The organism is Zobellella maritima (genome assembly GCF_003075035.1).
Classification (GTDB): Bacteria; Pseudomonadota; Gammaproteobacteria; order Enterobacterales; family Aeromonadaceae; genus Oceanimonas; species Oceanimonas maritima.
On the sequence record NZ_QCZE01000001.1, the window covers coordinates 1,622,909 to 1,853,594 of the forward strand.

General features: G+C 57.8%; 212 protein-coding genes, 10 tRNA genes and 1 riboswitch (2 of these 223 cut by a window edge). Of the genes, 112 read left to right on the forward strand and 110 right to left on the reverse strand.

Annotation, left to right across the window (positions count from 1 at the left end; genetic code table 11):
* Positions 1–191, forward strand: partial view of a DUF3413 domain-containing protein gene (locus DCS96_RS07460; RefSeq protein WP_116473672.1) — the end only. The gene continues 1,669 nt to the left of window position 1, outside the view; 191 of the gene's 1,860 nt are visible here — the last part of the coding sequence; its start codon lies beyond the left edge, outside the window; its stop codon occupies positions 189–191.
* An 85-nt stretch (positions 192–276) separates the two neighbouring features.
* On the opposite strand, the gene DCS96_RS07465 is transcribed toward DCS96_RS07460, so the two are convergent.
* Positions 277–744: an NlpC/P60 family protein gene (locus DCS96_RS07465; RefSeq protein ID WP_116474564.1), complete on the reverse strand. Its 468-nt coding sequence runs from the start codon at positions 742–744 to the stop codon at positions 277–279.
* A 155-nt stretch (positions 745–899) separates the two neighbouring features.
* Between DCS96_RS07465 and DCS96_RS07470 the strand changes: the two genes are divergently transcribed.
* From DCS96_RS07470 to DCS96_RS07480, 3 genes are all read left to right on the forward strand, one after another.
* A complete protein-coding gene (locus DCS96_RS07470) occupies positions 900–1,622 on the forward strand; it encodes a 4'-phosphopantetheinyl transferase family protein (protein ID WP_116473673.1) in 723 nt (240 codons plus the stop codon).
* A gap of 10 nt (positions 1,623–1,632) precedes the next feature.
* Positions 1,633–2,469: a tetratricopeptide repeat protein gene (locus tag DCS96_RS07475; RefSeq protein ID WP_116473674.1), complete on the forward strand. Its 837-nt coding sequence runs from the start codon at positions 1,633–1,635 to the stop codon at positions 2,467–2,469.
* Positions 2,470–2,571: 102 nt separating this feature from the next.
* The gene (locus DCS96_RS07480) at positions 2,572–4,920 is read left to right on the forward strand and encodes a fatty acid cis/trans isomerase (protein WP_116473675.1); all 2,349 of its coding nucleotides are present in this window, start codon (positions 2,572–2,574) and stop codon (positions 4,918–4,920) included.
* A 231-nt stretch (positions 4,921–5,151) separates the two neighbouring features.
* Here DCS96_RS07480 and DCS96_RS07485 read toward each other — a convergent pair whose 3' ends face one another.
* From DCS96_RS07485 to DCS96_RS07495, 3 genes are all read right to left on the reverse strand, one after another.
* Complete coding sequence (locus tag DCS96_RS07485; protein ID WP_116473676.1) at positions 5,152–6,489, reverse strand: sodium-dependent transporter; 1,338 nt, start codon at positions 6,487–6,489, stop codon at positions 5,152–5,154.
* A 244-nt stretch (positions 6,490–6,733) separates the two neighbouring features.
* Positions 6,734–7,798, reverse strand: coding sequence for an AI-2E family transporter (locus DCS96_RS07490; protein ID WP_116473677.1), 1,065 nt, complete (start codon positions 7,796–7,798; stop codon positions 6,734–6,736).
* Between the two features lie 11 nt (positions 7,799–7,809).
* The gene (locus DCS96_RS07495) at positions 7,810–8,031 is read right to left on the reverse strand and encodes a sulfurtransferase TusA family protein (protein WP_116474565.1); all 222 of its coding nucleotides are present in this window, start codon (positions 8,029–8,031) and stop codon (positions 7,810–7,812) included.
* Between the two features lie 127 nt (positions 8,032–8,158).
* Between DCS96_RS07495 and bepA the strand changes: the two genes are divergently transcribed.
* Positions 8,159–9,601 carry a beta-barrel assembly-enhancing protease gene (bepA, locus tag DCS96_RS07500; protein ID WP_116473678.1) on the forward strand — a complete coding sequence of 481 codons (1,443 nt, stop codon included), beginning with the start codon at positions 8,159–8,161 and terminating at the stop codon, positions 9,599–9,601.
* Between the two features lie 74 nt (positions 9,602–9,675).
* Here bepA and DCS96_RS07505 read toward each other — a convergent pair whose 3' ends face one another.
* A complete protein-coding gene (locus tag DCS96_RS07505) occupies positions 9,676–10,128 on the reverse strand; it encodes a TlpA disulfide reductase family protein (protein WP_116474566.1) in 453 nt (150 codons plus the stop codon).
* A 64-nt stretch (positions 10,129–10,192) separates the two neighbouring features.
* On the opposite strand from DCS96_RS07505, the gene arsC reads away from it, so the two are divergent.
* Together arsC and DCS96_RS07515 are read left to right on the forward strand one after the other, a co-directional pair.
* The gene (arsC, locus tag DCS96_RS07510; protein WP_116473679.1) at positions 10,193–10,540 is read left to right on the forward strand and encodes an arsenate reductase (glutaredoxin); all 348 of its coding nucleotides are present in this window, start codon (positions 10,193–10,195) and stop codon (positions 10,538–10,540) included.
* The gene (locus tag DCS96_RS07515) at positions 10,540–10,920 is read left to right on the forward strand and encodes a DUF2069 domain-containing protein (protein WP_116473680.1); all 381 of its coding nucleotides are present in this window, start codon (positions 10,540–10,542) and stop codon (positions 10,918–10,920) included. The genes arsC and DCS96_RS07515 overlap by 1 nt, the downstream gene beginning before the upstream one ends.
* A 169-nt stretch (positions 10,921–11,089) precedes the next feature.
* Here the strand turns inward: DCS96_RS07515 and hda are convergent, their stop codons facing one another.
* The 3 genes from hda to upp form a co-directional block, all read right to left on the reverse strand.
* The gene (gene hda / locus DCS96_RS07520) at positions 11,090–11,815 is read right to left on the reverse strand and encodes a DnaA inactivator Hda (RefSeq protein WP_116473681.1); all 726 of its coding nucleotides are present in this window, start codon (positions 11,813–11,815) and stop codon (positions 11,090–11,092) included.
* Positions 11,816–11,984: 169 nt separating this feature from the next.
* Positions 11,985–13,253, reverse strand: a complete 1,269-nt coding sequence (locus DCS96_RS07525; RefSeq protein ID WP_116473682.1) for a uracil-xanthine permease family protein — start codon at positions 13,251–13,253, stop codon at positions 11,985–11,987.
* Positions 13,254–13,304: 51 nt separating this feature from the next.
* Positions 13,305–13,931 (reverse strand): uracil phosphoribosyltransferase, encoded by a 627-nt coding sequence (upp, locus tag DCS96_RS07530; protein ID WP_116473683.1) that lies wholly within the window; start codon positions 13,929–13,931, stop codon positions 13,305–13,307.
* 180 nt (positions 13,932–14,111) lie between these two features.
* On the opposite strand from upp, the gene purM reads away from it, so the two are divergent.
* Both purM and purN read left to right on the forward strand, forming a co-directional pair.
* Positions 14,112–15,149, forward strand: a complete 1,038-nt coding sequence (purM, locus tag DCS96_RS07535) for a phosphoribosylformylglycinamidine cyclo-ligase (protein WP_116473684.1) — start codon at positions 14,112–14,114, stop codon at positions 15,147–15,149.
* Positions 15,146–15,790: a phosphoribosylglycinamide formyltransferase gene (purN, locus tag DCS96_RS07540; protein ID WP_116473685.1), complete on the forward strand. Its 645-nt coding sequence runs from the start codon at positions 15,146–15,148 to the stop codon at positions 15,788–15,790. The genes purM and purN overlap by 4 nt, the downstream gene beginning before the upstream one ends.
* 106 nt (positions 15,791–15,896) lie before the next feature.
* On the opposite strand, the gene DCS96_RS07545 is transcribed toward purN, so the two are convergent.
* The 16 genes from DCS96_RS07545 to lpcA form a co-directional block, all read right to left on the reverse strand.
* On the reverse strand, positions 15,897–17,162 hold the full coding sequence (locus DCS96_RS07545) for an O-antigen ligase family protein (protein WP_232818202.1): 1,266 nt from the start codon (positions 17,160–17,162) through the stop codon (positions 15,897–15,899).
* 127 nt (positions 17,163–17,289) lie between these two features.
* Positions 17,290–18,675, reverse strand: a complete 1,386-nt coding sequence (locus tag DCS96_RS07550; protein ID WP_116473687.1) for an undecaprenyl-phosphate glucose phosphotransferase — start codon at positions 18,673–18,675, stop codon at positions 17,290–17,292.
* 27 nt (positions 18,676–18,702) lie between these two features.
* Positions 18,703–19,812, reverse strand: coding sequence for a DUF1972 domain-containing protein (locus DCS96_RS07555; protein WP_116473688.1), 1,110 nt, complete (start codon positions 19,810–19,812; stop codon positions 18,703–18,705).
* Entirely contained in the window at positions 19,813–21,069 is a 1,257-nt protein-coding gene (locus tag DCS96_RS07560; RefSeq protein ID WP_198649951.1) for a glycosyltransferase family protein, read from the reverse strand.
* Between the two features lie 329 nt (positions 21,070–21,398).
* Positions 21,399–23,054, reverse strand: coding sequence for a glucose-6-phosphate isomerase (pgi, locus tag DCS96_RS07565; RefSeq protein ID WP_269801893.1), 1,656 nt, complete (start codon positions 23,052–23,054; stop codon positions 21,399–21,401).
* A gap of 962 nt (positions 23,055–24,016) precedes the next feature.
* Complete coding sequence (locus tag DCS96_RS07575) at positions 24,017–26,812, reverse strand: glycosyltransferase (RefSeq protein WP_116473691.1); 2,796 nt, start codon at positions 26,810–26,812, stop codon at positions 24,017–24,019.
* A gap of 51 nt (positions 26,813–26,863) precedes the next feature.
* Entirely contained in the window at positions 26,864–28,204 is a 1,341-nt protein-coding gene (locus tag DCS96_RS07580) for an ABC transporter ATP-binding protein (RefSeq protein WP_116473692.1), read from the reverse strand.
* Positions 28,194–29,012: an ABC transporter permease gene (locus DCS96_RS07585; RefSeq protein ID WP_116473693.1), complete on the reverse strand. Its 819-nt coding sequence runs from the start codon at positions 29,010–29,012 to the stop codon at positions 28,194–28,196. Before DCS96_RS07585 ends, DCS96_RS07580 begins: the two co-directional genes overlap by 11 nt.
* Positions 29,012–29,560, reverse strand: a complete 549-nt coding sequence (rfbC, locus tag DCS96_RS07590) for a dTDP-4-dehydrorhamnose 3,5-epimerase (protein ID WP_116473694.1) — start codon at positions 29,558–29,560, stop codon at positions 29,012–29,014. The genes DCS96_RS07585 and rfbC overlap by 1 nt, the downstream gene beginning before the upstream one ends.
* On the reverse strand, positions 29,557–30,444 hold the full coding sequence (gene rfbA / locus DCS96_RS07595) for a glucose-1-phosphate thymidylyltransferase RfbA (protein WP_116473695.1): 888 nt from the start codon (positions 30,442–30,444) through the stop codon (positions 29,557–29,559). The genes rfbC and rfbA overlap by 4 nt, the downstream gene beginning before the upstream one ends.
* Complete coding sequence (rfbD, locus tag DCS96_RS07600; RefSeq protein WP_116473696.1) at positions 30,441–31,337, reverse strand: dTDP-4-dehydrorhamnose reductase; 897 nt, start codon at positions 31,335–31,337, stop codon at positions 30,441–30,443. The genes rfbA and rfbD overlap by 4 nt, the downstream gene beginning before the upstream one ends.
* Positions 31,337–32,419, reverse strand: a complete 1,083-nt coding sequence (rfbB, locus tag DCS96_RS07605; protein ID WP_116473697.1) for a dTDP-glucose 4,6-dehydratase — start codon at positions 32,417–32,419, stop codon at positions 31,337–31,339. Before rfbB ends, rfbD begins: the two co-directional genes overlap by 1 nt.
* A gap of 537 nt (positions 32,420–32,956) precedes the next feature.
* The gene (locus DCS96_RS07610; RefSeq protein ID WP_116473698.1) at positions 32,957–33,736 is read right to left on the reverse strand and encodes a hypothetical protein; all 780 of its coding nucleotides are present in this window, start codon (positions 33,734–33,736) and stop codon (positions 32,957–32,959) included.
* The gene (locus DCS96_RS07615; RefSeq protein ID WP_116474568.1) at positions 33,733–36,138 is read right to left on the reverse strand and encodes a Lon protease family protein; all 2,406 of its coding nucleotides are present in this window, start codon (positions 36,136–36,138) and stop codon (positions 33,733–33,735) included. The genes DCS96_RS07610 and DCS96_RS07615 overlap by 4 nt, the downstream gene beginning before the upstream one ends.
* Before the next feature lie 68 nt (positions 36,139–36,206).
* On the reverse strand, positions 36,207–36,992 hold the full coding sequence (locus DCS96_RS07620; RefSeq protein WP_116473699.1) for a class II glutamine amidotransferase: 786 nt from the start codon (positions 36,990–36,992) through the stop codon (positions 36,207–36,209).
* Between the two features lie 12 nt (positions 36,993–37,004).
* Entirely contained in the window at positions 37,005–37,586 is a 582-nt protein-coding gene (gene lpcA / locus DCS96_RS07625) for a D-sedoheptulose 7-phosphate isomerase (RefSeq protein WP_116473700.1), read from the reverse strand.
* A gap of 179 nt (positions 37,587–37,765) precedes the next feature.
* Here lpcA and fadE point away from each other — a divergent pair, with 179 nt between their 5' ends.
* The gene (gene fadE, locus DCS96_RS07630; RefSeq protein WP_116473701.1) at positions 37,766–40,210 is read left to right on the forward strand and encodes an acyl-CoA dehydrogenase FadE; all 2,445 of its coding nucleotides are present in this window, start codon (positions 37,766–37,768) and stop codon (positions 40,208–40,210) included.
* Between the two features lie 41 nt (positions 40,211–40,251).
* On the opposite strand, the gene DCS96_RS07635 is transcribed toward fadE, so the two are convergent.
* A complete protein-coding gene (locus DCS96_RS07635) occupies positions 40,252–40,686 on the reverse strand; it encodes a GNAT family N-acetyltransferase (RefSeq protein ID WP_116473702.1) in 435 nt (144 codons plus the stop codon).
* Between the two features lie 113 nt (positions 40,687–40,799).
* Between DCS96_RS07635 and DCS96_RS07640 the strand changes: the two genes are divergently transcribed.
* The 3 genes from DCS96_RS07640 to DCS96_RS07650 all read left to right on the forward strand — a co-directional run bounded on the left by DCS96_RS07640 (position 40,800) and on the right by DCS96_RS07650 (position 43,820).
* Positions 40,800–42,161, forward strand: coding sequence for an NfeD family protein (locus tag DCS96_RS07640; RefSeq protein WP_116473703.1), 1,362 nt, complete (start codon positions 40,800–40,802; stop codon positions 42,159–42,161).
* Positions 42,158–42,961, forward strand: coding sequence for a slipin family protein (locus DCS96_RS07645; RefSeq protein WP_116473704.1), 804 nt, complete (start codon positions 42,158–42,160; stop codon positions 42,959–42,961). Before DCS96_RS07640 ends, DCS96_RS07645 begins: the two co-directional genes overlap by 4 nt.
* Before the next feature lie 454 nt (positions 42,962–43,415).
* The gene (locus tag DCS96_RS07650) at positions 43,416–43,820 is read left to right on the forward strand and encodes a group II truncated hemoglobin (RefSeq protein WP_116473705.1); all 405 of its coding nucleotides are present in this window, start codon (positions 43,416–43,418) and stop codon (positions 43,818–43,820) included.
* A gap of 559 nt (positions 43,821–44,379) precedes the next feature.
* On the opposite strand, the gene kdsA is transcribed toward DCS96_RS07650, so the two are convergent.
* Genes kdsA through hemA form a run of 5 tightly spaced genes read right to left on the reverse strand, consistent with a single transcriptional unit; the run spans position 44,380 to position 49,248 of the window.
* Positions 44,380–45,228, reverse strand: a complete 849-nt coding sequence (gene kdsA / locus DCS96_RS07655; protein ID WP_116473706.1) for a 3-deoxy-8-phosphooctulonate synthase — start codon at positions 45,226–45,228, stop codon at positions 44,380–44,382.
* Between the two features lie 8 nt (positions 45,229–45,236).
* On the reverse strand, positions 45,237–46,043 hold the full coding sequence (locus DCS96_RS07660) for a SirB1 family protein (RefSeq protein WP_116473707.1): 807 nt from the start codon (positions 46,041–46,043) through the stop codon (positions 45,237–45,239).
* The gene (gene prmC / locus DCS96_RS07665) at positions 46,037–46,879 is read right to left on the reverse strand and encodes a peptide chain release factor N(5)-glutamine methyltransferase (protein ID WP_116473708.1); all 843 of its coding nucleotides are present in this window, start codon (positions 46,877–46,879) and stop codon (positions 46,037–46,039) included. Before prmC ends, DCS96_RS07660 begins: the two co-directional genes overlap by 7 nt.
* Positions 46,879–47,964, reverse strand: coding sequence for a peptide chain release factor 1 (gene prfA, locus DCS96_RS07670; RefSeq protein WP_116473709.1), 1,086 nt, complete (start codon positions 47,962–47,964; stop codon positions 46,879–46,881). The genes prmC and prfA overlap by 1 nt, the downstream gene beginning before the upstream one ends.
* Before the next feature lie 27 nt (positions 47,965–47,991).
* Positions 47,992–49,248, reverse strand: coding sequence for a glutamyl-tRNA reductase (gene hemA / locus DCS96_RS07675; protein ID WP_116473710.1), 1,257 nt, complete (start codon positions 49,246–49,248; stop codon positions 47,992–47,994).
* A 123-nt stretch (positions 49,249–49,371) separates the two neighbouring features.
* Here hemA and lolB point away from each other — a divergent pair, with 123 nt between their 5' ends.
* The 3 genes from lolB to DCS96_RS07690 all read left to right on the forward strand — a co-directional run bounded on the left by lolB (position 49,372) and on the right by DCS96_RS07690 (position 52,039).
* Positions 49,372–49,944 carry a lipoprotein insertase outer membrane protein LolB gene (lolB, locus tag DCS96_RS07680; protein WP_157953602.1) on the forward strand — a complete coding sequence of 191 codons (573 nt, stop codon included), beginning with the start codon at positions 49,372–49,374 and terminating at the stop codon, positions 49,942–49,944.
* On the forward strand, positions 49,941–50,798 hold the full coding sequence (ispE, locus tag DCS96_RS07685; RefSeq protein ID WP_408645998.1) for a 4-(cytidine 5'-diphospho)-2-C-methyl-D-erythritol kinase: 858 nt from the start codon (positions 49,941–49,943) through the stop codon (positions 50,796–50,798). Before lolB ends, ispE begins: the two co-directional genes overlap by 4 nt.
* A gap of 293 nt (positions 50,799–51,091) precedes the next feature.
* Positions 51,092–52,039, forward strand: coding sequence for a ribose-phosphate pyrophosphokinase (locus DCS96_RS07690; RefSeq protein ID WP_157953603.1), 948 nt, complete (start codon positions 51,092–51,094; stop codon positions 52,037–52,039).
* Positions 52,040–52,128: 89 nt separating this feature from the next.
* On the opposite strand, the gene DCS96_RS07695 is transcribed toward DCS96_RS07690, so the two are convergent.
* Positions 52,129–52,857 (reverse strand): sulfite exporter TauE/SafE family protein, encoded by a 729-nt coding sequence (locus DCS96_RS07695; protein ID WP_116473714.1) that lies wholly within the window; start codon positions 52,855–52,857, stop codon positions 52,129–52,131.
* Between the two features lie 237 nt (positions 52,858–53,094).
* Here DCS96_RS07695 and pth point away from each other — a divergent pair, with 237 nt between their 5' ends.
* From pth to DCS96_RS07735, 8 genes are all read left to right on the forward strand, one after another.
* Complete coding sequence (gene pth / locus DCS96_RS07700) at positions 53,095–53,691, forward strand: aminoacyl-tRNA hydrolase (RefSeq protein WP_116473715.1); 597 nt, start codon at positions 53,095–53,097, stop codon at positions 53,689–53,691.
* A gap of 14 nt (positions 53,692–53,705) precedes the next feature.
* A complete protein-coding gene (gene ychF, locus DCS96_RS07705; protein WP_116473716.1) occupies positions 53,706–54,797 on the forward strand; it encodes a redox-regulated ATPase YchF in 1,092 nt (363 codons plus the stop codon).
* Between the two features lie 305 nt (positions 54,798–55,102).
* Positions 55,103–55,179, forward strand: a tRNA-Met gene (locus tag DCS96_RS07710).
* Positions 55,180–55,183: 4 nt separating this feature from the next.
* Positions 55,184–55,258: transfer RNA gene (locus DCS96_RS07715), tRNA-Gln, on the forward strand.
* A 46-nt stretch (positions 55,259–55,304) separates the two neighbouring features.
* Positions 55,305–55,379, forward strand: a tRNA-Gln gene (locus tag DCS96_RS07720).
* Positions 55,380–55,517: 138 nt separating this feature from the next.
* Positions 55,518–55,594: transfer RNA gene (locus DCS96_RS07725), tRNA-Met, on the forward strand.
* A gap of 4 nt (positions 55,595–55,598) precedes the next feature.
* Positions 55,599–55,683, forward strand: a tRNA-Leu gene (locus DCS96_RS07730).
* Between the two features lie 8 nt (positions 55,684–55,691).
* A tRNA-Gln gene (locus tag DCS96_RS07735) sits at positions 55,692–55,766 on the forward strand.
* A gap of 588 nt (positions 55,767–56,354) precedes the next feature.
* Here DCS96_RS07735 and DCS96_RS07740 read toward each other — a convergent pair.
* The gene (locus DCS96_RS07740; RefSeq protein WP_116473717.1) at positions 56,355–57,524 is read right to left on the reverse strand and encodes an FAD-dependent monooxygenase; all 1,170 of its coding nucleotides are present in this window, start codon (positions 57,522–57,524) and stop codon (positions 56,355–56,357) included.
* 164 nt (positions 57,525–57,688) lie between these two features.
* On the opposite strand from DCS96_RS07740, the gene miaB reads away from it, so the two are divergent.
* From miaB to DCS96_RS07770, 6 genes are all read left to right on the forward strand, one after another.
* Entirely contained in the window at positions 57,689–59,119 is a 1,431-nt protein-coding gene (gene miaB / locus DCS96_RS07745; protein ID WP_116473718.1) for a tRNA (N6-isopentenyl adenosine(37)-C2)-methylthiotransferase MiaB, read from the forward strand.
* Positions 59,120–59,236: 117 nt separating this feature from the next.
* The gene (locus DCS96_RS07750; protein ID WP_116473719.1) at positions 59,237–60,271 is read left to right on the forward strand and encodes a PhoH family protein; all 1,035 of its coding nucleotides are present in this window, start codon (positions 59,237–59,239) and stop codon (positions 60,269–60,271) included.
* A complete protein-coding gene (gene ybeY, locus DCS96_RS07755; protein WP_116473720.1) occupies positions 60,268–60,738 on the forward strand; it encodes an rRNA maturation RNase YbeY in 471 nt (156 codons plus the stop codon). Before DCS96_RS07750 ends, ybeY begins: the two co-directional genes overlap by 4 nt.
* 8 nt (positions 60,739–60,746) lie before the next feature.
* Positions 60,747–61,628 carry a CNNM family magnesium/cobalt transport protein CorC gene (corC, locus tag DCS96_RS07760; protein WP_116473721.1) on the forward strand — a complete coding sequence of 294 codons (882 nt, stop codon included), beginning with the start codon at positions 60,747–60,749 and terminating at the stop codon, positions 61,626–61,628.
* Positions 61,629–63,140 (forward strand): apolipoprotein N-acyltransferase, encoded by a 1,512-nt coding sequence (gene lnt / locus DCS96_RS07765; RefSeq protein WP_116473722.1) that lies wholly within the window; start codon positions 61,629–61,631, stop codon positions 63,138–63,140.
* Positions 63,141–63,830: 690 nt separating this feature from the next.
* On the forward strand, positions 63,831–65,213 hold the full coding sequence (locus DCS96_RS07770) for an NAD(P)-binding domain-containing protein (RefSeq protein ID WP_116473723.1): 1,383 nt from the start codon (positions 63,831–63,833) through the stop codon (positions 65,211–65,213).
* A gap of 235 nt (positions 65,214–65,448) precedes the next feature.
* Here the strand turns inward: DCS96_RS07770 and DCS96_RS07775 are convergent, their stop codons facing one another.
* The gene (locus tag DCS96_RS07775) at positions 65,449–65,934 is read right to left on the reverse strand and encodes a zinc ribbon-containing protein (protein WP_116473724.1); all 486 of its coding nucleotides are present in this window, start codon (positions 65,932–65,934) and stop codon (positions 65,449–65,451) included.
* 121 nt (positions 65,935–66,055) lie between these two features.
* Here DCS96_RS07775 and leuS point away from each other — a divergent pair, with 121 nt between their 5' ends.
* The 15 genes from leuS to DCS96_RS07850 all read left to right on the forward strand — a co-directional run bounded on the left by leuS (position 66,056) and on the right by DCS96_RS07850 (position 81,110).
* A complete protein-coding gene (leuS, locus tag DCS96_RS07780) occupies positions 66,056–68,635 on the forward strand; it encodes a leucine--tRNA ligase (protein ID WP_116473725.1) in 2,580 nt (859 codons plus the stop codon).
* A 126-nt stretch (positions 68,636–68,761) separates the two neighbouring features.
* Entirely contained in the window at positions 68,762–69,247 is a 486-nt protein-coding gene (locus tag DCS96_RS07785; RefSeq protein WP_116473726.1) for an LPS-assembly lipoprotein LptE, read from the forward strand.
* On the forward strand, positions 69,247–70,269 hold the full coding sequence (holA, locus tag DCS96_RS07790) for a DNA polymerase III subunit delta (protein WP_116473727.1): 1,023 nt from the start codon (positions 69,247–69,249) through the stop codon (positions 70,267–70,269). Before DCS96_RS07785 ends, holA begins: the two co-directional genes overlap by 1 nt.
* Positions 70,266–70,913 (forward strand): nicotinate-nucleotide adenylyltransferase, encoded by a 648-nt coding sequence (nadD, locus tag DCS96_RS07795; RefSeq protein ID WP_116473728.1) that lies wholly within the window; start codon positions 70,266–70,268, stop codon positions 70,911–70,913. Before holA ends, nadD begins: the two co-directional genes overlap by 4 nt.
* A 34-nt stretch (positions 70,914–70,947) precedes the next feature.
* Positions 70,948–71,289 carry a ribosome silencing factor gene (rsfS, locus tag DCS96_RS07800; protein ID WP_116473729.1) on the forward strand — a complete coding sequence of 114 codons (342 nt, stop codon included), beginning with the start codon at positions 70,948–70,950 and terminating at the stop codon, positions 71,287–71,289.
* Positions 71,289–71,759 (forward strand): 23S rRNA (pseudouridine(1915)-N(3))-methyltransferase RlmH, encoded by a 471-nt coding sequence (rlmH, locus tag DCS96_RS07805; RefSeq protein ID WP_116473730.1) that lies wholly within the window; start codon positions 71,289–71,291, stop codon positions 71,757–71,759. Before rsfS ends, rlmH begins: the two co-directional genes overlap by 1 nt.
* A 2-nt stretch (positions 71,760–71,761) precedes the next feature.
* Positions 71,762–73,648: a penicillin-binding protein 2 gene (gene mrdA, locus DCS96_RS07810; RefSeq protein ID WP_116473731.1), complete on the forward strand. Its 1,887-nt coding sequence runs from the start codon at positions 71,762–71,764 to the stop codon at positions 73,646–73,648.
* Positions 73,641–74,747: a rod shape-determining protein RodA gene (gene rodA / locus DCS96_RS07815; protein WP_116473732.1), complete on the forward strand. Its 1,107-nt coding sequence runs from the start codon at positions 73,641–73,643 to the stop codon at positions 74,745–74,747. Before mrdA ends, rodA begins: the two co-directional genes overlap by 8 nt.
* A 12-nt stretch (positions 74,748–74,759) precedes the next feature.
* Entirely contained in the window at positions 74,760–75,734 is a 975-nt protein-coding gene (mltB, locus tag DCS96_RS07820) for a lytic murein transglycosylase B (protein WP_116473733.1), read from the forward strand.
* Entirely contained in the window at positions 75,718–76,635 is a 918-nt protein-coding gene (locus DCS96_RS07825; RefSeq protein WP_116473734.1) for a septal ring lytic transglycosylase RlpA family protein, read from the forward strand. Before mltB ends, DCS96_RS07825 begins: the two co-directional genes overlap by 17 nt.
* 66 nt (positions 76,636–76,701) lie before the next feature.
* The gene (locus tag DCS96_RS07830; protein WP_408646008.1) at positions 76,702–77,886 is read left to right on the forward strand and encodes a serine hydrolase; all 1,185 of its coding nucleotides are present in this window, start codon (positions 76,702–76,704) and stop codon (positions 77,884–77,886) included.
* A 163-nt stretch (positions 77,887–78,049) separates the two neighbouring features.
* Entirely contained in the window at positions 78,050–78,313 is a 264-nt protein-coding gene (ybeD, locus tag DCS96_RS07835) for a DUF493 family protein YbeD (protein ID WP_116473736.1), read from the forward strand.
* 9 nt (positions 78,314–78,322) lie between these two features.
* The gene (gene lipB, locus DCS96_RS07840) at positions 78,323–78,976 is read left to right on the forward strand and encodes a lipoyl(octanoyl) transferase LipB (protein WP_116473737.1); all 654 of its coding nucleotides are present in this window, start codon (positions 78,323–78,325) and stop codon (positions 78,974–78,976) included.
* Positions 78,973–79,938, forward strand: a complete 966-nt coding sequence (lipA, locus tag DCS96_RS07845) for a lipoyl synthase (protein ID WP_116473738.1) — start codon at positions 78,973–78,975, stop codon at positions 79,936–79,938. The genes lipB and lipA overlap by 4 nt, the downstream gene beginning before the upstream one ends.
* A gap of 98 nt (positions 79,939–80,036) precedes the next feature.
* Entirely contained in the window at positions 80,037–81,110 is a 1,074-nt protein-coding gene (locus tag DCS96_RS07850; RefSeq protein WP_116473739.1) for an NAD(P)H-dependent flavin oxidoreductase, read from the forward strand.
* Between the two features lie 246 nt (positions 81,111–81,356).
* Here the strand turns inward: DCS96_RS07850 and aroG are convergent, their stop codons facing one another.
* Positions 81,357–82,415 carry a 3-deoxy-7-phosphoheptulonate synthase AroG gene (gene aroG, locus DCS96_RS07855; protein WP_116473740.1) on the reverse strand — a complete coding sequence of 353 codons (1,059 nt, stop codon included), beginning with the start codon at positions 82,413–82,415 and terminating at the stop codon, positions 81,357–81,359.
* A 211-nt stretch (positions 82,416–82,626) separates the two neighbouring features.
* On the opposite strand from aroG, the gene DCS96_RS07860 reads away from it, so the two are divergent.
* From DCS96_RS07860 to DCS96_RS07895, 8 genes are all read left to right on the forward strand, one after another.
* On the forward strand, positions 82,627–82,836 hold the full coding sequence (locus tag DCS96_RS07860; RefSeq protein ID WP_116473741.1) for a DUF2061 domain-containing protein: 210 nt from the start codon (positions 82,627–82,629) through the stop codon (positions 82,834–82,836).
* Between the two features lie 36 nt (positions 82,837–82,872).
* The gene (locus DCS96_RS07865) at positions 82,873–83,274 is read left to right on the forward strand and encodes a DUF2750 domain-containing protein (RefSeq protein WP_116473742.1); all 402 of its coding nucleotides are present in this window, start codon (positions 82,873–82,875) and stop codon (positions 83,272–83,274) included.
* Positions 83,274–83,714 (forward strand): YaiI/YqxD family protein, encoded by a 441-nt coding sequence (locus tag DCS96_RS07870; RefSeq protein WP_198649954.1) that lies wholly within the window; start codon positions 83,274–83,276, stop codon positions 83,712–83,714. The genes DCS96_RS07865 and DCS96_RS07870 overlap by 1 nt, the downstream gene beginning before the upstream one ends.
* An 87-nt stretch (positions 83,715–83,801) precedes the next feature.
* Positions 83,802–84,374 carry a DUF1439 domain-containing protein gene (locus DCS96_RS07875; protein WP_232818204.1) on the forward strand — a complete coding sequence of 191 codons (573 nt, stop codon included), beginning with the start codon at positions 83,802–83,804 and terminating at the stop codon, positions 84,372–84,374.
* A gap of 124 nt (positions 84,375–84,498) precedes the next feature.
* Complete coding sequence (locus DCS96_RS07880; RefSeq protein WP_116473744.1) at positions 84,499–85,101, forward strand: LysE family translocator; 603 nt, start codon at positions 84,499–84,501, stop codon at positions 85,099–85,101.
* Positions 85,083–85,475, forward strand: a complete 393-nt coding sequence (locus DCS96_RS07885) for a hypothetical protein (RefSeq protein ID WP_116473745.1) — start codon at positions 85,083–85,085, stop codon at positions 85,473–85,475. Before DCS96_RS07880 ends, DCS96_RS07885 begins: the two co-directional genes overlap by 19 nt.
* A gap of 54 nt (positions 85,476–85,529) precedes the next feature.
* Positions 85,530–87,572 (forward strand): protein-disulfide reductase DsbD family protein, encoded by a 2,043-nt coding sequence (locus tag DCS96_RS07890; RefSeq protein ID WP_116473746.1) that lies wholly within the window; start codon positions 85,530–85,532, stop codon positions 87,570–87,572.
* Complete coding sequence (locus DCS96_RS07895; protein WP_116473747.1) at positions 87,569–88,048, forward strand: protein disulfide oxidoreductase; 480 nt, start codon at positions 87,569–87,571, stop codon at positions 88,046–88,048. Before DCS96_RS07890 ends, DCS96_RS07895 begins: the two co-directional genes overlap by 4 nt.
* A 64-nt stretch (positions 88,049–88,112) precedes the next feature.
* On the opposite strand, the gene DCS96_RS07900 is transcribed toward DCS96_RS07895, so the two are convergent.
* From DCS96_RS07900 to gpt, 6 genes are all read right to left on the reverse strand, one after another.
* Complete coding sequence (locus DCS96_RS07900) at positions 88,113–88,541, reverse strand: TraR/DksA C4-type zinc finger protein (RefSeq protein ID WP_116473748.1); 429 nt, start codon at positions 88,539–88,541, stop codon at positions 88,113–88,115.
* 224 nt (positions 88,542–88,765) lie between these two features.
* Positions 88,766–90,022 (reverse strand): glutamate-5-semialdehyde dehydrogenase, encoded by a 1,257-nt coding sequence (locus DCS96_RS07905; protein ID WP_116473749.1) that lies wholly within the window; start codon positions 90,020–90,022, stop codon positions 88,766–88,768.
* Positions 90,023–90,030: 8 nt separating this feature from the next.
* Positions 90,031–91,134: a glutamate 5-kinase gene (gene proB, locus DCS96_RS07910; protein WP_116473750.1), complete on the reverse strand. Its 1,104-nt coding sequence runs from the start codon at positions 91,132–91,134 to the stop codon at positions 90,031–90,033.
* A 101-nt stretch (positions 91,135–91,235) separates the two neighbouring features.
* Positions 91,236–91,634, reverse strand: a complete 399-nt coding sequence (gene crl, locus DCS96_RS07915; RefSeq protein ID WP_116473751.1) for a sigma factor-binding protein Crl — start codon at positions 91,632–91,634, stop codon at positions 91,236–91,238.
* A 108-nt stretch (positions 91,635–91,742) separates the two neighbouring features.
* Positions 91,743–92,996: an esterase FrsA gene (gene frsA / locus DCS96_RS07920; protein WP_116473752.1), complete on the reverse strand. Its 1,254-nt coding sequence runs from the start codon at positions 92,994–92,996 to the stop codon at positions 91,743–91,745.
* Positions 92,997–93,058: 62 nt separating this feature from the next.
* Positions 93,059–93,523, reverse strand: coding sequence for a xanthine phosphoribosyltransferase (gpt, locus tag DCS96_RS07925; RefSeq protein ID WP_116473753.1), 465 nt, complete (start codon positions 93,521–93,523; stop codon positions 93,059–93,061).
* 415 nt (positions 93,524–93,938) lie between these two features.
* On the opposite strand from gpt, the gene DCS96_RS07930 reads away from it, so the two are divergent.
* Positions 93,939–95,399, forward strand: a complete 1,461-nt coding sequence (locus tag DCS96_RS07930) for an aminoacyl-histidine dipeptidase (RefSeq protein WP_116473754.1) — start codon at positions 93,939–93,941, stop codon at positions 95,397–95,399.
* A gap of 95 nt (positions 95,400–95,494) precedes the next feature.
* Positions 95,495–95,824 (forward strand): hypothetical protein, encoded by a 330-nt coding sequence (locus DCS96_RS07935; RefSeq protein WP_116473755.1) that lies wholly within the window; start codon positions 95,495–95,497, stop codon positions 95,822–95,824.
* Between the two features lie 525 nt (positions 95,825–96,349).
* On the opposite strand, the gene dinB is transcribed toward DCS96_RS07935, so the two are convergent.
* From dinB to DCS96_RS07990, 11 genes are all read right to left on the reverse strand, one after another.
* A complete protein-coding gene (dinB, locus tag DCS96_RS07940; protein ID WP_116473756.1) occupies positions 96,350–97,393 on the reverse strand; it encodes a DNA polymerase IV in 1,044 nt (347 codons plus the stop codon).
* Positions 97,394–97,654: 261 nt separating this feature from the next.
* Positions 97,655–97,879, reverse strand: a complete 225-nt coding sequence (gene nqrM, locus DCS96_RS07945; RefSeq protein ID WP_116473757.1) for a (Na+)-NQR maturation NqrM — start codon at positions 97,877–97,879, stop codon at positions 97,655–97,657.
* Between the two features lies 1 nt (position 97,880).
* Complete coding sequence (locus DCS96_RS07950) at positions 97,881–98,915, reverse strand: FAD:protein FMN transferase (protein WP_116473758.1); 1,035 nt, start codon at positions 98,913–98,915, stop codon at positions 97,881–97,883.
* A 6-nt stretch (positions 98,916–98,921) separates the two neighbouring features.
* Positions 98,922–100,145 carry an NADH:ubiquinone reductase (Na(+)-transporting) subunit F gene (nqrF, locus tag DCS96_RS07955; protein ID WP_116473759.1) on the reverse strand — a complete coding sequence of 408 codons (1,224 nt, stop codon included), beginning with the start codon at positions 100,143–100,145 and terminating at the stop codon, positions 98,922–98,924.
* 26 nt (positions 100,146–100,171) lie between these two features.
* A complete protein-coding gene (nqrE, locus tag DCS96_RS07960) occupies positions 100,172–100,768 on the reverse strand; it encodes an NADH:ubiquinone reductase (Na(+)-transporting) subunit E (protein ID WP_116473760.1) in 597 nt (198 codons plus the stop codon).
* Between the two features lie 3 nt (positions 100,769–100,771).
* Complete coding sequence (locus tag DCS96_RS07965; RefSeq protein ID WP_116473761.1) at positions 100,772–101,404, reverse strand: NADH:ubiquinone reductase (Na(+)-transporting) subunit D; 633 nt, start codon at positions 101,402–101,404, stop codon at positions 100,772–100,774.
* Positions 101,397–102,149, reverse strand: coding sequence for a Na(+)-translocating NADH-quinone reductase subunit C (locus tag DCS96_RS07970; protein WP_198649955.1), 753 nt, complete (start codon positions 102,147–102,149; stop codon positions 101,397–101,399). The genes DCS96_RS07965 and DCS96_RS07970 overlap by 8 nt, the downstream gene beginning before the upstream one ends.
* 10 nt (positions 102,150–102,159) lie before the next feature.
* Positions 102,160–103,398: an NADH:ubiquinone reductase (Na(+)-transporting) subunit B gene (locus tag DCS96_RS07975; RefSeq protein ID WP_116473763.1), complete on the reverse strand. Its 1,239-nt coding sequence runs from the start codon at positions 103,396–103,398 to the stop codon at positions 102,160–102,162.
* A 3-nt stretch (positions 103,399–103,401) separates the two neighbouring features.
* Positions 103,402–104,745 carry a Na(+)-translocating NADH-quinone reductase subunit A gene (locus DCS96_RS07980; RefSeq protein ID WP_116473764.1) on the reverse strand — a complete coding sequence of 448 codons (1,344 nt, stop codon included), beginning with the start codon at positions 104,743–104,745 and terminating at the stop codon, positions 103,402–103,404.
* A gap of 389 nt (positions 104,746–105,134) precedes the next feature.
* Complete coding sequence (locus tag DCS96_RS07985) at positions 105,135–105,446, reverse strand: BolA family protein (protein WP_116473765.1); 312 nt, start codon at positions 105,444–105,446, stop codon at positions 105,135–105,137.
* 12 nt (positions 105,447–105,458) lie between these two features.
* A complete protein-coding gene (locus DCS96_RS07990; RefSeq protein ID WP_116473766.1) occupies positions 105,459–106,049 on the reverse strand; it encodes an alpha-ketoglutarate-dependent dioxygenase AlkB family protein in 591 nt (196 codons plus the stop codon).
* 61 nt (positions 106,050–106,110) lie between these two features.
* Between DCS96_RS07990 and DCS96_RS07995 the strand changes: the two genes are divergently transcribed.
* The 5 genes from DCS96_RS07995 to DCS96_RS08015 all read left to right on the forward strand — a co-directional run bounded on the left by DCS96_RS07995 (position 106,111) and on the right by DCS96_RS08015 (position 110,770).
* Positions 106,111–107,247, forward strand: a complete 1,137-nt coding sequence (locus DCS96_RS07995) for a methyltransferase (protein ID WP_116474570.1) — start codon at positions 106,111–106,113, stop codon at positions 107,245–107,247.
* Between the two features lie 11 nt (positions 107,248–107,258).
* Entirely contained in the window at positions 107,259–107,828 is a 570-nt protein-coding gene (locus tag DCS96_RS08000; protein WP_116473767.1) for a YajG family lipoprotein, read from the forward strand.
* Complete coding sequence (locus tag DCS96_RS08005) at positions 107,829–108,422, forward strand: peptidylprolyl isomerase (RefSeq protein WP_116473768.1); 594 nt, start codon at positions 107,829–107,831, stop codon at positions 108,420–108,422. It begins immediately after the preceding gene.
* Positions 108,423–108,433: 11 nt separating this feature from the next.
* Positions 108,434–109,780 (forward strand): AmpG family muropeptide MFS transporter, encoded by a 1,347-nt coding sequence (locus tag DCS96_RS08010; protein ID WP_116473769.1) that lies wholly within the window; start codon positions 108,434–108,436, stop codon positions 109,778–109,780.
* Between the two features lie 141 nt (positions 109,781–109,921).
* On the forward strand, positions 109,922–110,770 hold the full coding sequence (locus DCS96_RS08015; RefSeq protein WP_116473770.1) for a nucleoside-specific channel-forming Tsx family protein: 849 nt from the start codon (positions 109,922–109,924) through the stop codon (positions 110,768–110,770).
* Positions 110,771–110,921: 151 nt separating this feature from the next.
* Here the strand turns inward: DCS96_RS08015 and DCS96_RS08020 are convergent, their stop codons facing one another.
* Positions 110,922–111,404: a YajQ family cyclic di-GMP-binding protein gene (locus tag DCS96_RS08020; RefSeq protein WP_116473771.1), complete on the reverse strand. Its 483-nt coding sequence runs from the start codon at positions 111,402–111,404 to the stop codon at positions 110,922–110,924.
* 200 nt (positions 111,405–111,604) lie between these two features.
* Here DCS96_RS08020 and DCS96_RS08025 point away from each other — a divergent pair, with 200 nt between their 5' ends.
* The gene (locus DCS96_RS08025; protein WP_116473772.1) at positions 111,605–112,510 is read left to right on the forward strand and encodes a ketopantoate reductase family protein; all 906 of its coding nucleotides are present in this window, start codon (positions 111,605–111,607) and stop codon (positions 112,508–112,510) included.
* 131 nt (positions 112,511–112,641) lie between these two features.
* Here DCS96_RS08025 and thiI read toward each other — a convergent pair whose 3' ends face one another.
* On the reverse strand, positions 112,642–114,090 hold the full coding sequence (thiI, locus tag DCS96_RS08030; RefSeq protein WP_116473773.1) for a tRNA uracil 4-sulfurtransferase ThiI: 1,449 nt from the start codon (positions 114,088–114,090) through the stop codon (positions 112,642–112,644).
* Between the two features lie 222 nt (positions 114,091–114,312).
* Between thiI and xseB the strand changes: the two genes are divergently transcribed.
* From xseB to dxs, 3 genes are read left to right on the forward strand one after another with little or no spacing between them, the layout of a single operon-like run.
* Positions 114,313–114,558: an exodeoxyribonuclease VII small subunit gene (xseB, locus tag DCS96_RS08035; RefSeq protein ID WP_116473774.1), complete on the forward strand. Its 246-nt coding sequence runs from the start codon at positions 114,313–114,315 to the stop codon at positions 114,556–114,558.
* Positions 114,558–115,445 (forward strand): (2E,6E)-farnesyl diphosphate synthase, encoded by an 888-nt coding sequence (gene ispA, locus DCS96_RS08040; protein WP_198649956.1) that lies wholly within the window; start codon positions 114,558–114,560, stop codon positions 115,443–115,445. Before xseB ends, ispA begins: the two co-directional genes overlap by 1 nt.
* A 21-nt stretch (positions 115,446–115,466) precedes the next feature.
* Entirely contained in the window at positions 115,467–117,332 is a 1,866-nt protein-coding gene (dxs, locus tag DCS96_RS08045; RefSeq protein ID WP_116473775.1) for a 1-deoxy-D-xylulose-5-phosphate synthase, read from the forward strand.
* Between the two features lie 382 nt (positions 117,333–117,714).
* Here dxs and DCS96_RS08050 read toward each other — a convergent pair whose 3' ends face one another.
* The 10 genes from DCS96_RS08050 to ribH form a co-directional block, all read right to left on the reverse strand.
* Positions 117,715–118,017: an antibiotic biosynthesis monooxygenase family protein gene (locus tag DCS96_RS08050; protein WP_116473776.1), complete on the reverse strand. Its 303-nt coding sequence runs from the start codon at positions 118,015–118,017 to the stop codon at positions 117,715–117,717.
* Between the two features lie 156 nt (positions 118,018–118,173).
* Positions 118,174–120,267, reverse strand: coding sequence for an elongation factor G (gene fusA / locus DCS96_RS08055; protein ID WP_116473777.1), 2,094 nt, complete (start codon positions 120,265–120,267; stop codon positions 118,174–118,176).
* A gap of 316 nt (positions 120,268–120,583) precedes the next feature.
* A complete protein-coding gene (locus tag DCS96_RS08060; RefSeq protein ID WP_116473778.1) occupies positions 120,584–121,519 on the reverse strand; it encodes an ABC transporter permease in 936 nt (311 codons plus the stop codon).
* A 3-nt stretch (positions 121,520–121,522) separates the two neighbouring features.
* Positions 121,523–122,497, reverse strand: a complete 975-nt coding sequence (locus DCS96_RS08065; protein ID WP_116473779.1) for an ABC transporter permease — start codon at positions 122,495–122,497, stop codon at positions 121,523–121,525.
* A 112-nt stretch (positions 122,498–122,609) separates the two neighbouring features.
* Positions 122,610–124,166 carry an ABC transporter substrate-binding protein gene (locus tag DCS96_RS08070; RefSeq protein ID WP_116473780.1) on the reverse strand — a complete coding sequence of 519 codons (1,557 nt, stop codon included), beginning with the start codon at positions 124,164–124,166 and terminating at the stop codon, positions 122,610–122,612.
* 20 nt (positions 124,167–124,186) lie between these two features.
* Entirely contained in the window at positions 124,187–125,926 is a 1,740-nt protein-coding gene (locus DCS96_RS08075; RefSeq protein ID WP_116473781.1) for a dipeptide ABC transporter ATP-binding protein, read from the reverse strand.
* Positions 125,927–126,395: 469 nt separating this feature from the next.
* The gene (locus DCS96_RS08080) at positions 126,396–126,875 is read right to left on the reverse strand and encodes a phosphatidylglycerophosphatase A family protein (RefSeq protein WP_116473782.1); all 480 of its coding nucleotides are present in this window, start codon (positions 126,873–126,875) and stop codon (positions 126,396–126,398) included.
* Positions 126,872–127,840: a thiamine-phosphate kinase gene (thiL, locus tag DCS96_RS08085; RefSeq protein ID WP_116473783.1), complete on the reverse strand. Its 969-nt coding sequence runs from the start codon at positions 127,838–127,840 to the stop codon at positions 126,872–126,874. The genes DCS96_RS08080 and thiL overlap by 4 nt, the downstream gene beginning before the upstream one ends.
* A 46-nt stretch (positions 127,841–127,886) precedes the next feature.
* Positions 127,887–128,297, reverse strand: coding sequence for a transcription antitermination factor NusB (nusB, locus tag DCS96_RS08090; protein WP_116473784.1), 411 nt, complete (start codon positions 128,295–128,297; stop codon positions 127,887–127,889).
* A 13-nt stretch (positions 128,298–128,310) separates the two neighbouring features.
* Positions 128,311–128,778 (reverse strand): 6,7-dimethyl-8-ribityllumazine synthase, encoded by a 468-nt coding sequence (gene ribH, locus DCS96_RS08095; protein ID WP_116473785.1) that lies wholly within the window; start codon positions 128,776–128,778, stop codon positions 128,311–128,313.
* Between the two features lie 81 nt (positions 128,779–128,859).
* Between ribH and DCS96_RS08100 the strand changes: the two genes are divergently transcribed.
* A complete protein-coding gene (locus DCS96_RS08100) occupies positions 128,860–129,393 on the forward strand; it encodes an O-acetyl-ADP-ribose deacetylase (RefSeq protein WP_116473786.1) in 534 nt (177 codons plus the stop codon).
* A gap of 16 nt (positions 129,394–129,409) precedes the next feature.
* On the opposite strand, the gene rluF is transcribed toward DCS96_RS08100, so the two are convergent.
* Together rluF and DCS96_RS08110 are read right to left on the reverse strand one after the other, a co-directional pair.
* Positions 129,410–130,333: a 23S rRNA pseudouridine(2604) synthase RluF gene (gene rluF, locus DCS96_RS08105; RefSeq protein ID WP_116473787.1), complete on the reverse strand. Its 924-nt coding sequence runs from the start codon at positions 130,331–130,333 to the stop codon at positions 129,410–129,412.
* Positions 130,334–130,525: 192 nt separating this feature from the next.
* Positions 130,526–131,539 carry a mechanosensitive ion channel family protein gene (locus tag DCS96_RS08110; protein WP_116473788.1) on the reverse strand — a complete coding sequence of 338 codons (1,014 nt, stop codon included), beginning with the start codon at positions 131,537–131,539 and terminating at the stop codon, positions 130,526–130,528.
* A 297-nt stretch (positions 131,540–131,836) separates the two neighbouring features.
* Between DCS96_RS08110 and DCS96_RS08115 the strand changes: the two genes are divergently transcribed.
* Complete coding sequence (locus DCS96_RS08115) at positions 131,837–132,739, forward strand: DMT family transporter (protein WP_116473789.1); 903 nt, start codon at positions 131,837–131,839, stop codon at positions 132,737–132,739.
* Between the two features lie 155 nt (positions 132,740–132,894).
* On the opposite strand, the gene DCS96_RS08120 is transcribed toward DCS96_RS08115, so the two are convergent.
* From DCS96_RS08120 to glyA (DCS96_RS08165), 10 genes are all read right to left on the reverse strand, one after another.
* Positions 132,895–133,809 carry a DUF808 domain-containing protein gene (locus DCS96_RS08120; RefSeq protein WP_116473790.1) on the reverse strand — a complete coding sequence of 305 codons (915 nt, stop codon included), beginning with the start codon at positions 133,807–133,809 and terminating at the stop codon, positions 132,895–132,897.
* Between the two features lie 16 nt (positions 133,810–133,825).
* Positions 133,826–134,173 carry a HopJ type III effector protein gene (locus DCS96_RS08125; RefSeq protein ID WP_116473791.1) on the reverse strand — a complete coding sequence of 116 codons (348 nt, stop codon included), beginning with the start codon at positions 134,171–134,173 and terminating at the stop codon, positions 133,826–133,828.
* 407 nt (positions 134,174–134,580) lie between these two features.
* Positions 134,581–135,249 (reverse strand): alpha/beta hydrolase, encoded by a 669-nt coding sequence (locus DCS96_RS08130; RefSeq protein WP_116473792.1) that lies wholly within the window; start codon positions 135,247–135,249, stop codon positions 134,581–134,583.
* 21 nt (positions 135,250–135,270) lie between these two features.
* Positions 135,271–135,813 (reverse strand): HutD/Ves family protein, encoded by a 543-nt coding sequence (locus DCS96_RS08135; RefSeq protein WP_116473793.1) that lies wholly within the window; start codon positions 135,811–135,813, stop codon positions 135,271–135,273.
* A gap of 127 nt (positions 135,814–135,940) precedes the next feature.
* Complete coding sequence (locus tag DCS96_RS08140) at positions 135,941–136,252, reverse strand: EthD family reductase (RefSeq protein WP_116473794.1); 312 nt, start codon at positions 136,250–136,252, stop codon at positions 135,941–135,943.
* Between the two features lie 85 nt (positions 136,253–136,337).
* Positions 136,338–137,447, reverse strand: coding sequence for a bifunctional 3,4-dihydroxy-2-butanone-4-phosphate synthase/GTP cyclohydrolase II (ribBA, locus tag DCS96_RS08145; protein WP_116473795.1), 1,110 nt, complete (start codon positions 137,445–137,447; stop codon positions 136,338–136,340).
* Positions 137,448–137,460: 13 nt separating this feature from the next.
* Complete coding sequence (locus tag DCS96_RS08150; protein ID WP_116473796.1) at positions 137,461–138,111, reverse strand: riboflavin synthase; 651 nt, start codon at positions 138,109–138,111, stop codon at positions 137,461–137,463.
* Entirely contained in the window at positions 138,111–139,226 is a 1,116-nt protein-coding gene (gene ribD / locus DCS96_RS08155) for a bifunctional diaminohydroxyphosphoribosylaminopyrimidine deaminase/5-amino-6-(5-phosphoribosylamino)uracil reductase RibD (RefSeq protein ID WP_116473797.1), read from the reverse strand. Before ribD ends, DCS96_RS08150 begins: the two co-directional genes overlap by 1 nt.
* Positions 139,227–139,676 (reverse strand): transcriptional regulator NrdR, encoded by a 450-nt coding sequence (nrdR, locus tag DCS96_RS08160; RefSeq protein WP_116473798.1) that lies wholly within the window; start codon positions 139,674–139,676, stop codon positions 139,227–139,229.
* A 148-nt stretch (positions 139,677–139,824) separates the two neighbouring features.
* Positions 139,825–141,078 carry a serine hydroxymethyltransferase gene (glyA, locus tag DCS96_RS08165; RefSeq protein WP_116473799.1) on the reverse strand — a complete coding sequence of 418 codons (1,254 nt, stop codon included), beginning with the start codon at positions 141,076–141,078 and terminating at the stop codon, positions 139,825–139,827.
* Positions 141,079–141,381: 303 nt separating this feature from the next.
* Here glyA (DCS96_RS08165) and DCS96_RS08170 point away from each other — a divergent pair, with 303 nt between their 5' ends.
* The 16 genes from DCS96_RS08170 to DCS96_RS08245 all read left to right on the forward strand — a co-directional run bounded on the left by DCS96_RS08170 (position 141,382) and on the right by DCS96_RS08245 (position 155,924).
* Positions 141,382–142,005: a molecular chaperone TorD family protein gene (locus DCS96_RS08170; protein ID WP_116473800.1), complete on the forward strand. Its 624-nt coding sequence runs from the start codon at positions 141,382–141,384 to the stop codon at positions 142,003–142,005.
* Positions 142,006–142,374, forward strand: coding sequence for a DUF2956 family protein (locus DCS96_RS08175; RefSeq protein WP_116473801.1), 369 nt, complete (start codon positions 142,006–142,008; stop codon positions 142,372–142,374).
* A gap of 11 nt (positions 142,375–142,385) precedes the next feature.
* Complete coding sequence (locus tag DCS96_RS08180) at positions 142,386–143,357, forward strand: amidoligase family protein (protein ID WP_116473802.1); 972 nt, start codon at positions 142,386–142,388, stop codon at positions 143,355–143,357.
* A complete protein-coding gene (locus DCS96_RS08185; RefSeq protein ID WP_116473803.1) occupies positions 143,345–144,034 on the forward strand; it encodes a gamma-glutamyl-gamma-aminobutyrate hydrolase family protein in 690 nt (229 codons plus the stop codon). The genes DCS96_RS08180 and DCS96_RS08185 overlap by 13 nt, the downstream gene beginning before the upstream one ends.
* Positions 144,027–144,458 carry a YqaA family protein gene (locus DCS96_RS08190; protein ID WP_116473804.1) on the forward strand — a complete coding sequence of 144 codons (432 nt, stop codon included), beginning with the start codon at positions 144,027–144,029 and terminating at the stop codon, positions 144,456–144,458. Before DCS96_RS08185 ends, DCS96_RS08190 begins: the two co-directional genes overlap by 8 nt.
* A 216-nt stretch (positions 144,459–144,674) precedes the next feature.
* Complete coding sequence (gene acs / locus DCS96_RS08195; RefSeq protein ID WP_116473805.1) at positions 144,675–146,624, forward strand: acetate--CoA ligase; 1,950 nt, start codon at positions 144,675–144,677, stop codon at positions 146,622–146,624.
* Positions 146,625–146,968: 344 nt separating this feature from the next.
* A complete protein-coding gene (gene aroQ, locus DCS96_RS08200) occupies positions 146,969–147,418 on the forward strand; it encodes a type II 3-dehydroquinate dehydratase (RefSeq protein WP_116473806.1) in 450 nt (149 codons plus the stop codon).
* 32 nt (positions 147,419–147,450) lie between these two features.
* Positions 147,451–147,915 (forward strand): acetyl-CoA carboxylase biotin carboxyl carrier protein, encoded by a 465-nt coding sequence (gene accB / locus DCS96_RS08205; RefSeq protein WP_116473807.1) that lies wholly within the window; start codon positions 147,451–147,453, stop codon positions 147,913–147,915.
* A gap of 9 nt (positions 147,916–147,924) precedes the next feature.
* Positions 147,925–149,265, forward strand: a complete 1,341-nt coding sequence (gene accC, locus DCS96_RS08210; protein WP_116473808.1) for an acetyl-CoA carboxylase biotin carboxylase subunit — start codon at positions 147,925–147,927, stop codon at positions 149,263–149,265.
* Between the two features lie 111 nt (positions 149,266–149,376).
* Complete coding sequence (locus DCS96_RS08215; RefSeq protein WP_116473809.1) at positions 149,377–149,619, forward strand: YhdT family protein; 243 nt, start codon at positions 149,377–149,379, stop codon at positions 149,617–149,619.
* A complete protein-coding gene (gene panF / locus DCS96_RS08220; RefSeq protein ID WP_116473810.1) occupies positions 149,609–151,063 on the forward strand; it encodes a sodium/pantothenate symporter in 1,455 nt (484 codons plus the stop codon). Before DCS96_RS08215 ends, panF begins: the two co-directional genes overlap by 11 nt.
* Positions 151,064–151,448: 385 nt before the next feature.
* Positions 151,449–152,330 (forward strand): 50S ribosomal protein L11 methyltransferase, encoded by an 882-nt coding sequence (prmA, locus tag DCS96_RS08225; protein ID WP_116473811.1) that lies wholly within the window; start codon positions 151,449–151,451, stop codon positions 152,328–152,330.
* 198 nt (positions 152,331–152,528) lie between these two features.
* Positions 152,529–153,494 (forward strand): tRNA dihydrouridine synthase DusB, encoded by a 966-nt coding sequence (gene dusB, locus DCS96_RS08230; protein WP_116473812.1) that lies wholly within the window; start codon positions 152,529–152,531, stop codon positions 153,492–153,494.
* Between the two features lie 25 nt (positions 153,495–153,519).
* Positions 153,520–153,819 carry a DNA-binding transcriptional regulator Fis gene (gene fis / locus DCS96_RS08235; RefSeq protein WP_116473813.1) on the forward strand — a complete coding sequence of 100 codons (300 nt, stop codon included), beginning with the start codon at positions 153,520–153,522 and terminating at the stop codon, positions 153,817–153,819.
* A gap of 572 nt (positions 153,820–154,391) precedes the next feature.
* Entirely contained in the window at positions 154,392–155,444 is a 1,053-nt protein-coding gene (locus DCS96_RS08240; protein WP_116473814.1) for a helix-turn-helix domain-containing protein, read from the forward strand.
* Positions 155,445–155,924: a PIN domain-containing protein gene (locus DCS96_RS08245; RefSeq protein ID WP_116473815.1), complete on the forward strand. Its 480-nt coding sequence runs from the start codon at positions 155,445–155,447 to the stop codon at positions 155,922–155,924.
* 387 nt (positions 155,925–156,311) lie between these two features.
* On the opposite strand, the gene DCS96_RS18565 is transcribed toward DCS96_RS08245, so the two are convergent.
* The 7 genes from DCS96_RS18565 to DCS96_RS08285 form a co-directional block, all read right to left on the reverse strand.
* Complete coding sequence (locus tag DCS96_RS18565) at positions 156,312–156,479, reverse strand: hypothetical protein (protein WP_157953604.1); 168 nt, start codon at positions 156,477–156,479, stop codon at positions 156,312–156,314.
* Positions 156,480–157,439: 960 nt separating this feature from the next.
* Positions 157,440–157,844 (reverse strand): hypothetical protein, encoded by a 405-nt coding sequence (locus tag DCS96_RS08260; RefSeq protein ID WP_116473818.1) that lies wholly within the window; start codon positions 157,842–157,844, stop codon positions 157,440–157,442.
* A 191-nt stretch (positions 157,845–158,035) separates the two neighbouring features.
* Positions 158,036–158,449 carry a hypothetical protein gene (locus tag DCS96_RS08265; RefSeq protein ID WP_116473819.1) on the reverse strand — a complete coding sequence of 138 codons (414 nt, stop codon included), beginning with the start codon at positions 158,447–158,449 and terminating at the stop codon, positions 158,036–158,038.
* Between the two features lie 170 nt (positions 158,450–158,619).
* Positions 158,620–159,057: a hypothetical protein gene (locus tag DCS96_RS08270; RefSeq protein ID WP_116473820.1), complete on the reverse strand. Its 438-nt coding sequence runs from the start codon at positions 159,055–159,057 to the stop codon at positions 158,620–158,622.
* A gap of 15 nt (positions 159,058–159,072) precedes the next feature.
* A complete protein-coding gene (locus DCS96_RS08275) occupies positions 159,073–159,261 on the reverse strand; it encodes a helix-turn-helix transcriptional regulator (RefSeq protein WP_116473821.1) in 189 nt (62 codons plus the stop codon).
* A gap of 88 nt (positions 159,262–159,349) precedes the next feature.
* Positions 159,350–160,165, reverse strand: a complete 816-nt coding sequence (locus tag DCS96_RS08280) for a hypothetical protein (RefSeq protein WP_116473822.1) — start codon at positions 160,163–160,165, stop codon at positions 159,350–159,352.
* 25 nt (positions 160,166–160,190) lie between these two features.
* Positions 160,191–161,414: a tyrosine-type recombinase/integrase gene (locus DCS96_RS08285; protein ID WP_116473823.1), complete on the reverse strand. Its 1,224-nt coding sequence runs from the start codon at positions 161,412–161,414 to the stop codon at positions 160,191–160,193.
* 589 nt (positions 161,415–162,003) lie between these two features.
* Between DCS96_RS08285 and DCS96_RS08290 the strand changes: the two genes are divergently transcribed.
* Both DCS96_RS08290 and DCS96_RS08295 read left to right on the forward strand, forming a co-directional pair.
* Complete coding sequence (locus DCS96_RS08290; RefSeq protein ID WP_116473824.1) at positions 162,004–162,186, forward strand: type I restriction-modification system subunit M N-terminal domain-containing protein; 183 nt, start codon at positions 162,004–162,006, stop codon at positions 162,184–162,186.
* Positions 162,187–162,366: 180 nt separating this feature from the next.
* Positions 162,367–162,921, forward strand: coding sequence for a hypothetical protein (locus DCS96_RS08295; protein WP_116473825.1), 555 nt, complete (start codon positions 162,367–162,369; stop codon positions 162,919–162,921).
* Here DCS96_RS08295 and DCS96_RS08300 read toward each other — a convergent pair.
* Together DCS96_RS08300 and DCS96_RS08305 are read right to left on the reverse strand one after the other, a co-directional pair.
* The gene (locus DCS96_RS08300) at positions 162,918–164,717 is read right to left on the reverse strand and encodes a TRAP transporter permease (RefSeq protein WP_116473826.1); all 1,800 of its coding nucleotides are present in this window, start codon (positions 164,715–164,717) and stop codon (positions 162,918–162,920) included. The genes DCS96_RS08295 and DCS96_RS08300 overlap by 4 nt on opposite strands.
* Positions 164,718–164,788: 71 nt before the next feature.
* A complete protein-coding gene (locus tag DCS96_RS08305) occupies positions 164,789–165,766 on the reverse strand; it encodes a TAXI family TRAP transporter solute-binding subunit (protein ID WP_116473827.1) in 978 nt (325 codons plus the stop codon).
* A gap of 349 nt (positions 165,767–166,115) precedes the next feature.
* Between DCS96_RS08305 and DCS96_RS18570 the strand changes: the two genes are divergently transcribed.
* The 7 genes from DCS96_RS18570 (at position 166,116) to DCS96_RS08340 (ending at position 179,339) form a co-directional block, all read left to right on the forward strand.
* Entirely contained in the window at positions 166,116–167,069 is a 954-nt protein-coding gene (locus DCS96_RS18570; RefSeq protein ID WP_157953605.1) for a hypothetical protein, read from the forward strand.
* A 176-nt stretch (positions 167,070–167,245) separates the two neighbouring features.
* Positions 167,246–167,330: riboswitch (cyclic di-GMP riboswitch) on the forward strand.
* A gap of 143 nt (positions 167,331–167,473) precedes the next feature.
* On the forward strand, positions 167,474–171,283 hold the full coding sequence (locus DCS96_RS08315) for a response regulator (protein WP_198649958.1): 3,810 nt from the start codon (positions 167,474–167,476) through the stop codon (positions 171,281–171,283).
* Positions 171,280–172,134: a CheR family methyltransferase gene (locus tag DCS96_RS08320; protein WP_198649959.1), complete on the forward strand. Its 855-nt coding sequence runs from the start codon at positions 171,280–171,282 to the stop codon at positions 172,132–172,134. Before DCS96_RS08315 ends, DCS96_RS08320 begins: the two co-directional genes overlap by 4 nt.
* A complete protein-coding gene (locus DCS96_RS08325) occupies positions 172,121–174,202 on the forward strand; it encodes a hybrid sensor histidine kinase/response regulator (RefSeq protein ID WP_198649960.1) in 2,082 nt (693 codons plus the stop codon). Before DCS96_RS08320 ends, DCS96_RS08325 begins: the two co-directional genes overlap by 14 nt.
* On the forward strand, positions 174,199–176,451 hold the full coding sequence (locus DCS96_RS08330) for a putative bifunctional diguanylate cyclase/phosphodiesterase (RefSeq protein ID WP_198649961.1): 2,253 nt from the start codon (positions 174,199–174,201) through the stop codon (positions 176,449–176,451). Before DCS96_RS08325 ends, DCS96_RS08330 begins: the two co-directional genes overlap by 4 nt.
* A gap of 2 nt (positions 176,452–176,453) precedes the next feature.
* Complete coding sequence (locus tag DCS96_RS08335; RefSeq protein ID WP_198649962.1) at positions 176,454–177,062, forward strand: chemotaxis protein CheB; 609 nt, start codon at positions 176,454–176,456, stop codon at positions 177,060–177,062.
* A gap of 78 nt (positions 177,063–177,140) precedes the next feature.
* Positions 177,141–179,339 carry a putative bifunctional diguanylate cyclase/phosphodiesterase gene (locus DCS96_RS08340; RefSeq protein WP_116473832.1) on the forward strand — a complete coding sequence of 733 codons (2,199 nt, stop codon included), beginning with the start codon at positions 177,141–177,143 and terminating at the stop codon, positions 179,337–179,339.
* Here DCS96_RS08340 and DCS96_RS08345 read toward each other — a convergent pair.
* A complete protein-coding gene (locus tag DCS96_RS08345) occupies positions 179,334–180,164 on the reverse strand; it encodes a glycine betaine ABC transporter substrate-binding protein (protein ID WP_116473833.1) in 831 nt (276 codons plus the stop codon). The two genes, DCS96_RS08340 and DCS96_RS08345, sit on opposite strands and share 6 nt — an antisense overlap.
* A gap of 300 nt (positions 180,165–180,464) precedes the next feature.
* Between DCS96_RS08345 and DCS96_RS19055 the strand changes: the two genes are divergently transcribed.
* Complete coding sequence (locus DCS96_RS19055) at positions 180,465–181,232, forward strand: hypothetical protein (protein ID WP_198649963.1); 768 nt, start codon at positions 180,465–180,467, stop codon at positions 181,230–181,232.
* 146 nt (positions 181,233–181,378) lie between these two features.
* Here DCS96_RS19055 and DCS96_RS08355 read toward each other — a convergent pair whose 3' ends face one another.
* The 4 genes from DCS96_RS08355 to yfbV all read right to left on the reverse strand — a co-directional run bounded on the left by DCS96_RS08355 (position 181,379) and on the right by yfbV (position 186,531).
* Positions 181,379–182,824, reverse strand: coding sequence for an NAD-dependent succinate-semialdehyde dehydrogenase (locus tag DCS96_RS08355; protein ID WP_116473834.1), 1,446 nt, complete (start codon positions 182,822–182,824; stop codon positions 181,379–181,381).
* 296 nt (positions 182,825–183,120) lie between these two features.
* Entirely contained in the window at positions 183,121–184,614 is a 1,494-nt protein-coding gene (locus tag DCS96_RS08360) for an alanine/glycine:cation symporter family protein (protein WP_116473835.1), read from the reverse strand.
* 600 nt (positions 184,615–185,214) lie between these two features.
* Positions 185,215–185,982, reverse strand: coding sequence for a M15 family metallopeptidase (locus DCS96_RS08365; protein ID WP_116473836.1), 768 nt, complete (start codon positions 185,980–185,982; stop codon positions 185,215–185,217).
* Between the two features lie 111 nt (positions 185,983–186,093).
* Positions 186,094–186,531 carry a terminus macrodomain insulation protein YfbV gene (gene yfbV / locus DCS96_RS08370; RefSeq protein WP_116473837.1) on the reverse strand — a complete coding sequence of 146 codons (438 nt, stop codon included), beginning with the start codon at positions 186,529–186,531 and terminating at the stop codon, positions 186,094–186,096.
* A gap of 272 nt (positions 186,532–186,803) precedes the next feature.
* On the opposite strand from yfbV, the gene DCS96_RS08375 reads away from it, so the two are divergent.
* The 4 genes from DCS96_RS08375 (at position 186,804) to DCS96_RS08390 (ending at position 192,047) form a co-directional block, all read left to right on the forward strand.
* Complete coding sequence (locus DCS96_RS08375; RefSeq protein WP_116473838.1) at positions 186,804–188,003, forward strand: acetate kinase; 1,200 nt, start codon at positions 186,804–186,806, stop codon at positions 188,001–188,003.
* Between the two features lie 10 nt (positions 188,004–188,013).
* Positions 188,014–190,170: a phosphate acetyltransferase gene (gene pta, locus DCS96_RS08380; protein ID WP_116473839.1), complete on the forward strand. Its 2,157-nt coding sequence runs from the start codon at positions 188,014–188,016 to the stop codon at positions 190,168–190,170.
* 193 nt (positions 190,171–190,363) lie between these two features.
* Positions 190,364–190,864: a thiol peroxidase gene (gene tpx / locus DCS96_RS08385; protein ID WP_116473840.1), complete on the forward strand. Its 501-nt coding sequence runs from the start codon at positions 190,364–190,366 to the stop codon at positions 190,862–190,864.
* Between the two features lie 274 nt (positions 190,865–191,138).
* Positions 191,139–192,047 carry a TIGR01777 family oxidoreductase gene (locus DCS96_RS08390; protein ID WP_116473841.1) on the forward strand — a complete coding sequence of 303 codons (909 nt, stop codon included), beginning with the start codon at positions 191,139–191,141 and terminating at the stop codon, positions 192,045–192,047.
* Between the two features lie 58 nt (positions 192,048–192,105).
* Here DCS96_RS08390 and DCS96_RS08395 read toward each other — a convergent pair whose 3' ends face one another.
* Both DCS96_RS08395 and DCS96_RS08400 read right to left on the reverse strand, forming a co-directional pair.
* Positions 192,106–194,544 (reverse strand): ABC transporter permease, encoded by a 2,439-nt coding sequence (locus DCS96_RS08395; protein WP_116473842.1) that lies wholly within the window; start codon positions 194,542–194,544, stop codon positions 192,106–192,108.
* Positions 194,537–195,220 carry an ABC transporter ATP-binding protein gene (locus DCS96_RS08400; protein WP_116473843.1) on the reverse strand — a complete coding sequence of 228 codons (684 nt, stop codon included), beginning with the start codon at positions 195,218–195,220 and terminating at the stop codon, positions 194,537–194,539. Before DCS96_RS08400 ends, DCS96_RS08395 begins: the two co-directional genes overlap by 8 nt.
* On the opposite strand from DCS96_RS08400, the gene DCS96_RS08405 reads away from it, so the two are divergent.
* On the forward strand, positions 195,219–195,818 hold the full coding sequence (locus tag DCS96_RS08405) for an arylesterase (protein ID WP_116473844.1): 600 nt from the start codon (positions 195,219–195,221) through the stop codon (positions 195,816–195,818). The genes DCS96_RS08400 and DCS96_RS08405 overlap by 2 nt on opposite strands.
* Here DCS96_RS08405 and DCS96_RS08410 read toward each other — a convergent pair.
* The 6 genes from DCS96_RS08410 to gltX form a co-directional block, all read right to left on the reverse strand.
* Positions 195,806–196,498 carry a DNA-3-methyladenine glycosylase I gene (locus DCS96_RS08410; protein ID WP_116473845.1) on the reverse strand — a complete coding sequence of 231 codons (693 nt, stop codon included), beginning with the start codon at positions 196,496–196,498 and terminating at the stop codon, positions 195,806–195,808. The two genes, DCS96_RS08405 and DCS96_RS08410, sit on opposite strands and share 13 nt — an antisense overlap.
* Before the next feature lie 84 nt (positions 196,499–196,582).
* Positions 196,583–196,658, reverse strand: a tRNA-Ala gene (locus DCS96_RS08415).
* 20 nt (positions 196,659–196,678) lie between these two features.
* A tRNA-Ala gene (locus tag DCS96_RS08420) sits at positions 196,679–196,754 on the reverse strand.
* A gap of 34 nt (positions 196,755–196,788) precedes the next feature.
* Positions 196,789–196,864, reverse strand: a tRNA-Ala gene (locus tag DCS96_RS08425).
* 28 nt (positions 196,865–196,892) lie between these two features.
* A tRNA-Ala gene (locus tag DCS96_RS08430) sits at positions 196,893–196,968 on the reverse strand.
* A gap of 244 nt (positions 196,969–197,212) precedes the next feature.
* Positions 197,213–198,625 (reverse strand): glutamate--tRNA ligase, encoded by a 1,413-nt coding sequence (gene gltX, locus DCS96_RS08435; RefSeq protein WP_116473846.1) that lies wholly within the window; start codon positions 198,623–198,625, stop codon positions 197,213–197,215.
* Between the two features lie 236 nt (positions 198,626–198,861).
* On the opposite strand from gltX, the gene DCS96_RS08440 reads away from it, so the two are divergent.
* Positions 198,862–199,407 (forward strand): LysM-like peptidoglycan-binding domain-containing protein, encoded by a 546-nt coding sequence (locus DCS96_RS08440; protein ID WP_116473847.1) that lies wholly within the window; start codon positions 198,862–198,864, stop codon positions 199,405–199,407.
* Between the two features lie 85 nt (positions 199,408–199,492).
* On the opposite strand, the gene ligA is transcribed toward DCS96_RS08440, so the two are convergent.
* Positions 199,493–201,526 carry an NAD-dependent DNA ligase LigA gene (gene ligA / locus DCS96_RS08445; protein ID WP_116473848.1) on the reverse strand — a complete coding sequence of 678 codons (2,034 nt, stop codon included), beginning with the start codon at positions 201,524–201,526 and terminating at the stop codon, positions 199,493–199,495.
* Between the two features lie 64 nt (positions 201,527–201,590).
* Positions 201,591–202,514 carry a cell division protein ZipA gene (gene zipA, locus DCS96_RS08450; protein ID WP_116473849.1) on the reverse strand — a complete coding sequence of 308 codons (924 nt, stop codon included), beginning with the start codon at positions 202,512–202,514 and terminating at the stop codon, positions 201,591–201,593.
* A gap of 340 nt (positions 202,515–202,854) precedes the next feature.
* Here zipA and cysZ point away from each other — a divergent pair, with 340 nt between their 5' ends.
* Complete coding sequence (cysZ, locus tag DCS96_RS08460) at positions 202,855–203,619, forward strand: sulfate transporter CysZ (protein ID WP_116473851.1); 765 nt, start codon at positions 202,855–202,857, stop codon at positions 203,617–203,619.
* 2 nt (positions 203,620–203,621) lie between these two features.
* On the opposite strand, the gene DCS96_RS08465 is transcribed toward cysZ, so the two are convergent.
* Both DCS96_RS08465 and DCS96_RS08470 read right to left on the reverse strand, forming a co-directional pair.
* Positions 203,622–204,167 (reverse strand): DUF882 domain-containing protein, encoded by a 546-nt coding sequence (locus tag DCS96_RS08465; protein ID WP_116473852.1) that lies wholly within the window; start codon positions 204,165–204,167, stop codon positions 203,622–203,624.
* Positions 204,168–204,300: 133 nt separating this feature from the next.
* On the reverse strand, positions 204,301–205,809 hold the full coding sequence (locus DCS96_RS08470; protein ID WP_232818205.1) for a L,D-transpeptidase family protein: 1,509 nt from the start codon (positions 205,807–205,809) through the stop codon (positions 204,301–204,303).
* 218 nt (positions 205,810–206,027) lie between these two features.
* On the opposite strand from DCS96_RS08470, the gene cysK reads away from it, so the two are divergent.
* The 6 genes from cysK (at position 206,028) to dsdA (ending at position 213,558) form a co-directional block, all read left to right on the forward strand.
* On the forward strand, positions 206,028–206,996 hold the full coding sequence (gene cysK, locus DCS96_RS08475; protein ID WP_116473854.1) for a cysteine synthase A: 969 nt from the start codon (positions 206,028–206,030) through the stop codon (positions 206,994–206,996).
* 704 nt (positions 206,997–207,700) lie between these two features.
* Positions 207,701–208,210 (forward strand): PTS glucose transporter subunit IIA, encoded by a 510-nt coding sequence (gene crr, locus DCS96_RS08480; RefSeq protein WP_116473855.1) that lies wholly within the window; start codon positions 207,701–207,703, stop codon positions 208,208–208,210.
* 71 nt (positions 208,211–208,281) lie between these two features.
* Positions 208,282–208,563, forward strand: a complete 282-nt coding sequence (locus DCS96_RS08485; protein ID WP_116474574.1) for an HlyU family transcriptional regulator — start codon at positions 208,282–208,284, stop codon at positions 208,561–208,563.
* Positions 208,563–210,590 carry a tRNA(Met) cytidine acetyltransferase TmcA gene (locus DCS96_RS08490; protein ID WP_116473856.1) on the forward strand — a complete coding sequence of 676 codons (2,028 nt, stop codon included), beginning with the start codon at positions 208,563–208,565 and terminating at the stop codon, positions 210,588–210,590. Before DCS96_RS08485 ends, DCS96_RS08490 begins: the two co-directional genes overlap by 1 nt.
* Positions 210,591–210,751: 161 nt before the next feature.
* Positions 210,752–212,107, forward strand: coding sequence for an alanine/glycine:cation symporter family protein (locus DCS96_RS08495; RefSeq protein ID WP_116473857.1), 1,356 nt, complete (start codon positions 210,752–210,754; stop codon positions 212,105–212,107).
* 95 nt (positions 212,108–212,202) lie between these two features.
* Positions 212,203–213,558, forward strand: a complete 1,356-nt coding sequence (dsdA, locus tag DCS96_RS08500) for a D-serine ammonia-lyase (RefSeq protein ID WP_116473858.1) — start codon at positions 212,203–212,205, stop codon at positions 213,556–213,558.
* 265 nt (positions 213,559–213,823) lie between these two features.
* Here dsdA and DCS96_RS08505 read toward each other — a convergent pair whose 3' ends face one another.
* The 3 genes from DCS96_RS08505 to DCS96_RS08515 all read right to left on the reverse strand — a co-directional run bounded on the left by DCS96_RS08505 (position 213,824) and on the right by DCS96_RS08515 (position 216,836).
* Positions 213,824–214,423: a transglycosylase SLT domain-containing protein gene (locus DCS96_RS08505; protein ID WP_116473859.1), complete on the reverse strand. Its 600-nt coding sequence runs from the start codon at positions 214,421–214,423 to the stop codon at positions 213,824–213,826.
* A 122-nt stretch (positions 214,424–214,545) separates the two neighbouring features.
* Complete coding sequence (locus tag DCS96_RS08510; RefSeq protein WP_116473860.1) at positions 214,546–215,004, reverse strand: YMGG-like glycine zipper-containing protein; 459 nt, start codon at positions 215,002–215,004, stop codon at positions 214,546–214,548.
* A gap of 605 nt (positions 215,005–215,609) precedes the next feature.
* Positions 215,610–216,836, reverse strand: coding sequence for an amino acid deaminase (locus tag DCS96_RS08515; RefSeq protein WP_116473861.1), 1,227 nt, complete (start codon positions 216,834–216,836; stop codon positions 215,610–215,612).
* A 185-nt stretch (positions 216,837–217,021) separates the two neighbouring features.
* On the opposite strand from DCS96_RS08515, the gene DCS96_RS08520 reads away from it, so the two are divergent.
* From DCS96_RS08520 to eda, 6 genes are all read left to right on the forward strand, one after another.
* Positions 217,022–217,885 carry a MurR/RpiR family transcriptional regulator gene (locus DCS96_RS08520; protein WP_116473862.1) on the forward strand — a complete coding sequence of 288 codons (864 nt, stop codon included), beginning with the start codon at positions 217,022–217,024 and terminating at the stop codon, positions 217,883–217,885.
* Positions 217,886–217,910: 25 nt separating this feature from the next.
* The gene (locus tag DCS96_RS08525) at positions 217,911–219,365 is read left to right on the forward strand and encodes an N-acyl-D-amino-acid deacylase family protein (RefSeq protein ID WP_116473863.1); all 1,455 of its coding nucleotides are present in this window, start codon (positions 217,911–217,913) and stop codon (positions 219,363–219,365) included.
* Positions 219,362–219,751, forward strand: a complete 390-nt coding sequence (locus tag DCS96_RS08530; RefSeq protein WP_116473864.1) for a RidA family protein — start codon at positions 219,362–219,364, stop codon at positions 219,749–219,751. The genes DCS96_RS08525 and DCS96_RS08530 overlap by 4 nt, the downstream gene beginning before the upstream one ends.
* A gap of 100 nt (positions 219,752–219,851) precedes the next feature.
* Positions 219,852–221,345, forward strand: coding sequence for a sodium:solute symporter family protein (locus DCS96_RS08535; protein ID WP_116473865.1), 1,494 nt, complete (start codon positions 219,852–219,854; stop codon positions 221,343–221,345).
* Between the two features lie 42 nt (positions 221,346–221,387).
* Positions 221,388–222,302 (forward strand): sugar kinase, encoded by a 915-nt coding sequence (locus tag DCS96_RS08540; RefSeq protein ID WP_116474575.1) that lies wholly within the window; start codon positions 221,388–221,390, stop codon positions 222,300–222,302.
* 10 nt (positions 222,303–222,312) lie between these two features.
* Positions 222,313–222,963 (forward strand): bifunctional 4-hydroxy-2-oxoglutarate aldolase/2-dehydro-3-deoxy-phosphogluconate aldolase, encoded by a 651-nt coding sequence (eda, locus tag DCS96_RS08545; protein ID WP_116473866.1) that lies wholly within the window; start codon positions 222,313–222,315, stop codon positions 222,961–222,963.
* 228 nt (positions 222,964–223,191) lie between these two features.
* Here eda and DCS96_RS08550 read toward each other — a convergent pair whose 3' ends face one another.
* The 6 genes from DCS96_RS08550 to glyA (DCS96_RS08575) all read right to left on the reverse strand — a co-directional run bounded on the left by DCS96_RS08550 (position 223,192) and on the right by glyA (DCS96_RS08575) (position 230,257).
* On the reverse strand, positions 223,192–223,536 hold the full coding sequence (locus DCS96_RS08550) for a cupin domain-containing protein (RefSeq protein ID WP_116473867.1): 345 nt from the start codon (positions 223,534–223,536) through the stop codon (positions 223,192–223,194).
* A gap of 133 nt (positions 223,537–223,669) precedes the next feature.
* Positions 223,670–224,299, reverse strand: coding sequence for a sarcosine oxidase subunit gamma (locus DCS96_RS08555; RefSeq protein WP_116473868.1), 630 nt, complete (start codon positions 224,297–224,299; stop codon positions 223,670–223,672).
* The gene (locus DCS96_RS08560; protein ID WP_116473869.1) at positions 224,292–227,321 is read right to left on the reverse strand and encodes a sarcosine oxidase subunit alpha; all 3,030 of its coding nucleotides are present in this window, start codon (positions 227,319–227,321) and stop codon (positions 224,292–224,294) included. Before DCS96_RS08560 ends, DCS96_RS08555 begins: the two co-directional genes overlap by 8 nt.
* Complete coding sequence (locus DCS96_RS08565) at positions 227,318–227,614, reverse strand: sarcosine oxidase subunit delta (RefSeq protein WP_116473870.1); 297 nt, start codon at positions 227,612–227,614, stop codon at positions 227,318–227,320. The genes DCS96_RS08560 and DCS96_RS08565 overlap by 4 nt, the downstream gene beginning before the upstream one ends.
* A gap of 11 nt (positions 227,615–227,625) precedes the next feature.
* Positions 227,626–228,879: a sarcosine oxidase subunit beta family protein gene (locus DCS96_RS08570; RefSeq protein WP_116473871.1), complete on the reverse strand. Its 1,254-nt coding sequence runs from the start codon at positions 228,877–228,879 to the stop codon at positions 227,626–227,628.
* Between the two features lie 124 nt (positions 228,880–229,003).
* Positions 229,004–230,257, reverse strand: coding sequence for a serine hydroxymethyltransferase (gene glyA / locus DCS96_RS08575; protein ID WP_116473872.1), 1,254 nt, complete (start codon positions 230,255–230,257; stop codon positions 229,004–229,006).
* A 376-nt stretch (positions 230,258–230,633) separates the two neighbouring features.
* On the opposite strand from glyA (DCS96_RS08575), the gene DCS96_RS08580 reads away from it, so the two are divergent.
* Positions 230,634–230,686, forward strand: partial view of a GlxA family transcriptional regulator gene (locus DCS96_RS08580; RefSeq protein WP_116473873.1) — the beginning only. Its footprint extends 994 nt past the window's final position; only the first 53 of its 1,047 coding nucleotides appear in the window; its start codon is at positions 230,634–230,636; its stop codon lies off the right edge, out of view.

Below are 230,686 nucleotides of genomic sequence, written 5' to 3' on the forward strand. Positions count from 1 at the left end.
GCTGGCGCCTGGCGGCAGATGACGAGGAATATGTGATTTATCAGCAGGAACAAGTCACCCTGTTCAATCAGCAGGGCGATTTTCAGCTGCTTAGTCTGCCCGACTATAGACCCAAACCGGACGCCAATCCGGAACTGTCGCTGCTGCTGCAGGTGATGAATGAACTCAACCGTTTTCAACGCCAGCACTGACGATTCTTCAAGACGCGACTCAGAAAGACGGGAAAAAAAAGAGAAGCACCGGGTTGCTTCTCTTTTTTATTGGAATTAAAGGCGCTCAGATACCTTCATCGAGCAGCCGGCGGGCCTGCCAATAGCGATTTCGCCAATACACGTTGTCCAGCCGGGAAATGGTGACACCCTTGCTGGAAGAGGCGTGGGCAAACTTGCCGTCCCCCAGATAGACACCATTATGCTGCATGCCTTTACCGGTACGGAAGAACACCAGGTCTCCCGGCTGCAACTCGTTTTTACCCACCTGCCGACCCAGGCTGACCTGCTGATAGGTCGATCTGGGCAGGTCCATGCCATAGACTTCCTGGTACACTGTCTGGGTAAAGGCGGAGCAGTCTATGCCATTGGCATCGACACCACCGAATCGATAGGGCACACCTCGCCAGCGTTGATACACCCGTTGCAGCTCCGGTGTACTGCCGCCGCTACCGGCCAACTTTTTATTGAACAGGCTTTTGCTTGGCCCGGTACTGATGCTATAAGTCACGGCAGAACGTGGCTTTTTAGTCATGGCCTGCTTTCCCGGCTCGGTCGGAGGCACGCCACTGCATCCGGCCAGCGCCAGAAAGCTACTCATGAACAGGACTTTTTTCATTCGAAAAATGCCAACACGCGGTAGATTTACCAGATATTAGTGCAACTCAGTGATCATTTGCAAAAGAGAAAATGCCTGAAAACAAAGATATAGCCACCGAATTACTGATTTGTGATAGTCGGAACATAAAACTGCCGATAAATGCATCAAATTGGTTAAGTTTTGATGAGCAAGCGCGCCTGGCCAGGATCTCCCACCAGCAACAGGCCGAACTGTTCCTGATGGGCCGATACCTGTTGCGGCAGCTGGCTGGCAGGCGCCTGGGGATACCGGGTGAGCAGCTGGAAATCCGGGTGGATCACAGAGGCAAACCGGCTCTGGTAGGGCAACCGCTATTCTTTAATTTAAGCCACAGCGGCTCCCTGCTGACCCTCGCCCTCGACTCCCACGCTAAGTTGGGCGTCGATGTGGAAACCCGACGGCTCAGCGTCTCCCAGGCCCATCGCCTCGCCCGCCGCTATCTGCATCCGGATGAACAACGCTGGCTAATGGCACAGCGCCATCCGGCACACGATTTTATCCGTTTATGGACCGCTAAGGAGGCCCTGGTCAAGGCGCAGGGTTCGGGCATTGCCAACACCCTGGCCGGCTTTAGCTGGCATCCCGGGAGCAGCCACACTCGGCTGGAGCAGCAATGTTATCAGCTATATCAGTGGCCACTGACCTCGGCCTGGCTGAGCCTGGCTGTAGCCACCGAACAACGGCAGATACCGCAGCTGATAAAATTGACCGATTTGGCGGATTGCCTTGAAATAACCGGCCCGCAACCTTATTTAGCTATAAACCCTTTATGAGACGTTGTTTATGATCCTTGATATCAATGTACAGAATTTCCAGCAGGCAATTATCCAGGCCTCTATGAGCAAGACGGTCGTGATTTACTTTCACGCCGAGCAAGTGCCCGAGTGCCAGGCGATGACGCCTGTGCTTGAACGTCTTATTGGGGCCGACAACAACCATATAGATTTGGCCAAGGTCGATGTCGCTGATCCCCAGCTGCAGAGTCTGGCGGTCCAGCTGGGATTGCAGGCACTTCCCGCCATGGTGGCCTTCAAGGATGGTCAGCCGGCCGATGTCTCTGAAGGCCCCAAGGACGAGGCTGCGATAAAAGCCTTTCTCGCCCCCTATCAACCCAGTGAGGCCGAGCTCCTGCTCGACCAGGCCAAACAAACCCTGGGTCTGGACCCACAAGCAGCCTATGGACTGTTGCAACAGGCACGCGCGCTGGCTGACACTGCTGCTATCCGCTTATGCCTGGCCGAAGCCGCCCTGGCCCTGAATAAACTGGACGAAACCAAGCAACTGCTGGCGACCATCGGTATGGCCGACCAGGACAGCCAGTATCAGCATATCCAGGCCCGGCTCAAGCTGGCCGAAGAAGCCGCCGACAGCCCGGAGCTGCGCCAACTGGAGCAGAAGCTGGCTGCAACACCTGATGATATGGAATTGAAACAGGAACTGGCCGTACTCTATTTCCAGGCGGGACGCCAGGAAGACGCCCTGCAGCTGTTGCTGGAAGTACTGCAACGGGACATGGCCTTTGGCGAAGCCAAGAAGCATTTTATGGATATGCTCACCACCATGGGGGCCGATCCCGTCGCCTCCAGGTATCGTCGTCAGCTATACAGCATGCTCTACTAAGCCGCTATCCGGCAAAACCCGGCACGGGTTTTGCCGATTTTGCTTTACCCTCACCGGCTCGCATGATACCAACCTAGTCAGGACACACCGACAAGGGCTGGTATGAACAAACGCATCTGGTTTGCTGTCTTGCTGTCGCTGCTGGCTGCCGGCGCCATGCTGGCCCTGTATCGCGCAGCGCCACCGGAAGCACTGCCCCGGCCGACACCCGCCTCCCTGCAGCCGATAGATTACCGAACCGATATCCGGCCCATTTTCGAGCACAAGTGCGTGGTATGCCATGCCTGCTACGACGCCCCCTGCCAGCTCAAGCTGTCCAGTCACTCGGGAGTGGTACGCGGTGCCAGTAAACAGCGAGTGTACGACGGAACCCGAACCCAGGACACCGAGCCCAACCGGCTTCATGTTGATGCCCACGACGAGCAGGCATGGCGTCAGCGTGGCTTTTATAGTGTTATCGACAGCAACGGCTCGCAGGCCGCGCTGATGGCGCGTATGCTGGCCCTGGGCCATAACAGCCCCTGGCCCACCAATGAACGGCTGCCGGATAACCTGGATATCGCCATCACCCGTAACAACCAGTGCGTCACCGCCGACGAGTTTGACGACTACGCCCGCAAACATCCCCACGGCGGCATGCCCTTTGCGGTGACCGGCCTCGGTGATGACGAATATCAGACCCTGCTAAGCTGGCTCGAGCAGGGGGCCCCCGTACCCGAGCAACAGCTACTGATTAACGATGCCATGCGCCGGACCCTCGACAGCTGGGAAGCCTGGCTCAACCGCCCGGCGCCACGTCGGCAACTGGTATCCCGTTATCTCTATGAGCATTGGTTTCTGGCCCATCTGTTTCTGGCCGATCATTCCGAACCCATATTTTTTGAACTGGTACGCTCTCGCACACCGCCGGGGGAGCCCATAGTGCTGTTCGCCACGGTACGGCCCACCGACGGGGTGACGGGAAAGAGCTATTATCGCCTGCGGCCCAGGCTGGAAAGCCGGGTGCACAAAACCCACATCACCTACCCGCTCAGCCGCAAAAAAATGGCCCGCCTGGAACAGCTGTTTTTCTCCCCGGACTGGGCGGTCAGCCAACTGCCCGACTACAGCCCGGCCAGTGCCGCCAACCCCTTCGTTACCTTCGCCGCCATACCGGTACGAGCCCGCTACCAGTACCTGCTGGACAATGCCCTTTATTTTACCCGCACCTTTATTCGCGGCCCCGTGTGCCGCGGACAGATCGCCACCGATGTGATCCGCGATCAGTTCTGGGTCGCCTTTCAGTCCCCCGACCATGACCTGTTCGTGACCGACTCGGCCCATGCGGACGCCGTCAGCGGCTGGCTGGCCCTGCCCGGCCTTAACTCGGATCTGCTGAGCCTGGGGCCGGACTGGATCAGCCACAGAGACAGCCGTAACCGTTACCTGTCCCGCCGCCAGCAAGATTACGCCCGCCATTACCCCGAAGGACCCGCGCTGGATCATCTATGGAACGGAGACGGACACAACCCGGACGCCCTGCTCAGCATCTTTCGTCATCATGACAGCGCCAGCGTGATCCGGGGCTGGCAGGGAGCCACTCCCAGCACCATGTGGGTCATGGATTATCCCTTGCTGGAACGTACCTACTACGCCCTGGTGGCCAACTTCAACGTATACGGCAGCGTGTCGCATCAGGCACAGACCCGGCTCTATTTTGATCTGATCCGCAATGGCGCGGAAGCCAATCTGCTGCGCTTCCTGCCCTCGGCACTGCGCAATGACTTGCTCCACAGCTGGTACGATCACAGCGGCAAGCTCAAGCTGTTCACCACCTATGCGGATGTGGATGAACAGACCCCCAGCCGGGTGAGGGTATCGGCCCAGGCGCCGCTGGCCGACTTTGGCAGTCAGGTGTTACGGGAACTGGCGGAGGTAAGGGGAGCCGACGATACCCTCAATCGTTGTCCGCACGACGACTGCCGGCGGTCGGGCAGCTCGGCGGCCGAACACCAGGCGGAACAACGGCTGCGGGCCCTGACGGGAGTCACGGCGGACACCTTGCCGGCCATCCAGTGGCTGCCGGAGGTGAGCCTGTTGCGGGTGGATGCGGGCGAGCAGCGCCTGGTCTACAGCCTGCTGCACAACCGGGATCATTCAAATGTGGCCTTTATCCTGGGTGAAGATCTGCGTCTACGTCCCCAGAATGATACCCTGACCATATTGCCCGGTATCGTCAGCAGTTATCCCAACTTTATCTTCAACGTCAAACTTGAACAGCTGGATGACTTTGTTGCCGCCTTGCAGGCCATGGCCCACGAGGCCGATCTCAATACCCTCGCCCGTCATTTCGGCATTCGTCGCACCCACCCGCAATTCTGGTTCTACTTGCACGACATGCATGCCTATATGCAAGAAACCAGCCCCCAGGAGGCAGGGATGCTGGACATCAACCGCTACCTGAATCTCTGAGTCCGGCCGTTGCGGGAAGTCTCGGGCCGATCGCCGCCGACCACAGCCCCCTCCGGCCTCGAGGCACCCACGACCCGCTTGGGCCAAGGCCAGCTGCGTTTGGCGATGGCGGCACACATTCATTGGATGTTTGGCCCATACCAACCTTGATACAGGCCGCAAGCTACCCCTGAGGGCTCGAATATGCCACCTGACCGCCAGATGGCGGGAATGCCGGTAATCAGTTTGGTATTACAGGGAATGCCAGATCACCAGCAGCACCAGCAACGGGCAGACAAAGCGGATATACCAGGGCCAGATGCGCCAAAACAAGCTGCCGGAAAGCGTGGGCGTGCCCAGTACCAGCTCCTGAAACAGCCGTGCCCGCCCCCACATCCAGCCGCCCAGCAGGCAGAAACCCAGCGCGACCAGCGGCTGGGTGTACTGGGTTGCCAGTCGGATAACAAAACCGAACAGGGCACCGAAGTTCAGACAGATAACAACGCTGAACAGGGCCAGCCCCACCCCCAGCAGCCAGCTCATCGCCGGGCGCGAAACCCCGAAGCGCTCGATGCTGTAGGATACCGGCACTTCCAGCATGGAAATGGAGGAAGTCAGCGCAGCTATGCCCATCAGCACAAAAAATATCAGCGACATCAATACCCCAACCGGCCCCATGGTTTCAAACAGAGCCGGAAGCACCACGAATACCAGGGTATCCGAGCTCAGCAGGCTGCCGTCATCGGCAAAAATGGTCACCCCATTGCGCATCGCCACAAACATGGCCGGCAGGATCACCAGGCCGGCCAGCAACGCCACGCCGGTATCGAGCAATGTCACCTGGAAGGCCGTCGCCGGTATACTTTCTTTCTTGCTCAGGTAGGACCCATACATCAACATGGAGCAACCGCCGATGGTGAGCGAGAAAAACGCCTGGCCCATGGCGCTGATCAACAGGGATGGTTCCATTATCTTGGAAAAGTCCGGTACCAGATAATGGCGCAAGCCTTCACCGGCCCCGTCCTGAGTCAGGATATAACCGAACAGCAGCAGGAACAGCACCAACAGCGCAGGCATTAACCGCGCCGACCAGCGTTCTATGCCCGCCCTTACCCCGGCCTGTACCACCAGAATGGTCAGTAGATAAAACACCAGGGTACCGAGGATATTTCGCCACAGGCCAAACGCCTGCAGCCAGTCGGTGGCCGCCTGCCACCCTAGCATACGGGTGACGGTGGCGAGCAGAAACGCCAGCAACCAGCCGGCGACAATGGCATAGAAGGTCAGCACCAGGCTGGGCACCATCATGCCCGCATAACCGATCAGCCCGGCCACCCTCTTCTGTCCGCTCCCCTGTCCCAGAGCCCTGACCGAGTCAACCGGATTCGCCTGTCCGTGGCGGCCGATGGCCACCTCCATCACCAGCATGGGAAACGCCAGCAGCATCACCAGCACCAGGTAGGCGATCAGGAAGGCCCCGCCACCGTTGCTCGCCGCCTGGGTGGGGAAGCCCCAGATATTGCCTAATCCAACGGCCGCCCCGGCCGCCGCCATAATAAAGCCAAAGCGCGAGCCAAAACTCTCTCTCACTGTATATTTCCTTTTTATTGATGTCGTCTGGGATCACAAACAGGTAGGCCGTTGTACAGCCTCCAGGGCCTGGCTTCATAACTGATTTTAATCAGGCCACAGGGTCAGCATCGCATGCAGACACGCCGGAGATCCTTGCAGGGTTCTCCACCGGATCGCTGCTGTCCTGAAGGGCCTGCGACTCGGCTCCTGACCGCTGTTTCAGATGGTGCACTATTTATTTCTGTTATTGATAAGCAGAACCTCAGGAGTCAACCGGCTCTTCGTGATAAGGCCAGGCATTGATCACCGCCTTTACCAGGGTCGCCAGGGGAATGGCAAAGAACACCCCCCAGAATCCCCACAGACCGCCAAACACCAGCACAGCGACGATGATGGCGATGGGGTGCAGGTTAACGGCCTCGGAAAACAGCACGGGCACCAGCACATTGCCATCCAGCGCCTGGATAATGCCGTAGGCGATCATGACGTAGAAAAAAGGCGTGGTAAATCCCCATTGGAACAGGGCCACCATAGCCACCGGCACGGTCGCCGCCGCCGCTCCTATATAAGGCACCAGCACAGAGAACCCCACCAGCACGGCCAGCAGCAGGGCGTAGCGCAGATCGAGCAGGACAAAGGTCACATAGCTGACCACCCCGACAATAACGATTTCGATCACCTTGCCCCGTACATAATTGGCTATCTGACCATTCATCTCCTGCCAGACCCGGGAGACCAGCTCACGGTTTCGGGGCAGAAAGTGCGCCATGCCGGCCAGCAACTGGGACTTGTCCTTCAGCATAAAGAACACCAGTACCGAGATCAGGATCAGATACACCAACAACACGGCCGCATTGGCCAAAGAACTGAGCGACACACTCAGCACTGCCTCGGTCGAGCCCAGCAGGCGGGCGCGGGTGGCATCCAGCATGGTTTCGATCAGGGTCACATCCACCAGCTCCGGATAACGCTCCGGCAGGGTACGCAGCACATCCTGGCTGCGGGTGATCATCACCGGAATCTCCTTGGCCAGGTTCGCCACCTGGGTAAAGAGGGAAGGCACCAGGCCGACCAGGGCGAAGATGGTAAAAACCGCGAACACGATCAACACCAATCCGGCTGCAAACCCTCTGCCCAGGCCAAACCGTTCCATTCTGCTGACCGGCCATTCCAGCAAATAGGCTATCACGATGGCGGCAAACAGCGGTGTCAGTATCTGACCGAAAAAGTAAACCACCACAAAGCCAATCAGCAGCATCAGGAACAAGGCGACGGCCCCGGGATCGGAGAAACGACGCTGATACCAGTGCTTGAGAAACTCCAACATCAACAATTTCCTTATGGGGCTTTGGTAATCACAAGCTCGAGATGGGCGGCAGTGTCCTCAACCTCGACCACGGCATGGCCTATCCGGCGCAGATAGGCAGGAATATCCTGCCGGGAACCGGCATCGCTCAACCACAGTGTCAGCGATTGTCCACCTTGCGCCTGTCTCAGCCAGAGTTTGACTTCGATCAGCGGCAATGGACAACGCAGGGTCCGGGCATCCAGCTTATCCATCATCAACCTTGTGTAAAAGGAGGGCATTATCCCCTTGTTGCGGCCCTCAAACAATGCTTGTTCCACCGAATACAGGGGGTTATCCTGCTGTTAATTCAGCATACAGAATAGAAGGTCTATCATAGTGATGCGTTGGTACGTCATCAAACCCCTGACGTTGGCTCTGGGGTTGCTCGCCAGCCCTCTGACTCAGGCAGACAACAACCTGCCCGACATCGGCACGGCCGGCGTCGGTGCCATGTCGGTGGAGCGAGAGGCCCGCTTTGGTCAGGCCTTTATCCGCTTTGCCCGCGCCAATCAGCCGGTGATAGATGACCCCGTATTAAACGAATACCTGACCGATCTGGGGCTGAAGCTGCTGTCCCAGACCGACTCGATGCGCTTCCCTTTTCAGTTTTTGCTGATCAAGGACGACAGTATCAACGCCAGTGCCTTCCTCGGCGGCGTGGTGCAGGTGCATACCGGTCTGTTCCTCAATGCCGCCAATGAAAGCGAGCTGGCTTCGGTGCTGTCCCACGAGATCACCCATGTCACCCAACGCCATATCGCCCGCTACCTTGAGTCACAAAGCCGCAGTACCCCCCTCACCATCGCCGGAGTGGTCGGCTCGGTCGCCCTGGCCATGGTCAACCCCCAGGCGGGTATGGCGGCCCTACAGACCACCATGGGGCTCAGCATTCAGTCTGCCATCAACTATACCCGGGACAATGAGCTAGAAGCTGACCGCATCGGCCTTCGCCTGCTGCATGATGCCGGCTTCGACCCCAATGCCATGGCCAGCTTTTTCCAAAAGCTGGCGGAGCAGTATCAGTTTACCAGCACACCACCGCAGATGTTGCTGACCCACCCCCTGCCGGCCAGCCGGATTGCCGAAGCCCGTAGTCGGGCCACGGATTATCCGACCCGAATCTATCCCGCCAGCCTTAATTTTCAGCTGGCCAAGGCGCGCATCATGGTACGCTTTCAGCAGGCCAGTACCCGCAACCTGCACAACTATTTTAAGCAGGCCGTCGATCAGGGTGAATGGCTGCCGGACGCAGCCCGCTATGGTCAGGCGCTGAGCCTGCTCAAGGACCATGAATATGGCCAGGCCAGGGCCCTGCTCGACGGGCTGGCCAAACGCCATGGTGAAAACCCCTTTATCCTCGATGCTCTAACCGACCTGGACAATGAACAGGATCGTCATGATACCGCCATCACCCGCCTGAAGCAGGCCCAACAGCGGTTGCCCGATAACCAGATGGTGCTGATCAACCTGGCCGACAGCCTGTTGCAGGCCGGGCGTAACGAGGAAGCCGCAACCCTGCTGGACAATTACCTGAGACGCAACGCCAACAATGCCCTGGCCTGGGAGCTACTTGCCCAGGCCTATCGCCCGCTCAGTGATGAATCGGCCTTCCGCCAGGCGCAGGCAGAGCTGGCAGCCCTTCAGGGACGCTATGATGTAGCGGTTACCCAGATGGAAATAGCCGCCACCCAGGCCAAGGACAGCATGCAGCGGGCCCGGCTCGGCGCCCGGCTCGAGCAATTACGACAGCAGCAAAAAGAGTGGGAAGAATTACGCAATTAACGACACCTATGCACAACCGATTCGGTTCGCGCGGTTAAGCCGTTCCCTTGCGGCTTAACCACAACCAAGGCTCATTACCGCACCTGCCCCCAATACTGCTCTGCCAAGGATGCAATATCCTCCGCCTTCAGCTCCCCCTGGTGCTGGCTGGCCAGCTCACCCTGGGGATTGATGATGAAAGTGGTCGGCAACACCCGGGGACGCTCGAACGGCCAGTGACCGGCCAGCTTGGCGACCACCGGCATCTGCATATCGTAACGGGCAATCAATTTCTGCAAGGCCTGAGAGGGCATGCTGTCGAAGCTAACCGCCAGCACCGCAGGCTCGGCCGTCTGCGCCAGCTCATTAAGCAAGGGCAATTCCCGCAGACAGGGCACACACCACTCGGCAAAATAATTCACCACCAGCCATCGGCCCCGGTAATCCCTTAGATCCTGCTGTCCACCGTCCGCCAGGGTCAAGGTCGCCGCTTCGCGGCACCCGGCTATCAAAAAAACGGCCAATAATACCGCCTTATGTCTACCCATGCGCTGTACCCTCCGCGGTACCTTCTTATACAATGCCGGTTGCATTGCCACTATGGAGTTGAACATGAGCCTACGTATTTACCACAATCCCCGTTGCTCCAAAAGCCGCGAAACCCTGGCGCTGCTGGAACAACAGGCGCTCAGCCCCGAGATTATCAAATATCTGGACACGCCACCGAGTGCCACCGAACTAAAATCCTTGCTGGCCAAGCTGGGCATGCACTCCGCCCGCGAGCTGATGCGTACCAAGGAAGAAGAATACAAGGCACTGGGATTGGCCGAAGTCACCGACGAAGACGCCTTGATCGCCGCCATGATCGCCAATCCCAAGCTGATTGAGCGGCCCATCGTGGTTAAGGATGACAAGGCAGCCATCGGTCGCCCCCCCAGTCAAGTGCTGGATATTCTGTGATGACGACTCAACTGACCCGCAAGCTGGCGTTGTCAGGTTACTTCGGCCTGATCCTCTGGGTCGCCCTCTGGCACGGCTGGCTGTCGCCCCACCCTCAGCTGGGCACCGGCTTTATGCTGGCAATGTGGTTGCCCTGGCTGTTTATCCCGATGCGCGGCATGCTGGCAGGCAACCCCTTTACCCACGCCTGGGCAGTGTTTTTAATCATGCCCTATTTTGTCCACGCCCTCACCCTGCTGTGGGTGGATGAAGGGGAACGCTGGCTGGCGCTGGTGGAGCTTGGCTTTGCCAGCTTGATGTTTGTCGGTAACACCTACTACGCCAAACTCAGGGGGCGTGAACTGGGCCTGAGTATCCGCAAGAAGAAAGACCAGGGTTAGGCAGGAATTGGTGGGCCAAAATGTCTGCTGACAAAATTTTGTCAGGCTGAAACCAGGCCCACCGCAGATCGCAGGATCGTCCTGTTTATTGTGGGTCAGAATTTATTCTGACAGCAGGCTGCCAGATTGGACCCTGCCCCATCCCTATTCCCTAATAACGGATCTCGGTTCAAAGACCCAGTATTTCCTTGGCGAACGGAATGGTCAGCTTGCGCTTGGCCTGGAAAGAGGCGTTATCCAGCAGATCGAGGGCCGCCAGCAGGGTACTCATATCCCTGGACAGGCGGTTAAGCAAAAAGCGGCCCACATCGATCGGCAGTTTAAATCCCCTGAGTTCGGACCTGAGCTGCAGGGCACTGAGCTTGCCCTCATCATCCAGAGGCTTGAGCTGGTAAGAGATCCCCCAATCCAAACGGGATGCCAGATCCGGCAGGCCAAGACCCAGCTTGCGCGAGGCACTCACCGCACTCACAATCAAGGAGCCAGAAGCCTGTTCCCGTCGCCGGTTAAAAAAATCAAACACCGCCCGCTCCCATTCCGCAGAGCCGGCGATGGCATCCAGGTTATCCAGGCACACCAATGGCAACAGCTCCATTCCTTCCAGCACGCGGGGTGACATCTGCCGATATCGATCGAGGGAAATATAAGCCGCCGCCTCGCCCGAGGCGTTGATCTCGGCACAGGTGGCATGAAGCAGATGGGAACGTCCGCTGCCCCCCTGCCCCCAGAAATACAACAGCGGCTCGCCCTGACCGATGGCTGCATTTTTCAGGGCGGTGATCAGCTGGGCATTGTCGCCGGGATAGAAGCTGGCAAAGGTTTCATCGTCGGGCAACTGCACCGCCAGCGCCAACTGCGCGGGCTGGGGCCCCTCCTCCTGCATCTTATTACTCATCCCTCCTCCGTTAACCAGGCTGTGTTGTCCGGAGACGGCAGCCGTTTGAGCGGCCGGCTCAGGCGCATCTGTGCCATCTGGGATAAGAACGTCGCGTTCAGCATCAGTCAGCCAATTTAGCGGGGCGCATCGCCCCATGATAACCAGATACGAGCAATCATGACCAGGCTCAATGGCTGCGCGCCTTGGGCAGAAGCAGATTCAAAAGAATACCAACGATACCACACAGGCTGATGCCCTGGAGGCTGAAATTACCGACGCCAAAGGCCATGCCGCCGATGCCGAATACCAGGACAACCGCGACTATACACAGGTTACGGGCCTGGGACAGGTCCACCTGGTGCTTGATCAGGCTGTTCAAGCCAACGGTGGCGATGGAACCGAACAGCAATATCATAATGCCGCCCATCACCGGCGTGGGGATGGTCAGCATCAGGGCACCAAACTTGCCGACAAAGGCCAGGCAGATAGCGAAGCCTGCCGCCCAGGTCATGATCACCGGGTTGAAATTTTTGGTCAGCATGACCGCACCGGTCACTTCGGAATAGGTGGTATTGGGCGGGCCGCCGAACAGGGAGGCAGCGCCGGTGGCCAGGCCGTCCCCCAGCAGGGTGCGATGCAGGCCGGGTTTTTTGATATAGTCCTTGCCGGTGACCGAGCTGATGGCCAGTACGTCACCGATATGTTCGATAGCCGGCGCTATCGCCACCGGGATCATGAACAGTACCGCCTGCCAGTGCCATTCGGGCGCCACAAACTGAGGCACTGACAGCCAGGCCGCTTCCCGTACCGGAGTAAAGTCCACCACGCCGAAATACAATGCCAGCCCGTAGCCCACCGTGATGCCGGCGGTAATGGGTACCAAGCGAAAAATGCCCTTGGCCATGGTCGACACTAGCAGCGTCGTCAGCAGGGCAGACAGCGACAGCCACAGGGCGGTATCGTGCGCTATCAGCTCGGCACTACCGTCGCCGGTTTTGCCGATGGCCATATTCACCGCCATCGGTGCCAGGCCCAGGCCAATCACCATGATCACCGGTCCGACCACCACAGGTGGCAACAGGCGGGTCAGCAGCTCGGTACCCCGCCAGCGCACCAGCTGGCTGAGCAGCACATAAACCAGACCCGCCGCCATCAGACCGCTCATGGTTGCGGGAATACCCCAGGTCTGCACCCCATACAGGATGGGAGCAATAAAGGCAAAGGAAGAAGCCAGAAAAATCGGCACCTGGCGCCGGGTGCACAGCTGGAAGATCAGGGTGCCTATCCCGGCGGTAAACAACGCCACATTCGGATCCAGACCGGTGATCAGGGGCATCAGCACCAGGGCGCCGAAGGCCACAAACAGCATCTGGGAGCCGGCCAATGCCTGCTTGAAACCGGTATCGGCCAATACCGGCGACGCGAGTGCCGCATCAGATTTTTCTGCTGAATTCATTTCATTTCACCCTATTTAAGCGGAAAAAAACCGGCTGCTGCCGGTTTTGAATTATTTGGTACCAAAGATCTTGTCACCCGCATCACCCAGGCCGGGGATAATATAGCCCTGCTCGTTCAGTCGTTCGTCAATGGCGGCGCAATAGACTTCCACGTCCGGGTGGGCCTGCTCCAGCACCTTGAGCCCCTCGGGGGCTGCGACCAGCACAATCACCTTGATCTGATTGCAGCCCTGGGCCTTGAGCAGATCGATGGTGGCCACCATGGAGCCACCGGTCGCCAACATGGGATCCACCACCAGCGCCAGTCGCTCATCGATATGGCTGACCAGCTTGTTGAAATAGTGCACCGGTTGCAGGGTTTCTTCATCCCGATACACACCGACCACACTGACCCGGGCACTGGGCATGTGCTCGAGTACACCATCCAGCATGCCCAGGCCGGCACGCAGGATGGGCACTACCGTGACTTTTTTACCCTTGAGCTGATCCACCTCGGTCGGACCGTTCCAGCCGTTGATGGTGGTCTTTTCGGTTTCGAAATCGGCGGTGGCTTCATAGGTCAGCAAACTGCCCACTTCCCTGGTCAGTTCACGAAAACGCTTGGTGCTGATATCGGCTTCACGCATCAAACCCAACTTGTGCTTCACCAGAGGGTGTTTGACCTCTACGATTTTCATTCCATTCTCCTCAACCAGCCCACAAAAAACCGCGGGATACTAGCATAAAGTAGTGTGTGATGGCAGATATGCCGAGTTAATTTTTAGAGAAACGATTTCTTCTTCCCGACAGCCTCTGCTGCTAGAATAGGCAGCCATTCAGCACACCTAATTCTAGACAACGAATAAACGAGGGATCTCGTGACGCAGAACAAACCCCTGAGCTATAAAGACGCCGGTGTCGACATCGATGCCGGTAACGCCCTGGTTGAACGCATCAAAGGCGTCAGCCGCCGTACCCAACGCCCGGAAGTCATGGGCGGCCTGGGTGGCTTCGGCGCACTGTGCCAATTACCTACCGGCTATAAAGAGCCGGTCCTGGTCGCCGGTACCGACGGTGTCGGCACCAAGCTGCGCCTGGCCATCGACCTGCAGCGCCATCAGGGTGTGGGCATCGACCTGGTAGCCATGTGTGTCAACGACCTGATAGTCCAGGGCGCCGAACCCTTGTTCTTCCTCGATTACTACGCTACCGGCAAGCTGGACGTGGATACCGCCGCCGATGTGGTCACCGGTATCGGCGCCGGCTGCGAGCTGAGCGGCTGTGCCCTGATCGGTGGTGAAACGGCGGAAATGCCCGGCATGTATGAAGCCGGTGACTATGATTTGGCCGGGTTTTGTGTTGGTGTAGTAGAGAAAAGCGAGATTATCGACGGCACTAAAGTGGCCGCCGGTGACGCCCTGATCGCCCTGGGTTCCAGCGGCCCCCATTCCAACGGCTACTCCCTGATCCGCAAGATCCTGGAAGTAAGCCAGGCCGATCTGCAGCAGCCTCTGGGTGATGCCACCCTGGCCGATGCGTTGATGGCGCCCACCCGTATCTATGTCAAACCTGTGCTGGAATTGATCAAGCAGTTCGACATCCACGCCCTCAGCCACATTACCGGCGGCGGTTTCTGGGAAAACATCCCTCGCGTGCTGCCGGCCAGCGCCAAGGCGGTGATTGACGGCAACAGCTGGCAGTGGCCCGAGGTATTCAACTGGCTGCAACAGGCCGGTCAGGTGGAAACGGTTGAAATGTACCGCACCTTCAACTGTGGTGTGGGCATGGTCATCGCCCTGCCGGCCGACCAGGCCGAAGCTGCCGTACAGTCACTGCGTGACGCCGGTGAAAATGCCTGGCTGATCGGCCGCATCGACAACGCCGCCGACGGTGAGGCACAGGTCGAGATCAAATGAAACGTATCGTCGTCCTGATCTCCGGGAGCGGCAGCAACCTGCAGGCACTGCTCGACAGTGCCGCCGCCGACCAACTGGGCGGTAAGGTGGTTGCCGTTATCAGCAACAAAGTCGATGCCTACGGCCTGGAGCGTGCCCGCCAGGCGGGCACCGCCACCGCCGTGGTCGCCAATGGAGATTATGCCGACAGGGAGGCATTTGATGCCGCCCTGATGGACATGATCGATGGCTATCAGGCAGATCTGGTGATCCTGGCCGGCTTTATGCGCATCCTTACCCCTGGCTTTGTGCGTCACTACCAGGGGCGCATGCTCAATATCCATCCGTCCCTGCTGCCCAAATACCAGGGGCTGCATACCCACAGGCGCGCCATCGAGGCCGGCGACCGTGAACACGGCGCCAGCGTGCACTTCGTGACCGAAGAACTGGACGGCGGCCCGGTGATCCTGCAGGCCAGGGTCCCCATCTTCGAAGGCGACGACGAAGCACAGGTGGCCGCCCGGGTACTGGTACAGGAACATGCCATCTATCCGTTGGTCACCCGCTGGTTCTGTGAAGGGCGGCTGGCCATGAAAGACGGCAAAGCCTGGCTGGATGGTCATGAACTGCCGGCGCAGGGCTACGCCTCTCAGGATGACTAAGCCCGACACAAGCGTAAAAAAGGAGCCAAAAGGCTCCTTTTTTTATTCTTTAAGAGGGATGGGGATAGCATAGGTCAGCATTTTCTAACAACAAATTGGCGGGCCGCTACCGGACTTGCCCTAACTGCCGCTCCCGTGTCCTCATGCAACCCCATAACACAACCAGCCAGAAGGCATAAACCATAACGCCGCTGTTGTGGCCGAAAAATACTTGAGACAGTCCGAAGTCCATAAACGCCACTGGCAACAAGGCGCCCGCCAGCGCCAGCGACCGCAGCTCCAGATCCTCGGCCCGTAAACGACGGCTAAACAGCCTTAACGGCACCAGATACAGGGCCAACAACGAAAGCAGCCCGAGAATGCCGCGACGAGCCTGGGCATCCAGCATTTCATTATGGGCATGATTTTCTGCCGCAAACTGGATCACTATGCCGTCATCGGCCAGTGCCTGCATGCCCTGCCGATACCCGGACCAGCCCCAGCCCGTCAGCGGCTTTTCAGCAATCAGCTGCAAGGCCCCCTGCCACATATCCAATCGTGCTCCCAAAGACGTCCACTTGTCGCCCTGCTGAAAAAGCTCAATATCGGTAAACGCTTGCTGCACACGAGAGTGTAACCCGGTTTGTGGCAAGCTATAGAGCAGAACAGCACCTGTACAGACCAATGCAAGCCCCCATAAACGGATACTGCGCCTGACTTCCCGACCATAGGCACGGTACAGCATCCAAAATATCAGCGGGAGTCCAATCCAGCCGCCCCGGCTGCCGGAAAGCAGCGAGCCCAGCATGCCCGCCAGGGCTCCCAGCAGCATAAACGCCATCCAGCTCCGTGCACGGGGCTGCACCGCCGCCCAGCCCAGCCCGGCCAGACAGAAAATGCCCATCAACATGCTGATATTGCCAAACTGGATCACATAGGTATAACCAGTGGCCCGCTCTATTCCCAAAAACAGTTTTTGCCACACAGCCCAGCCGGCGGTGAGCAAGCCGCCCACTACCAGCCCCGACCACAACAACGCCAACCTGGGGGGATAGGCCAGTACAAACAGCAACACGGGAACGGCAAAGATAAAACGACTTGGCCGGTCAAAGGCGCTGGCGTCTGCGCCTTCCAGCCACAACTGGGCACAGAACAGCAATGAATACATAGCCAGGACCGCCATGAGCTGCCTATCTTCCTGCTGGAGGTGTAGCGCGGGGCGGAGATACAGCAGAATTAAGCTGCCAAGCAGCAGCAGGCCAGCGCCATAGGTATAACCACTCGGCACAACCAGAACGATAGCGCCCATCAGGAACACCGCCAGGCTACTGTAGCACCGACCCAAAGTGGTTTCATCGATAGGCTGACAGGCCATTGATGCTGATTGATTCATACAAATATGCCCGCTAAACGGGTTCCAAATAGATAATTGACTAAATACGCAAGGGGCAGTGAGAGTTGAAAGCGACAACCGCACACTAGATAAACATTCCAACTACTCACGTCGTCAAGTAAGCCTATCAATAGGCATTCTTGTTCACAAACCCCTTGAACAGGGTCCAGAAAATAATGCGCAAGTCCAGCCATAACGACCAGTTATTGATATACCATAGATCGTGCTCTACCCGTGCCTCCATCTTTTCCAGGGTATCGGTTTCACCGCGCAGGCCATTCACCTGGGCCCAGCCGGTAATGCCCGGCTTGACCTTATGTCGCTTCATATAAGATTCAACCAGGTCCATATAATACTCATTGTGCGCCAAAGCATGGGGCCGGGGACCGACGATCGACATGCGCCCCTGCAATACGTTGTAAAACTGGGGTAGTTCATCCAGGGAAGTGCGACGCAGAAAAGCGCCGATGGGAGTCAACCGGCTGTCGCCACGGGTGGCCTGGGTCACCTGCCCGGTCTGCTCCTGATGTACCGTCATCGAACGAAACTTGTATACCTTAACGGTACGGCCATTGACTCCGGTACGATGCTGTTTGAACAGCACAGGCCCGGGCGAGCTCAACTTGATGGCGGTGGCAATCACCAGGCACACCGGCACGATAAGCACACTAATTACAATCCCCAACAGCAGGTCTTCCAGGCGCTTGAGCATTTGAGCCACACCATTCATCGGCGTAACACTCAGATCAAAGGCATAATGCCCGGCCACCTCACTCACCCTGTGATTAAGCAGCTGCATATCACCAAACTCGGGAATAAAGCGTACTTCCACCGTATGATGGCGCAGCGCATGAAAAACCGAACGTACCGCCGGCCCCATCTCCAGCGGCACGCAGATCCATACCTCCTGGGCGCCCGAGTCGGCCACTCGCCGGGCCAGACTCATCAAGACGGCATCATCCATTGACATTGAGTCCAACCGCTGCACGCCGGCAATACAGTAACCTGCTTCCGGGGTGGAACGCATGCCCCGCCCTACTCGCAGAATGTTTTTCCCCGGCCCAACCAGAAATACCGAACGCAGCGACTTGCCCATACGCCGGGCCTGGCGTAACAGCAGCTGAATGGCAACTCGGGCCACACCGGCCAACATAAAAGAAACCAACAGTGCAGCCCCCACCCACAATCGGGAATATCTGTCCGCCGAATGGGTGAGGTACACCACAGAAGCCACCAAGCCAGCCACCACCAACCATACCAGTAACTGGCGCGCCAGCAAGTTGGAAAGACGGGTAATACGCCAGCGCTCATAGGCGCCGATGGTACTGTTGATAAAGGTGACCAGCAGGATCATGATTACCGTGGCCAGCCAGTAGCTATCCGGCAGTTGAAAATGGTCAAAACGCCAATAATAGGCCAGTGAGGCTCCAACAAGCAGGGAGGCTGCATCCAAAAAAGGCACGACGACCTGAGGTGGATAACGCTCGGTAAAGCCCGATGAACGGTACAACATTTCAATTCCCGCAATGGATGTAGGTGATTATTTAGCCGGCAACCAATGAGTAAGCAAGGCCTCATATTCTGCCAGTACCTTGGGCCATGTAAAATGACTTTGAAAGCGCCGCCTGCTGGCAGCTTTCATCTTTACCCTGGTTTGTTCATCTTCCAGCAGGTTATCAAAAAGCGCACAACACGTTTCCTCGTCAGGAAAATAGGCTGCACCGTCCCTGACCACCCAGCGGTTGAAAGGATTATCATGGGCGATAACGGCACTACCAGCCCCCATGGCCTCTACCAGTGATGGGTTGGTTCCTCCTACTCTATGGCCATGCAGGTAGAAGCGACAATGAAAACGCAGAGCTCGTACCACGGCAGCTTCATAGATAGCGCCAGGGAACAGAACTTCCTTGGAAGCCGCCGCCATAACCCGTCGGTGAAATGGGTTTAAATCAGGCTCGAACTGACCCAGTACCACCAACCTATGATGCCGCTCACGGGCACTGAAGGCCCGCACAATTTCCAGAATGGAGTTTTCCGGTTCAGGACGAGCGATCACTACCGAAAATTCTCCAGGCGTGAGGCCCAGCCTGGTTAACTCTTCTGAATCGGCATAGTTAAGCTCATCGGCACCATAGGGAATCATGGTGATTTTCTGCTCATCGACTCGAGTAGCCAAATGCTCTTTTATTGCGGGATGATCTGCAATCAGGTGATGACCAAACCAGCAGCCGGCACGCTCGTTCAGCCATAACCAAGCACGAGCAAATGGACTCCATTTATCACGCTGCCACTCCAAGCCATCCATATTGAAGAGATTTGTTTGGCCACTAATTCTCTGCCATAAATTGAATAATGCTGTATTATAGCCGAGCGTTAAGCAAATCCCCGGCTCCCTACGAGCATGACGAATGGATTTCCAGTCAAAAATTATGGTGCCTATGGCACCATCCCGATTTACTGGCACATGAACCCGACGAATACCATGCCATTCACTTTCAGTGATGGCGCCCTGGCCCACTTCCTGACAATAGACACTAACCCGCCACCCCTTCGCTACTAGATAAAGTGAAAATCGTTCGGCAAAAGTTTCAAAACCACCATGGGTGGCGGGAACTCCACGAGTTCCAAGGATAATTAACTTTCGTTCCATTTAAGACTTCTTGGCTGTAAAAAGAGCATATAAGAAAAAGACAAATACTGCAGGCAGAGAGAACAAAAAACTCATGACACCCAAGAAACGCCGAAAGACTGACATTGGAGGAGTTGATAAGGTATCAATCAAAGTATCTGCAAATCGACGCCAATAAAAATGAGGAGCCATATCAAGCATAGACTGGCTCATTTTATGGACCTTATCATGAGAACAGCTTAACTCCAATAACACCTCTGATAAGTTATTTCGCTCAGCAACTACCCCCCCTCCGTTCGTTTTAATCCTTATTCCCCATTCATCATCCCAATTCTGGACAATAGGCAACCCTAGTGTCAGGCAATCAAAATTTCGCGTCCTGGATGCGTAATCATTTTCGTACCCATCCTTACCCCAAACAAGTGAAACATCAAACCCTGACCAATAATCAAATCTCGTTGAAAATTCCACCCAAGGAAGAAAAATAATATTCTTTTTTAGTTCAGGCTTGACATTTTTTAGCAGTTCCTCTTGATAGTCCATAGCCACACCAAAAAACACTGCTTTGATATTTTTATTTTTAGCAGACGCCTTAGAGATTTCATTTATAACGCCTTTCAAATCAAACCATCCATAAGCCCCTCCCAACCAACCAATAAGAAAGTCCCCTTCCGATATTTCACCACCAGAGAGTTTGACAAGTAAGGACTTACCATTTTCTTTTGAATAAAATCCGGCATTGCTGCAGCCAAATGGGATTATCGAGACTCTTGAAAAATCCCTTGTCACAGTAAAAGGGGTAACAACTCCTCTATATAAATCCATTTGCCGTTTATTAGCTACCAGTATATGATCGAAAATCAGGGATGAAAACAGAACACGCAACACATTAAAATACGACTTAATTAAAAGTTTAATGCTGGAGAACCCCTCCCTTGCTCTATTCAACTCATCCAATTCAATCCAATGTGGAACATATCCATCAAGCACAATACGTTTCTTTAAAAAACCACAAAGAATGGCTAAGAAAAGAATTAATGGACCTCCACCATGTAAAACAATGACATCTGATCCAAAAAAAACCTTAACAAGTTCTTTGAAATCATGAACAGACACAAAGTTAACATTATCTGGCAAATGCTCTGGTAGTGCAGTTCGACCACACAAAGAAACTTTATGCCCAAGAGAGTTAAGCTCATATGCCAGAGAGAAGTATCTCATTTCTGGCCCACGAAGTGTGGATGTATAATCCCCTTTATACAAGAGAAGGAAATTCATTCGCTAACACCTAAATAGCACCTAAAGCTCAAAAGCATATTAAAAATATAAAAAATCATTAATTACTCGACAACAAAAAAAGTAAAGTGCATATAATGAATACAGGGCAAGAGCAGGGCGAGATTATGAAACTACCATTCCTGACAAGACCCCCGCTGTCCACATTGACTTCCAACACGGCGAAGTCAGCCCTCCTATAGCATATTCAGAGTCCCAAAAATGGCCCAGTGGGAGGCGCCACCTCGCGGCGATATGGCCGCAGGCCATCGAATATCTTTCATATATCATCGCGCCTGGGTCGCCACTCCTACTTATAATGGCGACCTGTTTCATGCTTTACACTCTACCTGCCAGCGGGTGATCTGCCTCACAAGACCCTGAGTGGCCGCATCCTGCTGCCCACTCCCGACACCGGCCAGCTCATCCACGAGTTGGGCTGCCAGCTTTTTGCCCAACTCCACTCCCCACTGATCAAAACTGTTTATATTCCACAACCAGCCCTGGATAAAGGTTTTGTGCTCATACATAGCGATTAATGCCCCCAAAGTCTTGGGAGTAAGCTCATCACACAGTATGGTGGTGCTGGGGCGGTTGCCGTTCATCGTTTTGTAGGGGGCCAGCCGAGCAATTTCCTCGGCACCCAGTCCTTCGGCTTCAAGCTCAGCTTCTACCTGCTGCCGAGTTTTACCAAAAGCCAGTGCCTGGGCCTGCGCCAACATATTGGCCAGCAATTTACGTTGATGCTCAGGATAGGGATAAGGGGTACGAACAAAACCGATAAAGTCCGCCGGCACGATCAGACTCCCTTGGTGCAACAGCTGAAAAAACGCATGCTGGCCATTAGTACCCACCTCTCCCCATACCAAGGGGCCGGTGCTATGCGTTATCGGCCTGCCGCGGCTATCCACACTCTTGCCATTAGATTCCATGTTCAACTGCTGTAAAAAAGCAGGAAAACGGTTTAGGTGATGGCAATATGGGAACACCCCTTCACTACCTAGCCCAAGCACATTGATGTTCCAGATACTCAGTAACGCCAGCAATACTGGAATGTTCTGTTCAAAGGGCGTCTCTCTCAGGTGTTGATCCATCTCGTGGGCACCCGCCAGCAACTGCTCAAAGCGATCAAACCCCAGGGCAAGGGCAATGGGCAGCCCAATGGATGACCAAAGGGAAAAACGCCCGCCCACCCATTCCCAAAAGCGGAACATATACGCGGCATCAATACCAAATTCAGCCACTGCCAGGCAGTTAACCGACACCGCCACAAAATGCTTTTCCACCTGCTTGGCATCACCACAGGCAGCCAGCAGCCAGCTGCGCGCCGAGCGGGCATTGGTTAGCGTTTCGTCGGTAGTAAAGGTTTTGGATGAAATAACAAACAGGGTACGGGCCGGATCAAGATGCATCAGCACGGACCCCAACTGGGCACCATCCATGTTAGACACAAAATGAACGCGAATTCCCTTATCCTGGTAGGGGGTTAACGCTTCTGTCACCATTGCTGGACCCAGCTCAGAACCACCAATACCGATACTCACTACATCCGTTATCGTCTGCCCGCTGTAACCACGCCAGGCACCACTGTGCACCTGCTCGCAAAAACTGCGCATACGCGTAAGCTCCATATGCACAGCGGGCACCACATTGTGCCCGTTAAGGCTAACATTGGTCTCGGGGGGAACACGCAGCGCTGTGTGTAATACCGCCCTGCCTTCGGTATGATTAAGTTCGTTTTCGCCAAAAAGTGACTCAATAGCCGGTGCCAGCTCCATGGTACGAGCCAACTCACATAAGGTGGACAATACCTCGCCAGACAGATGCTGGCGAGACAGATCTACCCGCATATGCCCTCCAAAGGTAAAGCAAAAACGCGTAAATCGAACCGGATCTTCTGCAAAACGCTGCTTCAGGCTTATCGAAGATTCACCCTGTTTTAATTGCTGCAGTGCCATAAATAATGGCTGTGTATATAAAGTTCTCATTAGAGTCTATTCTCACTTGAGTTAGCCCGTACCATTAGACACTCTTGCTATATATATGCTGATTAAATAACTGATACAAATACCGCTACATTGTAGACAGAAGTCAGGATTCGATAAGCAGACCCTCTGCGCCAGGGCCAGAAAATGTTCCCTTCCATTCCGGCATTCCCGCCATCCATGGCAATCAGATGGCGCGCCGGAGCCCCTAAGGATGGGTTTATGGCGAGTCTGCGTTCGAGCCTGATCTCTGTAGCACAATTAGGAACAGTTATTTAAATACTGCTGTGGGAAAGACTGTCCGAACGTGCGAAAGGGGCAGGTATCATCCAAGCCTGCTATTAAGCTTTATGCAGTTCGGATGCGAACTTATTTAGGATGGTCGACATCACCAAAAATAAAACCCAGGGCAAGGTTACAAAGCATGATATAAACATATGCTTATCAAGCCAGAGCGCTTTTTATCCATAATGATATCTGAAATGATTCTGGCAACGCATGGGTTGTTCACAAAACACCCTATTATTTGTTAATTCTTTCAATCAGTAACTTACAAGATGCGAGTTTGTTCTGGTCATACCATTCATGATCTTGCCTGGCAGCATTCCCTTGGCCAACAACTTGGCCGAACTGATATAATAGCGCACAGAGATATCGCTGGCTTGCCCCTTCTTTCCGTATGGCAGCAGCTCCCCTGAATCGAAATCACAGTGACTCAAAAAAGGGAAAGTTTTCATTCAAGTTATCTATTCATAACCTGTTAAGTTTAACGCGATTATTCATGCTCTTTCCCTGATGATGAACCCAGCATTAACATATAGAAAGTATTCCCGCTATAAACTAAACACAGGCTTGACCTGAAAGAGATGGATAAAAGCAGTGAGAAGGTTGGCTTCCACTTCTATACTCTTACCCAACACTATGATGAATACAGTAACGATAACACTAAATCCTTACTATTCTATTTATAGAATTCTTGGTGACCATGCCAAGCTAAAGTCTTCATGATCAATAGTCAGGTTAGGGTTATAGTATGGATCGTTTTTTAAAAGAGCTCCCCACTTATTCTTCATAAACTGCGTCTCAAAATTAAATCTCTTTATTTTCTCTGGAGTATCTTCGGCACCACGGCTTATAGATTCATGGTGATATAACTCTGCATATGTTGCCCAGACATTACGATATCCAGCCTCACGAACTTTTAGACAGAAGTCAACATCATTAAATGCAACTTTGAGATTAACCTCATCCAGCCCACCGACCTGCTCAAACACTTCTCGCCGAACAAGCAAACAAGCCGCTGTTACTGCAGAGACAGCTTGCGACAGTAATAATCTACTGAAATATCCTACTTCAGATTTTTCATAATACTTATGCGAGTGACCAGCCACACCTCCAACACCAAGAATCACACCAGCATGCTGCAAGGTATCATTACTGTAATACAGCTTGGCACCCACGCATCCTATTTCTGGACGAATAGCATGACTAACCATTTCGGACAACCATTCAGGGCTAATTACTTCAATATCATTATTAACAAGACCAATGATTTCACCCTTGGAATGCTTAACGCCAAAATTATTTATCGCTGAATAATTAAAAGGATAGTCGTAACGAATTACTTTTACGCGTGCATCCTCTTTTTGAATACTCTCGAAAAAATCAAGTGTATCAGACTCAACACTACCATTATCCAAGATCAATATTTCAAAGTTGACATAACTACTTTTCGTCAAAATGCTGCGCACACAGGTTTCCGTAATATCACGGCAATCACGAGTTGGAATAATGAGACTAACCAAAGGTTCAGGATAGGGGACAGAGTAATTTACGCGGTAAGTATTAGGTACAACACCACTTTCTACCGTAACCGTTTTAGACTGACTGACAAAATAATCACGTAAAGCTTTAATTCCAGCCTCGGTAGTATAACTTTTTTCTCCCGAACACAAGGCAGTAGATCCCTCTGCTACACGCCAGTGATACAGTACCCGTGGTATATGAATAATCTGCTCGTCATTTAAATATGGGAGACAACGTAATAGCAAATCGTAGTCCTGACTGCCCTCTAACCCAGTACGGAAGCCACCAATATTTTTCAAGATAGTATGTTTGTAAACGCCCAGGTGTGACACATAATTCTGCGAAAAAAACAGTTCAGGGTTCCAATCACTCTTAAAATGGGGAGAAAAACGATTTCCCGCCTCATCCACTTTATCTTCATCCGAGTAAATCACACCAGCATCAGGGTTTCTGATTATTGTATCAGCCACATAATAGAGTGCATGTTCTGGTAATAGGTCATCATGATCCATTAATGCAATCCAATCACCAGTAGCCAACTCAAGTGCACTATTTGATGCTGCAGAGATATGACCATTCTCATTACGAAATACAACTTTTATCCGCACATCATCTAGAGCAAATTTTTCGAGAAGGGAACGAACCTCCGGATCAGTCGAAGCATCATCGGCAATGCACAGTTCCCAATGCGGATAAAGCTGTTTCTGTACCGACTCTATCGCATCTTTTAACCATTGAGGTTTGGGGTTATAGGTCGGCATGACAACGGAAATTAAGGGTGGCTCTTGCATCATATTTATACGTGAACTGATACTATCACGCGCGTCTTTATCTATGCTGTCGAAACGACGTACCCATTCAGCATAATCATTTCGCTCAAATTTTTCCGCTTGTATATGGTAAAGAAATAGCCGAAATTTTCTAAACAGACCTTTTATACCATCTCTTCTATATAAATTAAATGCTTTCCTTATAACCCTATCCATCCCTCCTTCCGACTGACAGAAACGATAGATAAAACTGATCATTTTACGCCACTTCTCTACATATCTTTTGCTAAAAGATTTAATGTTTCGCAATGGCGCAGTAATACGCCAACTTACCGATTCACAAAGCTCTTTATTAAGATTGTTAAGGGCTTCTATTTTATTTTCCTGATCAATTATTTTATTCTCAAATGTTCGTATAGCCTCACTAATTCCGTAAATCTGTTCTACCTCAAGCCGCTCGCCAAACCTCTCTTCATTCGACACTTTTGCTTCAGCAATATTTTCGGCTGGTGTAGCCAAGCAAACATATTGAAAGTCCAGCGACTCACTGTTTTTCACAAACAGTTGTAGTAAGCGCAGGATATCTTTATCTAAATTTTCACCAAACATGGTTTCGAAGTTATCTGGTGTTAGTGTAGTCGATACAATGTCCGATACTTGATAAGCACTTTCAGTAAAAAGGTTGATTAATGTTTTTTTTGTGAAAAATCGAAGGTGGGTACGATCCATTATTCCCAAGTCTGTATAATCCCAACGCCCTTCGAGTAACATTGCGCGCATACAAATATGTGCAACATTAGGAACAGATGCAACAATGACACCTGAGGTCGTTAAATAATTACGCGTCAGCTCCAAAACATCGTTAGGATCAGCTATATGCTCAAGAACATCACCAAAAATCACCACATCAAACTTTAATTCTGGGTTTTCTGAGAAGAAATCCTGAACGCAACCTTCAAATACGTTATCTAGCACTTTTGCCGCAACCTGTGCGGCTTCATGACATGGCTCAACACCAAAAACCTGATGCCCTGCTTCACGCAACGCAGCACCAAGATAGCCAGAAGAACACCCAACCTCCAGAATATGCAATGATCGTCCGGCAGAAACTTTATCTACAAAGTCATATGCTAAAGTATGAGAGTTGTTTTTATTTGAGAGATCAATATTTGCCACATATTTCATTAATATCACCTGGAGCTCAGGGTTAAAACCTAAAGTAAATAGACAGAGGAGTTATAATAAGGAAAGCTTTACGCTCTCGTACTTTATACCAACCAGCCCCCAACGAACCTTACTCGAAGAAACTGAAATAATTGCAGCATCGTGCAACCAATGGTGTTGCACATGCTCTTGCAAATCACCATCAGCAACCGATGCTAAGAGAACATACTGTCCATTTGGAAGCATTGGCAGTCTAAAGCAAAAATCCCCTTCAAACTCTTCACCAGGTTTAACACTTTTAGGATTGGATGTCGTAAATGGCAACGTGTTCTCACCAAACAAGTCTTGCCCAAGGCGGTCTTTTACAGAAAAACCTATTATCGGGCGTTCAAGGCTTTTATAGGCACGAGCACGAATATTTAATCGTACCAGCTCGCCTCCCTCAAACACCTCTTCATCCGCTTTGCTGAGGTTACTCACACGTACATCAATTATTTCTGCCGAACCTGACTTCCATCCATTGGCATCACTGAGGTTATTTACAAATTTTATCTTAGCATCGTAATCGATAACTTCTGTGCCATTAACATATTGTTCGGCAACGACTTTATTATCTTCCTTATCTAGATCATTTGACTTTTTTTCAACAGAAGAAAGATTTATTTCATCACCATAGACTTCTTGCAAACTATACTTTAAATAAGCTTCGGATACTTCTTTTGAAGATCCAAATCCTTTAACTTGACCATTAGCCAACCACAAAGCCTTTTCACAAAGGCTCTGAACTGCGGCAGTATCATGACTCACAAAAAGTAAGGTTCCTTTCTGCTGAAAGGAACGTATGAATCGCATGCATTTCTGTGTAAAAATAGCATCACCGACAGCCAAGGCTTCATCAATAACAAGTATATCAGCGTCCACATGAGCAATTACTGCAAATGCCAAACGGACATACATTCCACTTGAATACGTTTTTACTGGTTGTTCTATATGATCTCCTATATCAGCAAATGCTGCAATAGAAGAAAACCGCTGATCTATAGCTTCCTTTTTCAAACCATATAAAGAAGCAGCCATATATACATTTTCACGTCCAGTAAATTCAGGATTAAAGCCTGCACCTAACTCAAGGAGGGCAGCAACTCGGCCATTAACTTTAATACTCCCATTGGTCGGATTCAGCGTAGAACAAATCATCTGCAACAATGTTGACTTGCCTGATCCATTTTTTCCTATTATTGCTAAGGTTTCACCTTTTCGCACTTCAAAGGCTACCTTGTCTAAGGCCCAGAACTCTCGATAGTATTGTTTCTTCCTACCAAAAAGCATTTGCATTAGACGATCGCGTGGCCGGTCGTATATATGATAACACTTTCCCAGGCCTTCAACTTTTATGGCGATATCAGAGGACATCTGCAAACCCCTTCCTTGTCTTCTGAAACCATACAAACCCCAACCAAGCCATTAATGCAGCAACGACTGTATATGCGGAAAGAATGGACCAATCAGGGTACCTACCCCAAAAAAGCAAGTCTCGAGCTTGCTCTATTACTATTGTAAGAGGGTTTAAATATATAAATTTACGATAAGCTTCCGGTAATGCTTCAGCTGGATAGAATATTGGTGATAGAAACATCAGCATCGTCGTAGCAATACCAATAAATTGAGAAATATCACGTAGGTACACAGCTAAAGATGCCAAAATCCATGACAGGCCCATAACAAGAAGTGTTAGTGGTACAAGCAATAATGGCAGCAGCAGAACGGTGGGTTGAGGGATGCCGAATAAAATAAAATACGCGACTAACCATACAATAAGACTAACCAAGAAGTGAAATAATGCTGTACCTAATGAAACCCAAGGTAGTATATCGAGGGGAAATAAAACTTTCTTTACATAGCTTGTGTTGGCCAATATCAAGCTTGGTGCACGGTTTATACATTCAGAAAAAAGGCTGAACATCATTATCCCTGAAAACAAAACCAGCGCAAACTCTGTTTTAGACTCACTTCCTCCATCCCAGCGAGCCTGAAATACAACACTAAATACAAAAGTATAAACTGCAAGCATTAACAAAGGGTTAAAAAAAGACCAGAGGATACCAAGGAATGAACCACGATACCGCCCTATCACCTCTCGCTTAGTGAGAGCTTTAATAAGGCTACGGTTACGCCATAAGCTAGCAGCCATCTCTCTAGGAGAAATAGAAAAACTTTGCATCAAGCAAAAACCTCTGCACTTTCTAACAATGCTGCTTTTATATCCTTATCAGATAAGGTAGGAATGAAACTAACAGGCCAATCGATTGCTAAAGCTGGATCATTCCATAAAACACTACGATCATGACTAGGAGCATAATAATTAGTCGTTTTATATAAAAATTCCGCAGTTTCCGACAGCGTCACAAAACCATGTGCAAAACCTTCAGGTATCCATAATTGACGCTTGTTTTCCGCAGAAAGATTAACGCCTACCCACTTTCCAAAAGTTGGTGAGCCTCTACGAATATCCACCGCCACATCAAATACTTCACCCTGTACCACCCTTACCAGCTTGCCTTGGGCAAAGGGAGGCAATTGATAATGAAGACCTCTCAACACCCCCTTTACTGAGCGAGAATGATTATCCTGTACAAAATCAACCTTTCTACCTACGGCGTCTTCAAATACCTTTTGGTTAAAGCTTTCAAAGAAGAAACCTCGCTCATCGCCAAACACCTTGGGCTCAATGATCATTACTTCAGGAATGGTCGTTTTAATTATATTCATGCTCTATACCCAGCTTTAATCATGTTCAAAAGGTACTGTCCATAACCATTTTTACTCATAGGGGATGCTAACTGCTGAACCTGCTCAGCACTGATAAACCCCTTGCGGTAGGCTATTTCTTCCGGACAAGCCACTTTCAGACCCTGGCGGTGTTCTATGGTCTGGATAAAACTGCCGGCTTCCATCAAGCTATCGTGAGTGCCGGTGTCCAGCCAGGCATAGCCACGGCCCATGGTGGTGACCGCCAATTCGCCTTTTTCCAGATAAATCTTGTTAACATCGGTTATTTCCAGCTCACCGCGAGGCGAAGGCTTGAGACTGCGGGCAATGTCGATCACCTGGTTATCGTAAAAATACAAGCCGGTCACTGCATAATTGCTTTTGGGGGTGGCCGGTTTCTCCTCGAGGCTCAACGCCTGACCTTCGTTATTGAAATCCACCACACCGTAGCGCTCGGGATCATGCACATGGTATGCAAATACAGTCGCACCGGCTGCCTGGCCGCTGGCCATTTCCAGCTCTTGCTGCAAGTTATGCCCGAAAAAGATGTTGTCACCCAGTACCAGAGCACAGGGATCCTTACCGATAAAATCGGCACCGATAATAAAGGCCTGAGCCAGGCCATCGGGACTGGGCTGAACTGCATACTGCAGGTTCAGGCCCCACTGGTTGCCGTCACCCAGCAGCTGCTCGAAGCGCGGCGTATCCTGTGGGGTACTGATGATCAGGATATCCTGGATACCCGCCAGCATCAGAGTACTGAGCGGATAGTAGATCATCGGCTTGTCGTATACCGGCAGCAGCTGCTTGCTCACCGCCATGGTCACCGGATAAAGTCGGGTGCCTGAGCCTCCGGCCAGGATAATGCCCTTGCGCTTGTTCATTGGTTTTGCTCCAGAAATTCGTTCAACATGCGAGAAACGCCTTGCTGCCAAGGTGGCAGTTGAAGGTCAAAGGCGGCTTCCAGCCGGCTGCAGTCCAGTCGGGAATTCAGTGGTCGGGTTGCCGGCGTGGGATACACACTGGTGGGAATGGGTTGCAGTTGCTGCAGGGTCAGGGTTACCCCGGATTGGCGGGCCTGCTCAAATACAAAGGCGGCATAATCATGCCAGCTGGTTTCGCCCGCTGCTGCCAGATGATAAATCCCGGCAAGCGTGGGTTTTTGCATGGCAATACGCAGCGCTTGGGCGGTAGTGTCGGCTATCAGCTCGGCACCGGTGGGGGCACCAACCTGATCGTTGATCACCTTAAGCTCGGTGCGCTCACGCGCCAGCCGCAACATGGTCTTGGCAAAGTTGTTGCCGCGAGCGGCGTATACCCAGCTGGTGCGAAAGATCAGATATCGAGAACACTGTTGCACCATGGCCTGTTCACCGGCCAGCTTGCTGGCCCCATACACATTTAGTGGCCCGGTTACATCGTCTTCCCGCCAGGCAGTGGTGCCGGTGCCGTTGAACACATAGTCGGTGGAATAGTGCACCAGCCAAGCGCCCAGCGCTTCGGCCTCCTGGGCCAGCACGGCAACGCTGTCAGCGTTGATTTGCCTCGCCTGCTCGGGCTCGCTTTCTGCCTTATCCACTGCGGTGTAGGCGGCAGCATTAACGATCACATCCGGCTTGAGCGCACGAATACTTTGTTTCAGACCTTCCGGCTTGGCCAGGTCACCACAATACTCGGTAGCATGACGATCCAGGGCCGTCAGCCTGCCGAGCGGCGCCAATGCCCGTTGCAGCTCCCAACCCACCTGGCCGTTTTTGCCCAATAACAGGATATGCATTATTCGGCTCCGTACTGTTGGCTGATCCAGCTCTGGTAGGCACCGCTTTTAACGTTGTTTACCCACTTCTGGTTGACCAGGTACCATTCCACTGTTTTGCGGATGCCGCTTTCAAAGGTCTCCTGCGGCTTCCAGCCCAATTCCCGCTCGACTTTGGCGGCGTCGATAGCATAGCGTTGATCATGCCCAGGACGATCGGTGACAAAGGTGATCAACTGGCGATAGTCGCTGATGCCGTTCAAGGCCGGATTTTGTTGCGGAGGGCGCATCTCGTTGAGCAAGTCGCATATGGCATGCACAACGTCTAAATTGCGTTTTTCGTTGTGACCACCAATGTTATAGGTTTCTGCCTCTTCTCCACGGGTCACCACCTCATACAAGGCGCGGGCATGATCTTCCACGTAGAGCCAGTCGCGTACCTGGTCACCCTTGCCATAAATGGGCAGGGGCTTGCCCTCCAGGGCATTGAGGATCACCAGCGGAATGAGTTTTTCGGGAAAGTGGTAAGGACCATAGTTGTTGGAACAGTTGGTCACCAGGGTTGGCAACCCATAGGTACGCTGCCAGGCTCGCACCAGGTGATCAGAGCTCGCCTTGCTGGCGGAATAGGGAGAGCTGGGGGCATAGGAGGTGGTTTCGGTGAACAGATCCTCGGTGCCGTGCAGATCGCCGTACACCTCGTCGGTGGAAATATGGTGGAAACGAAACGTCGCCCGGCGCTCGTCATTCAGGCCGTTCCAGTACTGACGTGCGGCTTCCAGCAAAGTGTAGGTACCCACTATGTTGGTGTTGATGAATTCCGCAGGCCCGCTGATGGATCTGTCCACATGGCTTTCGGCCGCCAGGTGCATCACCGCATCGGGCTGGTGCTCGGCAAAGAGTGCATCCAGGCCGGCACGGTCACAGATATCAAGCCTGGCGAAGTGATAGCGGGACGAGTCGGCCACCGGCTCGATTGACTCTAGATTACCGGCGTAAGTAAGTTTGTCCACATTGATGACACTGTCCCGGGTGTGCTGAACAATATACCGAACCACGGCCGAGCCGATAAAACCGGCACCGCCGGTAACAAGAATTTTCATAAGGTAAACCGTCTCGCTATTATACTCAAGGAATGCTACCGCCCGTAGGGTTCAATTGGCCAATCCCCCACGGCCCGGTAATGAGTTGTTACACGCCAGTTTTTGTCTGATATTCGCTACTGACGCATTTACTTTCTGTTTGGCCCTGCGGAATTGGCACTACCTTATCCTCTGGAATCAACCAGCCTAATGTCGTATTGACTTGCATTGATTGAAGATAAAGTTCTCTGACAAAAAATATCCGCGCGCAGTTTACTAAATCAGGCAATCTTATTAAACCCTAAGCATATTCTTATAAAAATATGCTTTAAATTCAAACACAAACAAGTCAGGCGAGAATGGTTATCAGTAATGTGAAATGCCATGCCCTGGTAGCGGCTCATTACCTTTTTGTGGCATGACTGCGTAATTAAGACTGCATGTGACAATGTCATTAACCTATAGAAGTGTCTGCCACTAGCGGACAAGCCCGCGTTTGCAGATACGCAGGTAACTGTGGCAGCAGGATTTACCATATTGAATATTGATAACGATAGTTTATTTTGCTGATCCGCCCTTTACCGCCGGCAGTAGCAAGGCCGCATTGATGCCCCGGCTACTCGCTCCCACCAATACAGGGCTGTCGGCCCTGACCATCAACAAGCTGGCCCTGTCGGTACCGGCTGCCAGCCAGGCGGACAAAGACCAATGACCCAGGGGCAACATGGCCGTATCCAGCTCTTCGCGCCGCAGTATCGGCATAAGCTCTTTTACCCGTGCCGTCGGCACCAGCACCCACAGCGGCCAGTGTTGCTGGCCGGCCAGCTCCCGGGCCTGGGTAAGCAACTCAACATCGGAAGGATTGTCACAGACGATCAGCAACTGGTTGACCGGTCGAAACCGGCTACTCAGCAACAGCAGCGGCCGGCGCAGGATCGCCAGCCAGGCGGGCAGCGGCTCGGCCGCTTCATTCAACAGCAGGGCCGCGATGTCATCCTCTGTACCGGCAATCAGCAGCTGATCACGACGGCCCCGTATCACTTCCCGGCTCCATTCCAGCGTCCGCCGCCGGGCCAGGGCTTCAAGACGCCTTTCAACCAATTCCCGTCGGCGGCGAAGCTGCCCCTCCAGCTGCTGCCGGCTGAGCGGTCGTACCCGGCCGGTCATCATGCTGATCTCTCGGCTGCAAGGCAGCTCGCCACAGCGCAGCAGGTTTTCGTCTTCCACAAACACGGTACGCAGACCGGCACCCTGAGTGGCTGCAAAATCCACCATCACCTCGAGCCGGTCCAGCTCGTTGCCGCTGAGTTCAAAATACCAATTGATGCGGCGGATCATGGCTGCTTGTCGGGGCGCTCCCCGCCCTCCGCATCATCATGGTGCTGGCGGCGCTGTACCTCGACCAACCTTTGCAGCCGCTGTATAACCCGGCCATTTACCGAATCCGGCGGATAGTCACCCTGGTCATTGGCCTCGCCCACCGCCATGCCGGTCAACAGAGCCAGGGCCTCGTCCAGCCAGGACACCGCGTAAACACTGAACTGCCCCTGGGCCACCGCCTCGCGTACCTCACGGTTCAGCATCAGGTTGTCGATATTGGCGGCGGGAATAATCACCCCCTGACCGGTTGCCAGCCCGCGGGAGCGGCACACCTCGAAAAAGCCTTCGATTTTTTCGTTCACACCCCCGATGGGCTGCACCTGGCCGAATTGGTTGATGGAGCCGGTCACCGCCAGCGCCTGATTAAGCGGCACCCGACCGATGGCGGAGACCAGTGCGCAGCATTCGGCCACCGACGCGCTGTCGCCTTCAATCATGCCGTAAGACTGCTCGAAAGCCAGGCTGGCAGACACAGCCATGGGGCCTTCCGGCGCGTAACGGTGACTCAGAAAGCGAGACAGAATAAGGATCGCCTTGGCATGTACGGCGCCACTGAGCTTGACCTCCCGCTCGATGTCGAGCACCGACCCCTTGCCCAGACGGGCGGTGGCGGTAATCCTGGCCGGTTGACCGAAACGATAGTTGCCCAGATCCAGCACCGTCAGGCCGTTTACCTGGCCGACCACGGCACCCTGTGTATCAATCAGCTTGCTGCCGCGCAGAATCGACTCTTCCATGCGCCGGTGAATGCGGGCCGCCCGCCGTTGCCCCGCGGCCAGCGCCCGCTCTATTGCATCGGCCTCAATACTGATGTGGTTGTTGCGCTCGGCCTGATAGTTGGCCTCGTGCAGCACATCGATCAAATCCTCGGTCAGGGCCGAAAGCCGAAGCCTGTCCTCCGCCAGCCGGCCGGCATGCTCCACCAACCGGGCCATGCCGCTGCGGGTGAGCGGACGCAGCTCCTGCTCACGCACCAGCCAGCCAATGAAACGGGCGTAACGGTGCAAGTTTTCGTCACTGAATTCGATGGTGTCGTTATAGTCCGCCTGTACCTTGAACAGTTTGCCAAAGTCGGGATCATGGGCCGCCAGCAGGTAGTAAAGCCGGCGATTTCCAATCAGCACCACTTTTTGCGCCAGCGGCACCGGCGCCGGCTCAAGGGTAATGGTGCTGGCCAGGCTGTAGAAGCTATCCAGGGATTCGATACGGATCTCGCGGGCGTACAGTGCTCTTTTCAGTACCTCCCAGGCCATCGGCTGCTGCAGCAATTTCTGTACATCGAGGATCAGATAACCGCCATTGGCCCTGTGCAGGGCGCCGGCCCGGATCAGGGTAAAGTCGGTGATCAGGGCGCCCTGCTCCACATGGTGCTCCACCCGCCCCAGCAAGCGGGACAGGTTGGGCCAGTCTTCATACACTACGGGCGCCCCGCTGGCATCGCTGTTGTCCACCAGCAGATTGAGCTGATAACGCGCCAGCAGCTGAGCCGGCAGCTCTCCTTCCCGCATATGGCCAAGCAGCAAGTTGACATTGCCGCTTAGATCCTGCTGAATCGCGTCCAGATGGTGCAGTGCCGGCTCGCAGCCGCCATACTCCTTGCGCAGCTCGTCGATCAGGCTGCCGCCGGCAAACATGACCATTTCTTCATTCAGCCACTGAATATGCTGCTGGGTTTCCCGTTTCCACTGGGGAAACTGCTGCAGTACCTCCTGCAACCGGCTTTCTATCCGGGCCAGGGCCTGCTCCATGGCGGTGCGCTCCTCTTGGGGCAACCGGCGAAAGGTGCGGGCGTCCAGCACCTCGTCGTTTTTCTTCGGTGCCAGACTGAATCCGGTGGGCGTATTGATTAATGCCACCTGTTCGGTCTCGGCCAGTGCCTTAATCTCGGCCAATGCCGCCGTCTGACGCTCTGCCAGCTGCTGATTCAGCTCATCCAGCTGGTTGCGATACTCCTCGGTTTCAAAGATGGCCGGAATGGAAGTCCGCAGCTCCTCAATCAGTTTCTCAAGGCTGCTCCGAAAACGCCGCCCCACCCCGCTCGGGAGCACCAGCAGCGCCGGCCGCCGGGGGTCCTCGAAACGATAGACATAACAGAGATCCGGCGGCACCGGCTCGCTTTCAGCTCGGCCACTCAAAAACCGCCTGATCAGCGCATGCCGGCTGCAGTTCTCCGCCGCCATCATGTAGATGTTAAAGCCCTGGCTGCGAATGCCGGTACCAAACGACAAGGCCTCGAGCAACTGATCCTGGCCCACCAGGGCGCCGGTGTCGGTAAGTTCATCGGTGGTAGTGAAGGTGAACACGGCTTCATCGCAAACGCGATAAAGCCGATCCACCGAAAGCGGGGAAACGAATGACATGGCCAGCCTCATGCAGATATGCTGATGAAAGCTTAGCCAATAGCTAAAGGGCGGGTAGGTTTCTCTGCTTATTCGTCCGTGCCGTTGCCGGCCACCCGCTCACCCAGATGGAACAGGTTGAATTCGCCGGGCTGCATCTTGCGCCACTGCTCGTTGTTGGTCAGCGGCTGGGTGGTGATCACCGTCACCACATCGTTGGGGGTGGTCTCTTTCTGGAAATCGATCTCCACATCTTCATCGATCAGGTGCGCCGGGCCGAAGGGCGCACGGCGGGTGATCCAGTGCAGGTTGTTGCTGCAATAGGTCATCACGTATTCGCCGTCTGATAGCAGCATATTGAACACCCCCAGACCGCGCAGGGTATCGCACAACTTGGCCACGTAGCGAAACATGGCCGCCATGTTGCCGGGCTTGCGTGGGTATTTCTGTTCCAGCTCGTGCAAAAGCCAGCAAAAGGCCCGCTCGCTGTCGGTATCACCCACCGGTCTGTGCCGGCCCGTATTGAGTTTGTTATAGCCGGTAAGCTGGCCGTTATGGGCAAAGGTCCAGAACCGCCCCCATAGCTCACGGGTAAAGGGGTGGGTGTTCTCCAGGGCAATCCCGCCCCGGTTGGCCTGCCGGATATGGCTGATAACGGCACAACTCTTGATGGGATATTCCTGCACCAGGGTGGCGATACGCGATTGACTGGAAGGCGCCGGATCCTTGAAGGTTCGCAGGCCCTTGCCCTCGTAAAACACGATACCCCAACCGTCCTTGTGGGGGCCGGTCCGCCCGCCCCGCTGCATCAGGCCGGTAAAGCTGAAGCAAATATCGGTGGGCACATTGGCGCTCATGCCAAGCAGTTCACACATGGTTTGCCTTCCTTAACCCTGTTCCATTTCTTTTTCCACCAGCTGGATAAGGATATGGATTATCTTGATGTGCACTTCCTGAATGCGATCCGCGTAACCGAAATGGGGTACCCGTATCTCCACATCACTCAGCCCCGCCATCTTGCCGCCATCCTTGCCGGTGAGGGCGATCACCTTGATGCCCTTGGCCCGGGCTGCCTCAATTGCCTTGAGGATATTGCCGGAATTGCCGCTGGTGGACAGGCCGAACAGCACGTCTCCTTCCCGACCCACCGCTTCCAGGTAGCGAGAGAACACATATTCATAGCCGAAGTCGTTGGAAACACAAGAGATGTGGCTGGGATCGGAAATGGCGATGGCCGGATAGCCGGGGCGGTTTTCCCGGTATCGTCCGGTAAGCTCTTCGGCAAAGTGCATGGCGTCACAGTGGGAGCCGCCGTTGCCGCAGGAGAGCACCTTGCCACCCGCCTTGAAGCTGTCGGCCAGCAACCGGGCAGCCTGCTCTATGGCCTGGATATTGGCATCGTCCTGCAGGAAGTGTTGCAGCACGGTGGCCGCTTCGGTGAGCTCATTACGGATCAGATCCTGGTACATGCAAAGGCCTCTCGCTGGCGATAAAGGGGCATTTTGGCATAAGGGGCAAAAATGGGGAAGGACAGCTACGCGGGAGCGCACTTCCTGACTGAGAGGGGCTTGATTTAAACATCCGTATGAATTACAACTAGGATACACCCAAACAGGTCAGACCTCTCAATATTAACAAGGAGTTGTTTATGGTTACCGCCCTGTTATTGCTGCTCGCCTGGGGTATGCTGGCGTATCGTCAAGCCAGCCTCCTCAGTGCCACCCTGATTACCGCCATTATCCTGGCCATCGGCTCCGGCCTGGGTCAGGTGGCGCCTGCTGTCTGGCTGATATTTGCCGTGATGGCGGTCGTTGTTAATGTATCTTCCCTACGTCAGGGCTTGCTCAGCCGCCCGCTGTTCAAACGGTACCGAGAGCTGATGCCGGAAATGTCCGACACCGAAAAAGACGCGATCGAAGCCGGCACCACCTGGTGGGAAGCCGAACTGTTTCGCGGCAGACCCGACTGGCAGACCCTGCATAACTATCCCCGGCCCCGTTTAAGTGAGGAGGAACAGGCGTTTCTCGACGGCCCGGTGGAACAGGTATGTCGTATGACCAACGACTGGGAGGTGACCCACGAGCGGGCCGATCTGTCCCCCGAGGTATGGGCCTATCTCAAAGAACACAGATTCTTCGCCATGATCATTAAAAAAGAATACGGAGGCCTGGCATTCTCGGCCTATGCCCAGTCCAGGGTGCTGCAAAAGCTGAGCAGCGTCAGCGCCGTGCTTGCCTCCACCGTCGGCGTGCCCAACTCCCTCGGTCCGGGTGAGCTGCTGCAGCACTATGGCACCCGGGCGCAGAAAGACCACTACCTGCCCCGCCTGGCCCGGGGCGAAGAAATCCCCTGCTTTGCCCTGACCAGCCCGGAAGCGGGCTCGGATGCCGGCGCCATTCCCGACGTCGGCGTGGTCTGCATGGGAGAGTGGCAGGGTGAACAGGTGCTGGGCATGCGCCTGACCTGGAACAAACGCTACATCACCCTGGCGCCGGTCGCCACCGTGCTGGGACTGGCCTTCAAGCTGAAGGATCCGGATGGCCTGCTGGGAGAGCAAGAAGATATCGGCATCACCTGTGCCCTGATCCCCACCCGTACCCCGGGGGTGGAGATCGGCCGTCGTCACTTCCCCCTGAACGTACCGTTCCAGAACGGTCCGACCCGGGGCCATGAGGTATTCGTGCCCATCGACGCCATTATCGGCGGCAAGGAAATGGCCGGTCAGGGCTGGCGCATGCTGGTGGAATGTCTGTCCGTGGGCCGGGGCATTACCCTGCCCTCCAACGGCACCGGCGGCGCCAAGGCGGTCGCCCTGGCCTCCGGTGCCTACAGCCGTATTCGCCGCCAGTTCAAACTGCCCATAGGCCAGATGGAAGGCATAGAAGAGCCACTGGCCCGTCTGGGAGGCAATGCCTACCTGATGGATGCCGCAAGCATGCTGACGGTCACCGGCATCGATCTGGGGGAAAAACCCTCGGTAATCTCCGCCATCGTCAAATATCACCTTACCGACCGTGGCCAGCGTAGCCTCATCGACGCCATGGATATCCACGGCGGCAAGGGGATCTGCATGGGACCTAACAACTACCTGGCCCGGGGCTACCAAGGGGCCCCCATCGCCGTTACTGTGGAGGGCGCCAATATACTCACCCGCAGCATGATTATCTATGGCCAGGGTGCCATTCGTTGCCACCCTTACGTTCTGGCAGAAATGCGGTCGCTGCAGGAGCCGGATCCCCAGCAGGCACTGGCCCGGTTCGACCAGGCCCTGTTCGGTCACCTGGGTTTTGCCATGGGCAACCTGGTACGCAGTGTCTGGCTGGGCCTGACCAACGGCCGATTCAGCCCGGCACCGATTAAGGACAGCACTGCCCGCTACTACCGTCAGATGAACCGCTTCAGCGCCAACCTGGGATTGCTGTCCGACATCGCCATGGCCAGCCTGGGCGGTGATCTCAAGCGCAAGGAACGACTCTCCGCCCGCCTGGGCGACATCCTCAGTCAGCTCTATCTGGTATCGGCCACGCTCAAGCGCTTCAACGATGAAGGCCGCCCGGCCGAGGTATTGCCCTTGGTGCACTGGGCCTGCCAGGATGGCCTCTATCGCACCCAAACAGCGCTGGACGAACTGCTGAACAACTTCCCGGCCCGCAACCTGGCCCGGATGCTGAAGCCCCTGCTGCTACCCTACGGCAAGCCGCTCAGGCGGCCATCCGACCGGCTGGACCATCAGGTAGCCCAATTGCTGCAAAGCCCCAACCCGGCGCGCAGCAGCCTGGCAACCGATCTGTACCTGACCGCGGAGCCAGGCAATCCCCTGGGGATGCTGGAGCAGGCACTGCGTGAGCTCATCGACGCCGAACCGCTGTTCAACAAGGTGGTGCACGCCCTGGGCCGTCGCCCCTTTACCATGTTGGACAAGGTCGCCGAAGACGGCCTGGCTGCCGGACTGCTGGCCCAGGACGAGGCCCGTCAGCTGGCTCAGGCCGAAATCAGTCGGCTGCGCACCATCAATGTGGATGACTTCGATCCCCTCGAGCTGGTGGCCAACAAGGCCCTGTTTGACGACAGCCTGTTAAACAAGGCCGCCTGAGCCGAAATAAAAAGCGCCCGGGACTCACGTCCCGGGTGGGCTCAGCGGACCATCAGCACCCTGGGCTCACCCTGACCAAAATGCGCCTCCTCAAAGCCCGCCTCCCTGAATCCCAGGTCCGCATACAACTGCCTTGCCGGATTGTCCGGATGCACGGTCAACTTTATGTGGGTAAAGCCTTTTGCTTCCAGGATTGCCAGCACGTCCGCCAGCAGGCGTCGGCCCAGGCCCTGTCCCCGAAAATCCGCATTTACCGCCAGTGACAATATCCAGGCCTCGTCCGCCTGATCACTGGGTACCGCCAGCACGTAGCCGGCCAGGGCCCCCGCATCCGGCTCGGCCACCAGCAGCAAGGATGGCCACATATCCAGGGCCTGGCGAAAAAAGAAATCCGGAAAACAATGATCGCCGAAGGCGTTACATTCCAGCGCATACAGGCCGGCCATATCCTGGATATTTACCGAGCGAATCAACATTCGTCGTCATCCTCTTCATTCATCGGGCACCTATGATGCCATGCTCAACCAGCCCGGCAAACCTGGGTCAATGGGCTAAGCTCAACTAGAGAGTCTGTTTTGGATCCTGTGCTATGTATTACCGCTGGCTGCTTGCCCTTTTGCTGCTGTTCGCCGCCCAGATACCGGCACAGGAGCGCTATTGGCAACTGGATATCAAGGGCGCCATAGGCCCGGGCACCTCGGACTTTCTGGTGACCGAACTGCAGGAGGCCCAGAGTGCCCAGCCCGCCTTCATCCTGTTCACCATGGATACCCCCGGCGGCCTGTACAGCGCGACCCGGGATATTATTCAGGCCATGCTCGAATCCAGCATCCCCGTGGTGGTCTATGTGGCTCCGGGAGGGTCCCGGGCCGCCTCGGCCGGCACCTATATTCTCTATGCCAGCCATGTGGCCGCCATGGCGCCCGGCACCCATCTGGGCGCCGCCACCCCGGTGCAAATAGGCGGGCCCGGCACCCCTACTCCGCAACAGGATCAGGATAAAGCAGAAAAAGAGGAAGCATCGGAAGAAGGGAAAGAGACGCCATCCTCCGAAGGCGGCGCCATGGAGCGCAAGACCCTCAACGATGCCGTGGCCTATATCCGCTCCCTGGCCCAGTTGCGTGGCCGTAACGCCGAATGGGCCGAACTGGCGGTGCGCGACGCCGCCACCCTGACCGCCAGCGAGGCCCTGGAGCAGAACGTGATTGAACTGGTGGTGGCCGATGTGCCGGCCCTGCTGGCCGCCCTCGATGGCCGGGAAATCAAGATCAACGAACACAGTCTCATCCTGAACACCCAGGGGCTGATCGCCGAGGCACGGCAGCCCGACTGGCGCCAGCGCTTTATCATGATCATTACCAACCCCAATATCGCCTATATCCTGATGCTGGTGGGCATGTACGGCCTGCTGCTGGAATTTTACAGCCCCGGTTTTGGCGTGGCCGGCGTGATCGGCGCCATCTGCCTGCTGCTGGCCCTGCTGGCACTGCAGATGCTGCCGGTCAGCACCGCCGGGCTGGCGCTGATCCTGCTGGGCCTGGCCTTGATGATCGCCGAGGCCCTGGCACCCAGCTTCGGCATCCTGGGCGGTGGGGGGCTGGTCGCCTTCGCCATCGGCTCGGTGCTGCTGTTCGACACCCCGGATCAGGCGTTTCGCATCGCCTGGCCCTTTGTCGCGGCCTTCACCCTGTTTTCCCTGACCCTGATCGTGGTGGTGGTGAGGCTGATCGTTAAACAGCGCAGGGCCGCCCCCGTGTCCGGCAGCGACAGCATGATCGGCATGACAGGCATCAGCCTGACCGCCATCGATCCCACCGGCACCGTACTGGTGGCCGGAGAACGCTGGCAGGCCCATAGCCAGTTACCCATAGCTCAAAACAGAACCGTAGTGGTGCTGTCGGTGCACGACCTGGAACTCAAGGTCGAAGCCGCTCAGGAGGAAGCCCAATGATCATCGACTTTATCTATCTGCAGCTGTTGCTCGCCATCCTGGTGGTCATGCTGTTTACCAGCATGTTCCGCATCCTGCGCGAATATGAGCGGGGGGTCATCTTCCTGCTCGGACGTTTCTACAAGATAAAAGGACCCGGGCTTATCCTTGTGATTCCCTTTGTGCAACAAATCGTGCGCGTCGATCTGCGCATCGTGACCATGGATATTCCCTCCCAGGATGTGATCTCCAAGGACAACGTCACGGTCCGGGTCAATGCGGTGCTCTATTTCCGGGTCATGGATCCGCAAAAGGCCATCATCAATGTGGAAAACTTCCTGGAAGCCACCAGCCAGCTGGCCCAGACCACCATGCGCTCGGTGCTGGGCCAGCATGAACTGGACGAGATCCTCTCCGCCCGGGACACCCTGAATGCGGATCTGCAGCGCATCCTGGATCAGAGCACCGATGCCTGGGGCATCAAGGTCAGCACGGTGGAAATCAAGCACGTCGATCTGGATGAGTCGATGATCCGGGCCATCGCCCGCCAGGCCGAGGCGGAGCGGGCCCGACGCGCCAAGGTGATCCACGCCACCGGTGAACTCGAAGCCTCCAAGCAACTGCTGGAGGCCGCGCGCATGCTGGGGCAACAGCCCGAGGCCATCCAGCTGCGTTACCTGCAGACCCTGACCGAAATCAGCAGCGAAAACAGCCGGATTATCGTTTTCCCACTGCCCATGGAGTTGGGCCGGATACTGCAGAAAATGGGCGCACCCGAGCCACATATTGAAGACCCCCAGGCCCCGAGTGACATCACCTGATAGTGCAGTTGGCCCCGTGACGATTGGTCACAAGGTCATCTGGCCTGTTATCGCGGCGGGTAGCCTCCCACAGTAGATCCCAAACCCGGCGAACACTTCTGTAGAAGGCCCGACCTCGGGGCGATATGGCCGACAGGCCATCAGCATTTTCACAGGTCTTCAGACTCATCGCGGCGGGTAGCCTCCCACTGCAGATCCCAAACCCGGCAATAATCCTGTAGGAGGCGCGACCTCGGGGCGATATGGCCGCCAGGCCATCAAATATTTTCACCCGTTTCAGGTATGTGGGAGGCCGGGGCGGTTGGCTCAGGCCATTAAATATCCTTCGGATATTATCGCGCCGGGGTCGACGCTCCCACAAAGGTCACCGCTTTCCCCCTGATATGTTGAATACAGGCCCCACATGGTTGCGGTACAATAACCGGTATTTCAGATATCAGATAAGGAGCTATCGATGTTGGAGCCTTCCGCCTACGGGCGGGGTGACACCTCTTTTCAAGCCGCCGGGGGCGAATCCGGACTGCGTCGGCTGGTGGACGATTTTTACCGGGCCATGGACCAGCGGCCGGATTCGGCCCATATCCGGGCCATGCATCCTCGGGATCTGACCGAGAGCAGGGACAAGCTGACCCGCTTTTTGTGCGGCTGGCTGGGAGGGCCCTCGCTGTACCGGGAAAAATACGGCCCCATCAGCATACCCCAGTCGCACCGCCACCTGGTCATAGGCGCGGCCGAACGGGACGCCTGGCTAGCCTGCATGGCCGACGCGCTGGCACAACAGCCGTTTGCCGAGGACTTCAAGGCCTACCTGCTGCGCGCCTTGAGTGTACCGGCCGAGCGTTGCCGCAACCAGGACTGAAGCGGGAAGCGGGAAGCGGGAAGCGGGAAGCGGGAAGCGGGAAGCGGGAAGCGGGAAGCGGGAAGCGGGAAGCGGGAAGCGGGAAGCGGGAAATTGTGGGTCAGAGTGACTCCTGACAACAAGCTGTCTGGTGGAAACCTAGGCCACGGCAGCAGGCCCGACCCCGGGCTATATGGCTGGCAGGGCATCAAATATTTTCACCAGACTCAGGGACTCAGGTATGTGGAAGACCGGGGCGGTTGGCTCAGGCCATTAAATATCCTTCGGATATTATCGCGCCGGGGTCGACGCTCCCACAAAGAACGCCTCCCACAGCAGATCCCGAAACCGGCGAACACTCCTGTAGGTGGCCCGACCTCACGGCGAGATGGCCGCCAGGCCATCGAACATTTTGACCGGTTTCAAGTATGTGGGAGGCGCGACCTCGCGGCGATATGGCTGCCAGGCCATCAGGCAGGTTTATGGGCCTGCAGGCGCATCGCGGCGGGTCGTCTTTCCCACCGCGGCAATGGGAAGCCACGGATGCCATCTTCCCACTTCAAGTTTTTGACTGTTGGCTTTAGCTCGCCGTATCCAGCGGGGCGAAGCTTTTCACCAGTTCATCCAGGGCCTTGAGCTGGGCCAGGAAGGGTTCGAGCTTGGCCAGTGGCAGGGCACTGGGACCATCGCATTTGGCACGGTCGGGATCCTGGTGAGCCTCCAGGAACAGGCCAGCCAGGCCGGTTGCCAGACCGGCGCGGGCCAGATCCACCACCTGTTCCCGACGTCCGCCGGAAGCCTCTCCCAGGGGATCCCGGCACTGCAGGGCGTGGGTCACGTCAAAGATTATCGGTGCACCGCCGGTGGCCTTTTTCATCACCCCGAAACCAAGCATATCCACCACCAGGTTATCGTAGCCAAAATTGGCACCCCGTTCGCACAGGATCAACTGGTCATTGCCACACTCGATAAACTTGTCGACGATGTTCTTCATCTGCCCCGGGCTTAAAAACTGGGGTTTCTTGATATTGATCACCCGGCCGGTCCTGGCCATGGCCTCCACCAAATCGGTCTGGCGGGCCAGGAAGGCCGGCAGTTGGATAACGTCGGCCACCTCCGCCACCGGTGCCGCTTGCCAGGGCTCGTGCAGATCGGTGATCACCGGTACCTTGAAGGTATCCTTGATCTCGGCCAGCAGCTTCATGCCTTCTTCCAGGCCCGGACCACGAAAGGAATGGATGGAAGAACGGTTGGCCTTGTCCCAGCTGGCCTTGAACACATAGGGAATACCCAGCTTGTCGGTGACCTGCACGTAGTGCTCGCAGGCCTTCAGAGCCAGCTCCCGGGACTCCAGTACATTGATGCCGCCAAACAGTACGAAGGGCTTGTCGTTGGCGACGGAGATCTGATCGATAGTAACGGTTTTCATCTCGGCTCCTAATGGAGGGTGTGAGGGCCCAGATCGAGGGCCGCTATCTGGGCTTGCAGCACGTCGGCGATCGGGTCGTCGGGACAGTGCTGGATAAAAAATTCGAAATCCTTGGCCGCCAGCTGAGCACAGTCGAGCTGCTCGAACAGGAAGCCCCGGTCACGGATTTCATAGGGGCAGTCCGGCTTGAGCAGCAGCAGCAGCTGGCTGCAGGCCAGGGCCTGAGAAAACTGCTTGTCAAAAAGAAAGGCGGCCTTGGTGACATTGATCAGCCGTTCCAGTACATCAGCCTTGTCCGCCGCCTTCAGATGTTCGGGGGTGACCTTGGCCAGGTTGCCCAGGGTACCGCGCAGCAATTTGTCCATCGCCCCGGAGTCGAGCCGTTGGCCGGTGAAGGGATCGACGATCTGTGGCTCCCCCCCCTGCCACAGGCGCACCAGGAAATGCCCCGGAAAACAAATGCCCTCGGCGCGGATCCGGTGCCTGTCACACAGATGCAGCAGCAGGATCCCCAGGGTCACCGGCAGCCCCTTGCTCCGCTCCAGTACCCGATCCATCAGCGCATTGTCGATAGAGAAAAAGCGTTCCCAGTCACCGACAACACCCAGTTGCCGATACAGGCCGTCGAGCAGTGCATTCGCATCCGGCTCGGCCTCCAATTGCCGGGCCAGTTCCAATTCCAGCTCCAGCAGCCGGGCTTCCGCCTTGTTTCTGGCATTGGGGCCATAGAGGCTTTCCACCACGTCCAGCGCCAGGGTCATCAGGCTACGTTCATTCAATGCCTGCCAGTGGCTGCTTACCTTGCTTTTCAACATAGTTCCTCCCCGGGCCAGAGCCCCAGGGTGACGCGTTCCTGTCCCCCCAGATCCCGCAGGCTGCCGACCTGTTGATACCCCTGCCCGATAAGGCGCTGACGCACCGCCGCCCCCTGCGTCCAGCCATGCTCCAGCAGCAACCAGCCACCCGGCCGCAAGAAATCGGGGGCCTGGGTAATAAGCGTAACCAGATCCGCCATTCCCTGCTGCCCGGCCACCAGCGCCGAGGCGGGTTCGAAACGCACATCACCGGCGTTCAGGTGAGGATCGGCGGCATCGATATAGGGAGGGTTGGACACAATCATATCGAAACGGCAGCCGGTTAAGGGCGCAAACCAGCTGCCCTGTCTCACCTCAATCGGCAAGCCCAGGCGTGCGCTATTGCGACGGGCCAGGGCCGCCGCCTCCGGATTAAACTCCACCGCCAATATCCTGTCTTGCGGCCGTTCGCTCTTCAGCGCCAGGGCGATGGCACCGGTGCCGGTTCCCAGATCCACCAGGGTAGCGGGTCTGTCCGGCAGGCGAGCCAGGGCGGCTTCCACCAGGGTTTCCGTATCCGGCCTGGGGATCAGGGTGTCGGCCGACACCTCCAGGCTGAGCGACCAGAATTCCTTCTCGCCCAGGATATGGGCCATCGGCTCGCCCTGGAGCCGGCGTTGCACCAAGGCTTCCAGCGCCGCCATCTGGGCTTCATCCGGCTCGAATTCGGGCCAGGTCAGCAAAAAGCTGCGCGGTTTGCCCAGTACCCGACACAGCAGCAGCTCGGTATCCAGCGCAGCCGACTCACTGTCGTGCAACCGCCGGCGAAGCTGTTGTTTCAGGGCATCCAGGCGCATCAGTGCTCCGCCAACGCGGCCAGCATGTCGGCCTGGTATTCCTGCACTATCGGTTGGGTCAGCATATCCAGTTGGCCTTCCAGCACTTCGCTCAATCGGTACAGGGTCAGGTTGATACGATGATCCGATACCCGCCCCTGGGGGTAATTATAGGTGCGGATACGATCCGATCTGTCGCCCGAGCCCAGCAGGTTGCGGCGGGTACTCTGTTCCTCCGCATGACGTTTGTCCTGCTCCATCTGGGCCAGACGCGAGGCCAGCACGGCCATCGCCTTGGCGCGGTTCTTATGCTGGGAACGTTCGTCCTGGCACTCCACCACCATGCCGGTGGGCAGGTGGGTGATGCGGATGGCGGAGTCGGTCTTGTTGACATGCTGACCACCGGCACCGGAGGCACGGAAGGTGTCCACCTTGAGGTCGGCGCTGTTGATCTCCGGCGCTTCCGCCTCCGGTATCTCCGGCAGCACGGCGACGGTACAGGCGGACGTGTGGATACGCCCCTGGGATTCGGTTTCCGGCACCCGCTGGACCCGGTGACCGCCGGACTCGAACTTGAGTCGGCCGTAGGCACCCGGGCCTTCGATACGGGCAATGATTTCCTTGAAGCCGCCGTGCTCGCCCTCGCTGGCGCTGACCACCTCCAACCGCCAGCGCTGCTGTTCGGCATACCGGCTGTACATCCGAAACAGATCACCGGCAAAGATGGCCGCCTCGTCACCGCCGGCCCCGGCCCGAATTTCCAGGAAACAGTTGCTGTCGTCTTTCGGATCCTTGGGCAACAACAGGATCTGAAGCTCATGGCCGAGGGTTTCAATGGTGGTTCTGGCACTGTCGATCTCTTCTGCCGCCATCATTCTCAGCTCGCTATCCTCTTCCGCCAGCATTTCTTCGGCCGCGGTCAGATCTTCCTGAGCCTGCTGATAACGACGAAAACAGCCGACCACATCTTCGAGCTGGGCATATTCACGGGTCAGGGTCCGGTATTTTTCCTGATTATTGATGACCGCAGGTTCACCCAGCAGGGCCTGCACCTCTTCATAGCGCTCCAGCAGGCCTTCCAGTTTTTTCAGTATCGATATGTTCATTATGGTGTCTCGCCGCTGTCGGCTGTGTTAAGGCTGATTGATGCCCAGGCTTTGGGCCAGCACGGCCAGTATTTCCTGATCGCCGTCCTTGCCTGCCTGGCCAAGGGCCTGGGTGGGGGTATGTATCAACTTGTTGGTCAGCCGCCGGGCCAGTTGCTGGACCACCTTGGCCGCTTCTTCTCCCTGGGCCAGGGACTGCAGGGCCCGCTCCAGCTCCTGCTGTTGCACCCTATCGGCCTGGGCCCGGTAGGTACGGATAAGATCCACCGACTGGAGGGAACGGAACCAACCCATAAAGGCGTCCCGCTCTTCCAGGATAATGCGTTCAGCCTGGCCGGCGGCCCGCTTCCTGGCTTCCTGATTCTGCTCGATAATGCCCTGCAAATCGTCGACCGTATACAGGTAGGCATCGCCAAGCTCGTCTACCTCCGGTTCTATGTCCCGGGGCACCGCAATATCCACCAACAGGACGGGATTATGACGGCGGGCCTTGAGCGCCCGTTCCACCATGCCCTTGCCGATGATCGGCAGCGGGCTGGCGGTGGAACTGATTACGATATCGGCCTGGGGCAGGTATTCCGGGATCTGCTCCAGGGTCATGACCTGGGCACCAAACTCCTGGGCCAGGCCCTGGGCCCGTTCCAGGGTTCGGTTGGCGACCATCATCCGGGTCACCGATTGCTCCCTTAAATGCCGTGCCACCAACTCGACGGTTTCGCCGGCGCCGACCAGCAGTACCCGGGTGCGGCTTAAATCGGAGAAGATCCGCTTGGCCAGGTTCACCGCCGCGAAGGCAACAGACACTGCACTGGCCCCGATCTCGGTTTCGGTGCGTACCCGCTTGGCCACCGAAAAGGACTTCTGAAACAAGCGCTCCAGTATCCCCTTCAGGCTACCCACCTGGTGTGACTGGCTATAGGCCTGCTTGATTTGACCTAGGATCTGCGGTTCTCCCAGCACCAGGGAGTCCAGGCCACAGGCGACCCGCATCAGGTGACGCACCGCCTCTTCGCCATGATGCTGGTACAGGCAGGAGGTCAGTTCATCGCCGTCCAGGCGGTGAAATTGTTGCAGCCAATGACGGACCTGTTCTCCTTCCCCTTCGTTCAGGGAACAGTACAGCTCGGTGCGGTTGCAGGTGGACACGATCACCGCTTCCTCTACACCCTGGGTGAGCATCAGCTCGTCCAGGGCCCTGGACGCCACATCCGGACCAAAGGCCACCCGTTCGCGCAGGGCGACGGACGCTGTCTTATGATTGATTCCCAGTACCAGCAGGCTCATGAGGGTTTTATCGGGCTCACAACATCTTTCGGAATAGCCGACCATTGTACGAGAAAGGGTAGGGCTTTAAAAGCCGCCCTCTCTGCCCTTATACTTGCGCAAAATCCCTGTCTGGAGTCTGTCGTGCGTTTTCTGTTGTTATCCCTGGTACTCCTGCTCTCCGGCTGTGCCTATCGGGCCGCTGAGGCTCCGGCCGGCTCCTGGCAGGCCCAGCAGGCGGTATTGGCCAAACTGCAGCATTGGGAACTGTCCGCCCGCCTGGGCATCATCACTCCCGATGAACGGGGCAGCCTGAGCCTGTTCTGGCGTCAAAACCGGGACGACTACCGGCTCAACCTGACCAATGTGGTTGGCAAACGGGTATTCGATCTCAACCGGCAACGGCAGCAGATAGTGCTCACCGACAGCGAGGGACAGCTCCATAGTGCCGCCAACGCCAGGGATCTGGTATTCAGGCTGACCGGCTGGGATCTGCCGGTAGAGCAGTTATCCAGCTGGATCAAGGGCCTGCCCGGCGAAGCGGACAGGGTGGAATATGACGACAACGGCCGACCGAAAATACTGGTGTCCAACGACTGGCGTCTGGAATACCAGGGCTATACCCGGATCAACGGCCTCTGGCTACCCAGCCACCTCACCCTGACCCATGCCGGTACCACGCTGCGCCTGGCCATCAGCCAATGGGAGCTGTTGTGATGACCCTGAACTTGCCGGCACCGGCCAAGCTGAACCTGTTTCTATATATTACCGGCCGACGGTGTGATGGCTATCACAACCTGCAGACCCTGTTCCAGTTTGTCGACTTTGGCGATACCCTGACCTTTACCCCGGCCACAGACGGCACGTTGACCCTGTCCCCTGCCTTGCCCGGGGTCGCACCGGAAGACAACCTGATACTGCGTGCTGCCCGCCTGCTCCAGCGGCACACCGGCTGCCGTCTGGGAGCCCGCATCGCACTGAACAAGCGCCTGCCGATGGGCGGCGGCCTGGGCGGCGGCTCCAGCGATGCCGCCACCACCCTGGTGGGACTGAATCAGCTCTGGAACCTGGGATTGGATCTGGAGCAGCTGGCCAACCTTGGCCTGAGCCTGGGTGCCGATGTGCCTGTGTTCGTCAAGGGTCAGGCCGCCTTCGCAGAAGGCGTGGGTGATATCCTGACCCCCGCTACCCCGCCCGAACCCTGGTATCTGGTGCTGAGCCCGGGCGTGTCGGTGGCGACGGCGGCCATTTTTACCGATCCGGATCTGCCCAGGAACAGCCCGGTACTCCCTCTGGAGCAACGCCTGCTCCTGCCCTGGGAAAACGATTGCGAGGGCCTGGTCAAAAAGCGACACCCCGAGGTTGCCAAGCTCCTTGGCTGGTTGCTAGAATACGCGCCGTCAAGAATGACGGGCACGGGCGCCTGTATTTTCGCCACTTTTGAGAGCCGCTCGGCGGCCGAAAAAGTACTGGCGCAGGTTCCCGATTCGGTCACGGGTTTTGTCGCCAAAGGATGCAATATATCGCCCCTTTTCGGCGCCTTGAACGCCCTTGAACGAAGCCCCCAATAACGTGCTTGCCACTAAGGCTGGCGTAAAGCAGCGCTGACGGAACGAGGGAAAGGGCCCGCGTTCTCCCTGGTAAAGAGGGCCGTCCGCTGCCTATAAGTGATGTTTGCAGAACAGGCAGGCGTAAACTGACTGAGCGCCCGATACTCTCGGGTTCTGGCCACCTGCAGTGATTCACAAACAAGACTAGAATTCAAAAAAATCAGGTTGGATAGCAGGTAATAATATTGCCTGTAAACGGGTTCACGGCCCCGTCCAGCCTCGCCACCCATGAAGCAACCCCGAGGTTTTACACCGTGCCTGACATGAAGCTGTTTGCTGGTAATGCAACGCCGGAACTCGCCCAACGTATCGCCGATCGTCTTTTTATTAAACTGAGTGCCGCCGATGTCGGTCGCTTCAGCGACGGCGAAATCAGCGTGCAGATCAACGAAAATGTACGTGGCGGCGATATCTTCATCATCCAGTCTACCTGTGCTCCGACCAATGACAACTTAATGGAATTGATCGTCATGGTAGATGCCCTGCGCCGCGCATCCGCAGGCCGCATTACCGCAGTGATCCCCTACTTTGGCTATGCCCGCCAGGACAGACGCGTGCGTTCTGCCCGGGTGCCGATCACCGCCAAGGTAGTGGCCGACTTCCTGTCCAGCGTGGGCGTTGACCGGGTGCTGACCGTCGATCTGCATGCCGAACAGATCCAGGGCTTCTTCGATGTCCCGGTTGACAACGTATTCGGCACCCCGGTACTGCTTGAAGACATGCGCGCCAAGGGCCTGCAGGATGCAGTAGTGGTTTCACCGGATATTGGTGGTGTAGTGCGAGCTCGCGCCGTGGCCAAGCTGCTGGAAGATACCGACATCGCCATCATCGACAAGCGCCGCCCCCGTGCCAATGTCTCTCAGGTAATGCACCTGATCGGTGATGTTGAAGGCCGTGATTGCGTCATTGTCGATGACATGATCGACACCGGCGGCACCCTGTGCAAAGCAGCCGAAGCCCTGAAAAACCGTGGTGCCAAGCGGGTATTCGCCTACGCCACCCATGCGGTGTTCTCCGGTACTGCCGCCCAAAACATCAAGGATTCCGTGATCGACGAAGTGATCATCACCGATTCCATTCCGCTGCCCCCGGAACTCGCTGCCCTGTCCAAGGTCAAGCAGCTGTCTCTGTCCGGTATGCTGGCCGAAGCCATTCGCCGCATCAGCAACGAAGAGTCCATCTCCGCCATGTTCGAGCACTAAGCGCTCAAGATGGAAGCCTGAAAAAGCCCGCGCAAGCGGGTTTTTTTATGGTTCATTCCAGTCCCCATTCACTCACTCCCGCTCAGCCCTTAGCCATAAAACCGCATAAAGTAGTAGCCGCTGAGTCCCAGCCCGAACACCACTATAATCCAGGCCAGCAGCCTGGGTTTTACCCAGGTCAGCAAGCTGCCGCCGCACCGTCCCCCCACCAGATATCCCAGAGCCAGCAGCAGGCAGGAATGCCAGTCCACCATCCCCGACAGGCTGTATACCACTATGGTGGCCCCACTGGCCAGTACCGAGATATAGAGCTTGATCGCATGCTGCTGCAGGTTCGAGCCCAGACGCATTTGACCGCTTATCGCCATCAGCAGCACCCCCAGACCACCACCGAAAAAGCCACCGTAAAACGCGCCACCGAACAGTAACGGCAAGGCCTTGGGGCGCATTGTCAGGGGGCCCTCGGATCCTTTGTGACTCAGCAGCTGACGGCCATACAGCACACTGACCCCCAGCAACAGCCAGGGAACCAGGTAGTTGAAATTGCCGGCATCAAACTGCACCAGGGCGAAGGCACCGGCGGTCCCACCGCCGAGGCCCAGCAGGCTCAAGGCCAGCCAGGGACCATTGCCAAGCTGGCGACGCATACCCCAGAAGGCGCTCATATAACCGGGCCAGGATGCCACGCTGGCGGTGGCGACCGCATGGGTACTCGGCAGCCCTAGTCCCAGCAGGGCTGGCAGGGTAAAAAACAGGCCGCCACCGGCCAAGGCATTGACCACCCCGGCCAGCAAAGCCCAGGCAAATAATTCCAGCATGATACAGCGTCCCGATAAATAGCAAGGCCGGCACGGCAGGCACCGTCCGGTATTCTGATGACAATTTGATTGAACGTTTAGAAGGGATAACCGTTTACAATGCAAACAACCAATGACGGGGTAAATTGTAAACAATTATCCGTATAATACCAATTCCGGGGGATTAGGCCAGCCAAGGTGGTCATTATTCCGCTTCTTAATTAGAATACGGCGTTATTTTCACGACCGATGCACACTATGCACCCTATCGAACTGATTGTCGGGCTTGCTAACCCGGGTCCCGAATACGCCCAAACCCGCCATAATGCGGGCGCCTGGTATGTGACCGAACTGGCCAGGCAGCATGGTGGCCAGCTCAAGGAAGAAGGCAAATTCTTTGGCTGGACCGGCCGGGTGCGGATTGCCGGCCAGGATGTTCGCCTGTTGATCCCCGCCACTTTTATGAACCGTTCGGGCAAAGCGGTGGCAGCCCTGGCCAATTTTTACCAGATCCCACCCGAATCCATCCTGGTGGCCCACGATGAACTGGATCTGGCACCGGGTACCGCCCGCTTCAAACAGGGAGGCGGTCACGGCGGCCACAATGGCCTCAAGGACATCATTGCCTGCATGGGCAATAGCAAGGACTTCTATCGGCTGCGCATCGGCATCGGTCACCCCGGCCATAAAAGCCAGGTTGCCGGTTATGTGCTGACCAAGGCGCCCGCCGCCGAGCAAGGTTTGCTCGACGCCAGCGTCGATGAGGCTATGCGCGCCACCGATATACTGTTTAAAGACGGCATGACCAGGGCAATGAACCGCCTTCATGCCTTCAATGCCGACTCAACCAAATAAATCAGGACATTATCATGGGTTTTAAATGCGGTATCGTGGGTCTGCCCAATGTGGGCAAATCCACCCTGTTCAACGCGCTGACCAAGGCCGGCATCGAAGCCGCCAACTTTCCCTTCTGCACCATAGAGCCGAACACCGGCGTGGTACCTGTGCCCGACAAGCGTCTGGACGCACTGGCCGAGATCGTCAAGCCCCAGCGCATCCTGCCCACCTCCATGGAGTTTGTGGATATCGCCGGTCTGGTTGCGGGCGCCTCAAAAGGGGAAGGGCTGGGCAACAAGTTCCTCGCCAATATCCGCGAAACCGATGCCATCGGCCATGTAGTGCGCTGTTTCGATAATGACAATATAGTGCATGTCGCCGGTCAGGTATCGCCCAAGGACGATATCGAAATCATCAATACCGAACTGGCGCTGGCCGATCTGGATACCTGCGAGCGGGCCATCCAACGTAATGCCAAGAAAGCCAAGGGCGGCGACAAGGATGCCAAGTTTGAAATGACGGTGCTGGAAAAGCTGCTGCCTGCCCTGGAGGAAGCCCGGGTATTACGCAGTATCGAGCTCACCAAGGAAGAAAAGGCGGCTATCGACTACCTGAACTTCCTCACCATCAAGCCCACCATGTATATCGCCAACGTCAATGACGACGGCTTCGAGAACAACCCCTACCTGGCTCAGGTGGAAGAGATTGCCGCCGCCGAAAACGCCATAGTGGTGCCGGTATGCGCCGCCATCGAGTCGGAAATTGCCGAACTGGACGCGGAAGAAGCCGCCGAGTTCATGGCCGATATGGGCCTGGAAGAGCCAGGTCTGAACCGGGTGATCCGCGGCGGTTACCAGTTGCTGAACCTGCAGACCTACTTCACCGCCGGGGTGAAGGAAGTCCGCGCATGGACCATACCGGTAGGTGCCACCGCTCCTCAGGCCGCCGGCAGGATCCATACCGACTTCGAGAAAGGCTTTATCCGCGCCCAGACCATCGCCTATGAAGACTACATCACCTACAAGGGTGAACAGGGCGCCAAGGAAGCCGGCAAGATGCGCTCCGAGGGCAAGGACTATATCGTCAAGGACGGCGATGTGATGAACTTCCTGTTTAACGTCTGAGTCGATTTCAGACAGAAATGGGGGCGCCGGCCCCCATTTTTCATTTATCCAAGCATTGAATATTTCCCACCCCAGCCTCTCTATACATCCTCATCCTCTCTTCCTGATCCCGACCAGACTCATTCCTTTCCCTGACAATGTTGTAAATCTCGGCAACTTTTGTATAGTCTCTCAACGACACGTTTACTTTCTGGCCAAACGATTGAGGTGACCCATTTTTTAGGGAAAAAACGGTTGACGCTTTCGGCCCGGATACGCATAATGCGCCCCGTTCGGTGACGACAGGTCATCAACGAGAAAGCAGTGGCTATGTAGCTCAGTTGGTTAGAGCACATCACTCATAATGATGGGGTCGCAGGTTCGAATCCCGCCATAGCCACCATTGCTGGGGTATCGCCAAGCGGTAAGGCAGCGGGTTTTGATCTCGCCATTCCCAGGTTCGAATCCTGGTACCCCAGCCATTTTTAAATGGCTGACAATTGTGTTATAAATGTCGTCCGTTTCTGTTGGGGTATCGCCAAGCGGTAAGGCAGCGGGTTTTGATCTCGCCATTCCCAGGTTCGAATCCTGGTACCCCAGCCATTTTAGTAAAAGCTGTGATAACAGCGGGTTTTAATATCAGGCTCCGGCCGAACTTGAACACCTGCATACACAGCCTTTTTTAAGCAGTGTCGATATTTTCGACTCATGCTAAACATTGAGGAAACTCAATGCTTATGTGGCTATGTAGCTCAGTTGGTTAGAGCACATCACTCATAATGATGGGGTCGCAGGTTCGAATCCCGCCATAGCCACCACTCTGCGGGAGTGGCGAAATTGGTAGACGCACCAGATTTAGGTTCTGGCGCCGCAAGGTGTGCGAGTTCAAGTCTCGCCTCCCGCACCATTTAAAATTGGGGTATCGCCAAGCGGTAAGGCAGCGGGTTTTGATCTCGCCATTCCCAGGTTCGAATCCTGGTACCCCAGCCATATCAAACAAGAAGCCGGCCCCTGGGTCGGCTTTTTGCTGTCTGCTTACTGGCCAAACGCAGCGGGTTTTGAACTCGGCCTCAATGCCCAGGTTCACATCCTGGTACCCCAGCCATATCAAACAAGAAGCCGGCCCCTGGGTCGGCTTTTTGCTGTCTGCATTACGGGCCAAACGCAGCGGGTTTTGAACTCGGCCTCAATGCCCAGGTTTGCATCCTGGTACCCCAACCATATCAAACAAGAAGCCGGCCCCTGGGTCGGCTTTTTGCTGTCTGCTTACGGGCCAAACGCAGCGGGTTTTGAACTCGGCCTCAATGCCCAGGTTTGCATCCTGGTACCCCAACCATATCAAACAAGAAGCCGGCCCCTGGGTCGGCTTTTTGCTGTCTGCATTACGGCTAACACAAACGGATTAAATAATTGATCTGTTTGATCGATCTGCAAAGGTCGGACAAATGGCCAGCCCCTCCGGCACGCCGTGAATACCATCCATGTAGGCTCTACCGCGCCATTCTTGCCGCGGAGGGTCGGCGGAGCAGATCCCTTTATCCTCCCGAATCCCCGCTTTTAATCCCCAGCCCCCCGTAGTTACAGCCCCATGGCGTATTTCATCACCGCCGCCTTGAGCGGGCCGCTGTGCTCGGCCGCCTTCAGCCCCAGGTTACGCAACAGCTTGAGCGGCAACAGGTCGTTGCTGAACGTCTGATAAAACACGTCCATCATGGATTGCATCAGCAGGTTGTCGGGCCGACGGCGGCGACTGTATTCTGCCAGCAGCGCCGGGCCGGCAAAATCCTGGCCCTCTTCCACCGCCTGGTGGATCAATTCGCTCAACAGCGCCACGTCCTTGAAGCCCAGGTTCACTCCCTGCCCCGCCAGTGGATTGATAGTATGGGCCGCGTCCCCCAGCAACACCACGGCGCCTTTGGTGTACTCATTGGCGTGGCGCCGCCGCAACGGAAAATGCCCCTTGTTCAGCACGCTTACCGGACCGAGCCTCGCCGGAAAGGCATTGTGGATCTGCTCGGCCAGCTGCTCATGAGACATGGCTGCCAGCTGGGCGATGCGCTCCTTGGCATCATACCAGACCAGTGATGCCCGGTTTCCGCCAAGCGGCAAGAAGGCCCGGGGACCGGAAGGATGAAACTGCTGCCAGGTAGTATCCTGCGCCGTGTCACCGGTGCGCACATTGATCAGCATGCAGTGCTGGGCGTAGTCCCAGGCGGTAATCCCTATATGGGCAAACTTCCGGGTACGGGACTCGGCCCCATCACAGGCCAACACCAGACGGGCATGTAACCGCCGTCCATCGGAGAGGGTCAGCTCGGCGCCGTCATCCAGTTGGCGCAAGGCGGTCAGGCCATTGGGACATTCCAGAATCACATTTTGCCACTCGGCCAGCACCTGCCACAGGGACAGTTGCAGCGCCCGATTTTCCACCATATAACCCAGATATTCCGCATCCAGCTCGGCGGCGTGGAAGCGGGTAACAAAGCCCTGCCACTCACTCGCTTCCAGCCCCTGGTAGGGCCAGGCGCGCATCGCCAGCACCGCCTCCCAGACATGAGCCTGCTGTAACAAGCGCACTGAAGCGGCGCTGATGGCAGAGATCCGCAAATCATGCTCTTGAGTGCCGTCAAACGGGCCCGGTGCCTTGGCTTCGATCAGCCGTATATCCAGGCCGCTGGAGGCCAGCAGAGCCGCGCTCAGCGCCCCCACCATGCCGCCGCCGATAATCGCCAGATCACATCGTTCCATAAACAGGTAACCTCAGGATTTTTAGCCCATTCTACCTTAAAGTGGCCAGGAAATCGGGCAGGATCTGCCGGCCGGCCGCCTGGATATTATCTAGTCAGTGAGCCGATAAAAGAGTAGAATGCCCGGTTCAAAATGCATGTCCCTTGCGGTAATCAAAGAGTGCCATGAGCAAAAAACTTCATATCAAAACCTGGGGCTGTCAGATGAATGAATATGATTCATCCAAGATGGCCGATCTGCTTGACGCCACCCACGGCTACCAGCTGACCGACGACGCCGAGCAAGCCGATGTGCTGCTGCTCAACACCTGTTCCATTCGTGAAAAAGCCCAGGAAAAGGTGTTCCATCAGCTGGGCCGCTGGCGCCCGCTGAAGGCGGCCAACCCCAATCTGGTCATCGGCGTCGGTGGCTGCGTGGCCTCCCAGGAAGGTGACGCCATTCGTTCTCGGGCGCCCTTTGTCGATATCGTGTTCGGCCCGCAGACCCTGCATCGCCTGCCGGCGATGATCAAATCCGTACTCGAAGGCAATGGCGCCCAGGTGGATGTGGCCTTCCCGGAAATCGAGAAGTTCGACAGCCTGCCCGAACCCCGTGCCGACGGCGCCACCGCCTTTGTGTCCATCATGGAAGGCTGCTCCAAGTATTGCTCTTTCTGCGTGGTGCCCTACACCCGCGGCGAGGAGGTCAGCCGCCCGCTGGACGACGTCCTCTATGAAATCGCCCAGCTCGCCGAGCAGGGCGTGCGTGAAGTCAACCTGCTGGGGCAGAACGTCAATGCCTACCGGGGCGAGACCCATGACGGCGAGATCTGCAGCTTCGCCGAGCTGCTCCGCCTGGTGGCGGCCATCGACGGCATCGACCGCATCCGTTACACCACCAGCCATCCCATCGAATTTACCGATGATATCATCGAAGTATACCGGGACACCCCGGAGGTGGTCAGTTTCCTGCACTTGCCGGTACAGAGCGGCTCGGATCGTATCCTGACCCTGATGAAGCGCCCCCATACGGCACTGGAATACAAGTCCAAGATCCGCAAGCTGCGCCAGGCACGTCCGGACATCACCATCAGTTCGGACTTTATCATCGGCTTCCCCGGTGAAGAGGCGGACGACTTCGAGAAGACCATGAAACTGATCGAGGATGTGGGTTTCGATATGAGCTTCAGCTTTATCTTCAGCCCCCGTCCGGGCACCCCGGCCGCCGATCTGCCCGACGATGTGCCAATGGAAGAGAAAAAAGCGCGCCTGTACCGGCTGCAGACGGTGATCAACAATCAGGCCCAGATGATCAGCCGGCAGATGCTGGGCAGCACCCAGCGCATCCTGGTGGAAGGCCCCTCCAAGCTGGATCCCATGGAGCTGCGCGGCCGTACCGAAAACAACCGGGTGGTCAACTTCGTCGGTCCCCATACCCTGATCGGCGGCTTCGCCGATGTGGAGATCACCGAGGTGATGCCCCATAGCCTGCGTGGTACCTATCTCCGTGGTGAAGACGAGATGGGTCTGCGGGTGCAGGTGTCGCCCAGCGCCATCCTTGCCCGCCGCCCCGATGGGGTAGCCGATGAAACCGGTGTCGCCACCTTTACACCCTGATAGAGCTAGAAGCTAGAAGCTAGAAGCTAGAAGCTAGAAGCTAGAAGCTAGAAGCTAGAAAGTGAATGACTTCCGGCTTCCGGCTTCAAGCTTACCACTTGATTACATGAGGTTATTTTGACACGACCCGTCACCACCCTGGAACTTGAACTGGCGCCTGCCGATGGCCAGCGCCTAGCCAGCCTGTGCGGCCCCTTCGACGACAACATCAAGCAACTGGAGCGCCGCCTGGGGGTGGAAATCAACTACCACAACCAGCATTTTCAGATAGTGGGCCCCAAGGCCATGACCGACGCCGTCGGCCAGATGCTACAACGGCTGTATCTCGAGACCCAGCCAGTACGCGGCCAGTCGGTACCTGACCTGACCCCGGAACAGGTGCATCTTGCTATCAAGGAAGCCCATGTACTGGAGCAGGGGGAAAACCCGCAAGAGGGCTACCAGTACGGCAAAGAAGTGGTGATCAAGACCAAACGTGGCCTGATCAAACCTAGGACGCCCAATCAGGCCCAGTATGTCGCCCATATTCTCAGCCACGATATCACCTTTGGCGTGGGCCCGGCCGGTACCGGCAAGACCTATCTGGCGGTGGCCGCTGCCGTCGATGCCCTGGAACGCCAGGAGATCCGTCGCATCCTGCTGACCCGCCCGGCGGTTGAAGCCGGCGAGAAGCTGGGCTTCCTGCCCGGTGATCTGAGCCAGAAGGTGGATCCGTACCTACGCCCCCTGTATGACGCCCTGTTTGAGATGCTCGGCTTCGAACGGGTCGAAAAGCTGATCGAACGCAATGTCATCGAAGTGGCGCCGCTAGCCTATATGCGCGGCCGCACCCTCAATGACGCCTTTATCATCCTGGATGAAAGCCAGAACACCACGGTCGAGCAGATGAAGATGTTCCTGACCCGCATCGGCTTCAATTCCAAGGCAGTGATCACCGGCGATATCACCCAGATCGATCTGCCACGTAACGCCAAATCAGGGCTGCGTCACGCCATCGAGGTACTAAGCGGAGTAGAGGGTCTGTCCTTCGACTTCTTCCGTGCCGAGGACGTGGTGCGGCATCCGGTGGTGGCCCGCATAGTGCGTGCCTATGAAGCCTTTGAAGACAAGCAGAAACGCGCCGTCCAACCTGCCGAGGACAAACCCGAATGACCCTGTGGCTGGATCTGCAAATTGCCTGTGACGCGGCGCCGGGCCTGCCTACCGAACAACAGCTGGAAAGCTGGCTGAGCGCCGCCCTGAACGGCGAGCGAGAAGAAGCCGAAGTGACCGTCCGGCTGGTCGACGAGGCCGAAAGTCAGGCACTCAACCGCGACTACCGGGGCCGCGACAAGCCCACCAATGTGTTGTCTTTCCCCTTTGAGGCCCCTCCGGGGATCGAGCTGCCTTTGCTGGGCGATCTGGTGATCTGTCGCCAGGTGGTGGAGCGGGAAGCCGCAGAGCAAAACAAACCGCTCACTGCCCACTGGGCGCACATGGTGGTACATGGCTGCTTGCATTTACTCGGTTTTGACCATATTAAGGATAACGAAGCCGAGATAATGGAATCTAAGGAGATAGGAATACTGGCCGATCTGGAAATCGCCAATCCCTATCAGGATGATGAACATGAGGGTTAACAAGGTCCATGAGCGACGATAATTCGAACTCTGAGAACGGTTCGTCCGCCAAGAAAAACTGGTTTGAAAAGCTGGGCCAGATGTTTCAGGGCGAACCGAAGAGCCGTGAAGAGCTGGTAGAAGTCATAATGGATGCGGGCGAGCGAGAGCTGATCGATCAGGACACCAAGGACATGATCGAAGGTGTACTGGAAGTGAGCGAGCTCAGGGTACGGGATATCATGATTCCCCGCTCCCAGATGGTAACGGTGGAAAAATCCCAGCCGGTTTCCTCTTTCCTGCCCATGATCATCGAGTCCACCCATTCCCGCTTCCCCGTGGTCAATGAAGACAAGGACCATATCGAAGGCATACTGCTGGCCAAGGATCTGCTGTCTTACGGCTTTGGCCTTACCGAAGAAGAATTCTCTATCGACAAGGTGCTGCGCCCCGCTGTAGTGGTTCCCGAGAGTAAACGTCTCGACAAGCTGCTCAAGGAATTCCGCGAAGAGCGTTACCATATGGCCATTGTGGTGGACGAGTTCGGCGGGGTTTCCGGCCTGGTGACCATAGAGGATATCCTCGAACTGATTGTCGGCGATATCGAAGATGAATACGACGCCGAAGAAAGCGACGAAATTCGCCAGATCAGCAAGCGGGTCTATGCGGTTGCCGCACTCACCGACATCGAAGATTTCAATGAATATTTTCATACCCACTTCAGCGATGAAGAGGTGGATACGGTGGGCGGCATGGTGATGCATGCCTTCGGCCACCTGCCCGCCAAGGGCGAGCAGGTCAAGATAGACGGCTTTGTGTTCAAGGTCGCCCATGCCGATCGTCGACGTTTGCTGCAATTACAGGTTAAGATACCCGACAACCAAGAAGCCTCCTCGTCGGAATCTGTATAAGTGCCTAACTATCTGCGGTATACGGGGGCCCTGCTGAGCGGGGCCCTTGGCGTTTTAGCCTTTAGCCCCTTCGACTACTGGCCGCTGGCGCTGGTGTCCCTGTTGGGGCTCTGTGTCACCAGCCTCGATGTCTCCCCCCGCCAGGCCGCGAAAACCGCCTTTGTATGGGCCATGGGGTTATTTTTGCCCGGCCTGTGGTGGATCCATGTCAGCATGACCCTGTTCGGCGGTATCCCCCTGCCCGGCGCCTTCTTGCTGGTTGCCCTGCTCGCCGCCTATCTCAGCCTGTATACCGCCCTCGCCCTCTGGCTGACCAACCGCTATGCCGGCCAACAGACGTTGCGGGCGCTGCTGGTATTCCCGGTATTGATGGTGCTGGCGGACTGGCTGCGCGGCTGGGTAATGACCGGCTTTCCCTGGCTGTGGTTTGGCTACAGCCAGCTGGAAGGCCCGCTGGCGGGCCTGGCGCCCATATTGGGAGTACAGGGCATCAGCTGGTTGCTGTTGCTCTCCGCCGGCGCCTCCTGGCTATTGTTGCAACGCCGGCGCATGCCCCTGGTATTGGGCCTGGCATTGTGGGCTCTGGCCCTCGGTGCCGGCCAGCTCCAGTGGGTCAGCCCGACCCAGGCCAGTCGCTTCGCACTGGTGCAGGGCAATATCTCCCAGTCCCTGAAATGGCAGCCCGGCCAGCTGGAGCAGAGCCTGGAACGCCATTTTTCACTCACCAGACCATTAACCGAAGCGGATGTGGTGATCTGGCCGGAATCGGCGCTACCCAGCTCGGAGCAACACCTGGCGCCCTGGCTGAAAGAGGTCGACGGCTTTATGCGCGAACGGGGTCAGGCCTTGCTGACCGGTATTGTGACCCGCCCGTCGGAAGAGTCCGTCTACAATGCGGTGATTGCCCTGGGACAGACCCGGGATCCCTATCGGCCGGAAAATGGTAACCGCTATTACAAACAACAGCTGGTGCCGATTGGCGAGTTCGTGCCTTTCGGCGATCTGCTGCGGCCGATAGCCCCCTTCTTCAACCTGCCCATGTCGTCTTTCTCCCGGGGAGAACAGGGGCAGCCCGACATCGAAGCCGGCGGTCGCCATTTCAGCCTCGCCATCTGCTATGAGGTGGCCTTTCCCTCCCTGGTACGCGCCAATATGAAAGCCGACACCGACTACCTGCTGACGGTGTCCAACGACACCTGGTTTGGTCAGTCCATCGGCCCCTGGCAACATCAGCAAATAGCCCGGATGCGCGCCCTGGAGCTGGGTCGACCCTTGATCCGCGCCACCAACAATGGCGTGACCCTGGTGACCGATGAAAAGGGCCAGCTCCAGGCTTCTCTGCCCCAGTTCGAGGCCGATGTACTGGAAGTCGAGGTGATGGGCACCCGGGGGCTGACGCCCTATGCCCGCTTCGGCAGCGCCCCCCTGCTGCTGCTGCTGGCCGGCAGCCTGCTGGGTGCAGCCTGGCTTTCCCGCCACCGTGGCCTGCAGTTTAGGACGCTTAGCCGCTAAAACACAGGGTCCCCATAACGGCCTGTTCGCTCAGCAGCCGCTTTCCGGACCAGGATCGCCAACACCCTGCGCAGCTGATACGTCAACCGGCTGCGCTACTCTTACTACCCCGGGCATCGGTGCCCGTTGCCACTGGGGTATCCAGTACCATGGAAACCCGATCACGGCCTTCCTCCGGCAGTAGGGGCAACCTTTGACTCGCCGGGTCAAACCCGCGCGACGGGGGGCATGCCTGAAACTAACGGCAGTAACCGAATCAAAAATAGTTTGAATACAAACCATAATCAATAAATTACCCATACCAGTGCACCATCCTTGCCATGGTCATCAGGACTGCTCTCACAATCGGTGGCGCACCGTGCAGAAAGGTGCGAGAAAAGCCATTTTTACTAACATTGACGACCATTTATAACATTATCATCTTATTTTAGCGCAATGTTTCGCAGGCGCTGTACATGACATGGTCCTGGTTACCGCCATTCTTGACAAATCCTGTCCATGCAGGGTGGAGCCTGATCCGGTGTTAATGACAAAGCGATCTACCAGTTCCGGAGCTTTTCTTAACATAAATGTTTAGTGGAACATTATTTCGTACTTATGATTATTTACTGTTCATTTTTTCGTATTCAATTGTAATAAAACAAATAATTCCTTTAGTATAGAAATCAATTTCACGAGAGGAGTTAAAGTGTGAGCAAGCAGAAAATCGCGATTTTGGGCGCTGGCCCCAGTGGTCTGGCACAGTTGAGAGCGTTTGAGGCAGCTCGCAAGGCAGGCATTCAAAACCTGCCGGAAATCGTTTGCTTTGAAAAGCAAAGCGATATCGGTGGCATGTGGAACTACACATGGCGTACGGGTCTAGATAAAAATGGCGAGCCAGTTCATGGCAGCATGTATCGGTATTTGTGGTCCAACGGTCCGAAAGAGTGTCTGGAATTTGCCGACTACTCTTTTGACGAGCATTTCGGCCGTGCCATTCCCTCCTATCCGCCGCGTGCCGTGCTGAAAGACTACATCATGGGTCGTATCGACCAGCAGGCCATTTCTAAATACATCCGTTTTGAATGCCCGGTTCGCTGGGTAAGCCATGACGATGCCACCGGCAAGTTCACCGTGACCGTGATGAATCACAAGCGCGGTCAGCAGGAAAGTGAAGAGTTCGATTATGTGGTGGTGGCCACCGGTCATTTCTCCACCCCCAACATGCCTTACTTTGAAGGGGTGGAACAGTTCCCCGGCCGGGTGCTGCATGCCCATGACTTCCGTGATGCCCTGGAATTCAAGGACAAGAACGTGCTGCTGGTGGGTGCCAGCTATTCGGCGGAAGACATCGGCTCCCAGTGCTACAAGTACGGCGCCAAATCGGTCACCATCAGCTACCGCAGCAACCCGCTGGGCTTTGACTGGCCCGAGGGAATGGAAGAGCGTCCGCTGCTGGCCCACTTCGACGGCAACACCGGCTATTTTGCCGATGGCTCCAGCAAGGCGTTCGATGCCATCATTATGTGCACCGGCTACCTGTTCCACTTCCCGTTCCTGCCGGATGCACTGCGCCTGCAGACTCACAACTGCCTGTACCCGGACAACCTGTACAAGGGCATTTTCTTCCAGAACAACCCGAAGATGATCTACCTGGGCATGCAGGATCAGTATTTCACCTTCAACATGTTTGATGCTCAGGCCTGGTATGCCCGGGATGTGATGCTGGGCAAGATCACCCTGCCGGAAGCGGATGAGCGCCGCAAAGACATGCAGCACTGGCTGGAGCGTCACGAGCAGCTGGGTGGTTGCTGCGACTCCATCGACTTCCAGGCCGGCTACATTCGTGATCTGCTCGGCCCCACCGACTATCCCGAGTTCAAGGTGGAAGCCCAGGCCGCTCTGCTGAAAGAATGGCAGCAGGACAAGCAGGCCGGCATCATGAACTTTCGCGAGAAGTGCTACCGCTCCACCGTCACCGGCACCATGGCTACCCGCCTGCCGGCGACCTGGCTGGAGATCAAGGACGACTCGCTGGAAAGCTTTATGTCCCTCGACTTTGCCGAGAACAAGAGCTTCGACAAAGTCGACTGAGGTTTGGCCTCAAGCTGATAATAGCTCGGTTATTTAATCTGTTTGGGATTATACACTCCGTCTGAAAGGCCTGGCCCTCTTGCCGGGTCTGACGGATGAAAGAAGCAGGCGCCAGCAAGCAGTGACGCAAGCGCCGGCGGCTGAAATCGAGCTAAAAATATATGCGGCAATTTGCAGAAAATAGCGATTGTTCGAGGCTGATGACGCCCTGTTCGCGACCAGCCTCGGACTGTAATTATGGCATCAGCGGCCGGCGAATAAAGGTATCGTGGTTGCACTCCAGGCAGGTGGTCAGCACTTCCGGGTGGGTCACCTCGTGGGGGTGGGCGCACAAGGTGCAGTCGTAGATGCCGGGCCCGACTATCTCTCCCGCCCGGTATTCGCCGTGATGCTCAAGCTCATTGGTGAATTCCTGCCACTCCAGCTGGCTCTTGTCAGTAGCATTGGCCAGCCAGCCCCACACGGTTTCCTTGATCCGCCGATAGAAGACACTGTCCCTGAATTCGTCACCGCTGTTGCCAAGCTCCGCCAAATCCCGCTTCACATATTGAGCTATCAAGGCCAGCTCATCCCTGGTCAGATCGCCGGCCGCTTCCATGTAGGCCTGGGTCGTTTCCACCATTTCCTTGATGGTGGTGTCTTCGGTTTGCTGCCATTGACGGTGCAACTCCTCGACAAAGGCGTCATAACCCTTCTTATGTTTTTGCTCGTGATTGCTCATGATCCCCCCTTGGATTCAGAACCCGGAGGGTGCGGCTATTGTTGCCTTTACCCCCCTGGGGTATTCTATGGCGATTTATCGCCGTGGTTTATCACCCATTTCACAGATCCGGATGTCACTAATGCAAGAGCAATACATTCCCCAGAATATCGAGCCCGAAGTGCAACGCTTGTGGGCAGAACAGCAGACCTTCAAGGCGACAGAGCAGCCGGGCAAAGACAAGTTCTACTGCCTGTCCATGTTCCCCTACCCATCAGGTCGGCTGCATATGGGGCATGTACGTAACTACACCATAGGTGACGTTATCTCCCGCTACCAACGCCTGCAGGGGAAAAATGTACTGCAGCCCATCGGTTGGGATGCCTTCGGCCTGCCGGCGGAAAATGCCGCCATCAACAACAAGACGGCGCCGGCCCCCTGGACCTATGAAAACATCGATTATATGAAAAACCAGCTCAAGCGGCTGGGTTTCGGCTACGACTGGGATCGGGAACTGGCCACCTGCACCCCTGAATATTACCGCTGGGAGCAGTGGTTCTTTACCAAGCTCTATGAGAAAGGCCTGGTCTACAAGAAAACCTCGTCCGTCAACTGGTGTCCCAACGACGAAACCGTGCTTGCCAACGAGCAGGTCAACGACGGCTGCTGCTGGCGCTGCGATACTCCGGTCGAGCAGAAGGAAATCCCCCAGTGGTTCATCAAGATCACCGAATACGCGGAAGAGCTGCTCAACGACATCGATAACCTGGACGACTGGCCCGAACAGGTCAAGACCATGCAGCGCAACTGGATCGGCCGCAGCGAAGGCGTCACCCTGAGCTTTGCGGTCGCCGGCCAGGACGAACACTTTGATGTCTATACCACCCGCCCGGACACCCTGTTCGGGGTAACCTATGTGGGCATAGCCGCCGGTCACGCGCTGGCCGCCCGCGCCGCCGAGCACAATCCGGAACTGGCCGCCTTTATCGAGGAATGCAAGCACCACAAGGTGGCGGAAGCCGAAATGGCCACCATGGAGAAAAAAGGCATGGCCACCGGCTTCTATGCGGTGCACCCGCTGACCGGCAAACAGGTGCCCATCTGGGTCGCCAACTTCGTGCTGATGGATTACGGTTCGGGCGCGGTGATGGCGGTGCCCGCCCATGACCAGCGTGACTATGAATTCGCTACCCAGTACGGTCTGGATATCATTCCGGTGATCCAGCCTACCGACGGCAGCGAGTTGGATATCTCCGAGGCCGCCTATACCGAAAAGGGCATCTTGTTCGACTCCGGTGAATTCAGCGGTCTGGATTTCGAGCAGGCCTTCGATGCCATCTCCACCGCCCTGACCGCCAAGGGCCTGGGGCGGCGCACCGTTAACTTCCGCCTGCGTGACTGGGGAGTAAGCCGCCAGCGTTACTGGGGCGCGCCCATTCCCATGCTCAACCTGGAAGACGGTTCCGTGGTCGGCGCGCCGGAAGATCAGCTGCCGGTGGTTCTGCCGGAAGACGTCACCATGGATGGTATCCAGAGCCCGATCAAGGCCGATCCCGAGTGGGCCAGGACCAGCTATAATGGCCAGCCGGCGCTGCGCGAGACCGACACCTTCGACACCTTTATGGAGTCATCCTGGTATTATGCCCGCTACTGCAGCCCCGACTACGATCAGGGCATGCTGGATGTGGAAAAGGCCAACTACTGGCTGCCGGTCGACCAGTACATCGGCGGCATCGAACACGCCTGTATGCACCTGCTCTACGCCCGCTTTTTCCACAAGCTGCTGCGCGACACCGGCCTGGTGGAATCGGACGAGCCCTTCAAGCGCCTGCTGTGCCAGGGCATGGTGCTGGCCGATGCCTTCTATCGCACCGATGACAAGGGCGCACGCACCTGGGTCAGCCCGGTGGACGTGACCATAGAGCGGGATGAAAAGGGCCGCATCAGCCGCGCCCTGGACAAGGACGGTAACGAGTTGGTGCACACCGGCATGACCAAGATGTCCAAGTCCAAGAACAACGGCATCGACCCCCAGCTGATGGTAGACAAATACGGTGCCGATACCGTACGCCTGTTCATGATGTTCGCCTCTCCCGCCGACATGACCCTGGAATGGTCAGACTCAGGCGTGGAAGGCGCCCAGCGCTTCCTCAAGCGGTTGTGGAGACTGGTGTTTGAACATCATTCCCTGGGCACCACAGAGGCGCTCAACATAGCCGGCCTGAACAATGAGCAGAAGGCGCTACGCCGGGATGTGCACAAGACCATCAACAAGGTCAGTGACGACGTGGGCCGCCGCCAGACCTTCAACACCGCCATCGCCGCCATCATGGAACTAATGAACAAGCTGGCCAAGGTGGATATGTCTGACACCCAGAACCGCGCCCTGTTACAGGAAGCGCTGGAAGCCATAGTGGTGATGCTGCATCCGATCGTGCCCCATACCTGCTTCGAGCTGTGGCGGGCGCTGGGCAGGGAAGATATCGACCACGCCAACTGGCCGATCGCTGATACCGATGCCCTGGTGGAAGATGAGAAACTGGTGGTGGTGCAGGTCAACGGCAAGGTGCGCGGCAAGATAACCGTGTCCGCCGATGCCAGCCAGGAGCAGGTGGAAAATGCCGCTCGCAGCGATGAAAACGTGGCTCGTCACCTGGATGGCAAGACCGTCCGCAAGGTGATCTATGTGCCGGGCAAGTTGCTGAATATCGTGGCTAACTAAGCTAGAAGCTAGAAGCTAGAAGCTAGAAGCTAGAAGCTAGAAGTATTTACATAAAGGCTTGTTCACTCAAGCCTTTCTCTTCCGGCTTCAAGCCGACAGCTGAAGGCTGCTTTTAAAGGAGTTATTATGCTCACTCGCATCAAGGCAGGCATTCTCATACTGCTGACGCTACTGCTGGCCGGCTGCGGTTTTCAGCTGCGGGGCGGTGACCGCCTGCCGCCCGAGCTGCAGACCCTGGTACTGGCCGGCGACGATAAAACCCAGTTCTACCGGCTGGTCTCGGCCCGCCTATCACGCGCCGGGGTACGCCTGGTCGAAGCCGACGGCAACACGCCGGTGTTGACCATCAGCGAGCTGGGACAGAGCAATGTCACCGCGTCGGTTGATACCCATGCCGATACTCTGGAATACGCCACCCGTTTCGCCACCCGCTTTACCCTGGATATTCCCGAGCAGCCTCGACAGGTATTCAATGTCGCCTTCAACCGCAGCTTCCTCGACAAATCCAACCTGGCCCTGGCATCCAGCCGAGAGCAGGAACAGCTTCGCCAGGATATGGAAAGAGAAGCCGCCGCCCAGATAGTGCGGCAGCTGAGCCGCCTGAGCTATTGATGCGCCTGTACCCGGAGCAGTTATCCCAACACCTGAAGGCAGGGCTCGCGCCCTGCTATTTGGTTTATGGGGATGAGCCGCTGCTGAAGCTGGAGGCGATAGACAGCCTACGGGCCGCCGCACGTACCCAGGGGTTCGAGGAAAGGCACGCGTTCAGTGCCGATCAAAGTCTTGACTGGGATGCCATCTTCGATGCCAGTCAGTCCCTCAGTCTGTTCAGCCAGCGGCAGATCATCGAACTACAGCTGCCGGAAAAGCTGGATAAAACCGCCTCGGAACGCATACGTGAGCTCTGTGGCCTCTGCCATCCGGATCTGTTACTGCTGGTATCGGCCCCCCGGCTCAATCAGGCACAGCAGAAATCCGCCTGGTTCAAGGCACTTGCAGCGGCAGGTCCCACCGTAACCGTTAATACCCCCGATGCCCGCCATTTCCCGCGCTGGCTGGAACAGCGACTGCATCGCTACGGCCTTCGGGCCGAACCCGATGCCTTGCGCTGGCTGGTTTACGCCTTCGAAGGCAACCTACTGGCGGCAGCAGGCGAAATTGAAAAGCTGGCGCTGCTGGAACTGCCGCAACCTCTGACCCTGAGCGGCCTGCAGGATATCGTTCAGCCTCAGCACCACTTCAATCCGTTTCAACTACTTGACCCCCTGTTGCAGGGCAAGATCAAGCGGAGCTGCCGCATCCTGTTGCAACTCCGTCAGGAAGGCATTGAAGCCGGCATGCTCTGCCATATTTTGGCCCGGGAGCTGGCCATGCTGATCGAACTGCAACTGGCCCTGCAGGACGGGCAACATTTTCAACAGGCTGTCGCCCAACACCATATCTGGTCCAGCCGGCAGCCCCTGGTTCAGGCTGCCCTGGCCCGCCTACCGCTCGACAAGCTAACCCAGCTGCAGGCTATGCTGGCCGCCGCCGACCAGGCCCTCGCGGAATTCGACGACGAGCAGGCCTGGCGCTGGCTGTACAGCCTCTGCGTCGGCTTTTTTGATGCTACTCCCTTGACCATAATGCCATGACCAAACCCATCGGATTACTGGGGGGCACCTTCGACCCCATTCACATCGGCCACCTACGACCGGCCATCGCCATCCTTGAACAGCTCGGGCTGGACCACATCCGGCTGCTGCCCAACTATATCCCCCCGCACAGGGCCACCCCCGACAGCGCCCCCAGGCACCGGCTGGCCATGGTGACCCTCGCCGCCGCCTGCACCCCGGGCTTGGTGGTTGATGACCGGGAACTCAGGCGCAACCGTCCCTCCTATACCATCGACACCCTGATAGAACTGCGCCGCGAGCGGCCCGCCACCCCCCTGTGTTTCCTGATGGGCATGGACTCCTTGCTGTCGCTTAACCGCTGGCACCGCTGGCAGGAGCTGCTCGACTATGCTCACCTGGTGGTCAGCCACCGGCCCGGCTGGCAACCGGTGTTCAACCCCGAGGTGGAGCAACTGTACCGACAGCAGGGTACCCGCGATATACAGCGCCTGCACAGTCAGCCGGCAGGGACCATCTATCTGTTCGACAACCCCCAGCTGGACATCTCCTCGAGCCAGATCCGTCGTTGTATAAAAGAAGGGAACAATCCTCAATATTTGCTGCCTGATCCGGTAACAGCCTATATTCGAGATAAGGGACTCTATCAAGAGCCCGTGCTATAATCCGCCGCCATTTATGAATGAGGAGACTAGCCCCTTGCAAGGTAACCAATTGCACGACTTTATCGTCGATAAACTGGACGATCTTAAAGCCCGCGATATCCTGGTCCTGGATGTCAGCGGTAAATCCACCATCACAGACTGCATGATCATCTGTTCCGGTAACTCCAACCGCCATGTCAACGCCATCGCCGACCATCTGGCCACCGAAGCCAAACACGCCGGACTAACACCGCTGGGTGTAGAAGGCCAGGGCATAGGCGAATGGGTACTGGTCGACCTGGGTGAGGTGATCGTCCATGTGATGCAGGAAGAAACCCGCGACTTCTATCAGCTGGAAAAACTCTGGGGTAAAAGCGCGACCGGAGCCTACGCCTGATGAAACTCCAGTTGGTGGCGGTCGGCACCAAAATGCCGGCCTGGGTCACGACTGGCTTTCAGGAATACCAACGCCGCTTTCCCCGTGATCTGCCCCTGGAACTGGTCGAGATAGCAGCCGGCAAGCGCGGCAAGAATGCCGATATCGGGCGTATTCTCCACAAGGAAGGCGAGCAAATGCTGGCGGCTGTGCCCAAGTCGGCGCGTATCGTCACCCTGGATATTCCGGGACGCCCCTGGACGACGGAGCACCTTGCCGAGCAACTTACCCGCTGGCAGCTGGACGGAAGGGATATCGCCATCCTGATTGGCGGCCCCGAGGGGCTTGCCTCCGCCTGTAAGGCCGCCGCCGAGCAGTCCTGGTCACTCTCCCCCCTCACCCTGCCCCATCCCCTGGTGCGGGTGGTCGCGGCCGAGAGTCTGTACCGTGCCTGGAGCATCAACAACAACCTTCCCTACCACAGAGAGTAAGCATGGCAAAAGGTCGGGTAAAGATGCGGGATCATAACGCAGAATCCTTCCTGCACTGGCGCCGGGCACTGGTGTCCTTTATCGGTATCCTGGTGCTGATGGGGATCCTGTTTGCCAACCTTTATCATTTGCAGGTCAACGAGCACAAGGCCTATCAGACCCGTTCCAATGACAACCGCATCAAGGTGGTGCCCATCGCCCCGACCCGGGGGCTCGTTTATGACCGTAATGGGGTATTACTGGCCGAAAACCGCCCCATCTACAGCCTGGAGATCATTCCGGAGCAGACCGCCGATCTCGATGATACTCTCGACCGCCTGACGGTCCTCCTCGAGCTGGATGAGGAGGCAAAAGAACGTTTTCTCACCGAAGCCAAGCGGCAGCGTCGCTCGACCCCCGTTCCCCTGGCCAGCCGGCTGACCGAAAAACAGGTCGCCCTGTTCAGCATCAACCAGCACAAGTTCCCCGGCGCCAATATAGAAGCCTACCTGAAACGCTTTTACCCGTACCGGGATACCCTGACTCACGCCCTCGGCTATATGGCCAAGATCAACGACAAGGACGTGGAGCGGCTGAGGGAAGAAAACAAGCTGGCCAACTATGCCGCCACCCGAGACATCGGCAAGCTGGGTGTCGAGCGCTACTATGAAGATCTGCTCCACGGCCAGGCCGGCTATCAGGAAGTTGAGGTTAATAACCGCGGCCGGGTGATCCGTACCCTCAAGTATCAGCCCCCCATCGCCGGCAGCGATATCTATCTGAATATCGATATCCGGCTGCAAGCCCGTGCCCAGCAGCTGCTGGCGGGTAAACGCGGCGCCATTGTGCTGATGCGGCCCAAGGACGGCCAGGTACTAGCCATCATGTCCAGTCCCAGCTACGACCCCAACCTGTTTGTGCATGGCATCAGCGGCCCCGATTATCGCGGCCTGCTCAACAACCCCGACCGACCGCTGATCAACCGGGCCAGCCAGGGGGTGTATGCGCCCGCCTCTACCGTCAAGCCCATGCTGGCCGTCATGGGACTGAACGAGGGGGCCATTACCGCGAGAACGCGCTTCTTCGGCGGCCCTTATTTCCAAATTCCCAACACCACGCGCAAGTTCCGGGACTGGCGCCGCTGGGGCCATGGCTGGATGGATGTCTATCGCGCCATCGAAATCTCCGCCGATACATTTTTCTACGATCTGGCCTATCGGACCGGCATAGACACCATGAATGAATATATGAGCCACTTTGGATTCGGCCAGTATTCGGGCATAGACTTGCATGAGGAAACCAGCGCCATCATGCCCTCACGGAACTGGAAGCAGGCCCGCCACCGGCAACCCTGGTACCAGGGCGATACCATTTCCGTGGGCATAGGACAGGGCTACTGGACCACGACCCCGCTACAGCTGGCCCGGGCTACCTCCATCCTGGTGGATCATGGCGAAACCGTTCACCCCAGATTGCTGCGTGGTATTGCCAGCGAGAATGGGGTGCTCGACATGCCGGTCAGTAAGGGGGAACCCATCCGAATACTGCAAGACAGCTATTGGAAGGTGGCCCTGGATGGCATGTATCGGGTGATCAATGGCCGGGAAGGCACGGCCAGGCGGGCCTTTGCGGGTACACCCTACAAGGCCGGCGGCAAGTCCGGTACCGCCCAGGTTTTCAGCCTGGCCGAAAACCAGCAGTACAATCACGCCAGTACCAAGGAGCACTTGCGCGACAATGCCCTGTTCGTGGCCTTCGCTCCCTTTGACGATCCGCAGGTGGTGATTTCCGTGGTACTGGAAAATGCCGGTGGCGGCAGCTCCAATGCCGCGCCCATTGCCCGTGCCATGCTGGATGCCTACCTGCTTCCCGAACCCGACCCCATAGATGAGATATCCCCGGATGAATAAACACGCTCCTCGTCGCAGCCTGTGGGAACGCCTTCACCTGGATTGGCCCCTGCTGGTGGGCCTGCTGACCCTGCTCACCGCCAGCATGGCCATACTGTATTCCGCCACCGGCGAAGACATGAATGCCATCAACCGTCAGGCAGTCAGGGTCGGGCTGTCACTGGTGGTCCTGCTGATACTGGCCCAGCTGCCCCCCTCATTCTATGCCCGTTGGGCCCCTCCCGTCTTTGCCCTGGGGGTGCTGCTGCTGGTGTTGGTATTGCTGGTCGGCGATATCGGCAAGGGCGCCCAGCGCTGGCTGGAGGTAGGCTCGTTCCGCTTCCAGCCATCGGAGATCATGAAATTGGTGATGCCGATGATGATTGCCACCTATATCAGCCGTTATCCCCTGCCCCCCGGGTTACTGCACGTGGCCCTGGCCTGCGGGCTGGTGTTGCTCCCCACCCTGCTGATCGCCCGGCAACCGGATCTGGGCACCTCCATCCTGGTGGCCGCATCCGGTTTTTTCGTGATCTTCCTGGCCGGCATGTCGTGGCGGCTGATCATGGCAGCGATGGCGGCACTGGCGGGGTTCCTGCCCCTGCTCTGGTACTTCTTCATGCATGACTACCAGAAACGACGGGTTCTGACACTGCTGGATCCGGAAAGTGATCCTCTGGGTGCCGGTTATCATATCATCCAGTCCAAGATAGCGATCGGCTCCGGTGGCCTGTGGGGCAAGGGCTGGTTGCAGGGTACCCAGTCCCAGCTGGAGTTTCTCCCCGAGCGCCATACCGACTTCATCTTTGCAGTAATCAGCGAGGAGTTCGGGCTGGTGGGCGTCAGCCTGCTGATGCTGCTGTACCTGTTTATCATCGGCCGCGGCCTGCATATCTCTATCCAGGCCCAGGGCGCCTTCCAGCGCCTGCTGGCGGGTGCCCTGACGCTGACCTTTTTTGTGTATGTGTTTGTCAATATCGGCATGGTCAGCGGCCTGCTGCCTGTGGTCGGCGTGCCCCTGCCCCTGATAAGCTATGGCGGTACCTCCATGGTGACACTGATGGCCGGATTTGGCATCCTGATGTCCGTGCACACCCATAGACGCCTATTGGCAAAATAAAAGGACTAATGAATGCGTCTTGCTCTCTTTCCTGCCGCCGCCCTGCTGCTGGCTTCAACGGCTCAGGCAACTGAACTCAATACCGAACAACAAGCCTGGCTCGAAGAGCTGAGCCAGCGCTTCGAGCTGCCCGCATCTGAACTCACGGCGGCGCTGAAACAGGCCAGCTACCAGCAATCCATTATCGATACCATAACCCGCCCGGCAGAGAGTAAGCCCTGGAATCAGTACCGGCCCATTTTCCTGACCGAAAAACGGCTGCGGCAGGGCCTCGAATTCTGGCAAACCCATGAGGCCAGCCTGAACCGCGCCGCGCAAGAACTGCAGGTACCGCCCCAGATAGTCACCGCCATCATCGGGGTAGAGACCTTTTACGGTAGTCATATGGGTAAAACCCGGGTGCTGGATGCGCTCTACACCCTGGGCTTTCACTATCCTCCCCGCGGGGCCTTCTTCCGCTCCGAGTTGGGGCACTACCTGCAGCTGGCCAAGGAGCAGGGCTGGTCCCTGACCGAGCAGAACGGCTCTTATGCCGGCGCCATGGGCATGGGCCAGTTTATCTCTTCCAGTTATCGTCATTTCGCCATCGACTTCGACGGTGATGGCACCCGTGATTTATTCGACACCACTGACGCCATCGGCAGTGTCGCCAACTATTTCAGGGAGCATGACTGGCATTGGGACGAGGAAGTGGCCTATCCTGCCCGGGTTACGGATGAAAACGCGATCACCGGTTTGCTGAATCCTGCACTCGAGATCAGCAACAGCTGGGCTGAACTGAGCGAAGCCGGGGTGCAACTTGACAGCGCCCTGAGTCCGGAAACACCGGTCAAGCTTATCCGCCTGGATGGCGAAGCAGGCCCCGAATATTGGATAGTGCGGCATAATTTTTATGTTATCACCCGTTATAATCGCAGCCCCCTGTATGCCATGGCCGTCTATCAACTAAGCGAGCAACTGAAACAGGCTTATGAACAATCTCGTTAAATACCTGCTGCCCCTGACGGCACTGGGTTTGATTGCCTGCAGCAGTCAACCGGAGCAAACCGGACGGCCGACCCCGGACGCCGATGCCGCCTATGACAGGGAAACCGCCGGCGGCCGTTATGCCCTGCGGCAGGACAAGATGCCGGCCAATGCTCCCAACATGGACCATGTACAAAACGCGGTTCCCCGTTACGAGCCCTACAGCCGTCGGGGCAATCGGGACTACAATGTCTGGGGCAGTGACTACCAGGTGTGGAATGACGTAGAGCACTATCAGGATGAAGGCCTGGCTTCCTGGTATGGTGCCAAGTTTCATGGCTATGAAACCTCCAACGGCGAGATCTACGATATGTTCACCATGACCGCCGCCCACAAGCACCTGCCGCTGCCTTCCTTTGTCAAGGTGACCAACACCCAGAATGGCAAGCAGGTGATCGTGCGGGTGAATGATCGAGGCCCCTTCCATGGCGGCCGTATCATCGATCTGTCCTATGCCGCCGCCTATAAGCTGGACATGCTCGATACCGGTACGGCGCAGGTACGGGTCGAGTTGCTCCGCTTCGCACCCGACGGCAAGCCGATACGGCTGGCATCCACCGGCAGGCAGCCGCCGGTCACCGGCACCCCCGTAGCCTACCAGTCCCGGGCCGCCGCTCCTGCCGCCAAGCAGAGCCCTGTCCCCAACGGCCGCCATATTCAACTGTTGGCCACCCGTTCCAGTGACAGGGCCAAAGCACTTGCCGCCCAATTAAGCAAGGAGTATGGTTTCCCCGCCCGGGTTGAGCAGAGGTCTGAATGGTTTAGGTTGCAAATGGGACCAATTCCGGCACACCAGACACAAGATACCCTGGCCAGGCTCATCGCCGCCGGGTATTCACAGGCCTATTTTCTGAACCAATAATTCCAACAATTGTCATCAACCGGCAGCTATTGCCAATTAAACAGGGACCAAACAGTCGTTATGCGTATGGTTAAATCACTTTCTTCTTTCATTGCCGCTGCCTTCGTCTCGTTTGCAGCTCACGCTCAAACTGTGCCTCCCCTGGCCCCGGAAATACAGGCGGTTCCCGAAGCACCGGCGATCGCGGCCAAGTCTTATGTACTGATGGATTACAGCAGCGGCCAGCTGCTGGTTGCCAATAACGCCGACGAGCGCCTGCCTCCTGCCAGCCTGACCAAAATGATGACCTCCTATATCCTGGGACAGGCCCTGAAAGACGGTAAAGTCAAGCGCGAAGACATGGTGACTATCAGCGAAGCCGCCTGGGCGCAAAACTTTCCCGGCTCGTCTGTGATGTTTCTCGAGGTCGGCAAGCAGGTCAGCATTGACGATCTGAATCGGGGTATCGTCATCCAGTCCGGTAACGATGCCACCGTCGCCGTTGCCGAGCATCTGGCCGGCAGCGTCAACTCGTTCGCCGATCTGATGAACTCCTGGGCAGCCAGATTGGGTATGCGCGACAGCCACTTCGTGACCCCCCATGGCCTGCACAGCGAAGAGATGTACACCACGGCCCGGGATATGGCACTGCTGGGGCAGGCATTGATCCGCGATGTACCGGAAGAATATGCCGTCTATGCGGAAAAGTCCTTCACCTTCAATGGCATCACCCAGCATAACCGCAATTCCCTGTTGTGGGATAACTCCCTGAATGTCGACGGCATCAAGACCGGACATGTGGAGGCGGTCGGCTACAACCTGGTATCCTCGGCAACCAAGGAAGATATGCGGCTGATCGCCGTGGTAATGGGAGCCGCCAATGAAAAGGTACGCGCTTCTGAAAGCAAGAAGCTGCTCACCTATGGTTTCCGTTTCTTCCAAACCCTGACCCCCTATCAGGCCGGGGCCGAGGTGGTCAGCCAGCGCATCTGGATGGGTGACAAGGACACTGTCAGCCTGGGGGTCGCCGAGCAAGTAGCGGTCACCATTCCCCGAGGCCAGGCACAGAACCTGAAGGCCGACTTTACCCTGGACAAGGCCCTCAGGGCGCCATTGGCCAGGGGCGAACAGGTGGGCACCCTGCACCTGACGCTGGCCGGCAAGGAAGTCCGTACCCTGCCGCTGGTGGCACTGGAAGACATAGAACAGGGGGGCATCTTCAGCCGCCTGATCGACTACATCAAATTACTAATCCAGGACCTGTTCAATTAATCAGCAGACGGGTGCGGCAGCACCCGTCTTTCCTAACGCCACAATAATCCCCTCTCCCTGCTCCTTACCGGTTTCAGATTAGCCGATTTTATGGTAAAAATGCCCTTATCGATGACAACTCACCGAGTGTCATCCACCGAATACAGCTAAAGCAAAGGTTGCCATGAATACCAAGTTTGATGAGTTGCTCGAGTTTCCCTGCCGCTTTCCCTTCAAGATCCTCGGCCTGGCCGATGCACGCCTGCCCGATCTGGTGGTAGAGGTGCTCCAGCAACATGCCCCCGGTGACTACAGTCCCCAGGTTCGCCCCAGCAGCAAAGGCACCTACCACTCGGTGACCGTCTATGTCAGGGTGGAAAGCAAGGAACAGGTCGAACGACTTTACCATGCCCTGGGGCAGTTGGATCTGGTTAAATATGTGCTCTAGGAATGCCCTATGCATAATGACAAGCTGACGGTCAGGCATTGGGGGCAGGCCTCCTATGAGCATGTATGGCATACCATGCAGCTGTTTACCGACCAACGGGATCAGGATACCGAAGACGAATTCTGGCTGGTTGAGCATCTGCCGGTGTTTACCCAGGGACAGACCGGCAAGGCCGAACATGTACTGGATCCGGGTGACATACCGCTGGTGCAAACCGACCGGGGCGGTCAGGTGACCTATCATGGCCCCGGTCAGCTGGTCCTCTATATGTTGCTGGATGTACGCCGCAAAAAACTGGGCGTCAGGCCACTGGTTACCGCCATGGAAGAATCGATAATCAGCCTGCTGGCCGATTATCAGATCCAAGCCCATGCCAGACCCGATGCGCCCGGTGTCTATGTCGACCAGAGCAAAATCGCCTCCCTTGGGCTGCGCGTGCGGCGCGGCTGCTCTTTCCATGGCCTGGCCTTGAACGTCAACATGGATTTAAGCCCCTTTCTACGAATTAATCCCTGCGGTTATGCCGGAATGGCAATGACCCAGTGTTGTGCCCTGGGTGGCCCACAGAGCCTAGAGGAAGCACAAACCAGGCTGGTACCCTTGCTGGCAGATCGGCTTGGCTACCAACATCTCTACTACACCACAGAGAAAATTAAATTATGAGCAAACCTGTACGCGTCGAGCCTGGCGTAAAATTGCGTGACGCCGATAAGATGGCCCTGATCCCGGTCAAGTTTATGCCGGATGCCGAGGAGGAAGTGTTACGCAAGCCGGAGTGGATGAAGATTAAACTTCCTCCCAGCAACCAGCGCATACAGGGGCTCAAGAACATCATGCGCGAGAACAACCTGCACTCTGTCTGTGAAGAGGCTTCTTGCCCCAACCTGCCCGAGTGCTTCAACCACGGCACCGCCACCTTTATGATCCTGGGGGCCATCTGTACCCGTCGCTGCCCCTTCTGTGACGTGGCTCATGGCCGCCCGCTGGCCGTGGATCCGAACGAGCCGGCCAAGCTGGCCAAGACCATCAAGGAGCTGGGCCTGAAATATGTGGTGATCACCTCGGTCGACCGGGACGATCTGCGCGATGGTGGCGCCCAGCATTTTGCCGACTGTATCCGAGCCATTCGCGAGCAAAGCCCCACAACCAAGATCGAGATCCTGACCCCCGACTTCCGTGGCCGTATGGATACCGCCCTGGAGATCCTCAAGGACACGCCTCCGGATGTGTTCAACCACAATCTGGAAACCGCACCGCGCCTGTACCGCCTGGCCCGCCCCGGTGCCGACTACAAGTGGTCCCTGGAACTGCTGCGTCGTTTCAAGGAGATCCATCCCCAGGTAGCCACCAAGTCCGGTCTGATGATGGGCCTGGGTGAAACCAACGAGGAAATCGTCGAGGTGCTCAAGGATCTGCGCGAGCACAACGTCACCATGCTCACCCTGGGCCAATACCTGCAGCCCAGCCGCCATCACCTGCCGGTGAAACGCTACGTGCCGCCCGCCGAATTTGACGAACTCAAGGCCGTGGCCGACAGCATCGGCTTCAGCCATGCCGCCTGCGGCCCCTTTGTGCGCTCGTCCTATCACGCGGATCTGCAGGCCCAGGGCGTGGAAGTCAAATAAGCAAAAAGGAGCCGAAAGGCTTCTTTTTTCTGGGGGGCTGGCGTCCCCGGTGCGTTTATCCTACTTTTGAAGCTCACTCCTCAACAGGGATAGAGTAGATGCAACGTCGGTTATGTGAACGCCTCGGGATCCTTCATCCCCTTATCCAGGCCCCGATGGCGGGGGTTACCACGCCATCGCTGGTCGCCGCCGTCAGTGAAGCCGGAGCCCTCGGCTCGCTGGCTGCCGGCTATCTTGGCGGCGAGCAGATTTATCATGCCTGCCGGGAGATCCAGGCCCGCACCTCACACCCTTTCTCCGTCAACCTGTTTGTACCGAATAAAATCACCGCCGAAGCGGAAGATATCGCCGCCGCCCATCGGGCGCTGCAACCCATAGCCCAACAGCTGGCTTTGGGCCCGCTCCCCTTGCCCGAGCAACCGGCGCCCGGGTTTGACGAGCAGTTCAGCGCCATACTGGAAGCCAATGTTCCCGTAGTGTCGTTTACCTTCGGGATCCTCAGCCAGGCCGAAATCACCGCGCTCAAGGCCCGCGATACCTTTATTATCGGCACCGCCACCTCCAAGGATGAAGCCTGTCAGCTGGAGGCTGCAGGAGTTGATGCCATCGTCGTCCAGGGGGGCGAGGCGGGGGGTCACAGGGGTAGCTTCAGCGCCCGCCAGGCGGCGTCTCCCCAAAGCCTGCTCACCCTGTTGCCCGAAGTGTCGAGCCAGGTCAGCCTGCCGGTGATTGCCGCCGGCGGTATCATGAACGGTCGGGGCATGGCCGCCGCCATGGCCATGGGCGCGGCGGCGGTGCAACTGGGGACCGCTTTCCTGTTTACGCCCGAGGCGGCCATCAATACCGCCTACCGGCGGGCACTGCTGGCCGCCAGGGGGGAAGATACCCAACTGACCCGGGTGTTCTCCGGCAAATTGGCCCGCGGCATCAACAATGCCATGATGCGTCGGCTGGCCGAAGCGCCCGTCGCGCCCTATCCTCTGCAACACCTGCTCACCCAACCGCTCCGGCAGGCGGCAGCCAGGCAGGATAACGAGGAGTATTTATCCCTGTGGGCGGGCGAAGGAGTGGCGATGGGCAGGGAGCTCCCGGTCGCAGATCTCGTGGCCCTGCTAATAAAGGAGAGTCACAACATTGCGCCACTGGATGAACAGGACCTGGTGGACGTGTAATACCAATTCAAATAAAGGTCTGATCTTTCTCAAACCGGAACTCAGAGGCAACACAGCCGCCTCCCACGACACGCCATGAACTCCTCCTAAGCTGCCCGCAGACCGCGCCAACAGGCGACTCTAGTGCATCAAGGAGGACAAAGGTTGGCATAATCATCAAACAGATCAAGTATTTAATACGATGGGGTATGAATCAGTAAAAACAAAGCCCGCTTATGCGGGCCTTGTGATTTCCAAGAAGGCAGCTTACGCCCCCTGCCGCCGAGCCGTCACCGCCTTGGCCAGCGAGGCCAGCAGCCGTTCGGTATCGTCCCAGCCGATGCAGGCATCGGTAATGCTCTGCCCGAAAGTCAGCTCCTTGCCTTCTATAAGATCCTGGCGCCCTTCGATCAGATGACTTTCGACCATGACCCCGAAGATGCCCTGGTTGCCGCCGGCGATCTGCCCGCATACATCCTCGCACACCACCATTTGCCGCTGATACTGTTTGCTGCTGTTGGCATGGCTGAAGTCGATCATCACCTTATTCGGCAGGCCGGACTTTTCCAGCCCGGCAAACACCGCCGCCACATGCTCGGCGCTGTAATTGGGTTCCTTGCCACCGCGCAGTATGATATGACAATCCGGGTTGCCGGCGGTGGACACTATCGCCGAGTGGCCGTATTTGGTAACCGACAGGAAGTGGTGAGGGGCACTGGCCGCGCCGATGGCATCGACCGCCACCTTGATGGTGCCGTCTGTACCATTCTTGAAACCCACCGGACAGGACAGGCCGGAGGCCAGTTCCCGATGCACCTGGGATTCTGTGGTGCGCGCACCTATGGCCCCCCAACTCATCAGGTCAGCCACGTATTGGGGGGTGATCATGTCAAGAAATTCACTGGCAGTCGGCAGCCCCAGATCGTTTAAATCAAGCAGCAATTTGCGGCCGATACGCAGGCCGTCATTGATCTGGAAGCTGTTGTCCATATAAGGATCGTTGATCAGTCCCTTCCAGCCCACGGTAGTACGCGGTTTTTCGAAATAGACCCGCATCACGATTTCCAACCGGTCGGCATATTTGTCCCGTAACGGCTTGAGCTGTTTGCCGTACTCGATAGCGGCGACGGTATCATGAATGGAGCAGGGCCCGACAACCACCAGCAGCCGATCGTCTTCTCCGGCCAGGATGCGGTGAATGGCCTGACGGGATTCAAACACTGTGGTCGAGGCGGTGTCCGTTGCCGGGTATTTTTCCAAAACCGCTACCGGGGGTAACAGCTCCTTGATTTCATTGATACGAATATCGTCTGTCTGGTAATGCATACTAAATCCTGACTGCTAATTGCGTGGGCGCGTACCCAAAAAAATTATTTTCAATCTATCCCGAGCGGGGCCCGGCTGTAAACGTTCAATCCCGCTTTATCGGCAGATAACCTGGATAAGCGGTCCCTATCGAAGTCATAGGAATATTCAACTTGCCATCAAGATGATAACGATTATCATTTACCCCTATAGACCCGAGGAGAACAGCACCATGATCAAGACCCTGACCTTCGCCACAGTGCACTTTACCGTTGCCTTCAGCGTGGCCTACCTGCTAAGCGGTGACCTGCTGATCGGCGGCCTGATCGCCCTGATTGAGCCCATGATCAACACGGTGGCCTATTATTTTCATGAAAAAGTGTGGAGCAAATACGGCCGGCGTCGCCAGCTTGGGCTGGACAACAAGGTGCTGCCGGTGTGAACATGCCCACATCAAGCACCTTAACGAGAGTCCAGCATGAGCTACACATTGACCACCGCCGATAAAAATGCCGCCCAGACAATGCGGGATGACGAACGCTTCAATCACTTTGTAGCCCGGGTCTGTGAGCACCAGGAGCTGTGGATCCTGACCGACGAGCACGGCTGCATGATGCTTACCTCCGACGACGACGAAGATTGCATCCCGGTCTGGCCTCATGCCGACTACGCCCAAGACTGGGCCAGGGACGACTGGAGCCATTGCACCCCGGAAGCCCTCAGCCTGCAAGTCTGGCTGGCCCGCTGGGTACCCGGCATGGAAGAGGACGAACTGCTGGTGGCGGTCTTCCCGACACTGGATGAAACCGGTGTGGTGGTCGAGCCCCGGGAGCTGGCAGAGGCTATCGCCCGCAAACAAAAGCAGGGACGCCATAACTGATGCAGATCTGGGTCGATGCCGACGCCTGCCCCAAGGTAATTCGGGACATTTTATTTCGGGCCGCCGAGCGTACCGGCACCGAGCTTGTCATGGTTGCCAACCACAGCCTACCGCTGCCACCCTCCCCCCTGATCAGGCAACTGCAGGTCCCCAAGGGATTCGATATCGCCGATAACGAAATCGTGGCGCGCATTGTCGCCGGCGACATTCTGATCACCGCCGATATCCCCCTGGCTGCGGATGCCCTGGCCAAGGGAGCCCGGGTACTCAGCCCACGGGGAGAACGCTTCGATAACGGCACCATTCGCGCCAAGCTGACCATGCGGGACTTTATGGATACCCTGCGCTCCAGCGGGGTACAGACCGGCGGACCCGCCAGCCTGAATCAGGCCGACCGCCAGGCCTTTGCCAACCAGCTGGATCAATTGTTGCGCCAATAGCTGCCAAATGATCCGCTAAATCCCGGGATTTACGCACCCGGCTTGGGCTACACTGCCGCTTTAGATCCGGCGAAAAAGGAGCCGTTCGTGCGTAACTTCCTGGTTGTTAAAAACTCGGTTAAACCCCTGTTGCTGTTATTGACGTCACTGCTGCTGAGTGCCTGCGCCGGGCTCAGCCAGTACAGCGTATCGGAAAGCGAAATAGAAAGATCTCTCTATACCCTGCTGGAACAGAAAGCGCCCCAGCTCAGCCAGGGGCTGGTTCAGACCCGGATAGACAACCTCCGGCTGGCGATAGGACCGGACAACCGCCAGGTGGTGCGCCTCGATCTGCAGGGTGAAACCGCCATCAATGCCCTGGTGGCTCGCTTCCCGGCCAGGCTGGATCTGGTGATCGAAGGCCGGCCCGTCTATGACCGTCAGCAGAACGCTATCTACTTGCGGGATCTCAACCTGTTGCAGAGCAAGGTCAATGCTTTCGGCTACCAGGGGGACATGTCCGCCGCCTCGGTCGGCATGATGCAGCTGGTTCGGGCTGTGCTGGAAAACCAACCGGTGTATCGTCTGGACGACAGCCGTTACGGTTGGCTGACCAAGGCCCCCATCGCCATGGATATCATGCCCGGGCGTCTGGTTTTCAGCCCCCGCTTCAGCGATTAGCCCCCCAGGTCCAATAACCTGCATCACCAATGGCATATTGTTAGGCAATTAGCCTACAATATGCCATTGTGTGTGGTCTCGGGTTAGTCAATAAGGCAGGTGTGCTATCAACACGTCAATCCTAATGGTATTTATCCCTACCTTTTTCTTTGTTTCTGTCACGCCTGGCATGTGCATGACACTGGCGTTGTCGCTGGGCATGACGGTCGGCGTACGCCGAGCCCTGTGGATGATGCTGGGCGAGCTGGCCGGTGTCGGCCTGGTTGCCTGCCTGGCGGTGATTGGGGTTGCGGCCCTGATGCTGCAATATCCCCAGCTGTTCCTGCTGCTGAAGTATGGCGGTGGTCTCTATCTGGCCTATTTGGGGGTCCAGCTTTGGCGTTCCAAGGGCAAGCTGGCCCTGAGCCCGGTTGATCTGGGTCCGCGCCATATTCCCGCCGGCACCTTGGTAAGCCAGGGCTTTGTCACGGCCATCGCCAATCCCAAGGGCTGGGCGTTTTTTATCGCCCTGCTGCCCCCCTTTATCGACAGCCAAGCACCGCTTGCCGGCCAGCTGATCAGCCTGGTGGCCATTATCCTCTCCCTGGAATTTATCTGCCTGCTGCTCTACGCCAGCGGCGGCCGAACCCTGAGCCGGGTATTGCTGCAAAAAGGCAAAGTGCAATTAATGAATCGAATCGCCGGCAGTCTGATGCTGGGTGTGGCATTATGGTTGGCGCTGGGCTGAACTGCCGCTCGGCAGGTCGCCGGGCCGGGCTGACCCTCATCCTGGTACTGATGGTACTGAGCATCTGTCTGAGCCAGCGGATGGGGCTGCAGCTTGCCTGCCCGGCCACCGGCGGTACCCTTTCCGCCGAGCAGCTGGCCGAGTCCCTGACTGGCGACGAGGCCGAACAACCGACACCAGGCCAGCCCTGTGATCTGTCGGGCAAGCTGCTGTTCAAGAACTGGTCGCTGCAGGACATCCCCCTGATCGGTCTGTTACTGCTGTTGGTGCTCTGGCTCCTGCTCCCGCCCCGTTACTTTTTCCACTTCCCGAGCCCACTGCGTTTTGCCACCCGACGAAGGCGGCATCTGCTCTTCTGCGTGTTCAGAGAATAGCCTCCGATACGTTGCGACTTATATTTAACGTATTGATTTTTAATAGGACTATTCATGATTAACATATTACTCGGCGGCCTGCTGCTGTTGCTGTCCGCCGGCCCGACACAGGCTCAAAGCACCGGCTGGCTGCAAAACCCCGATCATCCGCCGGTACAGGTCCGGCTGTCCCAGGCCGGCCACTTTGATGCTGCCAGCCGGCATTATCCGGCCTTGCTGGAAGTCGCCCTGGATGATGACTGGAAAACCTATTGGCGTTCGCCGGGAGAAGGCGGAATAGCGCCGCGCATCGACTGGCAAGGTTCGGAAAACCTGGCCGCCGTTAACTGGCAATGGCCCACCCCCGAGCGGTTTATGCTGCTGGGGGTCGAGACCCAGGGCTACCAGGGCGAGGTGGCATTTCCACTGCAGTTGACTCCCGAGGATCCGAACCGGCCAATCCACCTCAATGCGACCCTTACCCTGCCCAGCTGCACCACCATCTGCGTGCTGACCGATTACCGGTTGCAGCTGGCGTTGACGCCGGACGAGATCATGGACTCGCTGCAATATGCCTATCAAAAGGCCCTCGCCCAGGTGCCCGGACCGGCCCGGCTGGTCAGCCTGGAGCGGTTGCTCTGGGACAAATCCCGCAAGCAGCTGCAGCTCAGCCTGATCGGCCCCCGGGACTGGCAACAGCCGGCGGTATTCATCGATGAGCTGGACACCAGTATGTTTACCCGGCCCCAGGTAACCCTGTCCGGAGATCGGCTCAATGCCCGTTTCACCGTCAGCAGCTGGGACGAGGCACTGAACCTCGCCGGAGCGTCGCTGACCGTCACCGTGGCCGACCAGGGGTTTGCCGAAGCGCTGTCCGGCACCGTCGAGGCCGCCGCCGTGCTCCCGGCCGAGCCGCCGTTCAGCCTGGCCCAGGCCCTGCTCTATGCCTTGCTGGGCGGCCTTATCCTCAATATCATGCCCTGCGTATTGCCGGTACTGGGGCTTAAACTGAACAGCCTGCTGCTCCGCACCCGCCACCCCCGGCAGGTGCGTCGCCCGCTGCTGCTATCTGCCACCGGCATACTGCTGTCGTTCTGGGGACTGGCCGGCTTTATGCTCCTGTTAACCTGGTCAGGAGCCAGCCTGGGCTGGGGAATACAATTCCAGCAACCGGGCTTTATCGCCTTTATGCTGCTGGTAACCAGCTTGTTTGCCTTCAACCTCCTGGGCCTGTTTACCATCCGGCTGCCCCATCGGCTGAATACCTGGCTGGCAACCCATTCCTATGGAGGGGATGCCGGGCACCTGCTGCAGGGAAGCTTCGCCACCCTGCTGGCGACCCCCTGCAGCGCCCCCTTCCTGGGTACGGCCGTGGCCGTGGCGCTGGCCTCTTCCCCGCCGGTACTGTTTGCCATCTTTACCGGTCTGGGGCTGGGCATGGCTCTGCCCTGGCTGCTGCTGGCGCTGTTCCCCGGCCTGACCCGTGCCATGCCCAGGCCCGGTCGCTGGATGCTGTGGGTTAAAGCCCTGTTCGGCCTGATGCTGCTGGCCACCAGCCTGTGGTTGCTGTCATTGCTCAGTCCGCATCTGGGCCTGAACGCCAGCCTGCTGCTGGCAACCATCCTGCTGCTATTGCCCCTGTTGTCCGCGCTCCGCCACCACGGCATCAAGGGCCTGCTGATCTGTCTGTCGGCCGGCAGCCTGCTGGTGGCAGGAGGTGGCTTGGTGGCGTTGCTGACCCAGCCTTACTGGGTCAACCCGGTGAAGGATGAACTCACCTGGGAACCGCTCGATGCCGGCCGCATCGAACAGCAAGTGGCCGAAGGCAAGCGGGTATTTATCGATATTACCGCCGACTGGTGTATCACCTGTCAGGCCAACAAAATAGGTGTGCTGTTACAGGAACCGGTTTACAGCGCCCTGCAGGATGAAGACCTGCTGCTAATGCGGGGGGACTGGACCCGACCCGACAGCAGGGTGACCGACTATTTGCGCGCCCACGGCCGGGCTGGTATTCCCTTTAACCAGGTGTTCGGCCCGGGCTCGCCCGACGGCCAGGCGCTGGAAGTACTACTCACCACAGAACGGGTGATGTCAGCACTGGATGCCGCCCGATGAGGCGCCTGCTCGGCTACGGCCTGCTGGTGCTGATGGTAATGACGGCGGTGGATCTATGGCGCAGCCGGGATCTGCCCGCCTCGGCCGACGTGCTGGGTGAACTGATCACGTTGGAAGGCCAATCTGTGGATCTGGCTGACCAAAGCCAGAAGGAGCCGGTACTGCTTTATGTGTGGGCCAGCTGGTGTGGGGTGTGCCGCTTTGTCTCACCCATGGTCGACCTGGTGCCCGGTCCGGTAATGAGCATCGCCATCGCCTCCGGCGACGATCGCCGGGTCGCCGCCTATATGCAAGCCAGAGGCCATGATTTTGAGGTAATCAACGACGCAGACAACCGACTGGCGCGTACCCTTGGCATTGGCGTTACCCCCACCCTGATGGTAGTGCATAAAGGACAGCTGAAACTCGCCACCACCGGCTTTACAACTCTGCCGGGCATGATGCTGCGACGCTGGCTGGTGAGGTTGGGGGACTAGGGCTTAGGAACTCGTAATATAGGATTGGGGCCAGGAGCGAGTCTCTTTTCCCCGATCCCGACTTTCAAAACAGCACCCGCCGCCCCTTGATACAATCCCGGCAGATGGGTTCACCACCCAGAGAACCCAGCATTTCAGGCGGAAAGCGCTTGCCGCAACTGGCGCACTCGCGAAACGATTTCAGACGAAAGGCAATGGTATCATCCACCAGCGCCATCAGCTGTTCCAGGCTTCCGTTGCGCTCCTCCACCACCCCTTGCAGCCGTGGCTTGGCGGTCTGGATATCATGGTGACGCCATTCGATTGCCGGCAGCAGCACCTCGGCCTTGTTGGGTTGAAAATCCACTATGGCCAGGGGGGGCTCGCCGATAAACAGGGTATTGGCCCCTTGCACCGGATAAGGCAACTGGGTTTTCAGATGCTGTCGCCACGACTCCAGGGTGAGCGACAAAGGCATCGCCAACAACAGGGCATCCAGCAACTTGGACGGCATAACAAAACCTCTCTTTAAAAAGCCCGCTTACTGACAAATGCCGCTCCGTTGATACGGTGCAGGAAAAGGCCTCCGCGCCAACACGCAGCAGGCACCTCCCTGTGTGCTCAGCGATGGCGTCTAACCGCCATGGATGTCAGGTCGAAACGCAGACGCCTTTTTCTACCTGTCATCGCTGTTGGTTCAGAAAGGCCTTCCCCTTCCCAAGGGAACGGCATTACGCGTTACTGACGGATTAAATAATCGGCCTGACCTATCCACTTATAGCTGGTCAGCTCCTCCAGCCCCATGGGGCCGCGGGCATGCAGCTTCTGGGTAGAAACCGCCACCTCGGCCCCCAGACCAAACTGGGCGCCATCGGTGAAACGGGTTGACGCATTGACGTACACAGCCGCAGACGGCGCGCCATTGATAAAACGCTCGGCACTGGCCAGGTCATTAGTCAGGATCGCATCGGAGTGGCTGGCATTATAGGCGCGCAGATGGGCCAGAGCCTCATTGACATCCGCCACCAGCCTGACCCCCAGGGTCAGACTCAACCACTCGGTATCAAAATCACCGGCCTCGGCAACACGGACCTGGGCCGGTCCTTGCTGCAGATGGGCCAGCGCCTCCTGGTCCGCCACCAGTGTCACCCCTCTGGCCGCCATGGTCGCACTCAGCCGCGGTAAAAATTCCGTTGCAATATCCCGGTGCACCAGCAGCGTGTCCAGGGCATTGCAGGCGCTGGGCCTGTGGGTCTTGGCATTGTCTACCACCGCCAGAGCACGGGTCAAATCGGCGCTGGCGTCGACAAAGGTATGGCTAATACCGAATCCACCGATGATTACCGGTATGGTCGCCTGCTCCTTGCACAACTGGTGCAGGCCGGGGCCGCCCCGCGGGATGATCATGTCCACATAACGATCCAGCTTGAGCAGGCCGCTGACCCACTCCCGTCCCGGCTCGCTGATATATTGCACACAGCCCGCAGGTAATTCGCTCACCGCCAGGGCCTGCTGGATCACCTCGACCAGCTGCTGATTGGTATGGAAGGTTTCCCGACCGCCGCGCAAGATACTGGCATTGCCGGTTTTCAGGCACAGGGCGGCGATATCGATGGTAACATTGGGCCTGGCTTCATAAATCACCCCCACCACGCCCAGCGGCACCCGCCGACGGGACAGGCGCATACCGTTTTCCAGCACCCGGGACTCCAGCTCGCTGCCGACCGGATCCTGTAACGACACCACATTGCGAACATCATCGGCAATGGCCTTCAGGCGAGCCGGGTTCAACATCAAGCGGTCGAGCATGGCTTCCGCCATGCCCTTCTCCCGGGCGGCGCTCAGATCCTGCTCGTTGGCGGCCAGGATCCGCGAGGCATTGGCCTCCAGCGCATCGGCCATGGCCAGCAAGGCACCGTTCTTTACCCGGGTCGCGGTTTCAGCCAAGACATAAGCGGCGTCCTGGGCCGCCTTACCCATCTGTTCTAAATTCATCTTGTCTCCTACAAGAGCACCAAGTCGTCTCTGTGAATGGCCACACTACCGTAACCATACCCTAACAGGGTTTCGATGTGTTCCGAGTGTTGGCCTTTAATCCGGTTCAAATCGAGGGCGTCGTAACGACAGATGCCCCGTGCCAGTTCGCGGCCTTCCGGATTGACGATACGAACCGCCTCTCCTCGACGGAAACGTCCGTCTACCTTCACTATGCCTTTGGGCAACAGGCTCGAGCCCTTGTCCCTGACCGCACTGACGGCGCCGCCGTCGATATGGATCTCGCCATGGGGAGGCGGCCCGGCCAGGATCCAGCGCTTGCGGCTTTCCAGGGGCGTCGCCAGGGCCGGAAACCGGGTACCGATCCGTTCGCCCTTGGCCAACCGACCGATAACTTCCGGCATCTGCCCGGTGGCAATCACCACATCGACACCGGCCCGCCGGGCTACATCGGCCGCCTGCAGCTTGGTGGCCATGCCGCCGGTGCCCAGGCCGCTGATACTACCGCCGGCCAGCTTGCGCAGGGTATCGTCGATGGTCTGCACCTCTTCAATCAACTGCGCCTTGGGATCATGGCGGGGATCGGCGGTAAACAGGCCCTTTTGATCGGTCAGCAGGATCAGCAGATCCGCATTGGCAAGGATGGCGGCGCGGGCCGACAGGTTATCGTTGTCGCCCACCTTGATCTCATTGGTGGCCACAGCGTCGTTTTCGTTGATGACCGGGATGATACGGTGATCGAGCAAGGCCCGCAGGGAGTCCCTGGCGTTGAGGTAACGTTCCCGATCTTCCAGATCCGCACGGGTCAGCAATATCTGCCCCACATGCAGACCATAAATATTAAACAAGGCCTGCCAGCTCTGGATCAACTGGGTCTGCCCCACCGCCGCCAGCATCTGTTTATTGGCCATGGTGCTGGCCAGCTCGGGAAAGCCCAGGTGTTCCCGCCCGGCGGCGATGGCCGCCGAGGTGACCACGATGATCCTGTGGCCGGCCCTGTGCAGACTGGCACACTGTCGCACCAGCTCCACCATATGCGCCCGGTCCAAATGGCGGGTGCCCCCCGTAAGTACGCTGGTGCCCAGTTTAACAACTATGGTTTTGCCTTTCATGGAACGCCCTTCGGCTCCTTAATAACAGCAATGCCGGCACAGCCGGCAAAAAGAAATATCAAAAGACGCTTGTGGTGTTTAAGTGTTCGTCCGTGCGCGCATTATGCCGCGCTGAGCAGGTGGCTCTCTCCCAGGGCCGGTGACGGCACCACCTTCAGGCCAAGCCCGTCCAGACACAGTCCCAGTTTCTCATAAAACTCTCGCAGGGTCCGAACCACTTCATCCTGATGTTTCTTCGGCACTGCCTGGGGTTTCCACTCACCGGCCGCATCATAGAAGCCCAGGGTATAGTGGAATTCAAAGGTATCTTCCGTTTTCATCGTCAAGATCATCCACCAGCCCCAGAACTCCCGTAGTTCGGGTGCCGCCTTGGCGCTGGCACAGACGGCCAGACAATCAAAGAAATATCGAGACTCAGCCGACATCTCACTGCGCAAGTAAGGGCCGATAGCAGCCAGTTTACGTAACAGTTGATGATGAGTAGCCTTTTCTGTAGTCATGCCTGCCTCCCTGGTAACTAGCCTATATGTAACGTTTTTTAGCCCAAGGGTAAAGGGCGCCCCCACGCATCTTCCTAAAAAGTCGGACAACTGGCGATAAGGTCGGCATCAGAAGTGCGCCAACAGCCAGTCCCGGGCTTGCTGCAGCGCCACCCCGTACACATCGAACAGCGGTAACTTGTCCAGCACCAGCGCCTTGCCGCCCCGGCTGGCGGCGGCCAGGGCCTGGGTATCCTGCTCAGGGCAGATAAAGTCCCGCTTGTGTCCGATGCTCAATATCGGCACCGTGGTCCTGCTTCTCAGCAGTCCCTGGTTCTTTAACGAGAACTCCTGGCAGCGGTAAAACAGTTGCTCCCAGTCATTACTGCGGGCACCCAGACGATTGGCGATAGTATCCCGCAACATGGGCGGTGTCTGCATAAAGCGCGCTTGCTCGCTAAAATAGCGATGGCCGGCCCCGGCAATACTCACCACGGTGCGCAGCTTGAAGGGCGCCAGAAAGGCCAGCCGCCCCACCACATTGCCGCCCATCCTGACCCCCAGCAATGCCACCCTGCGTTCATCCACCCAGGGTATATTGGGCACATAGTCCAGTACTGCCTGATGCAGGCGGCTGCTGTCTTGTACCAGCGGCCAATGGGCCGAATAGCCCACCCCCGGCATATCCACCGTCAGCATGGCGATGCCAACAGGGGCCAGGAAGTCTTGATAGAAGCGCTGAAAATCAAGCTGGATACTGTCCAGGCTGCCGCTGACAATCACCAGGGGACATGGCTTGTCCAGCCGGGGCAGATGCAGGTACCCCTGGACCCACTTGCCGTGGAAGGGGACTTTCAGCTCTTTCAGCGGCACCGGCTGCAGCTGCCCGGCCCGCCGGTAGGCCTGATTCGCCAGCTGTTGTGCCTGCAGGCCGAGACTATCGCCTTTGAGATGAGGATAACTGGCCAAGGCGAAATACCGGGCTGCCGCCAGAAACGCAAGACGGGCCTGCTCCGGCTCTGTTGCGGTCAGCGCCATGCCTTGTTGCAGCCGGGCTGAGCCCAGCTGACTCCATTCAAAAATCCAGTTGCCGCGTCTGTAGTCAGTGACCGTATCGAGCCAGCGATCCGCACTGCGCGGGCCCCGAGCGGCGGCCATTCGGGCCAGGGCCGCCTCGATTTCGATGCTGTCGGTACCCTGCCAGCGCCAGAAAGCCCGCTTTTGCAGCCGGTAAAAGCTCGACAGGTGGGCTCCATCGATATAAGGCGCCAGCGGCTCCTCCGTCATCCCTCGGGCCCCCTGGTATGAAATCGTGGAGGTCTCGGGCTGGTGCGCTGTCTGGGTAAACAGCCGCTCACTCAGGTTATCGTATGTTCCGCTCATCTGTGCTCCCTTGCCAGCCGCCATAAAATCAAAAGGCTCCCGAGGAGCCTTTTGATGATACCTTATTCTTCTTCACACAGGGGCGGTACGAAGGTCACGCTCATATCCCAGGGCTGCTCTATCCAGGTATCCTGGCCCACCCGCACCTCGAAGTCGTCCACCAGCGGCTCCCCCTTGGGCTTGGCAAACACGGTAATAAATTTTGCCTTGGGGTACAGCTCACGGATTACCCTGGCGGTGTTACCGGTATCAACCAGATCATCCACCACCAGAAAGCCCTCGCCATCGCCGGATACCTGCTTCAACACCTGCAGATCGGTCCGCTGATGATCATGGTCATAACTGGAAATACAAATGGTATCCACATGGCGGATACCCAGTTCACGCGCCATGATGGCTGCCGGGACCAGGCCACCGCGACTTACCGCGATGATGCCTTTCCACTGGCTGGCGGGCAGCTGACGGCGAGCCAGCTTCCGGGCTTCACGCTGAAAAGAGTCCCAGGTAACCACGAATTTGTTGGGCATAGAAAAAACCTTTGGGTGTTGGTATGCAGAGTCAAAGTATAGCGCCGTTGGTATCGACATTTTCCAGATAAAGAAAAGCCGGACAAAAGGCTGATGCCCTGCCCGATGTCAGACGCCCACGGATTTTAGTGGCCGCATTATAAAGAGTGAGTTCAACCTTGACCAGCGTTTCAGGTTTATTAGGGGACGCCCTGTCACGGATTATCCCGTTCATTCTTCGCCTTTCGGCCAACAGCCAGTCATCAGCCAGTCATCAGCCAGTCAGTTGGCTTGTAACTCCAATGCTGTTCTGCAATCCAGCGCAAGGTCACAGACCTGCAACTTATTGTGATATGTACCCTTCGATCCGAGCCTTAACAAGAATGTTGGGATAATATGGCTACCTACCAAGCGATCAAACTCCAGAGGGTATTCCATGGCCAGCATCAGTCAGTTATCACCATCTTTGCTTTGGCAATTCTTCGAGACCATCTGCAGTATTCCCCACCCTTCCCGCCATGAAGCCGCCCTGCGTCAGTGGATTGAGCAGTGGGCCCGGGACCGGAAGTTGGCGGTCACGCAGGACGGGGTCGGTAACCTTATTATCAGAAAGCCGGCCACCGCAGGCATGGAGGATTGCAAGGGGGTGATACTGCAGGCTCACATGGACATGGTGCCTCAGGCCAATGCGGATACCCGGCATGACTTCACCCGGGATCCTATCCAGCCCTATGTGGATGGCGACTGGGTCAGGGCCCGCGGCACCACCCTGGGAGCGGATAACGGTATCGGTCTGGCGGCCTGCCTGGCGGTACTCGCCGATCGACATGTGGAACACGGGCCGCTGGAAGTGCTGCTGACCATAGACGAAGAAAGCGGCATGACAGGGGCATTCGGCCTTGAACCCGGCCTGCTGCAAGGTGAAATACTGCTCAATACCGACTCCGAGCAGGATGGCGATGTTTATATGGGCTGTGCCGGCGGCATCGACGCCAATATCAGCCTGCCCTATGTGGCGGTCAGCCCCGACCGGCGACATCAGGCCTGGCGGCTGGCCATCACCGGACTGCGCGGCGGCCATTCGGGCATCAATATTCACCAGGGGCGGGCCAATGCCAACAAGCTGCTGACCGAGGTATTGCACGCGCTCGGCCAGCAACTGGAATTCGGCCTGGCCGAGCTGCACGGCGGCACCCTGCGCAATGCCATTTCCCGTGAGGCCTGGGCCACCATCACCCTGGCGCCTGAACACCTGGCGTGCCTGCATCACCTGCTCGAACAGTGGCAACAGCAGTTCAGCACCGAGTTTGCCGGGGTGGATGATTTCATACGCCTGAGCCTGACGGCCGAGCCGGAACTGCCTGGGCGCATCATGACACCGCAGCTGCAACAACGCCTGCTGGATGCGCTCTTGGCCTGCCCACATGGCGTGATCGCCACCAGCCGAACCATGGCCGAGACCATTGCTACCTCGACCAACCTGGGGGTGATCAAAACCGAGCAAGAGCGTATCTTTGTGCAATGTCTGATCCGTTCCCTCGATGACAGGGGCCGGGATCGGGTGGCCGAAATGACGGCAGCGGTGTTTCGTCTGGCCGGTGCCGATTGCCAGTTTGATGGTGCCTATCCCGGCTGGCAGCCGGATCCCGACTCACCGATCATGAAACTGGTGCTGGATACCCATAAGGAAATTTTCGGGGCCCTGCCGGCGGTCAAGGTAATCCATGCCGGTCTGGAATGCGGACTGTTCAAGGCCAGCTACCCCGACTGGGACATGGTGTCCTTCGGACCCACCATCCAGGGTGCTCATTCCCCCGATGAACGGGTACATATCAAGGCGGTAGAGCGCTTCTGGCTGCTGCTGACCCGGGTACTGCACCAGACACCGCGCCGCTAGGCGCGCCAGAGTCAGACAGATGGACGGGAGACAGCATGTTTAATTGGGCCGATTTGTCGTATGCTCAGGACAGATTTGCTTGAAAGGATAATCAGATGAAACTTTCTCCCCTCTGTCTATTGCTGGGCCTGCTGTCTGCTCCGGTACTGGCTGACAACCTGCTCAATAAGGCGGTCAGCTTTGGCCGTGAACTGCTGGACGAGACCCGCAAGCTGGCACCCGGTATTCAGAATGATCAGCGCAATATTCCCACCGGGACCCAAAGTCAGCAACTCAATGATGGCCGAGACAGTCCCGCCATCGAACCGGGCCGGGCCGCACCGGCTGTTCAGCTGCCACCATCAAATAATGTCCAGGCGCCACCGGTCAGTACCGGCAATAACCAGGGCTGGCAGATTGTGGAAGAGGATCATTTAAATCCTTGAGCAGTCCTTATCGCACCAATATGTGACGAACTTCAAAGTTTCACCCGTTCATGCTAGAATATGCGCCAGTCAAATCCAATAAAAAAGGAGAACAGAGATCAGTTCCTCTTCCATCACCTCATTCCTGGCACTGAGCGCAAGCTACCTGGGTGTCACCTCGACACATTCCCTGCAACACACGGTACATAAAAACCAAGAAAAGGCCACGACCGGCAACCTGTCTCCCAATCAGGAACAACTGAGCGGCACTGACGACAGCCTGACCGACTAAATCGCTGTTGCGAATAGCAGATCAGGCAGGAGAGCGAGCAGGCCTTGCCGAGCAGACCCTCTGCACCAGGGCCAGCAAGGGCTCCTGGCGTTCCGGTATTCCCACCATCCCAGCCATGATGGCGCTTCCAGGGGCGGGTTCACGGCGTGCCTGTGTTCCATGCCCGCGCGATGCAGCAATATCAGGAATGATTGTTTAGGGTCTCCCTTGCTGCGTATTAATTGCACCGAGGCTGTACTGCGCGGTGAACCCAATCAGTGCCAGTCCAAACTGAGCTGCTCGGTGTGCCGGTGTTCTCCCAGCTCCACACTGATACCCACCAGGCGCACTCCCCGTCCCCGACGACGGGACCAGGCTTGCTCCAGCAAGATCCGGGCCTGTTGCCAGTCCGGCTCAATACTGCGTCGGGACAGAGTGGTTTGTTGAAAGTCAGAAAACTTCAGCTTGATACAGAGTCCCTTGATTGGCCGTTCAGCCAGTCGATGCAGCAGATCCGGCCATAGCTTCGCCAGCACCGTCTCCCCTTCCGCCTCACCGTAAATATCGGCTGCAAGAGTGGTTTCCACCCCCACCGACTTCCTGATCCGCTCTACCTGCACCGGCCGCTCGTCCCTGCCCTGACAACGCTGCCAGAGTGATTGACCAAACTTGCCGAAGTGCTGCACCAGCGCGGCTTCACCGAAATCGGGCAGCTGGCCGCAGGTGTCCAGGCCCAGGGCCGCCAACTTTTCGGTGGTTTTCCGGCCTACACCGGGGATCCTGGCCAAGGGTAACCGGTACAGGAAATCGGCGACTGCCTCCGGCGGAAGCACGAACAAGCCATCGGGCTTGTTTTCTTCCGAGGCTATCTTGGCCAGGAACTTGTTGGGGGCCACGCCGGCGGAGGCCGTCAGCTGCAGCTCATCCCGGATGGTACGGCGAATATCCTCGGCGATACGGGTGGCGCTGCCCCGAAACAGGGGGCTGTCGGTCACATCCAGATAGGCCTCGTCCAGAGACAGGGGTTCGACCAGGGGAGTATAGCGTTGAAAGATCTCACGCAGCTGAGCGGACACGGCTTTATACAATGCCATATTGCCCGGTATCAACAACAGGTGCGGGCACTGTTGCAATGCCCGGTGACTGGGCATGGCCGAGCGGACCCCGTAGGCTCTCGCCGGATAGTTGCAGGTGGCAATCACTCCGCGCCGGCTGACACTGCCGCCGATGGCCAGGGGAATTTCTTGCCATTCCGGGTGGTCACGCATCTCGACGGCGGCAAAGAAACAGTCCATATCGATATGAATGATCTTGCGCACGGCTCTGGCTGGATAAATACACAGTATCCAGATGTTAGCCTAAATCAGCACAAGCGGGAAGCGGGAAGCGGGAAGCGGGAAGCCCAAAAGCATAGACCATACTTTCGTTGGCGCAACCTCATCGACAGCAGTTCATGCGAGAGCTGTAACATAGGCCCAGCCGGCTTAGGCAACAGGCCAAACAATGTTAAAAGCCGTGTGCCAGGGCCATAAACCACTCAGAGCGGCTTATGGCTTCAAGCTTACGGCTGACAGCTGCTGTTAGATGATGCGGTTTTCTTCCAGCATCTTGCGCCTGGCTTCTTCCTTGGCCATTTTCTTCTTGCGGTTATCACAAGGGTCCGGGCAGTCACAGGCCTTCTCGACACCGATCGAGCCCAGGCCGCCACAGGAGCCGGAGATGGACTTGCGCTGCACGATATAGCCGATTGCCATCGCGAAGATCACCAGGGAAAACACCCCAAAGGTAATGAAAAAATACAACATATCAACCTCTTAAATACTTCTTGAAGGCACTGGACATGTCCACCCTAAAACCATCATCGGTCTTGGTGAGCAGATAGACCGCCAGCCGGTTCGCTTCCGCGAATGCCAGGGCCCGCTCGGTTCCCATCACCGTCAGCGCCGTTGCCAGACCATCCGCCATCATACAGGATGGGTGCACCACTGTCACCGAGGCCAGGCTATGGGTAATGGGATGACCGGTAGCCGGATCCAGGGTATGCGACAGCCGCTGCCCATCGAGCTCGTAATAATTACGATAGTCGCCGGAGGTCGCCACGCTGTTATTGCCAATGGCGATCACCTGCTGTACCGAACCGGCACCCGGACCCGGTTTTTCCACCGCAATCCGCCAGGGCTGCCCCTGGGCATTGTGACCGCTGACCCGCAGCTCTCCGCCGATCTCGACCAGATGATCAGTCAGCCCTTCTTCAGCCAGATACTCGGACACCAGGTCCACGCCAAAGCCCTTGGCGATGGCCGACAGATCCACATACAGTTCCGGCAGCTGTTTATGCAGGAACTCGCCTTCTGCCGTCACCCGGACCTGCAGATGCTGCAAACCGGTCAGAGCGCGGATCTGCTGAAGTTGCTCGGGGGAAGGAATGCGGATCGGCCGGGCATCGGGACCGAACCCCCACAGGTTGACCAAAGGTCCCACCGTTACATCCAGGGCGCCGTCTGTCAGCCGCCCCAGCTGCAATGCCGCCGTGACCACCCTGGCGGTATCAGTCGATACCGGGAAAGGTGTCGGCAGCGGGTGGAGGTTGAAGCGACTCAGCTCGGAGTCCGGCCGGTAGGTGGACATCTGGTCGTTGACACGCTCCAGGCGGCGGTCGATCTCCGCCTGCAGAGACACGGCCAGTGCCTCATCGGCACCCACCAGCTTCACCGAATAATAGGTGCCCATGGTCTCGCCGGTCAGGTGCAATACCGACGACTCCGTTGCCGGCGGCTGACAGGCCGCCAATAAAAAGGCCAGCCCCGAGAGGGCCAGCCATTTAGTTACACGCGATACCATCAGCGATTAACCACCAAAGTCATCCAGCAGGATATTGTCATCTTCTACACCCAATTCCTTGAGCATATTGATCACGGCGGCGTTCATCACGGGCGGACCACACATGTAGTATTCACAATCTTCGGGCGCATCGTGATCCCGCAGATAGTTTTCATACAGCACATTGTGGATAAAGCCGGTGTAACCGGTCCAGTTGTCATCGGGCTGAGGATCGGAGAGCGCCACATGCCACTGGAAGTTGTCGCACTGTTCCTGCAGACCATCGAAGTCTTCCACATAGAACATTTCGCGCTTGGAGCGGGCACCATACCAGAAGCTGATCTTGCGCTTGGAGTTCAGACGCTTGAGCTGGTCGAAGATATGGGAACGCATCGGCGCCATACCGGCACCGCCGCCGATGAATACCATCTCGGCGTCGGTTTCCTTGGCGAAGAATTCACCGAAGGGACCGGAAATAGTGGCCTTGTCACCCGGTTTCAGCGACCAGATGTAAGAAGACATCTTGCCGGGAGGGGCAGTCCAGTTGCTGGGCGGCGGAGTGGCAATCCGCACGTTAAGCATGATGATGCCTTCTTCTTCCGGATAGTTGGCCATGGAGTAGGCACGGATGGTCTCCTCGTCGACCTTGGACTCCAGATCAAAGATTTTGAACTTGTCCCAGTCTTCCCGGTACTCCTCGGGCACATCAAAGTCTTTATACTTGACGTGATGGGGCGGCGCTTCAATCTGAATATAACCACCGGCACGGAAAGGCACGCTTTCGCCATTGGGGATCTTCAGCTTGAGTTCCTTGATGAAGGTGGCCTTGTTATCGTTGGAGATAACTTCACAGTCCCACTTCTTGATGCCGAACACTTCTTCCGGCAACTCGATCTTCATGTCCTGCTTGACGTTGACCTGGCAAGACAGGCGCTCGCCGTGGCGGGCTTCGCGCTTGGAGATATGATCCTGCTCGGTCGGCAGGATTTCACCGCCGCCTTCCAGGATACGTACCCGGCACTGACCACAGGAGCCACCGCCACCACAGGCAGAAGAGACGAAGATACCGTTGGCCGCCAGGGCGCCCAGCAGCTTGCCGCCGGCCCCCGTGGTGATCGCCTTTTCAGGATCGTCGTTGATGCTGATAGTCACATCCCCTTCCGCAACCAGCCTGGACTTGGCAAACAGGATAATGCTTACCAGGACCAGCACGATCACGGTGAACATGACCACGCCTAGAATGATTTCCATCTATTGTTCCTTTACCGTCACTGGGTTTACAGAGAAATGCCAGAGAAAGACATAAAGCCAAGGGCCATCAGGCCGGCGGAGACGAAGGTAATACCCAGTCCACGCAAACCGTCCGGTACATCCGAGTACTTCATCTTCTCACGCAAACCGGCCAGGGCCACAATCGCCAGCATCCAGCCGATGCCGGAGCCGAAGCCATAGACAATGGACTCGGCGAAATTGTAGTCCCGCTGCACCATGAACGACACGCCACCGAAAATGGCGCAGTTTACGGTGATCAGGGGCAAGAAGATGCCGAGCGCGTTGTACAGCGCCGGGAAAAACTTGTCCAGGGTCATTTCCAGTATCTGAACCAGCGCCGCGATCACCCCGATAAAGGTGATGAAGTTCAGGAAGCTCAGATCAATCCCTTCGGCCAGAGCCCCATCCTTAAGGATGAAGTTGTAGATAAGGTTATTGACGGGTACCGAAATGGTCAGTACCACTGTCACCGCAACCCCCAGACCGAACGAGGTCTTGACCTTCTTGGAAACCGCCAGGAAGGTACACATCCCCAGGAAGAAGGCCAGCGCCAGGTTTTCGATAAAGACGGCGCGAATAAACAAACTCAGAAAATGTTCCATGCTTTACTCCTTCGCCTCCACCTGCTCCGGACGGTAGGTGCGCAGAATCCAGATAAACAGGCCAATAATAAAGAAGGCACTGGGCGGCAGCAGCAGCAGGCCGTTGGCCTGATACCAGCCACCATTCTTGATAAGCGGCAGGATCTCGATGCCGAACCAGGTACCGGAACCCAGGAGTTCACGCACGGTGGCCACGACCATCAGGATCAGGCCATAGCCGAGGCCATTGCCGATACCGTCGAGGAACGACATCAGTGGCGGACTCTTCATGGCATAGGCTTCGGCGCGGCCCATCACGATACAGTTGGTGATGATCAGGCCGACGAACACCGACAACTGCTTGGAGATGTCATAGGCATAGGCCTTGAGGATCTGATCCACCACGATAACCAGGGAGGCGATGATCGCCATCTGACCAATAATCCGTACCGAGTTGGGGATCTGGTTGCGGATCAGTGAGATAAACAGGTTGGAAAACGCTGTTACCGCAATCACCGCCAGCGACATAACAAATGCGGTCTGCATCTGTGAAGTCACCGCCAGGGCCGAGCATATTCCCAGCACCTGCAGGGCGATGGGGTTGGTGCCGATAATGGGCCCGAACAGCACCTTTTTCATTTCAGCTTTATCAGCCATTGTTCAGCTCTCCTTCACGAACCTTGGCCAGGAAAGGACCAAAACCTTTAGGACCCAGCCAGAACTCAAAGGTCTTCTGCACACCATCGGAAGTCAGGGTGGCGCCGGACAGGCCGTCGACACTGGAAGGCGCACCTTCAGGCGCACCGCCCTTGACCACCTTCAGTGCCGGCTGACCGTTTTCGTCAAACAGTTTCTTGCCGACAAACTGGGCACGCCAGGCCGGATTTTCCACTTCACCACCCAGGCCGGGAGTTTCACCCTGCTCATAGTAGGTGATGCCCTTGATGGTGTTGCCATCAGGCGCCACCGCCACAAAGGCGTACATGGTAGACCACAGCCCCTGGCCGTGTACCGGCAGGATAATGCTGTCCAGCTCACCGTTTTCGTCATTCGCCAGGTACACCGGCGCCAGGTTGGCACGACGGCGGATACCGGCCGGATCTTCATCGCCACTCAGACTGATGCTGGCGGCAGGATCCTTGGCGGCGGCACGCTGGTTGTAGCCGTCGGCGGACTGCTCGGTGAGCTCGCCGCTGGCCAACTCGACCAGACGGGCATCGATAAAGCGGTCATAGTTTTCGGCGACGTTACTGCGACCCAGGCCGGCGACATCGACGATATTGGTCTGCACGTCCAGTGCCTGGTTTTTCTGCTGTATCGGCTTGAGGCCGACGGCGGCAACGGATACCACGATAGAACAGACCAGGCATAAGCCGCCGATCACCGCAAAGGTTCTACCCATTGTTTCTTTCTTAGCCACGGGCCAGCCTCCGTTTGATATTAGCCTGCACCACAAAGTGGTCGAACAAGGGAGCGAACAGGTTGGCGAACAGAATGGCCAGCATCATGCCTTCGGGGAAGGCGGGGTTGGCCACACGGATCAGTACCACCATGACGCCGATCAACGCGCCGTACCACCATTTACCCTTGTCGGTAAAGGAAGCAGACACAGGGTCGGTGGCCATAAACATCATGCCGAAAGCGAACCCGCCCAGCACCAGATGCCAGTGCCAGGGCATGGAGAACATGGCGTTGGTATCGGAACCGATCACGTTGAACAGGGTTGCGGTGGCCACCATGCCGATCATCACGCCACCCACAATACGCCAAGAGGCAATGCCCAGATAGATGATGAACAGGCCGCCCAGCAGGATAGCCAGGGTGGAAACTTCACCCATGGAGCCCTGAATGTTGCCGATAAAGGCATCCATCCAGCTGATCGCTTCGCCGGTGTTGGCGCTCAGCAAGGCCGCCTGACCGCCGCTGGCCCACTGGCCCAGGGCAGTGGCGCCGGAGAAGCCGTCGACCGCAGTCCATACCGAGTCACCGGAGATCTCTGCCGGATAGGCAAAGAACAGGAAGGCCCGGCCGGCCAAGGCCGGGTTGAGGAAGTTCTTGCCGGTACCGCCGAAGATTTCCTTGGCCATCACCACCCCGAAGGTAATCCCCAGGGCCGCCTGCCACAGGGGCAGGGTGGCGGGCACGATCAGCGCAAACAGCACGGAAGTCACGAAGAAGCCCTCGTTGACTTCATGCTTGCGCACGGAGGCAAACAGCACTTCCCAGAAACCGCCGACCACGAACACTGTCAGGTAGATAGGCAGGAAATACATGGCGCCCAGCAGCAGCTTGCTGCCCCAGCCAGCGCCTTCGCCCAGGGTTGCCCCCAGGGTCTGAGCCAGGCCATAACGCCAGTTGTCATCGGCCAGCGCCGCGATTTCCGCGGGAGAATACATGTTGACCAGTGCGCCTATGGTCTGGCCGCCGGTATTGTACATGCCGAAGAACATGGCAGGGAAGGTCGCCATCCACACCATGATCATGATGCGCTTGAGGTCGATGCTGTCACGAACGTGAGAAGCATTGCGCGTTACCATGCCCGGGGTATAGAGCACGGTTGCAACGGCCTCATAAAGGGCGTAAAACTTTTCGTATTTACCACCCGGCTCGAAATGGTGTTCGAGCTTTTCCAGAGTGTCTTTCAAACTCATTACTTAGCCCTCTAGCTCAATCTTGGTCAAACAGCTACGCAAGACAGGACCGTAGTCATACTTACCCGGACACACATAGGTACAGAGCGCCAGATCTTCTTCATCCAGTTCCAGGCAGCCCATGGTCTGGGCACTGTCGGTGTCGTTGGACAACAGGTCACGCAGCAGCAGGGTGGGCAGGATATCCAGCGGCATAACCCGCTCATAGTTTCCAATGGGTACCATGGCACGAGCAGAGCCGTTGGTGGACGTCGTCAGATCGAACAACTTGCCCTTGGTGAACTGGCTCAGGAAGGCACGGGTCACGGAAAACTTGTTGGCACCGGGTGCAATCCAGCCCATGAATTCTTTTTCCCGTCCCTCGGCCAGCACGGAGACCTGCAGGTGGTAACGACCCAGATAGGCATAGGGGCCTTCGGCATTGGTACCGGACAGCACTGAGCCGGAGATGATACGGTTTTCACCGTTTTGCAGCTCGCCGGCGGTCAAGGCTTCCAGGGAAGCGCCGATGCGAGTACGCAGCAGACGCGGCTTCTGCACCACGGGACCGCCCAGGGCAACTACCCGATCGGTATACAGCTCACCGGTGGTGAACAGCTTGCCGACGGCGATCACATCCTGGTAATTGATGTGCCATACGACCTTGCCCGGAACGATAGGGTCGATAAAGTGAATATGAGTTCCCGGTAAACCGGCGGGATGCACACCCACGAAGACATGTTCCTTGACACTGGTCAGCTGGGCCTGAGGCAGACTGCCCTCCCCCTTGCAGACATGCACCTGGCCATCAGTCAGGCGGCTCAAGGCAGTCAGGCCATCGGTAAAGGCTTGCGCATTTTCCTTGATGATCAGCTCTGCATTGGCGGACAGGGGATTGCTGTCCATGGCAGTGACAAAGATAGAGTGGGGGGTTGAGCCCAGGGCCGGCACCTTGCTGTAAGGGCGGGTACGCAGGGCGGTCCAGAGACCGGATTCAACCAGCTGCTCTTGCACGGTTTCCCGATCCAGCTTGGCCAGATCAGCGGAAGTATATTGAGTAAAAGTAATCTGCTCTTCGCTGTCATCGACGGCGATAACAACGGATTGTAATACGCGTTTGGCACCGCGGTTGATCTCGACGATCTGACCTGCGGCGGGAGCTGTGAATTTAACGCCCGGATTCTTCTTGTCTTCGAAGATAACCTGACCTTTCTTGACGCGATCCTCTACCTTGACATACATGGTAGGGCGCATTCCCACATACTCCTCACCCAGCGTAGCAACACGTTTGATGGCAGGGCCATCGTAGATTACTTGCTCTGGGGCCCCGGCGATCGGGAGGTCCAGTCCTTTTTTAATTGTAATCATACTCACTTGCACTACTTGTTAGGGGAAGACAGGTACTTGCCATGACAGACATGACAACATGCTGATGAGTCGCTACCGGCTTGCCTCTATCGTGTTGACAACAGTATGACTACAGCCCGGTAACATCCAGCCCGATATAAAAGGCGCGTAATTCTAGCACTTTTAAAAGCGCCCCTGCCATGGCAATTGCTAAAAATTGCAGGCTCCGGTACTAAAAGCCTGCACCGGCAACGCCCGCCAGACCAGATTAACAGCCTGATCTCCAAGCGAATATCAGGCTTTAGTCGCAGTCACACGCGGATATTGTCCTGTCAACAAAGCTACAAATTTTTAATACAGGCAAATCGGGTGAATTGTAAACAAAATGCGTAACGGCTTGACTCCTTCGGTCAGCTCGATGAGCCACCGCGACAGGCCGGACTCTGCGGCACCCCGCCCCTGGCCTGCCACTCGGCCGGGGTCAGGGTATGCAGCGCCAGGGCGTGCACACCACCGGCCAGTTCGTCTGCCAGCAGCTGGTTGACCGCCCGGTGGCGAGCCAGCAACCGCTGCCCCTCAAATTGGCTGCTGACCACCAGCAGCTTGAAATGGGTTTCCGAGCCGGGTGCGACCCTGTGCATATAGCTCTCGTTAATCACCTCCATATGCTCGGGGGAAAAGGCTTCGCTGACTTTCTGCTCAATGGTGGTCTGTATTGACATGCTTGCTTCCTATCAATGAATAACGGTACGAAAGGTCAGGTTGATGCGCCGACCAGTCGCCGAAGTGGTCTTGGGTAACGCATGTTGCCAATGATGCTGCATTTCTCCCGCCATCACCAGCAGGCTGCCATGGCCCAGCTCCAACACCCGGCGCTGGTCGCTGTGACGATGACGCAGCAGGAAGCGCCGGGTGGCTCCCAGGCTGACCGAGGCAATCACGGGATTTTGGCCCAGTTCGGGCTCATCGTCCGCATGCCAGCCCATGCTGTCCCGACCATGGCGGTAGAGGTTGAGCAGTACGCCGTTGAATTCCTGGCGACAGATATCAATCACCCGCTCACGAATGGCCTGCACCGTGGGTGTCCAGGGCACAGGCTGTCGCAGCTGCCCCGAATAACGGTAGGGCAGCTCCCCCATCCAGCATGACAGTCGGGGCTCGTCGTGTATTTTACCGAACAGGCGCAACCGGTGCTGTTGCCAGGGCACCTCGGTTTCCAGCCGCCCAAACCAGCTATCCGCTTCGTCCCGGAACAGCGTCGGACACCACAGCAGACGCCCTTGGGGTAGGGAAAGCCACTCGGGCTCGGACGACCACAGGCTCATGCTGCTTTTCTCCTGCCAACTGTTAAAATGGGCCTTTGCCATCTTGGATTATGTTCCTGTTATGAACCATCACTTTCCTCTGCCCCAGGGCGGCGAGCTGGTCTTGCACCGCTACCCCAGATTCACCGATCACGGCCTGCAGGCGTGGGAGGCGGCGGATGAATACCTTATCCAGCAACTGGCCACCCAGGAATGGGACAGTTCGGCGCCGCTGGTCATCGTTAATGACGCATTCGGCGCCCTAACCCTGGCACTGCATCGTTACCGCCCCTGTACCCTGCTCGACTCCCGGGTCTCGGAGCTGGCCCTGGAGCACAATGCCCGTGACAACCATATTAGCGCCGACTGGCAGTGTCTGAACAGCCTGGAAGAGTGGCCCCAGGCACCGGGACTGGTACTGCTCAAGCTGCCCAAGATCAACGCCATGCTGGAACATCAGCTGGCTGCCCTGAGCCGGGTAATGGGACCCGCTACCCGTATCATCGCCGGCGCCAAGGCCCGCGATGTGCACAGCTCAACGCTCAAGCTGTTCGAGCGTTACATAGGCCCGACCCATACCAGCCTGGCCTGGAAAAAGGCCCGGCTGATCTTCGCAGAGCCGGATATGGGCAAGGTGCCCTCCCCCGCGCCCGAAGTCCAGTGCTGGCCGCTGGAGGGCACCGACTTTACCATCCATAACCTGGCCAATGTATTTTCCCGGGGCAGTCTGGATGTGGGCGCGCGCTTTATGCTGGACCATATTCCCGGCAACCGGCCCGACCGTATCATCGATCTGGGCTGCGGCAACGGCGTACTCGGCCTGATGGCGCTGGCGCGCAATCCCCAGGCAAGGGTCACCTTTGTCGATGAGTCCTATATGGCGGTGGCCAGCGCCCGTCTCAACGTCAGCCATAACCTGCCCGATGCCCTGGCCCGCAGCCAGTTTATGGTCAACAACTGTCTCGAAGGAATGGGGCCTGATGAGGCGGATCTGGTGCTGTGCAACCCGCCTTTTCATCAGCAACAGGCGATCACCGACCATATTGCCTGGCAGATGTTCGTCGATTCCAAGCGGGTCTTGAGGCGTGGCGGTGAACTTTTGCTGGTTGCCAATCGCCACCTGGACTATCACCAGAAGCTAAAGCGGCTCTTTGGCAACCAGAGGGTAGTGGCTTCCAACCGGAAATTCGTTATCCTGAAGGCCATTAAAAATACATAAGGAATAATGTAATGAAATGGTTAGCGAGTGCCGTACTGGCATTGGGTCTGAGCGCCTGTGCCAGTTACTACCCTATCGCCGTCGATGTGAGTCCCTCGGTCCAGGCCGGCGGCGGCGTCTACCGGGGTCAGGCGGTCAGCCTGAGCAGCCGGGACAACAGGGCCAACGATTATATTATTCAGATTGAGCAAAAGGACAAATCCCCGGTCGTGGTCGGCGCCAGCAACAACCTGCGCGCGCAAATGGAGCAGAAGCTGGCCCAGGGGCTGAGTACCCAGGGTCTGTATCTTGAGAACAATGCCAATACCCGCATGGAACTGGAGCTGCAGGACGTGCTGGCCCGGGTGATCCGCGGCCATATCAGCTACGATGTGGTACAGCAGCTGCGTATGCAGGTAACCCTGGAGCGCAACGGCCAGCGCCTGACCAAGCAATATCGCCGCAGCGCCCAGCAAGAATTCCCCGGCCGCCTGCACCCGGATCTGGACAAGGTCAAGGAAGCACTAAACAAGCAGCTGTCACTGCTGGTGCAGGACGTGCTTGCCGATCGGGATGTACAAAACTTTATCAATGGGGGATAAATGAAAGCCTTTCTTCTGTTACTCGGCTGCCTGCTGGCCACGCCCGTTCTGGCCGGCCCCAGGGTCGAGCTGGTCACCAGTCATGGTACCCTGCAGCTGGAGCTGAATGAGCAGGCAGCACCACTCACCGTCGCCAACTTTTTACGCTATGTGGATGACGGCAGCTACAACAACAGCCTGTTCCACCGGCTGATCCCCGGGTTTGTGGTACAGGGCGGTGGCTATGACAGCGGGTATTCAGCCCTGCCCAGCTATGCGCCCATCGAAAATGAATCCGATAATGGCCTCTCCAACCGGACCGGCACCATCGCCATGGCCCGCACCCAGGATCCCCACAGCGCGACCCGCCAGTTTTATATCAACCTGGCCGACAACCTGTCCCTGGACGGCGGTCGCAGCCCCGGTTATACGGTGTTCGGCCGGGTCACCGCGGGCCAGGACGTCCTGACGCGCATGGCCAGGGTACCCACCGGCATGAATATGCAGCTACGCGCCCGGGATGTGCCCGACGAGCCGATCACCCTGCTCGAGGCTCGCCGCCTGAGTGAGCAGGCAGGAGGCACCATGACCTCGGAGCCGGTATCAAAACCCTGACCCTCACCGGCATGCGGCAAAGCCTGTCGATTTACGCCGAACGCCGGGTGCTGATCCTGTTTGCCCTGGGTTTTTCCTCCGGGCTGCCGCTGCTGCTGGTGTTCGGTACCCTATCATTCTGGCTGAGGGAAGCCGGGGTCAGCCGCACCAGCATCGGCTTTTTCAGCTGGGTAGCCCTGGCTTATGGCGTCAAGTGGCTGTGGTCGCCGCTGGTTGATCGTCTGCCACTGCCCTGGCTGTCACACCGGCTGGGCCGACGCCGCAGCTGGATGCTGGTATCCCAGCTAACCATTATGGCAGCGCTGGCCGGTATGGCCTACTCGGATCCCGGCACCCAGATTTACAGCCTGGTGTTATGCGCGCTGGCCGTCGCTTTTGCCTCCGCCACCCAGGATATCGTCATCGATGCCTATCGCATCGAGTCCGCCCCTGAACGGCTGCAAGGCGCGCTGGCCGCCGCCTACATGACCGGCTACCGGCTGGCCATGATACTGGCCGGAGCCGGAGCTCTGGCCATCGCCGCCTGGGCCGGCTCGGATCTGGGATATGATCCGCTCGGTTGGAAGGTGGCCTACCTGGTGATGGCGGCCTGCATGCTGGTAGGAGTTATCACCTGCCTGCTGCTGCATGAGCCGGAGGTCAACCTGGCGGCCCAGCAACAAGCCCAGAGCGAGCACCGGCAGGCATTGCTTGATCGCGGTTGCCCTGCCCCGCTGGCCAGCCTGTTGGCCTTTATCGAAAGCGCAGTGTTCGCTCCCTTTGCCGAGTTCTTCCGTCGTTTCGGATGGCAGGCGCTGCTGATCCTGGCGTTGATCGCCAGTTACCGCATCGCGGATGTGGTGATGGGCGTGATGGCCAACCCCTTCTATGTGGATATGGGCTTCAGTAAATCGGAAATCGCCACCGTCACCAAGGTCTACGGGGTGATCATGACCCTGGTCGGGGCCGCGCTGGGTGGACTCATGGTCAGCCGTTTCGGTACCCTGCGTATCCTGATGCTGGGTGCCTTCCTCGCCGCCAGCACCAACCTGCTGTTTGCCCTGATGAGTCAGGTCGGTGCCCATGTGCCGCTGCTGACGCTGATCATCTCGGTGGACAACCTGAGCGCCGGCATCGCCACCGCGGCCTTTATCACCTATCTGTCCAGCCTGACCAATGTGGCCTTTTCCGCGACTCAGTACGCCCTGTTCAGCTCGGTGATGATGCTTCTGCCCAAATTTATCGCCGGTTTTTCCGGCGTTGTGGTGGATACGTTTGGCTATGGCAGCTTCTTCTGTGGTTCCGCGGCAATCGGCATGCCGGTACTGATCCTGATCTGGCTGGTGACCCGCCTCAATCCTCCCCCCAAAAATCACTAATGCCACCCTTGTCACAAAACTGACATGGCGCAATCGTTTGCGGTCTTGCGCCATTTTTTGCCCTGCCTAGACTCGGCCTCCCCAGGTAAACCCGACGTAACGGTTAGGGAAAAACCCAAATAATCGACGAGGAAGAGACAGATGGCCAAGATGATCCCCCCTGCGGTTGCCGCCGCTTTATTGACCGCATTGGGCGCCCCGATCGCAAGCGCCGCCGATTACAGCGACGATATCCATAAAAACGACTACAAATGGCTGCAGTTCAACCTGATGCGCAGCGTCGACAACAAGCTGCCCTTCCGTAATCAGGAAGACACCTATATGGAAATGGAGTTCGGCGGCCGCTCCGGACTGTTTGACCTCTACGGCTACCTGGATGTCTTCGATATTTTCGACAGCCGCGGCGATGATCTGAACGGCAAGGACAACTTCTTCTTCAAGTTTGCCCCGCGCCTGTCACTGGATGCCCTGACCAAGCGCGACTTGTCCTTCGGTCCGGTACAGGAACTGTATATCGCCACCGTCACCAATGTGGCCGACAACGGTGCCTTCGGTGGCCTGTTTGAACATTATGTGGGCCTGGGCTCGGATGTGCAGGTACCCTGGTTCGGCAAGATGGGGGTAAACCTCTATGGCCGCTATGTCAGGGAAAACTACGGGGCCCCGGATGAAGGTAAATTCGACGGCTACATGGCTTCCACCAACTGGTTCAAGCCCTTCCATACCTTTGAAAACGGCAGCTTTGTCGCCTACCAGGGTTACCTGGACTACAAATTCGGCGCCGATACCGTCGGCAGCATGGCCGGCCGCTCCAGCAACTCCCTCGAATGGTTCAACGGTATCTACTGGCACTCCGAGCGCTATGCGGTAGGTTACGGCGCCAAGGTATACAACAACATGGCATTCTTCCAGGACGGCAGTGGCGCGACCGGTGTCAATCAGGACACCTCGGGACTCGGCCACTATTTCTCGGTGACCTACAAGTTCTGATCCTGTAATGGGGTCAGATGGCCCCTTATTACGGCAAAAAACCGCCACTAACCTGGGAAGCCAGGGCCGATGGGCCATAGGCCATAGGCCCCATATAGCGGCTAGCGGCGGGGTCTCATTCCCACAAGCCCCGCCATGGCCAACAGCAGGCTCAGTCGCGGAAGTTGGTGAACTGAAAGGGCTGATCCAGCTCGGCCTGGCGTACCAGTGCCATGGTTTCCTGCAGATCGTCCCGTTTCTTGCCGGTAACCCGCACCTGATCGCCCTGGATGGAAGCCTGCACCTTGACCTTGCTGTCCTTGATCAGTTTGACCAGCTTCTTTGCCTGGGCGCTGTCGATGCCCTGCTTGAAGGCCACGTCCAGAAAATAGCGCTTGCCCGAATGCACCACCTCGCCTTCGTCCATCACCTGGGTATCCACATTGCGCTTGATTAGCTTGCCCCTCAGAATGTCCAGCATCTGCTGCAGCTGAAACTCGGCGTCGGCGGCCAGCTTGACCTTGTCGTCATTGAGTTCGAAGCTGGCCTGAACACCACGGAAGTCGAAACGGGTTTCCAGCTCCCGGTTGGCGTTGTCGACGGCATTACGTACTTCGGTCATCTCCACTTCAGAGACGATATCAAAAGACGGCATATTCACTCCTTCTAGCTTGCTTATCCCCGGCCCGCTGATGGGCCCACATCAGCGCTTATGCTAACCCTATTTTCGCTCCAATGCTTGTGTGCCGTGATCTCATGGAGGCGAACTAAAATCCGCTGGCCTCGACCGGTATTGACGGTTAACGTATAGGACGAGCCGGAAGAAGGTAATAACCATAAAGTGAGGGTAAAGCTATGAGTGACTGGGGCATCCTCGGCGCGGGGGCGTTAGGGTGCGTATTTGCCGGGCTACTACGCCAGCAGGGACATCAGGTTTCCCTGCTGCTCTCGGAACGTCACCGGGGACACCTGCACCCCGGCATGGATATGATCACCCTGGGCGGGCATCACGAGCTAATCCATACCCGCCCGCTGTTTGCCGAACAGGCCGGCCGTCTCTCCCGCCTGCTGGTCACCACCAAGGCCTATCAGGTCGTCGATGCCCTGCGGGGGCTGCGCGGCCTGCCGACAGACTGCCCGGTTATCCTGCTGCATAACGGCATGGGCGTAACCGATGCGGTGCGGGAACTGCTCCCCCATAACCCCATACTGGTCGGCGTGACCAGCCATGGTGCCATGAAAGAAAGCCAGTGGCAGATACGCCATACGGGCAAGGGAGAGACCTGGATCGGGCCGGCCAATCAGGCAGCCCGGAATTATCAGCACCTTTGCCAACCGCTGGCCACCGCCTTCGGCCATGCCCAATGGAGTGAGAATATCGACGCCCTGCAACGGCAAAAACTGGCGATCAACGCGGTGATCAACCCGCTGACCGCCCGTTATGACGTTCACAATGGTGACTTGCTCGAACCCCGCTACCTTGACGTGCTGGAGCAGCTGATCGAAGAAGTACATCAGGTAATGCGATGCCTGGGAGACACCGAAACCCTGGAGCAATTCAGACGGCGCCTGCACCGGGTGATGGAGCTGACTGCCACCAACTATTCCTCCATGCACCAGGATCTGGCCCATGGCCGCCCCACGGAGATCGACTATATTACCGGCTATATCCTCGGCCAGGCACGTCAGCATCAACTGCCGGCGCCGGTTTGCCGGCAGCTGTATCAGGAGATAATCAAGCGCTCACCCGGCAAGGGCTAGCAGAAAGCAGAATTAATTGTGGATCACAATTAATTCTGACAAGGCGTTGTCGAACGGCAACCCGGGCCACGGCAACAGATGGATGAGTGACACACTCCCACGCCGAGCGTGGGAGTGATAACACAAGCTTGTTACGGGCGATAGACCTTCACATTGTCGAAACCCTGCTCTTTCAAATGGATGGCCTGCAGCCGGCTCATCACCCCGCGGGCACAATAGAGCAGGTAGGTACGCCGGGGATCAAGCTCGGCAAACTGATGGGCCAGCCTGAAGAAAGGCATATGCACGACCTGGCGACCTTCCACCGTCAGCGGCGCTTCTTCTTCCTCTTCCGGTGCCCGTATATCCAGGATCACTTCCAGCTCGTCCGCCTGCTGCTTGAATTCGACCGTCGGCAATACCCGCGGCTCGGCCAGGTTGCGAATGTCTTCCACAAACGAGGCCTGGATGGCGGTCTCCAGCACGCCAAAGTCGAAGTTGGCCTCTTCCGCCTCGACCTTGCCCAACTTGGCCTTGATGGTCGGCTTCTGGGAAATTACCCCGCAGTATTCGGGTATTTTTTCGGCGTAAGACGCCGTACCGATATGGCGGGCCTGATCGATAATGTCCTGCTTGTCGGCGGCGATCAGCGGCCGCAGTATCAGGGTATCGGTGACCCGGTCGATTACATTCAGGTTGGTCACCGTCTGGCTGGACACCTGGCCCATGGACTCGCCGGTGACCAGCGCCTGTACATCCAGCCGCTGGGCCACGGCGGCACCGGCACGCATCATCATGCGTTTGAGTACGACCCCCATATGGCTGGCATCGATTTTTTCCAGTATTTCGGTCACCACACCCTCGAAGGGCACGGCAATGAACTTGACCCGATGGGAGGAGCCGTACTTTTTCCACAGATAATGGCTGACTTCCCGCACCCCGGCCTCGTGCTCGCTGCCCCCCAGATTGAAGAAGCAGTAATGCACCCGGCTGCCGCGTTTGATGAACTGATAGGAGGCCACACCCGAGTCATAGCCCCCGGACATCAGGCTGAGCACGCTTTCCTGGGTGGCGATGGGGAAACCACCCAGGCCGGGGTGCTGCTCGCTGATCAAATACAGGCGGTCCTCGTCGATTTCCAGGTTGACCTGCAGATCCGGATCTTTCAGGCGCACGCCGCCGGTGTTGCACCGCTGGTTCAGGCCACCACCCACATAGCGCTCCACATCGAGCGAGTTGAAGGCCTGCTGGCCCCGACGTTTGCATCGAACGCAGAAGGTCTTGCCGGCCAGCTTGTCGCCATACATGGCCTGGGCATGCTCCAGAATTTCATCCAGGGTGCTGACCCGAACTTCAAGCACTTCCAAGAACGCCTGTATGCCTGGGATGTGAGACAAACTCTCGATCATCGCCTGGCGATGGGCTTCCCCCTCGATACTGGTTCTCAGCACCAGCTTGTCCCAGTCGGCGCGGATCTTGACGTTCTCATCCAGCGAGCGCAGTACATTGCGGATATTGCCCTGCAATATCTTGCTCATGCGCCGGCGTACCGACTTGCTCTTGATGGTAATTTCGGGGTGAAGCTTGATAATAAATTTCATAAACCGGGACGCCTGGACTGTCTGAACAAACATGAAAGCCCGACATTATACAGCAAAGCCGGGCTCTTGATTAAATAATGACTAACGGGGTCTAATCGAGTACCAAATTTCTGATATCCGGGTCACTAAAGGCCCCCTCTCTCCCCTATATCTTTCGCCAAAGGGTAAACAGCAATGTTACTATTGCCGCCAATTATACAGGCTTCACGACAGAGGATCCCGATGGCCGCCAAAAAACCGGAAAATATGGATTTTGAAAGCGCCGTACAGGAACTGGAAACCCTGGTCAGCCAACTGGAAGAAGGCGAACTCAGCCTGGAGCAGGCACTCAAGTCCTTTGAACGGGGTATTCAGTTGGTGCGCACCGGCCAACAGCGGCTGACCCAGGCCGAACAACAGGTACAGATTCTGCTTCAACAGGATCAGGAGCAACTCGTCCCCTTCGACCAGAGCGGGGAGGAAAACTAGTGTCATTCCAGCTGCTACAACAACAGTACGGCACCCGCATCGATGGCGTGCTGCGGCACCATATCGACCGACTCGACAACCTGGCCCCGGAACTGAAGGCGGCCATGAAATACGGCCTGCTGCAAGGCGGCAAACGGGTCAGGCCGCTGCTGGTCTATGCCAGTGGCGAACTGCTGCTGGCCAATGCCCGAGACCTCGACACGGCCGCCGCCGCCATCGAATGTATCCATGCCTACTCGCTGATCCATGACGACCTGCCCGCCATGGACAACGATGACCTGCGCCGGGGCCAGCCCACGGTGCACAAGGCATTCGATGAAGCCACCGCCATCCTGGCCGGCGATGCCCTGCAGACCCTGGCATTCGAGCTGTTGAGCGATAACGACAGCACACTCGATGCCAGTCGCCGGCTGCGCATGGTGCAGGAGCTGGCCCGTGCCAGCGGTTATAACGGCATGTGCGGCGGCCAGGCGCTGGATATCAAATACGAGGGTATGCCGGTAGAGGTGGCAACCCTGGAGTCGATCCATCGTCACAAGACAGGTGCGCTGATCCGCAGTGCCGTACGTCTGGGCGCCCTCTGCGCCCCCGAGCTGAACGAGGCCCATCTGACGGCACTGAGCCGCTACGCCGAGGCCATCGGCCTGGCCTTCCAGGTGCAGGACGATATCCTGGATATTACCGCCGATACCCAGACCCTGGGCAAGACCCAGGGCAAGGACGCGGTCCAGCAAAAAAGCACCTATCCGGCCCTGCTGGGTCTGGATGGCGCCAAGGCCCTGGCCCGGGAACTCCATCAGCAAGCGCGCGCGGCCCTGGCCGACATTCCCTGCAATACCCACACATTGGAAGCATTCGCCCGCTATATCGTCGAACGTGAATTTTAGGGCGAGGATAATAATAAGCCTATGAGTCTGAATATCGCCGATTACCCGAACCTGGCCCTGGCCAACGTTCCCGAAGAACTGCGCAGCCTGCCCCAGGACCGGCTGCCGGCCCTGTGCCGCGAGTTGAGATCCTATCTGCTGCATTCGGTCAGCCGCAGCAGCGGCCACCTGGCCTCCGGCCTGGGGGTGGTGGAGCTGACAGTCGCCCTCCACTATGTCTACAAGACCCCCTTCGACCGCCTGGTGTGGGATGTAGGTCATCAGGCCTACCCCCACAAGATCCTGACCGGACGCCGGGAACAGATGACCAGCATCCGCCAGTATCAGGGCCTGCATCCCTTCCCCTGGCGGGCCGAAAGCGAGTATGACACCCTCTGTGTCGGTCATTCCAGCACCAGCATTGGCGCCGCACTGGGCATGGCCATCGCCGCCGACGAGGAACAACAAAACCGCAAGGTGGTCGCCATTATCGGCGACGGCGCCATGACCGCGGGCATGGCCTTCGAGGCACTCAACCACGCCGGCGACGTGCACAAAGACATGCTGGTGATCCTCAACGACAACGAGATGTCGATCTCGGAAAATGTCGGAGCCCTCAACAACCGGCTGGCCCGCATCATGTCCGGTCCGCTCTACAGCAGCCTGCGCGAGGGTGGCAAGAAGGCCCTGGGGGCGGTCCCCCCGCTCAAGGAGCTGGCCCGTCGCACCGAGGAACACCTCAAGGGCATGGTGGTGCCGGGTACCCTGTTCGAGGAATTCGGCTTCAACTATGTCGGCCCCATCGACGGCCATGACATAGAGACCCTGGTCGAGACCCTGCGCAACATGCGCAAGCTCAAGGGTCCGCAGCTACTGCATGTGATGACCCGCAAGGGCAAGGGCTACCTGCCGGCGGAACAGGATCCCATCGGCTACCACGGCGTGCCCAAATTCGATCCCAACCACTACCAGCTGCCCAAGAGTAGCGGTTCGGGCCTGTCCTATTCGGCCATCTTCGGCAACTGGCTGTGTGACATGGCCAAAGACTGCGACAGGCTGATGGCCATCACCCCGGCGATGCGCGAAGGTTCAGGCCTGGTAACCTTCTCTCGGACATTCCCTCAGCGCTACTTCGATGTGGCCATCGCCGAACAGCATGCGGTGACCCTGGCCGCGGGCCTGGCCATCGAAGGCAAGAAACCGGTGGTAGCCATTTACTCCACCTTCCTGCAACGGGCCTATGATCAGCTGATCCACGATGTTGCGCTGCAGGAGCTGGACGTGCTGTTCGCCATCGACCGGGCCGGCATCGTCGGTGCCGACGGCCCCACCCATCAGGGCGCCTTCGATTTAAGCTTTTTACGTACCATCCCCAATACGTTGATCATGACCCCGGCCGACGAAAACGAATGCCGGCAGATGCTCTACACCGGCTATACCTATCAGGGACCAGCGGCGGTACGCTACCCGCGCGGCACAGGCCCGGGGGCCGATATCGAACAGCAGATGACCGCCCTGGAGATCGGCAAGGGTCGCATTATGCGCCAGGGCAAGAACATTGCCCTGCTCAACTTCGGTACCCTGCTGGCCGACGCCGAAGCCGCCGCCGAGCGGCTGGACGCGACCCTGGTAGACATGCGCTTTGTCAAGCCGCTGGATGAAGCCCTGCTGCTGTCCTTGCTGGACGACCACGAGCTGTTGGTCACCATAGAAGAGAATGCGGTCATGGGCGGCGCCGGCTCGGCGGTCAACGAGTGCCTGATGCGTCACAAGCGGCTGGTGCCGGTCCTCAACCTGGGCCTGCCCGACCACTTTATCGAGCAGGGCAGCCAGCAGCAGATACTGGCCAAACTGGGGCTGGATGCCGACGGCATGGTGCAATCCATCCAGCAATACCAGGCCCGCTAATCTCCCTACTGAAACCTGTCCTCGTTCCCATGCTCCGCATGGGAACGAAACTCCCTCCCGATGATTTTCAGGGCAATTTTGCCTCGATGGCGATATGGCAATCCCCGTAACGATCTGATCACGATATCCCTATTTCCTTGTAGCGGTTGTTGCCAGCTTCGGCCGGCCTTACATATCAAAACGAAAAACAACACCGAGCCCGCAGCACATGCGCGATGTCCGATCGTTTATGATTCGTCTGTTGATGTGTGCCGATTAAATTGCGCCTTGTCTCACTTAATGATCAATGGTTAGCAACCAGCCATCACAAGGAAACCCGTCAGCCTGCCAACGTGATCCAGGAATAAGGATGATATAGATCACCTGTTTAATCCGGTTGCTCTTACAGCACCACTTCAAAACACTCCAGTTGCGGCGGGCCGGCGAAGATGTCTCTCGGGGTACCCGCATTGGCATGGGCCTTTCTGAAGGCATCGGACCTGGTCCAGTCATCAAAATGCTGGCGCGACTCCCAGCTGGCGTGAGAGGAAAATAAAGTATATTCCTCATTGCTTGGTCCCTGCAGCAGGTGGAAGCCCTGAAAGCCGGGCACGGTATCCAGGTAGGAGTCCCGGTTTTTCCATACCTCAATAAACGTCTGCTCGTGGCCGGGTTTGATCTTGAAACGGTTCATGGCAATAAACATGGTAACCTCTTTTTGATAAGTGGAATCTGAATGCAATTGACAGGCAAGCAAGAGTGTCACCGCAAGTCCGGCTTTACACAAGCCAAAATGCACCCATAAAAAAACCGCTGCCGAAGCAGCGGTTTTTATCAAAGAGCCGTAGCTCGAAAGCCGGAATTAACGCTTGGCTTCGGCTTCTTTACGCTCTTTAACCTGAGCAATAACCTTGTCGGATACGGTATTCGGACACGCTGCGTAGTGCGAGAACTCCATGGAGAACTGGCCACGACCAGAAGTCATGGTACGCAGAGAACCGATGTAACCGAACATTTCGGACAGGGGTACGTCGGCCTTGATGCGCACACCGGTCACGCCGGCGTTCTGATCCTTGATCATGCCACGACGACGGTTCAGGTCACCGATAACGTCACCCACGTTGTCTTCCGGGCTGAACACGTCAACTTTCATCACCGGCTCAAGCAGTTGCGGCTTGGCTTTAGCGATAGACTGACGGAACGCGCCCTTGGCGGCGATTTCAAACGCGATGGCAGAGGAGTCAACCGCATGGTAGGCACCGTCGGTCAGTTCGAACTCAACGTCCAGTACCGGGAAGCCGGCGATGGTACCAGTGTTCATCATGCTGGCGAAACCTTTCTCGACCGCAGGCCAGAATTCCTTGGGCACGTTACCGCCGACAACGGAAGACTTGAACACCAGGCCGGTGTTGGCTTCACCAGGACGGATGATGTAGTCGATCTTGCCGTACTGACCGGAACCACCAGACTGCTTCTTGTGGGTATAGCTGTCTTCCACTTCGGCGGTAATGGTTTCACGGTAGGCCACCTGCGGCTCACCCACGACCAGCTCAACGCCGTAGGTACGCTTGAGGATGTCGACCTTGATATCCAGGTGCAGTTCGCCCATGCCCTTAAGGATGGTTTCACCAGAGTCTTCGTCGGTTTCTACGCGGAAAGAAGGATCTTCGGCAATCATCTTGCCGATGGCGATACCCATCTTCTCGGAACCGTTCTTGTCTTTCGGAGCAACGGCGATGGAGATAACCGGCTCGGGGAACACCATGGCTTCCAGGGTGCAGGGGTGCTTGACGTCACACAGGGTGTGACCGGTCTGTACGTTCTTCATACCAACGATGGCGATGATGTCACCCGCCTGGGCAGATTCCAGTTCGTTACGCTGGTCCGCATGCATTTCACACATACGGCCGATACGCTCGGTCTTGCCGGTGGCGCTGTTCAGGATGGTGTCACCCTTCTTCATGCGACCGGAATAGATACGTACGAAGGTCAGGGCGCCGAAACGGTCGTCCATGATCTTGAACGCCAGCGCTTTCAGGGGAGCGTCGGCATCAACGATGGCGTGCTCGCCGGTTTCGTTACCTTCTTCGTCGGTCAGTGGCTGCGGGTCAACTTCTACCGGATTGGGCAGGTAATCAACGACTGCGTCCAGCAGCAGCTGCATGCCCTTGTTCTTGAAGGCAGAACCACAGTAGGTCGGGAACAGGGCCATGGTACGGGTACCCTTGCGGATACAACGCTTGATGTCTTCGATGGAGGGCTCTTCGCCTTCCATGTAGGCTTCCATCAGGTCGTCGTCCTGCTCAACGGCGCTTTCGACCAGTTTTTCACGGTATTCTTCAACCATGTCAACCATGTCGGCCGGCACGTCTTCGATGGTGTAGTTTTCGGCTTGTCCGGTTTCGTCCCAGATCCATGCCTTGCGGGTCAGCAGGTCAACCACGCCCTTGAACTCGTCTTCACGGCCGATGGGCAGAACCATTACCACCGGGTTGGCGGCCAGCACGTCTTTGGTTTGCTGAACAACGCGCAGGAAGTCGGCACCGATACGGTCCAGCTTGTTGACGAAGATAATACGCGCAACTTCAGAGTCGTTCGCATAGCGCCAGTTGGTTTCTGACTGGGGCTCAACACCGCCAGAACCACAGAATACACCGACACCGCCATCGAGCACTTTCAGCGAACGATATACTTCAACGGTGAAGTCAACGTGGCCAGGGGTGTCGATAACGTTGAAGCGGTGGTCTTTCCAGAAACAGCTTACGGCTGCAGACTGGATGGTAATACCACGCTCGGCTTCCTGTTCCATGAAGTCGGTAGTGGACTCACCATCGTGGGTCTCACCCGCCTTGTGAATCTTACCGGTCAGCTTGAGGATACGCTCGGTGGTCGTGGTTTTGCCCGCGTCAACGTGAGCGAAGATACCGATGTTTCTATATTTGGATAATTCGGACATGATGCAACTTTTATGGTTGATTGAAGAAGTAGACGGAGCATGTGAAGAGTACCGACACACCGCACATCAGATTACATGGGCGCATATTATACATTAGAGCCAGCCGGGTGCAATGTAGGGTTAACGCATCAACGAGGGTAATTTGACCAGTTCAACAGGAGACGTTCATTCCGGTTGCCGGCCAGCGCTGTCACCCCTTTGACCGGCCGTGTCGGAGCGCGGTTTCATTCCTACACGGCGTTCCCACGCGGAGCGAGGGAACGCCAACACAATGGCCATGATCATTATTGTCTCGCCGAGGCCATCGCTCCCACAGCTATCCCTTGTAAATCTTGGGATTGAATACATCCCGCAGCCAGTCGCCGAGCAGGTTGATCACCAGTACCAGCACCACCAGATAGATACCCGGAAAGGCGGTAATCCACCAGGAGCCGGAGAAGATGTAGCTGAAGCCCATGCTAATCAACGAGCCCAGCGATGGCTTGTCTACCGGCATGCCCAGCCCCAGGAAAGACAGGGCCGCCTCGCTCATAATGGCGTTGGCCACCTGTACCGTGGAAATCACCAGGATCGGTGACAGGCAGTTGGGCAGGATATGGCGAAACATGATGCGCACCGCCCTAAAGCCCATCACCCGCGCGGCCTCCACATATTCCTTTTTCTTCTCTGCCAGCACGGTCGCCCTGATGGTCCGGGCATATTGGGGCCATTCCGCCAGGCCGATAATCACCACCAACATCAGAACCGCATAGCGGGAGTAAAAATCCGAGCCAAAGGTGGCCTGAAACAGCGCCGAGACAATGATGGCGACCATCATGGTGGAGAACGACAACTGTACATCGGCGACACGCATCAGCAGGTTGTCGATGCGGCCGCCGAAGTAGCCGGCACAGAGGCCCACGACAATGCCGATCACCAGCTGCAGCGCCACCGCCCCCAGGCCGATGATCAGCGAAATCCGCGAACCATAGAGGATGGTGCTGAAGATATCCCTGCCCTGTACGTCTGTGCCCAGCCAGAAGCGGTCGTCGCCCATATCCAGCCAGGATGGTGGCAACTCGGAGTCGAGGATATCGATGGTCGCCAGATCATAGGGGTTATGGGGGGCAATCAGCGGCGACAGAAACGCCGCCGTCGCCAGCGCCACAAATACCGCGAAGCTGACCATGGCGACTTTGTCGCGCAGGAAGTGATAGATGAAATCCGACTGCTTGAAGCGGGCCCAACGGCCTGGGCTTGTTGCTGTATTCATGTGTTACCCCTTGGCGGCCAGGTTGACGGTCGGGTTCACCAGGCCATAGATCAGATCCACTATGGTATTGGTCACCACGAAGATAAAACCGACAAAGATCACATAGGTGGTGATCAAGGGCGTATCGACCCGGGTAATGGCTTCCAGGAACAGCAATCCGATGCCCGGCCACTGGAAGACGGTTTCGGTGAGTATGGTATAGGCCACCATGGTGCCGATTTGCACCCCGCCGACGGTGATCAGCGGCAACAGGGTGTTTTTCAGGGCGTGGATAAACCAGATACGATACTTGTCCAGTCCCTTGGCCCAGGCAAACTTGACATACTCGGCGCTCAGCTGCTCCAGCATCTCGGAACGCACCAGGCGGATAAACAGCGGCAGCATGATCGAAGACAATGCCAGACTCGGCAGGATAAGGTTGCGAAAGCCCTGCCAGTTGAACAGTCCCGAGTCCCATCCCAGGGGGCTGGTGAGCTCACCCCTGCCATAGGCCGGCAGCCAGCCGAGTTCGATGGAAAACACATACATCAGCAAGATGGCGGTCAGGAACACGGGCACCGAAATACCGATGATGCTGACGCCCATGATGATTTTAGACAAAGGGGATCTGGGCCTTATTGCCGAATAGACCCCCAGAGGTATGCTCAGCACGACAATAAGGATGCTGGCGCAGAACACCAGTTCCAGGGTCGCCGGCAGTTTCTCCAGGATAACCTCCAGGGTCGGCTTCTTGAAGAAATAGGAAGTACCGAAGTCCCCCTGCAGCACATTGCCAACAAAACGGCCGTATTTGACCATAAAGGGATCGTTCAGCCCCAACTCGGTGCGCATCTGTTGCCGAACCTCTTCCGACACAGACTGGCCCACCAGCTCGCGCAGCGGGTCTCCCAGGTTATCCTGGATCGAGAAGGCGACCAGGCTGATCACAAACATAACGATCAGGGCCTGGAACACCCGTTTCAATAAAAACGTCAGCATGATGTATTCCAATTTCAGGGAACCGGAAATGGGGATTGGGAAAGTCGTAGGTCGGCCATTGGACAGACCTGTAGTTAAAGCCGGGCCTGGGCCCGACCTACGGCAAGGTCCCTTATTCCTTTACCACCAGATCGCCCAGATAGGGGAAATCCATGGCATTGACAATCGGCTCGGCCTGCACATTGTCACGTGCGCCCCAGGCCAGGTTCTGCCAGTGCAGCGGAACGAAGGCCGCATCGTCGTGGAGCATTTTTTCGGCCTGCTGCAACATGGCTTCCCGCTTGGTGGTATCTGTTTCCAGGTTGGCGGCTTCTATCAGGCTGTCCAGCTCGGGGTTGGCATAGTGTCCGCAGTTGTACTGGCCGCGACCGGTTTCGCTATTGCGGGTCATGGTCAGGAACTCCGAGAAGTTGGCGGTATCCTCGGTATCCGAATGCCAGCCGATCATCAGCATATCGGCGGCGCATTTGTCGAATTCGGGCCAGTACTGGGCTACCGGCATGGTTTTCAGATCCACGTCGACATTGATGCGCGCCAGCATGGCCTTGACCGCCTCGGCGATACGGAAGTCGTTTACATAGCGGTTGTTGGGGGCAATCATGCTTACCTTGAAGCCGTCTTGGTAACCGGCTTCGGCCATCAGCGCCTTGGCCTTGTCCAGATCGAAGCGGGGCTTGAGATCGGGGTTATGGCCCAGATAGCCGGCAGGTGCCTGTTGGCCGGCGGTGGTGGCAAAGCCCCGCATGATGCGCTGCACTATCCCATCCTGATTGATGGCATAGTTGATGGCCTGACGCACCCGCACATCCCTGAACGGCTCGAAACTGTCCTGATTCATCTGGAAGGTGATGATGCGGGTGCCCGGCAGGGTCACCAGCTTGACACCATCGGCCGATTTAACCCTGTCGTGATCGTTGGGCGATACCGGCTTGATGAAATCCACGTCCCCGGCCAGCAAGGCCGCGACCCGGGTCGCATCTTCCTTGATCGGCACCAGGGTCATCTTATCTACATTACCCGGCGATGAGCTGTCCCAGTAATCCGGGTTGCGCTGGTACTCGACCTTGACGCCCTGCTGACGAAAGACCAGCTTGAAGGGCCCGGTACCTGAAGTATGGGTGGAAGCAAAGGAGCCGCCATGCTTGACCACTTCGGCCTTGTCCTTGCCATCCTCGGTGGTGCCGCTGTAAAACTTGGAGTCCATCGGGAAAATATAAGTAACGGTATTAAGTACCAGCGGATAAGGCCCCTTGGTCACGATCTCTATGGTGTGCTCATCTACCTTAACCACATCGGCAATCGGCTCGAATATGGCTTTGAAATCGGCAGAGCCTTTCAGGCGGTTAACGGTCCACACCACATCATCGGCGGTGAATTCGTTACCGGAATGGAACTTGACGCCCGGCCGCAGATGAAAACGCACCCTGGTATCGTCGATACGCTCCCACTTCTCCGCCAGCCGCGCTTCAAAATCAAAATCCTTGGTCCAGCGTACCAGGGGATCGAACAGCAGGTGCGACATCTCCAGGGTTGCTCCCGACAGCTGCTCATGAGGATCCATGGATACAGGGTCCGCATCATAGGCGATGGTAATATCGGCAGCCTGAACATTGAGAGCGAAACCGGCGGCAAACAGGGCGGCGGTTATCTTGTTGAATCCTTTTTTCATTTAACACTCCATCGACATCATTAACTTTGGCCAACAGCCATATCCGAAATATCCAGACCTTCCCGCGACATCCCCTTGAACTCAGGCATAAGGGAAATCAACGATCGGCTGTAGGGATGGCTGGGGGCGGTAAACAACTGCTCGGTTGGTGCGACTTCCACCAGGGTGCCTTTTTTCATCACCCCGACCCGGTCACACATCTGCCGGATTACCGGCAAATCATGGCTGATAAACAGCATGGTCAGCTTGAGCTCGTCCTGCAAGTCCTTGAGCAAATTCAATATTTGTGCCTGCACCGAGACATCCAGGGCCGAGGTCGGCTCATCGCAAATCAACAGCCTGGGGCGGGTGGCCAGCGCGCGGGCAATGGAAATACGCTGCCGCTGGCCACCGGAAAACTCATGGGGAAACTTGACCCCTGCATGACTGCCCAGGCCCACATGGTCGAGCAGATCCGACACTATCTGGCGAATCTGCGCCTCATTCCCGGCCAGCCGGTGGAAACGGATCGGCTCGGCGATAATATCGGCCACCCGCATCCTGGGATTGAGGGAGGAATAGGGATTCTGGAATACCATCTGCATCTGCCGGCGCAGGGGACGACGCTGCAGCTCGCTCTTGATGGCGGTCAGCTCTATGCCTTCGAACCAGATGTTACCGCTGTCGGGCGGATACAGGCCGGTAATGGCGCGGGCGATGGTCGACTTGCCGGAGCCTGATTCCCCCACCAGACCAAAGGTTTCCCCCTCGTTAATCTCAAAGCTGACATCATTGGTGGCCTGCAGATATTCCCGGCGGGAGGCGAATAACGAATCCTTGGTGACAAACCTGAGGTTACAGTGCTCGACACGCAGCAGGGCGCCTTCATAGCTGCGCTGATCCTGATTTTGACCCAACCAGTGCGCTTTCAAGTCAAGGGGGCTCATTTCCTTGGCATCTTCGATATAAGAGACCAGCGGAAAACGACGCAGCTTGACATCGGAACGGGGCACGGCAGAAATCAGGCTGCGGGTGTAGGCATGCTCAGGCACCCCAAGCACCTGCCCGGTAGGACCGATTTCCACCAAGCGGCCACGGTACATCACCGCCACCCGATCGGTCACATTCGATACCACCCCCATATCATGGGTAACCAGCATACAGCCCACGTTACGCTCCTTGCACAGGGTTCGGATCAAGGTAAGAATTTGATCCTGGATCGACACATCCAGTGCGGTCGTGGGCTCATCAGCGATAATCAGTTCCGGATCGCAGGACAGGGCAATGGCGATCACTACCCGCTGGCGCATACCGCCCGAAAACTGGTGCGGGTATTGTTTGATCCGCAGATCCGGCTCTGGGATGCCCACCGCATCAAGCAGGGAGATCGCCTTGTTCCTGGCCTGTTCCCGCGTCAGATCAGTATTGGCCAGCAGGGTTTCGACCATCTGATATTCCACCGTCAGCAGCGGGTTCAGGGAGGTCATGGGATCCTGAAAGATAAAACCGATGCGCCGACCCCGGATCTCCCGGATGGCGGACGGACCCAACCCGGAGATCAGCTCGCCGTCGAGATACACTTCGCCGCTGGCGATGTGTCCGGGCGGGCTGAGCAAGTCGATCACCGCATTGCCGATGGTGGATTTACCGGCGCCGGACTCCCCGACCACGCCCACGATCTCGCCTTTTTCGACGGCGAAAGACAGATCATCGACCGCAGCGACCACACCGTGACGGGAAGGGTATTCTATCCGTAGCTTTCTGACTTCTAGCAAGGCCATGCTTATCCTTATTCGGGGATCAACCCGATACCACATCCTTATTAATACTATAAATCAGTCACTTATGGCCAGGCTACCGACTACTGTCAGCGTCGGCCATGCAGTTGTCGACAACTGACTTCATCAAAATATAGACCTGATCCGTTATAGTTCTACCCAGAGGTAATAATAACAAAAAAGTAACATCTGAAAGCATTCTAAACCAGATAAGGTGGAAACCGGAACTTAAGATGTATGGACCAAGCTCACAAAATCAGTAATAAATTTCAACACAAAACATACAAGCAGAATTTATGACCATTACTTTACTACTAACGCACCATGGGTAGGCGCCAGTCAGCCAGCCATAAAGAGGCCTGGTGGTTAACATATTTGTTAAATTGGGGAGATTCTGAAACGCATCAGGCTCCCCTTCTGCTGCCGGCGGAAGGGGAGCCTGATGGTCAATAAAGGGAGGCGCCTCGGCTGTTTACCAGAACAGGACCAGTCCCTGCAGACAAACCCAGGCAAACAGCCCGGCGATCACATCATCCAGCATGATGCCAAATCCGCCGTGGATGCGCCGGTCGAACCAGCGGATCGGCCAGGGTTTTATGATGTCGAACAGGCGGAACAGTACAAAGCCGGCCAGGATCCACCACCAGCCCGTAGGGGCCGCTGTCATGGTGATGCCGAAGCCGATGATCTCGTCCCATACTATGGCACCATGATCGTGCCGACCAATAGCCCTGGTGGCCACATTACAAATCCAGATGCCGGCAATAAATCCCACCACCAACAGCGCCAGGTACCAGCCCAGCGGCAGCCCCTGTATCAGCCAGTACAGGGGAATGGCGGCAAGGGTACCCATGGTGCCCGGCATAACCGGGCTCAGCCCCGAGCCGAAGCCCAGGGCCAGCAGATGCACCGGATTGCTGAGCCTGAGCGGTGCCAATTCGGGTTTCCTCATGATGCGCCCCGAAAATGATCCCAGCCATTAAGCGGCATGCTGAACGGTTTTCCGTTATTAAGCAGTTCAATCGCCGGTTCACCGAAACCGATACGGCCGATACGGGTGAACTTGACACCGCAGTGGGACAAGGCCGTTTCCAGTTGCCCCCTATGTACCTCCGGCACGGTAAAGCACAGCTCGTAATCGTCACCACCGTTGAGCGCCAGCTGCCACGCCTGTTCCCGGGCCATTGAGGCCGTCATGGCTTCGCTCAATGGCAGATTTTCCAGTTCCAGCTGGGCGCTTACCCCTGATGCCTTCAGGATATGGCTCAGATCGGCCGCCAGCCCATCTGAAATATCCAGGGCGCTGGAGGCAATATCGCGCAGCGCCTGGCCCACCAGGATCCGCGGGTGGGGATGTTCCAGCTTGTTGCGTACAAACTCCAGGTAAGGTTCGGGTACGCTGAGCTCACCCAATGCTTGTTTCAGCCCCAGGGCCGCGTCCCCCAGGGTGCCGGTAACATAGATGCCATCACCGACCCTGGCACCACTACGTTTGAGACCCTTGCCCTCGGGTAATGTCCCCTTGACCGAAACGGTAATCGACAAGGGGCCGCGGGTCATGTCCCCGCCGACCAGGGCAACATTGTAATATTCCGCCAGTTCAAAAAAGCCGGCGCAAAAGCCTTTTATCCAGGCTTCATCGACACGGGGCAGGGTCAGGGCCAATGACACCCAACGCGGATCCGCCCCCATTGCCGCCAGATCCGACAGGTTGACCGCCAGCGCCTTATGACCCAGGGCGACCGGATCCATATCGGCAAAAAAGTGCACCCCGCTGACCAGGGTATCCGTGCTCACCGCCAACAGGGTCTGGGGTGGGACCTGCAGCAGGGCACAATCGTCCCCCGGTCCCATGACCACATCTTTGCGACCACTGTCGGTAGTAAAATATTGTTTTATTATGTCGAATTCATTCATAAAAAATGAAAGCCAGCAACAGCTGGCTTTTTCCCGTTCGATTTTGTTATTTTTTTAACTGCCGGACTACCTTGTCGAGCACGCCATTGACAAATTTATGGCTCTCTTCGGCAGCGAATGATTTGGCCAGCTCGATGGCCTCATTGATAACCACCCGGTAAGGCACGTCTTGACGCCGGGTCAGCTCGTAGGTGGCCAACCGCAACACCGCCTTGTCCACCATATCCAGATCGGCGAGCGGGCGGGATAAATAAGATGCAAACACCTCATCCAACTCGACGGCATGTACCGATACCCCAAACAGCAGATCTCGGAAATAATCCAGATCCACGCCCTTGGTGTCCTGCTCCAGCATAAACTGCTGGGCAATATCGGCCACATTATCCTTGGTCATTTGCCATTGGTAGATGGCCTGGGTGGCAAGACGGCGGGCTTTACGACGTTCAGACGGTTTCAATGCAGTACTCCTCTTAGTCCAGCTCGTGCAGGACGTTAATCATTTCAAGCGCACTCAGGGCCGCCTCGGCGCCCTTATTACCCGCCTTGGTACCAGCGCGCTCTATGGCTTGTTCAATATTTTCGGTGGTCAATACCCCGAATGCGATAGGCATTTCATGCTCCATCATCACCGCGGCCAGGCCCTTGCTGTTTTCGTTGGCCACCAGATCAAAATGATAGGTGCCACCACGGATCACACAACCCAGGGCAATGATGGCATCATAATTGCCGGTTTTGGCCAGTTTCTTGCAGACCAGGGGAATTTCCACCGCACCGGGTACCCGGATCAGGGTGATATTGTCGTCGGCTACCTGGCCCTGACGCTTGAGCACATCCAATGCTCCCTGCACCAGACTATCATTAATAAAGCTGTTAAAACGGGCGACCACGATCGCCACTTTGGCATTGGGGGCGGCGATTTGCCCTTCGATTACCTTCATGGGAATCCTTATCCGGATAGAAAAGTGCGCACATTCTAGCACAACCTGAGATTGGCAAAAGCCCAAGACAGGAAGGGAAACATGACAAACATCCGAAAGCAGCTGGAACTCAAGATTATCGAGGCAGACATCACCCGCCTGCAGGTCGATGCCATCGTCAATGCGGCCAATCACAGCCTGCTCGGTGGCGGTGGCGTGGATGGCGCCATTCACCGGGCTGCCGGCCCCGAATTGCTGGATCATTGTAAAACGCTGGGAGGTTGCGCCACCGGCCAGGCCAGGCTCACTCCGGGGTTCCGTCTGCCGGCCCGCTTCATCATCCATACGGTCGGACCTGTCTGGCACGGCGGTCACCAACAGGAGCCGGAGTTGCTCGCCTCCTGCTACCAGCAAAGCCTGGCGCTTGCCGAACAGCAGGGGCTGCACAGCATCGCCTTCCCCGCCATCAGCTGCGGTGTCTACGGCTACCCGCTGAAGCAGGCGGCGCACATTGCCGTGACCAGCATTCTCTCATTCGCCCCACTGGCCCACCAGCTGCAGCTGGTTTATCTGGTGGCCTTCGACGACAGGATGCGGACCCTGCTGGAAAACGCCCTGTCTGAACATGCGCGCTGAACGAAGCTTAACACTGTCAGCGTGATTTGCCGGCGGGCGCCTTTGACCGGTGCGCTCCGCCCCTACCCGCCTGGTGCTGTTTTTTAGGCCCCTGGCCCGATTCCCTGCGACCACCGGGAGCCGAGGTCCGCCGCCCAGCCCCTGTTAAACCGGTTTTATGCTGGGGACGCGGCGTTTTCCTGGCAGCCCTGGGTACATCCAGCACCGAGGCTTCCTCGGTTTTACTGGAGCCCTGCAGCATGCCGTTGATTATGGCCAGTTCCTCCCGACTCACTTCCCGCCACTGGCCGCCCTTGAGGCCGCCCAGGCCGATATTCATGATCCGGATACGCTTGAGGCTGGTGACATTAAAACCCAGGTATTCCGCCATCCGCCGGATCTGGCGGTTCAGCCCCTGGGTCAAGATGATATTGAAGCTGTTCTGACCAATTTTCTTTACCTTGCAGGGCTTGGTCACCGTATCCAGGATAGGCACACCCGCCGACATCTTCCTGATAAAATCATCGGTAACGGGTTTATCGACCGAGACCACATATTCCTTCTCGTGGGCATTGCCGGCACGCAGTATCTTGTTGACGATATCACCGTCGTTGGTAAGCAGGATAAGCCCGGAGGACGGCTTGTCCAGCCGACCGATGGGAAAGATACGCGCCTTGTAGTTGACCGCATCGACGATATTGCCGGGAATCGCCCGATCCGTGGTGCAGGTAATGCCCACCGGCTTGTTATAGACCAGGTACACGGCTTTGGGCTTGGCGCGCAGGGGCTTGCCATTCACCCTGATCTGGTCGGCATCCGATACCTTCACCCCCATGCCGGCCACCTGACCATTGACCATCACACAGCCCTGCTCGATTAAACGATCGGCTTCACGGCGTGAACAGATGCCGGTTTCGCTAATGAACTTGTTTAAGCGGGTGCCGCCGTTGTCGGTCGTCATAACACCAAGGTACTCCTGTCTGTGCCGTCGGCCCCCATGGGCCGGCCCTGTCGCGGGTAAAATGTCAGCTTGCCCGCATCACAAGCGGCGAGGTGAAAAAGGGGCAGTCTAAAGGCGCCCTGCAATGGCGGCAAGTCCAATCGCCGACGGCCGCTTCCGGTCAGGCTCAGTGACGTAGCGGGAAATCGGCAATTACGATTGATCCTTGCCGGGGCGACGCTGTTCGGCCAGAGCCTGCCAGCGTGGCTGGGTCGTACCTCGCTCCGGTGCCGGCCAACCTTCTCGCTGGGCTGCACGATCACCGTCGATAGACTCGGTCTGATCATGCAGCAGACATACCCGGGTGTCATAAGGCATGTCGATACCCGCCTCATCCAGCGCCAGCTTGATCGCCTTGATGACGGCGGCATGAACCTGAGTGACATCGGAACGGCGACTACTGGTCCACCAGCGTACCCGCAGGGTCACCCAGCTCGCCGCCAGATCCCAGGACAACACCTGAACCGGCGGCTCAGGCTCCACACCGGCTATTTTGCTCACGGCAACGCGAATGACTTCACTCGCCCGCTCGATATCATCACCATAGCCGATGCCCACATCATACTGACTGCGGCGCTTGTCATGGGCGGTTTTAACCAGCACCGCATGGGTGTAGATATCACTGTTCGGGATAACGATACGCTGGCCATCATAGGTCTTGATGATGGTCGCCCGGGTCTCGATCCGCTCGACCGTGCCTTCGTGGCCATTGACTTCAATCTGGTCATTGATCTCGAACGGCTGGCGCAACAATATCAGTAACCCGGCCAGCCAGTTCTGCAATATATCCTTGAAGGCAAAGCCGATGGCCACCGAGCCGACGCCGAGACCGGCGATCAAGTCCCCCGGGTTCAGGGTAGGTATCACTATGGTTGCCGCCAGCAGAAAGCCCAGCAACACCATGGCCCATTTGATAAAACCACCGAGAACCTCTCCCAGGTTCTCCCGACCTCGCCGAGCTGTTTGCCGCCGGATCAAGCGCCGGCCCAGCACACCCAGACCATAAAACAGCGCCAGTACCACCAGGGCCAGAAAAATATTTGGCAGCAGGCGGATACCACCGTCTACCCAGCTGTCGATCCGCTCCAGTATCACCCCCGGGTCGACGTCGACTCGTTGCGGTACATCCTGGAACTGTCCCTCCCGAGTCTCCGCCTGCTCCGCCATACTTGCCTCCTTGTTAACACGACTTGCCGGTCTCGCCGACATCAGAGGAGCATGCTGGCGGCTTTCGGGCATAGACATGAGATAAACAAAGCTTATGTGTGAGCGAACCACTTCGCCACAGCGATGTTGCTCCATAAAGCGGCTCCAGGCATAGGTGCAGGGTGTAAAAGACCGCTAAATGACATAGAGTAGGTGAGCGATTGTTTTGCCCATAACGATAGCGGGTGGGCCGCTTGTGAGTAAATCCGCAAGCAAACCCGCCCTCCCCACTTCTGTCTTGTTATTCCGGAGTTCTTTATGCTGCCAGAACGGCGCGGCGATCTGTTGATTTTAAGCGCAACCCTGCTGGCCTCCGCCGGCTGGCTGTTTTCCAAGGAGGCGATCCAGGGCCTGCCACCCGCCGGATTTGTAGGCTGGCGCTTCATACTGGCGGCCCTGCTGTTGTTGCCGTTCTGCTACCGGCAGCTACTTGCCATCCCCCGGGCAAACCTGTTCAAGGCCGCCGCCATCGGGCTGGTGATGGCCCTGAATCTGATTTTATGGATTCAGGCGATCTCGCACAGCGAAGGAATAGGTGAAGGCGCCTTTATCATGAGCCTGGCGATGCTGATGGTCCCGCCCCTCGCCTGGTTGTTGTTCAGGGAGCGACCAAACCGGCAATTCTGGTTGGTCTTGCCCATCGCCGTCACCGGCCTTTTTTTACTGACCATGGGCACCGGCCTCAGCCTGTCTATGAGTCAGTTGCTGTTTTTATTGGCCTCTCTGTCGATGGCGCTGTATTTCAACCTCAACAGCCGGTTTGCCCGGCGTATCCCGCCCATGGCGCTCACCTGTATTCAATTGGCGGTAACCGGGATAGCGAGCCTGCTCTATTCCGGCCTGCTGGAAAGCTGGCCCGCTCAGATCCCTCCTCATACCTGGGGCTGGTTTGCCGCCAGCGTGCTGCTCGCCACTTCGTTGCGCTTTGTCTGCCAGAGCATGGGCCAGAAGTACAGCAATGTGGCAAATGCAGCCATCATCATGATGCTGGAGCCGGTATGGACCGTCCTGATCAGCGTATTCTGGTATAACGAGCAGATGCCGGCGCAAAAAATGATTGGTTGCCTGCTGATCCTGCTGGCCCTGATCGGTTACCGCAGCCGCAACCTGCTGGTCTGGTATCGCAACCGCCGGGTGGTAAACATCAGTAAACAGGGTTGATGGTCTGCGGCCAACCACCCCGGGATCCGGGCTGCCACAAGGGTCATGTTTCGGAGGGGCTTGTTGTGGAAGGGGCGACTCCGCCGCAAAGATATGTGGCACAATTCATTTCAACGGCCCGAGGCCGGACACCCGCGGAAGGAGTGCCGGTCCTGTTACGCCCTGCCACTCGGCTTCAGCCGACCCGCTCCTTTCACCAGCAGCAGCACCAGGGCACCGGCCAGTATACCGCCAATACCATTCAGCAGGGTGGGCGCCGCCCAGGCCAGGGCATCACCGATCAGCGGTACTTGCCGGCCATGATGCGCCCATTGATGGATCAACGCCTCGGCACCGGGGAGACCGTGCAGCAGAATGCCGCCCCCGACCAGAAACATGGCGGCGGTGCCTACCACGGACAGGCCTTTCATCAGGTAGGGGCAGGCCGACAGCATGGCCAGCCCCAGGCCACGTACCATGCCCGTCTTACGACTCAGGTAAAGGCCGGCATCATCCAGCTTGACGATGCCCGCCACCAGCCCATAGACCCCAACGGTCATCAGCAGGGAAATACCGATCAGCACCGCCACCTGTTGGCCGAAACTCACCCCGGCCACCGTCCCCAGGGTGATCACTATGATCTCGGCCGACAGGATAAAGTCGGTGCGGATGGCGCCTTTGATCTTGTCTCGCTCGAGGACCACCATATCGACCGACTCGTCTATCTCGGCCAGCCTGGTGTGCTCGCCCGCGTGCCGTCCGAAAGAGTGCACCAGCTTTTCCACCCCCTCGAAACAAAGAAAGGCACCGCCCAGCATCAGCAGGGGTATGATGGCCCAGGGTGCCAGGGCACTGATCAGCAGGGCTGCCGGTACCAGGATCAGCTTGTTACGTAGCGAGCCCCTGGCCACCGCCCAGACCACCGGCAACTCTCGCTCGGCCCGTACCCCGGATACCTGCTGGGCATTGAGCGCCAGATCGTCTCCCAGCACGCCCGCCGTCTTTTTGGCCGCAACCTTGGTCATCAGCGACACATCGTCCAGCATGGTGGCGATATCATCGATCAGAGTTAACGGACTGGCACCGGCCATAACTGGCCTCCTCTGCTCAGGCTTTGGGAATCAATGGCTGACCGGCAAATTCAACGCCCGGCCAGCCGGTTTTGATAAAGTTGCGGATATTCTGATGATCGCTGCCAGCGGGATGCTGAAGCACATCGTGCCGATAGAAGGCACCGAAGCAAGCCAGGGTCTGTGGCTCGGTCAGGTCCTGCAACCGGGCAAAGGCAAACAGCTTGCAGGAACCGTTGTTCTGCCCGGCCTCGTTGCACAGTTCGCCATTGGTAAAGGCGGTAGGAGTGAACTCATAGAGGGCGTCAATGACCGCCATGGTGTCACTGAATTCGATGGTTTCGGGGTTGTTGTGCAGTTTGTGTTGTAATTCGCTCAGGTTCATCCTGTGTCCTTGATGGTATGTTTTAGAAATATCTCACGATTTAAATAACTGATTCAAATACCGCACCATTTCGAAACAGAAGCCAGGACTCGATAAGCAGACCCTCCGCGCCATGGGGCAACTTGCTGCCTGCGCCCGGTTTTACGACTGACCGAACTTCCGGTTCGCAGCAGGAGTAACATCAGGGGGCCTTGACCACGGCGATTCTGCGTTCGAGCCTGATTTCTGTAGCACAATGAGGAACTGTTATTTAAGGCATCGGCCAAAGGGCCCACACCGCCGGCTCGCTATGCCTACCTCCGTATACGCCCTATGGTCATCCATAAAACAGAAGGTCGGCAGGGCTGTTCTCTTTGTCCTCATTAAAGCGCGGCTGTCGCCTGTCTTGCCCACAGGCAGTCAGCTCATCAGTCCTGCAACTGCAGGCAGCAGCGCAGGAAACGGGCGATATCGGCAATTTCGGCGGCGCAGACACTGTGCTCCATCGGGTAGACATGGTATTCGGGCACAAACCCCATCTGCTGTAATCGTTGGCAGGCCTGCTCGCCCAGCAGCTCCGGCACCACGCCGTCCTGCGTACCATGCAGGATCTGGATCGGCAGATACCGGTTGGCTTCATGGGGCTCCAGGCTGTCGGCGGTGGCCAGATAGGTGGACATGGCAATCAGGCCAGCCAGCGGCTTGTTATAGCCGAGGGCCGCTTCAAAGGCGACGGCGCCGCCCTGGGAGAAGCCGGCCAGCACGATGCGCCGGCTGTCGATACCCTTTGCTATCTCGCGCTCTATCAAGGCGCGCACCGCCGCGGCCGATGCCCGCAACTGCACTTCATCCACTTCCCGCTCCAGGCTCATCGCCAGAATGTCGTACCAGGCTGGCATCTTGTAGCCACCGTTGACGGTCACCGGTATCTGCGGCGCATGGGGAAAGATAAAACGCACCGCGCTGCCTTCGGGCAGTTTCAACTCGGGGACGATGGGGACGAAATCATGGCCGTCGGCGCCCAGGCCGTGCAGCCAGATCACGCTGGCGTCCGGGTTCGGACCGGTTTCACGCTCTACGCAGGGTAAATGGTTCATCTGATGCTCCTGATATGTCCGTTAGTCATGGGTAAACACCCGCATTTCCACCACTATGACCGGCTCGGCGGCCCTGAGCTCGTATCGTTCGCCCGGCTCCAACAGGATCAAGCGGGGCTCGGTGCCATGCAGGTACAGAAAAACCCGACCGGAGGACTCGACACTGCGGTCCTGGTGCGCGTCCAGCCTGTGTACCTCCACCTCGCTCCGGCCCCAGTTCCGGTTGGTCATGACATTGAAGTCCAGGCATGTTGACGCCAGCAGATCACAGTGGATAGCCTGTTCACCGGCAAAGGAAATCGGCTCGAACGGGCGGTTTAACCGTACGGGCTCCTTATCGTCAATGGAAAGCCTGAAACCGCCCCCCTCGACCAGCATCAGTACCCGATCGATGTCCGGATAACGGGAAAAGGGACCGCTTTGTCCCACCTTTGCCATGGAGATCCTGAAATCAAATTCATCACCGCCTTCCGGCCCGGCAACGCGGTAAAGCTCCCGGGTTACCCCTCCGCCATTTTTCCAGGGCATATCGGTAAAGTCGGCCGGTCCCAATATTCTCGCCATACAGGATTTCCTTCATAGATGGACTATTACATCAAAGGCGGCTAACAGGTCGCCCTGGAATAAGTAATCTGAAAGGCCGCCATCAACCGATAGAAAAGGGGATGACAACGGCGCAGATGCAGCGGAGTTAAAGAATGATACGGCTGAACTGTATCTTGGGTTTGATATCGGTAAACCTGACGACATCCGCCATGATCTCCGCGCCATGAGGCGCGATGGCATTCTGAAATGCCTCGATCGATTCGAACAACTGGTGGCACATCACCCGATAAGGCGCGCTGGCTCCCGGCCTGCCGCCGCCGATGCCCTGCTCTACCGTCACCTGTTTCAATACCTCCCCCAATCGCGCCTGCAGCAAGGGAATATGGTGGTCGCGGTAGTAATCCATATCAAACCGGCTTCCCTCGCTGTTGGCATACAGTACGCTTACCCTGATCACTACCTGGCTACTCCTTGTTACCCTTATTATGCTGAGCGGCGGCTCGCCTGGCGCTAGTGTCCAGACAAGCCGCCGGCTGGTCCCTTTACTCGGTAATATAGTCCACCACTTCCAGGCCGAAACCGGCCAGGGCATGGTAACGCTTAGGCGAGCTGAGCAACCTCATCTTGCCCACACCGACGGCCTGCAATATCTGGGAACCCACGCCCACCCGGCGGGATGTTCCCTGCCATTTGGCACCTGCGGGCCGTTCGCCCCTGTCGACCGCCTCGAACATGCGCACCATCGACAGCAGATGATCCGGAGTTTCCTCCTTGCCCAGGATCACCAGCACGCCGCCCTCGTTGGCGATGCGCTCCATCGACTTGCCGAGCGGCCAGGTGCGGGCCGTAGTACGGTCGGACATCAACACATCGGTAAACACATCATGGATATGCACCCGAACCAGGGTCGGTTCATCGGTATCCACCTCGCCTTTTTTCAGGGCAAAATGGATCTGGTTGTCGATGGTATCCCGGAAGGTAATCAGCTCGAACTCACCGTATTCGGTAGGCAGCTTGCAACGTGCCACCTGCTCTATGGTCGTTTCATTCTGGTTACGGTACTCGATCAGATCGGCGATGGTGCCCAGCTTGAGGCCGTGCTGCTCGGCAAATTTTTCCAGGTCCGGGCGACGGGCCATGGTACCGTCTTCATTGAGGATCTCGACGATGACGGACGCGGGCTCTACCCCGGCCAACCGCGCCAGGTCGCAACCGGCTTCGGTATGGCCGGCGCGAGTCAGCACACCGCCATTCTGGGCCTTGAGCGGAAACACATGGCCGGGCTGCACCAGATCGGTGGGTTTGGCATCGGCGGCCACGGCGGCCTGTACGGTGCGGGCCCGATCGGCGGCGGAAATACCGGTGGTCACCCCTTCGGCGGCTTCAATCGATACGGTAAAAGCGGTAGAAAACTGCTCGGTATTGCGGCTGACCATCTGGGGGATATCCAGCTGACGGCAGCGGGCCTCGGTCAGGGTCAGGCAGATCAGTCCCCGACCGTATTTGGCCATGAAGTTGATATCTTCCGGGCGTACGTGCTGGGCGGCCATGATCAGATCGCCTTCATTTTCCCGGTCTTCATCATCCATCAGGATAACCATCTTGCCCTGCCGGATATCCTCGATAATCTCCTGGGTACTGCTTAACTCCATCATGTTCTCCCGTTTATTTCATAAAGCCGCTGGCAGCCAGGGTCGCCAGGGTCAGCCCGCCACTCTGTTCCGGGTTACCGGCAAGCAAACGCTCCAGATAGCGGGCAATAAGATCAACTTCCAGGTTGACGCTGCGGCCCACCTGCCATTCCTTGAGTGTGGTTCCCGCTAAGGTATGGGGCACCAGCGTTAATTTAAAGGCCGAACCGGACACTTCGTTGACCGTCAGGCTGATCCCGTCGACGGTAATGGAGCCTTTTTCGGCGATATAACGGGCCAGTTCATCGGGTGCCTGCACCCACAGTTCCAGCGTGCGTCCCAGCTGGGTGCGCTTGCTGACCCGCCCCACCCCGTCCACATGGCCGGACACCAGGTGCCCGCCCAGTCGGGTCGTCGGCAGCAGGGCCTTTTCCAGGTTGACCGCCTGTCCCAGGCGGTAGTCGGCAAAGCCGGTGCGGTTGAGGGTTTCGCCGGACACATCGGCGCAGTAATAGTCCTGACCCAGCTCGGTTACCGTCAAGCAGACGCCATTGGTAGCAATAGAGTCCCCCAGTTTGACGTCGGACAGATCCAGTCGGGGACAATGAATATTGACCACCGACTCACCACCCTTGTGATTGACGGCGGCCAGGGTGCCGGTGGTTTCGATTATGCCGGTAAACATCAGTTTTTCACCTTAGCGGTTATTTTTATATCTGGCCCCAGCCGGCGACAGTCACTGAACGACAGCTCGGGTACCTGGGCCATGGCTTCGAACTCGGGCAGCTCAAACAGCCCCCGGGCGGGATGGCCCATCAGTTTCGGTGCCTGATAGAGGATCAGTTCGTCCACCAGCCCCTGGGTCAGCAGGGCGCCGCAAAGGCGGGCGCCGGCCTCGACCCACAGGCTATTGATTTGCCGGCGACCAAGCTCGTCGAGCAGGGCGTCCAGCCTCACCTTGCCGTCCTCGCCCCGGGGCAGGCTGCATTCTTCCACCCATTTGGGCAGGCCGCCGGTGACGGCTCCCCGAATCAGCAGGATCGGGCTCGGAATATTGAATAGCGCCAGATCCGGGGTCAGCCGGTTCTGGCCGTCGATGATTACCCGCAGCGGCTGGCGCAATCGATCTTGCGGATAATCGCCGCACAGCGAGACCGGCAATTCCTGCCAGCGCACATTGAGCGAGGCATTATCGGTCAGCACCGTATCGGCGCCGGATAGCAGGGCGCAACTCAGGGCCCTGTGTTTTTGCACGTCGCGTCGGGCATCCGGACCGGTAATCCATTTGCTCTGGCCGTTGGCCAGGGCGGTACGTCCATCCAGGCTCGAGGCCAGCTTGACCGTGACACGGGGACGCCCGGTTTGCATCCGGTGAATAAAGCCGGTGTTAAGCCGGGCGGCCTCGGCGGCCATCAGGCCGTGTTGGGCCTGGATGCCGGCGTCACGCAGCATGGACAGACCACGGCCGGCCACCTGCGGATTGGGGTCGACCATGGCTGCCACCACCCGGGCCACGCCGGCATCGATCAGCCCCTGGGCACAGGGCGGGGTGCGGCCATGGTGGGAGCAGGGCTCCAGGGTGACATAGGCAGTGGCACCCCGTGCGCGATGACCGGCCTCACGCAGGGCGAATACTTCGGCATGGGGGCCGCCGGCCTGTTGATGGAAGCCCTCACCGACCAGCTCGTCATCCTGGACCAGCACACAACCTACGGCCGGGTTGGGAGAAGTGGTAAAACGGCCCAGGCGGGCCAGCTCCAGGGCCCGGGCCATCCAGCGGGCATCTTGTTGGCTGAACACTTATTGCTCCAGTCGGGCTATTTCTTCGCCGAATTGGCGCAGATCTTCAAAACAACGGTACACGGAAGCGAAACGGATATAGGCGACCTTGTCGAGCTGCTTGAGCTCCTCCATTACCAGGTTGCCGATAAGCTCGGAGGGGACTTCACGCTCGCCGGTGGCGCGCAGCTGGGACTCGATACGGCTGATCGCCTGTTCGATGGCCTCGGTACTCACCGGACGCTTTTCGAGGGCACGCAGCATGCCGCCTTCGAGCTTGTCTTCGTTGAAGGGCTCGCGCACGCCCGTGGTCTTGATCACCCGGGGCATCACCAGCTCGGCCGTCTCAAAGGTGGTGAAACGCTCCTTGCAGGCATTGCATTCCCGCCGCCGGCGTACCTGCAGGCCGTCGCCCACCAGGCGGGAGTCGATCACCTTGGTATCGCTCGCGTTACAGAAGGGGCAATGCATGGTGCCTCCATAGGAAAAATCGAAACCCGGACTCATTGATTAGCGGTAAGCTTGCCATAGCCGAGGCCAGGCGCCAAGCCTCACGGGCCCTATCAATAAAAATGCCGGCCACAGGGCCGGCATTGCTCATTTAGCGTGTAACGCGAGTTTAAGCGTAAACAGGCTTGCGAGCGCAGATTTCCAGCACCTGCTCCTTCACGCGGGCGATGGTGGCTTCATCGTTGATGTCGTCGAGCACATCACAGATCCAGCCGGCCAGCTCGCGTACATCGGCCTCATCGAAACCGCGACGGGTCACGGCCGGAGTACCGATACGGATACCGGAGGTCACGAAGGGTGAGCGCGGATCGTTGGGCACCGCATTCTTGTTGACGGTAATGAAGGCGCGGCCCAGGGCGGCGTCGGCTTCCTTACCGGTAATGCCCTTGTCGATCAGGTCCAGCAGGAACAGGTGGTTGTGGGTACCGCCGGAAACGACTTTGTAGCCACGCTGCTGGAACGCATCCGCCATGGCCTTGGCGTTTTTGGCAACACGACCCTGGTATTCCTTGAACTCGGGCTCCAGGGCTTCCTTGAAGGCCACGGCCTTGGCGGCAATGATGTGCATCAGGGGGCCGCCCTGACCGCCGGGGAAGACGGCGGAGTTCAGTTTCTTTTCCAGATCTTCATCGTTGGCGCCGGAAATGATCAGGCCGCCACGGGGACCGGCCAGGGTCTTGTGGGTAGTGGTGGTGACCACGTGAGCATGAGGAACCGGGTTCGGATAATGACCGGCGGCAATCAGGCCGGCAACGTGGGCCATGTCCACCATAAACCAGGCACCAACCTTGTCGGCGATTTCACGCATGCGAGCCCAGTCGACGATACCGGAGAAGGCGGAAAAACCACCGATAATCATCTTCGGCTTGTGCTCAACCGCCAGACGCTCCATTTCCTCGTAGTCAATCACGCCTTCGTCGTTGATGCCGTAGGGGATGATGTTGTACATCTTGCCGGAGAAGTTGGCAGGAGAACCATGGGTCAGGTGACCACCGTGCGCCAGGTTCATACCCATCACGGTATCGCCGGGCTTGACCAGGGCCATGAACACGGCGGCATTCGCCTGAGAACCGGAATGGGGCTGGACGTTGGCATAGGTGGCGCCGAACAGCTGCTTGGCACGCTCGATGGCCAGCTCTTCAACGATATCAACATATTCACAGCCGCCGTAGAAACGCTTGGCCGGATAGCCTTCGGCATACTTGTTGGTGAGCTGGGAACCCTGGGCCTGCATAACGCGCGGGCTGGTGTAGTTCTCAGAGGCGATCAACTCGATATGCTCTTCCTGACGACGAGTCTCATCGCTGATGGCCTGCCACAGTTGTGGATCATAATCGGCGATATTCATCTCACGCTTTAACATCCGTTTCTCCTGACTTATGGGGTTGTCACTGAAAATGAGAGTGTACCCCCAGAAAACGTTCCGGCCTAGCCCCAGATCGCGGCTTATCAAACTTTTTTTATATTTTTGTTTAAAAGTTCACAAAAAGTTTAAAGGTGACCACAAATCACTCAGTTGACAGCCGGGCCCGGCCCGAAGCTTTACCTTGCTGTTGCATATGAATATGGTGACCAAAGTCGCTAGAATGAGAGCATTGACTGCCGCCCGCGGGTATCGACTCCACAGGACCGCTGGACCAGGCCCCCCCCAGATGCCGAGGAGAATATGCAAGACTTTAAAGTTACCTCCCACCGCCGTGCCGAACTGTATCACTGGTTTACCGCCCTGTTTGCCGCCCCCCTGGCAGAAGACGAGATCCAGGAGTTTGACGGCCACGACATGCATGCGTTCCTGACCAGCCTGGCCACCCTGGATCCGATGAAAGAGGCAGCCGAAGCCTTTCGTATCCAGGCCGGACGGGTGTTGCAACAGCCACAGCCGCACGCCGGCCTGAACCGCCAATACCAACAACTGTTTGGCAGAAGCCCTTCGCTGCTGGACAGCTCACGCCTGGCCCAGGCCGATGATGAAGCGCTGATCCTGATGTCGGTGCTATTAAAGCAACACGGCACCCGGCTGCCGGACGACGATCCCCTGAACCTGTGCAACCAGCTGGAGATGATGGCCACCCTGGCCATGGCTTCCTGCCAGGCCGGACAGGAAAGCGCACGCCAGGCTCTGCTGGACCAGCAGCGGGAACTGGCCAACCAGCTATTGATCGGCTGGCTGCCGGTCTTTGTCGAAGCCTGCCATCAACGAGACAGCACCGGTTTTTACAGCGCCGCCGCCGACCTGCTGCAGGCCATGTTCAGCATGGATCTGCATTACCTGAATAATGTGGCGGAATAGATGCGATACGCTAAAAACAAACGACCCGAAGCATCTCCCGAAACCCGGGATGAGGCCGAGCGTATCGCCCGCGCGACCCAGAAGCCCGGCCAGACCAAGGAGCAGACCCGGCTGATTGCCCAGGGCATTCGGAAAGGCATTGAAGAATACAAGAAGCAGCAAAAAGCCAGGGCCCGCGCCGCCGACCGGGCCAGGAAGCAGCAGACCAGGATCAATCAGGATGCGAATGAACAGGAGTCGATGACTCCCGAAGTCACGCCGCAGAATACCAACGGCTCCTATCGGAGCCTGCTACCCTGGCTGCTATTACTGTTGAGCTGGTTGGGATTCGGCCTGTATTACTGGCTGAGTCTCCCCACTGAGCCATAAGGAGCCGTTCCATGTCGTTGTTATTGCCCGAGATCCTGCATACCCAAAGCGGCCAGATCCGTCAGGTAGGGGTGGAGCTGGAGCTGACCGGGCTGAGCCTGTCACAGCTGACCCGGGCAATCACCGACACCCTGGGGGGCACCGTCCGACCGGTGTCGGCCTATGAAATAGAAATTGTCGGCGGCCCCTTCGGCACCTTCCGGGCGGAGCTGGACTTCGACTACCTGAAACGCCTGGCCAGGGCCCAGGCCGAACAGCAACCGGGGGATCTGGAACAGGTTGCGACCGACATGCTCGGCGAGTTGGCCCATCAACTGGCTCCCCTGGAAGTGATCAGCCCGCCGCTGCCGCTGAATGAACTGGAGCCGCTTGAGCGGCTGTTCACCCGCCTGCGGCAAATGGGGGCCAAAGGCACCCGCCACGCCCTGCATTATGCCTTCGGCCTGCATCTCAACCCGGAGCTGCCCGATCTATCGGCCGAGACCTTGCTGCGCTATTTCAAGGCCTACCTGTGTCTGCACGACTGGCTGGACAGCCGGGAAGCTTTTGCTCCCGCCCGCAAGATTTCGCCTTTTATCCGCGGCTTCGGCAAGGACTATTGCCGCCAGGTACTGGCTCTGGGCTATTGGCCCGACCTGGCCCGTTTCACCGACGACTACCTGGCCGACAACGCCAGCCGTAACCGGGCGATGGATCTGCTGCCGATACTGGCCTGGCACGATGAGCAAAAGGTCCGCCGGGCGGTGCGGGACGGCAAGGTCGGCCGGCGCCCCACCCTGCACTATCGGCTGCCCAACTCGGATATCGACAACTCGGCCTGGAGCCTGCGGCACGCCTGGGAAGGCTGGCTGCAGGTGGAATCCCTGGCCAACGACAGTGCCCGACTGGATCAGGTGTGCCGCCATTATCTCGTCCACCTCGATAATCTGACGCCGGACTTTATCGCTCCCTGGAAGACCAAGGTCGTTCAATGGCTCCGCTAATTGGGGTCACAGGCCCTGACAGCCGGCTGCCACTGGCCTGGTGGGCGAGTCGCTGCGCCATCCGAATGGCCGGCGGGCGCGCCCTGCACCTGACTCCCAGTACCTTCCAGGAGCATAAAAGGGACCAGCTGCAGGGGCTGATCATCGGCGGGGGAGACGACATAGATCCCGGCCTGTACGGCAGCGACACCGGCAGGGCCCCCAGTGACCCGCTACGCGACGCCTTTGAAATCGACCTGCTGGAACATGCCCTGCACACCCGCCTGCCGGTGCTCGGCATCTGTCGGGGCGCCCAGCTGCTCAATGTGGTGCTGGGGGGCTCACTGCACCCGGACATACGTCCGCTGCGCCGACATACCTCCAACCGGCGCACACCGCTGGCACGCAAAACGGCCATCGGCTGCCGGCAGGGCCACCTGCAGGATATCATCCGGCAACCCAGATGGCGCATCAACAGCCTGCATCATCAGGCCATCGATCGCCTGGGCGAGGGGCTGGCGGTGGCCGCCCGGGATCTGGACGGCTTTGTGCAGGCAGTCGAGTCAACCGGCGATCATTATCTGCTGGGGGTGCAGTGGCACCCCGAATATCTGCCCTACCTGGCCCACCAGCGGCGGCTGTTCCACCGGCTGGTCCAGCTGGCCAGCCGTTCCGAGCCGGAGCCTCTGGATGTTTGATTTTATGCTGGTGTTCGCCAGCAGCCTGTTGGCCGCAACCATAGCGCCCTTCTATTCGGAAGTGGTACTCGCCGCCGTGCTCACCCGCCAGCCCGATGCGGCCGTGCTGTTGTGGCTATTGGCCAGCACCGGCAATACCCTGGGCTCGGTGGTCAACTGGTGGCTGGGCAGTTACCTGCTCCATTACCAGCACAGGCGTTGGTTTCCGGTCAAGCCGGTGCAACTGGCCCGGGCCCAGTACTGGTTTCAACGCCTGGGGGTCTGGTCTTTGCTGTTCGCCTGGGCACCGGTGGGGGGGGACGCGCTCACCTTTATCGCCGGCATCATGCAGGTACGACTGCCGTTGTTTGTCACCCTGGTCTTTATCGGCAAGGGGCTGCGTTACCTGATCGTGATTTATTTTGCCGAACAGCTGCTGCTGTAAATAATTTGTCAAGCCCCCTGCCACCCGGCGCGGGGACTCAATTTTTGAGCATTCGATAGCGCGGCCTGTCAATCCGGCAAAATTCATCAACATAGGCGCAACAACTGCTTGTATAGTATTGCCAACATGTTGCTTTTTAGCCGAAAGTCTAATTGAGTGAAATGGCCTTCTGGGTCACCTTGTTAACCAATGGTTACTACACCAAGGAGTGGAATAATGAGCGAAGTTAAGGTTCATCCGGTAAAAACACACATCGCCAAGGATGCCTTGCTGGATGATGCCGGCTACCAGGCCCTGTATCGGCAATCCATCGACAACCCCGACGCATTCTGGGGTGAACAGGGCAAAATCATCGACTGGATCAAACCCTATACCCAGGTCAAAAACACTTCCTTCGATCCGGGTCATATCAGCATCAAGTGGTTCGAAGACGGCACCCTCAACCTGTCTGCCAACTGTATCGACCGCCATCTGGCCACCAAGGCCGACGAGGTCGCCATCATCTGGGAAGGCGACAGCCCCGACGACGACAAGCAGGTGACCTTCCGCGAGCTGCACGAACAGGTCTGCCGCTTTGCCAATGTGCTCAAGGCCCAGGGCGTGAAAAAGGGCGACGTGGTCAGCATCTATATGCCCATGGTGGTCGAGGCCGCCGTCGCCATGCTCGCCTGTACCCGCATCGGTGCCGTGCATTCTGTGGTATTCGGCGGTTTCTCCCCGGACGCCCTGGCCAGCCGTATTGTCGACTCCAATGCCAAGGTGGTAATCACCGCCGATGAAGGTCTGCGGGGCGGACGCACCGTGGCGCTCAAGGCCAATGTGGACCTGGCCCTGGCCAACCCCAAAGTCGACTCAATCGAGAAAGTCATCGTCTATCGCCGTACCGGCGGCCAGATTGACTGGAACGACAGCCGAGATGTCTGGTGGCATGAGGCCGCCGCCCAGGCCAGCACCGACTGCCCACCGGTGGAGATGAATGCCGAAGATCCGCTGTTTATCCTCTATACCTCCGGCTCCACCGGCACGCCCAAGGGAGTGTTGCACACCACCGGCGGTTACCTGGTCTATGCGGCCATGACCTTCAAGTATGTATTCGACTACCATGACGGCGATATCTACTGGTGTACCGCCGATGTCGGCTGGATCACCGGTCACAGTTACCTGCTCTACGGCCCGCTGGCCAACGGTGCTACCACCCTGCTGTTCGAAGGCGTGCCCAACTACCCCCATACCAACCGCATGGCCAAGATAGTCGACAAGCATAAGGTCAATATCCTGTACACGGCCCCCACCGCCATTCGTGCCTTCATGGCCAAGGGCGAGGAGGCGGTGGAGGACACCAGCCGCGCCAGCCTGCGAGTGCTGGGCTCGGTCGGCGAGCCCATCAACCCGGAAGCCTGGGAATGGTATTACCGGGTGATCGGCGACGAGCGTTGCCCCATCGTCGACACCTGGTGGCAGACCGAAACCGGCGGCATACTGATCACCCCGCTGCCCGGCGCCACGGATCTCAAGCCCGGTTCGGCCACCCGACCCTTCTTCGGCGTGCAGCCAGCCCTGGTCGACGGTGAAGGCAACCAGCTGCCAGGCGCCACCGACGGCAACCTGGTGATCCTGGACTCCTGGCCGGGACAGATGCGGACCGTTTACGGCGATCATGAGCGCTTCGAACAGACCTACTTCTCTACCTTCCCCGGCACCTACTTCACCGGCGATGGTGCCCGCCGTGACGAAGACGGCTATTTCTGGATCACCGGCCGGGTGGATGACGTGCTCAATGTCTCCGGCCACCGCATGGGCACCGCCGAAATCGAATCGGCCCTGGTGGCTCATCCCAAGATAGCCGAAGCCGCCGTGGTCGGCGTGCCCCACGATATCAAGGGCCAGGGCATCTATGCCTATGTCACCCTCAACGCCGGGGAAGTCCCTTCCGCCGAGCTGCACAAAGAAGTGAAAGACTGGGTGCGCAAGGAAATCGGCCCCATTGCCACGCCGGATATCATTCACTGGGCCGAAGGCCTGCCCAAGACCCGTTCCGGCAAGATAATGCGCCGCATCCTGCGCAAGATCGCCACCGGTGAAACGGACTCCCTGGGAGATACCTCAACCCTGGCCGATCCGGGTGTGGTCGATCGCCTGATAGAAGAGCGCAGCCGCCACGCCTGATCAAAAGGCCGACTTTCACGCCGCCAAACCTGGCGGCGTTTTTTTTAGTTAACCCCCCCGAAAATTGGCTACACTCACTGGCAGGCCGGCTTCTTCTCCTGGCCGCCCTTCCCCGCTGATGGCGACGCCATGACAGCTTCTGACAGGCGCAGCGCCAGATCCCAGGCTATATTCCATACACCCCAGACATTAGACCAGTAATTTGCTGCCAATTTTCACGAAATCACTATAATTGGGCCGGCTGCGCTTGAGCTTCGGATTTTATTTGCCAAAATAGGGCAAAACCGGCTAGGCTCTGCGCACTACTTGTTTTATTCAACAAGATCGACGAGGATTGCCGCACTATGACCGATAAATACCGCATTCTGTTGCTCAACGGCCCCAATCTCAACCTGCTGGGACTACGGGAGCCGGGCATTTACGGTCAGGACAGCCTCGAGGACATCGTCGACCGCCTCGGCCTGCAAGCCGCGGCACGAGATATCGCCTTGAGTCACCAGCAGTCCAACGCGGAACACCTGTTGATCGACGCCATCCACCAGGCCATGGGAGTGCAGGATTTTATTATCATCAATCCTGCCGCCTTTACCCATACCAGCGTGGCCATTCGCGATGCCCTGTTGGGGGTCAAGATCCCCTTTATCGAGGTGCACCTGTCGAATGTGCATGCCCGCGAGCCGTTTCGCCATCACTCCTACCTGTCCGACAAGGCGGTGGGGGTAATCTGCGGCCTGGGTGCCGATGGTTACGAATTTGCCCTTGAGGCGGCGGCCCGTTACCTGGACCGCCGTTAATTCAGCACAGCACTAACACAAAGAGAACGCCCATGGATATTCGTAAAATCAAAAAACTGATCGAACTGGTAGAAGAATCAGGCATTGCCGAGCTGGAGATCTCCGAAGGTGAAGAGTCCGTTCGTATCAGCCGTTATGGTGCCGCTCCGACCATGGCCATGCCCCAGTACCAGATGCAGGCCGCCCCTGCCCCTGCCAACCCGAACCCGGCCCCGGTAGCTGCAGCTCCCGCTCCGGTCGCCGAAGCCACCCCCGAAGTCAGCGGCCATGTAATGCGCTCTCCCATGGTGGGCACTTTCTATCGTGCGCCGAGCCCGGGTGCCAAGAACTTTGCTGAAGTTGGTCAGAGCGTGAAAGCCGGCGATACCCTGTGCATCGTCGAAGCCATGAAGATGATGAACCAGATCGAAGCCGACAAATCCGGCGTGATCAAGGCCATTGTTGCCGAAAACGGCATGCCCGTTGAGTTCGACGAGCCCCTGTTCATCATAGAGTAAGGATGTTTCATGCTGGATAAAGTAGTCATCGCCAACCGCGGTGAAATCGCACTTAGGATCCTGCGCGCCTGTAAGGAGCTGGGGATCAAGACGGTGGCGGTTCACTCCACCGCAGACCGAGAACTCAAGCATGTGCTGCTGGCCGACGAATCCATCTGCATCGGTGGTAACCAGGCCAACCAGTCATACCTGAATGTTCCTTCGATCATTGCCGCCGCCGAAGTCACCGATGCCGTGGCCATTCACCCGGGTTACGGCTTCCTGGCGGAAAACGCCGATTTTGCCGATCAGGTGGAAAAGTCCGGTTTTATTTTTATCGGTCCCCGTGGAGATACCATTCGTCTGATGGGCGACAAGGTCTCCGCCATTGAAGCCATGAAGAAAGCCGGCGTCCCCTGCGTACCCGGCTCCGACGGTCCCATCGGCGGTGACGCCAAGAAAAATGCCACCATCGCCAAGCGCATCGGCTATCCGGTAATCATCAAGGCCGCCGGTGGCGGCGGTGGTCGCGGCATGCGCGTGGTGCGTTCCGAAAGCGAACTGGAAAATGCCATCGCCATGACCAAGGCCGAGGCCGGAGCCGCCTTCGGCAACGACATGGTGTACATGGAGAAATTCCTGGAAAACCCGCGCCATGTCGAGATCCAGGTACTGGCCGACGGTCAGGGTAACGCCATCCACCTGGCCGAGCGGGACTGCTCCATGCAGCGTCGCCACCAGAAGGTGGTGGAAGAAGCACCGGCACCGGGCATCACCGCCGAAATGCGCAAGTTTATCGGCGAGCGCTGTTGCCGGGCCTGTGTTGACATCGGCTATCGGGGCGCCGGTACCTTTGAATTCCTCTATGAAAACGGCGAATTCTTCTTTATCGAGATGAACACCCGTATCCAGGTGGAGCATCCGGTCACCGAAATGATCACCGGGGTTGACCTGATCAAGGAGCAGCTGCGGGTCGCCGCCGGTCAGCCGCTGTCCATTACCCAGGATCAGGTCGTAGTCCGTGGCCATGCCATCGAGTGCCGTATTAACGCCGAAGATCCCCAGACCTTCGTGCCGAGCCCGGGTGAGATCAAGCGCTTCCATTCCCCTGGGGGACTGGGTGTACGCTGGGACTCCCATATTTATGCCGGCTACAAGGTACCGCCCTATTACGACTCCATGATCGGCAAGCTGATCTGTTACGGCGAAAACCGTGATATCGCCATTGCACGCATGAAACATGCCCTCAATGAGCTGGTGATCGACGGTATCAAGACCAATGTTCCGCTGCATAAAGAAATCATGAGTGATGAAAACTTCCGCAACGGCGGCACCAATATTCATTACCTTGAGAAGAAGCTGGGTCTGTAATCCAGCTTCCTGTAAATACGGCGCCTGCGGGCGCCGTTTCATTTTCCCTCCCCGCTATCCCGAAATCTCCGCTGTTTTGCTATGCTTCGCCCCCTTATCAAGGGGAGACCTATGACCGATATCTTTTCCATCGCCCGTCGTGAAGCCGGCCTGTGCGTGGCCCTCGCCTGCCTGTATCTGCTCGGCTGGTTCGTCAGCGCCTACCTGGTGCCCGCCGACCTGATGTGGGGTGGCTGGCCGTTATGGTTTGTGCTGAGCTGTGTGTTCAATCCCGTCGCCTTTGTGCTGCTGTGTGCCCTGATGGTCTGGCAGCTCTTTATCCCGGTCGAGCTGGGGGTACAGGATGAACCTTGAGCTGCTGATCCCCCTGGTTATCTACCTGTGCGCCATGCTCGGACTGGGCTTCTGGCTGAGCCGGGCCCCGCAAGGCGGCAGCTTCGTGCAGGATTACTTCCTCGGCAACCGCACCATGGGCGGCTTTGTGCTGGCGATGACCATGGTCGCCACCTACGCCTCGGCTTCGTCCTTTATCGGCGGACCGGGGGCTGCCTACCGCATGGGGCTGGGCTGGGTGCTGCTGGCAATGATCCAGGTCCCCACCGTCTGGCTGACCCTGGGGGTGCTGGGCAAGCAGTTCGCCCATATCGCCCGCCGGGTCAATGCGCTGACCATCAACGACATGTTGTTCGCCCGCTATCGCAGTCCGCTGGTGGTGATCCTGGCCGCATGCGGCTTGCTAGCCGCCTTTGTTGCCACCATGGTAGTACAGTTTATCGGTGGTGCCCGGCTGCTGGAAACCGTTACCGGCCTGCCCTATGAAGGCGGGCTGATACTGTTTGCCCTGACCGTGCTGCTTTACACCCTGATCGGCGGCTTCCGGGCGGTGGTGATAACCGACGCGGTGCAGGGGATACTGATGTTGGTGGGCACCATAGTGCTGCTGGCCGGGGTGCTGCACGCCGGAGGCGGTGCACCGGCCTTGTTTGCCCAGCTGGCCGCTATCGATCCCGGCCTGGTGCAGCCCCAAGGCCCCGATGGCTTTCTCGGTCTTTCTTTTATGCTGTCGTTCTGGGTACTGGTCTGTTTCGGGGTGATCGGCCTGCCCCACTCGGCGGTGCGTTGCCTGGCCTACAAAGACAGCAGGGCCATGCACAGGGGCATTATCATCGGTACCCTGGTCGGCGCCCTGCTGATGTTCGGCATGCACTTTGCCGGCGCCCTGGGCCGGGCGCTGCTGCCGGATCTGGATATTCCCGACAAGGTAATGCCAACCCTGATGCTGGCGGTGCTGCCGCCGCTCGTCGCCGGCCTGTTCTTGGCCGGACCCATGGCGGCCATCATGTCGACCATCGACTCCCAACTGATCCAGGCCTCGGCCACCCTGGTCAAGGATCTGTACCTCAACTACCTGACTCGCAAACCGCCCTCGCCCACCGCCATCAAGCGGGCCAGCCGGCTGGTCACCCTGGTGCTGGGCCTGATCGTGCTGTGGGCAGCACTCAGCCCGCCGGAGATGATCATCTGGCTCAACCTGCTGGCCTTTGGCGCCCTGCAGGCGATCTTCTTCTGGCCGCTGGTGTTGGGCCTGTACTGGTGGCGCGGCAACAGCACGGGGGCATTGGCCTCCATGCTTACCGGCGCTGTCAGCTATGGCCTGCTGACCACCTTGGGTATCAAACTGATGGGCCTGCATGCCATCGTACCCAGCCTGACCCTGTCGGGCCTGGCCTACGTGCTCGGCTCGCTAGCGACCGCGCCGCCATCGACCGAAGTTCGCCAGCTGTTTGGGCGCGACTGACGGATAAAGTCGAACAAAGGGCCCACTCCGCCGACTCGCTATAAATACATCCCTGTACGCTCTCTGTTTCATCCCTGAAACAGAAGGTCGGCTGAGCAGCTCCCTTTGTCCTCCTAGATGCTGCAGAGTCGCCTGTTGGTCCCGCCTTCGGACAACGCGGTGTTCAAAAAGAGGCAACAGAGAACGCCTCCCACGACCGTGACATGCCATGGATGGCATGTCCGAGCTTACATGGATGTACGCGTAGCGTGTCGTGGGTGGAGGCTGTGTTGCCTCTGAGGGACAGGCCTATAGCTTACCCCTTTGTATACAACTGCCCGCCAACAGGACAGCACGCGCGACCAATGTTAGAATCCCCGTTTTACCGCCTTGATGAAGTAGCGCCATGCCCTGGATACAAATTCGCATTAATGCCACCGAGAAAACCGCCGACAAGGTCAGTAACATGCTGATGGGCCAGGGCGCCCAGGCGGTCACCTATATGGATGCCGAGGACAATCCGGTATTCGAACCCCTGCCCGGCGAGACCCTGCTCTGGGGACAGACAGTGGTGGTCGGTCTGTTTGATGCCGAAACCGATCCCGCCCCCATCATCGACTTTATGCGCCGCATCTATAACAAAAACCTGGTATACAAGGTCGAACAGCTGGAAGACAAGGACTGGGTACGGGAGTGGATGGACAGCTTTCATCCCATGCAATTCGGCCAGCGGCTGTGGATCTGCCCCAGCTGGCGCGATGTGCCGGATCCGGACGCGGTCAATGTAATGCTGGATCCGGGGCTGGCTTTCGGTACCGGTACCCACCCCACCACCGCCATGTGCCTGGAATGGCTCGACAGTCAACAGCTGGAAGGCAAGACCGTTATCGATTTCGGCTGCGGCTCCGGCATACTGGCGCTGGCCGCGCTGAAGCTGGGCGCCAAAGAGGTGATCGGTATCGATATCGATCCCCAGGCATTGCAGGCCAGCCGTGACAATGCCGAACGCAATGGCGTGGCCGACCGGTTGACGGTCTACCTACCCCAGGATCAACCCCCGGGCCTGAAAGCCGATGTGGTCGTCGCCAATATCCTGGCCGGTCCGCTCAAGGAGCTGTCAACCCTGATAAGCTCGCTGGTCCGGCCCGGTGGCCAACTTGCCCTGTCGGGTATCCTGGAAACCCAGGCCGACGGCCTGAACCAGGTCTACGGCCAATGGTTCGATATTGTTCCCCCCAAGCTGCAGGAAGAGTGGGCCCGCTTGAGTGGCGTGAAACGCTCCGGGTAACCACGGCAGCCGGACATTTGTCCCCGGCGTCAAGTTCAAAAACGCTTTTTTATTATCCGGACAAGGCCGATTTTTTGCGCACAGCCGCATCCCCGGCCTTGACTTATAAAAATTTCCGATCCGGTTAATTTGTGACCTTTTCACCCTCTTAAAAAATGCGTAAGATACGCGCCCTTGAGCCGTGATAACTGAATCCTCATGGAAATTGGCCCTTACAAATTGTCCACCCCCTTGCTGGTGGCGCCGATGGCGGGTGTGACCGACAGACCCTTCCGAACCCTGTGCCTGCGCATGGGCGCCGGTATGGCCGTGTCGGAAATGCTGTCGTCCAACCCCAGGGTGTGGCAGTCCGACAAGTCTCGTCGACGTATGGATCATGAAGGGGAAACAGGGATCCGCTCCGTACAGATTGCCGGCTCAGATCCTGAGTTGATGGCCGAGGCGGCCCGAGTCAATGTTGACCAGGGTGCCCAGATCATCGACATCAACATGGGTTGTCCGGCAAAGAAAGTGAACAAGAAGTTGGCGGGCTCGGCCCTGCTGCAATACCCGGAGCTGGTGCGAGATATCGTCAGTACCGTGGTGGCCGCAGTCGAGGTACCCGTCACCCTGAAAATTCGTACAGGCTGGGATCCTGAACATCGCAACGGCGTGCATATCGCCCGCATCGCCGAAGATTGTGGTATTAAGGCCTTAGCCGTACATGGTCGTACCCGTGCCTGCATGTATAAAGGCGAAGCGGAATACGACACCATCAGGGCGATAAAACAAGCCGTCTCTATTCCCGTGATTGCCAACGGGGATATCGGCAGCCCGGAACAGGCGCGTTTTGTACTGGATTACACAGGCGCCGATGCCATCATGATTGGCCGGGCAGCCCAGGGGCGGCCCTGGATTTTTAGAGAAATCCGCCACTACCTTGAGCAGGGCACCAAACCCGCACCGCTTCCTGAGGACCAGGAGCAGGCGATAATCCGGGAACATGTTGCCGCACTGCATGCGTTTTACGGTGAGGTACTGGGCGTTCGGATCGCCAGGAAACACGTGGGTTGGTACTTGCAAGAGAGTGACGCGGGCCGTGACTTTCGCAATGATTTCAACGCTCTCGACGAGCCGCAGCAACAGCTTGGCGCGTTGGAGCAGTATTTCGCGAATATAGCTTAACGAACAAAAGAAGAGCAGACCGAATATGTTCGAACAAACTCCGACTTCAGATGCACTGGTTACTACTACAAAATCTCCTTCTTCCGAGCAGCCAACCCAGCGCCCGCTGCGTAACTCGGTCGATCAGGCCCTGCGCAACTACCTGTCCCAGCTCAACGGTCAGGAAGTAACCGAGCTGTATGAGTTGGTCCTCGCCGAAGTCGAAGCGCCCATGCTGGACGTGATCATGCAATATACCCGCGGCAACCAGACCCGCGCCGCCAATATGATGGGCATCAACCGCGGTACCCTGCGCAAGAAGCTGAAAAAGTACGGCATGAACTGATAGTAATCAGTTAAGTTATTGATTTTAAAGGCGTTAACCCGACAGGGTTGGCGCCTTTTTCATTGTGCGTGACACACCACGTGATACACGGTCAATTGTGTCGTCCTTGCGTGATACACGGCAGCACTCTAGAAATTCGGCTCGGGTAGGGGTGGAACCGCTTAGGCTTTACAGAATCTGTAAAACATTCACAGGATCGGTAAATGTACGGCTGGTGTATGGGTGTGGTCATCCACCAGCGGCTAGACTGCCTTTCCCTGTCTGGTGGCACTCCGTATTGCGCACCATCTGTGCGCAACTGCGCCAATGAGTGCGCAAGCCGGTCAGCTCACATGGTAACTTTCATTGCATGCCAGCCTCGGCTCTGCGGGCTGGCTTCCTGGGGATCGCATCCGCCGTTTCGGTTTCGCTAACTTGTCATACCTCTTGGGTACGCAACCTAGACTTGCTGAGGGTGAGGCGGTCAACACTCTGGAAACAGCAGAGGACGACAAGATAAAGAACCTAGCCCCAACTCCCATTTTGGTTTACAATTTCAATATAAATTTAAATTTTGTAAACCGGGGGTTGGTATGATAGGTGAGCGACTGAAGCGTGCCCGCGCTGCGGCTGGCCTGTCTATGGAAAAGCTAGGCAACGCAGTAGGTGTCAGTTCGAATATGATCAAAAAATACGAGCATAACGATAGCATGCCGTCTTCGCTCGTGCTCATCAAGTTAGCTGATTCGCTTAGTGTGCGCACTGAGTTTTTCTTCAGGCCAAATAAAATTCATCTCTCGAGCGTAGAATACCGTAAGAAATCCAATACTCCCCAGAAGGTATTGGCACGTATAACTGCCGATGTCCTAGATCAGGCCGAACGCTGGTTTGAGCTTAAGAACTTGTGGCCTAATTTTCCCGTACCGGATTTTTCTCTGCCAGCCAACCTACCAGCTGTCCAATCACTCGACGACATTGAACAATTAAGCATTGCTGTCAGAGAGCAGTGGCAACTGGGTCTAAACCCTCTTCCCGACCTAATCGACTTACTCGAAGCCAAGGGTATCTTGGTCATTATCTCTGGGTCAGATCAGGCCGACAAATTTGATGGTCTACAGGCTCAAGTGGAAGGGCAACCCGTCATTGTCGTATCCAGCCAGTGGCCGGGATGTCGTCAGCGCTTTACCTTGGCGCACGAATTAGGTCACTTATTGTTACATGACCACCTGCCAGATAACCTAGACGAGGAACAGGCCTGTAACCGATTTGCATCTTCGTTCCTGTTGCCAGCAGAGGGTGCTATCGAACACCTTGGTAAACAGCGTCACAAAATAGACTGGAAAGAACTTTTCCTACTCAAGCATGAATACGGCCTGAGCATGTCCAGTATTCTGTATCGCAGCAAAAATCTAGGAATTTTGACTGAGCAGCGATACAAATCTCTATTTATTGAGTTCTCGTCCAAAGGATGGCGAAAGCAGGAACCAGGTCGACAATATCCACCCGAGCAGACTCTGCTTTTCGAGCAGCTCGTTTACCGTGGAGCAGGCGAAGGCTTAATATCCGATGCAAAGGCAGCAGAATTATTACAGATGCCATTGGCTGAATTCCGGAAATCAAAAATGATGGAAGGAGCTCTAGCCTAAATGCAAGTTCTGATCAGTGATGCCAACGTATTGATTGATGTTGAAGCCGGTCAGCTACTCACGCAGATGTTCCAGCTGCCTTTTAAGTTCAAGGTTTCCGACATGCTTTATCACGACGAGCTGTCACAGCAACACTCTCATCTACTTGGTCTGGGCCTTATACAAGCTGAACTAATGCCACAGGGGATGATTGATGCTTTCAGAATGGTTCAGACCTACTCTGGTCCAAGCCGCTACGATTGCTTTTCTCTGGCACTAGCCAAACAAGAATCATGTCCATTGCTAACGGGCGATGGGGATTTACGCAAGGCTGCCAGCCAGGAAGGAGTAGTTGTAATGGGTACCATATGGATAGTAGAACAACTTGTTATACATGAGATGATTGATAAAGTTGCTGCCCGGACGGCTTACAGTGATATGAAAGCCTCAGGTAGCCGGTTACCTTGGTCGACCGCTCTAGCTCGTCTAGAAGCACTGTAGCAACTCATTTCCCGATGAAGTCGCCGTTGGTGATGCTGAGCTTTCCGGAATTAGAAATGAAGCCGGCAATTCAGCTTCCTCACACTCTTATTTCATTAGGTAGATGTTCAGGCAGCGTTTTTTGTTCATGGGCATTGCTCCACTAAGAGCCCCTACGATGCCAGCCCGCCAGCCAAGCCCATACTCGGCCCACTCCCCAGCGCTTGTCCGGTGTTGGGACAGCCTCGCCTCTGTACAGGCAGATGTAATCGCACCAGTCCGTGGGCTCTGGGTGGGAATATTAGTGCCGTCCACTCTTCGCCCGGTGTTTTGCTCTGCCGCTTGCTTCTCAGTCATCGTTCAACTGCCTGTCATGTTGGTAACCCGTGCCTGTTCAACAATGGGGGTTCACTCCATCAGGTGAGACAGCTCCATGATCTCCAGCATTTCCACGTTCACTTTGTGGCGGCGCTTGTTGTCCTGCCCCAGCGCCTCGATTTCCTCAGGCCTCAGCATCCTGGGTGTAAAGCTCGGCGGCGTTTTCTTGCCTGATACCGGCTTTTTAGGCTGCGTCACTTTCGGTTTGCTCCAATATCTAAGGGGCGTCGGCAATGTATGCTGAATGATGAGCAAAGCAGAGCCCCAGTAAAGCTGGCAAGGGTCGAGGCAACATCAGCCCTATACACTCCAGTCCTACACTCCCCCGTACCGAAGCGGGAATGGGACTCCTCCACCAGCTTGGCAGCCAGAGCCATATTTGATTGTTGTGCTGGCTTGTTATCGCCAGAATAAGCCCCTGAACCTGGCAAACCACAAGCTTTTCCGATAGTGCTTCATTGACCTCACCTTGGCTATCTGAAGTAGCTCAGATGAGCTGAAATCGAGCGGTGTAGCTGTGCCACTTTTTAACGGCAGAGTATCAGGTACCTTCCGTGGGGTAGCCTCCCGGTCAAAAAATGGGGGAACCGTTAAATACCCATCTTCCTTGCCAGTCTTATCCTGCTCCATAGTCACCCCTTCAGCCTAGTCTGTATGAGAGCTTAGCAGGCAAGGGCGGCTATTTGATAGTGATTCTGTGGTGGGTTGGTATTACCTATGCCCCTGAAATGCGCCGCTCTGAATGTCATCATTTGTCAACATCAGCAGGCTAGGGTGAATGCGTTGAGGATCGCGGTGTAGTGCGTGCCTTTGGTGCTAACCTGTGCGCCCTTTTATAGTCGGGAAATACCCACGCTTGCCGGTAGGGCTTTGTGTTTTTGCCGCTTAATGACCTTCTTTGCCTTGCTGGTGGTGTGGCAAGTCTGACAGCCAGGAAAAGAAACCTGTATGGCTAATATATAAAGTGACCCGATTATCGGGGTAGGAAAAATCGAAATATCCCATGTTTTCGCCCCGGCTTTCGGGTCGAAACTACACGCGCCAGCCTCACACCTACCCCGGTTTTCGGGTCGAAAATAACCCCTGTCAGACCCGATTATCGGGGTGGGGAAAATCGAAATGGCAGAGTACAGGGCACAAAAAACCCCCTTTCGGGGGTCATGCTGCAGTGAGGCTGTGTTTGCTTGGGGTCGTTAATTCGCGCCCATCATGGGCTTCCGTGAACCCCCATCTAACCGGGCCGGTCGTGGGTTCAACGTCGAATTTATAGCGGCTCCCATGGTCATTCACGGCGTTTATTGGCAGCCAGGTTAATCCATAAAGGGCCGGCTGGCGCTTGCCATCAATGCCGCTGGCCCCTCTCCGGGTTTTCACTATCAAGCCACGGACCAGCAACTCCCTTACGGCCCGCTCGATCGTGTCCTTGCTCTTGAAACCCCGCTTGCTTAGCACAGACCAGGCGGCGGTCAGGTCGCCGTTGTTGTTGCCGTTCGTCTGATATGCCAGCTCCATCAGCAGTTTTAAGGACGCACCATTCAAGCTCATATAGTCGGGGCCTTCCATTACTCGCCTGGGTATTCCGGCAAACCCTCCCTTTGCGCCGTTCCAGTGATCAGATCCCGTTGGTGGTTTCTTCCTTCTGTTTTTCTTGGGCACTCCGTCCCGAGTCAATGCGGCCACGCATCCCCCTTAATGCCTGCTCAGGGTGTCCCATTTCAAGATTTTCCGCTGGCTGGCGGTGGGCGTCGGTCTGCTCATTCGTCATCCTCCACCAGCTCTACGCCCAAGAACCACGCCAGCCGGGGAGCATCCTCAAAGGGGATTCCGCTGAATGCCAACCGCAAGCCGTCCTCGGCAGTGATTAACAGTTGTGCGCCCTCATCATGCCCAACCTCGGGCTCGCCCTGCCAGCACTCCACCAGCAGGTGATCACGGTGACATTGAGCATAAAGGCCGGCGCTCAGGTTCATCAGAATAAAGCGGCTCTTGGGGGTCTGGATCAATTCCAGCTCGCCGCCATCATAGGTAAAGGATTGGCTTTTAATACCCAGACCGGCAGCCTCCCGGTACACATCAAGCTGGCGCTGATACACAGCATATTGATCCCTCGCCTCGGCAGTGGTCGGATTCAGCTCGTGATGCTGACAAAATTCATGAAATGGTTTCATGCCTGGCCCTCCTGCTCGATACCAAACAAGCGAGTACCTTCGATCCAAAACGCCAGATCAGCGCGGGCCTCAGTTTCGGTGCCGCCATAAGCGGAAATGACACAGAGACAGTAAACAGAAGGAAACAATGCCCCCTTTGAATAATGGCAAATCATGGGTGTAGCTCCGGGTCAGGCGGTGGTGGCGGTTTGTTCTGGGTAGCAGGCAAGCAAGGCGGCTAGCTCCTGTGCGCTCAGCGGCGGCGCTTTGCGACGCTGGCGCATATTGTCTATCAGGTCGGCCACGCGCTCGGCATCAGCCCGGTTGGTGATACGGTAACGGTAATGCGTGTCTATACCGTCCGGGTTAAGTATGTCGTCACGGTGAAGGCGAATCGACAAGGTCCGCTCAAGCAATGTCGGGTAGTTGCGGCCCGACGAAAGGTGACAATGCCTCAAAATGTCATTTTCGGTCACGCCGCCAGAGCTGGACAGGATCAGCATAAAAGCCCGCTCTTTTTTAGCGGCGGCCTTGGCTGGCTGGTGGCTGGTGGCGATGCTGCGATCATGCTGTGCTGATTGGGGGGCTTGAACCTGGGCGGGGTTCAGCCCCTTCTTGTTTTTGGTCATACTGTTGCCCTCCCCTTATGCAGCCTGAAGACCGGAAATCCACTTCTGAATATCCGACTCACGCCAGCGGGTGGCACTGCCCAGCTTGACACTTTTCGGAAAAGTACCGGCCTTTTCCCAACGCCAGATAGATACTCGGCTGGCAGGCACCAAAGCCTGTACCTGTTTGACGTTTAACAGACGGTCTTGGTATGCGGTGTTCATAAAATCCCCCCTTGGGTTTCAACGTGTTACGGGGGGTATTTTCATGTTTCCGCTTGGGTATGGGTGGAAGTTATGGAAAACTTCCGTGCTATTTTGAAAACTTCCGTGCTTTTTGCATCCAGTCATCAAAAGCTCTTTCTGTTACTGGGCAAGCTATTTTTGCTGCTGCCAAAGCTGGTGCAAGTACATTGTTGAAAAATGCTTGGTGGCCCATATCATCAAGACGCTGGCCTTTCTCGGTAAAGTGCAAATCAATCAGAGAAGTAATCATGTCGGATTGCTTTGCAGTTGCCCTTGGCTCTGCTATTAGCTGGGTCATCGCCTCCTGCTCCTTGGCCCTCTGCGCCAACTCGGCGTTGTTATAGATGTTCGGGAGCGGCTCGCCGTTGGTGATACTATGGTGAAGTTTTACTAACTCAGTTTGTGTTACCCAGAGATCACCTTTGGTAATCACTGTCTCATAGTCCGGCCCAGAAATAGCTGGCGTAACCATGGCCTCTACACCTTCATCATTTTTTGCATAGAACTCAACTTGGCTTGCGGAGATCCCCCCTTTTTGCTCAATCTCCTTCATACCCCAAATGCTCAGAGGCCATAAACCATGCGCATTGCCCAACGTCGGCGAAGGCCGGCCATTAAGTGTATGGGTGTAGAAATAAGCGTGATTCACAAACTGAATGGAATAACTCATGGCTCCATCGATTCTCTTGCCGTAGTTTTCAGGGCAAGTAAGGTCGCCATGCAGAAAAAATGGTATTCCATCAATATGACAACACAGTCTGATTGCTCCTATCGATCCCCAGTGAATAATATCCTCCACCTCACATTCCAGCATCCGGGCGGCCCGGTCGATGCGGCAATACTCCAGGGGTAACAGCGGGGGCAATTCTCTGCCTTTGGTCATGGTGACGTGCTCTTTGTTGTTATGGTTATGCGGTGCGGTTGAAAGTCGTCGGGATCACGTTGTTGGGCGTATCGGCCAGCAGTTCCAGGCGATCAAGCCAACGGTTCAGCACGTCCAGCTTTTCCGGCAGGTACTGACTGCGGTTGTAGATAGCGAACACGCCCCCAAGCTCATGCCCGGCTAGCAGCTCTACCACATGCGGCGGGGCACCCAAATCGGCGTTCTTGGTGATAAAGGTGTGCCGCAAATTGTGAAGCGTCCAGGGCTCCCGGTGCTTGAGCCGTTGGTGAAAGGTGCGGCCATTCTGGCTCACGGCCTCCGACTTTTTGAGTGTACCCAACAGGTATGGCCCCTCGTTGGTGCGGCGCATTTCTTCCAGCCAGGGGATCACGCGCTCCGGGATCGGTCGCACAAATCGCTTTTTGGTTTTGCTATTGGCTTCTGGGATAGTCCACAGCCGTGCATCCAGATCCCATTCATCCCATTTGGAAAGCCTCACCTCTTTGGTGCGGGCACAAAACACGGTGATCAGCCTGAGCAGGTCACGGTAATAGGGCTGTAGGCCATTGTTGTTAAGCCATTGCCACAGGCTGCCCAGTTCGGCATCAGTCAGCACACGATCCCGCCTGCCCTGTTTTTTGCCCACGTCCGGTATGGTCAGCCCTTCAAGGGCGGTGCTGGCGGCATAGCCCCGGCGATCGCAGTAACGCAGCGCCTGCTTGCACATTTGCAGCACATAACCAGCGGCCACCGGGGAGCCGTTATGACTAATGCGCTCCAATGCAGTGAGCCACTGGCGGCGGTCGGCCAGATTCAGGGGAAGGCTGCCGATATGGGGAAAGATATGAACCGCAAGCTGGCGGCGATGCTTGTCATGGTTGGCGCGATGATGGACGGCGTAGTTATCTAGCCAGTATTCCAGGGCATCCCTAACCGTGACCGGCTTCAGTGCTTCCTGCGCTTCCATGTTCAACTTAAACCGGGGGTCTTCATTGTTGGCCAGCCACTCACGGCACTGATCACGCAGCTTGCGGGCGGCGGCCAAGGACAGATCCGGGTATTTACCCAGCAACAGCCGTTCAAGCTTGGTATTCCGCCCGCCCAGTCGGTAGCGATAATACCAGGACAAAGCACCGGTCTTGCTCAACCGGGCGGCTAAGCCATCGCCATCAGCTACCCACGTTTCCCGCTCGGGTGGATTGCGGATCAGCTTTTTCACCTTGTTGTCATTGAGCAAATTGCTAGCCATGCTGCCCCCTGCGGCAAAATCCACGTGATACACCACGTGATACACGGTTAATTGTGTCAAATAGAACACCAATGAAGCAAGATGAAACAAAGTAAATAAGTAAATTCAATTAAAATCAGTAACTTAAAATTAAACCGAAAAACATGGTGAGACTCGAAGAAAACCTAAGAAACACGCTTTCCGCTAATACGGCATGAACTGATAGTAATCAGTTAAAGCATTGAAATTAAAGGCGTTAACCTGCTTGGGTTAGCGCCTTTTTTGCTTCACATGATACATCACGGATACACGGCGCCATCAATCCCCCACTATACTCACAATCCTGAGTCCGGCTCGTCTCTGCTCTTTCCTGCTCCATATCAGGTGGCCCGGCCACTACGAAACTTTCATAGTGCCTCGAGCGGCTGACCTTTACGAAACCTTCGTAAATTTTTCTAGTTGGCCCCATGGGGGGCGGTTGCCTGTAGGGGGTTCTGTTTGCTCCCCCGTTTCCGTTTTAGGGGCTGTCGTCATAAGATGGCGGCCCCTAGAGTTCATGGCAATTTATCCACCACCTTGCAGTGGCCATCACAAGAGCACGATAATAACCATGACCTCCAATATATCTACCCTGGCCGGCCTGATCTGGTCGGTGGCCGACCTGCTGCGCGGTGACTTCAAGCAGTCCAAGTATGGTCGCATCATCCTGCCTTTCAGTGTGCTGTGTCGCCAGGAATGCGTGCTGACGATGGTCGACACCACCAAGGCCATGCCGGAAACAACCATAAACTAACTGCTGCTCATCGCCAGGGGCCAGAACTTCCCGCTACAGGCAGGAATACGCTGAGCAGGCACGAACCTTCTGTGCCAAGGGCTTTATTGATAAAGGTCTATGGCATGAACGAGTAAAAACGAGCTCATGCATTGAATTTAAAGGCGTTAACCAGCCAACTGTTCATTGATAAGGATCACCATGAAAATTGCAACGTTAGGACCTGCTGGCAGTAACCACGAATTGATTGCCCGGCGCTACCTTGAAATGCGCAGTTCAGGCGAGGGATCAGTAACGCTATTCACGGAGTTCGAACACGCGTTTCGGGCACTGATGGCCGGGCAAGTCAGCCACTTATTGCAGTGCACCGCCCATGCCACCCATAGCGATTGCGTTGGTCGCTATATGCACCGTGCCTACCCGGTGGATACCTTTATTGCGGGCAGCAAGCCACTGGCCCTGATTGCCCAGCGCGCCATTGCTCGGCCCACTCAGGTAGCAGTGCAGCCGGCGACACGTTATTACACCGACTTGACGGAATACCAGATCATCGAGGCCCCGACCACAGTGGCGGTGGAAGAAGGGCTGCTCGCGGGGCGTTTTGAGGCGGGCATTTGCGCCGAAGAAGTGATAGCGCAGGCGCCCGAACAACTGCGTCTGGTTCAGTCACTGGGGCCTGCACTGGATACCTGGGTGATGTTTGCTACCCAACCGTTGCCAGCTTCTTCACCACTGTGGTTGGATGCAGAAGCTTAAAACCCGAAGATCAGCATGCCCCCTGCCGCGATAAGCGCTCCTCGCTGCCACAGCGCCTTGTGTGCAATCACACCGTAAGAGATGGCCCCCAAACCCACCGCCACTTTGAGCGCATCAAACAGGGCAGCCGAAGGGTGGAAAGCCAGCTGGATCATGTCCGGGTTGGCCACCATCGCCAGGGGGATAATATACAGCCCTATGCCCAAGGCCATGGCCTTGAACGCGACTTTCAGCCAGTTCTCCCCCACCATGCCCGCGGCGATAAAGACACCGCCACACACCGGCGGCGTGATGGTGGAGAGCAACGCATACCAAAACACGAACAGGTGCGCCAGCAGCGGCTCCAGTCCCAGCGAGATCAACGCAGGGCCAGCAACAGAGACGCAGATCACATAGGCGGCGGTAGTCGGCACCTCCATGCCCAGAATCAGACAGGCCAGCGCCGTTAGCAGCAGTGCCGGCCACAGCATATCGTTAGAAAGTGACAGAATACCCGAGGTGATCTTGACGCCCAGCCCGGTCAACGACAGTACCCCGACCACCAGCGACGCACAGAGGATGATGGCACCAATGACCGCAATCTGCCGCCCGGCGGTTACCGCCGCCTCTGATAAGCGCCGGGCAAAGCCGGGCAGCGAAAAGCGCAGGGTCACATCAAGGCACAGCAGCGCCAACCCCGCAAAAATCGCCACACTCGCGGCGTACTGAGGGGTATAGCCGCCGTTAAAAATGCGCTCCAGCAGCAGCACGAACGGGATCGCGAAAAACAGCGAGGTAATCAAGACCTCTTTGCCGCCGGGACGTTCGCTTTCGGCCATGGGCTTGAGATCGTGCCGGGTCGCATACGCATTAATTCCTATCCAAACCGTCAAAAAATAGAGCACCGCCGGCAGCATGGCCGCCGCCATAATCTGCGTATAGGGTGTGCCCGTCAGCTCCACCATAACGAAGGCACCGGCCCCCATCAGCGGCGGCATGATTTGCCCCCCCGAAGAGGCCACCGCTTCCACCGCGCCGGCCAGCGAGCGCGGGTAACGCAAGCGAACCATGGATGGAATGGTGATGGCCCCGGTAGAGGCCACATTGGCCGATGCCGAGCCAGAGATAGAGCCCATCAGCGCGGAGGAAATTACCGCTACCTTGGCCGCGCCACCCGTGAGCCGACCCGCTACCGCGCTGGCCAGATTCATAAAGCCCTGGCCCGCTTCACCGGCATTCAGTACGGCCCCGAAAATCACAAAAATGGCGACAACGCCGACACTGACCCCGGTAAGCGATCCCCATAGCCCGCCTTCGGCAATGGTCAGGGTACCCACCATGCTTGGCAGCGGCAGCCCCGGGTGACCAAAGGCTCCAGGTATGTATTGACCGAAAGCCCCGTACATCAAGGCCAGCAGGGCCACCAGCGGGAGTGGCCAGCCAATTGCCCGGCGTGCGGCTTCAAGCGCCAGGGCAATTAAAAACAGACCGATAGCCATTTGCAGATGGTTATCAATAAAGCCGTACTGATCAGCCAGCATCGACTCGTTAACGGCAATATAGCCACAGGCGGCAATACCCAGCATCGTTAGCAAGCAACCACTGATGCGCTGTGCCGGTGTTTTGGCCATATAGACCAGAATCCACGGCAACAACAGCGCCATGTGCAGCGGTCGGCTGACGAGCGCAGGCGTTAAGCCATAAAACACTAATCCAAGATGAAACACGACGCTGGTCGCCCCTAACGCGATCCAACCAGGCGCAATTGCGCCATCATCCGCAGGGGCCGCCGTGAGCGACAATGTAAAAGCACGCATGCCAGATTACCTATCAATACAGCACAGCCACGGCGTTGGCACCGTGGCTGTGAAAAGCGGAACGAAAAGGATTAACGCAGGGTGTCTGGGACCACAAAGCCCGCTTCTTCGTAGTAACGCAGCGCCCCCGGGTGCAGCTGGCCGGCCATGTTATTCAGCATGTCGGGGGTAATGCTGCCCCACCACGCGGCCTCTGCTGCCATGGCATCGCGACGCTCCCAGAAGGTTTTGGTCAGGGTATAAGCGGTGTCATCATCCATGGCGGTGGTGGTGTAGGCAATCACCGGTAGCGATGTGGTCGCCACGTCTTGCTCAACGCCGGGATAGGTGCCCGCCGGAATGGTTTGCCGCGTCGCACCTGTCTGTTCGATTTGCTCGTCGGTCAGGCTGATCAGGGTTACCGGCATGCTGGCGGCCGTTTCAATCACATTGGGCGACGGGAAAGAGCCGGCGGTCGCAAAGCCATCTATCTGACCGTTTTTAAGCGCATCTGGGCCACTGCCAATGGCGGCATCAGCAACTTGCACCCTTTCTTCCAGGCCAAACAGCTTAAGGTAGCGAGCGGCTTCACGGGCACCAAAAGAGCCGCGGCCAATCAATAAATGCTTACCTTCCAGTGCGCTGATATCGGTCACGCCTTCATCACCCGCCAGCACAAAGTGCATGGTGATGGAGGGGATCGGGAATAAACCACGAATCTGTTGAAAACGAGGATGCTTGCGCTTGGCAAAGGCACCCTCTCCGGCCATGGCTTGCTTGATCAAGGCAGGTGGTGTGGTAAACACATAGTTGCCTTGGCGAGCCATCACTTCCATCACGTTTTGTACCGAGCCCTGGCTCTCTTCCAGGGTCAGAATAATGGCGTCATCCGTACCCTGGCGGATGGCTTCCGACAGCTCTACCCCCATCTGATAATAGGCAGTACCCGCAGAGGCTGATTTATAGGTCACACGGGTTTCAGCATGAGCAGTAAACGCGGCACTTGCGAATGCCAGCATAGCCGCCGACACACCAAGCGTGTGGCGAAGTGAGCAAAATGGGTTGCGCATCGTTATTTTCCTTAACGTATTCAGCGGCCGTTTGCTAACGGACCTCGTTTTTTATTAGCAGCAATGTGTTTGGAGGGACTCAACATAGCACGATAGTGACCAAGCGGGCCAGGGTCTGAGGACGGCGGGAATGCCGGAATGGCAGGCGCTTTTTCCGGCCCTGGAGCAGAGTGCCTGGCTGAAATTACTCGCTCGCTGACTCGAGTACACTACTATTTCGAGCAGCTATTTAACCCATCAAACAGCACGTACAGCCCCTCCTGTCCATCCCCCTGTTTAAGTAGCCGCCATGCACGGGAATATTGCCTAGACTGATAGCAATGGATTTTTATCGACAGGGCAGTCACCCATGGTCAGGGTAAAGGAGAGACAATCCGGGCTCACAACCGTTGAATATGCCATCGCCGGCGCCCTGCTTACCCTGGCAGTGGTTGCCGCCTTTGCCGGTCTGGGCAAAACGGTGGGCGATACGGTGATGGATCTGGTGGAAGCGATTGAGCAGATCAATGGCAATGAAGCCAACTCGGACTCCGGCAATGGTGATGAGGGTGGCAATACGGGATCCTCTGGCGGCGGCGATGGTGGCACGGGATCCGGCGACGGCGGCTCGGGCTCCGGTTCAACGGGCGCCAATGACGGCGGCACAGATTCAGGTTCAACTGGCGCCAATGATGGCGGCTCGGGTTCAGGTTCAACGGGCGCCAATGATGGCGGCACGGGTTCAGGTTCAACGGGCGCCAATGATGGCGGCACGGGTTCAGGTTCAACAGGCGCCAATGATGGCGGCACGGGTTCAGGTTCAACAGGCGCCAATGATGGCGGCACGGGTTCAGGTTCAACAGGCGCCAATGATGGCGGCACGGGTTCAGGTTCAACGGGCGCCAATGATGGCGGCACGGGTTCAGGTTCAACGGGTGCCAATGATGGCGGCACGGGTTCAGCTTCAGCGGGAGGAAGCCCGCACCTGAGCAACGGTGCGCCAGCCTCCGCTTTAACCGGCAACGGCGCCGCTACCTCGGGCCAGGTCGCCGGACCTTCGAGCTCCGCTCCTCTATCCGAAAGCAGCCCCCCTGGTTCGTCAACAGAGGATCCGCAACACCTCGCCAGGCAGGGCTCAGAGGTTAGAAACATCCGGGCCGGGACCACCGATACCCCCCAATCTTCTGCTGACACCACACCGGCCAACGACCAGGATGGAGTCCCGGAACAAGGAATACAGTCATCCTATTCACCCTGGCTGCTAGGATTGCTCGTATTCATTCTGGCCTGGTGGCTGTATCGCCGACGCATGAGAAAAGCGTAACCCGACCCGCCAGCGCTCGTAAGGCACAAGGCACGAGGGCTGACTTGTCGTCCAGGCGGCAGCATTCTGGCGCAATCTCCGATATATAACAGCCCCGGCCAGGCACTAGGAAGCTTGTCATGCTTCCATAACTTATGGGACAATAAACATACTTGAACTGCTCAATTAATACGCAGGTTCAAAAAAGGCAAAGCCCTCGAAAGAAGGTGACGCAAAGCTTCTGGCCTAATGAGTACGCTCAATGGCAGCAGGGCTGCAGAAGAACCTGATAACGCCCGGATGTAAAACCGCCGTATCACCCCCGATATCCCCTTCTGCTATCTGCCCCAACTGACAACCTATATATCCTGAACACAGGTAGCACTAATATGACATTGCACAAGGGGTCTATCGGATCTCGATTTTTGCTTATCAGCCTGGCACGCGTGCTGATCGGCGCTATAGTGGTGATCAGCGTAATTTACAGCACCAGAGCCATTATCAAAACCAATGCCGAGCTCGATCGTGCCCACCAGGTCATGTTGCAAACCCAGGCCGTAACCGGGCTGGCCCGCTCCATGCTCATCAATGCCCAGGGGTTTCTGAGTAGCGGCGACAAGATGTTCTATAACACCTTTTACGACCAGCGCAGGAAACTCAACCAGAATCTGGATCTGTTGCAACAGGCCTGGTCCCAGCAGCCCGACAAGCTTGAAAGGCTGAGAGACATCCGACAGATAGTCAATGACTGGGTAAGCCATGAGATCGAGCCCAACATGGCCCTGCGCGACGCCGTACGCGTACAGGGCAACAAGAAGATTCAACAGCAGGTCCTGATCGACAGCCTGCTGCTGAATAATTCCCTGTTGAGCATGATAAAAGAGCATACCCTCGCCCTGGAAGCCGACGAAAACAACCACCGGCTGGAGAAAATGCGGCTGGTCAGGGAAACCACCGACCGGGCAATCTGGATCTTCACCTTCTGCGCCCTGATCGTGGTGCTGTCTGGAATAGGTTTATCCCTGCTGGCCACGCTCGGCATTACCCGTCGCATGAAACGCCTGGTCAGAGCGGCAACGCAGCTGGAGCAGGGTGATCTCGATGTGACCGTCAAGGTAGACTCTAATGACGAAACCGGCGCTCTCGCCAACACCTTCAATCAGATGACACAACGGTTGCGTCATGTAGAGGCCGTGGTCAGGGCCACCGCGGCGGAAGACTTTTCCAAGCAGGTGCAGGTCCAGGGCGAAAAGGATCGGCTGGCGCAGTCCATCAACAAGATGTCAGACAACCTGAAGCATCTGGCCACCGACCGGAGAAATCAGGACTGGATGAAATCCGGACTGGCCGAGCTGCACTACAAGATGCGCCATGAGCATGAGCTGCTCCCCCTGACCCAGCTGGTGATGACCTACCTGGCCAACTACCTCAAGGCCCAGGTCGGGGTCTGCTACCTGGCTGAAGGGGAACGGCTTAAGCTGATCACCAGCTATGCCTATAAAAAACGCAACAACAACGATAACGAATTCCGCTTCGGGGAAGGGCTTATCGGGCAGGCCGCCCTTGAGCAACAGAGTATCCTCTACAGCCAGATGCCGGACCAGCAGCAGCCGCTGACCATCAATAGCGGCATGGGCGAGTCCCAGCCAGCGGACGTCATTGTCCTGCCACTGGTCCACGAAGACAGGGTTGAAGCGGTACTGGCGCTGGGCGTGGATCGACGCTACAGCGAAATCGAGCTGGAATTTCTCGAGCGCGTCGCGCACAGCATCGCCATCAGCATCCATGTGACCCGCACCCAGCAGCAGCTGGTGCAACTGCTGGAAGAGTCCAAACAGCAGTCGGAAGAACTGCAGACCCAGCAGGAAGAGCTAAAGGCCGCCAATGAAGAACTGGAAGAGCATGCCGATATGCTGGCCAGGTCGGAAGCGGCCCTGCGCAGCAAGAGCGAAGAGTTGCAACAGCTGAATACCGAACTGGAAGAGCGCACTGAGGAGCTGGAGCGCAAGAAAGCCGAAACCGAAGAAAAAAACCGCGATATCGAGCTGGCCAAGCAGGCCGTGGAAATTCAGGCCCGTGATCTGTCCCGGGCCAGCCAGTACAAGTCCGAATTCCTGGCCAATATGTCTCATGAATTGCGCACCCCGCTCAACAGCCTGCTCATTCTGTCCCAGTCGCTGGCCAACAACCGCCAGGGCAACCTGACCGAAGAGCAGCAGGAAGACGCCAAGGTCATCTATCAGGGGGGCAAGGCCCTGCTCGGCCTGATCAACGACATCCTGGACCTGTCCAAGGTGGAAGCCGGCAAACTGGATATCCATTTTGAGCAGATGACCATAGATACCCTGCTCGACAACCTGCGCAGTCAGTTCAGTCCCATTGCCAGTGACAAGAGCATAGAGCTTCTCATGGAGAAAGAGCCCGGACTCCCCGCCAGCATATCCAGCGATCTGCTGCGCGTGGAGCAGGTGCTGCGCAACCTGCTGTCCAATGGCCTCAAATTTACCCATCAGGGCTCCGTGAAACTGAAGGTGCATAAGGCCGACCAGGCGGTACGGTTCAACAACCCGGCCCTGCAGCCAGGGCAGGTGATCGCCTTTGCAGTAATCGACACCGGCATCGGTATTGCGGCCGATAAGCAGCAGGGGGTGTTTGAAGCCTTCCAGCAGGGTGATGGTTCCACCAGCCGGGTCTATGGCGGCACCGGCCTTGGGCTGACCATTTCCCGGGAGCTGGTCAGACTGCTGGGCGGTGAAATACAACTGCAGAGTGCAGAAGGCCAGGGCAGCACCTTTACCCTGTACCTGCCGCTGAATGGCCAACCGGTACAGCATCAGACCCCGACATCCGGTGAGCAGGACAGCTCTTACATACCCTTCCAGCGTTTTGCCGGTAACACACCATCCGCCAGGGAGAGTGAGCCGCAGGTCATCGCCATCGAACAGGCAAAAGCGGTGACGGCCGAGCCCGAGGTTGCCCTCCCAACGGCAGCCAACCCCATAAAGGCCGACGACACGACACAGCCGCAGCCAACCGATGACAGGGACATCCTGGTCCCGGGAGACAAGTCGGTACTGATCATCGAAGATGATCAGTCCTTTGCCAAAATACTGATCGGCCTGTCCCGCAAGAAAGGCTATCAGTGTCTGGCCGCCCTGACCGGCAGCAGTGGCCTGCAGCTGGCAGAGCAGTATCAGCCCAGCGCCATCATCCTGGACCTGGGACTGCCCGATATCGGTGGCCGACAGGTGCTGGAACAGCTCAAGCAGAATATCAAGACCCGTCATATTCCGGTGCATATACTGTCGGCCGAGGATAAGAACAACGAAGTACTGCAGATGGGCGCCGTGGGTTTCCTGACCAAACCGGTAACGGGAGAAGAAGTCGAGGCCCTGTTCGGCAAAATGGAGTCGCTGCTACAGGATTCGATCAAACGGGTGTTGCTGGTCGAGGACGACAGCCATAACCGCCAGGCGGTCATCCGGCTGATTGCCAACAAGGATGTAGAAATCTGCGCGGTCAGCACCGGTCGTGAAGCCTACGATAAATTGGCCACCAGCGCGTTCGATTGCGTGATCCTGGATCTGACCCTGCCCGATATCAGCGGCTTCGAACTGCTCAACCAGCTCAGCCAGGACCAGCAAATCTCCCTGCCGCCCATTGTGGTCTACACAGGTCGGGAGCTGACCACCGAGGAATACAAAGAGCTGAGCGAGTACACCAGCAGCATAGTCATCAAGGGGGTCAGCTCACCGGAGCGCCTGCTCGATGAAACAACCCTGTTCCTGCACAGCGTGGAATCGTCCCTGCCGCTCAATCAGCGCAATATTATCCAGATGCTGCACAGCCCGGAGCAATTACTTCAGGGTCGCAAGATCCTGCTGGTAGACGATGATCTGCGCAATACCTATGCTTTGTCCAAGGTGCTGCGCGAACATGGCCTTGAGGTCAGCATGGCCGATAACGGTGAACTGGCCCTGCAGAAACTGGCCGAAGAGCAGGATATCGAGCTGGTTTTGATGGATATCATGATGCCGGTCATGGACGGCTATGAGGCCATGCGTAGGATCCGCCAGCAGGCAAGATTCAAATCCCTGCCGATCATTGCGCTGACCGCCAAGGCCATGCCCGAAGACAAGGCCAAGAGCATAGCAGCCGGCGCCAATGACTATTGCACCAAGCCGGTCGACATAGACAAGCTGATTTCGATGATGCGGGTATGGCTATTTAAATGATAGAAGCACAGAAAGAACTGGAAACAATCGAACTCGAATTGTTGTTGGAGGCCATCTTTCGTCGCTATGGCTACGATTTTCGTCACTATGCACGCGCATCGCTCAAGCGCCGGGTTGCCCAGCGCATGCAGCGGGCCGGTGTCGGCCGGGTAGCCGATCTGATCCCGCTGATCCTGCATGATCGGGAGTGCTTCGACAGTTTCCTGAAAGACATGTCGGTGACCGTCACCGACATGTTCCGCGATCCCGATTTTTTTGCGGCCCTGCGCTCGCAGGTGATCCCGGTGCTGAAGACCTACCCTTTTATCAAGATCTGGCATGCCGGCTGTGCCACCGGCGAAGAGGTTTATTCCCTGGCCATCCTGCTCAAGGAGGAAGGCCTCTATGAGCGGACGCAAATCTACGCCACCGATTACAACAATCACTCCCTGGCCATCGCCCGGGAGGGGATCTATTCCCTCAAACAGATGCAACAATACAGCGAAAACTATATCCGAGCCGGTGGCCGGGGCTCATTCTCCAATTACTACCATGCCAAATACGGTGCGGCCAAGATGCATGAGTCACTCAAGGAGAATGTCACCTTTGCCAATCACAACCTGGCTACTGATGGTGTCTTTGGCGAGATGCAGATGGTGATTTGCCGTAATGTGCTGATCTATTTCGACCAGCAGTTGCAGAACAGGGTACTGACCCTGCTGCATGACAGCCTCAGTCCTCGTGGTTTTCTGTGCCTTGGCAATAAGGAATCACTGAAGTTTTCGGCCGTACAAGGCCTGTTTGAAGATCAGGTTTACCAACAAAGAATTTTCAAGCGAGTACACTCGCGGAGTACCCGTGTCGATCGTTAATCAGCCCTTGTCACAGCCTGCCGGACAGGCAGCCGTCGTTCCCAAGATCCTGGCCGTGGATGACAGGCCTGAAAACCTCCATTCCCTGCAACGGCTACTGGCCGATCTGCAGGCGGAGATCGTCACCGCACAGTCCGGGCACGAGGCCCTGGCCCAGATCCTGCGCCATGACTTCGCCCTGATCCTGCTGGATGTGATGATGCCGGAAATGGATGGTTTCGAGACCGCCGGCCTTATCCGCGGCAACCGCAGCAGCCGGCATGTGCCCATCATCTTCGTCACCGCCGCCGACCAGGATCCGTCATTCGAGGGTAAAGGCTATGACCTCGGTGCCGTCGATTATTTATTCAAGCCCCTGCAACCCCATATCCTGCTCAGCAAGGTTCAGGTTTTCCTGCAACTGGCCCAGCAGCAACAACAACTGCAGCATAGCCTGCAGGAAGTCCGCCAGTTGCGGGATAACAATGAATTACTGCTGCGCTCTGTGGGTGAAGGCATTCTGAGCCTGGATCTGACAGGGCACATCGGCTTTGCCAACCCGGCGGCCGCCCGCCTGCTGGGCCTGGACGCCGGCCAACTGGCCGGAGCTCCCCTGACCAAATTCCTGATGCTCACGGAACAGCAACCGTCCGATGAGCAATGGCTCGGTGACACCCTCTTCCCGCATGCCAAGGATGCCGGCAGCAGTACCTGTGACCAGCACTGGTTTCGCCATGCGGACGGATACCTGTTCCCAGTCGAATACACCATCAGTCCCCTGCATGATCAGAGTGGGCATTTTACCGGCGTGGTCCTGGTATTTCAGGATATCAGCGAGCGCAAGGAGCGGGAGGCGCTGGAGCTGGCGAGCAAATACAAATCCGCCTTCCTCGCCAATATCAGCCATGAACTGCGTACCCCCTTGCACAGCCTGCTGATTCTGGCCAGGAAGCTGGCCGCCAACGATGAGGGCAATCTAAGTCGCGATCAGATCAGGGCAGCCAGCGTCATCCAGCGGGAAGGACAGGATTTGCTGCGACTGATCAACGATATCCTGGATCTGTCGAAGGTGGAGGCCGGCAAGATGGCCATGCACTGGGAACAGGTGGAAATTGCCGATATGCTCAGTCACCTGCAGAGCCAGTTCGTGCCCCTCGCCGCCGAGAAAGGACTCGGCTTTCATATAACCCGGTCGGCGGATCTACCGGAGGCGCTGTACAGCGATCGCCGACGGATACAGCAGATCCTGAAGAACCTGTTGTCCAATGCGGTCAAGTTTACCCACCAAGGAAAGGTTTCACTGTCTGTCGATCCGGTCGATTCAACCGATAATCAGGTCATCGCCTTTACCATTTCGGATACCGGCATTGGTATAGAGGAAGCCAAACAGGCGGAAATTTTCGAGTCATTTCAGCAACTTGATGTAGCCATCAACCGCCATTACGAAGGTACCGGCCTGGGCCTGGCCATCTGTCGCGAACTGGCTCGCCTGCTGGGCGGGCGCATTACCCTGCAGAGCCGGCCAGGACAGGGCAGCAGCTTTACCCTCTTGCTCCCCCTGCAACCCTCACAGGACAAGTCTCTGCTCGATACCCTGACCGATACCCGTTCTCATACCGGGCAGATCACACGTCCTGAACCCGCCCCCCCGAGTCGGCAGATAGCATTCTCCCCCCGTCTGGCCGCTCTGGCCCCTGGGAAAAACCTGCTGCTGGTAGACAGCGATATGCGCAACAGCTTTACCCTGACCGCACAGCTCAGGCAACACGGGTTCCGGGTTATCAAGGCTGAAAGCTATCCAACAGCCCTGGCCCGGCTGACATCGGAACCCGGGGTTGACGTCCTGATCATGGCGCTGATGCCGCCATATCACCAAGCTCGCCAACTGCTTACAGCCCTGCAAGAAGGGGATAATCCGCCCTGCTCCATCATGGTACTGATGACATCGCCGGGACAGGGTGATGCCGAACCCTGGTTACAGCAAGATGCTGTTCAGTGTCTGATTAAACCCTTGGACATCAATCAGCTGCTGATGAGGCTTGCAGAACAACTCGACGACCCGCAGCTGACGGTGGAGGAATGCCAATGATCAAACCCCACCGCTCCAAGATCCTGGTGGTTGACGACAAGGCGGAAAATCTCTACGCCATGGAAAGTCTGCTGCAGGATTGCGAAGCCGAGGTATTCCTGGCCCAATCCGGCAATGAAGCCCTGTCTATTACCCTGCATCACGAGTTTGCCCTGATCCTGCTGGATGTGCAGATGCCGGAAATGGACGGTTTTGAAACCGCCAGCTTGATCCGGCAAGATGAGGAAACCCGGCAGATCCCCATTATTTTCATGACCGCCCTGAATACCGATAGCAGCTATATCTTTCAGGGTTACGAATCGGGAGCCGTCGATTACCTGATAAAGCCGGTTGACAGCGATATCCTGCTGAGCAAGATCCAGGTTTTCCTGGCGCTGGATAGCTATCAGCACGAGCTGGCGGCCATGAAGCAGCAATATCAGCTGCTATTGAATTGTGCCGGTGAGGGTATACTCGGCATTATGCCGTCGGGACATATCCAGTTTGCCAATGCCGCCGCCGCCCAGATCCTGGGATATACGGAGCCGCAACTGCATGGCTGCCACCTGCACCAGCTGCTCTGCCCTCCCCACCAGGAACCGTCCCCCTGGGAGCAATCGCCCATCTATATGGCCTATCAGGGCGGCGAACCCTACCGGGTACACGATACCTTGCTCTGGAACCGGGAACAGCAGCCCATCCCCACCGAGTTCACCAGCGCGCCCCTGAAGGATGAAGCGGGCAGCTTTGTCGGTGGTGTCATTATCTTTCAGGATATCAGCCTGCGAAAAAAGACCGAACAGAAACTGCTGGAACTGGCCCAGTACGATCCTCTGACCGGCCTGGCCAATCGCTCCCTGTTCCAGGATTTTCTCAATATGTCGATTGCCCGGGCCCGGCGGCGCCAGGGCAACATGGCGGTACTGCTGTTGGATCTGGACCATTTCAAGGACATTAACGACACCCTGGGCCACGATACCGGCGATCAGCTGTTACAAAGTGTGGCACAGCGGATCCAGTACAGTGTTACTACCCCGAGCAACGAAGCCGAGTCCGCAGACAACGATGCCCTCCTGCTGAAAAGTGTTGCCCAACGGCTGAAACATAACCTGAGACGCAGTGATCTGGTGGCTCGCCTTGGCGGCGACGAATTCGCCATTGTGCTGGATGAAATAAGCCAGCCTCAGGACGCCGCCGTGGTGGCACAAAAGGTATTGCACACCCTGGCTCCTCCGCACCAACTGGAGCGCTACCAGGTTTTTATCAGCCCCAGTATCGGAATTGCCACCTATCCCGCATGCATCGCCGATGCGGAAGAGCTGATCAAGGCTGCCGACACCGCCCTCTACCAGGCCAAGGCCATGGGCCGTAACAACTATCAGTTTTATGCCCCCGAGATGCATCGGGCAGCCATGGAGCGGATGCGGCTTGAGCAGGACTTGCGCCATGCCATCCGGGAGCGGCAATTGTCACTGCATTACCAGCCCCAGCTCGAGATGAACGGCAAACAGATGGTTGCCATCGAAGTCCTGCTGCGCTGGCGGCACCCTGAACTGGGCATGATCAGCCCGGCCCGCTTTATTCCTCTGGCGGAGCGGATGGGGATCATAAGTGAGCTGGGTGAATGGGTACTAAATGAGGCCTGCCAACAGTTTCAGATCTGGTGTCAGGAGGGGCTGCTCGATGAACAGGTCGCACTCGCCCTCAATATTTCCAGCAGACAGCTGGCTGATGATGGCTTTGTGGCCAATATCCAGGCGGTGCTGGCAAGACACAGCCTGCCCGCTTCCCGTATTAATCTGGAGCTGACAGAAAATGCATTGATGGACGAGCAGGAAACCACCTCCAGGGAACTTGAGCGGCTGAGAGCCCTGGGCATGCGTATTGCCCTGGATGACTTCGGTACCGGCTACTCTTCCTTCAATCAAATCCATTACCTGCCGATCGACTGCCTGAAGGTGGCACAGCCCTTTGTCAGCAAAATAGGACAGGACCCCAAGAATGATGCTGTGGTCAAGACCATCATCAGCATGGCCCACACCCTCGGCTTCAGCCTGGTGGCGGAGGGGGTTGAAACACAACAGCAGGCAGAATTTCTGCAGACCCATGGCTGTAACCGCCTCCAGGGCTTCTACATTACTCCTCCGCTCAGTGCGCAGATGATGACCAATCTGCTAAAAAGTCGGCTACTGGATAATGTCGGTAATGAGAACAAAAAGGTGATGCTGCCCCTTGCCATACAAGCTCCTGCCGATGAGGGGTCATCCTAACCTTGTCCCGCCAACCTCCGTTAACAGTGCAACAGGATCGTATCCGCCCCTTTGACGCCGTGGTTATCGGTGGCTCTGCCGGGGCCATACAGGCTTTACCTGTTCTGCTCGGGCAACTGCCTATTGATTTTGCCTTGCCGGTAATCATAGTGCTGCATCGACTGGAAGGAGCCGGTGGCCATCTGGACAAGTACCTCGCGCAGCATTGTGTCCTTCCGGTGATCGAGGCCGAAGACAAGCAGCCGCTGCAGGGCGGACATGTCTATCTGGCCCCTGCCGGATACCATCTGCTGCTGGAACAACAGCGGCATTTCAGCCTGTCGGTCGATGGCCGGGTCAGTTATTCCCGCCCTTCGATTGATGTACTGTTCGAAAGTGCCGCCGATGTCTATGCCGAGCGACTCGTCGGTGTCATCCTGACCGGCGCCAACTCCGATGGCAGTGCCGGATTGGCCAGGCTGAAAAAAGCCGGCGGACTGGCGGTGGTCCAGGAACCAAACACAGCAATGGCAGACTTTATGCCCAGAGCGGCACTGAAGGCAACCGGGGTAGATCGGGTACTCGGACTGCAGGCTATCGCCAAGCTGCTGTCACGACTTACACCGGGGTAACCATGATCTATCCGCTCAGCTTAATTACAGCACCGGCATCAAGCCAGTCTGAGACAACAATGACAAGAGAGTCTTTCCATGCGTCATGAAACACAGCGCCCCACCATCCTGGTCGTCGATGACCGGATGGAAAACATTCGCTCCATGACACGCATCCTGGAGGAACTGGATGCAAACGTTCACTACGCGCTATCAGGCGTGGAAGCACTTTCCCTGCTGTTACGTCATCAGTTTGCCCTGATCCTGCTGGACGTGATGATGCCGGAGATGGACGGCTTCGAAACCGCCGAGCTGATCCGCAGCCACCAGGGCAGCCAGCATATCCCTATCATCTTCGTGACCGCAGCCGACAAGGAAGAAGCCTTTGAATTCAAGGGCTATGACGTGGGTGCCGTCGATTACCTGTTCAAACCGGTCCAGCCTCAGATCCTGCTGAGCAAGGTACGTTTTTTCCTCGAGTTGTCAAAGCACAAGGCCCTGCTGGAGCACAGCCTGCTGGAGCTGAGACAACTTCGCGGTCATCAGGAACTGTTGCTGAAATCCACGGCAGAAGGGATCCTCAGCCTGGACATGCAGGGACGGGTTACCTTCGCCAACCCGGCTGCCAAGCGATTGCTGGGTTATCAGGATGATGAATTACTCGGAATCCACTTCGCCGAAGTCCAGGGTATCGAGATCGCCAGCCTGCCTTTTGAACAAAGTGATATTCATCTTGCCTGCCTGGCCAGGCGCAGCATGCAGGATGACCAGCAATGGTTCCAGCGGCGGGATGGCGAGCGCTTTCCGGTCGAGTTCACCGCAAGCCCGATCAATGACCAGGGTCCCGATTGCCCGGGCATGGTGCTGGTGTTTCAGGATATCAGCAAGCGCAAGCGAACCGAGCAGCAGCTGGCTTATCTCGCACAATATGATCCGCTGACCGGTCTGGCCAACCGGGACATGTTTCTCAAGCTGCTGCATCAGGCGATCTCCCGCTCCGACCGGCACCAGCACTCCCTCGCCCTGTTGTTCCTGGATCTGGATCGCTTCAAGCAGGTGAACGATACTCAGGGCCATGAAGCCGGTGATGAATTGCTGAAACAGGCAGCTCAACGGCTGCAATCCCGTATCCGGGATGGGGACACCATCAGTCGCCTTGGAGGAGACGAATTTACGGTAATCCTTGAAGAAATCGGTGAGTCCCGCGGACCGGCGATTGTGGCGCAAAAACTGATTGATGCCCTAAGCGAGCCATTCATGATCAAGGGAAACGAGATCTTTATCGGCACCAGCGTCGGCATCGCCCTCTATCCAAACTCCGCGGATAACGCTCAGGCGCTGTTGAAATGCGCGGATATGGCCATGTATCAGGCAAAGGCGCATGGTCGCAACAATTTCCAGTTTTTTACCAGCCAGATGCAACACAGAGTCACCCGGGCCCTGGATCTGGAGAACCGGCTGCGCCATGCCCTGGATCGCCAGGAGCTGCTCCTGCACTACCAGCCCCAGGTCGATATCGCCAGCGGCCAGATAATCGGCCTGGAAGCCCTGCTCCGCTGGCAGCCGGAAGGTCAACCAATGGTGTTGCCGGGACAGTTTATTTCCATTGCCGAGGAAACCGGCCTGATAGTGCCAATCGGCGAATGGGTGCTACGCAGTGCCTGTACCCAAATCCAGCAATGGCATGCCTCGGGACTGCTCGCACAGAATGTATCCGTCTCGGTCAACCTGTCTGTGCGGCAGCTGGAAAACAAATCTCTGTTGACCACCCTCGAAAAGATCCTCAGGGAGACCCGACTCAAGCCGTCACAGCTGGAGCTGGAAATCACCGAAAGCGCGGTTATGAAAGATCCCGAGGTAGCGGTTAACGTACTGCGCAACATCAACCAGCAGGGCATACAGGTATCATTGGACGATTTCGGGACCGGCTACTCGTCGCTCAGCTACCTGAAGATGCTGCCCCTTGATGTCTTGAAAATAGATCGTTCATTCGTCAACGATATTGGCGGAGATCCGAGCCACGAAGCGATCCTTAAAGCCATCGTTTCACTGTCAAAAAACCTGAACTTACGGGTGGTGGCCGAGGGGGTTGAAACCGAAGCCCAGCTGACATTTCTCCGCCAGCTGCATTGTCATTCGATTCAGGGCTACTTCGTCAGTAAACCCAAGTCTGCCGAGCAAATCGAAGAGCTGCTTCGCAGTGCCAAACAAGGCTGCTTGCCCGGCCTGCTTCCGGCACCGGCGCTGCCCGTAGTCTCATCGTATCTCCTGCCGGATAATCAAACGTCATCGTCATAGAGGCCCAGCAACGGCCTCTTGTCCCTTTGTTCGCGGCAACCAGCGCTCGGCCGCCTGGGCAAAATCCTTTCCCCCGGCGACTTGCTCGAACATCCACACCATGTCCTGCGGTTGCCAGTCAAGACCAGCCAGGATCTCCATCGCCCGGGGGGCCGAGTCTTCCAGGCCCCGGCGCACCAGGGTATGGGGACGTTCGCCGATGGCAAAGGCCGCCTTGGAATCAGCCAGCAGACGCAGCTTGCCGTTGCTCAACAGACGATCGGGTTGCCAGGCAATGAACAGCCCTTCCTGACCAGGCGCCATAGCGGCAACGCCCTGCTGACGATAAGCCTCGACAGAGCCGGGCTGCAGCCGGTAATCGTTCAGGCCATAAAGCGCCAGCGCCTGCTCGGCCATCCTCATGATGCCATGGCTGGCGTCTATGCCGACAATCAGACCGGCACCATAGCCACTGCCCGCCAGCTGCTCCAGGCTGTCGACGGGCGCATCTTCCGGAACCGCCATCCCCAGCTTCAGGGCCGGGTAATTGGGCCCCAGATCATGCAGGCGATCGAAGAACCGCTCGACATAGGCCGCGCTGCTCTGCGGCATCCACAGCGACAGGCTGGCGTCGGCCTCACCCGCAGCCAGCCGGGACCATATCTGCCCCGGATTGGCCAGCTCCATACTGACGCTGTATCCCGCCTGCTCCAGGGCCGCCTTGGCCATATGGCTGGAAGCCAGTGCCAGATCCCAATCACCACTCAGCAAATGGATATGTTTTTGTTCTTCCTTGCCACAACCTGTCAGCAACAGGCTCAGCAACAACAGGGACAGTTTTTTCATGGGAATACCTGGCGAGCTTCACGGCCGCCAAGCATGCCAAAAAGTGAATTCAAAGTCATGAGGGTAAGGAAACTGCGCCAGCTTATGTCGGGCGTCAGTTTCTGCCCGGAAGCGGCACCGACCAGTGCCATAGCAGGATTCGGCGCGTGGCGTGGCATTGGCCACAACTATTTTTTCTGCAGACTGGCTCTTTTTTACACAATTTATGATAACTTTCGCCCGCCCGTTGCCGAGTGCCTTTCCAAAATGCAGACTCGAACAGGTATTCCTTTTATATCAATACCTTATGTGGATTCTCAGATGCGTATCTTAACCCTGCTTAAAGTAACGTTTTTAAGCCTTAGTTTAACCGCCTGCGTGGCACCGTTACTGGCCATGGGTCCGGGCCAGCTGATGTGGGCCCTGCTCAAGCCCATGGTCGGACTGGATCCGAACAACACCAACCTGTTCGAACAGCCGGTGATCAAGACCCGGATGACCGGCCTGCTCGGCCCCCATTACGACACTACGGTCAATTTGCTGAAGACCGCCAGCGAACTGCAGCAGGAAGGCCCGCTGTTTTATGTGATGTCCCGCTACACCCCGTTGCAGGACAGTGAAAAGGCGGGCCTGGTATGGAACTCGGATACCAACCAGATGGCGGTACTGCTCAATACCGAAGAACAGACCAAGGTATTCAGTGAATCCCATACCGGCCACGCCGCCGTCTGGCCGAGCGCCATGCAAGACTGGCTAAGCGCCGCCGGTACGGCAACGGCCAAGGCCGGCCAAGCGGGCCTCGGACAGGCCCTGGTGCCGGCACCCAAGCATGCCGCATCCCCGGCATCGGCCCTGCTGCCGATGGAAGTTGACGGCCCGGCAGCCAAAGCCGAGCCGGTGACGGAAACCAGCACCAAGCTGCGGGATGAGCTGGCCAAAACCCAGGCGCAGCTGCAAGCGGCAGAAGAAAAGTTAAAGGCGCTGGCCGCGGCCCAACCGGTGAAGAGAGTGAAGCCGAAGGCCCCTTCCCAGGAACAAAGCCGGGAACAGGCTGAAGCGGAGATGCAGGCCCTGCTCAACGCCGAGTGATAAGCATTTGTTCACTCTAATCCGCCGGGACTGAACCCCGGCCTCAACCGATGAAAAAGCCAGGCTCGCGATGAAGCCTGGCTTTGTTGTAATAAGCCGCTCAAACCGGCACGATTGCTACTGCCAGTATGGCCGGCAAGCGATGCTTAACCCAGGTTACCCAGGTTTACATACTTGGTTTCCATAAACTCTTCCAGGCCGATACGGGCACCTTCCCGACCCAGGCCCGACTCCTTGACCCCGCCGAACGGCGCCACCTCGTTGGAGATAATCCCCTCATTGACCCCGACCATGCCCGATTCCAGGCCTTCGCTGACCCGAAACACCCGCTTGATGTCCGTGGTGTAAAAATAGGCGGCCAGCCCGAAGGGGGTCGCATTGGCACGCGCCAGGACTTCCTCTTCGTCCTTGAAGCGGAAACAGGCGGCGACCGGGCCGAAGGTCTCTTCCTGGGCCAGCATCATGTCTTCATTGGCGTCGGCGATGACGGTAGGCTGATAAAAGGTACCGCCCAGGCTGTGCGGCTGACCACCACACACCAGGCGCCCCCCTTTGGCCAGGGCATCGGCCACATGACGCTCGACCTTGTCCAGTGCCGCCTGATTGATCAAGGGTCCCTGCTGGGCCCCCGGCGACATGCCGTCCGCCACCTTCATGTCACTGGCGGCCTCGGCCAACCGGTTAACGAAAGCATCGTAGATGCCGTCCTGCACGAAGAAGCGATTGACACAGACACAGGTCTGGCCGGTATTGCGGAACTTCGATGCCATGGCACCGGCCACGGCGGCCTCCAGATCTGCATCGTCAAACACGATAAAGGGCGCATTGCCGCCCAGTTCCAGCGACAGTTTCTTTACCGTATTGGCGGCCTTGCCCATCAACAGCTTGCCTACCCGGGTAGAGCCGGTGAAGGAGAACTTGCGCACCTTGGGGCTGTCCATCATGGCATCGCCGATGGCAGCGGCATCCCCCGATACCAGGTTGAGGACCCCCTTGGGCATCCCCGCCTGCTCCGCCAGCACCGCCAGGGCATTGGCGCATAGGGGCGTTTCTTCCGAAGTCTTGGCCACCGCGGTGCAGCCGGCGGCGATGGCCGGCCCCACCTTGCGGGTGATCATCGCAAAGGGAAAGTTCCAGGGGGTAATGGCGGCAATCACACCGACCGGCTCCTTGACCACCCACAGACGGTTTTCCTGCCTGGGGCTGGGAATGGTTTCGCCGTAGGCACGCTTGGCCTCTTCCGCGAACCACTCCAGGAAGCTGGCCGCATAGGCCACCTCCCCCTTGGCCTCGGCCAGGGGTTTACCCTGCTCCAGCACCATCAGCTCGGCCAGCTCCTGCTGATGTGCCATCATCAAATCATGCCAGCGGCGCAACACGGCGCCCCGCTCCTTGGGCGTGGTCTTGCGCCAGCCGGCAAAGGCCCGATCGGCGGCCTCGATGGCAGCCCGTGTTTCATCATCACCACACCGGGCCACCTCGGCGATAACCTCGCCGGTGGCCGGATTGCGCACCTCATAGGTCTTGCCGGCCGTACGCCATTCACCGTCACAATACCAGCCGGTCTGCCACAGGGGATTTGCAGAGTCCATCTTTCTACTCCTTGATTTGATTTGCGCCGAGTGAGCACCAGGCGGCACTCATTCAAACGGATGCGGAAGGCTCAACTTATCTATAAGGGAGTATAACCGCAAGCGGCAGGCGAGCTGTTGGTCCAGCCTGGTGGTGTCGTTAGGGACAAATAAGTACACAAAAAAGCCCCCCTGAGGAGGACCAACCCCGAACCGGTTCGAGAAGCCATAAACCCACCCGGACAGGATCCAAAAACAACAAGGCCGGATATGATATCCGGCCTTGTTGTTGAGGGCGTGGGGAAAAACCAGCCTCGTTAGCTGCGTTCTACCTGCACAGGAGCAATGCTGTCATCAGCCTGGGGCTGCGGCTGCACATGCTTACCCTTGTTCCAGAAGTCCGCATTCTTGATGCCCAGCTTCTCCGGGTCAAACTGAGGATCCAGACCCTGGGCCTGTTGTGCCTCGTAGTCTTTCAGTGCCACCAGCGCCGGCTTCTGCAACAGCAGGATAGCGACGATATTCAGCCAGGCCATCAGACCCACACCGATATCACCCAGGCCCCAGGCCAGATCCGCCGTCTTCACCGCGCCGTATACCACAGAGGCCATCAGGGCGATTTTCAGGGCAAAGACCAGCCAGGGTCTGTGGATCTTACGGTTGATGTAAGCCACGTTGGTTTCGGCAATGTAGTAGTAAGCCAGGATGGTGGTGAAGGCGAAGAAGAACAGGGCAATGGCAACAAACATGCTGCCGAAACCGGGCATGATGCTTTCCACGGCTGCCTGGGTGTAGCCGGGACCGGCCGACACACCTGGCAGATTCTCAACCAAAGTCTCGCCTGTCTTGCCCATCACGTTATAGGCACCGGTGATAATCACCATAAAGGCGGTGGCCGAACACACGAACAGGGTGTCGACATACACGGAGAAGCTCTGCACCAGGCCCTGTTTGGCGGGATGCGATACTTCGGCGGCGGCGGCAGGATGAGGACCCGTACCCTGACCCGCTTCGTTGGAATAGATACCGCGCTTCACGCCCCATTCGATGGCCAGGCCCAGGATGGCGCCGAAACCGGCTTTCATGCCAAAGGCACTGCCGACAATCAGACTGATCACATCGGGGATCATCTCAATGTTGAGGGCAATGATCACACCGGCCACCAGGATATAACCCAGTGCCATAAAGGGAACCACAACCTGGGTGAAGTGAGCGATACGCTTGACGCCACCGAAGATGATCAGGCCCAGCATCACCACCACCACGGCAGCCGAAACGGAAGACGGGATACCGAAGGCGTTTTCAATACCGGAGGCGATACTGTTGGCCTGGACGCCAGGCAGCAACAGGCCGCAACCCAGCACGGTGGCAAAGGCAAAGATCCAGGCATACCAGCCCATGCCCAGCCCTTTTTCTATGTAGTAGGCAGGGCCGCCACGGTACAGGCCATTGTCGTCTTTTTCCTTGTAGATCTGCGCCAGGGTCGACTCGATAAAGGCGGTACCGGCACCCAGGAAGGCCACCATCCACATCCAGAATACAGCCCCGGGACCACCAAAGGTAATGGCGGTCGCCACACCGGCGATATTACCGGTACCGACCCGGCCGGACAGTGACAGGGTCAACGCCTGGAAGGAGGAGATACCGCCAGGAGAGGACTCCCCTTTAAACATCAGGCGCACCATTTCCTTGACATGCCGTACTTGCAGGAAGCGGGTTCGAATGGAAAAGTACAAGCCCACCCCCAGACACAGATAGATCAGGGGCAGGCTCCAGATATAGCCATTTATCGCATTAACCAAGTCACTCATAGTAACGTCCTTTGTTCTGATTCCGGGGGAACCGCATTAAACAGCACATCATCCTGTAACAGGAACTCTTTATTTAACAATCGGGCAAGCACGACTGTTAAGTGCAGGGCAAAGTACTATCAGAGGAGAAACTGTACAAGGGGGGAGAATGATTAGAATTTCTCATCCATAACGGCAAGCGCGATTAACAATTAAATAACAACGTATATCTCCCGCGCTGTCGGTTTCCGAAAAACGCCGAAAGATACAAATAAAATCATTATTTATCAGTAGTTTAATACGTATCACTGGGAGCGCTTTCGCCGCATTGGGAAATGCATAAAGATGAAGACAAGGTAAAAACTGTCTTGGCTGAACAGCCTGTACAATTTTAAAATATGTAAGGGATATCACATTTTCATTTACTGTAAAGAAACGCTATGCAAGAAGATTTAACAAGGTGTCTGGCGGAAGTACTGGCCCCGGATGGCTGAAATTACAGCATTAGCAGCAGATAATATGGTCAATCCGGCCAGGCGGGATGGCTGCAAAAAGCCAGGGCCCGCCCACCGATAATGATAATGCAGCTAATGTGGTGAGCGGTTGAGGTCACATCACCGACTACAGATAGCTGTCGGCAAAGCGACTGACCTGCTGGCGCCAGCGGCTTTCAATACTGGCCAGCGCCACCGGACCAAAGACTGCCTGAGGCTGATGGCTGTACCAGGCCCAGCTCTGATTGCCATAATCGAAATGCCACCATTCACTGGGCAGGTTACTGAATCCGACCCGGGTCATGATGCTGTACAACAGTCGGCGATTCTCAATCACCTCCGCCTCACGGCCATCGGGCCGGCTGATCCCCTCGAAGGCGGTGGTATATGACCAGGGGGTGACATCGTCAAACTCCGTGCCCATATCCAGGAAGATACCATCACTGTCACACAAGGTAACATCCACGGAGCCGCCGGTTAAGTGGGGGCTCGGAGAGCGGGGATCGCTGCTCGGCGGCGCCACAAATTGCCGGGTACGGGCGGTGATTTCGGCTTCTGATTGCTGATGGAAATGGGCCTGCATGGCCCGCTGCAAGGTATCAAACAAGTGCTGCTGTACCGCCAGTGGCCGCCAGCCATCCAATACCACCAGCTCGATACCGGCCGGCAGCAGGCGGGCGGCCTGCTGCAGACGGGCCAGCACCGATCGACGAACATGGCATTCCGACAGCGCCTGGGGTACGCCGAGATGAAAATAGGCCGGATACACCCGCAGGGGAGAAGAAACCAGCCCCAGGGGCACCAGGGAGTCTCCATTCTCGACAATGGGCAAGGCCTGAATTTGCGCCCAGTCCGGTGCGGGCAGCTGAGGCAGGGGTTGAGACAAAAAGTTCATCGGCGTCATGCTTGGGAAGAAAGGTACCCCAGCCTGTCCAATTCGCCCCCACTTTGCAAGCAGCGAAGGAGCGGCCAGGACCATAGTGGCAGGGGGCCTGCCGGCAGACCCTCACTCATTGATAAACGACTTGTCCAGCTGCCTGAAGGCAACGCTGAGGGTTTCCCCCAACTCGAAGTAGCGGGGCCGGGCCACCGGCTCCTTCACCTTGACACCGGCGGCGGCTATTTTCTGGTGCAGCTGCCGGTACCAGTTAACCAACGACGGCGGCAGCAGGGTATCGGCACGCTTGCCCAGCCAGTACAGTCCCTGCACCGGCAGGCTGGCCAGAAACAGTACCGAAGCCACCACACTGGGCCACAGGCCGGGTTCCCCGAACTGGAACTGGCACAGCAGGCTGAAGGTGATCAGCGCCGGCATGGTTTTCACCCCCAGGCGGGTCGCTGCCATAATGCGGTACTCGGGAAACAAAGCCGCCAGTTGTTTTTCCTGAGGCCATATCGCCAGGTATTGCTTGCCCCGGTACAGGGTGTTTGCTAACACGCCCATAAATCCTCCCGGTCTACATTTTGCGTATTTGTTACTAAGTTACAGCTCATCGGTTATAGAGAAAAAGCAATCCTATTTTTCCGTTATTTTATGACAAAAAAAGGCTATAATCCCACCCGCTAACCGCCTTGGTTATATCAGGGATGCATTCGACTCAGTTTTCTACCGGAAAATGATTCTTACCTTAAGGATAGAGTTAAAAATAGTTAATGCCCGACCCTGTGCCCCGGGCAGAAAAATTTTTCGACATCCCTGACGAAAAGGTTTGATGTATGAGTAGTAAGCTGGTCCTTGTCCTCAACTGCGGCAGCTCGTCGCTGAAGTTTGCCATCCTCGACGCCGAAAACGGCGATGAAAAACTCTCCGGCCTGGCCGAATGTTTTTACCTGCCCGACGCCCGCATCAAGTGGAAGCTTATGGGCGAGAAAGGCAATGCCGAGCTGGGCGCCGGTGCCGCCCATCAGCAGGCGCTGGATTTTATCGTACAACACCTGCTTACACCTAATCCGGATTTAATGCATCACCTAAGTGCTGTCGGTCACCGGGTGGTACACGGTGGTGAACAGTTCACCCACTCCGTGTTGATCGATGACGCCGTGATCCAGGGCATAGCGGACTGTGCCAGCCTGGCTCCCTTGCATAATCCCGCCCACCTGGTCGGTATCGCCTCGGCCCGCAGTTCTTTTCCCGATCTGCCTCAGGTAGCAGTATTCGATACCGCCTTCCACCAGTCCATGCCCGAGCACGCCTACCTTTATGCCATCCCCTACAGCCTGTACCGGGAACAGGGCATTCGCCGCTACGGCATGCACGGCACCAGCCATTACTATATCACCCAGGAAACCGCCAAGCTGCTGGACAAGCCGGTAACCGAGCTGAATATCATCAGCTGCCACCTGGGCAACGGCGCCTCCGTCTGTGCCATCAAGAACGGCCGTTCGGTGGACACCTCCATGGGCCTGACCCCGCTGGAAGGCCTGGTAATGGGCACCCGCAGTGGCGATATCGACCCGGCGCTCATCTTTCATCTGCACGATGTACTGGGTTACAGCACGGAACGCATCAACCGCATGCTGACCAAGGAGTCCGGCCTGCTCGGCCTGACTGAAGAGAGCAGCGACTGCCGCTTCGCCGAAGACAACTATCATAGCCTGCCGGCCGCCAAGCGCGCCCTGGATATATTCTGCTACCGCCTGGCCAAGTATATCGCCGGCTACGCCTGCGCCCTGGACGGACGCCTCGACAGCGTGGTCTTTACCGGCGGTATCGGCGAAAACTCCAGCCTGGTGCGGGAGCTGACCCTGTCACAACTCGGCCTGCTAGGCTTTAAGGTGGATAACGACGCCAACACCCGGGCCCGGTTTGGCACTGCCGGTCGCATTACCACTGCCGACAGCACGCCGGCCTGGGTGCTGCCCACCAACGAGGAATGGGTCATCGCCCAGGACGCCCTGACACTGGCAAGCAAGTAAGGTACCCATCATGGCCAGAACTATCATGTTAATCCCCGTCAGCAGCGGTGTCGGCGCCACTTCGGTGAGCCTGGGCATGGTGCGCGCCATGGCGCGCAACGGGGTCAATATCAGCTTTTTCAAGCCCGTCTCCCAGCCCAGGACCCGCCGCAAGAGCCAGGATCATTCCAGCGCGGTGATCGCCAACGGCTCCCATATCATGCCACCCGAGCCCTTTGCCCTCAGCTATGCCGAAAGCATGATCTCCGCCGGAAGCCTGGATGTGCTGCTGGAAGAGATCGTCGCCCGCTATGAGAAGCATGTGCGAGACAGCTGTGCCGAAGTAGTGGTGGTGGAGGGTCTGATCCCGACCGACAAGCAACCCTTTGCCAACCGCATCAATTATGATGTGGCCAAGGCGCTGGATGCCGACATGGTATTTATCGCCCAACCCGGCAATGACTCCAGCCAGCAGCTGAAGGAGCGAATCGAGCTGGCCTGTGCCAACTTCGGAGGGGTCGCCAACAAGCGCATCGTGGGTTGCATCATCAACAAGGTGGGCGCGCCGGTCGATGAACAGGGCAACGCCCGTCCCGATCTGACCGAAATGTTCAACGCCAACGCCAGGGGCGAGTCCCTGTCTCCCAACCTGGAGGTACTGCAGGTATTCGGCAAGACCCCGCTGCGCATCCTCGGCTGTATTCCCTGGAATACCCAGTTGGTTACTCCCCGCGCCGTGGATCTGGCCCGCCACCTGAACGCCAATATCATCAATGAGGGCGAGCTCAACAGCCGTCGCCTGCAGAGCGTTACCTTCTGTGCCCGGGCCATACACAACCTGGTGGCGCATATCCGCCCCGGCAGCCTGATGGTCGCCTCGGGGGATCGTTCCGACGTGCTGGTCTCCGTCTGCCTGGCCGCCATGAACGGGGTCAAGATTGGCGCCCTGCTGCTTACCGGCAGCTATCATCCCGAGCCCCAGGTCATGGCACTATGCCAGCGAGCTATCGAGACCGGCCTGCCGATCCTGATGGTCGACACCAATACCTGGCAGACGGCGGTCAGCCTGCAGCACTTCAACCTGGAAATCCCGGTAGACGACAGCGACCGGATTGAGCTGGTACAGGATTATGTCGCCGGCCATATCGACAAGCACTGGATCGAATCCCTCAGCGCCAAGTCCAGCCGCAGCCGACGCCTTAGCCCGCCGGCCTTTCGTTATCAGCTCACCGAGCTGGCACGCCGGGCCGCCAAACGGGTGGTACTGCCGGAAGGCGAAGAACCACGCACCATCAAGGCCGCGGCCATCTGCGCCGAACGCAGCATTGCTCGCCCCGTGCTGCTGGGTAACCGGGAAGAGATCATGCGGGTCGCAGCCCAACAGGGGGTCAACCTGGATGAGCGGGTCGACATAGTGGACCCGGCCCAGGTGCGCGACAACTATATCGAGCGTCTGGTTGAGCTGCGCAAGGCCAAGGGCATTACCGAAGTCGTCGCCCGGGAGCAGCTGGAAGACAATGTGGTACTGGGCACCATGATGCTGGAGCGCAACGAGGTGGACGGCCTGGTCTCCGGCGCCATCCACACCACCGCCAACACCATTCGCCCCCCACTGCAGATCATCAAGACCGCCCCCGGATCTTCTCTGGTATCGTCGGTGTTCTTTATGCTGCTGCCGGACCAGGTTCTGGTCTACGGCGACTGCGCAATCAATCCGGATCCCAGCGCCGAGCAGCTGGCGGAAATCGCCATCCAGTCGGCGGAATCGGCCCAGGCCTTCGGCATCGAACCCAGGGTGGCAATGATCTCCTACAGCACGGGGACCTCTGGTACCGGGGTGGATGTCGACAAGGTGCGGGAGGCTACCCGCCTGGCCAAGGAGAAACGTCCGGATCTGGTGATCGACGGCCCACTGCAATACGATGCCGCCATCATGGAAAATGTCGCCAAGTCCAAGGCCCCCAACTCGCCGGTGGCGGGCAAGGCCACCGTGTTTATCTTTCCGGATCTGAACACCGGCAATACCACCTACAAGGCGGTACAGCGTTCCGCAGAACTGGTATCCATCGGTCCCATGCTGCAGGGCATGCGCAAACCGGTCAACGATCTGTCTCGCGGTGCCCTGGTCGACGATATCGTCTATACCATCGCCCTGACCGCCATCCAGGCCGGCCAGCAGGTCACATAGCCCCCGGCCGTTCGGGCCAGGAGCGGACACTAAGACATGGCCCCGGATTGTCCGGGGCCGAGCGCCGACCGCATACTCTCCCGGTTGCTCTCCTTTTCCCGTGTCCTGGCTACATATACCGCTGGCTGTATAAAAAACCTTTCCCTTATAATTAAAAGTGCTACTTTAAGCGTGTAACCATAAGGAGATGATCATGTCCTCAGTGACCTTCAAAGACAACGCCGTTACCGTATCCGGCCAATTTCCTGCCGCCGGTCAGGCCGCCCCCGACTTTACCCTGACCGGCGTCGACCTCGCCGATATCCGCCTGTCCGATTACGCCGGCAAGAAGCTGCTGCTCAACATTTTTCCAAGCATAGACACTGCCGTGTGCGCCACCAGCGTGCGTAAATTCAACGAAAAGGCAGCCTCCCTGGACAATACCCAGGTGTTGTGCGTATCCATGGATTTGCCCTTTGCCGCCAACCGCTTCTGTGGTGCCGAAGGCCTCGACAGGGTACAGGTGGCCTCCGCCTTTCGCCACGGAGACTTCCTGAGCAACTACGGCGTCGCACTGGCCGACGGACCCCTGCGTGGACTAAGTGCCCGTGCCGTAGTTTGTATCGACGAACAAGGCCAGGTGGTGTACGGTGAACTGGTGCCGGAACTGACCAACGAGCCGAACTACGAGGCGGCGATTCAGGCATTGTCCTGATCTTGCCGGATCCCTGTCCGATTTGTTTTTTGTTTTAATATCAAGAAACTAGCCAGAAAGCCCAGGTTAATCTACAGACTTATGCACAGTTAATGTGGATAACAGGGCCAGGTCGCACCGGTCGCCATGCTTCGGCCGGTGCCGGCCTTTGTCGCCCCCGGCTTCATTCAACACCCCATTGTGCGCATTCATTCAACACGGATCAGTTTTCCTCTGTTATCCTGAACTTGGGGCTCGCTCTCAGCGGCTCACGGTCAGCGACAAGGAGAGGCTTATGAAGATACTGGTTACCGGCGGAACCGGCTTTATCGGTCGGCGCCTGCTCAGTCACCTGCGCCCCCATCATCAGGTCAGCGTACTCAGCCGTTCTCCCAACAAGGTGTATCAGCGTCTGGGTCATGATATCGATGCCATCCATTCGCTGGTCGAGCTGAACAACCTGGATGAGTTCGATGCGGTGATCAATCTGGCCGGTGAGCCCATTGCCGACAAGCGCTGGAGCCAGGCGCAAAAGGAGCGCATCTGCCAGAGTCGCTGGCAGATAACCCAGGCCCTGGTAGAGAAACTCAACGCCGGGAGCAAGCCGCCCAGGGTTATTATCAGCGGCTCAGCGGTAGGTTACTACGGCCGCCAGGATGAAAACCTGGTCGATGAAGACACTCACCCCCACCCGGAATTCAGCCACCAGGTCTGCGCCCGCTGGGAAGAGTTGGCCATGGCCGCCCAGAATGAAAATACCCGTGTGTGTGTGATCCGCCTGGGGCTGGTGCTGGGCGCGGAAGGCGGCGCCCTGAAGAAGATGCTGCCCAGCTATCGTCTCGGACTCGGGGGTCCCATCGGCTCTGGGCAGCAGTATATGTCGTGGATCCATATCGAGGATGTGGTCAACCTGATCCTGTTCCTGCTGGAGCATGACGAGTGCAACGGGGCCTTTAACGCCACCTCCCCCAATCCGGTCACCAATGAACAATTCAGCCGCTGCCTGGCCCACAACCTCAGCAAGCCCCATTTTCTGCGTATTCCCGCCTGGTCGATGCGGCTGCTGTTCGGCGAGATGGCCGAGCTGCTGCTTTACGGCCAGCGGGTGATGCCGGTACGCCTGCAGGAAGTCGGCTTCCACTTCCGTTACCCCAGCCTGGACAAGGCACTGAAAGAAACCCTAAGCGTGATGCGCACCCCTTGAATCACGGATGAACCATTCCAGCCAAATCCTGGGCACCGGCTCGCTTGGTCAGGGAAGATTAACTTAATCCCTGGGCCAGTTGCCGTAACCGCACGGCCAGCGGCCCCTTGACAATGCCGCCTGCACGACCGGTCAGTAACAGCAATACCGCGCCCAGCAGCGGCAGGCTCGGCCACACCCAGGGATGTGGCTGCCAAGGCAGTTCCAGCCACCAGGGCAGCAGTACGGCCACACACAGCTCCACCGCCATGGCTGCCGACAGGCCGGCTGCCAGACCCGCCGCCAACCACTCCCAGCGCAGGGAAGCGGTGATCAGCCTTTCCCCCGCTCCCAGGGTGCGCAGTAACACCAGCTCCTGTCGACGCACATCCAGGGTCGCTTCCACCTGGGCCAGCAGCACCAGCAGGCTGGCCACTGTCACCAGTGCCATTATCACCAGCAGGGCCCGACTGACCTGGGCCAGTACTGCCCGCAGCTGATCGAGCAGGGCTTCCACGTCGAATACCGTGATGGTGGGAAAATCCCGGATAAGGGCGATTTCAAAGGATCTTAGCTCGTCCGGCAGGTAGAAACTGGCCAGCCAGGTGGCGGAATAGTCCGCCAGTACATCGGGGCTGAAAATCAGGTAAAAATTGGGCCTCATGCTGTCCCAGTCCACTTCCCGGAGGTTGCGGACTTCGGCCGAAACCTGCTGCCCGGCCAGATCCAGGGTTAGTCGATCCCCTATCCCCACCCCCAGGCGCTCCGCCAGACCAGACTCAACCGACACGCCACCCGGCCCATTGGACCAGCTTCCCTGTAGCAGCCGGTTGCCGTCTGGCAGTGCCGCTGTATAGGTGAGGTTGAGCTCCCGTCCCTGGCCGCCGCCCTGGGCACTGTCCACGTCCCGGTTCACCGGCCGGTCGTTGATCCCGGTCAGGCGGCCGCGAACAATGGGGTAGAACTGGGAGCTATCGAGGCCGGCCTCACGCAGCCGCAGCCGGATCGGTTCCCGCTCCAGCTCGGCAATATTGATTAAAAACCGATTGGGAGTGTCCGCCGGCAACCGCGCCAGAAAACCGTCCACCAGCTCGCCCCGCACGATCCACAGCAGGGTCCCCAGAAACAGGGCCAGCGCCACCCCACCAAACTGTACCAGGGTTGCCAGCCGGGCCCGTTGCAGCCGGCCGAGCGCCAGCCGAAAAGCGATACCGCCCCCCAGACGTCGGGCCAGAAGCAGCAACAGCCAGCATAAGGTGCCCAACAGTACTCCCAGGGCCAGCAGTCCCAGCAGCAGGCCTGCCGCCAGCCCCAGCTCACCGGCAAACAGCCAGCTCAGTACAAAGGTGCCACCCAGCAGGATCGATACACTCCACCAAGTCGGGATACGCGCCTCACTTTCGTGACGTAATACCCGCAGCGGCGGCACTCCGAGCAGACGTACCATGGGCACCACCGACAGCATCAGGGTGGTCAGCAGCGCCAGCCCGGCGGCCACCAGAAACGGCGCCGGCGACGGTGGCGGCAGGGGAATATCCAGGGTATCGCCAAGGGCCAGCAGGATCAGCTTGTGCAAACCATAACCCAGCAGCCCGCCGAGCACAGAGCCCATCAACAACAAGCCGGTCAGCAGCCGGCCGAGCCAGCCAAACAGCTGTCGCCGCCCGGCCCCCAGGGTCTTGAGTAGCGCGATTCTGTCCTGCTCCCGCCGGGAGAAATATCCCAGGGCAATGGCCATCGCCAGTATGCCCAGCAGGACACCGGTCAGCGACGCCAAACGGAAGAACTGTTCGGCCCGGCCGATGGAGCGGGCCACCGGGGTGTCGGCGTCATCCGCCCCGCGCCAGTGTTGCCCCGGCTGCAGCTGCGGACGCAGCCAGGCGTAAAAGCCGTCCAGGGCTGCCTGCTCCCCCTTGAACAGGTAACGATAACGCACCCGGCTGCCCTCCATGACAATGCCACTGGCCGCCACGTCGTCCAGGTGGATCAAGGCCCGTGGCGCCAGCAGAAAGGGGGAAAAGCCCGCATCCGGCTCCCTGACCAGTTCACCGGCCACGGTAAGGGTCAGGTTGCCCAGCTCGACGCTGTCACCCGTGCCGACTTTGAGCAGGGCCAGCAGGCGCGCCGACAGCCAGATGGTCCCGGGGCTGACGGTTCCCGCCGGCGACAGCTGCAGTTCGCCATAGAAGGGAAACTGCCGGTCCACCGCCCGCACGCTGGCCAGCTGCAACTGGTCGTTGGCAAACAAGACGCTGCTGAAACTCTGCCCGGGTGCCACCTGCAGGCCTCGGGCCTCGGCCTCATCCAGCCAGCCGGGATCGGCGGCACGACTACCGGTGAGAATACGGTCGGCGGCAATATAATCCCGTCCCGATACCTTGAGCGCGTTGTTCAGCCGATCCGCGACCAGGGTGACGCTCAGTATGCTGGCTACACACAGTGCCAGCGCCAACATAAACAGGCGTAATGGCCCCCGGCTGGCCTCGCGCCAGATCAAGGCCCAGCTCAGGCTACCCATGCTGCTCCTCCAGGTGACCGGCGTTCATCAACAGACGACGCTGGCAGCGGCCGGCCAGGGCCTCGTCATGGGTGACCATCAACAGGGTGGTACCGTGCTCCCGGTTAAGGCGAAACAGCAGCTCGATTATCTGCTGGCCGGTATGATGATCGAGGTTGCCGGTCGGCTCATCGGCGAGCAGCAGTTCGGGCTCGGTCATAAAGGCCCGAGCTATGGCCACACGCTGCTGCTCTCCGCCGGACAACTGAGTGGGAAAATGATGGACTCGATCACGCAGGCCGACCTGCTCCAGCAGCAGCAGGGCACGCTCCCTGTTACCGGTCCTGCCCTGCAGATCCGCCGGCAACATGACGTTTTCCAGGGCGGTCAGGGTCGGCAGCAACAGAAACGACTGGAATACAAAACCGATATACTTTGCGCGCAGGGCGGCACGCTGCTCCTCATCCAGGGATGACAGCTCCTGGCCGCCGATCCGGATCTGCCCCTCCGAGGCAATATCCAGCCCGGCCAGCAGGCCCAGCAGGGTAGACTTGCCCGAACCGGAGGCGCCGAGCAGAGCCACGCTCTGGCCGCGCTTGACTTCCAGCGCTATCCCCTCAAGGATGGACAGGGAATGGCTTCCCACTTTAACCCTGTGGTTGAGCCCGTTTACCGCAATAATTGGAGGTGTTGTCATGCTGCGTGCCCTTGTTGTCATCTTGGCGCTGGTGTCATCCGTTACTCATGCTAACACCGTACTGATCCTGGGTGACAGCCTAAGCGCCGGTTATCGGATGAGTGCCGCCCAGGCCTGGCCCCGGCTGTTGGCCGATACCTGGCAGCGGGAAGGTCGCCCCATCAACCTGGTCAATGCCAGCGTCAGCGGCGACACCACCCTGGGCGGGCTGCAACGGTTACCGACGTTGCTTGTTCGCCATCGGCCCGACTGGGTGATCATCGCCCTGGGCGGCAACGACGGCCTGCGCGGCCTGCCGCCGGCATCTATACAACGCAACCTGAATACCCTGATCACCCTGGCCACCGACGCGGGCGCACGGGTGGTACTGACCCAGATCAAGCTGCCGCCTAATTATGGCCGTCGCTACCTGGAGCAATTCGAAAGCCTGTACCCCAGACTGGCCCGGCAACACCGGCTGCCCCTGCTGCCTTTCTTTGTCGAGCCGCTGATCAGCCAGAGCGGCATGATGATGGATGACGGCATCCACCCCACCGAGCAGGCCCAGCCACTGATCGCCCGACAGGTACATGAATTTCTTCGCCCTTATGTGGAATGAGGCCGATTATCGCCAACCGAAAAGGCGATGGTCTTGCTGATCTCGCTAAAGCTCAGGCCACTTTCCCGACGCCAGCCAATAAAGGCCTCCTGGGCCTGCCTCATGCCGGTCTTGCTGCCGAGACCGGCGCTGACCACCCCATGCCGGCGTAGATAGCTGCTGACATCCGGGGTAAAGATAAAGGTATCCACGCCCAGCCGCCGCAGGCTGTAGGCGGCGATATTGCCGCCCAGCAGCTGGCCGTGGGCTTTCAGGACCTGCCATAAGCCCACTCTGTCATCCGGCGGCCAGCCGGCGACAAAGGCCCCGAAACCGCCCCAGGCTTCACCCAGTTCCAGCACCATACGGGCATTGGCCGGCACGGAGGCGATTTTCCTGGCATGACGCACGATCCGTCTGTCGTTATTGAGTCGTTCCATGTGGCCGGCATCGAGCAGCAGCATTTTCTCCGGATCAAAGCCGAAGAAGGCGCGCTCGAAGTCGGGCCACTTGTTGCGGATCACATCCCAGACAAAGCCGGACTGGAAAATACTCATGGTGAAGGACGACAACCATCTGTCGTCAGGAATCGCGGCAAGCTCGGCAGAGCTGTACAAGGGGGTAGCCAACAAGGCCCTGAGGGCGTCCTCTCCCCCCTTGCGGGCGCAGGCTCGCCGGTAGATATGTTCGAAGTGCTCCATAAAACAAGTCTCAAATGAGCTTTATTTTATTGTGCCCGTGACAAAACAAAAAGGCCACCGCATTGTCTGCGGTGGCCTCTTATGTGGTGGAGCTACGCGGGATCGAACCGCGGACCTCTTGCATGCCATGCAAGCGCTCTCCCAGCTGAGCTATAGCCCCGAAATCGGGTCAGATTGTTTTGGTGGAGCTACGCGGGATCGAACCGCGGACCTCTTGCATGCCATGCAAGCGCTCTCCCAGCTGAGCTATAGCCCCAAAACAATACTGTTTCACTGGTTTTTCTGCCATTTGGTGGAGCTACGCGGGATCGAACCGCGGACCTCTTGCATGCCATGCAAGCGCTCTCCCAGCTGAGCTATAACCCCATTTGGCAGATATTTCAATTGTGATAAGTGGTGGAGCTAGGCGGGATCGAACCGCCGACCTCTTGCATGCCATGCAAGCGCTCTCCCAGCTGAGCTATAGCCCCGCTTATCTTTCTTCCCGGACCCTGTCCGTTCAGACGAGGCGCATAATAGGCAGGGGGCCTTTTTGTGTCAACCAGAAAATAAAAAAAGCCGATCAACCAGTCATTTTTTGAACGCCCTGATTAGATTACCGCCAATTTTAGCCGGAAGCCGGCATTTGAACGCAGACCAAAAAATACAGCCATAAAAAACGGCGCTGTATAAGACAGCGCCGTTTTTTCTTTCGGCTTAAAGCTGAGGTCGGATTTACCCCTGGGCGCGTTCGGCAATAAACGCCAGCGCCATATCGATACGGGCCAGCACCCGCTCCTTGCTGAGCAGCGCAATCACACCATCGATGGCCGGCGACTGGCCGACGCCGGTCACCGCTACCCGCAGCGGCATACCCACCTTGCCCATACCCAGCTCCAGCTCGGCAGCAGCGGCATTGATCGCCTCGTGAATGGCCGGCGCCTGCCAGTCGGCCAGCTCGGCCAGTTTGGCGCGCACCAGCGCCAGGGGCTCGCCGGCCACCGGCCGCAGATGTTTCTTGGCCGCCGCTGCCTCGAATTCGGCGAAGTCCTCGAACAGATAACGGCTCTGAGCTGCGAGCTCCTTGAGGGTATTGCAGCGCTCCGCGTACAGGGTGACAACCTCGGCCAGGGACGGCCCCTGTTCGAAGACAATGCCCTGCTCATTCATATGCCATACCAGATGGCCGGCCACCTCATCGGCAGGCAGGGTCTTGATGTAGTGCTGGTTGAGCCACAGTAACTTGTCGGTATTGAAGGCAGAAGCCGACTTGCTGATGGCGTCGAGCGAGAACAGTTCAATCATCTCCTCCAGGGAGAAAATTTCCTGATCGCCATTGGACCAGCCCAGCCGCACCAGGTAGTTGAGCAAGGCCTGGGGCAGATAGCCATCGTCCCGGTACTGCATCACGCTCACGGCACCGTGACGCTTGGACAACTTGGCACCGTCGTCACCCAGGATCATCGACACATGGGCGAATTCGGGAACGGGGGCGCCCAGGGCCCGGTAGATATTGATCTGGCGCGGGGTGTTGTTGATATGGTCTTCGCCGCGTACCACATGGGTTATCTCCATGTCCCAGTCGTCCACCACCACACAGAAGTTATAGGTGGGGGCGCCGTCGGTACGGCGGATGATCAGGTCGTCCAGTTCCCGATTGGCGATTTCGATACGGCCGCGGACATGATCGTCAAACACCACGGAACCTTCCTCGGGGTTCTTGAAACGCACCACACAAGGAACATCGGTGGCATGCTCAGTGTTGCCGTGGCGGCAGGTCCCGTCGTAGCGGGGCTTTTCACCCGCGGCCATCTGCTGCTCCCGCAACGCCTCGAGCCGCTCCTTGGAACAGTAGCATTTATAGGCCTTGCCCTCGGCCAGCAGCTGGTCGATAAGCGCATTGTAACGGTCAAAACGCCGGGTCTGATAATAGGGACCCTCGTCCCAGCTCAGGCCCAGCCAGTTCATGCCTTCCAGGATGGCGTCGATGGCTTCCTGGGTGGAACGCTCCAGGTCAGTATCTTCGATACGCAGCACGAATTCGCCCTGCTGATGCCGGGCGTAAAGCCAGGAGTAGAGGGCCGTACGGGCACCACCTACGTGAAGAAAGCCGGTGGGACTGGGGGCAAACCGCGTTTTAACTGTCATTCTTTCTGCCTTAGCTGAGTCGACGGCCCAAATGAGCCTCGTAGAAATGAAATGGTGGCTATTTTAACACCCGTGGCGGGCGGGTGAAACGCTTTGTATCCGTGTCCGCCGGGCGGAACGGCCACATTAACGTCAATGGCCGGCCGGCGGCAGACAAAAGTTGTCATCCACCGAGTCCGACCGCTTGTCGGCATGACCTCAAGCTGGATACACTAACGCCAGAGAGGGCCTTAATCATGACCAGACGAAAACCGGATACCGGCCGAAGATCAAATTCTTTCGGCACCACATTAAACGAGCTGACCCTGCCCGCCCGCCAAGGCCTGGGCCGGGGGCTGGACGCCTTGGCCCGGCTCCCCAAAGGGCACAGAACCGGCATCCTGCTGCTGCTGCCGCTCTGGTTGCTGTTGCTGCTATGGCAGCCTGCCCCCACGGTGCCGCCCGCGCCGGTCTCGGGCACATTACCTATACCGCTGGGCACGGACCACAGCAACACCCTGCCCATCCCCGAGGGGGGCGAGCGCCTGGACCACAGGGTTGCCCAGGGCGAGACACTGTCATCGCTGTTTCGAACCCTGCAACTGCCGGGTCAGGATGTGATCGCCCTGGTTCGGGCCGAACCCAGTTACAAGCCAATCAGCAACCTGCGTGCCGGACAGAACCTGATCCTGATCCTCGACGGCCAGGGGCAGCTGCATTACCTGGAGATCCGCGAGCAGGGGCTGCTCGTCGGCGCCTTCCGTCGCCTGGGCCAGGAATTCGCACAGGTAGATACCCAATAGCCCAAGCTGGAAATGCGGCCGGATAAGGCCGCATCAGAGGCTAGTCGCCAGGTTGTGGGCCCGAACCAGTCCGGACCCACGGTTCTCAACCATGTCGGGCCAGCAGGGCCACCAAGCCCTCTTCATCCATGACTGCCACCCCCAGTTCCTGGGCCTTGGTCAACTTGGAGCCGGCCGCCTCCCCCGCCACCAGATAATGGGTCTTGGCCGAGACCGACCCCGCGACCTTGGCGCCCAGGGCCTGTAGCGCCGCCTTGGCTTCGTTACGGGACAAGCGGGTCAGGGTTCCGGTCAGCACAAAAGTCTGCCCTGCCAGGGGCTGGCTCTCTGCCCTGGGGGCCTCGATGGCGGGCCAGTGGATGCCGCAGCCCCCCTCGTCACGCGGTGCGACCAGTTGCCTGACCACCTCCAGATTGTGGGGCTGGCGGAAAAAAAAGTAGATATGCTTGGCCACCACCTCACCCACATCCGATACCGTCAGCAGGGACTCGACCTCGGCCCCCGCCAGGGCATCCAGGGTTAAAAAGTGCTGGGCCAGGTTGTTGGCGGTGGCCTCCCCCACCTCCCGGATCCCCAGCGCATAAAGAAAGCGGGCCAGAGTGGTGGTGCGCGCCTTGTCCAGCGCCGCCAGCACATTGGTCGCAGACTTGTCACCCATGCGTTCCAGGCCAGCCAGTTGTTGATGGCTCAGATGAAACAGATCCGCCGGTGTCTTGACCAGCTCCAGTTCCACCAGCTGCTCAACTATCTTGGTGCCCAGGCCTTCGATATCCAGTGCCTTGCGTGAGGAGAAATGCTTGATCGCCTCTTTGCGTTGGGCGCCACAGAACAGACCACCGGTACAGCGGGCCACCGCCTCACCTTCGATACGTTCTATCTCGGACTCACACACAGGGCACCGTTCGGGAAATGCGATAACCCCAGCATCGTCGGGACGGCGCTCCATCACCACCGCCACCACCTGCGGGATAACATCACCAGCCCGGCGCACGATCACTGTATCCCCGATCATCACCCCCAGGCGGGCGATTTCATCGGCATTATGCAGGGTGGCGTTGGACACTGTTACCCCCGCTACCGCCACCGGCGCCAGCTTGGCCACCGGGGTGATGGCGCCGGTCCGGCCCACCTGGAATTCCACGTTCAGCAGCCGGGTCAGCTCCTCCTGGGCCGGAAACTTGTGGGCCGTGGCCCAACGCGGTGCCCGGGCCACAAAGCCCAGCCTGGCCTGCAGAGCCAATTCATCCACCTTGTAGACAACGCCGTCAATCTCGTAGGGTAGCTGGTCGCGGCGGCTCAGGATATCATCGTGATAGGCCTGACAACCGGCCTTGCCCTGCATCCGCCTGACTTCCGGGCTCACCGGCAGGCCCCAGCCCTTGAGGCGCTGCAGGATATCGTAGTGCCGTTCTCCCAGGGGTTCGCCTTCCACCAGGCCGATCCCGTAGCAGTAGAAGGCCAGCGGCCGCCTGGCGGTAATACGCGAATCCAGCTGACGCAAGCTGCCGGCGGCGGCGTTGCGGGGATTGGCAAACACCTTGTCGCCATTGGCGCGAGCCGCCTCGTTCATGGCCTCAAAGCCGGCCCTCGGCATAAATACCTCCCCGCGCACCTCCAGCCGGGTTGGCCAGTCATCGCCTCTCAGCCGGAGCGGAATCGACTTGATGGTGCGCACATTTTCGGTAATGCCCTCGCCCGTGTTGCCGTCACCCCGGGTGGCGGCCTGCACCAGCCGCCCCTGCTCGTAGACCAGGCTCACTGCCAGGCCATCCAGCTTGGGCTCGCAGCAGAATTCCAGTGGTTCACTGCGATCCAGGCGATCCCGTACCCGCTTTTCAAAGGCGATCAGTTCCTCATCGCTAAACACATTATCCAGCGACAGCATGGGCAGCAGGTGCTGAACTTCGGGAAACGCAGACACGGGCATGCCGCCGACCTTCTGGCTGGGCGAGTCGGGATCCCGCCACTCGGGATGCGCCTGTTCCAGCGCCACCAGCTCGCGCATCAGCCGGTCATACTCGGCATCGGGCACGGTTGGGGCGTCGGCCACATAATACTGTTCGTTATAGGTATCGAGTTGTGCTCTCAGGGCGAGCAGACGGGCATGGGGATCAGACATAAGAAGAGTTCCGCTACAACAAAAAGTGCGGCTCAGAGCCGCACTGTGGATCATGAAGAAAAAGTTAGTTCAGCTGATTGTCGTAGTCGCGCAGCTGTTCCCGGCAATGGGCCAGGTAGTCCGGGCTGAGCGGCGAGCGTTCGCCATCGAACAACAGGCCGTCCAGCTCTTCGGCCAGGGTTTCGGCCGCCTGGATCATCAGATTAAAATGCACCTTGCCCAGGCCCGGCTCGGGTAACTGCATAAAAATCGAAATACCGGGGGTCGTAAAATCCGCCATGGCGTTGGGGTCAAAGGTCCCCGGCTTGACCATATTGATCAGGCTGAACATCACTTCGCCCTGACCGGATGGGCTCTGGTGACGATGAAAGATATCCATATCGCCGAATTTAAAGCCCAGGGCGGTCAGCACCTGCATCAGGGTCCGGCCTTGCAGCCGCTGGTTGGGCCTGGCCATCAGGTTCACCACATAGACATCCTGCCAGGTCTTCGGACGAGGGGTAACAGTGGGCTCCATGCCCCGGGCAGCCGCCGGAGCAGCCTGGGCGGCATTGGCGGTTTCCGTCACCACCGCAGGCTCGGCCTCTGGCTCGTCAAACAGGGGATCGATTTCTCCCTGTTCATACCGATGCTGCCGCTCAATCTCTGCGGATTTGGGTTTAGCCTGTGCCGCCGGCGGGGTAGACAGGCCAAGATGCGGTTCGTCTTCCTCATCTTCGCTGTCGTAGGCAGAAACATTCGGCGCGGCGACAGGAATGTTATCTTCGTCATCATCCAGGCGCCGCCTGGGCTGCTGCACTACCCGTACCTTGCCGATGCCATCCTCATCAAAGCCCTTGCCATCTGCCGTCTGTGTCGCCACCTTATTCATGGGCTTTTCACGAATTGGCTTCTGACGCCCCTTTTGGCTGGTCCACAAACCGTGGATCAGGAGTGCGGCAATCGCAATTGCCCCTATGATGATCAAGATAATTCGCAAATCCTGCATTATCGGTTCTCTAAATATGCTGGTGTTCGGGCGGCGTCATCCCAATGGCGATACGTCATTCGGCCAGTGGATTACCAAATATCAGCACCAAGGGTAAGTTTACCCTGCTTATTTGACAAGGGGTAAAGATAACCGGGATCAACATAAAGTCGACCAGTTGGATAAATCGCGGGCTAACCTCCCCCATGTGAGGCTGGCCGGTTTGAATAGCCGCCGAGTCAATCACCACCGCGGCCATGCGACAAGAGGCTGCGCGAGATAGACGAATGAGCGGATCCGGACTCGGCAGTCCGGCTAAAGATGGCTAGAATGGTGCTCCCCTTTAACCACTGGAGTCCTGATGTCTTCGTCTGCTCACCGGATGGCCGCCCCTATTAGCGGCCCCCACTACCTGCTCCGGGGCTTGTCATTGGTCCGTTCACCCGAATTGCGCCTGTTCGTGCTGATCCCGTTAAGTGTCAACCTGTTGCTGTTTGGTGCCGCCTTTTACATGTTGTATTTGCAACTGGAACGCCTGTTTGACTGGCTGAACCAGAGTATACCCAGCTACCTGGAATGGCTGAACTACCTGCTATGGCCGCTGGCCATCATCAGTGTGCTTGTCGTGTTCTCGCTGATATTCACCACGATCGCCAATATGCTGGCCGCGCCATTCAACGGCCTGCTGGCCGAGCGGGTAGAACAGAAGCTGACCGGCGAACGCCTCCACGATAGTGGCTGGGCCTCTCTGATCAAGGACACTCCCCGCATGCTGGGCCGGGAGTGGCGCAAACTGGCCTACTATCTGCCCCGGGCCCTGGGCTGCCTGCTGCTGTTTTTGATCCCCGCCCTGGGCCAGACCCTGGCCCCTGTGTTGTGGTTTTTGTTCACCGCCTGGATGATGACAATCCAGTATTGCGACTATCCGTTCGATAACCACAAAATCGATTTTACCCGCATGCGCCGGGCATTGGCGGAGAAACGCGGCCTGACCTGGAGTTTTGGCGCCGGCGTTGCACTTTGCTCCGCCCTGCCGCTGGTGAACCTGCTGATCATGCCGGTGGCCATTTGCGGGGCCACCGCGCTCTGGGTAGATCACTATCGCCAGCCCATGTTAAGGGAATAGTGTTACCAGCTGCGGACCGGACCGGTATCCAGGTGTACAAAGTTGTCGGAGGGATAATAACCAACACCACCGGCCTTGAGTGACAGGGCCGTCTTATGCAGTTGCTTTAACTGAACACCGGGCAGGCGCAGATCGATGGCCTTGCCCTGCATGTGGTAGCTCTTCTTGGCGACACCACCGCCGGCTTTTCTCAGCATATTGTTGGTCTTGGGCGAACGGTAGCCGGAAATGATCTGGAATTCGCCCTTCTTGCCCAGTTTGTGCTGTAACACAAACAGCTGATCAAACAGCTTGGGATCGATGGGATGCACCTCATTCTGGCGAAAGTCACGCATCACATGGTTCAAGGCTGCCAACCCCTCGTCGAGATAACGTCCATCCTCCCAGAAACTGGCGGTGACCTTTTCATCGGTATGCAGGTTATAAAAGCTCAGCTTGCGTTCGGGTGCCGAATAACTGGCTAGGGCCTTTCCCGGTACTACGGACGCCAGCCCAAGTCCGCCCAATCCCAGCAGAAAACGTCGACGGTTCAGGTCGGAATGCAGCATTTAATCCCCCTTGAGTGTGAATACACACAACAGGCTCGCGAGGTGCTGCCTCAAACGAGCCTGTTTATTAAACAAAAACATAACCAGAGGCGAGAAAATAACCAAATGAGCTAAAGCAATCAACACCATTTGGTTATAAAGAAACCCGATTTACAGGTAGTGGTAACGGCTGAGTCTGCTCCCGGGAAAAGGGGTCGAGCAGCCCCTGATCAAAACCATAAATGTCATCCCTGAAACGAGGCAGACCGTCGCTTCCCGGCCAACCGGACCAGTACACCATCAATACCGGCAAAGGTGCGGACACCTTCAGCCAGCGGGTACGCAGGGTCGCCCTTAACCTGGCCAAGCGGTCGGGATTCCACTTGTCCCCGAGCAACCACAAGGCAAGCTGCTCCGCTTCCGCAACCCGCACGCAGCCGGAACTGAAGGCTCGGCTGTCCTGGCTGAACAGCCGTTTGACCGGGGTGTCATGCAGGTAGATGGCATTGCTGTTGGTTAAATGAAATTTGTAGGCGCCCAGGGCACTCTTACTGCCCGGCCGCTGCCGCAGCACATAAGGAAATCCACTAAACAGTCGCTCCTGCCATTCCCAACTGGGTACGACCCGGCCGCTCCTGTCCAGCACATCGAAGTCTTCTCTCTGGATATAACCGGGATCCCGCTGCAGCTTGGGGATGATATCCTTTTCAAGGATGGATCTGGGCACGTGCCAGGGCGGGTTGACCACCACATTGGTGATTTCACTGACCATAATCGGGGTTTTCCGGCTGTCGGTGCCGACGATGACATCGCTTTCCAGCATCTGGATCCTGTCCTGATACAAACGCAGCCGATACTCGGGAATATTCACCACCAGATAAGAAGGGGCCAGGGTATCGGCGATCAGGGTACGCAGCATGCCACGTATCAGCTTCTGGGCCCGATTGACCGGCGTCACGTTGAGCCAGGCATAGGTATGGGGGCCCACGACGCCATCGACCTCGAGACCATGACGCTGCTGAAAATAACGCACCGCCTGCTCCAGTTTGGCATCATAAATTGGGGAGTCAGGATCGGCCTGAGTGGCCAGATCCCCCAACAATATCAACCGTTGCCGCAGCAGGGGCACCTGGGCCGAACGCTCGCCGAGGCGCAGGGTCGGTTTTTGCAATACCGGCCACGGCTGATCCGATAGCGCGAGCAAATGCTCTAGTTGTCGCTTGAAACTGTCATAGTCGGGATAATCGGGGATCAGGCCGTCTACCAGCACGTTCAGCTGGCCCTGTTCACTCGCCAGCTCGAGGGCAACCCGGTCCAGTTCGGTTATCACCAAGGGCGCATCACGGGTTTGTAGATGCTGCCGCTCGACAAGGCTCATCCCCTGCCAATGGCGCCAGAAAGCACTAATGCCCAACAGCAGCTGGTTGTCGGCATCATTGCCGCCGGCTTGCAGGGCCGCCTGCTGCCACCACAGGGTCAGTTGCGGATGGACATCGGCCAGGGCCAGCTCCAGACCCAGCTGATGCAACTGTGCCCGGCTCTCCGGCACTTCCTGCCATTGCTGTGCCCCGGCCCCGGGGATAGCCAGTATCAGGCATAACCATACCCATCCACACCTCAGACCATGCATCTTGTTCCTGTCTTTCGCGACTAACCACACCATAAGTATCGTCCAAGCGCCTGGCATTGCCCGACAGCGGTCGCTGACTGGGACAACCATCCATTCCCCACCGGAACACAGATACCGAACAAAAATTATTATGGGAATATCATTTTAGTATTTAATAACATATTGTTATAACAAATCGTCACTTCTCATTCCTCAAAGAATGATTAAGCTGACATAGTAATTAGACACTGTGAACCTCAGGGATAGCCACAATGAGCAATATTTTTGAAGATAACTCGCTGACCATTGGTCGCACGCCTCTGGTAAAACTGAATCGGGTCTCCAAAGGCCGGGTATTGGCCAAGGTTGAGAGTCGCAACCCCAGCTTCAGTGTTAAATGCCGGATCGGTGCCAACATGATTTGGGACGCGGAAAAACGCGGCGTACTGGTCGCCGGCAAGGAAATTATCGAACCCACCAGTGGTAATACCGGTATTGCCCTGGCATTTGTCGCCGCTTCCCGTGGCTACCCCATTACCCTGACCATGCCCAATACCATGAGTCTGGAGCGTCGCCAGCTGCTCAAGGCACTGGGTGCCAACCTGGTATTGACCGACGGTGCCAAGGGCATGAAAGGGGCCATCGAAAAGGCCATGGAGCTGGCAGAATCGGTTCCGGAAAAATATGTCCTGCTGCAACAGTTCAACAACCCGGCCAACCCTGAGATCCACGAAAAGACCACCGGACCCGAGGTGTGGGACGACACCGATGGCGAGATCGACGTGTTTGTTGCCGGTGTGGGTACCGGCGGCACCATCACTGGCGTGTCCCGGTATATCAAGAACACCAAGGGCAAGGCCATCACCTCCGTGGCGGTAGAGCCGGTTGAATCACCGGTAATCACCCAGGCCCTGGCCGGCGAAGACATCAAGCCTGGCCCCCACAAAATTCAGGGCATCGGCGCCGGTTTTATTCCGGGCAACCTGGACCTGTCGCTGATCGACCGGGTCGAGCGCGTGACCAGCGAAGAAGCCATCGACATGGCCCAGCGCCTGATGCGGGACGAAGGTATCCTGGCCGGGATCAGTTCCGGTGCCGCCGTGGTGGCCGCCAACCGCATTGCCGAGCTGCCGGAATTTGCCGATAAGACCATAGTGGTTGTCCTGCCCAGTTCCGGCGAGCGCTATCTCAGCACCGCCCTGTTCCAGGGCCTGTTCACCGATCAGGAACTGCAGCAGTAACATCCGATACGGAAGATTATCGAAGAAGGGCGCCGAATGGCGCCCTTTTGCTTGATTGCAGGGCGGCTCCATCCCCCCCCTGGATTAATACCAAATTGAATAAACATCTGATCATTCTAAAACCCGAGATCAGAGGCAACACAGCCAGCTCCCACGACACGCCATGGGCCAGGGCCATCTGCGTTTGGCGATGACGGCAAACATTCACTGGATGTTTGGTCCATCACCAAACTTGATGCAGGCAGCAAGCTGCCCCCTAAGGGCTCGGGAAATGCCATCCATGGCATTTCCCGGTCGTGGTAGTCGATCTCTGTTACTTCTTTTCAAGCACCGAGTTGTCTGTAGACGACGCCGACAGGCAACTCCTTGGCTTCAGGGGGATAAAGGGATCTGCTCCGCCGACCCTCCGCGCCAAGGATGGCGCGGCGGAGCCTACATGGATGGTATGCATGGCGTGTCGGAGGAGTTGGCCATTTGTCCGACCTTTCAGAGCGATCAAATAGATCAATTATTTAATCTGTTTGGTATAAAGCATCACTGTTTTCAGTCCGCGCATGTAAAAATGGTCTCAACAGGCCTATGATCGTCTATCCGTTGATATCCATTGTCCCATGGCCAACCAGCATCCAGCCAAGCTTACCTCTTTAACAATGGAAAGGCCGTCTGTTATTATCATCCGCTATATCACTCCAGGAGCTAACACTATGGGTCTGTTCGATAAACTGAAAAAACTGGTCTCCGACGATAGCAATGAAACCAGTGGTATCGAAATTTATGCTCCCCTGTCCGGGGAAATTGTGGCCATCGAAGATGTACCCGATGTAGTGTTTGCCGAAAAAATTGTCGGCGACGGCATCGCCATCAAACCCAGTGGCAACAAGATGGTCGCCCCCTGTGACGGCACCATCGGCAAGATCTTTGAAACCAATCATGCCTTCTCTATCGAGTCCGACTCAGGCCTGGAAATGTTTGTCCACTTTGGGATCGACACCGTCGAACTCAAGGGCGAGGGCTTTACTCGTATCGCCCAAGAAGGCCAGCAGGTCAAGAAAGGGGACACGATTATCGAATTCGATCTGGCGCTGCTGGAAACCAAGGCCAAATCGACCCTGACGCCCGTGGTTATCTCCAATATGGACGAAGTAAAAGAGCTGCACAAATTGAGCGGTGCCGTGACCCTGGCCGAGGATCTGGTCTTTCGCGTTAAAAAATAATGGCCTGCCAATGATCATGGGGAGGCGCCGGCCGGTGCCTTCTTATTATCGGCCATATGTTGGAGTTCATGATGTTTAACTGGCTAAAGAACCTGGGCAAATCCAAGCAAACCCCAAGCACCCCCGCATTTGAGACCGTCAGCTATCAAGGCTTCGATATCTACCCGGAACCCAGGGCCGAAGGCGGTCAGTACCGCCTGCAAGGCCGTATCGTCAAGGTCATCGACCAACAACCCCGAGAATACCTGCTGATCCGTTCGGATCTGCTGCCCAGTGCCGAACTGGCCGCCGAGCTGATGGTTGCCAAGGCCAAGCGGGTGATCGATGAAAATGGTGAACGGATTTTCGGCTGATGCCCCCCGGTTGGTCGGCATGGCGCCATGCCCTCAAACTTAGTGGCGAACGACGCCTGCTGGTGCTGGCCGGCGACCGGCAGTGGGCCATCGACACCGCCCGGCAGCTGGCCGACGACCAGGGCCTGTGGCTGGGCGAAGGTCCCGAAGACTGTCACCCGCTTCCCGCCAATAAGGTCGGACACTATCTGGGCCGGGAATACCCCAGCCTGACCTTTAACGCCTACAGCGGCCTGCACCCGGATGCCTTCGGCGCAGCGTTCGGTTGCCTGGCCGCCGGCGGTATTGCCCTGCTGCTCTGCCCCCCCTTCGATGATTGGCCCCGTTTTGCCGATCCCGATCTCGGGCGTTATGTGGCCCTGAGCGAGCAGGCCCGGGGGTTGACCAGCCATTTTATCCGCCGTTTTTGCCAGGTGTTATTATCCGATCCGCAGGTATTGCTGTGGCGACAACAGACACAGCCCCCCGCTTTGCCCCTCCTGACCGGCGACCCTTGGCAGCTACGGAAAGACGGGCACGGCTGCTTGAACCCGGATCAGCGCCGGGCGCTGGCCATGCTGCTGACAACAGCCCGGCGACGGCAGATGATGGTGCTGACCGCCGACCGGGGCCGAGGCAAGTCCAGCCTGTTGGGACTGGCAGCACACAAGCTGGCGGCCGGTGGGCTGCGTCTGTTGCTGACCGCACCCAATCCGGGAGCCGCGGCCAAGGCCCGGGAACATGCCCGGGGTGCACTGGATTTTATCGCCCCGGACCTGTTGCTCGATACCCTCCCCCCGGCCGATATCCTGCTGATCGATGAGGCGGCCGCCATCCCGGTGCCCATGCTGACCCGAATGACACAGCACTACTGCTGCATCTTTGCCACGACAGAACATGGCTACGAAGGAACAGGACTGGGGTTTCAACTTAAATTCCAGCAGCGACTCGACAGCCTGGCTCCTGGCTGGCGCAGCTACCGGCTAACGACCCCGGCCCGCTGGAGCCACCGGGATCCGCTGGAACCCCTGACATTTCGCCTGCTCGCCCTGGATGCGGATCCCGTTTCCCCTCCACAGCAGGGACGACTGCAACTTCGCTGGCTGGATCAAGCCCAAGTGGCCACAGACGAACCCTTGCTCAATCAACTGTTTGGCCTGCTTACCCTGGCCCATTACCAGACCAGCCCCAGTGATCTGCGCTATCTGCTGGATGCCCCCGATACCGAGATAGTGCTGGCCAGCCAGGACCATATCCCGGTGGCCGCCGTGCTGATTGTCAGAGAAGGCGGGCTGGATCCGGCACTGGGACAGGCAGTCTGGCGTGGCCAGCGCCGACCCCGTGGCCACCTGCTGCCCCAGTCCCTGGCCTTTCATGGTGGCCTGCCCGAAGCCACCGGCATGCACTATGGCCGCATCATGCGCATAGTGGTGCACCCCCGGCGTCACGGTCAGGGGCTTGGCTCACAGCTGCTGACCCGCTTGAAACAACACTATGCCGGTCAGTTGGACTTCCTCGGCGCCAGCTTTGGCGCCACCCCCGAGCTGCTGCATTTCTGGCAACACAATGGCTTCTCACTGGTGCGTCTGGGGCTGACGGCCGACGGTGTCAGCGGTCATCATGCCGCCATGATGTTGACGCCGCTCAGCCCGGCCGGACAACATCATCTGCCGGGCTGGCAGGCACAGTTCCAGGCCAATCTTGGTTACTTCCTGCAAGATGTCCTCTCCGGCTTGCCGGCAGACCTGCGCTCTCGGCTCCCCCCTGCCATGCCGGCAACAACCCCGGCTAATGACAGGCTGATCGCCCAAGGCTTCGCCTTCGCTCACCGGGACTTTAGCGCCGATAAACCGGCCCTGGCTCGTTTTTTCGCCGGCCAGGACGCCCTCGCCCGCGCCCTGACACCATCGCAGCGCGAGCTGTTGCGCCTGGCCCTCCAGCCGGGCTCACGTCTTGAACGCTTGGCAGAAACCTTTGGGCTGGCGGGTAAAAAAGCCGTGGTTAGCCGGCTACGAGCCGTATTTCAACGTCTGCTGACCGACGCATAAGGCTGAGAGGCTGTTCCATGGCCGGCGTCTCGGCCTTGGCCAAGGCCGAGTAATCAAAGGGCGTCAAACACAGGGTTATTCCGCTTTTCGCCATATGAAAATCGCTCAAACGAGTCTACGCTAAGGAAGAATTAAACATCTAGCATCGAGGGAGCTGTCAGATGGAACTGTTAACATCAATACTTTCATCGATTAACGGCGTGGTATGGGGTGTTCCCATGCTGGTCGGTATCTTGGGGATAGGCCTGTATCTGCAGCTGGGCCTCGGCTTTATGCCCATCCGTAAACTGAAAATGGGCTTTCAACTGTTATTCACCAAGGCGGAAAAGGGGGAAGGCGAGCTGTCTCCCTTCAACGCCCTGATGACCGCCCTGTCCGCCACCATAGGTACCGGTAATATCGCCGGTGTCGCCACCGCCATCATACTGGGCGGTCCCGGTGCCCTGTTCTGGATGTGGATGACCGCGCTGGTGGGGATGGCCACCAAATACTCGGAGGCCGTGCTGGCGGTCAAATACCGGGAAAAAGACAAGCTTGGTGACCATGTGGGCGGGCCCATGTATTACATCAGGAACGGCCTGGGTCCCAAGTGGGCCTGGCTGGGCATGCTGTTTGCCGTATTTGGTGCCATGGCCGGCTTCGGTATCGGCAATACGGTACAGGCCAACTCGGTGGCCCATGCCTTGGAGTCTTCATTCGGTGCCTCCACTTTGACAACCGGTATAGTACTGATGGTGCTGGTCGGCGCCGTGCTGATCGGCGGTATCCGCTGGATCGGTCAGGTGGCCGGTAAGCTGGTCCCCCTGATGACGGTGTCCTACTTTGTGTCCGGCCTGCTGGTGCTGGCGGTGAATATTACCGCCATCCCCGCCGCCTTTATGCTGATAATCGAACACGCCTTCAGCCCGGTCGCCGCTCAAGGGGGCTTCGCCGGCGCCGCAGTCTGGGCCGCGATCCGTTTCGGTGTGGCTCGGGGTATCTTCTCCAACGAGGCCGGCCTGGGCAGTGCGCCTATCGCCCACGCCGCCGCCAAGACCGACAACCCGGTGCGCCAGGGGCTGATTGCCATGCTGGGCACCTTTATCGATACCATAGTGGTATGCTCCATCACCGGCCTGGCCATCGTCGTCAGCGGCAGCTGGACCAGCGGAGAAACCGGCGCCGCCCTGACCAGCATGGCCTTTGCCACCGCCATCCCCAACGGTGACTACATAGTGACCATAGCGCTGGCGGTCTTTGCCTTCACCACCATACTGGGCTGGAGCTTCTACGGTGAAAAATGCGTGGAGTACCTGTTCGGGGTCAAGGCGATAGTGCCGTTCCGCATCGCCTGGGTGCTGGCCCTGCCGATAGGTGCGACCCAGTCGCTGGAATTAATCTGGCTGCTGGCCGATACCCTGAATGCCATGATGGCCATTCCCAACCTGATCGCCCTGGCGCTGCTGAGCCCGGTGGTATTCAAGGTGACCAAGGAATACTTCGCCAGCCAGAAGGCGACACCGGTCAGCAAAGAGTAACGATCGGAGGGGGATAGGCAGTGCCCATCCCCCTTGCCCTTGCCCGGCCGGAACAGCAATAATGATGCCTGCCTCTTTACACCGCAGGATATCCCATGACTCATCCCACCTATACCCCAGAACAGGTTGCCGACCTCTGCAGGCAATTCCCCCTGCTCAATGACCTTATCGCCTTGCGTGATGTCAGCTGGTTCAACCCGGGGCTGACCTCTATTGAGCAGGCCCTGCCCCATGTCGGCCTGGGGGCGGATGAGGTGCGACAGGCCAGCGAGCGTCTCGCCCGCTTCGCCCCCTATTTCTGCCAGACCTTCCCGGAAACCCGCTCCTCCCAGGGCATGCTCGAGTCACCGCTGCAGGCCATCCCCGCCATGCAGCAGGCACTGGCCGCCCGCTATGGCTGTGAACTGCCCGGCTGTTTACTACTGAAACTGGACAGCCAGCTGCCCATTTCCGGTTCCATCAAGGCCAGGGGCGGTATCTATGAAGTGTTGCAACACGCCGAACGGCTGGCACTGGAGGCCGGCCTGCTGAGCCTGGACGACAACTATGCCTGCCTGGACAGCGATGCCTTTCGCCGTTTCTTCGGCCAATATTCAATTGCCGTCGGCTCCACCGGCAACCTGGGGCTGTCGATCGGCATTATCAGCGCCCGGCTCGGCTTCAAGGTCAGCGTTCATATGTCCGCCGATGCCCGTCAGTGGAAGAAAGACAAGCTCCGCAGCCATGGCGTCCAGGTACTGGAGTATGCCTCCGACTACTCGGTGGCGGTCGAACAAGGCAGGGCAGAAGCGGCGACGGACCCCCGTTGTCATTTTGTCGATGACGAGAATTCCACCAGCCTGTTTCTCGGCTATGCGGTGGCCGGCGAGCGGTTAAAGGCCCAGCTGCAGCAACAAGGCATAAAGGTGGACAAGTCGCATCCGCTGTTTGTCTATTTGCCCTGTGGCGTCGGCGGCGGCCCGGGCGGCGTGGCGTTCGGCCTCAAGCTGGCCTTCGGAGATGCGGTGCACTGCATCTTTGCCGAGCCCAGCCACTCTCCCTGTATGCTGCTGGGGGTGCATACCGGCCTGCATGACCGGATTTCGGTACAGGATATCGGCATAGACAATATCACCACTGCCGACGGCCTGGCGGTGGGGCGGGCCTCGGGCTTTGTCGGGCGGGCCATGGAGCGCATGCTGGACGGCTATTACACCCTGAGCGATCAGGAAATGCTGGATTTGCTTGGGCTGCTCGCCCGCCAAGAAGGGATCCGCCTAGAACCATCCGCGCTCGCCGGCATGCCCGGCATGGCGCGGGTACTGCAGGAGACCCAGGGCTACCGGGCTCGCCTGGGCCTGACTCCGGAGATCATGGCTCAGGCCCATCATCTCGTCTGGGCCACAGGCGGCGGCATGGTGCCGGCGGAAGAAATGGCCCGCTACCTGGCCCAGGGTACCAAGGCCGACTAAATAGTTGTTCCCAATTGTGCTACAGAAATCAGGCTCGAACGCAGACTCGCCGTCAACCCTTGAGGGCTCCGTCGTAGCATCTGACCGCCATGGATGGCGGAAATGTCGGAACAGCAGGCGCATTTTCCGGCCATGGCGCAGAGGGTCTGCTTATCGAATCCTGACTTCTGCCTCGAAATGTAGCGGTATTTGCACCAGTTATTTAGGAAAAGTCGCATAGCCACCTAGGTACGACACAGAAGGTAGCGGCATCGAGGGCCGCTCCTTAGCCAAACCAGCCGCTGTTCAAGTCGTCCTTGCACTGCCAATACTGCTTCGCGTAGCGCTGCGCACGGTTATCCACCCGGCGCGAGACCTTGAGCAGCCAGCCCTTGCGCCGGTAGCTGCCCCGGCGGTAGCCGCCCCAGCCTTCGTGATAGTTCAGATACTGACCATAGGCATCCCACTTGGACACGCCGTTCAGCCTATGGGTCTTGCTCATGTACCAGCCCATGAAGTCGATGGCATCATCGAAGTCATCCCGGCTGGACCAGCCGTTGCCGCTTTCCCGTTGATAATCGGCCCAGGTTTCGTCCTTCGCCTGGGGGTAGCCATAGGCACTGGAGGCGCGGCCATAGGGAATGAACAGGAAATAGCGCATGGGTGGCTGGGCATCGTGGCGGAAGGAGCTCTCCTGATACATGGTCGCCATCATCACATGCACAGGCACGCCCCATTTTTCCTGGCTGTTTTTCGCCGCCTTGTGCCAGCTTTCATGCTGCTCAAAAATCGCACACAGATCTTCCGGGTTACGGGGTGGCGAGGTGGCACAGCCGGCAAGCATGACCACGGCCAGCAGGAGAAAAGGGGAACATGGATGGAACATAAGGCTGAACGTCAGGGAAGTGGATAGCTAAATAGTGCCCTGTCCGAGTCCTGATTGCCAGGGCGGCAGCATTGCGATGGCGGATATATAAAGAGCGGCCGAAAGGCCGCTCAACTCATGATTCAATCGTCGTCATGATGCCAGTGTTTATGCTTGTGCTTGTGTTTGTGCTTCTTGTGGTAATGGTGGTGATGGTGCACTTCTCTCCTGGACTCATGGCCATCACCGGTTCTGGCACCGATCACCGAACCGGCTGCGCCACCGACACCCGCACCGATCAGCTGGCCCTGTTGCCCGCCTACACTGCTACCGATAGCCGCGCCACTGAGGGCGCCGACGGCGCCGCCCAGGCCGGCTTCGTTTTTATTTCCCCGATCGGCGGTCGCCGCGCCACCGGCGGCGCCGCCCAGTGCAGCCCCGACCAGACCGCCGGTGTTGCCCCCCAGCTGCTGGCCGATAAGGGCCCCGGCGGCACCGCCGGCACCACCGCCGATAATGGTATTGAGGGTTTCAGAGGCCATCACCGGGGAGGCTCCCACCAGCAGGGCCAGAGCATAGGGTTTCATATATTGCTTCAGCATAAAGGTTCTCAATTGTGCCGATAAACTTGAGCATTACTATACGAAAAACCGGAGATCTGGCCAGCACAGCTGCCTTTCCCAAATGACACCAGCTCTCTTCCATATCTGAGCAACCAGTTGTATTTATTAAAAATTCATGAAAAAAACGGGCGGATTCACTCTCCCTCATGCCCATTGGCCACCGACAGGATCTGTCCATCAATCCGGTTCATGTATTGGATTAAGGCCCCTGTCCAAATTAGTTCACTTTAAAATCAGATAGTTAATAAAATAAACGCAAAATCCAGGGCGCAGTGCGCGTGGCGAAGCCCATCCCCCAATACGGATACAAGGCCTCGCCACAGCAGATGTTACGCCTGACCATCGCTATCTACAGGCAGCGAAAAGCGTTAATTCACTGATTTAATAGTGCTACCTCGACCGGGCGCGCACGCAGGCACGCCGTAGACTCATCCCTGGGGGCTCCGCCGCGCTACTGACCGCCAGGGATGGCGGGAATGCCGGAACGGCAGGAGCATTTTCCGGCCCTGGCGAGGAGGGCCTGCTTGGCGGAATCCAGTCACTGCCGCTGGTGAGCTACCGTTCGGAACAGTTATTTGATGACATCAAAAATGGGTTTCAATAGAATCCAATAATTGATATCCATCATCAACCAGGGCAAGGGCACGCCACTTGTCGAATGTCAGGCAGGGGTGCGATGTGCCAAAGATAAGGATGTCTCCAACCCGTATGTCCACCGTTTCCGGCAGCTTCATAAAGGCATGCTGGTCCATCACCTTTTCGGTACGCCAGCCACCGCACTCGGCGGTTATCTGCCGCCCCTCCCGGTAATGGGCCAGGGGAATGGGCAGACCCGCATCGAAGGCCACATCGCGCTTGCCGAAGCCAATCACGGCCAGCCCCGGCTCAGGGGTGGACTGGACATAGGCTGCCAGCTCCAATGCCGAGACCAGATCGCCGCCCAGGGTGCAGGCTGCCTGGCTGCGGTTCATCACTCCCTGCTGGGCCTGGGCGTAGATGCCCATATCATGGGTCAGGTAGCATCCCGGCCTCAGCAGCGGCAAACTCCCTTCGGGCAATACCGCCTGTTTCAGCCCCTCGGCCACCAGATCGTACCAGGCCGAGCCGGCGCCGGTGATCAGCATGGGCCTGGCCGGAAGCCGGCTGGCCTGGAACTGCAACAGGCTGACGGCGTCCGCCACCAGGGCCAGGATGCCGGCTTCGGCTCCCTCTCCATGGATGACGCCTTCATAAAATTCGACACCGGCAAGGTCCAAGCCCGGTAAGTCGATGATGGCTTCGCTCAGGGCCTTGGCGTCCTCCAGAGTACGGCAACCGCTGCGTCCCCCCTGCACCCCCAATTCCACCAGCACCTTGAGTTTTTGTTCCCGTGAAGCGAAGAAAGCCGACAATTGCTGCGCATTCAGCCGGCTGTCGACACAGCAATAAAACTCGGTCCCGGTTTCCAGCAGTTCCGCCACCAGGGCCATATTGGCCTTACCCACCAGCTGGTTTGCCATTAGGATTCGTTCAGATCCAGCCTCGAAGGCTGTCCAGGCCTGCTGGGGGCTGGCTACCGTCAGCCCCCAGGCACCCGCAGCCAACTGGCGACGAAACAGGGCCGGTGCCATGGTGGTTTTACCGTGGGGAGCAAAGGCCATGCCCTGGGCGTTCATGAAGGACTGCATCCACTTAATGTTGTGCTCCAGGGCCGACGCCTTGATCATGGCCAGTGGCAAGCTGCAATCTTCCGCCAGCACATTGTCCCCTCCGTCGGCTCTGACACTGGGTATTCCGCCCTTATGACGGCCGATCAAATTATGGTACTTCATAACTAAAACCTCTTGATTGAAAAACAGACAATTAAAAGTAACACAATATAATTTATTGTTTTTTATTTAATTTTATAATCGGCATCTATAATCTTGGTACAAAGTATCAAGTTAGACCCTCCTAATTGTGCGCATTTTCACTGTTTTTGGAAGGGGAAAAGACAATAATTTTGACGAGGTTCAAGATGACATACGAGATCGACATTGTGTCCCGCATCACCGAAAAGTTTCCCGAGCTGAGTGATGCCGAGAAGCGTGTCGCCCAGCTGGTGCTGGACGATATCGCCGCATCGGCCCGGGCCAGCATAGGCCAGCTGGCGAAGGAGGCGGGCGTCAGCCAGGCCACCATTACTCGCTTCGCCAAGTCGGTGAACTGTAGGGACGTACGAGATTTGAAGGTACGCCTGGCCCAGTCCCTGGCGGTGGGACAGCGCTTCATCCACGAGGCGCCGGATCTGGACGGCATCAACGGCATCTATGAAGGCATCAAGAATACGCTGGAGATGAACCGCAAGGTGGTGGACGAGGCCGCGATTAAACAGGCAGTGGGCTGGCTGAGCCAGGCACGCCAGACGCTGGTTGTAGGCATGGGCGGAGGCTCCACCATCATGGCCCAGGAGCTGCAATTCCGGTTATTCCGCCTGGGGTTTGTGGTAAGCAGCTATAACGACGGCCTGCTCGGCCGCATGGTGGCCTCCTCGGTGTCGGCCAGGGATGTGTTCGTCGCCCTCTCGCTGACGGGCTTTACCCCCGAGGTCGTGGAATCAGCAGAGATCGCCAAGCACTATGGCGCCAAGGTGATTGCCATCACCAGCAAAGGCTCTCCGCTGGCGAAGGTGGCCGATCTGACCCTGGGGGTGGTGACCCAGGAGACCGACTTTATCTACAAGCCCACCGCATCGCGCTACGCCATGATGGCGCTGATCGATGTCGTGGCCACCGAATTGGCCCTGGCCCATAAGCGTCAGGTCCGGGACCAGCTGAGGCGACTGAAGCTGACCCTGGATGCCCACCGCGGCGGCACCGACAGACAACCTCTTGGCGACTAGCCGGGACAAAGCAGGAAGATGTAGCATGGAATACGACGTAGTTATCACCCAGGCATCGCTGATAGACGGCAGCGGCAGCGCCCCCTATATAGCCGACGTGGCCATTCGGGGGGAGCGGATCCAGGCCATAGGGCCCGCGCTGGCGGGGATCGCCAGACACCATATAGCTGGGCAGGGCCTGGTGCTGGCTCCGGGTTTTATCGATGTCCATACCCATGATGATACCAATGTCATCCGCACCCCGGAGATGCAGCCCAAGCTCAGCCAGGGGGTAACGACAGTTATCGTCGGCAACTGCGGCATCAGTGCCGCCCCCGTGACCCTGACGGGCGCCCCCCCTGATCCCATGAACCTGTTGGGGGAGCAGGCCGACTTCTGCTACCCCACCCTGTCTGCTTATATCGATGCCGTCAACCAGGCAGGGCCCAGCGTCAACGTCGCCGCGCTGGTGGGCCACACCGCCCTGCGCCAGAACCATATGGACGATCTCTTCCGCGCCGCCCGCCCGGACGAGATCTCGGCCATGCGTACCCAGCTGAGCCAGGCCCTGGAACAAGGCGCCCTGGGTCTCAGCTCCGGGCTGGCATACGCCAGTGCCAATGCCGCCCCCGCTGCCGAGGTCATGGCCCTGGTCGAGGAATTGTCCCGCTTCGACGCCATCTATACCACCCACCTCAGGACCGAATTCGAGGGCATACTGGACGCCATGGAAGAAGCCTTCGCCACCGGTCGGCATGGCCGGGTACCGGTGGTGATCTCCCACCTCAAGTGTGCCGGTGCCGGAAACTGGGGCAGGACTGTCCAGACCCTGGCGGCCCTGGAGCTGGCGGCCCGCCAGCAGGATGTCGCCTGCGACTGTTACCCCTATGCCGCCAGCTCCTCCACCCTGGATCTCAAGCAGGTGACAGACGATTTCGATATTTTCATCACCTGGTCCGCACCTCACCCCGAACTGGCGGGACGAACCCTGGCCGAGATCGCGGCCTTGTGGCAGTTATCCCTGTATCAGGCTGCGGAGCGCCTCATGCCTGCCGGTGCCGTCTATCACTGCATGGCCGAGGAAGACGTACGCCGGGTGCTGGCCCATCCCCTGTGCATGGTGGGCTCCGATGGCCTGCCCAATGATCCCCATCCGCACCCGCGCCTGTGGGGCGCCTTTCCCCGTGTACTGGGCCATTACAGCCGGGATCAGGGCCTCTTTTCCCTGGCGGAGGCCGTACACAAGATGACAGGACTGTCGGCCAGCCGCTTCGGGCTGGTCGACAGAGGCCTACTCAAGCCCGGTTATTTCGCCGATCTGGTGCTGTTCGATCCCGAGCACATCCAGGACAGCGCCACCTTTAACCATCCCTGCACCCCGGCACAAGGCATCCACCAGGTCTGGGTCAACGGCATCCTCAGTTATCAGGATGGCCTCGCGACCGGTCGGCGCCAGGGACGATTTTTATATCCCAGACACTATCGAGGAGAAGCACAATGAGTATCAAACGTTATGGCACCGAAGGCGGTACCGGCACCGGCGGGCAGCACCTGCCCTTTGCCCGGTCGGTCGAAGCCGGAGGCTGGCTCTATATCTCGGGCCAGACGCCGATGAAAGACGGCGAAGTGGTCGAAGGGGGAATCGTGGAGCAATCGCGCCTGGCCATCGAAAACTGCCTGGAGATCATGCGCGATGCGGGTTACGGCCTGGAGCATGTGGTCCATGTCAAGGTCATACTGACAGATGCCCGTTACTTCACTTCCTTTAACAAGGTCTTCCGGGAGTATTTCGGCGCGCACCCGCCGGCTCGCATCTGTGCCGTGGCCGACTTGGTCGTGGACTGCAAGGTGGAAGTGGATCTGACCTGTTACAAGACTCCCCACTGAGGGAACGCGGCGGGCCCGGGTCCGCCATAAAAAAAAAGCGCCGACAAGCGGCGCCCAAATCAATCAAACGTTTTAGCGACGAAATTATAAAGGGTGTGTTATGGACAGTACACTGTTTCTAAGCGGCTTTCTGGCCTATGTAATATTTATGATCTGGCTGGGCTGGCGGGTTTCCCGTCACCAGCAGACAAGTACCGATTTCCTGCTGGGGGGGCGCTCACTACCGCTCTTCCTGACCCTGGGTACCACGGTCGCAACCATGGTGGGCACAGGTTCCAGCATGGGCGCCGTGGGATTTGGCTATGCCAACGGCTGGGCCGGCATGCTCTACGGGATCGGCGGGGCCATCGGCATACTGCTCACCGCCTGGTGGTTTGCCCCGGTCAGAAAACTCCGCTTTATGACCATGAGTGAGGAACTCTCCTATTATGTAGGCGCCAACCGCACCGTCAAAAATCTGGTCGGGGTACTTATCTTTATCGCCTGTATCGGCTGGCTCGGCGCCCATATACTGGGAGGCAGCCTGTACCTCTCATGGGCCGCCGGTATCGATATCACCACGGCTAAAATCTGTATTGCCCTGGGCTTTACCATCTACGTGGTGATCGGCGGCTATACCGCCGTGGTCTGGACCGACACCATACAGGCCCTGGTGCTCTTCTTCGGCTTTATCCTGATGGCCCTCGGCGCCGTCCATTATATAGGGGGCTGGGACAACCTTTACCAGGGGCTGGACCCCGCGGTGCTGACCCCATTTGCCGTGGAAAAACTGGGGACACTGCCGGCCATTTCTCTCGCCGTGGTCGTGGGTGTGGGCGTACTGGCCACCCCCTCCTTCCGTCAGCGCATCTATTCCGGCAAGGATGTGCGCACCGTGCGTCGTTCCTTTGTGATTTCCGGGGTACTCTACCTGTTCTTTGCCGCCCTTCCGGCCATCATCGGTATGGCAGCCCATGCCATAGATCCCGGGCTCGATAACAACAACTTCGCCTTTCCCTTCGTGGCCGCCACCGTGCTGCCCGCCGCCCTGGCCCTGGTGGTCCTGATCGCCGGCCTCTCCGCCACCATGTCGTCAGCCAGCTCGGATGCCATCGCCGGAGTATCCATCATGCTGCGGGATCTGTATATCCTGTTTACCGGCCGCATGCCGCCTCAGGAAAAAGCCATCAGCTACTCCCGCTATGCCCTGGTGGCGGTCATCGGCCTGGCCCTGGCCTTCGCCCTCTCATCCAATGACATCATTACCTATATCACCCGGATGATCTCCACCGTGATGTCGGGCATGTTCGTCTGCGCCCTGCTCGGCCGCTACTGGCCGCGCTATAACTGGCAAGGGGCCGTCGCCAGCCTGATCGGGGCATCCGTCGCCTCCTTCTCGGTGATCCTCAACGATGACTGGACAGCCTACTGGGGCAACCCCTGCATCCCCTCTGTCATCGTGGCCGCCGGCTCCGGCATCCTGATCAGCCTGCTGACCTCCGCCAACAGGGTCACTCCCGAAGAGGCGCTGCGGATCCTCGACGAGGAGCGGGAACAGATGGAAATGGCGGGCTGCCAGGCAGTGGCAAGCAGCACCCAAACCAAGACGGCGTAATAAGACATGGTTAAAGGCGGCTTCGGCCGCCTGGAGATGGATATGAATATTATCGGCTTCGGCGAGTGTATGCTGGAGATAAGCGGCACCCCCCTGGCACTGCGCTTCGGTGGTGACACCCTCAACACCTGTTTATACCTGGCTCGCCTGGCACCCCGTTATGGTCACAAGGTCGCCTATGCCACGGCATTGGGCGACGATCAACTCAGCACCGATCTGGTCAATGCCTGGCGGGATGAGAACCTGGATTGTCATTGGGTAGAGCACCGGGAAGGAGGCAGCCCCGGACTTTACCTGGTCACGGTGACACCAAACGGCGAACGTCACTTCCATTATTGGCGTTCGGCCAGCCCGGTACGGGAATATTTCTGCTCACCCCAGACCCGCCTTGAGCAGACCCTGGCGCAGGGCAGCTGGGATGCCTTTTACCTGAGCGGCATCAGCCTGGCCATACTGCCTCCGGCCGGCCGGGAGCGCCTGCTGGCGTGCGCCCGGCTGGCCCGGGAGCGCGGCCTGGAAGTGATCTTCGACAACAACTTCAGACCCAGACTCTGGTCTGCCGAACAGGCCAGGGACTACTACCAGCGGTTGGCCCCCTGGGTCAGCCTGGCCCTGCTGACCGAAGAAGACGAACTGGCCCTCTACCCAGAGGCCCCGGTTGAAGCCCTGATCAACCGCTGGCAGCAGCAGGGCTGCCGGGAACTGGTCATCAAACGCGGTGCCGAAGCCTGTGTGATCGCCCTCGACCAACAGAGGTGGACACTGGCACCCGAGCCCGTTACTGCGGTCGTGGATACCTGTGCCGCCGGCGACTCCTTCGCCGCCGGCTACCTGGCGGCCCGCCTGCAAGGGGAAAGCCCCGTCGCCTCCGCCCGACTCGGCCACCGGCTGGCCGCAACCGTTATCCGGTACCCCGGGGCCATCATCCCCCGGGACGCCATGGCTGCACTGCTCTAAAGGAAACAACATGCTGACCCAAACGACCCTGGCCACCACCCTGGCCCGTTTCAAGATCATTCCGGTTATCCAGATCAACCGGATAGAACAAGCCCCCGCCCTGGCCAGAGCCCTGGTCGACAACGGCTTGCCTGTGGCCGAAGTGACCTTCAGGAGTGAAGGGGCGGCCGACGCCATTCGCCTGATGAAGCAGGCCTGCCCTGAGCTCTGCATCGGTGCCGGCACCATACTTAACGGCGCCCAGGCCGAGGCGGCCCTTGCAGCGGGGGCCGAGTTTATGGTCGCCCCCGGCCTGAACCCCAATACAGTCAAGGCCTGCCGCTCCCTTGAAGTTCCCTTTATACCCGGTATCAATAACCCGAGCCAGGTGGAGCAGGCACTGGAACTTGAGCTGAGCCTGCTCAAATTCTTCCCGGCCGAAGCCTCGGGAGGCATCAACATGGTCAAGTCCCTGCTGGCACCTTATCAGCAGATAAGCCTGATGCCGACCGGTGGCCTGACGCTGGAAAATGCCGGCGACTATCTGGCGCTGCCGCGGGTTATCTGTTGTGGCGGCACCTGGCTAACCCCCACCCGGCTGGTTGATGACGGCGCTACGGATCTCATTGGCCAGAACGTCAGGCAGGCGGTAGCGCGTTTCGCCCCGGATGCGCGGGCCTGAGCCCGCGCATCATAAATAGCTTTATCGCGCGTTACCGGGAAAAACAGGCTCAAGCCCTCCAGTGTCACCCGGTAGATGCCATTTGACCACCAGGGCGGCGATGCCGGAACGGCAGGCACATGTTCCGGCCGCCACCGCGCCAGATTGAACAGCGCCATACCCATCCATCAAAAAGCCCCCGGGCATCACTGCCTGGGGGCTTGCATCTGTTATTTCGTCACACCGGGATCAGGCGAAGACGAAATATTTCCTGACCGTTTCCACCACTTCCCAGGTGCCCCGGAAACCGGGCTCGACCACGAAGATATCGCCGGCCTTGAGGTGGATCGGTTCCTCCCCTTCCGGAGTAAGGATGCAGTAGCCTTCACGGAAGTCGCAGTATTCCCACTTGGTATAATTCACCGCCCATTTGCCCGGGGTACAGATCCAGGTGCCCATGATCTTGCTGCCGTCTTCCGAGGTATAGGCATTCAGGTTTACCGTGTGCGGGTCGCCGGAGAGCTTCTCCCACTTGGTCGCATCCAGCAAAACATCAGGCTGGGTGTCGCGTAAGACAGTGATCCGTTTTGACATGCTATTTCCTTATCTCTTATCGGGTTGAACTGGTAAACGGCCGGTGCCGTTCAGCGTGCTGGTGTTGTTGCCGGGCAGCCGACAGCAACGCCGGATACTCCATGGAAAAGGGCCCCTGAGGGCCCTCTGGCAATCAGCGCTTGATAACCAGACCATATTCCTGGCTGGCGTCCTGCAACCACATCCACACATAGTCCGCGAAGCTGCGGCGTACCACCAGCTCGAAGCTGTCGGCGCCGGTTCGGCGCAGCAGCACGCTGCTCTTGGCGAACACGGTGCCCACACACTTGCCGGTGGGGAAGTTGGACGGGTGAATGTCGTAGGGCGTCGACTTCTTCAGCACCAGCTCCGCCTTGGGACCGGACAGCTCCAACACTGTCTGGCCGCCGCTGACGTCGTTGATGGCATAGTGGCCCGTCAGCTGCTCGCGTAGCTGGGCTTCCAACTGCCCTTCACGGCCGCCCTCTACTATGATCAGCCACTCGTCCGGCGCTAGCCACTGCACCAGTACCTGGTCGTTTTCCGCCGAGCTGCTTGGCTCGGTGGGCAATGCGACACCCAGTACCTTGGCAACCACGCTGGCAAACAGATCGTTGCCGGCATTGCCGCGTAGCACCAGGTGCCCCAGCAACGCCTTCTCCCGCAGTACGACCTCTCCCTGCAGATTTTTTTCAGCCAGCGCCGGCAGGTCGGCATGGTACAGGGGGGATTCAACCCGCACCTGTTGAGTGGACTCGGCCAGTTTGGTGGTTACCTTAGACATGCTGACGCTCTCCTTTGGGATCATAGAAAATGGGGCTGGTGATTTCCGCTTCCAGCACACGGCCGTCCGCCAGCGGACAATACACTGTCTGACCGGTGCGCTGGAGGCCATCCTTGACCAGTGCCAGGGCTATCGAGTGGCCCAGGTTGGCGCTGTAATAGCTGGATGACACATGACCTTCCATCTTCATCGGAATAGCCTGCTTGGGATCCAGTACGATCTGCGCCCCTTCCGGAATCACCACCTGAGGATCCTTGGACTTCAGGCCCACAAACTGCTTACGGTCGGTACGCGCGGTATCGGAACGCGACCAGGAGCGCTTGCCGATAAACGGAAACTCCTTCGTCTTGCCGATCGCCCAGCCCATCGCCATGTCGTCGGGGGTCACAGAGCCGTCGGTGTCCTGACCGGCGATGATAAAGCCCTTCTCGGCGCGCAGCACGTGCATGGTCTCGGTGCCATAGGGGGTGATGTTGAACTCGGCACCTGCCTCCATCAGCGCTTCCCACACGTGCAATCCATAGTTGGCCTGCACGTTGATTTCAAACGACAGCTCACCGGTAAAGGAGATGCGGAAGATACGCGCCGCCACACCGGCCACCGTCGCCGACCGCCAGTCCATGAACTTGAAGTTCTCACCGGACAGGTCTACATTCTCGGCCACCTTCTCCAGCACCTTGCGGCTGTTGGGGCCCGAAACGGTCATGGTCGCCCAGTGATCGGTAACACTGGTCATATACACTTCCAGCTCCGGCCACTCGGTCTGGTGCCACAATTCCAGCCACTGCAGCACGCCGGCGGCGCCGCCGGTGGTGGTGGTCATGATGAAGTGGTTATCGTCGATGCAGGAAGTAACCCCGTCATCGAAGATCATGCCGTCTTCCTTACACATCAGGCCGTAGCGGCACTTGCCCACCGCCAGCTTGGTCCAGGCGTTGGTGTAGATGCGGTTGAGGAATTCCCGCGCGTCCGCACCCTGGATGTCGATCTTGCCCAGGGTTGAAGCATCCATAATGCCCACGCTGGTACGGGTCGCCACACATTCCCGATTCACGGCCTTGTGCAGATCCTCACCGGCCTTGGGGAAGTACCAGGGACGCTTCCACTGGCCCACATCCTCGAACTCGGCACCATGCTTGACATGCCAGGCATGCATGGGCGTAAAACGCGCCGGATCGAACAGGTGGTGTGCATCACGCCCGGCCAGTGCTCCGAAGGTCACCGGAGTATAGTTGGGACGGAACACGGTCGTGCCGGTTTCCGGGATGCTCTTGTTCATGCTCTGGGCGGCAATGGCCATGCCGTTGATGTTGCCCAGCTTGCCCTGGTCGGTACCAAAGCCCATGGCAGTATAGCGCTTGATGTGCTCGATGGACTCGAAGCCCTCACGGACCGCCAGCTGGATACCCGCTGCGGTTACGTCGTTCTGATAATCGACGAACTGCTTGGGCGCCCGGCTGACCGGCTTGCTGTGCGGCACCAGGTACAGGGCCTGGGCAGCATCTTCCTGAGGGTCACGGGTGCTGATTTCTGCATCCACCACGCTGGCGGACAACTCGCCGTAACCGGCGGCGACAGCCGCCTCACGGCCGGCGACCAGGCCTTCGGCCAGCACGGCCGACAACGCATAGCTGCCCTGTACCCCGCCTGCCAGCAGCTGCTTCTGTACGGTCGGGCCGGGTACGAAACCGGCGATATCGTCCCGCCATACCGGCTTGGAACCGGTATGGCAAGCCAGGTGTACCACCGGGCTCCAACCGCCGGAGGTGGCGATGGTGTCACAGGCCACTTCGATGGCCTTGCCGGTCACCTGGGTGCCGTCGGCATTGAGCGGTGCTACCAGGGCGCCGCTGACCCGCTTCTTGCCCTTGGCCTCGATCACGCCATGGCCGGTATAGATAGTTACGCCGCGCGCCTTCAGCGCCTGATAGCGCTCACCGCGGGGAGCAGCACGGCTGTCGACCACGGCCGCAACCGGACGACCCGCGTCCAGCCAGTCGATGGCGGTCTGGTAGCCATGATCGTTGGTGGTCATCAACAGCAGCTGCTGACCAGGTACCACACCATAACGGTTGATATAGGTGGACACGGCACCGGCCACCAAACAGCCGGGCAGATCGTTGTTGCCGTACACCAGCGGACGCTCGTGAGCGCCGGTGGCCAGGATCACCTGCTTGGCACGGATCCGGTGCAGCCGCTGACGGCTCTGGCCGGACACCCGCTCACCCAGGTGGTCGGTGCGCCGCTCGAGCACGGTGACAAAGTTTTGATCATAGTAGCCAATACCGGTACTGCGCGGCAGCAGTTGTACATCGGGCAGAGCCTGCAGCTCCTTGACCGCCGCCGCCACCCACTGGCTCGGCGCCTGGCCGTTGATCAGCTGGGTGCTGTGCAGCAGGTGACCACCGAACTCGTTTTGCTCATCGACCAGCATCACCCGCGCACCGCGACGACCGGCGGCCAGCGCCGCGGCCAGGCCGGCGGCACCGCCACCGACAATCAGCACGTCACAGTGGTGATTGAGCTTGTCGTAGCTGTCCGGATCGCGCTCTTTCGGCACCCGGCCCAGACCGGCCGCCTTGCGGATCAGATGTTCGTACTTCGGCCACATGGACTCGGGGTACATGAAGGTCTTGTAGTAGAAGCCGGGGGGCATCATGCTGCCGCCGAGCTTGCCCATCACGCCCATGATGTCCTTATCCACATTGGGCCAGCCGTTGGTGCTGGTGGCGGTCAGGCCATCATACAGATCGGCCTGGGTGCCGCGGATATTGGGGATCAGGGTCGCTTCCTGACTACCTACCTGCAGGATGCAGTTCGGCTCTTCGGCACCGGCGGCGGTGATGCCGCGGGGACGGGAATACTTGAACGAACGACCGACCACATCCACGCCGTTGGCCAGCAGCGCCGAGGCGATGGTGTCGCCCTCGAAACCCTGGTAACGGGTGCCGTTGAAGATAAAGCTCAGGGGCTTGCTGCGGTTAACCCGGCCCTTGCTGCTGATGCGGTTTTTCTGGCTCATGCGTTGCCTCCTTGCTCAACCACCTGGGGTTGCTCGCCAATCTTGTAGGTTTCCTTGATTTCGTAGGTCACCGTGTGCCGGGTCGCGTTAAAGAACTTGCGGCAGCCAGTCGCGTGGATCCACAACTCATGGTGCAGGCCGCGCGGGTTCTTGCGGAAAAACAGGTACTGGGCCCACTGTTCGTCGGTCAGCGCATCCGGATCGGTCGGCCGTGCAATATGGGCTTCGCCGGCACAGTGAAACTCTTCTTCTTCCCGCATTTCCCCACAGTGGGGGCAGTAAATATGTAACATGGGGGCTCTCCTTAGTGGGCCACGCCGGCGGCGCCGTGTTCATCGATCAGGTGACCGGTGTTGAAGCGGTCAATGGTAAAGGGCCGGGCCAGATCATGGGGCTCGTCATGGGCGATGGTATGGGCAAACACATGGCCCGAGCCGGGGGTAGCCTTGAAGCCACCGGTACCCCAACCGCAGTTGAAATACAGCCCCTTGATATGGGTCTTGGAAATGATCGGGCAGGCGTCCGGACAGGTATCGACGATACCGCCCCAGGTGCGGTTGAGGCGCACACGGCTGAAGATCGGGAACATCTCGACGATGGCGGCGATGGTGTGCTCGACGGTTGGGAAAGATCCGCGCTGGCCATAGCCGAGGAAGCTGTCGATACCGGCGCCGATCACCAGGTCACCCTTGTCGGACTGAGACACATAGCCGTGTACGTGGTTGGACATCACCACAGTGTCGAGAATCGGCTTGAGCGGCTCGGATACCATGGCCTGCAGTGGATGGGACTCGAGCGGCAGCTTCATGCCCACCATGTTAGCCATTACCCCGGAGTTGCCGGCGGTCACGCAGGCCACCTTGGGCGCGGAGATGAAACCACGGCTGGTTTCCACACCGGTCACGGCGCCGTTGGCACGGCGGATGCCGGTGACTTCGGTCTGCTGGATCAGGTGGACGCCCAAAGCGTCGGCGGCACGGGCAAAGCCCCAGGCCACGGCGTCGTGACGGGCGGTACCGCCGCGGGCCTGCCAGGATGCACCCATTACCGGGTAGCGGGCATTCTTGGAGCAGTCCAGGATCGGCACCATGTCCTGCACCTGCTGGGCGGTAAGCACTTCGCCATCGATGCCGTTGAGGCGGTTGGCGTTGACCCGGCGCTCGATGTCGCGCATGTCCTGCAGGGTATGACCCAGGTTGAGCACGCCACGCTGGCTGAACATCAGGTTGTAGTTGAGGTCCTGGGCCAGGCCTTCCCACAGCTTCATGGAATGCTCGTACAGCCAGGCTGCCTCGTCCCACAGATAGTTGGAGCGGACTATGGTGGTGTTACGGGCGGTGTTACCGCCGCCCAGGTAGCCCTTCTCGATCACCGCCACATTGGTGATGCCGTGTACCTTGGCCAGGTAATAGGCAGTGGCCAGGCCGTGGCCGCCACCGCCGACGATGATCACATCATAGCCTTCTTTCTTGGGGGTAGGATTCTGCCACACCCGCTGCCAGTTCTCGTGGTGGCTGAGGGCGTGCTTGAGCAACCCGAAACCTGAATACTTTTGCATACTGTCACCTGTTCTTGGTAAGGGCGAACGTTGTCAGTCCGACAGACTTGCGGGCTGGGCCGTTTGGGGCCGCCCCACCCCGCCTGCCGGGGCATACAGTCGCTCGTCTAAAGCGAATATAGGGTTAGCGATATACCGGAAAATAGCTGCACAGGGTGGCGACCTGATCTTTCACCGCGATAATCACCTCGGGGTCATCCATGTGCTCCAGAATGTCGCAGATCCAGCCGGCCAGCTGGCGGCAATGCTCGACCTTGAAGCCGCGACTGGTCACCGCCGGGGTGCCGATACGCAGGCCGGAAGTCACAAAAGGCGACTGAGGATCATTGGGTACGGCATTCTTGTTGACCGTGATATGGGCATCGCCCAGCACCCGGTCCGCGTCCTTGCCGGTAATGCCCTTGTCGGACAGGTCCAGCAGGAAAAGATGGTTGTCGGTGCCGTTGGAAACGACGTTGAAGCCCCGCTTCTGGAACACTTCCACCATGGCGCGGGCATTGTCGATTACGCCCTGCTGGTAATCGCGGAACTCCGGCGCCAGGGCCTCGGCAAAGGCCACGGCCTTGGCAGCGATGGCATGCATCAGCGGGCCGCCCTGACCACCGGGGAAGACAGCGGCATTGAGCTTCTTCTCGAGTTCCGGGTTGGTGCGCGCCAGGATCAGGCCGCCACGGGGACCGCGCAGGGTCTTGTGGGTGGTGGTAGTCACCACATCGGCAAACGGCAGCGGATTGGGATAGAGGCCGGCGGCAACCAGGCCGGCAACATGGGCCATGTCCACGAACAGGTAGGCACCCACCTTGTCGGCGATGGCACGGAAGCGGGCCCAGTCCATGACCCGGGAGTAGGCAGAAAAACCGGCCACTATCATGCGCGGCTTGTGCTCGATGGCCAGGGCTTCGACCTGATCATAATCCACCTCGCCGGTGGCCTCGTTCAGGCCGTATTGCACCGCATTGTAGATCTTGCCGGAAAAGCTCACCTTGGCGCCGTGAGTCAGGTGGCCGCCATGAGCCAGGCTCATGCCGAGTATGGTATCGCCCGGCTCGCACAAGGCCATAAAGACGGCGGCATTAGCCTGGGAACCGGAATGAGGCTGGACGTTGGCATAGTCGGCGCCGAACAGCGCCTTGGCACGATCGATGGCCAGCTGTTCAATCTTGTCCACCGCCTGGCAGCCGCCGTAGTAGCGCTTGCCCGGGTAACCTTCGGCGTATTTGTTGGTCAGCACAGAGCCCTGGGCTTCCATCACCGCGGGGCTGGTATAGTTTTCGGAGGCGATCAGCTCGATATGCTGTTCCTGACGGCTGGCTTCTTCTTCCATGGCGGCCCAGACAGCCGGATCAATATCCTGAATACGCGTGTGCTTGCTAAACATCTTCTTTGCTCTCCTTTCCGGGCGATGGGCCACCCAAGCAGACTTACTCATCCCTGGCAGCGCCTCTTAACAGGTGCACTCCAAGCCTTATTGAGGCTCATAGTAAAGAGTGCAAGCACCCGGTGTTTGACTGGCTGCGGCGTAATGCTGTGTATTTGCGACAGGAATGTGCGGAAAATGTTACTATGCGTGGCCGTCACCTGCCGATTTACGACATCCGTGCCCGGCGAGAGCCGAGGGCTGCCTAGCTGTTTGCGACACCCGAGCCCGGCGGGTACCGAGGGTGAAAAGCCGGGCAGGAGCCGGTAATATTGAACAAATGTCCCTTTATCCAGGTTCAACCTGGTTACCATCCGCTGTAACGAGTCTGCCATCGATGCGTGAAGCCAAAGAAAAACGTCATTTCAGTAGCCTGTTGCGTGATGCCAA

Coding starts and splice junctions, on each gene's coding strand:
- DCS96_RS07895 (WP_116473747.1), top strand. CDS start 87,569: ATGAGGCGCCTGCTCGGCTACGGCCTGCTGGTGCTGATGGTAATGACG.
- DCS96_RS08015 (WP_116473770.1), top strand. CDS start 109,922: ATGGCCAAGATGATCCCCCCTGCGGTTGCCGCCGCTTTATTGACCGCA.
- DCS96_RS08305 (WP_116473827.1), bottom strand. CDS start 165,766: ATGCGCAACCCATTTTGCTCACTTCGCCACACGCTTGGTGTGTCGGCG.
- nqrF (WP_116473759.1), bottom strand. CDS start 100,145: ATGGAAATCATTCTAGGCGTGGTCATGTTCACCGTGATCGTGCTGGTC.
- hda (WP_116473681.1), bottom strand. CDS start 11,815: ATGAGTAATAAGATGCAGGAGGAGGGGCCCCAGCCCGCGCAGTTGGCG.
- ribH (WP_116473785.1), bottom strand. CDS start 128,778: ATGAAGGTAATCGAAGGGCAAATCGCCGCCCCCAATGCCAAAGTGGCG.
- DCS96_RS08280 (WP_116473822.1), bottom strand. CDS start 160,165: ATGACCAAAGGCAGAGAATTGCCCCCGCTGTTACCCCTGGAGTATTGC.
- DCS96_RS08555 (WP_116473868.1), bottom strand. CDS start 224,299: ATGTCTAAGGTAACCACCAAACTGGCCGAGTCCACTCAACAGGTGCGG.
- DCS96_RS07930 (WP_116473754.1), top strand. CDS start 93,939: ATGGCCAGCATCAGTCAGTTATCACCATCTTTGCTTTGGCAATTCTTC.
- proB (WP_116473750.1), bottom strand. CDS start 91,134: ATGAAAGGCAAAACCATAGTTGTTAAACTGGGCACCAGCGTACTTACG.
- DCS96_RS07900 (WP_116473748.1), bottom strand. CDS start 88,541: ATGCCGTCCAAGTTGCTGGATGCCCTGTTGTTGGCGATGCCTTTGTCG.
- mltB (WP_116473733.1), top strand. CDS start 74,760: ATGCGTCTTGCTCTCTTTCCTGCCGCCGCCCTGCTGCTGGCTTCAACG.
- DCS96_RS08125 (WP_116473791.1), bottom strand. CDS start 134,173: ATGAACCTGAGCGAATTACAACACAAACTGCACAACAACCCCGAAACC.
- DCS96_RS07505 (WP_116474566.1), bottom strand. CDS start 10,128: ATGGGTAGACATAAGGCGGTATTATTGGCCGTTTTTTTGATAGCCGGG.
- eda (WP_116473866.1), top strand. CDS start 222,313: ATGCTGACCCAAACGACCCTGGCCACCACCCTGGCCCGTTTCAAGATC.
- DCS96_RS08020 (WP_116473771.1), bottom strand. CDS start 111,404: ATGCCGTCTTTTGATATCGTCTCTGAAGTGGAGATGACCGAAGTACGT.
- DCS96_RS07650 (WP_116473705.1), top strand. CDS start 43,416: ATGTTGGAGCCTTCCGCCTACGGGCGGGGTGACACCTCTTTTCAAGCC.
- DCS96_RS08410 (WP_116473845.1), bottom strand. CDS start 196,498: ATGGAGCACTTCGAACATATCTACCGGCGAGCCTGCGCCCGCAAGGGG.
- DCS96_RS08175 (WP_116473801.1), top strand. CDS start 142,006: ATGCGATACGCTAAAAACAAACGACCCGAAGCATCTCCCGAAACCCGG.
- DCS96_RS07495 (WP_116474565.1), bottom strand. CDS start 8,031: ATGGATAAGCTGGATGCCCGGACCCTGCGTTGTCCATTGCCGCTGATC.
- gltX (WP_116473846.1), bottom strand. CDS start 198,625: ATGACAGTTAAAACGCGGTTTGCCCCCAGTCCCACCGGCTTTCTTCAC.
- DCS96_RS08100 (WP_116473786.1), top strand. CDS start 128,860: ATGACAAACATCCGAAAGCAGCTGGAACTCAAGATTATCGAGGCAGAC.
- DCS96_RS08245 (WP_116473815.1), top strand. CDS start 155,445: ATGCAAGTTCTGATCAGTGATGCCAACGTATTGATTGATGTTGAAGCC.
- DCS96_RS08320 (WP_198649959.1), top strand. CDS start 171,280: ATGATAGAAGCACAGAAAGAACTGGAAACAATCGAACTCGAATTGTTG.
- DCS96_RS07890 (WP_116473746.1), top strand. CDS start 85,530: ATGATTAACATATTACTCGGCGGCCTGCTGCTGTTGCTGTCCGCCGGC.
- DCS96_RS08265 (WP_116473819.1), bottom strand. CDS start 158,449: ATGAAACCATTTCATGAATTTTGTCAGCATCACGAGCTGAATCCGACC.
- yfbV (WP_116473837.1), bottom strand. CDS start 186,531: ATGGGCGTGTTAGCAAACACCCTGTACCGGGGCAAGCAATACCTGGCG.
- DCS96_RS07480 (WP_116473675.1), top strand. CDS start 2,572: ATGAACAAACGCATCTGGTTTGCTGTCTTGCTGTCGCTGCTGGCTGCC.
- DCS96_RS07990 (WP_116473766.1), bottom strand. CDS start 106,049: ATGAGCCTGTGGTCGTCCGAGCCCGAGTGGCTTTCCCTACCCCAAGGG.
- leuS (WP_116473725.1), top strand. CDS start 66,056: ATGCAAGAGCAATACATTCCCCAGAATATCGAGCCCGAAGTGCAACGC.
- upp (WP_116473683.1), bottom strand. CDS start 13,931: ATGAAAATCGTAGAGGTCAAACACCCTCTGGTGAAGCACAAGTTGGGT.
- DCS96_RS08070 (WP_116473780.1), bottom strand. CDS start 124,166: ATGAAAAAAGGATTCAACAAGATAACCGCCGCCCTGTTTGCCGCCGGT.
- DCS96_RS08330 (WP_198649961.1), top strand. CDS start 174,199: ATGATCAAACCCCACCGCTCCAAGATCCTGGTGGTTGACGACAAGGCG.
- rfbB (WP_116473697.1), bottom strand. CDS start 32,419: ATGAAAATTCTTGTTACCGGCGGTGCCGGTTTTATCGGCTCGGCCGTG.
- rodA (WP_116473732.1), top strand. CDS start 73,641: ATGAATAAACACGCTCCTCGTCGCAGCCTGTGGGAACGCCTTCACCTG.
- prfA (WP_116473709.1), bottom strand. CDS start 47,964: ATGAACATATCGATACTGAAAAAACTGGAAGGCCTGCTGGAGCGCTAT.
- DCS96_RS08485 (WP_116474574.1), top strand. CDS start 208,282: ATGTTTAACTGGCTAAAGAACCTGGGCAAATCCAAGCAAACCCCAAGC.
- DCS96_RS08005 (WP_116473768.1), top strand. CDS start 107,829: ATGAAAGCCTTTCTTCTGTTACTCGGCTGCCTGCTGGCCACGCCCGTT.
- pta (WP_116473839.1), top strand. CDS start 188,014: ATGGCCAGAACTATCATGTTAATCCCCGTCAGCAGCGGTGTCGGCGCC.
- DCS96_RS07645 (WP_116473704.1), top strand. CDS start 42,158: ATGATCATCGACTTTATCTATCTGCAGCTGTTGCTCGCCATCCTGGTG.
- dsdA (WP_116473858.1), top strand. CDS start 212,203: ATGACTCATCCCACCTATACCCCAGAACAGGTTGCCGACCTCTGCAGG.
- DCS96_RS07885 (WP_116473745.1), top strand. CDS start 85,083: ATGGTTGGCGCTGGGCTGAACTGCCGCTCGGCAGGTCGCCGGGCCGGG.
- prmC (WP_116473708.1), bottom strand. CDS start 46,879: ATGCGCCTGGATGCCCTGAAACAACAGCTTCGCCGGCGGTTGCACGAC.
- DCS96_RS07965 (WP_116473761.1), bottom strand. CDS start 101,404: ATGGCTGATAAAGCTGAAATGAAAAAGGTGCTGTTCGGGCCCATTATC.
- thiL (WP_116473783.1), bottom strand. CDS start 127,840: ATGAATGAATTCGACATAATAAAACAATATTTTACTACCGACAGTGGT.
- DCS96_RS07880 (WP_116473744.1), top strand. CDS start 84,499: ATGGTATTTATCCCTACCTTTTTCTTTGTTTCTGTCACGCCTGGCATG.
- DCS96_RS08515 (WP_116473861.1), bottom strand. CDS start 216,836: ATGAAGTACCATAATTTGATCGGCCGTCATAAGGGCGGAATACCCAGT.
- DCS96_RS08570 (WP_116473871.1), bottom strand. CDS start 228,879: ATGCAAAAGTATTCAGGTTTCGGGTTGCTCAAGCACGCCCTCAGCCAC.
- glyA (WP_116473799.1), bottom strand. CDS start 141,078: ATGTTAAAGCGTGAGATGAATATCGCCGATTATGATCCACAACTGTGG.
- nqrE (WP_116473760.1), bottom strand. CDS start 100,768: ATGGAACATTTTCTGAGTTTGTTTATTCGCGCCGTCTTTATCGAAAAC.
- DCS96_RS08135 (WP_116473793.1), bottom strand. CDS start 135,813: ATGGCGAGAATATTGGGACCGGCCGACTTTACCGATATGCCCTGGAAA.
- DCS96_RS08000 (WP_116473767.1), top strand. CDS start 107,259: ATGAAATGGTTAGCGAGTGCCGTACTGGCATTGGGTCTGAGCGCCTGT.
- bepA (WP_116473678.1), top strand. CDS start 8,159: ATGCGTTGGTACGTCATCAAACCCCTGACGTTGGCTCTGGGGTTGCTC.
- xseB (WP_116473774.1), top strand. CDS start 114,313: ATGGCCGCCAAAAAACCGGAAAATATGGATTTTGAAAGCGCCGTACAG.
- DCS96_RS08355 (WP_116473834.1), bottom strand. CDS start 182,824: ATGGACTCTGCAAATCCCCTGTGGCAGACCGGCTGGTATTGTGACGGT.
- DCS96_RS08025 (WP_116473772.1), top strand. CDS start 111,605: ATGAGTGACTGGGGCATCCTCGGCGCGGGGGCGTTAGGGTGCGTATTT.
- DCS96_RS07740 (WP_116473717.1), bottom strand. CDS start 57,524: ATGGAACGATGTGATCTGGCGATTATCGGCGGCGGCATGGTGGGGGCG.
- prmA (WP_116473811.1), top strand. CDS start 151,449: ATGCCCTGGATACAAATTCGCATTAATGCCACCGAGAAAACCGCCGAC.
- accC (WP_116473808.1), top strand. CDS start 147,925: ATGCTGGATAAAGTAGTCATCGCCAACCGCGGTGAAATCGCACTTAGG.
- DCS96_RS08565 (WP_116473870.1), bottom strand. CDS start 227,614: ATGTTACATATTTACTGCCCCCACTGTGGGGAAATGCGGGAAGAAGAA.
- DCS96_RS08185 (WP_116473803.1), top strand. CDS start 143,345: ATGGCTCCGCTAATTGGGGTCACAGGCCCTGACAGCCGGCTGCCACTG.
- DCS96_RS18570 (WP_157953605.1), top strand. CDS start 166,116: ATGGTCAGGGTAAAGGAGAGACAATCCGGGCTCACAACCGTTGAATAT.
- DCS96_RS07695 (WP_116473714.1), bottom strand. CDS start 52,857: ATGCTGGAATTATTTGCCTGGGCTTTGCTGGCCGGGGTGGTCAATGCC.
- DCS96_RS07575 (WP_116473691.1), bottom strand. CDS start 26,812: ATGAAATATGTGGCAAATATTGATCTCTCAAATAAAAACAACTCTCAT.
- DCS96_RS07950 (WP_116473758.1), bottom strand. CDS start 98,915: ATGGTATCGCGTGTAACTAAATGGCTGGCCCTCTCGGGGCTGGCCTTT.
- DCS96_RS07515 (WP_116473680.1), top strand. CDS start 10,540: ATGACGACTCAACTGACCCGCAAGCTGGCGTTGTCAGGTTACTTCGGC.
- DCS96_RS07975 (WP_116473763.1), bottom strand. CDS start 103,398: ATGAGTTTGAAAGACACTCTGGAAAAGCTCGAACACCATTTCGAGCCG.
- DCS96_RS08395 (WP_116473842.1), bottom strand. CDS start 194,544: ATGGGTAGCCTGAGCTGGGCCTTGATCTGGCGCGAGGCCAGCCGGGGG.
- rfbA (WP_116473695.1), bottom strand. CDS start 30,444: ATGAACAAGCGCAAGGGCATTATCCTGGCCGGAGGCTCAGGCACCCGA.
- DCS96_RS08290 (WP_116473824.1), top strand. CDS start 162,004: ATGACCTCCAATATATCTACCCTGGCCGGCCTGATCTGGTCGGTGGCC.
- DCS96_RS08470 (WP_232818205.1), bottom strand. CDS start 205,809: ATGGTGTGGTTAGTCGCGAAAGACAGGAACAAGATGCATGGTCTGAGG.
- DCS96_RS07785 (WP_116473726.1), top strand. CDS start 68,762: ATGCTCACTCGCATCAAGGCAGGCATTCTCATACTGCTGACGCTACTG.
- DCS96_RS07775 (WP_116473724.1), bottom strand. CDS start 65,934: ATGAGCAATCACGAGCAAAAACATAAGAAGGGTTATGACGCCTTTGTC.
- DCS96_RS07640 (WP_116473703.1), top strand. CDS start 40,800: ATGTATTACCGCTGGCTGCTTGCCCTTTTGCTGCTGTTCGCCGCCCAG.
- rluF (WP_116473787.1), bottom strand. CDS start 130,333: ATGACGACCGACAACGGCGGCACCCGCTTAAACAAGTTCATTAGCGAA.
- DCS96_RS08505 (WP_116473859.1), bottom strand. CDS start 214,423: ATGTTCCATCCATGTTCCCCTTTTCTCCTGCTGGCCGTGGTCATGCTT.
- DCS96_RS08115 (WP_116473789.1), top strand. CDS start 131,837: ATGCTGCCAGAACGGCGCGGCGATCTGTTGATTTTAAGCGCAACCCTG.
- lipA (WP_116473738.1), top strand. CDS start 78,973: ATGAGCAAACCTGTACGCGTCGAGCCTGGCGTAAAATTGCGTGACGCC.
- DCS96_RS07870 (WP_198649954.1), top strand. CDS start 83,274: ATGCAGATCTGGGTCGATGCCGACGCCTGCCCCAAGGTAATTCGGGAC.
- DCS96_RS07555 (WP_116473688.1), bottom strand. CDS start 19,812: ATGGAACGAAAGTTAATTATCCTTGGAACTCGTGGAGTTCCCGCCACC.
- acs (WP_116473805.1), top strand. CDS start 144,675: ATGAGCGAAGTTAAGGTTCATCCGGTAAAAACACACATCGCCAAGGAT.
- DCS96_RS07490 (WP_116473677.1), bottom strand. CDS start 7,798: ATGTTGGAGTTTCTCAAGCACTGGTATCAGCGTCGTTTCTCCGATCCC.
- pgi (WP_269801893.1), bottom strand. CDS start 23,054: ATGAGAACTTTATATACACAGCCATTATTTATGGCACTGCAGCAATTA.
- DCS96_RS08075 (WP_116473781.1), bottom strand. CDS start 125,926: ATGGCCTTGCTAGAAGTCAGAAAGCTACGGATAGAATACCCTTCCCGT.
- tpx (WP_116473840.1), top strand. CDS start 190,364: ATGTCCTCAGTGACCTTCAAAGACAACGCCGTTACCGTATCCGGCCAA.
- DCS96_RS07620 (WP_116473699.1), bottom strand. CDS start 36,992: ATGTGTGAACTGCTTGGCATGAGCGCCAATGTGCCCACCGATATTTGC.
- purN (WP_116473685.1), top strand. CDS start 15,146: ATGAAACGTATCGTCGTCCTGATCTCCGGGAGCGGCAGCAACCTGCAG.
- DCS96_RS08405 (WP_116473844.1), top strand. CDS start 195,219: ATGCTGCGTGCCCTTGTTGTCATCTTGGCGCTGGTGTCATCCGTTACT.
- crl (WP_116473751.1), bottom strand. CDS start 91,634: ATGACTACAGAAAAGGCTACTCATCATCAACTGTTACGTAAACTGGCT.
- fadE (WP_116473701.1), top strand. CDS start 37,766: ATGGTTACCGCCCTGTTATTGCTGCTCGCCTGGGGTATGCTGGCGTAT.
- pth (WP_116473715.1), top strand. CDS start 53,095: ATGCACCCTATCGAACTGATTGTCGGGCTTGCTAACCCGGGTCCCGAA.
- DCS96_RS19055 (WP_198649963.1), top strand. CDS start 180,465: ATGCGTATCTTAACCCTGCTTAAAGTAACGTTTTTAAGCCTTAGTTTA.
- DCS96_RS07935 (WP_116473755.1), top strand. CDS start 95,495: ATGAAACTTTCTCCCCTCTGTCTATTGCTGGGCCTGCTGTCTGCTCCG.
- DCS96_RS08400 (WP_116473843.1), bottom strand. CDS start 195,220: ATGACAACACCTCCAATTATTGCGGTAAACGGGCTCAACCACAGGGTT.
- DCS96_RS08510 (WP_116473860.1), bottom strand. CDS start 215,004: ATGCTGAAGCAATATATGAAACCCTATGCTCTGGCCCTGCTGGTGGGA.
- fis (WP_116473813.1), top strand. CDS start 153,520: ATGTTCGAACAAACTCCGACTTCAGATGCACTGGTTACTACTACAAAA.
- DCS96_RS07635 (WP_116473702.1), bottom strand. CDS start 40,686: ATGTTGATTCGCTCGGTAAATATCCAGGATATGGCCGGCCTGTATGCG.
- DCS96_RS07995 (WP_116474570.1), top strand. CDS start 106,111: ATGAACCATCACTTTCCTCTGCCCCAGGGCGGCGAGCTGGTCTTGCAC.
- DCS96_RS08190 (WP_116473804.1), top strand. CDS start 144,027: ATGTTTGATTTTATGCTGGTGTTCGCCAGCAGCCTGTTGGCCGCAACC.
- aroQ (WP_116473806.1), top strand. CDS start 146,969: ATGACCGATAAATACCGCATTCTGTTGCTCAACGGCCCCAATCTCAAC.
- DCS96_RS08285 (WP_116473823.1), bottom strand. CDS start 161,414: ATGGCTAGCAATTTGCTCAATGACAACAAGGTGAAAAAGCTGATCCGC.
- mrdA (WP_116473731.1), top strand. CDS start 71,762: ATGGCAAAAGGTCGGGTAAAGATGCGGGATCATAACGCAGAATCCTTC.
- lpcA (WP_116473700.1), bottom strand. CDS start 37,586: ATGTACCAGGATCTGATCCGTAATGAGCTCACCGAAGCGGCCACCGTG.
- corC (WP_116473721.1), top strand. CDS start 60,747: ATGAGCGACGATAATTCGAACTCTGAGAACGGTTCGTCCGCCAAGAAA.
- hemA (WP_116473710.1), bottom strand. CDS start 49,248: ATGAGCCTGCTGGTACTGGGAATCAATCATAAGACAGCGTCCGTCGCC.
- holA (WP_116473727.1), top strand. CDS start 69,247: ATGCGCCTGTACCCGGAGCAGTTATCCCAACACCTGAAGGCAGGGCTC.
- DCS96_RS08490 (WP_116473856.1), top strand. CDS start 208,563: ATGCCCCCCGGTTGGTCGGCATGGCGCCATGCCCTCAAACTTAGTGGC.
- DCS96_RS07475 (WP_116473674.1), top strand. CDS start 1,633: ATGATCCTTGATATCAATGTACAGAATTTCCAGCAGGCAATTATCCAG.
- DCS96_RS08065 (WP_116473779.1), bottom strand. CDS start 122,497: ATGCTGACGTTTTTATTGAAACGGGTGTTCCAGGCCCTGATCGTTATG.
- DCS96_RS08110 (WP_116473788.1), bottom strand. CDS start 131,539: ATGGCGGAGCAGGCGGAGACTCGGGAGGGACAGTTCCAGGATGTACCG.
- DCS96_RS07585 (WP_116473693.1), bottom strand. CDS start 29,012: ATGCAAAGTTTTTCTATTTCTCCTAGAGAGATGGCTGCTAGCTTATGG.
- DCS96_RS07550 (WP_116473687.1), bottom strand. CDS start 18,675: ATGTTGTACCGTTCATCGGGCTTTACCGAGCGTTATCCACCTCAGGTC.
- DCS96_RS08530 (WP_116473864.1), top strand. CDS start 219,362: ATGAGTATCAAACGTTATGGCACCGAAGGCGGTACCGGCACCGGCGGG.
- kdsA (WP_116473706.1), bottom strand. CDS start 45,228: ATGAAAACCGTTACTATCGATCAGATCTCCGTCGCCAACGACAAGCCC.
- DCS96_RS08295 (WP_116473825.1), top strand. CDS start 162,367: ATGAAAATTGCAACGTTAGGACCTGCTGGCAGTAACCACGAATTGATT.
- DCS96_RS08345 (WP_116473833.1), bottom strand. CDS start 180,164: ATGAAAAAACTGTCCCTGTTGTTGCTGAGCCTGTTGCTGACAGGTTGT.
- DCS96_RS07610 (WP_116473698.1), bottom strand. CDS start 33,736: ATGATCCGCCGCATCAATTGGTATTTTGAACTCAGCGGCAACGAGCTG.
- DCS96_RS07825 (WP_116473734.1), top strand. CDS start 75,718: ATGAACAATCTCGTTAAATACCTGCTGCCCCTGACGGCACTGGGTTTG.
- DCS96_RS08525 (WP_116473863.1), top strand. CDS start 217,911: ATGGAATACGACGTAGTTATCACCCAGGCATCGCTGATAGACGGCAGC.
- dxs (WP_116473775.1), top strand. CDS start 115,467: ATGAGTCTGAATATCGCCGATTACCCGAACCTGGCCCTGGCCAACGTT.
- DCS96_RS08390 (WP_116473841.1), top strand. CDS start 191,139: ATGAAGATACTGGTTACCGGCGGAACCGGCTTTATCGGTCGGCGCCTG.
- DCS96_RS07560 (WP_198649951.1), bottom strand. CDS start 21,069: ATGAATTTCCTTCTCTTGTATAAAGGGGATTATACATCCACACTTCGT.
- DCS96_RS08520 (WP_116473862.1), top strand. CDS start 217,022: ATGACATACGAGATCGACATTGTGTCCCGCATCACCGAAAAGTTTCCC.
- panF (WP_116473810.1), top strand. CDS start 149,609: ATGAACCTTGAGCTGCTGATCCCCCTGGTTATCTACCTGTGCGCCATG.
- nqrM (WP_116473757.1), bottom strand. CDS start 97,879: ATGTTGTATTTTTTCATTACCTTTGGGGTGTTTTCCCTGGTGATCTTC.
- DCS96_RS08375 (WP_116473838.1), top strand. CDS start 186,804: ATGAGTAGTAAGCTGGTCCTTGTCCTCAACTGCGGCAGCTCGTCGCTG.
- ybeY (WP_116473720.1), top strand. CDS start 60,268: ATGACCCTGTGGCTGGATCTGCAAATTGCCTGTGACGCGGCGCCGGGC.
- DCS96_RS07830 (WP_408646008.1), top strand. CDS start 76,702: ATGGTTAAATCACTTTCTTCTTTCATTGCCGCTGCCTTCGTCTCGTTT.
- DCS96_RS08010 (WP_116473769.1), top strand. CDS start 108,434: ATGCGGCAAAGCCTGTCGATTTACGCCGAACGCCGGGTGCTGATCCTG.
- nrdR (WP_116473798.1), bottom strand. CDS start 139,676: ATGCATTGCCCCTTCTGTAACGCGAGCGATACCAAGGTGATCGACTCC.
- accB (WP_116473807.1), top strand. CDS start 147,451: ATGGATATTCGTAAAATCAAAAAACTGATCGAACTGGTAGAAGAATCA.
- DCS96_RS08340 (WP_116473832.1), top strand. CDS start 177,141: ATGCGTCATGAAACACAGCGCCCCACCATCCTGGTCGTCGATGACCGG.
- DCS96_RS08365 (WP_116473836.1), bottom strand. CDS start 185,982: ATGAACTTTTTGTCTCAACCCCTGCCTCAGCTGCCCGCACCGGACTGG.
- DCS96_RS08260 (WP_116473818.1), bottom strand. CDS start 157,844: ATGGAAGGCCCCGACTATATGAGCTTGAATGGTGCGTCCTTAAAACTG.
- DCS96_RS07980 (WP_116473764.1), bottom strand. CDS start 104,745: ATGATTACAATTAAAAAAGGACTGGACCTCCCGATCGCCGGGGCCCCA.
- ligA (WP_116473848.1), bottom strand. CDS start 201,526: ATGTCTGATCCCCATGCCCGTCTGCTCGCCCTGAGAGCACAACTCGAT.
- DCS96_RS08215 (WP_116473809.1), top strand. CDS start 149,377: ATGACCGATATCTTTTCCATCGCCCGTCGTGAAGCCGGCCTGTGCGTG.
- DCS96_RS07660 (WP_116473707.1), bottom strand. CDS start 46,043: ATGTTGAAAAGCAAGGTAAGCAGCCACTGGCAGGCATTGAATGAACGT.
- crr (WP_116473855.1), top strand. CDS start 207,701: ATGGGTCTGTTCGATAAACTGAAAAAACTGGTCTCCGACGATAGCAAT.
- ribBA (WP_116473795.1), bottom strand. CDS start 137,447: ATGGAGTTAAGCAGTACCCAGGAGATTATCGAGGATATCCGGCAGGGC.
- DCS96_RS08550 (WP_116473867.1), bottom strand. CDS start 223,536: ATGTCAAAACGGATCACTGTCTTACGCGACACCCAGCCTGATGTTTTG.
- arsC (WP_116473679.1), top strand. CDS start 10,193: ATGAGCCTACGTATTTACCACAATCCCCGTTGCTCCAAAAGCCGCGAA.
- rfbD (WP_116473696.1), bottom strand. CDS start 31,337: ATGCATATCCTGTTATTGGGCAAAAACGGCCAGGTGGGTTGGGAGCTG.
- miaB (WP_116473718.1), top strand. CDS start 57,689: ATGAGCAAAAAACTTCATATCAAAACCTGGGGCTGTCAGATGAATGAA.
- DCS96_RS07860 (WP_116473741.1), top strand. CDS start 82,627: ATGATCAAGACCCTGACCTTCGCCACAGTGCACTTTACCGTTGCCTTC.
- DCS96_RS08535 (WP_116473865.1), top strand. CDS start 219,852: ATGGACAGTACACTGTTTCTAAGCGGCTTTCTGGCCTATGTAATATTT.
- aroG (WP_116473740.1), bottom strand. CDS start 82,415: ATGCATTACCAGACAGACGATATTCGTATCAATGAAATCAAGGAGCTG.
- DCS96_RS08240 (WP_116473814.1), top strand. CDS start 154,392: ATGATAGGTGAGCGACTGAAGCGTGCCCGCGCTGCGGCTGGCCTGTCT.
- DCS96_RS08275 (WP_116473821.1), bottom strand. CDS start 159,261: ATGAACACCGCATACCAAGACCGTCTGTTAAACGTCAAACAGGTACAG.
- DCS96_RS07470 (WP_116473673.1), top strand. CDS start 900: ATGCCTGAAAACAAAGATATAGCCACCGAATTACTGATTTGTGATAGT.
- rfbC (WP_116473694.1), bottom strand. CDS start 29,560: ATGAATATAATTAAAACGACCATTCCTGAAGTAATGATCATTGAGCCC.
- DCS96_RS07580 (WP_116473692.1), bottom strand. CDS start 28,204: ATGTCCTCTGATATCGCCATAAAAGTTGAAGGCCTGGGAAAGTGTTAT.
- DCS96_RS08465 (WP_116473852.1), bottom strand. CDS start 204,167: ATGCTGCATTCCGACCTGAACCGTCGACGTTTTCTGCTGGGATTGGGC.
- DCS96_RS07615 (WP_116474568.1), bottom strand. CDS start 36,138: ATGTCATTCGTTTCCCCGCTTTCGGTGGATCGGCTTTATCGCGTTTGC.
- DCS96_RS08150 (WP_116473796.1), bottom strand. CDS start 138,111: ATGTTTACCGGCATAATCGAAACCACCGGCACCCTGGCCGCCGTCAAT.
- DCS96_RS08120 (WP_116473790.1), bottom strand. CDS start 133,809: ATGGCCGGTGCCAGTCCGTTAACTCTGATCGATGATATCGCCACCATG.
- thiI (WP_116473773.1), bottom strand. CDS start 114,090: ATGAAATTTATTATCAAGCTTCACCCCGAAATTACCATCAAGAGCAAG.
- DCS96_RS07465 (WP_116474564.1), bottom strand. CDS start 744: ATGACTAAAAAGCCACGTTCTGCCGTGACTTATAGCATCAGTACCGGG.
- DCS96_RS08360 (WP_116473835.1), bottom strand. CDS start 184,614: ATGAGTGACTTGGTTAATGCGATAAATGGCTATATCTGGAGCCTGCCC.
- ybeD (WP_116473736.1), top strand. CDS start 78,050: ATGAATACCAAGTTTGATGAGTTGCTCGAGTTTCCCTGCCGCTTTCCC.
- gpt (WP_116473753.1), bottom strand. CDS start 93,523: ATGCCCAACAAATTCGTGGTTACCTGGGACTCTTTTCAGCGTGAAGCC.
- zipA (WP_116473849.1), bottom strand. CDS start 202,514: ATGCAGGATTTGCGAATTATCTTGATCATCATAGGGGCAATTGCGATT.
- DCS96_RS07985 (WP_116473765.1), bottom strand. CDS start 105,446: ATGTCAATACAGACCACCATTGAGCAGAAAGTCAGCGAAGCCTTTTCC.
- glyA (WP_116473872.1), bottom strand. CDS start 230,257: ATGTTTAGCAAGCACACGCGTATTCAGGATATTGATCCGGCTGTCTGG.
- DCS96_RS07850 (WP_116473739.1), top strand. CDS start 80,037: ATGCAACGTCGGTTATGTGAACGCCTCGGGATCCTTCATCCCCTTATC.
- rlmH (WP_116473730.1), top strand. CDS start 71,289: ATGAAACTCCAGTTGGTGGCGGTCGGCACCAAAATGCCGGCCTGGGTC.
- dusB (WP_116473812.1), top strand. CDS start 152,529: ATGGAAATTGGCCCTTACAAATTGTCCACCCCCTTGCTGGTGGCGCCG.
- DCS96_RS07525 (WP_116473682.1), bottom strand. CDS start 13,253: ATGAATTCAGCAGAAAAATCTGATGCGGCACTCGCGTCGCCGGTATTG.
- lipB (WP_116473737.1), top strand. CDS start 78,323: ATGCATAATGACAAGCTGACGGTCAGGCATTGGGGGCAGGCCTCCTAT.
- DCS96_RS07545 (WP_232818202.1), bottom strand. CDS start 17,162: ATGAATCAATCAGCATCAATGGCCTGTCAGCCTATCGATGAAACCACT.
- ychF (WP_116473716.1), top strand. CDS start 53,706: ATGGGTTTTAAATGCGGTATCGTGGGTCTGCCCAATGTGGGCAAATCC.
- DCS96_RS08300 (WP_116473826.1), bottom strand. CDS start 164,717: ATGCGTGCTTTTACATTGTCGCTCACGGCGGCCCCTGCGGATGATGGC.
- DCS96_RS08540 (WP_116474575.1), top strand. CDS start 221,388: ATGAATATTATCGGCTTCGGCGAGTGTATGCTGGAGATAAGCGGCACC.
- DCS96_RS08560 (WP_116473869.1), bottom strand. CDS start 227,321: ATGAGCCAGAAAAACCGCATCAGCAGCAAGGGCCGGGTTAACCGCAGC.
- DCS96_RS08060 (WP_116473778.1), bottom strand. CDS start 121,519: ATGAATACAGCAACAAGCCCAGGCCGTTGGGCCCGCTTCAAGCAGTCG.
- cysZ (WP_116473851.1), top strand. CDS start 202,855: ATGTCTTCGTCTGCTCACCGGATGGCCGCCCCTATTAGCGGCCCCCAC.
- nadD (WP_116473728.1), top strand. CDS start 70,266: ATGACCAAACCCATCGGATTACTGGGGGGCACCTTCGACCCCATTCAC.
- DCS96_RS08080 (WP_116473782.1), bottom strand. CDS start 126,875: ATGAGGAAACCCGAATTGGCACCGCTCAGGCTCAGCAATCCGGTGCAT.
- DCS96_RS08270 (WP_116473820.1), bottom strand. CDS start 159,057: ATGACCAAAAACAAGAAGGGGCTGAACCCCGCCCAGGTTCAAGCCCCC.
- DCS96_RS07865 (WP_116473742.1), top strand. CDS start 82,873: ATGAGCTACACATTGACCACCGCCGATAAAAATGCCGCCCAGACAATG.
- DCS96_RS08130 (WP_116473792.1), bottom strand. CDS start 135,249: ATGAACCATTTACCCTGCGTAGAGCGTGAAACCGGTCCGAACCCGGAC.
- cysK (WP_116473854.1), top strand. CDS start 206,028: ATGAGCAATATTTTTGAAGATAACTCGCTGACCATTGGTCGCACGCCT.
- DCS96_RS08180 (WP_116473802.1), top strand. CDS start 142,386: ATGTCGTTGTTATTGCCCGAGATCCTGCATACCCAAAGCGGCCAGATC.
- DCS96_RS07970 (WP_198649955.1), bottom strand. CDS start 102,149: ATGGGTAGAACCTTTGCGGTGATCGGCGGCTTATGCCTGGTCTGTTCT.
- frsA (WP_116473752.1), bottom strand. CDS start 92,996: ATGAGCGGAACATACGATAACCTGAGTGAGCGGCTGTTTACCCAGACA.
- DCS96_RS08050 (WP_116473776.1), bottom strand. CDS start 118,017: ATGTTTATTGCCATGAACCGTTTCAAGATCAAACCCGGCCACGAGCAG.
- fusA (WP_116473777.1), bottom strand. CDS start 120,267: ATGTCCGAATTATCCAAATATAGAAACATCGGTATCTTCGCTCACGTT.
- DCS96_RS08170 (WP_116473800.1), top strand. CDS start 141,382: ATGCAAGACTTTAAAGTTACCTCCCACCGCCGTGCCGAACTGTATCAC.
- DCS96_RS08495 (WP_116473857.1), top strand. CDS start 210,752: ATGGAACTGTTAACATCAATACTTTCATCGATTAACGGCGTGGTATGG.
- DCS96_RS08440 (WP_116473847.1), top strand. CDS start 198,862: ATGACCAGACGAAAACCGGATACCGGCCGAAGATCAAATTCTTTCGGC.
- DCS96_RS07905 (WP_116473749.1), bottom strand. CDS start 90,022: ATGAATTTAGAACAGATGGGTAAGGCGGCCCAGGACGCCGCTTATGTC.